Origin of the sequence: Streptomyces sp. NPDC051180, from assembly GCF_040689545.1 — a bacterium.
Taxonomy (GTDB): Bacteria; Actinomycetota; Actinomycetes; order Streptomycetales; family Streptomycetaceae; genus Streptomyces.
In genome coordinates, this window is sequence record NZ_JBFBBC010000004.1 from 113741 (window position 1) to 339506 (window position 225766).

The window sequence follows — 225766 nt, forward strand, 5'->3', positions numbered from 1 at the left end:
CGTGGGCGATGCGGGTCAGGACCCGTGCGATGTCGGGGGCCTCGAGGACGGGCCGGGCGTCATCGCCGTACTGCTGCTGAGTGTCCATGGGAAACGGACCTCCTTCTCCGCCTCACGGGACGGTTCTTAAAGGACGTCGGAATTGCGCCGTTCACTCTACCAGGGGAGGGCGGACGCGCAGGCCGCACCCCCGTCCGCCACTCCGGGCGCCGTCCCTCGGGAGGGGCCGGTACGGACCATTCGGCTTGACGGGAAAGAGTAACGCTGCGTAACCTCACAGTGAGTTACCAGCCGCGCGGCGCAGCCGCATGTCGTCACAGCGTCCGGGAGCGTTATGTCCAGCGAATACGCAAAGCAGCTCGGGGCCAAACTCCGTGCCATCCGCACCCAGCAGGGTCTGTCCCTCCACGGGGTGGAGGAGAAGTCCCAGGGGCGCTGGAAGGCCGTCGTGGTCGGCTCGTACGAGCGTGGTGACCGTGCGGTGACCGTGCAGCGTCTTGCCGAGCTGGCCGATTTCTACGGTGTGCCGGTGCAGGAACTGCTGCCTGGCACGACCCCGGGCGGGGCCGCCGAGCCGCCGCCGAAGCTGGTCCTGGACCTGGAGCGCCTGGCGCACGTCCCCCAGGAGAAGGCCGGCCCGCTCCAGCGCTACGCGGCGACGATCCAGTCGCAGCGCGGCGACTACAACGGCAAGGTGCTGTCGATCCGCCAGGACGACCTGCGCACCCTGGCCGTCATCTACGACCAGTCCCCCTCGGTCCTCACCGAGCAGCTGATCAGCTGGGGCGTTCTCGATGCCGACGCGCGCCGCGCGGTCGCCCACGAGGACAACTGACCTTCCGCTCCGCACTTCTCAGGTCAGAGAAGAAACGTACCGCCGGGCCCGTGGACATCACCCGATGTCCACGGGCCCTGTGCTGTCCCCGGCCCCGCGGAACGCCTCACGGGCGGCGTGACGGCCCCCGGGGTGGCCGCGGGTCCATGGAGGCGCCGAGCGGTCCGCGGAGGCCCTGGGCACCCCGTACCCGGCCGCAGGGAGCATGGGGTGGCTCCTCGGGGACCTTGAGGACGCCGAAGGGGCCCGCAGCAGATGAGCTGCGGGCCCCTTCGACTGCCGGGTACGGCCTGAGGACTCAGTCCTCGGTGTCGCGGCGCAGACGCGGCTTCAGGTCCTTGAAGCGCGCCAGCAGACCGTTGACGAAGGTCGGGGACTCGTCCGTGGAGAACTCCTTGGCGAGCTGGACGGCCTCGTCGATCGCGACCGCGTCCGGCGTGCCGTCCTCCCAGATCACCTCGTACGCACCGAGGCGCACGATGTTCCGGTCGGCGACGGGCATCCGGTCGAGGTCCCAGTCCACCGCGTAGGTCGCGATGAGCTCGTCGATGCGCGTCACGTGGGACGCGTACCCCTCGACCAGCTGCATGGTGAAGTCGCTGACCGGCGGCTGGCGGTCGTCCGACCGCGCGTGCCGCACCTGGTCGGCGAGGACCTCCTGGACGGAGGCACCGCGCTGGTCGGCCTCGAAGAGGATCTGGAAGGCGCGCTTACGGGCCTTGCTCCGAGCGGCCACGGTTAGTCGTTCACCCGGCCGAGGTAGTCGCTGGTCCGCGTGTCGACCTTGACCTTCTCACCGGTGGTGACGAAGAGGGGGACCTGGATCTCGTGGCCGGTCTCCAGCTTGGCGGGCTTGGTGCCGCCGGTGGAGCGGTCGCCCTGGACGCCCGGGTCGGTGTGCTCGATCGTCAGGACGACGGCGGCCGGGAGCTCGACGTAGAGCACCGAACCCTCGTGCTGCGCGACCGAGGCGGTGAAGCCCTCGATCAGGAAGTTGGCCGCGTCGCCGACCGACTTGCGGTCGACGTGCAGCTGGTCGTAGGTCTCCATGTCCATGAAGACGAAGTAGTCGCCGTCCATGTAGGAGAACTGCATGTCGCGGCGGTCGATGGTGGCCGTCTCGACCTTCACGCCGGCGTTGAAGGTCTTGTCGACGACCTTGCCGGACAGCACGTTCTTGAGCTTGGTGCGCACGAAGGCCGGGCCCTTGCCGGGCTTGACGTGCTGGAACTCGACGACGGACCAGAGCTGGCCGCCTTCGAGCTTGAGCACCATGCCGTTCTTGAGGTCGTTCGTGGAAGCCACGGTTGCGGAATCTCCTGGACTGACGTGGGACCGTGGAGGCGTACGCGCCTTACAGCGCGAGCAGCTCCTTGGTCGTGATGGTGAGTAGCTCGGGTCCGCCGTCCGCCTCCTGGCGCACGACGAGCGTGTCATCGATCCGGACCCCGCCCCGGCCCGGGAGGTGGACCCCCGGTTCGACGGTGACCGGCACACAAGCGTCCAGTTTACCCATGGCCGAGGGTGAGAGCTGCGGGTCCTCGTCGATTTCGAGCCCCACCCCGTGCCCGATGAGGGGCACGACGGCCTCCGCGTGCCCCGCCGCGTCCAGGATCTGGCGGGCCGCGCGGTCCACGTCCCGGTAGCCGGCGCCCGGCGCGAGGGACTCCCTTCCGGCCCGCTGAGCGGCGAAGACGAGTTCGTACAGCTCGATCTGCCAGTCGGCCGGGGTGGTGCCGATGACGAAGGTGCGGCCGATCTCGCACCGGTAGCCCCGGTAGTCCGCACCCAGGCAGACGGAGAGGAAATCGCCCTCCTCGACCCGGCGGTCGGTCGGCCGGTGCCCGCGGCGTCCGGAGTGCGGTCCGGTGGCCACGGAGGTGGGGAAGGCGGCGCCGTCGGCGCCGTGGTCAACGAGGCGGCGCTCCAGCTCCAGGGCCAGATGACGCTCGGTCCGTCCCACGAGGATCGACTCCAGAAGCTCGCCGAGGGCCTGGTCGGCGATCTCGGCGGCGATCCGCAGACAGGCGATCTCGTCCTCGTCCTTGACGATCCTGAGCTGTTCCACGGCGCAGGCGAGGTCGGCGAGGTGCAGTCCGGGGGCGGCGGAACCCATCGCCCGGTGCCGGGCGACCGTGAGGTCGTGCTCCTCGACGGCGAGCGCGTCGGCGCCGGCCAGGCGGGCCAGGTCGACGGCAGCGACGGCCGGATCGCCTCCGCCCGTCGGCAGGACCTGCTGCCTCAGCAGCTCGTCGAGCCGTCCGTCGGCCGGCTCGACGCCGGGCGCGACGGGGCAGAGGAGCACGTCGGCGTCGGGTTCGGGGCCGACGAGCAGGACCGCGCCCGGCGGCGATCCGCCGGCGAGATAGCGGACGTTGGCGGGGCGGGAGACCAGGGCCGCCGGGCTGCCCGCGGCCGCGCACCGGTCGCGCAGCCGTACACGGCGGTCCGCATACACCTGTGACATGCTCCGAGCCTACGAGCAGAGCGCCGCGGCGGCCTGTTCTGCGCCGCCGACCGTGCGGGGTCCGGCCGGACCGGCGGACGGACCGGCCCGCGAGGGGCCGTTCACCGGCCGCCCGGCCCGAGACCCGGACCCGCGCCCGGCCGGATCACCAGGTGGGCGGACTCGCGATCGCGCGGGCCAGGACGTCGTCGAGAACGCGGGCGGTGGTCTCGACGTCGTAGGTGGAGTTGTCGATGATCGGCAGACCCGAGCCGTACCAGCCGGCCATCCGGCCGTGGATGGCGGCGACCTCCTCGTCGGAGAGGCGCCGGTTGCCGCTGCGCTCCGCGTTCCGCTCCAGGACGACCTCCAGGCCGGGCAGCAGGACCACCGGGAGCAGGCCGGGCCCGACGTGGCGCTTCCAGCCCCCGAGGCCCACGACGGGCCGGTCGGGGAAGACCGCGTCGTCGACGATGCAGGAGATGCCGTTGGCGAGGTAGTTGCGCGCGGCGAAGCCGCAGGTGCGGCGGGCGAGGCGGTACTGCGCCTCCGAATGCTCGTTCCATCCCGACTGGGGGTCGGCGAAGCCGGAGCAGACCCATTCGCGGACGTCGTCGAGGCTGATGTGGGCCGTGGGGACCCGGCGGCGCTGCGCCCAGTGGCGCGCCACCGTCGTCTTGCCCGCGCCCGCCGGTCCGATGAGCAGGACGGCGAGCGTGGCGGTGCCGGTCCCCCCGTGCTCCGGAGAGGGGATCGGGGAGAGGCCCACCGGCGGCAGCTGGACCTGGCCGGTCAGGTCGGCCCGCTGCGGCGGGCCGGCCGGATAGCGGGAGGCGGACGGGGCCTGGGGTATCGCCCCGGGCGTGCCCCATCCCGGTGCTCCGGGGCCCGGCGGCGGCGCGGACGCCGTCCCGTGCGGCGCGGGGACGGACTGCGGGGACGGTGCCTGCGGATGCGGGGCGCCGGCGCCCTGCACGGCCGGGTGCACACCGAGCCGTCCGCCGGCGGACGGCGGACCGGCGGGCGGCGGACCGGCGGACTGCGGTGCGGCGGGCTGCGGTGCGGGGTGGGGCGAACCGGCGGGCGGGCCCGCCGGAGGCACCGGACCGGCCGCCGGAGCCACCGGGGACGGCGCACCGACCGGCGTCGCGGAGGCCGGCGGCGGGCCGGACGGACGGCCGGGGAAGGGGCCGCCCTGGGGCGGCGCCGGGGGTACGGGGGGATGCGCGCCCGGCGCGACACTCCCCGGACCCGGTCCGGGCCCGGCCGCCGCTCCCGGAAGGGGGACGGGGCCGGGCTCAGGTGCCTGCCCCGGTCGCTCGGGCGAGGGCAGCGGACCCCCCACTGCGTGCTGCATCCGGTGCCACTCCGTCTCGTACGCCTGTCGGCCTCTGGTATCCGTGGACGCCGGAACGTTACCGCCCCCGCCCCCCTCAGGGGGAACGGCCGGGAACGCCCCCTGGTGCCCCGTCAGCCGTCGAGTTCCTCGGCGAGCGCCCGCAGGGCGAGCCGGTAGGAGCCGATCCCGAAGCCGGCCACCGTCCCGCTCGCCACGGCGGCGACGACCGAGGTGTGCCGGAACTCCTCCCGGGTGTACGGGTTCGAGATGTGCACCTCGATCAGCGGGGCGGTCCGCTGGGCGGCCGCGTCCCGCATCCCGTACGAGTAGTGGGTGAACGCGCCGGGGTTGATCACCACGGGGATCGAGCGGTCCGCGGCCTCGTGCAGCCAGCGGATCATCTCGCCCTCGTCGTTGGTCTCCCGCACGTCGACGTCGAAGCCGAGCTCCGCGCCGAGCGCACGGCAGGACTCGACGAGTCCCTTGTACGAGGTGGCCCCGTAGATGTCGGGCTCGCGGGAGCCCAGACGGCCCAGGTTGGGGCCGTTGAGCACGAGGACCGGACGCGCCTCGGTCACGCCGACACCTCGCCGTACGCCGCGATCAGCACCGCCGGGTCCGGGCCCTCGAGGACGGTCGGCTTGCCGATCCCGTCGAGCACGATGAAGCGGAGCAGGTCGCCGCGGGACTTCTTGTCGACCCGCATGGTCTCCAGGAGCTTGGGCCACTGGTCGCCGCGGTAGGTCAGCGGAAGGCCGACGGACTCCAGGATCGCGCGGTGCCGGTCGGCGGTGGCGTCGTCGAGGCGCCCGGCCAGCCGGCCCAGCTCGGCCGCGAAGACCATGCCGACGGAGACGGCGGCGCCGTGGCGCCACTTGTACCGCTCGTTCTTCTCGATGGCGTGGGCGAGCGTGTGGCCGTAGTTGAGGATCTCCCGGCGGCCCGACTCCTTGAGGTCGCCGGAGACGACCTCGGCCTTGACCTTGATCGAGCGCACCAGCAGCTCGGCGGTGTGCGGACCGGCGGGCGTACGGGCCGCCTGCGGGTCCTCCTCGATGAGGTCGAGGATCACCGGGTCGACGATGAAGCCGGCCTTGATGATCTCCGCGAGACCGCTGACGTAGTCGTGCACCGGCAGCGAGTCCAGCGCGGCGAGGTCGCAGAGCACCCCGGCCGGCGGGTGGAAGGCGCCGACGAGGTTCTTGCCCTCGGCGGTGTTGATGCCCGTCTTGCCGCCGACGGCCGCGTCGACCATCGCCAGGACGGTGGTGGGCACGGCGATCCAGCGCACGCCCCGCAGCCAGGTCGCGGCGACGAAGCCGGCCAGGTCCGTGGTGGCGCCGCCGCCGACGCCGACGACGACGTCGCTGCGGGTGAAGCCGGTCTGGCCGAGCGCCTTCCAGCAGTAGGCGGCGACCTCGACGGTCTTCGCCTCCTCGGCGTTCGGCACCTGGATGGCGACCGCCTCGTAGCCCTGCTCGGCGAGGTCCGCGCGGAGCGCCTCGCCCGTGTCGGCGAGCGCCTCGGGGTGGATCACGGCGACCCGCTTGGCCTGGGTGCCGATGAGCGCGGGGAGCTCCCCGAGCAGCTGCCGGCCGACGAGCACCTCGTACGGATCCGTGCCCGCGCTGCCCGCGACGTGGATACGGGTCGTTTCCTGGTCCGTCATGCGTCCTTCTTCAGATCCAGTGCCGAGAGGACCGCGTCCGCGACCTCGTCGGGGGTGCGGTCGTCGGTGGTGACGACGGCCCGGGCGACTTCGGTGTACAGGTGGCGGCGCGCCTCCATCAGCTCGCGCCACTGGCGGCGCGGGTTGACGGCGAGCAGCGGCCGCGCGGTGTTGAGGCCGACGCGGCGCACCGCCTCCTCGACGTCCATCGAGAGGTAGGCGACGGGCAGCCCGGTCAGCAGGGCGCGGGTGCCGTCGTCGAGGACGGCGCCGCCGCCGAGGGCGAGGACGCCCTCGTGCTCGGCGACCGCCGCGGCGACCGCGGCCCGTTCGAGGGCGCGGAAGAACTCCTCGCCGTCCTCGACGAAGATGTCGGAGATCTCGCGTCCCTCGGCGGCGACGATGTCGGCGTCGGTGTCCCGGTAGGGCGCGCCCAGCTTCTCGGCCAGGAGCGCGCCCACCGTGGACTTGCCGGAGCCCATGGGCCCGACGAGGACGACCAGGGGACCGCCGGTCACCGGATGTGCAGGTTGTCGAGGTACGACCGCACGTTGCGGCGGGTCTCGGGGACGCTGTCGCCGCCGAACTTCTCGACGACCGCGTCGGCGAGCACGAGCGCGACCATGGCCTCGGCGACGATGCCGGCGGCCGGGACGGCGCAGACGTCGGAGCGCTGGTGGTGGGCGGCGGTCGCCTCGCCGGTGACGACGTCGATCGTGGCGAGGGCGCGCGGGACGGTCGCGATCGGCTTCATGGCGGCGCGGACGCGCAGCAGCTCGCCGGTGGTCAGACCGCCCTCGGTGCCGCCGGAGCGGCCGGAGGTGCGCTTGATGCCGTCCTCGGTGCGGACGATCTCGTCGTGCGCCTGGGAGCCGGGCACCCGGGCGAGGTCGAAGCCGTCGCCGACCTCGACGCCCTTGATCGCCTGGATGCCCATGAGGGCGGCGGCCAGGCGGGCGTCGAGACGCCGGTCCCAGTGGACGTGGGAGCCGAGGCCGACGGGCACGCCGTAGGCGAGGACCTCGACGACGCCGCCGAGGGTGTCGCCGTCCTTGTGGGCCTGGTCGATCTCGGCGACCATCGCCTTCGACGCGTCGGCGTCGAGGCAGCGGACCGGGTCGGCGTCGAGGCGCTCGACGTCACCGGGGACCGGGTAGACGCCGTAGGGCGCCTTGGCCGCGGCCAGCTCGACGACGTGGCTGACGATCTCGATGCCGGCGGCCTCCTTGAGGAAGGACCGGGCGACGGCGCCGAGGGCGACGCGGGCCGCGGTCTCCCGGGCGCTGGCGCGCTCCAGGATCGGCCGGGCCTCGTCGAAGCCGTACTTCTGCATGCCGGCGAGGTCGGCGTGGCCGGGGCGGGGCCGGGTCAGGGGCGCGTTGCGGCCCGTCTCCTTGAGCTCCGAGGGGTCGACCGGGTCGGCCGACATGACCTTCTCCCACTTGGGCCACTCGGTGTTGCCGACCATCACGGCGATCGGGGAGCCGAGGGAGAGCCCGTGGCGGACGCCGCCCAGGAAGGTGATCTCGTCCTGCTCGAACTTCATGCGGGCGCCACGCCCATAGCCGAGGCGTCGCCGCGCGAGGTGGTCCGCCACCAGCTCTGTGGTGACCGGGACGCCGGCGGGAAGACCCTCCAGCGTCGCGACCAGCGCGGGTCCGTGGGATTCCCCAGCGGTCAGCCAACGCAACCTGCTCAACGATGCTCCTCATGCTCGCGCCTGGGCACTGCGACGACGCGGCCGGGTGCGCGGCCCTGGCCCGCCGCCCCCGATCCTCCCACGTCCGGAGCCCCGACCCGCCCTCCGGTCCAGCTATCGGACGCCGGCGCCGCTCTCGTGGACGGCCGTGTCGTCGTCCTGGGCGGGCGCGTCGTCGTCCTGGGCGGGCGCGTCGCCCTCCCGCACGGGTGCGTCGTCGTCCGGTGTCGCGCCGGATCGGTCGCGCAGCCACCCGAGAAGCGCGTGCGTGAGGAGGGTGAGGAACACGGCGAGGACCGTGTACCGGGCCCAGGTCGGCAGATGACCGAAGATCACCGCCCACAGCAGGCGTCCGACGTCGACCGGCAGGTCCCAGCGGGACGCCAAAATCGATGCCTCGTGCATCTCGCCGTACTCCCCCGTGTTCCGCCCTGCGTGACGGTGCAGCCTATCGGGCCGCCAGGGCCGTCTCCCCCGCCGCCCGCATGGCCCCGAGGGGGGCCGGCACGCGGCCGGTCATCTGCTCGACCTGCAGGACGGCCTGGTGGACGAGGAGGTCGAGGCCGCCGACCACCTTGCCGCCGCGGTAGGACCAGGCGGCGGCCAGGCGGGTGGGCCAGGGGTCGTAGAGGACGTCGAAGAGGGTGCCGACGGCGTCCGGGACGGCGGCGGCCAGCGCGTCGGTGGTGCCGGCCGGGGTGGTGGCGACGACGAGCGGGGAGGCGAAGGCGTCGGCAGCGCGCTCCCAGGCGGCCGTGCGGACCTCCACGCCCAGCCGGTCGCCCCAGCCCCGCATCTCCTCGGCGCGGGCCTCGCTGCGGACGTAGGCGGTGACGGGGCCCGCGCAGATCCGGGCGAGGGCGGCGAGGGCCGAGGAGGCGGTGGCGCCGGCCCCGAGGACCGCCGCCGACTCGACCTTGTCGACGCCCCGCTCGCGCAGGGCGGCGATCATGCCGGGGATGTCGGTGTTGTCGCCGACCCGGCGGCCGTCCTCGCGGAGGACCACCGTGTTGACGGCCTCCACGGAGGCGGCCGTGTCGCTGATCTCGTCGAGCAGCGGGATGATCGCCCGCTTGAGCGGCATGGTCAGCGAGAGCCCGGCCCAGCTGTCGTCCAGCTCGGCGACGAAGCCCGGGAGCCCCGCCTCGTCGATCTCGAACCGGTCGTAGGACCAGTCCCCGAGACCGAGCTCGGCGTACGCGGCCCGGTGCAGGACCGGGGAGAGCGAGTGGGCGATCGGCGATCCGAGGACCGCCGCCCGTCGTGCTGCCATCAGTTCTTCCTCGACTCGTTGAACTTGTCCACCAGCTTCTGGTGTTCGGCGTTGGTCCGCGTGAACTGGGACGTCTTGCCGTCCATCGAGATGAAGTAGTACCAGCCGTCGTGGGTCGGGTTGAGCACGGCCTGCATGGCCTCGACGCCGGGGTTGCCGATCGGGCCGGGCGGCAGCCCCTTCACGAAGTAGGTGTTGTACGGGTTGTCGTACTTCCGCAGCTCCGTGAGCGAGAGGTCGATCTTGCTCTGGTTCTTGATGTAGTTGTACGTCGAGTCGAACTCGAGCCCGCCGTAGGTCTGCGGGTTCGACGGCTTGAGCCGGTTGTAGACGACCTCGGCCATCTTGCGGAAGTCGTCGTGCGACGTCCCCTCCGCCTGGACGAGGCTGCCGATGGTGATGAGCTGCCAGGGGCTCTCGACGCCGAGGGCCTGGGCCTTCTCCTCCAGGTCGAGCTTCGTGTACTCCTGGTTGGCACGGCTGACCATCTTGCGGAGCACGTCCTCGGGCTTGTTGCCCTTGGCGACCGGGTAGCTCGCCGGGAAGAGGAAGCCCTCCAGCGGGTCCTTCAGGTTCTTGTGGTTCTTGGCCCAGTCCGGGAGGCCGAGGGTGTCCGCCTTGGCCTTCGCGATGCCCTGCGTCGTGCCGGGCTTGAGCGAGAGCTTCTTGTCGATCTGTGCGTAGACCCAGACGTTCCGCATGCCCTCGGGGATGACGAAGTTGCTCTGGCTGGCCGGGTCGAGCATCAGCGCGACCGCGCTCTCCGCCGACATCTCCTTCTTCAGCGTGTAGGCGCCGGCCTGGATGGAGAGGCCGCGGGGGTTCTTCTGCTGCGCGGAGACGAAGGCGTCGACGCTCTTGACCACGCCGGCCTTCTTGAGGATGTTGCCGATCTCGTAGCCGCCGGCGGACTTGGGGATCTCGACCTGGACGTCGCCGCTGCCGCTACCCGCGTAGTCGGGGGCCGCGCCGAACTCGCCCTGCCAGAACTGGTAGCCGAAGTAGCCGATGCCGCCGACTCCGCCCACCAGGACGAGCGCGACGACGAGGCAGGCCATGCCGTTCTTGCCCTTGCGCTTCTTGGCCTTGCTCCGGCGATCGCGGTCGTCGCCGCGGGAGCCGCGGCCGCGGGCGGGCTCCTCGTCGTACTCGTCCTCGCCCTCGGGCTCGTCCTCGCCCGTGAAGAAGGGGTGCTTCTCCTCCTCCGGCTCCGGGCGCGCCTCTTCCTCCGGGGCCCAGTCGACCACCGGCTCCGGCGGGGTGCGGCGCCGGCCGGGGGGCTGGGGCGGCGGGTACGCCTCGGGAGTGCCGTAGAGGTCGGGGTTCTGGCCGCCGTACGGATCGGCGGGCGGCGTGCCGTAGGCCATGGCCGCCTGGCCGGCCTCCCAGCCGCCGTCGTACTGCTGTCCGAGGTTCCCGGGCGTGTCGTAGCCGCCCTGGTACCCCGTCTCGTACTGCTGCTGGGGCTGCTGCCGAGACGGGTCCGGCTGCTGCTGGTACTGCTGCTGGGGCTCCTGCTGGTACTGCTGCTGAGGGTGTCCCTGCTGCTGGTACGGGTACTGCTGCTGCTGGTACTGCGCGTCCGGGTAGCCCTGCTGCTGATAGTGCTGGTGCGGCTGCTGCTGCGGCTGCTGCTGGTACGGGTCGCCCTGGTAGCCCTGACCGGCCTGTCCGCCCTGGCCGTAGGGGTCCTCGTAGCCGTGACCGGCCTGGCCGTACTGGCTCGCCTGCTGCGCGTGCGGGTACTGCTGCTGCTGGCCCTCCCACCCCTGGTCCCCGTAGAGCGGGTCCCCGGGGTGCCACGGTTCGGAGCCGGGGCTCCGGCCATACTCAGTCATCGATCCCCAAAACAGCCGCGAGGCTTCCGGACGATCCGCCTCGTACTTAGTGCGGCAGCTGTTCGAAAACCGCCGCATCGCGCGGAACGTTACCGTATCGCGATCAGATGACCACTTCGACGCCCTCGCCGGGCGGATTACCTGATACCCGTTCGGACTCAAGAGCGTTCTGAAGGATGATCACAGCGGCGGCCTGGTCGATGACCGAGCGGCCCTTCTTCGCCTTCACCCCGGAGGCCCGGAGCCCCTGGGTCGCGGTGACCGTGGTCATCCGCTCGTCGACCAGCCGCACCGGCACCGGCGCGATGCCCTTCGCCATCTCCCGCGCGAAGGCCCGGACCTTGGTGGCGGCCGGACCCTCCCGCCCGCTGAGCGAGCGGGGCAGGCCCACGACGACCTCGATCGGCTCGTACTCCTCGACGATCTGGCGGAGCCGCCGGTGGGCGGCCGGGACGTCACGTCCCGGCACGGTCTCCACCGGCGTGGCGAGGACCCCGTCGGGGTCGCACGAGGCGACCCCGATCCGGGCGTCCCCGACGTCGACCGCGAGACGGCGGCCGCGGCGCATCGTCACGCCGTCTCCACCACGAGGCGCTCGACGGCGGCGATGGCGTCGCCGACGGCGGCCGGGTTCTGGCCGCCGCCCTGGGCGACGTCGGGCTTGCCGCCGCCACCGCCGCCGAGGGTCTTGGCGGCCGTGCGGACCAGCTCGCCGGCCTTGAGGCCACGCTCGCGGGCGGCCTCGTTGGTGGCGATGACCGTCAGCGGCTTGCCGTTGGCCGTGGTGAACAGGGCGACCACGACCGGGCGGTCGGACGAGAAGCGCCCGCGCACGTCGAGGACCAGCTTGCGCAGGTCGTCGGCGCCGGTGCCGTCCTGCACCTGGCCGGTGACGAGGGCGAGGCCGCGGATGTCCTGGGCGGAGTCGACCAGACCGGCGGCGGCCTGGAGGACCTTCTCCGCGCGGAACTTCTCGATCTCCTTCTCGGCGTCCTTCAGCTTGCCGAGCATGGCGGAGACCTTCTCCGGCAGCTCCTCCGGACGGCCCTTGACCAGCTCCTGGAGCTGGGCGACGACCGTGTGCTCGCGGGCGAGGAAGTTGTACGCGTCGACGCCGACGAGGGCCTCGATGCGGCGCACGCCGGAGCCGATGGAGGACTCGCCGAGCAGCTTCACCAGACCCAGCTGGGCGGTGTTGCCGACGTGCGTGCCGCCGCACAGCTCCTTGGAGAAGTCGCCGATGGTGACCACGCGGACCTGCTCGCCGTACTTCTCGCCGAACTCGGCGATGGCGCCCTGGCGCTTGGCCTCGTTGATCGGCATGACCTCGGCGTGGACCTCCAGCTCGCGCGAGAGGACCTCGTTGATCTTCTGCTCGACGTCGGTGAGGACCGCGCCGGGAACGGCGTTCGGCGAACCGAAGTCGAAGCGGAAGCGGCCGGGCTGGTTCTCGGAACCGGCCTGGGCGGCCGTCGGGCCGAGGGCGTCGCGCAGGGCCTGGTGGGTCAGGTGGGTGGCCGAGTGGGCACGGGCGATGGCCCGGCGGCGGCGGACGTCGATGGTGGCGTAGGCGGTGGCGCCCACGGTCACCTCGCCGACCTGCACGGAACCCTTGTGCACGGAGACGCCCGGGACCGGCTGCTGGACGTCGCGGATCTCGATGACCGCGCCGCTGTGCAGCTTGATCCGGCCCTGGTCGGCGATCTGGCCGCCGCCCTCGGCGTAGAACGGGGTGCGGTCGAGGACGACCTCGACCTCGTCGCCCTCCGAGGCGGCCGGCGAGGAGACGCCGTTCACGAGGAGGCCGACGACCGTGCTCTCGCCCTCGGTGTTGGTGTAGCCGGTGAACTCGGTGGCGCCGTTGCTGTCGGCGATCTCCCGGTACGAGGTCATGTCGGCGTGGCCGGTCTTCTTCGCCTTGGCGTCGGCCTTGGCGCGGTCCCGCTGCTCCTTCATCAGGCGGCGGAAGCCGTCCTCGTCCACGGAGAGGCCCTGCTCGGAGGCCATCTCCAGGGTGAGGTCGATCGGGAAGCCCCAGGTGTCGTGGAGCAGGAACGCCTTGTCGCCGGAGAGCACCGTGCCGCCGGCGGCCTTGGTCTCGGTCACGGCGGTGTCGAGGATGTTCGTGCCGCCCTTGAGGGCCTTCAGGAAGGCGGCCTCTTCGGCGAGGGCGACGGTCTCGATCCGCTTGCGGTCGGTGACCAGCTCCGGGTACTGCTCGCCCATCGTGTCGATCACCGTGTCCACGAGCTCCTGGACGACCGGCCCGGTGGCGCCGAGCAGGCGCATGTTGCGGACGGCGCGGCGCATGATGCGGCGCAGGACGTAGCCGCGGCCCTCGTTGCCGGGGGTGACGCCGTCGCCGATGAGCATGACGGACGTCCGCATGTGGTCGGCGACCACACGGAGCGAGACGTCGCTGTCGTGGGCCTTGCCGTAGGCGACACCGGTGAGCCGGGTGGCCTTGTCGATGACGACCTGGAGGGTGTCCGTCTCGTACATGTTCTGGACGCCCTGGAGGATCATCGCCAGGCGCTCCAGGCCGAGGCCCGTGTCGATGTTCTTGGACGGCAGCTCGCCGAGGATCGGGAAGTCGTCCTTGCCGGAGCCCTCGCCGCGCTCGTACTGCATGAAGACGAGGTTCCAGATCTCCACGTAACGCTCGTCGTTGACGGCCGGGCCGCCCTCGACGCCGAACTCGGGGCCGCGGTCGTAGTTGATCTCGGAGCACGGGCCGCAGGGGCCCGGGACGCCCATGGACCAGTAGTTGTCCTTCTTGCCGAGGCGCTGGATGCGCTCGGCCGGGACGCCGACGACGTCGCGCCAGATCTGCTCGGCCTCGTCGTCCTCCTGGTAGACGGTGATCCAGAGCTTCTCCGGCTCCAGCCCGTAGCCGCCGTGCTCCACCGGGGTGGTCAGCAGCTCCCAGGCGAGCTTGATGGCGCCTTCCTTGAAGTAGTCGCCGAAGGAGAAGTTGCCGCACATCTGGAAGAACGTGCCGTGGCGGGTGGTCTTTCCGACCTCCTCGATGTCGGGCGTGCGCACGCACTTCTGCACGCTGGAGGCGCGCGAGAAGGGCGGCTTGACCTCACCCAGGAAGTAGGGCTTGAAGGGCACCATGCCGGCGGGGACGAGCAGCAGAGTCGGGTCGTCCGCGATGAGCGACGCCGAAGGGACGACGGTGTGCCCGCGCTCCTCGAAGAAGCTCAGCCAGCGGCGGCGGATTTCAGCCGACTCCATCAGTGGTCCTCATTCCGGTTGTACGAGATCGTGGGAATTGAATGCGTGGTCTTGTGCGGCGGCCTGGGGCCGAGCGCGGCCCTGCGACGGGGCTCCGGCAGCTCGCGGTCCAGGGCCGCGCCCTGGTCCGCGGGGGCGTCGAGTCCGAGCGCCTCGCCGAGTTCGGCCTCCCGCTGGACCATGCCCGCCCTCACGTCGAGGGCGAAGTCCTTGAGCCGGTGGCCGGTCTCGACCGCCTTGTTCGCCGCCTGGGCCGCGAGGCTCTCGGGGGTCAACTGCTTCAGCTTGCGGTTGACCTTGGTGGTGGCCCACACGCCGGCGGCTGCGCCGGCCGTGAACCAGAACGTGCGGCGGAACATGGCGGCTCAGCCCTTCTGCTTCCGGCGTCTCGAGGACGGCACGGTACGGCCGACGATCACAGTACGTCGAGCGGAGTCCCGCGGCGCGTCCCCGCCGTCCCGGTCCCGGCCGAGCGCCTTGCGCACGCCGTAGCCGAAGGCGGCCACCTTGACTAGCGGGCCCCCGAAGGTGGACGCGACGGTGGAGGAGAGCGCGGAGGCGTTGGAGGTGACTTCCTGGACGTCCGACGCGATGGCGTCGACCCGGTCGAGCTGGGTCTGCGCCGAGCGCACCGTCGAGGAGGCGTCCACCAGCAGGGGGACGGCCTTCTCGGTCACGTCCGCCACCAGCTTGGTGGTCGCCTTGAGCGTCTGCGCCAGCCTCACCAGCACCACGGCGAGGAAGGAGACGAGGATCGCCCAGAAGACGGCCACCAGGATGCCGGCAACCTCTCCACCGGTCACTCTGCACCGCTCTCTGTGTCGTCGGATCTGTCGTGGGGTCTGTCGTGGGGCTCTTGCCCAAAGTAGTCCCTCGACCCTATCGCGCCCGAGCCGGACCGCCCTACCGCATTACCGCTCGTGGGACGGGAGTTCGGGGAACCGATTGTACGGAGAGCGCGCGGATGGGTACGCTCCGTGTCCCATGCGACGGAGCAATCTCCCGGCGGAGCTGAACCGGTTCGTCGGACGGGCCGGAGAGCACGCCACCCTCACGGCGCTGCTCGAGGCGTCCCGCCTGGTCACGGTCGTGGGAGTGGGCGGGGTCGGGAAGACCCGGCTGGCCGTCCGGGCTGCCGCGGAGGCGCAGAAACGCTACGTCGACGGGGTGCGCCTCGCCGATCTCGCGCCGCTGCGCGACCCGGACCTGGTGGCGTACGCCCTCGTCGAGGCCCTCGGACTCACCGACCACACCCCGCGCGCCCCGCGGGAGACCCTCGTGGAGCACCTCGCGGACCGGCGCCTGCTGCTGGTGGTGGACGGGTTCGAGCACCTGGTGGAGAGCTGCGCCCCGCTGGTACGGGATCTCCTCGCGCACGCGCCGGGGCTGACCGTGCTCGCGGTGGGCCGCCGGGCGCTGCGGGTGGCGGGCGAGACGGTGTTCACGCTGGCGCCGATGGGCGAGGCGGACGCCGTGGCGCTGCTGGCCGAGCGGGCGGCGGAGGCGGGAGCCCCGATGGCGGCGGTCCCGGCGGCCCGGGCGGCGGTGGGCGCCCCCGTGCCGGCACCCGTCACGACCGGGCCGGAGGGCCTCTTCCTCCCCGGCCCCGCGGAGGCCGTACGGGAACTCTGCCGGCGGCTCGACGGCATCCCGCTCGCGCTGGAACTGGCGGCGGGCCGGCTGCCGCTGCTCACCGTCGAGCAGATGCTGTGCCGCCTCGACGACCGTTTCCGGCTCCTGGCGGACGGCAGCCGCGGCACGCTCCCCCGTCACCAGACGCTGCGGACCGCGATCGGCTGGAGCCACGAGCTGTGCACCGGCGAGGAGCGGCTGCTCTGGGCGCGGCTCTCGGTCTTCGCCGGTCCGTTCGACCTGGAGGCGGTGGAGTACGTGTGCGGCGGCCCGGAGCTGCCGCCCGACCGCGTCCTGGAGGTGCTCGGGGGGCTGCTCGGGCAGTCGCTGGTGGCACGGGAGGACGGCCCGGCGGGCCCCGCGTACCGGCTGCTGGACACGGTCGCGGCGTACGGGGCGGAGTGGCTCGCGGCGCTCGGGGACACCGAGCGGATGCGGCGCCGGCACCGCGACTGGTACATGGGGCTCGCCACCTGGTGCGAGCTGGAGTGGTTCAGCCCCCGCCAGGGCGAGGTCGCGGCCCGGACGGACGCGGCCCTGCCCAATCTGCGGGCGGCCCTCGATCTGTGCCTGGAGCTCCCGGAGGACGCTCATCTCGCCCAGCACCTGGCGGGCACCCTGTGGTTCGCCTGGGTGGGCTGCGGCCGGCTGTCGGAGGGCCGGCACTGGCTGGAGCGGGCGCTCGCGCTGGAGTCCGGGCACGAGGACGCGCGCCTGAAGGCGCTCTGGGTGCTGGGGTACGTGGCCGTGCTCCAGGGGGACGGCACGGCGGCGGTGGCGGCGCTCCACGAGTGCGGGGAGCGGGCGCGGGCGTCGGGGAACGCGCTGGCGGAGGCGTACGCGACGCACCGGATGGGGTGTCTGGCGCTGCTCTCCGACGACATGCCGCGGGCCGAGGAGCTGATCGGGCGGGCCCTGGACGCCTACCGGGAGCTCGGCGAGCTGAACAGCAACGTGCTGATGGGGCAGGTCGAGCTGGCGATGGCGCGGGCGTTCCGGGGCGACCTGGAGGGGGCGGTCGCGATCTGCCGCGAGGTGCGGGAGGTCTGCGAGGAGCGCGGGGAGCGGTGGACGCGGGCCTACGCCCTGTACGTGCTGGGGTTCTCCGCGTGGACCCGGGGCGCGTACGCCGAGGCGCGGGAGCTGCTCGACGAGTGCGTCGCGATCAACCACGTGTTCCACGACCTGGTCGGTCTCGTCCTCGCCGTCGAGCTGATCGCGCTGGTGACGGTGAGCGAGGGGGACGCGGCGGAGGCGGCGGTCCTGCAGGGGGCGACGGTGCCGGTGTGGGACACGGTCGGCGTCCGGCTGTTCGGCTCGGAGACGTTCGGCGGGCCGAGGACGCTGGGCGAGCGGCTGGCGGGCGAGGCGCTGGGGGCGGAGGCGTACGACGCCGCGTTCCGCGAGGGTCTGGCGCTGCCCGTGGACGCGGCGGTGGAGCGCGCGCTGGCCGGCCGGCGGGACGCGTCCGTCGGCCACGAGGCCGGGCCCGGGGCTCCGCGCCCGTTCCGTACGGCCAGGTCGGCGGCGGTCCCGGGAACGCGGAAGCCCGCCGGCTCCCCCACCGGAAAGGGCGGGGAAGCGGCGGGCTGAACACCGCGGAGGTGGTACTACGTCCCCCGGCTTCCGCCGGGGGCCCGGATCAGCGGGCGTAGTACTCGACGACCAGCTGCTCGTCGCAGATGACCGGGATTTCCTTGCGGTTCGGGTCGCGGTCGAGGCGGAAGGCCAGGGCCTTCAGGTTGACCTGCAGGTAGCGCGGGGTCTCGCCGTCGGCGGCGAAGCCACCCTCGCGGGCCATCTCGAACAGCGGCTTGGTGCGGCTGCGCTCGCGGACCATCACGACGTCGTCGGGACGGACGCGGAACGACGGCTTGTCGACCTTGCCACCGTTGACCTGGATGTGGCCGTGGACGACCATCTGGCGGGCCTGGTAGATGGTGCGGGCGATGCCCGAACGCAGGACCAGGGCGTCGAGGCGACGCTCGAGCTCGACGACCAGCGCCTCGCCCGTCTTGCCCTCGGCCTTCTTGGCGCGGTCGTAGGCACGCGCCATCTGGCGCTCGCTGATGTCGTACTGGGCGCGCAGACGCTGCTTCTCGAGCAGACGGACCTTGTAGTCCGAGTTCTGCTTGCGGCCACGGCCGTGCTCGCCCGGCGGGTAGGGGCGGGCCTCGAAGTACTTGACGGCCTTCGGGGTCAGCGCGATGCCGAGGGCACGCGACTTCTTGACCTTGGGACGGGACTGGTTCGGCATGAACCAACCTCTCTCATTGATACGAAAACGGCTTCACCAGGGTTAGGGGAGGTCGCATCCGCAGCCGGGAAACCCGCCGGGTCCGTACGGGACGGACCGGTCGGGCAGCCGCTCCCAGGTCTGGGCACATACGTGCAGCACGCGAACGACCCATCGCCGTTCCCGGGAATCCGGGGGGTGATGGGTGGCCCGCGACACCTTCGAAGGTGCGCGACGCTCCTGGAAACCCCGCCCGAGGGCCGGGTCTCCCGCTGACTGTCCCGTTCTGGTGTGCCGACCGGGGCCGGACACGGGACGCAGCAATCCCGAACAGTGTACCGGCTCGGCGAGGTGGTCCCGCACGGGGCCCGGCGGGCTCAGCCGCCGTCGCCCCGCAGCCGCTCGCGGACCCGCTCCACGACGTCGGCGTACCGCGCCTCGGCGCCGTAGCGGGTGGGTTCGTAGTACCGGCGGCCGTGGACGGTGTCCGGGGCGTACTGCTGGGCGGCGATGCCGCCGGGGACGTCGTGCGGGTAGACGTACCCCTGGGCGTGGCCGAGCTTGGCCGCGCCCTTGTAGTGGCCGTCGCGCAGGTGCGGCGGGACGGTGCCCGCCAGGCCGCCCCGCACGTCGGCGAGGGCGGCGCCGATCGCGGTCGTCGCCGCGTTCGACTTGGGGGCCAGGGCCAGGGCGATGGTGGCGTGGCTCAGGGTGAGGGCCGCCTCCGGGAAGCCGATCATGGCGACGGCCTGGGCCGCGGCGACGGCGAGGGGAAGGGCCTGGGGGTCGGCGAGGCCGATGTCCTCGCTCGCGGAGATCATCAGCCGCCGCGCGATGAAGCGCGGGTCCTCCCCCGCCTCGATCATCCGGGCCAGGTAGTGCAGGGCCGCGTCGACGTCGGAGCCGCGGATGGACTTGATGAGGGCGCTGGCCACGTCGTAGTGCTGGTCGCCGTCCCGGTCGTACGTCACGGCCGCCCGGTCGACGGTCTCCTCGACGGTCTGGAGGGTGATCTCCGGCTCGCCCTTGGCGAGGGCGGCGCCGGCGGCCGCCTCCAGGGCGGTGAGGGCGCGCCGGGCGTCGCCGCCGGCGACCCGCAGGAGATGGGCCTCGGCGTCGGCCGGCAGCGTGACGGCGCCGCCCAGCCCCCGCTCGCCGGTCAGGGCGCGGGCCATCAGCCCGCTCAGGTCCTCGTCGGTCAGCGGCTCCAGGGTGAGGAGCAGCGAGCGGGAGAGCAGCGGGGAGATGACGGAGAAGTAGGGGTTCTCGGTGGTGGCGGCGATCAGCGTCACCCAGCGGTTCTCGACGGCGGGCAGGAGGGAGTCCTGCTGGGCCTTGGAGAAGCGGTGGATCTCGTCGAGGAAGAGGACGGTCTCCTTGCCGTAGCCGCCGACCGCGCGGCGGGCGCCGTCGATGACGGCCCGGACCTCCTTGACGCCCGCGGTGATGGCGGAGAGCTCCACGAACCGCTTGTCGGTCGCCTTCGAGACGACGTACGCCAGGGTGGTCTTGCCGATGCCCGGAGGGCCCCAGAGGATCACGGAGGAGGCACCGGCCGGGCCGCCGTCGCCGTCCCCGACGAGCCGGCGCAGCGGCGAGCCGGGCTTGAGCAGGTGCTGCTGGCCCACCACCTCGTCGAGGGTGCGGGGGCGCATCCGGACGGCCAGCGGGCTGCTGGCCGGGTCCTTCTCCTGGCGGTCTTCGGCTGCTGCGGTAAAGAGGTCGGGCTCCACAGTCATGAAGCCTAGGTCACCGCACCGACAGCGAGGCCGCCGTCACCCGGTCCAGAAGTCCCACCAGCGGGTCAGGATCAGCATGCCGATGATCCCGATGTGGAGGACGGGCAGGACCCAGGTGAACTCGCCGAAGAAGGTCCGCAGGGCGCGGGGGGCGGGGATGACGCCGGTGCGGACGTTGTGCGAGGTGACATACCAGAACATGACGATGGTGGCGACCCAGGCCAGGCAGCACCACAGGCAGAGCGAGTTGATCTCGTACAGCGACTGGTAGGTCAGCCAGGCGCAGAAGCCGACGCCGAACAGCGTGCCGGCGTTGAGGCCCAGCCAGTACCAGCGGCGGTAGCGGGCGCCGGCGAGCAGGGCCACGCCGATCGCGATGACCATGGCGTACGTCACGAGGCCGAGCATCGGGTTGGGGAAGCCGAAGACCGATGCCTGCTCGCTCTTCATGATGTTGCCGCAGGAGACGATCGGGTTGAGGCTGCACCCCGGGGTGAAGGAGGGGTCCTCCAGGAGCTTGATCTTGTCGATCGTGATGACCCAGGCGGCGAGCAGGCCGGCCGCCCCGGTGATCACGAGCAGCCAGGCGAAGGCCCGGCTCGCCCCGATCGTGCCGTCGCCGTCCCGGCCGGACGCGGTCTCTTCCACCGCTGCCTTCGTCATGTCGCCTGGTTTCCCTCGTTCGCGGGCCTTGTGGGCAGGGTCATTCTGCAACACCTGTCCGGCTCCGCACCGTTCGCTGGGGATAAGGACGGGGCCCGGACCACCGTGTGGTCCGGGCCCCGTCCGCGTGTGCGGGTCGGTCAGGCCAGCTTGGCCTTGACGGCGTCCACGAGGCCGTCGACCGGGACGGCCTGCTGCTCGCCGGACTCCATGTCCTTCAGCTGGACGACGCCCTCGGCGAGGTCGCGCTCGCCGGCGACGACGGCGAGGCGGGCGCCCGAGCGGTTGGCGTCCTTCATGGCGCCCTTGAGGCCCTTGCCGCCGAAGGAGAAGTCGGCGGCGACGCCCTCCCGGCGCAGCTCGGTGACCTTGCCGAACAGCAGGCGGCGGGCCTCGTCCCCGATCGCCACGGCGAAGACGCTGGTCGCGGCGGGGATGTCGAGCTCGACGCCCTCCGCCTCCAGGGCCAGGACCGTGCGGTCGACGCCGAGCGCCCAGCCCACGGACGGCAGCGCGGGGCCGCCGATCATCTCGGAGAGGCCGTCGTAGCGGCCGCCGCCGCCGACCGCCGACTGCGAGCCGAGACCGTCGTGGACGAACTCGAAGGTGGTGCGGGTGTAGTAGTCGAGGCCGCGGACCAGCTTGGCGTCGTCCTCGAAGACGACGCCCGCCGCGGTGATCAGGGCGCGCACCTCCTCGTGGTACGCCTTGCACGCGTCGCACAGGTAGTCACGCAGCAGCGGCGCGCCGACCAGCTGCTTCTGGACGGCCTCGCGCTTGTCGTCGAGGACGCGCAGCGGGTTGATCTCGATGCGGCGGCGGGTCTCCTCGTCGAGGTCGAGGGCGCGCAGGAAGTCCTGGAGCGCCTCGCGGTAGACGGGGCGGCACTCCTTGTCGCCGAGCGAGTTCAGCAGGATGCGGAAGTCGCGCAGACCGAGCGAGCGGTACGCCTGGTCGGCGAGGATGATCAGCTCGGCGTCGAGCGCCGGGTCCTCGGCGCCGATCGCCTCGGCGCCGACCTGCGAGAAGTGGCGGTAGCGGCCCTTCTGCGGGCGCTCGTAGCGGTAGTACGAGCCGGAGTACCAGAGCTTGACCGGCAGGTTGCCCTGCTTGTGGAGGTTGGACTCCAGGGCGGCGCGCAGCACGGAGGCGGTGCCTTCGGGACGCAGGGCGAGCTTGTCGCCGCCCTTGGTCTCGAAGGCGTACATCTCCTTGCTGACGATGTCGGTGGACTCGCCGACGCCGCGGGCGAAGAGGTTCACGTCCTCGAAGCCGGGGGTCTCGACGTAGCCGTAGCCGGACTTCCGCAGCGGCTCCGCGATCGCGTCGCGGACCGCGAGGTACTTGGCGGAGAAGGGCGGGATCAGGTCGTACGTGCCCTTGGGGGCCTTGAAGCTGCTCACGGGGTTCTCGTCACATTCCTCGTCGGGGAGCGTCCGTGCTCCCGAGGCCGGCCGCCACGTCCCGCAGGTACGGGTTGGTGGCGCGCTCCTGGCCGATGGTCGTCTGGGGACCGTGTCCCGACAGCACCACGGTCGAGTTGTCGAGCGGCAGGCACACACGGGCCAGCGAAGCGAGCATCTCGTCCATGTCACCGCCGGGAAGGTCGGTGCGTCCGATGGAGCCGGCGAACAGCAGGTCCCCCGAGAAGAACACGGACGGGATCTCCGTGGTCTCGGGCATCCTGAAGGTCACCGACCCCTTGGTATGACCGGGCGCGTGGGCGACGGAGAAGTCGAGACCGGCGAGCTTGAGCTCGGCGCCGTCGGTGAGCTCGCGCACGTCGTCGGGCTCCCCCACGGTCAGCTCGCCCATGAGGGGCATCCCGATGGAGCGGCCGAGGGCCTTCTCCGGGTCGCTCATCATGTAGCGGTCGGACGGGTGGATCCACGCGGGGACGTCATGGGCGCCGCACACCGGGACGACGGAGGCGACGTGGTCGATGTGTCCATGGGTCAGGACGACGGCGACGGGCTTGAGCCGATGCTTCCTCAGCGTCTCCTCGACACCCTGGGCGGCCTGGTGGCCCGGGTCGATGATCACGCACTCCTCGCCTGCGGCGGGGGCTACCAGATAGCAATTGGTGCCCCAGGCCCCGGCGGGGAACCCGGCAATCAGCACGTTCGTCCTTAGATGTCGTCCGGCACGGGGGCGCGGAACTCGCGGAAAACACGGAATGCGGCAGATCAGAGCCTACCGGCGGTGCCGGTTCCACAGCCAACCCGTATACCGTACGGGCACATCCGGCCAGGACAGGAACAGACGAGCGACGAGGAGCGGACCCGGTGGTCACCAGCGATCAGCGGCGGCGGCAGCTTGCCAGGGAGAAGTACGCGCGGCAGCAGCAGCGGCGGGAGGAGAACCGACGCAAGGCGAAGCGCCGCAACACCGTCATCGCCGCCGCCCTTGCGGTGGTGGTGGCCGCGGGCGGCGCCGTCTACGCCTCCGTGGCGCTGACGGACGGCCCGGACAAGGGCTCGGACAACACGGCGAGCGACACGCCGACCACGGCCGCGCCGACGCCGACGCAGACCGAGGCGGCGAGCCCGGAGCCGAAGCTCACGGTGGACCGGAAGGCCACGTACGCGATGTCCCTGAAGACCAACGAGGGCGACATCACGATCACCATGGACGCGTCGAAGACCCCGCGCACGGTGAACTCCTTCGCGCACCTCGCGGGCAAGAAGTACTTCGACGGGACCAAGTGCCACCGGCTCACCACCCAGGGCATCTACGTGCTCCAGTGCGGTGACCCCAAGGGCGACGGCACCGGCGGCCCGGGGTACACCATCCCGGACGAGAACCTGGGCGCCCTGGGCAAGGCCGGCGCGGACGGCTCGGTCACCTTCCCGGCCGGCACCGTCGCCATGGCGAACACCGGGCAGCCGGGCACGGGCGGCTCGCAGTTCTTCCTCGTCTACAAGGACACCAAGCTGCCCCCGAGCTACACCCCGTTCGGGAAGATCGACGCGGCCGGCCTCAAGGCGGTCCAGGACGTGGCCGCGGCCGGTGTCGAGGGCGGCGCCGGGGACGGCGCTCCGAAGAAGCCCGTCACCATCGAGAAGGCGACCGTCGCGAAGAAGTGAGCCGGGGCGTCCGCACGCACGCGTGACCGTCGAATCTCGGTCGCGCTGAGTGCGGACAGCCGGGCCGCGATTCGCCTAGATTGGCGTTGTGCAGCGTGGGCCGTCGGCCGCGCTGCGGATGGCGGGCGAGGCCCGCCGGGAAACTGTGGACGATGCCCGGGGGGTACGACCCCGCGACGGCATCATGGTGAGGAGGCGCTGTGAGCAGCGACCCGTGGGGCCGCGTCGACGAGACGGGCACCGTGTACGTGCGGACGGCCGAGGGCGAGAAGGTCGTCGGATCGTGGCAGGCCGGCACCCCTGAGGAGGCCCTGGCCTACTTCGAGCGCAAGTACGAGGGCCTGGTGGTCGAGATCGGCCTCCTCGAGAAGCGCGTGAGGACCACCGACCTCTCGGCGAAGGACGCCACGACGGCGATCGAGCACATCCGCCAGCAGGTCGACGAGCACCACGCCGTCGGCGACCTGGCCGCGCTCGCCGCCCGGCTGGACAAGCTCGTCGAGGCGGTCGACTCGCGCCGCGAGGAGCGCAAGGCCCAGAAGGCGAAGCAGACCGACGAGGCCCGCTCCGCCAAGGAGAAGCTCGTCACCGAGGCCGAGGAACTGGCCCAGAGCGAGCAGTGGCGCTCGGCCGGCGAGCGGCTGCGGGCGCTCGTCGACACCTGGAAGGGCCTGCCGCGGCTCGACCGGAAGTCCGACGACGAGCTGTGGCACCGCTTCTCGCACGCCCGCTCGGCGTTCTCGAAGCGCCGCAAGGCCCACTTCGCCTCGCTGGACGCCCAGCGCGAGGACGCCCGCAAGGCCAAGGAGCGTCTGGTCGCCGAGGCGGAGTCGCTGTCGAACTCCACCGACTGGGGCGCCACCGCCGCCCGCTACCGCGACCTCATGACCGAGTGGAAGGCGGCCGGCCGCGCCCAGCGCGAGCACGAGGACGACCTGTGGAACCGCTTCCGCGGCGCCCAGGACGTCTTCTTCGCGGCGCGCGGCGAGGTCTTCGCCGAGCGGGACGCGGAGCAGACCGAGAACCTCAAGGCCAAGGAGGAGCTCGCGGTCGAGGCCGAGAAGCTCGTTCCCGTGACGGACCTGAAGGCGGCGCGCGCGGCCTTCCGTTCCCTCAACGAGCGCTGGGAGGCCATCGGCCACGTCCCGCGTGACGCCCGTCCCAAGGTCGAGGGCCGGATGCACACCGTGGAGCGGGCCATCCAGGAGGCCGAGGAGGCCGAGTGGCGCCGGACGAACCCGGAGGCACGCGCGCGTGCCGCGGGTCTGACCGGTCAGCTCCAGGACGCCGTGGAGAAGCTGCGCAAGCAGATCGACGCGGCCCGCGCCGCCGGCAACGACGCCAAGGCCGACAAGCTCGCCCGCGAGCTGGAGGGCCGCCAGGCCCTGCTCGACCAGGCCATGAAGGGCCTGGAGGAGTTCGGCGGCTGAGTCCGCCGGTCCGGCCGACGCCGTGACCGCACGAGGGAGGCCCCCCGGCGAGCTGCCGGGGGGCCTCCCTCGTGTCCTCGTCCAGGACCCGCGGGCCGTGGACCACGACCTGCGGGCCTGGGGAGGGTCGGCTACGGCCGGCGGGCCGAGGTGACGCGGTAGACGTCGTAGACGCCCTCCACGCCCCGCACCGCCTTCAGGACGTGGCCCAGGTGCTTCGGGTCGCCCATCTCGAAGGTGAAGCGGGAGGTGGCCACCCGGTCGCGGGAGGTCTGGACGGCCGCGGAGAGGATGTTGACGTGCTGGTCCGAGAGGACCCGGGTGACGTCCGAGAGCAGCCGGGACCGGTCGAGGGCCTCGACCTGGATGGCGACGAGGAAGACCGAGGACTGGGTCGGAGCCCACTCGACCTCCAGGATCCGCTCCGGCTCCCGGGAGAGCGACTCCACGTTGACGCAGTCGCTGCGGTGGACCGACACGCCGCTGCCGCGGGTGACGAACCCGATGATCGGGTCGCCGGGAACGGGGGTGCAGCAGCGGGCCAGCTTCACCCAGACGTCGTCGACGCCCTTGACGACGACACCGGGGTCGGCGCTGGAGCGGCGCTTGGAGCGCCCGCGGGTGGGCGGCGCGGCCTCGTCGATGTCCTCGGTGGCGGCCTCCTCGCCGCCCAGCGCCTGGACCAGCTTCTGCACGATCGACTGGGCCGTGACGTGGCCCTCGCCGATCGCCGCGTACAGCGAGGAGATGTCCGCGTAGCGCAGCTCGTGCGCGAGGGTGACCAGCGAGTCGCCGGTGAGGATGCGCTGGATCGGCAGGTTCTGCTTGCGCATGGCCCGCGCGATGGCGTCCTTGCCCTGCTCGATGGCCTCGTCGCGGCGCTCCTTGGAGAACCAGGCGCGGATCTTGTTGCGGGCGCGCGGCGACTTGACGAAGCCCAGCCAGTCGCGGGAGGGGCCGGCGCCGGCGGCCTTGGAGGTGAAGACCTCGACCAGGTCGCCGTTGTCGAGGGTCGATTCGAGCGGCACGAGCCGTCCGTTGACCCGCGCTCCTATGGTGCGGTGGCCGACCTCGGTGTGGACGGCGTACGAGAAGTCGACGGGGGTGGCCCCGGCCGGCAGCGCGATGACGTCGCCCTTGGGCGTGAAGACGAAGACCTCGTTGCGGGAGAGGTCGAAGCGCAGGGACTCCAGGAACTCGCTGGGGTCCTCGGTCTCCTTCTGCCAGTCGAGGAGCTGGCGCAGCCACGCCATGTCGTTGAGGTGGTCGTCCTTGCCGGCCTTCTTGGGCACGTCGGCGCGGACCTTGGAGGCGCCGGCGACGGCCTCCTGCTTGTACTTCCAGTGGGCGGCGATGCCGTACTCGGCGCGCCGGTGCATGTCGAAGGTGCGGATCTGGAGCTCGACGGGCTTGCCGTTGGGTCCGATGACCGTCGTGTGCAGCGACTGGTACATGTTGAACTTCGGCATCGCGATGTAGTCCTTGAACCGGCCGGGGACCGGGTTCCATCGCGCGTGGACGGTGCCGAGCGCCGCGTAGCAGTCGCGGACGGTGTCCACGAGGACGCGGATGCCGACCAGGTCGTAGATCTCCGCGAAGTCCCGGCCGCGGACGATCATCTTCTGGTAGACGCTGTAGTAGTGCTTCGGGCGGCCGGTGACGGTGGCCTTGATCCGGGCGGCGCGCAGGTCGGCCTGGACCTCGTCGGTCACTATCGCGAGGTACTCGTCCCGCTTGGGGGCGCGCTCGGCGACGAGCCGGACGATCTCGTCGTACATCTTGGGGTAGAGGATCGCGAAGGCGAGGTCCTCGAGCTCCCACTTGATGGTGTTCATGCCCAGCCGGTGGGCCAGCGGCGCGTAGATCTCGAGGGTCTCGCGGGCCTTCTTCTCCTGCTTCTCCCGCTTGAGATAGCGCATGGTGCGCATGTTGTGCAGGCGGTCGGCGAGCTTGATGACCAGGACCCGGGGGTCCTTGGCCATGGCCACGACCATCTTGCGGACGGTCTCGGCCTGGGCGGCCTCGCCGAACTTGACCTTGTCGAGCTTGGTCACGCCGTCGACGAGGAGCGCGACCTGGTCGCCGAAGTCGCGGCGGAGGGTCTCCAGGCCGTACTCGGTGTCCTCGACGGTGTCGTGGAGGAGTCCGGCCATCAGGGTCGCCGGGTCCATGCCGAGCTCGGCGAGGATGGTGGTCACGGCGAGCGGATGCGTGATGTACGGGTCGCCGCTCTTGCGCTTCTGGCCGCGGTGCCAGCGCTCGGCGACCTGGTAGGCGTGCTCGACCTGGCGGAGGGTCGCCGTCTCGATCTTGGGGTCGTTGGAGCGCACGATCCGCAGCAGCGGTTCGAGGACCGGGTTGTACGGGGAGGAGCGCTGGACGCCGAGGCGGGCGAGGCGGGCCCGGACGCGGTTGGACGAGCCGCCGGAGCGGGCGGGCGCGGCGGGCGTGGGCCGGGTCGTCGAGGCCGGCGTGGGCGCCGGCGCGGGTGCCTCGGGCGCGGGCCCGGTCTCCGCCGGCTTGTTCTGGGGCGTGCCGGTTCCCGTCGCCGCCCCGTCGGCCTTCGGGTCGGGCTGCGCGGCGGAGAGTGACTGGGCCTCGTCTGGCAAGAGCGCTCCTCGTGCGGTGCCGGGTCCCCCGGTCAGGCCCGGAAAGGCCATGGTATCGAGCCACGAGTCCGGATGCGCACGCGGTGGCCGTCACCCCGGGGACGGGGGCGCGCGCCGGGGCGCGCGGACCCCGCCGCCGGAGGGCCGTCAGTTCCAGCGGAGGAGGGAGGGACCACCCTTGAACTGGATCTCCTTGGCGGCGGCGACATTGCCCCAGTGGATCTTGACGGAACCGCTCTTGCCGCACAGCGGGGCGGACCAGATCTCCTTGCGGCGGGCGTCGAAGCCCTTCACGCGCACGCAGACGCCGCCGCCCCTGTAGACCTTCCAGGAGTAGCCCATGCGCATGCCCTCGGCGCCGAAGTGGCCGCAGGCGTCGTTGGCCTTCGTCCACTTCAGGGGCACGCTGCCGGCGTTCTTCCAGCCGACGCACGAGTCGGCCGCCGCGCGCGGGGCGGCCGGTGCGGCCACGACGGCCGGGCCGGCGCTCGCCGGGTTCGCGGCCGCTCCGAGCGCGGCGACCGCGATCAGGGAGACGGCTCCGGCGAGGGACCTGCGGGACATCTTCATGCGACTTCCTCCTGGCAGCGCGGGAACGGCCGGGAACGGCGAAGGGCGCCTCGGGAGGTCCCGGGGCGCCCGTCTCCGTGTCCCTCGACCGTTATCGGGCGGGAGATCGTCGGACTTGAAGGATCACACTCGGATGAGTGCCGTGAGCGGTGCGCCGTTCAGCGCGGGCTCCAGCCGGGCGCGGCCCGGGAGGAAGCCCAGTTCCATCAGGACCGCGACGCCCGCCACCTCGGCACCCGCGCGGCGGATGAGCTCGATCGACGCCTCGGCCGTGCCGCCGGTGGCGAGGACGTCGTCGATGACCATGACGCGGTCGCCCGCGGCCAGGTCCTCGGCGTGCACCTCGATCTCGGCGGTGCCGTACTCCAGCTCGTACGCCTGGCTGAGCGTGGCCCCGGGGAGCTTGCCGGCCTTGCGGACCGGGATGAACCCCAGGCCCGCGCGGACGGCCACCGGGGCGGCCAGGATGAAGCCGCGCGCCTCCAGGCCGACGATCTTCGTCGCGCCGTGCGCGGTGCACAGCCCGGCGAGAGCGTCGGTCAGGGCCGTGAACGCCGCCGGGTCCGCGAGCAGCGGCGTGATGTCCTTGAACAGCACGCCCGGCTTCGGGTAGTCGGGGACGTCGCGGATACGGCTGAGCAGGAGCGCGGTGACGTCCTGGGCCTCGGCGGTCATCCTCGGTGCTCCCGGGTGCCCCGACGGCCGGCGCGGGGGCCCACGACGGCGGTCTCGGCCTCGGCGGACAGGCCGTCCGTCTCCTCCACCGACTCGCCCTTGGCGGCGGCGCTCGCGCGCTTGGCCATGATGCGCTTCTTCAGGGCCCGGATCGCCGGCTCGCGCTCCTTGAGGTCGGCGACCAGCGGGGTGGCGATGAAGATCGAGGAGTACGCACCGGCGGCGAGACCCACGAACAGCGACAGCGAGATGTCGTTCAGCATGCCGGCGCCCAGGACGCCGCCACCGATGAAGAGCAGGCCGGCGACCGGCAGCAGCGCGACGACGGTGGTGTTGATCGAACGGACCAGGGTGCCGTTGATCGAGCGGTTGGCCAGCTCGCTGTAGGTGAAGCGGGTCTGCTTGGTGATGTCCTTCGTCTGCTCCTTGAGCGAGTCGAAGACCACGACCGTGTCGTACAGCGAGTAGCCGAGGATCGTCAGCAGACCGATGACCGTGCCGACCGTGACCTCGAAGCCGACCAGCGAGTAGATGCCGACCGTGATCGTGAGGTCGTGGATGAGGGCGATCAGTGCCGCGACCGCCATTCTCCACTCGAAGGCGATGGCCAGGTAGATCACCACGAGGATCATGAAGACCCCCAGGCCGGTCCATGCCTTGGTGGCGATCTGCTCGCCCCAGCTCGGGCCGACCAGCTCGGCCGCGATCTTGTCCTCGGGGACGCCCAGGTCCTTCGAGAGCTCCGCGCGGACCTGGTCGGACTGCGCGGTGTCGAGGCCGCCGACCTGGATGCGGAGGGAGCCGTTGCCGAGCTGCTGGACGATCGCGTCGTGGCCGGACGCCTCTTCCGCGTACTCCTGCGCCTGGCTGACGGAGACTTCCGACTTCGGGGTGGTGAAGACGGCGCCGCCCTGGAACTCGATGCCCATGTTCAGGCCGCGGACGGCCAGGGCGACGATGGCGGTGATGGTGATCAGGATGGACAGGCCATACCAGATCTTGCGGTTGCCGATGAAGTCGTAACCGACCTCACCGCGGTGGAGCCGGGCGCCGAGATCGCCGAGCTTCGACATCTCACGCCTCCTTCGCGTCGACGGGGGCGTGGGCACGGCGGGTGCGGCGCAGCGGCGGCTGGGCGCCGAGACGCTTCGGGTCCAGACCGGACCAGGCGTGGCCGTTTCCGAAGAACTTGGTCCGCGCGAGGAGCGTCATGACCGGCTTGGTGAAGAGGAACACCACGACGATGTCGAGCAGGGTGGTCAGACCGAGCGTGAACGCGAAGCCCTGGACCTTGCCGACGGTGACGATGAAGAGCACGGCCGCGGCCAGGAACGACACGAAGTCGGAGACCATGATCGTGCGGCGGGCGCGCGGCCAGGCGCGCTCGACGGCCGGGCGGAGCGTGCGGCCCTCGCGGAGCTCGTCGCGGATGCGCTCGAAGTACACGATGAACGAGTCCGCGGTGATGCCGATGGCGACGATGGCGCCGCAGACGGCCGGCAGGTTCAGCGCGAAGCCGATGGCCGGGCCGAGCAGGGCCATGATCACGTAGGTGAGGAGCGCCGAGACGCCGAGGCTGAGGATGGCGATCAGCGACAGGCCGCGGTAGTAGGCGACCAGGTAGATGATGACCAGCGCCAGGCCGATGGCGCCCGCGATGAGGCCCGCCTCCAGCTGGTCGCCGCCGAGGGCGGCGGTGACGGTGTCGACGCTCTGCGTCTCGAAGGAGAGCGGCAGGGCGCCGTAGGCCAGGATGTTGCCGAGGTCCTGGGCGCTCTGCTGGTTGAAGCTGCCGGAGATCTGCGCGCTGGCGCTGAGCGTGGTGCGCACCGACGGGGCCGAGACGACCTCGCCGTCCAGGACGATCGCGAAGCGGTTCTGCGGGTCGGTCTGCGCCGACAGCTTGCTGGTGATCGCCTGGAACTTCTTGGAACCGCCGTCGGTGAACTCCATGTCGACGATCCACTGGCCGGACCGCTGGTCGATGGCGGCCTTGGCCTTGTCGACGTCCTTGCCCTCGACCTCGGCCGGGCCGAGGAGGTACTTCGACCAGACGCCGGGGGCGTCCTCGCCACAGGCGACGGTGGGCTCGGTGGGCTTGACGCCCTGGCCGGCCGCGGCGCGCTGCTTGGGGTCGAGGCAGTTCAGGGCGGTGAACTTCTTCTCCAGCGCCGCGGTGGCGGCGTCGGGCGTCGGGGTCGCCGAGGGGGTGCCGCTCGCCTTGGGGGTCGCGGAGGACGAGCCGGTCGCGGTGGGCGTCGGGCTCGGGGCCTTGAGGGCCTCGGTGAGCGCGCGGCCCTGGGTGGAGGCGGTGGCGGTCGGCGAGGCCGACTTCTCGCCCGCGGTGGTGCCGGTGGCGGACGCGGACGGCTTCGGGCTGCCCGTGGCGGTGCCCGAGGGCGTGGCGCTCGGAGCGGCCTGCGGAGCACCGTTCGTCACGGCGAGAACGGGCCGGAAGTAGAGCTGGGCGGTGGTACCGACCTGCTCACGGGCCTGCTTCTCGTTCGTCCCGCGAGGGATGTTGACGATGATGTTCTCGCGGCCCTGCGTCTGGACCTCGGCCTCGGAGACACCCAGACCGTTGACGCGGCGCTCGATGATGCCGACCGCCGTGTTCATGTTGGTCTCGTTGACCGCCGACTCCTGGCCGGGCTCGGCCTTGGCCTTCAGCGTGATCGACGTACCGCCGGCGAGGTCGATGCCGAGGCGCGGGGTGGTGTGCCCCGACCAGAACATGCCGCCGGTGAGCGCGACCATGGCGATCAGGATGAGTGCCAGGGCGCGGCCCGGACGGCTCTGTCCCCCCGCCGGCCTTCGGCCCTTCTTCGGTGCTGCCACCTGTCGTATCTCCCTGTCCAACCGTCCCGCGCCGGGTGTGCGCGGGACGGCCACGAAGTGTGTGTGGGGACCTGCCCCCGCAGACGTGGAACCGTTCCGGGGACCGCGCTCGCCGGTCGGGCGTGCGCGCGGTCCCCGGCCGCGACTACTTCGCGTCGGTCTCGCCGTCGGCCTTGCCGTCCTTCTGACCCTCGGTGGCGTCCTCGACCGCGTCCGACTTCTTCGTCAGGTCGGCCTTCGGCGCCTCGTCGGCCGTGGCGTCCTTCTCCGTGTCCTCGGCGGCCTCGGTCAGCGAGGAGGCGTCGTCGGGAACGACGGTGTCGGAGTCCGACTCCTCCTCGTCGCCGTGGACGATGCGGTTGTACTCGGAGTCCGGGAGGACCGCGCCGATGGCGTTCTTGGCGTAGACCGCGTGCACGCCGGGAGCGACCTCGAGGAGGACGGTCTCGTCGCCGATCTCCTTGACGGTGGCGTACATCCCCCCGATCGTCCGTACGCCGGTGCCGGGCTGCATCTCGTCGCGCATCTGCGCCGCCGCCTGCTGCTTCTTCTTGGCGGAGCGGGTCATCAGGAACATGGCCCCGATGAGGACGATGAAGGGGAGGAGGGTCACGATGTTCACGGGACGGGTTTCCTTCGCATGGTCGCGGAGAACCCGCGGCCTGATCTTCGGGGGTGGGCGCGCCGACCGGAAAGGGCGGCATCGGCGGAGTCTAGGCGAGTCCGCATCGATGGAACAACGTCCAGCATCGCACCCTGGTTCCTGTGCGGGCGAGTGTCCGCGCTCTCACGCCCCGAAGAGCCCCTGTTGTCCGCTTCCGTGTGCTCCCGGGCCCGCGGCCTGCGGCGAAACCAGTCCGAGGTGTGCCCATGCCGCGGGAGTGGCGACCCGGCCACGGGGCGTGCGGGCCAGCAGTCCCTCCCGTACGAGGAAGGGCTCGGCGACCTCCTCGACGGTCTCGCGCTCCTCCCCCACGGCGACGGCGAGGGTGGACAGGCCGACGGGTCCGCCGCCGAAGAGCTTGAGCAGGGCCTCCAGGACGGCGCGGTCGAGCCGGTCGAGGCCGCGGCTGTCGACCTCGTACACCCCGAGGGCGATCTCGGCGATCTCCCGGGTGATCACTCCGTCCGCCTTCACCTGCGCGTAGTCCCGGACGCGGCGCAGCAGCCGGTTGGCGATGCGGGGGGTGCCACGGGAGCGGCCGGCGATCTCGGCGGCTCCGGCCGGGTCGATCTCGACGTCCAGCAGTCCGGCGGACCGGTGGATGACGCGCTGGAGCTCGGCCGGGTCGTAGAACTCCATGTGGGCGGTGAAGCCGAAGCGGTCGCGCAGCGGGGGCGGCAGCAGGCCGGCCCGGGTGGTGGCGCCGACCAGGGTGAAGGGCGGGAGGTCGAGCGGGATGGCGGTGGCGCCGGGACCCTTGCCGACGATGACGTCGACGCGGAAGTCCTCCATCGCCATGTAGAGCATCTCCTCGGCGGGCCGGGACATCCGGTGGATCTCGTCGAGGAAGAGGATCTCGCCCTCCTGGAGGGAGGAGAGGATCGCGGCGAGGTCGCCGGCGTGCTGGATGGCGGGGCCGGAGGTGATGCGGATCGGCGCGTTCATCTCGGCCGCGATGATCATCGAGAGGGTCGTCTTGCCGAGGCCGGGGGCGCCGGAGAGCAGGACGTGGTCGGCGGTGGCTCCGCGCTGGCGGGCGGCCTTGAGGACCAGGTCGAGCTGCTGCCGGACCTTCTCCTGGCCGACGAACTCGCTGAGGTCCTTGGGGCGCAGCGCCGCCTCGACGGCCTGGTCGTCCCCCTCGGCGGAGGCGCCGACGATGCGCGCCTCGGCTTCGGGTGCCTCGGCGGTGAGGTCGTCGTCCCAGTTCACGGTGGATGCCTTCTCGTTCGTACGGCCTGGCCCGCGGTGCGGCGGGCAGCGGGTCAGCGGGTGCGGTTGAGGGTCTGCAGGGCGGCGCGGAGCAGCTGGGGCACGGGCGCGCTGCCGGTCTCGGCGAGGGCGGCCTCGGCCTGCGGGGTGACGGCGCTGACGGCCTCCTCCGCCTCGCGGCTCGCGTAGCCCAGGCCGATGAGGGCGGCGGAGAGCTGCTCGGTCCAGGGCGCGGGACCGGCCGCGGCGCGCTGGGCGCCGACGAGGCCGCTGCTGCCCAGCGGGGCGCCGAGCTTGTCCTTCAGTTCGAGGAGGAGTTTCTGCGCGCCCTTCTTGCCGATGCCGGGGACGGCCATGAGGGACTTCTCGTCGCCCGTGGAGACCGCGAGGCGCAGGGCGTCGGGGCTGTGCACGCCGAGCATGGCCTGCGCGAGGCGGGGTCCGACGCCGCTGGCGGTCTGGAGGAGCTCGAAGACCTGCCGCTCGTCGTCGTCGGCGAAGCCGTACAGCGTGAGGGAGTCCTCGCGGACGACCAGCGAGGTGGCGAGCCGGGCGTCCTGGCCGACCCTCAGCCCGGAGAGCGTGTTCGGCGTGCACTGGACGGCCATGCCGACGCCGCCGACCTCGATCACGGCGGTGGTGGGGGCGAGCGCGGCGACCGGGCCGCTGACGAAGGCGATCATCGGGTTCGGCCTTTCACTGCGGACGCCTGCTGGGCGACCGCCTGCTGGAGACGGTTCTGCGCGACGGCCTGCTGGAGGCGGTTCTGGGCGGGGGCCCGCCAGATGTGGCAGATGGCGAGGGCGAGGGCGTCGGCGGCGTCGGCCGGCTTGGGCGGGGCGGAGAGCCTCAGGAGCCGGGTCACCATGGCGCCGACCTGGGCCTTGTCCGCGCGTCCGCTGCCGGTGACGGCGGCCTTGACCTCGCTGGGTGTGTGCAGGGCGACGGGGATGCCTCGGCGCGAGGCGCACAGCATGGCGACCGCGCTGGCCTGGGCCGTGCCCATCACGGTGCGGACGTTGTGCTGGGCGAACACCCGCTCGACGGCGACGAGTTCGGGCGAGAAGCGGTCGAGCCACTCCTCGATGCCGCGCTCGATGCCGACCAGCCGCATGCCGATGTCCGCGTCCGCGGCGGTCCGCACCACGCCCACGCCGAGCATGGTGAGGGGCCGTCCCGCGACGCCCTCGACGACGCCGACGCCGCACCGGGTCAGCCCGGGGTCCACCCCGAGAACGCGCACTGTGCCCCTCCCTGGACCGCTGTCGCTCAACTGTTTGTGCAGGCTATCGGCTGCCACCGACAACGCAGCGGGCCGACGGGGGTGTGTCCCCCGTCGGCCCGCTGCGGAACGGCCGGTGTCAGGCGTCGACCTTCGCCATGACCTCGTCGCTGACGTCGAAGTTGGCGAAGACGTTCTGCACGTCGTCGCTGTCCTCCAGCGCGTCGATCAGCTTGAACATCTTGCGCGCCCCGTCCTCGTCGAGCTCGACCTGCATGGTCGGGACGAAGCTCGACTCGGCGGAGTCGTAGTCGATGCCGGCCTCCTGGAGGGCGGTACGGACCGCGACCAGGTCGGTGGCCTCGCTGATGATCTCGAACGCCTCGCCGAGGTCGTTGACCTCCTCGGCGCCGGCCTCCAGCACCGACTCCAGGACGTCGTCCTCGGACAGCTCGCCCTTGGGGAGCACGACGACGCCCTTGCGGTTGAACAGGTACGAGACCGAGCCCGGGTCGGCCATGGAGCCGCCGTTGCGGGTCATGGCCACGCGCACGTCGGAGGCGGCGCGGTTGCGGTTGTCGGTGAGGCACTCGATGAGCACCGCGACACCGTTCGGGCCGTAGCCCTCGTACATGATCGTCGCGTAGTCGGCGCCGCCGGCCTCGAGACCCGCACCGCGCTTGAGCGCGGAGTCGATGTTCTTGTTCGGGACCGACTGCTTCTTCGCCTTCTGGACGGCGTCGAAGAGCGTCGGGTTGCCGTCGAGGTCGGCGCCGCCGGTGCGGGCCGCGACCTCGATGTTCTTGATCAGCTTCGCGAAGAGCTTGCCGCGCTTGGCGTCGATCACGGCCTTCTTGTGCTTCGTCGTAGCCCATTTAGAGTGGCCGGACATCTGCCTGTCTCCTTCGCGTAACCCATTTCTGAACGAACCCCAGAGATCCTACCGGGATCGGATCAGCCCGCCGCGCGCACCATGTCGACGAACAGGGCGTGAATGCGGTGATCCCCGGTGAGCTCCGGGTGGAACGAGGTGGCGAGGGCGGTGCCCTGTCGCACGGCCACGATGTGGCCGCCGTGCTCGGCGAGCACCTCGACCTCGGCGCCGATGGACTCGACCCACGGGGCGCGGATGAAGACGCCCTCCACGGGGCCGTCCTCGATGCCCGTGACGGCGACGCCGGCCTCGAACGACTCGTTCTGGCGGCCGAAGGCGTTGCGGCGGACGATCATGTCGATCCCGCCGAACGTCTCCTGGCCCGAGCGCGGGTCGAGGATCTTGTCGGCGAGCATGATCAGGCCCGCGCAGGTGCCGTAGACCGGCATGCCCGCGGCGATGCGCTCGCGCAGCGGCTCCATGAGACCGAACAGCACGGCCAGCTTGGAGATGGTGGTGGACTCACCACCGGGGATGACCAGGCCGTCGACCTCGGCGAGCTCCTCGGGGCGCCTCACCGGCCTGGCCACGGCGTCAGCCGCGGCCAGGGCGATCAGGTGCTCCCGTACGTCGCCCTGGAGAGCCAGGACACCAATGACGGGAGAGGGGTTCATCGGTGCTTACCAGCCCCGGTTGGCGTAGCGCTCGGACTCGGGGAGGGTGTCGCAGTTGATGCCGACCATGGCCTCGCCCAGGTTGCGGGAGGCGTCCGCGATGATCTTCGGGTCGTCGTAGAAGGTGGTGGCCTTCACGATGGCGGCGGCGCGCTTGGCCGGGTCGCCCGACTTGAAGATGCCGGAGCCGACGAAGACGCCCTCGGCGCCGAGCTGGCGCATGAGCGCGGCGTCGGCCGGGGTGGCGACGCCACCGGCGGAGAACAGCACGACCGGCAGCTTGCCGAGCTCGGCGACCTCCTTGACCAGCTCGTACGGGGCGCGCAGGTCCTTGGCGGCGGCGAACAGCTCGTTGTTGTCGAAGCCGCGCAGCTTGGCGATCTCGTTCTTGATCTGGCGCAGGTGGCGGACGGCCTCGACGACGTTGCCGGTGCCGGCCTCGCCCTTGGAGCGGATCATGGCCGCGCCCTCGGCGATGCGGCGCAGGGCCTCGCCCAGGTTGGTGGCGCCACAGACGAAGGGGGTCGTGAAGGCCCACTTGTCGGAGTGGTTGACCTCGTCGGCCGGGGTCAGGACCTCGGACTCGTCGATGTAGTCGACGCCGAGGGACTGCAGGACCTGCGCCTCGACGAAGTGGCCGATGCGGGACTTGGCCATGACCGGGATCGACACCGCACCGATGATCTCCTCGATCATGTTCGGGTCGGACATGCGGGCCACGCCGCCGTCCTTGCGGATGTCCGCGGGGACCCGCTCCAGGGCCATGACGGCCACGGCGCCGGCGTCCTCGGCGATCTTCGCCTGCTCGGCGTTGACCACGTCCATGATCACGCCGCCCTTGAGCTGCTCGGCCATGCCGCGCTTCACACGGGCGGTGCCGGTCTCGGGGGACTGGGGGGAGGGGGAAGGCGTGGTGGACACAAGTACCTCACTCGTGACAACGGCGATTGACGACAAGAGTGAGGAAACAGTCCACCTGCGGTCCACAGCAAGGGCCAATGTGGACCCGGTGGATCGTTTTCGCAGGTTACGGGGTGTCAGGCCGGACGATCGGCAAGCGCCACCGGCGGCTCGTCGTCCATTTCGAAGGCCAGCGGAAAGGGCGCGTGGCCTGCGAGCCGGAACCAGCGGACCGTGCGGTGGCGGCGCAGGGCCCGCGCCGCCCGCACGGCGTCGTTGTGGAACCGGCGCGCCATCGGCACCCGGCGCACGGCCTGCGCCAGCTCCCCGGCGGCCTCCTCGCCGCCCGGCGCCTCCCGTACGAGCTCCACCTGCTCGGGCTCGCCGAAGACCGCCCGCAGTGCCTGGCTCAGCTCGCTCTCGGCCACCTCCCGGTGGTCCTCCTCGGCCTGCCGGGCGGCGTGCGCCGCCTCGTACAGCACGATCGACGCCGCCGGATCGAGCACCCCGGAAGTGGCCAGCTCCTGCGCGACCGAGGCCCTGCGCAGCAGCTGCGCGTCCAGGGCCGCGCGGGCCGCGTCGATGCGCGAGTGCAGCCGGTCCAGCCGCCCGGCGGTCCAGCTGAGATAGACGCCGATGAGGATCAGCGCGACGACGGTCCAGATCAGGGTTTCGGTCACGGGCGCACAGGCTACCGGGGCGGTGGCAGCGTCCCCTCCCAAAGGTCGTGGTCGTGCGCGAACAGGACACGCACCGGCCGACCGTCCGCCAGCTCCGCGAGCCGCCCGGCCCACGGCGGGTACGGCGCCGTGAACTCGTGCGCGAAGTCGCACGCCTGCCCCGCCAGCACCGTCACCCGGTCGCCGTGGTCGACCACCAGCGACTGGTGTCCCTCCGTGTGCCCCGGCGTCGGCACCACCCGCAGCCCCGGCGCGATCACGTACTCCCCGTCCAGCTCCTCGTACCGCACCCCGTCGAGCAGCGCGTCGATCGTGTACCCGCCCGCCCGCGCCACCGCCAGCTCGCGCCGCTGGACGAGGACCGGCGTCGCGGGGAAACGCTGGTTGCCGCCGATGTGGTCGAAGTGCAGATGGCAGTTCACCACCAGGTCGACGTCCTGCGGCCCCACGGGCAGGGGGTGCCGCACCGGGCCGTAGTGCGCGTCCGTCTCCGGCGATCCGGTGCCGATGCCCGTGTCGAACATCAGCCGCACGTCGCCGTGGCGCACGACGTAGCCCAGTACCGGCTCCACGCGGGCGTGGGGGCCTCCCCACTCCTCCGCCGGCCTCGTCAGCGACCCCAGCTCCACCCGCCCGATCCGCCCCATCCCCCCACCCTGCCCACCCCCGTCACGGGCAATCGTTCCGCCGGGCCGAGCCCCCCGTTGTGGACAACCGTCCCGCCGGGGCGGACCCCACCCCGCGGACGGGGCAGGGGCCGTGCCGCCCCCGTTGTGGGCAATCGTTCCGCTGGGGCGGAACGGGTGGGCACAACGGAACGGCGCCCCTTGCCGGGCCCAGGCTTCCGTGCCCCGGGCCCGCACCCCGTACGCGTCGCCCTGACGGTGCGGGTCAGGGCTCAGGGGCGGAGGCGCGGCCGAGCGCGCCGTCCCGTGTGCCCACCCGTCCCGCCCCAGCGGGACGATTGCCCACACGGGGGTGGGCATGCGGGCCCCCGCGGCGCAGGCGGGGCGGCCTCGGCCCGACCCCGGTTACAGGCCCAGGCGGGCTCGGAGGCCGCCGACGCGTTCGTCGGTGTCGACGGCGGCGGCGCCGTCGGTGACGGTCTCGTAGACGGCGAGGATGTCGGCGCCGACGGTGGACCAGTCGAAGCGGCGGACGTGGGCGGAGCCGCGGGCGCTGAGCTCGGCGCGACGGGGGGCGTCGCCGAGGAGCCGGATCGCGGCGGAGGCGAGCGCGTCGGCGTCCTCGTTGGCGAAGAGCTCGCCGGCGCCGCCCTGGTCGAGGACCTGGGCGAAGGCGTCGAGGTCGGCGGCGAGCACGGGCGCGCCGGCGGACATCGCCTCGACGAGGATGATGCCGAAGCTCTCGCCGCCGGTGTTGGGCGCCACGTACACGTCGACGCTGCGCAGCAGCCGCGCCTTGTCCTCGTCGCTGACCATGCCGAGGAACTCCACCCGCGCGCGCATCTCGGGCGGCAGCGACGCGACGGCCTCCTCCTCGTCGCCACGGCCGGCGACGAGGAGCCGGGTGCCGGGCCGTTCGGTGAGGATGCGGGGCAGGGCGCGCATGAGGACGGGCAGGCCCTTCCTCGGTTCGTCGATGCGGCCGATGAAGCCGAGCGTCTCGCCCTGCCACTCCTTCTTGGGTTCGGCGCGGGCGAAGAAGTCCACGTCGACGCCGTTGGGGATGAGGACGGCGTCGCCGCCGAGGTGCTCGACGAGGGTGCGGCGCGCGTACTCGCTGACCGCGATGCGCGCGCTGATCTTCTCCAGGGCGGGCTGGAGGATCGGGTACGCGGCGATCATGGCCCGCGAGCGCGGGTTGGAGGTGTGGAAGGTGGCCACGATCGGTCCCTGGGCGGCCCAGCAGGTGAGCAGGCCCAGCGAGGGCGAGGTCGGTTCGTGGATGTGGACGACGTCGAAGGTGCCGTCGTGCAGCCAGCGCCGTACCCGCGCGGCGGAGAGGAAGCCGAAGTTCAGCCGGGCCACCGAGCCGTTGTAGGGCACGGGGACGGCCCGGCCGGCGGAGACCACGTACGGCGGGAGCGGCGTCTCGTCGTCGGCGGGAGCCAGTACGGACACGTCGTGGCCGAGCCGGATCAGGTGCTCGGCGAGGTCGCGGATGTGGAACTGGACGCCGCCCGGCACGTCCCAGGAGTACGGGCAGACGATCCCGATCTTCACGTGTTCCGCTCCTCCCCGCGCTCGGGGGAGACCCCGGGCTCCACGGCGGGTTCACGGCCCGCCACGACCGTCTGCCCCGGCGACGCGGGCTCAGTCCCGCCGCCCGGGGACGGACCGGACGCCGCGGCGGCACCGGTCGCCGGACCGTCACCGGTCGGCTCCCGTTCCTCCAGGTCCGCGAGCCACAGCCGCTGGAGCATGTGCCAGTCCTCGGGGTGGTCCGCGATGCCGGCGGCGAAGGCATCGGCGAGCTGCTGGGTCATCACGGTGGTCTTCTCGGCCCGGGAGCCGGACTCGGGCACGTCGACGGGCGGGTGGATCCGTCCGCGCATGACCGCCGAGTCGTCGTACCAGAGGGTCACGGGCAGCAGGAGCGCGCCCGTCTGCTGGGCGAGGATGGCGGGGCCGGCCGGCATGCGGGCGGTGTCGCCGAAGAAGGTGACCTCGGTGCCGGAGGCGGAGAGGTCGCGGTCGGCGACCAGGCAGACCAGGCCGCCGGCCCGCAGGCGGCGCGCGAGGGTGCCGAAGGCCGATCCGCCGGTGTGCGGCAGGACCTCCATGCCGAGGGACTCGCGGTAGGCGACGAAGCGGTCGTAGAGCGACTCCGGCTTGAGCCGTTCGGCGACGGTCGTGAAGGGGATGCCGAGGGAACGGGTCACCCACACGCCCGCGAGGTCCCAGTTGGCCAGGTGCGGCAGGGCCAGGACCACTCCGCGCCCGGCGGCGATGCCGTCCTTCAGGTAGTGGGCGTCCTTGATGTCGACGCCACGCTCGACGCGCTCCCTGCTCCAGGTCGGCAGCCGGAAGGACTCCATCCAGTACCGCATGTACGAGCGCATGCCGGCCTTCGAGAGCTCGGCGAGCCGCTCGGGCGTGGCGTCCGGCACCACGCGCGCGAGGTTGGACTCCAGCCGCAGGACGCTCTTGCCGCGGCGCTTCCACGCCAGGTCGGCGATCCGCCTCCCGAGGCCCGTCGCGACCGGTTCCGGCAGCTTCTTCACGGTCGCCCAGCCGAGGCCGTACACCCCGTCGCCGAGCCGGTCCTTCAGCGCACTCACGTTGCCGCCCCGCCCCCCTGGGCCGCGGCGGCGTCCGCCTCGGCCGATTCCCGTCGTACCGTCACCACACGCTGCCCCAGGGTCACCGCGCTGCCGACCGCCACGACCCACAGGGCGATGGGGAGCAGCACCTGGACGCCGGGCACGCCGAAGGCGTGCAGACCGGCGAGACCGGCGGCGACCAGGGAGATGACGAGCCGCTCGGCGCGTTCGATCAGACCGTTGACGGCGACCGGCAGGCCGATCGATTCGCCACGGGCCTTGGTGTACGACACGACCTGGCCGCTCGCCAGGCAGAAGATCGCGACCGCGCAGAGCACGTTGTCGTCGCCGGTGCCCGCGTACCAGAGGGCGAAGCCGCCGAAGATCGCACCGTCGGCGACACGGTCGAGCGTCGAGTCGAGGAAGGCGCCCCAGCGGCTGGAGATCCCCGCCTGCCGGGCCATGTTGCCGTCGACGAGGTCGGAGAAGACGAAGAGCGTGATGACGATGGTGCCCCAGAAGAACTCCCCGCGGGGGAAGAAGATCAGGGCACCGGCCATCACACCCGCCGTGCCGATGAGCGTGACCGCGTCGGGGCTGACGCCCCGGCGGAGCAGAAACGCGGCGAACGGTGTGAGGACACGCGTGAAAAAGGCACGCGCGTACTTGTTCAGCATGGCCTTCCCGAGGTTCGGTGGGCCGCGCGGCCCCTACGACCACCGGCCCGCTTATCGTAGCCACGCGCGTCACGCCCACGTGGCGGGCACCCGTCACGCCGCGTCGAGGTCCCCCGCCGGGCCCGGCGGTGTACGACGTATGGACGCGTCCGGGCGGCGGTGCAAAGCTCGAAGGACCACCGCGGGCACCGCAGGAGCCGTACCGCGACACGCCACTCCCCCGCGCCCGCGCCCCGCCGCATCGTGCGAGCAGTCGGGAGGAACACGTCATGGGTGACAAGGCGAACACAGCCGCCGGAGCCGCCGGCAGGGCGCCGGCGGCCGACCGGCCCCAGGCCGTGCGGAACGTGGTGCTGGTCGGCCACAGCGGATCGGGGAAGACGACCCTGGTCGAGGCGCTCGCGCAGACCGCCGGGGCGGTCAACCGGCCCGGGCGCGTCGAGGACGGCGCCACCGTCTCCGACTACGACGAGATCGAGCACCGCCAGCACCGCTCCGTCCAGCTGTCCCTCGTGCCGGTCGGCTGGGACGGCTACAAGATCAATCTGCTGGACACCCCCGGATACGCCGACTTCGTCGGAGAGCTGAGGGCCGGTCTGCGCGCGGCGGACGCGGCCCTCTTCGTCGTCTCGGCCGCCCAGGAGGCCGACGCCGTCGCCGCCTCCACCCGCATGATCTGGGAGGAGTGCGCCGCCGTCGGCATGCCACGCGCCATCGTCGTCACCCACCTCGACACCGCCCGCACGGACTTCACCGAGCTCACCGCGGTCTGCGCCGACCTGTTCGGCCGCGACGACCCCGACGCCGTCCTGCCGCTGTACCTTCCGGTGCGCGGCCCGGAGGGGTCCGACGGGCACGCGCCGGTCACCGGTCTGGTCGGCCTGCTCTCGGAGCGGATCCTCGACTACTCGACCGGTGTCAGGCGGGAGGAGCCGCCCGACGAGGGCGGACGGGAGCTGATCGCGGAGGCCCGCGCCCGGCTCATCGAGGGGATCATCGCCGAGAGCGAGGACGAGACCCTCATGGACCGCTATCTCGGCGGCGAGGAGATCGACCTGAAGACGCTCGTGGACGACCTGGAGAAGGCCGTCGCCCGGGGCTCCTTCCACCCGGTGCTCGCGGCCGCGCCCGCCGCCGACGGCGGCACCCAGGGCCTCGGCACCCTGGAGCTCCTGGAGCTGATCACCGGCGGCTTCCCCTCGCCGCTGGAGCACGAGCCGCCCGCCGTGACCACCCCTGACGGCCGGCCCCGCCCGCCGATCTCCTGCGACCCCGAAGGCCCCCTGGTCGCCGAGGTCGTCAAGACCGCCGCCGACCCCTACGTGGGCCGTATCTCCCTGGTCAGGGTCTTCTCCGGGACCCTGCGCCCGGACGAGACCGTGCACGTCTCGGGGCACGGCCTCGCCGACCGCGGACACGAGGACCACGACGTAGACGAGCGGATCGGCGGGCTGACCTCCCCCTTCGGCAGGCAGCAGCGCCCCCAGGCGCACTGCATCGCCGGGGACCTCGCCTGTGTGGCGCGGCTGGGCCGCGCCGAGACCGGCGACACGATCTCCGCCAAGGACGACCCGCTCCTGATGGCGCCGTGGAGCATGCCGGAGCCGCTCCTCCCGCTGGCCGTCGAGGCGCACAGCAAGGCCGACGAGGACCGGCTGTCCCAGGGGCTGGCCCGGCTGGTCGCCGAGGACCCGACCCTGCGGCTCGAACAGAACCAGGACACCCGCCAGGTGGTGCTGTGGTGCCTCGGCGAGGCCCACCAGGACGTCGTCCTGGAGCGGCTGCGCGGCCGGTACGGCGTCCAGGTCGACGCCGTGCCGCACAAGGTGGCGCTGCGGGAGACCTTCGGCGCGCCCTCGGCCGGCCGGGGCCGGCACGTGAAGCAGTCCGGCGGCCACGGCCAGTACGCGATCTGCGAGATCGAGGTGGAGCCGCTGCCGCCGGGCAGCGGGATCGAGTTCGTCGACAAGGTGGTGGGCGGCGCGGTCCCGCGCCACTTCGTCCCCTCCGTCGAGAAGGGGATCCGGGCCCAGGCCGCCCGGGGCGTGGCCGCGGGCTACCCGCTCGTGGACATCCGGGTCACTCTGCGGGACGGCAAGGCCCACTCCGTGGACTCCTCGGACGCCGCCTTCCAGACCGCCGGGGCGCTCGCGCTCCGCGAGGCGGCCGCCGACGTGCCCGTCCATCTCCTGGAGCCGGTCGCCGAGGTCGAGGTCATGGTGCCCGACGAGTACGTCGGCCCGGTCATGAGCGACCTGTCCGGTCGGCGCGGCCGGGTCGTCGGCACCGACCAGGCCGGACCCGGGCGGACCGTGGTGCGCGCCGAGGTGCCGGAGATGGAGATCGGGCGGTACGCGATCGACCTGCGGTCGGTGTCCCACGGCACCGGCCGGTTCGACCGCGCGTACGCCCGTCACGAGCCGATGCCGCCGCATGTCGCCGAGCGGATGCGCGAACAGGCCGGATAGGGGGGCCCGCTGACGGGCCGACAAGCCGACGCCGCCCGTCCCTCGCCCGGGGCGGGCGGCATTCGGACGACCCTCCGCACTCCGGTGACGCAGCGGTCGCCGCCCGGTTACGCTGTGGTGCCCAGCTCAGAAGGTGTGCGGGGCGCGGCAGTTGGGAACAGCCCGCACAGGTACTCGCACGCGATGGGGGCGGCAGTGGCGATCGACGGATTCGGACCCGGGGCACAGATTCCCCTCCAGGGCTCCGGCAGCGGGACGGGGGCGACGAACGCGCTCGCCTCCGCCGCGTACCGGGACAGCCCCCTGAGCACGATCAAGGAAGCGGACAACGACCTCTACAAGACCACGGTCAAGGAAGGGAAGTGGGGGCTCTTCAGCCCCGACCTCGGCGAGGCGTTCTGCCGCGCGGTGCAGGTCCGGATGCTCGGCGGTGCCCGCAAGGCGCTGATCCAGTCCTTCGGGGCCGAGCCGCAGCCGGTCGTGGAGCACTGCCTGGCCGCCACCCACCTGCGCCGGCAGCGCGACGTCAAGCTGACCCTGGTCACCTTCTTCTGCGGGGTGCTCTTCCTGCCCGGGCTGCTGCTCTGGCTCGGCGTCATCCAGCTCCGCCGGCTGGTGGCCGGCGCCGACAACAAGCGCCACAGCGCCATCGGCACCGCCCTGCTCTGGGCGGCCGGGATCTTCGCGGCGCTCGTCCTGGTGAAGCTGCCGCTGAACGGGATCCTGCCGAACTACCTGCGCGCGATGGTCGTCGCCCCGGTCGTCGGCTGGTACCTGGCGAGCCGGATCTGCATGAACGCCGCGGTCGACCTGCGGGAGCGCTGGACGGGTCTGCTCGGCGGCGGCGGGGTCGGCCCCCACGTCCCGAAGTCGGTCCCGCAGGATCCGGGCGAGAAGTCGGCGGAGGCGCTCCGGGTGAACCTGGAGAAGCTCTCGGCGGAGCAGCAGTCCAACATCGTCTTCTACGCCGGGACCAAGGGCATCCTCGGTCTCGGCACCCGCTGGGGCAGCTGGACGCTGGCCGAGGAGCTGGTGGCCCAGCCGGGGCGTGAACTCCACGCCTTCCGCGCCTGGGACGTCGTCCGCAGGATCCACGACGAGCTGACCCTCCTGGAGCGCGGCTCGCTGAAGACCGGCTTCCCGAAGCCGACGGTCAAGCACTGGATCGTCGCCCCGGTCGGCGAGGGCGCCGACGAGGTCTCCCGCCCGTCGGGCGACAACATCGTGCACTACCAGGTCAAGCCGCACGAGATACAGCGCATCTGCAACGACCAGCAGTTCGGCGCGGGCAACCGCCACTACCTGGGCGTGCAGTTCACGCTCTGGGACGGCAACCTCGTGCTCACGATGATGGTCACGGTCACCTCGCTCCACCACACGCTGCGGATCGAGGTCACCGGCCACGCGCTCGGCCCCGTGCACGGGCTGTTCACCACCAAGCCGAAGGCGAAGACCAGGGAGGTCTCCAAGACCGTCAGGTTCTGGGAGACGAAGGAGATCCAGCAGCCGCTGCTGACGACGAACGACATCGTCCGGCTCGCGGTGCGCGCCCCGCTCACCTGGTACCCGCCGGTGCTGGAGTTCCTCGGCGGCAAGATGGCGCTGCCCGAGCCGTTCGGGCTGCGGCACGTCTGGGCCGGCCCGCTGTGGAAGAACCGCTTCATGGCCGACGACGCGATCCGCATGGCCACGCCCGTGCTGCGCGCCGTGCACGCGGCGACGATCAAGGTGCTCGACGAGCACAACGTCGACACGGAGCGCTTCACCAACCGCTCGCTGGTCCTCAGCGGCGGTGCGCAGGACCCCGGCCCGAAGCGGGCCGACGCCTACGACGCCTGACCCCCGGCCTGCGGTCGCCCACGGCACCTGCCCCCGGGTCGGGCCCCGCCCACGGCGCCCGACCCGGGTCGGGCCGACGCCCGGCCCGGGTCACCGCGTACGGCTCAGATGGCGGACGGCCAGGCGTCGGCGAGCATCGTGCGGGTGTCGGCCAGCAGCTGCGGCAGCACCTTGGTGTGGCCGACGACCGGCATGAAGTTGGTGTCGCCGCCCCAGCGCGGCACTACGTGCTGGTGCAGGTGGGCGGCGATGCCGGCGCCCGCGACGGCGCCCTGGTTCATGCCGATGTTGAAGCCGTGGGCGCCGGAGGCCGCCCGCAGCGCGACCATGGCGCGCTTGGTGAAGGCGGCCAGCTCGACCGTCTCGGCCTCGTCGAGGTCGGTGTAGTCGGCGACGTGCCGGTAGGGGACGACCATCAGATGGCCGCCGTTGTACGGGTAGAGGTTGAGCACCGCGTACACGGCCCGGCCCCGGGCGATCACGAGGCCGTCCTCGTCGGACTTCGACGGGATCGAGCAGAACGGACAGCCGTCCTCGGCACCCGGTCCGGTCGGCTTGTTCTCGCCCTGGATGTACGCCATCCGGTGGGGCGTCCACAGGCGCTGGAACGCGTCCCGCGTCCCGACTCCGATCTGCTGCTCCGGCTCAGTCGTCATGCTGTGCAGCATATTGCGTCGCCCGTTCGGAACGTGTCGCCGGGGCGGAAGATCCATGCAGCGGCCATGCTGATCCGATGAGCGCCCGGCCCCCGAAACCACCGCGTCAGGAACGCTGGGACCGTCGCATGGAGATGCCGCTCGCCGTGGCGTCGCTGCTGTACCTGGCGAGCTACGCGGTCCGCATCCTCGCCCACGACGATCTCCCGCAGGACTGGCTCGACGTCTGCCTCGCCGTCACCTTCGCCTCCTGGGGCGTCTTCGTCGCGGACTACGCGGTACGCCTCCGCCTCAGCGGTCTCGGCCCCTTCCGCTTCCTCCGTACCCATCTCCTCGACACGGTCGTCCTCGTCCTGCCGCTGCTGCGGCCGGTGCGGATGGTGAGCATGTACGACCAGGTGCAGCGCCGCCGGGACCAGCCGCGCCTCACCCTCTACGCGCGCGTGATGGTCTACGCCGGCCTCACCGTGGCCCTGCTCGGGTTCGCCGGCGCGCTCACGGTCTACCACTACGAGGTGGACGCGCCCGGGGCCTCGATCGTCACCTTCGGGGACTCGGTCTGGTGGACCTGCGCCACGCTCGCCACCGTCGGGTACGGGGACGTCGTCCCGGTCACGCGGATGGGACGGGTGACCGCGGTGGGGCTGATGGCCTGCGGGCTGGCGCTGCTCGGCGCGGTCACGGGCTCGTTCTCGTCCTGGCTGATCCAGTCGTTCACCCGGGACGACGAGAAGGACGGGAGAAGGCCCCCGGGGGATTTCCCGGGGGCCTCCTGAACGCGTCCGCGGGTCGTCGGACCCGGACCGCGGGGGGATCGCCGCTCGATCAGACCTGGACGCGGTCCTCGACGATCTTGGCGATCTTGGCGATGGCCTCGTCGGCGGGGATGCCGTTCTCCTGCGAACCGTCGCGGTAGCGGAAGGAGACGGCGCCGGCGGCCATGTCCTCGTCACCCGCGATGATCATGAACGGGACCTTCTGCTTCTGCGCGTTGCGGATCTTCTTCTGCATCCGGTCCGAGGAGGAGTCGACCTCCACCCGCAGGCCCTGCTTCTTCGCCTTGGCGGCGAACTCGTGCAGGTAGTCCACGTGCGCGTCGCCGATGGGGATGCCGGTGGCCTGGACGGGCGCCAGCCACGGCGGCATCGCGCCCGCGTAGTGCTCCAGGAGCACGGCGAAGAAGCGCTCGATGGAACCGAAGAGCGCGCGGTGGATCATGACCGGGCGCTGCTTGGTGCCGTCCGGGGAGGTGTACTCCAGGTCGAAGCGCTCCGGCAGGTTGAAGTCAAGCTGCACGGTCGACATCTGCCAGGTGCGGCCGATGGCGTCACGCGCCTGCACGGAGATCTTCGGGCCGTAGAACGCGGCGCCGCCCGGGTCGGGGGTGAGCGGGAGGCCCTGCTTCTCGGCGACCTGCTGGAGGACCGCGGTGGCCTCCTCCCACACCTCGTCCGAGCCGACGAACTTCTCCGGGTCCTTGGTGGACAGCTCCAGGTAGAAGTCGGTCAGACCGTAGTCGCGGAGCAGGTTGAGGACGAAGGTGAGGGTGCGGTCGAGCTCCTCGGCCATCTGCTCGCGGGTGCAGTAGATGTGCGCGTCGTCCTGGGTGAAGCCGCGGGCCCGGGTCAGGCCGTGGACGACGCCGGACTTCTCGTACCGGTACACGGTGCCGAACTCGAACAGGCGCAGGGGCAGTTCGCGGTAGGAGCGGCCGCGCGCGTCGAAGATCAGGTTGTGCATCGGGCAGTTCATGGGCTTGAGGTAGTAGTCCACGCCCTCGTCGAGCTGCATGGGGGGGTACATGCCCTCGGCGTACCAGTCGAGGTGGCCCGACTTCTCGAACAGCTTGCCCTTGGTGGCGTGCGGCGAGTAGACGAACTCGTAGCCCTCCTCCTCGTGCCGCTTGCGCGAGTAGTCCTCCATGACCCGGCGGATGATGCCGCCCTTGGGGTGGAAGACCGCGAGGCCGGAGCCGATCTCGTCCGGGATGGAGAAGAGGTCGAGCTCGTTGCCGAGCTTGCGGTGGTCGCGCTTCTCGGCCTCGGCCAGGAAGTCGAGGTGCGCCTTCAGCTCGTCCTTCGACGGCCAGGCGGTGCCGTAGATGCGCTGGAGCATCGGGTTCTTCTCGCTGCCGCGCCAGTAGGCGGCGGCGTTGCGCATCAGCTTGAACGCCGGGATGTTCCGGGTGGTGGGCAGGTGCGGACCCCGGCAGAGGTCCTTCCAGCACAGGTCGCCGGTCTTGGCGTCCAGGTTGTCGTAGATGGTCAGCTCGCCGCCGCCCACCTCGACGCTGGCGCCGTCGTCGGTCGACGCGGAGCCCTTGATGCCGATGAGCTCCAGCTTGTACGGCTCGTCCGCGAGCTCCTCGCGGGCGGCCTCGTCGGTCACCACGCGGCGGGCGAAGCGCTGGCCGCGCTTCTGGATCTCCTGCATCTTCTTCTCGATGACCTTGAGGTCCTCGGGAGTGAAGGGCTTCTCGACGTCGAAGTCGTAGTAGAAGCCGTCCCGGACCGGCGGGCCGATGCCCAGCTTGGCCTCGGGGAAGAGCTCCTGCACGGCCTGGGCCATGACGTGCGCGGTGGAGTGGCGCAGGATGTCGAGACCGTCGGGCGAGGAGATCTCGACGCCCTCGACGACGTCGCCGTCGGCGAGCACGTACGAGAGGTCCTTCAGCTCGCCGGCCACGCGGGCGGCGATGACGGTGCGGTCGTCGGCGAAGAGGGCACCGGCGGTGGTGCCCGCGCTCACCGCCCTCTCCTCTGCCTCCGAGGCGGACTGGACGGTCACACGGACTTCGGACACTGGTGTTCTTCTTCCTTCGGGGCGCAGGCAGACACGACGTGCCGGCGCCGGCGGTGCGCGACAGAGACGAGGTGCCGCGCACCGCCGATGTTACCGAGCCGTCCGCGCCCTCCGCGAAACGGTTTCCCCGGCGCCGTTCAGTCGTCGTCGGGGCCGCACGCCTCCTCGAAGAAGTCGAGGTTCTCGTGGAGGGACTTCATCAGCCGGTCGCGCTCCGTCTCGTCGACCTGGACCGGGACGACCCCGGAGGCGTCGGTGAGGCGGCGGAAGCCGCCGCGGCTCTCCAGGCGGCCGACCACCCGGATGGGGAGGCCGACGAGGTGGGCGTGGCCGGCGGTGCGGTACGCCTCCTCGTCGAGGGCGACGCGGACGTGCGGGACCTCCGCGCCGGCCAGCACCCGGAGGCGCACGGTCCCCTCGCCGCGCGGCCCGGAGCGGCGCATCCGGACGACCGCGCCGGTGAGCCGGACCGGCACGGAGGGTTCGTCGGTCAGGTAGCGGGCGCTCGCCTCACGCAGCGCGGGCAGGTCCCCGGGCGAGAACTCGACGGGCTCGGGCCGGGCCGCGCAGCCGTCGGGCGCACCGGCGGCCGGCGCCCACGCGAGGGCGACGCGCGCTCCCTCGGTGCCCCGGACGAGGGCGACGAGGGCCTCGGTGAGCTCGCGGCTGACGCCCGCCGCGACGGCGGCGTCGAATGCCTCCATGCCGCCGGTGGCCCGCTGGTAGTCGGTGGCCTCGCGGGCCGCGTGGAGGGCGTGGTAGAGCCGGACCGCGATCGGCCTGCCCGGGTCGACGGGCAGGAAGGCGGTGAGGCCGCGCCCGCCGGGCGCGGCGCCGACGACGACCGTCTCCAGGGACGCCTGGGCGGGACGGCGGTGCCGGGCGCCGTAGTAGCCGGCACGGCCGCGCACGGCGAGGGCGCCGGCGAGGAGGAGCTGGCGGGCGGCGGATCTGAGCTGCTCCTGCACGGTCCAGGGGACGGTGCCGGCCGGCCCCGGGGGCACGTCGCGCCACCAGCGGATCTCGTCGCTGGGCACGGAGAGGCCGGTGAGCACCTCCCGGGCGGAGGGGGTGGCGCTGCGGGCGAGGGCGGTGAGCGCCTCTCCGAGCAGGTCCTCGCAGTCGGGGAAGGCGCGGCTCTCCGGGACGAGGAGGCTCGTGCCGCCGTGCGTTCCGCTGCCGGGCGGGGTCCAGCGGCTGTAGCGTCCGGCGGCCCCGCCGCGCCGCCGCCAGCCGTGGCGGGCGAGCAGGGCGCCGAGGACGCGCGGGTCGACCCGCCCGGGGTCGGGGGCGCCGTGGGCGTCGGCCCAGGGCCCGGCGGGCGGTCCCGGGATCCCGGTCCACGGACCGGGGGTCTCGCCGGGGGCCGGATGGGGGCGGTAGGACGGCGGAACGGGGACGGGGCCGCGCCCGGCCCCGTCCCCCTCCCCGAACCCCGGTTCGTCGATCGGCCGGTGCATCAAGGTCTCCCTCCCCCGCCGACCCGGGTCATGATCTCGCAGAGCGCCCGGTCGTCGAAGATCCGCGCCGTCGGGATGCGCACGGTGGTCCGGCGCCGTCCCGTGACCGGCTGTCCGGCCAGGTTGGTCCAGTAGCAGCAGTGCCGCAGGTCGAGCCGGTCGTGACTCGCCCTCAGCCAGTCCTCCTGGGTCCTCGGTACGAGCATGACGACCAGGATCTTGTGCACGGACACGGGTGTCCGGGCGAGTTTCACCAGGTGGTCGTTGTCGAGGGTGAAGGAGAACGCGTTCCCCGGCGGCCGGGGAGGTATCTGGTAGGTGCACTTGAGCTGCACCTTGATGGTCACTTCGTCGTCGACGGTGTGTCCGGGCGAACCGTGGCTCACGTGCCAGTCGATGCCGTTGTCCGGAAAGGGCTGGGACAGCGAGCAGCCGGCCGCGGCGGCGACGGCGTGCAGGTATCCCACCTGAAGGGTCTCCATGCATGCGGTGGTGGCGAGTGAGCCGCGCGTCGGTGCCACCCTCTGGGGCGGCAGCCCTCCCGACTCGGGCTGGGCGAGCGCCATGTCGTTTTTCCTTCCCCGTCCCCTCTGTTGTGACCGGTCCGCGTACGGCGCAAACAGTGCGGGTATCACCGTTTCGGGGCAGGGGGTTGGCCATCTGCCGCGGGCGTGCGAGGAGTTCGGGGATGACGACGCACTGGTACGAGGGGCCCCTGGCCGCTTTCGACACGGAGACCACCGGAGTCGACGTCGAGGGGGACCGGATCGTCTCGGCCGCCCTGGTCGTGCAGGACACGGCCGGGGCGCGGCCGCGGGTGACGCGCTGGCTGGTCAATCCGGGCATACCCGTGCCCGCGGAGGCCACCGCCGTCCACGGCCTGACGGACGATCACCTGCAGCGGAACGGCCGCTGGCCGGCTCCGGTGATGGAGGAGCTGGCGCGTGCGCTGGCCGAGCAGACCGCGGCGGGGCGTCCGCTGGTGGTGATGAACGCGCCCTTCGACCTGACGATCCTGGACCGCGAGCTGCGGCGGCACCGGGCGTCCTCGCTCGGCACCTATCTGGCGAGCACCCCGCTGTGCGTGCTGGACCCGCGGGTCCTGGACAAGCACCTGGACCGGTACCGCAAGGGCCGCCGGACCCTGACGGACCTGTGCGCGCACTACGAGGTGGAGCTGTCGGGCGCGCACGACGCGGCGGCGGACGCGACGGCGGCGCTGGACGTCGTCCGGGCGGTGGCGCGGCGCTTCTCGTCGCGGCTGGAGCGGCTGACGCCGACCGAGCTGCACACGCTCCAGGCGGTGTGGCACGCGGCGCAGGCCCGGGGCCTGCAGGCGTGGTTCAGCCGGCAGGGGACGCCGGAGACGGTGGACCCGGCGTGGCCGCTGCGGCCCGAACTGCGGACGGCCGCCTGACACACGGGGCGGACCGGCGGGCGGCCACATGACAGAGGCCGGTCCGTCTTTTGACGGACCGGCCTCTCCCGGTGGGCGATACTGGGATCGAACCAGTGACCCCTTCGGTGTGAACGAAGTGCTCTCCCGCTGAGCTAATCGCCCGGGAACGGGTTGAACCATACAGGCCCTCGCGCCCTTCGTTCAAACCGGACCGCCCACCCCCGGGGGCCGGCGGGCCCGGCCCCGCCCGCCGGGTGGGGGTACTCAGCCGGCGATCTGAGTACGTGGACGCATTCACGCCACGAGTGGCCGGGGCCACACTCCCGGTATGGACACTTCCCTGCCGCCTGCGGACGAGCTGGTTCTCGTCGACCGCGAGCTGGCCCAACTCGATTCCCGCCGGTCCCAGTTGCTGGCCAGGCGGGCCTGGCTGATCCGGGTGCTGTACGCGCCGGCCGCCGCCGCGACCCCGCCGCGCCCGCCGGTGGCGGACTCCACGCCGCGCGGCGCGCAGAACGTGCTGCTGACGCTGGGCGGGACGCTGCTGACGATCGCGGCGGTCGCCTTCACCCTGGTGAGCTGGGGCTCGATGGGGATCGGCGGCCGGTCCGCGGTGCTGTTCGCGGTCACCTCGGCGGCGCTCGCCGCCCCGGTGGCGCTGCTGCGCAAGGGCCTGGTGTCGACGGCCGAGTCGGTGGCGGCGCTGGGCCTGGTCCTGATGGTGCTCGACGCGTACGCGCTGCACCGGGTGGCGCTGCCGGGGTCGGACGGCCTGGCGTACACGGCGGTGGCGTCGGCGGTGCTCGCGGGTGCGTGGACCGCGTACGGTTCGGCGCTCTCCCGGCTGCGGATCCCGCTGCCGGTGGCGGCGGTCGCGGCGCAGCTGCCGCTGCCGCTGGGCGTGCTCGCGGCGGGTGGCGGCCCGACGGCCTTCGCGTGGGCGGCCCTCGTGACCGCCGGCGCGGACGTGGCGGCGGCCCTGTGGCTCCGCCCGGCGGCGGTGCGGGTCGTGGCCGCGACCGGCGCGGCCTCGCTCGGCGGCTGGTCCCTGCTGACCGGCGGATGGCTCTCGCTCTCCTCCCCCTGGACCGGCGCCCCGCTGCTGCTCACGGCCGCGGCCGCGCTCCTGTACGTCGGGCGGCGCGCTCCCGCGCTCGCGGCGGCGGCCTCCGTCGTCGCCGGTCTCGCCGCGGTGGCGGCGGTCGGCGGTCTGCTCCGCTCGGGCCTCCCGGCGGGGTGGGCGGTGCCGGGCTACGTGCTGTGCGGCCTGGCCCTCGCGGCGCTCGCGCTCGGCCGGGCATCCGGCGCCGTCACGGGCCCGGAGCGGGACGCGGGCGGCTCGGCCGCCGGGACGGCGCTGTCGCGCGGGGCCCGGCTGGGCCTCGCGGGCGCGGGAGCCGGCGTGGTCGGGCTCGGTGTCCTGTGGGCGCTGCCGCCCGTGGCGGCGGGGCTGCTCGGGCCGATGGCCCGGACGACGGAGGTGTGGTCGGGCGAGCACGCCGGGCGTGCGCTGACCTCGTACCCGGCGACCGCCGCACTGGTCCTCCTCGCGGCCGGCGCCTTCCTGGCGGCCGTGCCGCGGCTGTGGGCCCGCTGCGGAGTGCCGGCGCTGGCCTGGGCGCTCCTGACGGCCCTGCCGGTCTCCCTGGAGCTGCCGTACGCGGCGACGCTCGCCCTCCAGCTCCTCGTCACGGCGGCGGCCCTGTCGCTCGCCGTCCGGCCCGCGGTGCTGACCCGGGGCCTGCGCGCGGCGGAGACGTCCGGGCGCCCCGAGGCGGCCGCGACGGACGGTCCCGAGCGGGTCGGGGCGGCCGACGCCGCCGCGGAGCCGCGCGCGAAGGCCACCGGCGGAGCGGCGGGGTCGGGGGCGGCCTGGGGCGGCTGGTCGCCCTCGGCGGTCCGGCGGCCGACGAAGGCCGTGGACGCTCGCGCGGCGCTGGGCTGGAGCGCGTACGCCGGCGGGCTCGCGTCCGCGACGAGCGCGCTGGGGCTGGCCCTGGACGTGCGCGGGGCGACGTTCGCCGCGCTGGCGGTGCTCCTGGCGCTCTTCACGGGGGTCGCGGCGCTCGGCGCGGGCGGACGGCGGACGGTCTCCGCCTGTGCGGCGGTGCTGGTGGCGACGGGGCTGGTGTGCGCGGTGGCGGCGGCCGGCGGCCTGGAGGACCGGTGGACGGCTCTCGCCCTGCTCGTGGTCCCGGCGGCGACGGCCGCGGTGGGCGCGGTGACGCGGCCGGCACCGGTGGCCCTGGCGGTCGAGATCTCGGGCGCGGCCGTGGGGCTGCTCGCCCTGGGGATCGCGGCGTCCGACCCCGCCTTCCTGGCACTCGCGCTGGCGCTGGGCGGGGTGATCGCGGCGGCGACGGCGGTACGGCCCGAGCGGCGGCGGTTCGCCTCCTGGACGGCGGCGGCGCTGTTCCTGCTGGCGACCTGGGTGCGGCTGGCGGTCTCGGACGTGACGACCCCGGAGGCGTACACCCTGCCGGTGACGGTGCCGGCGCTGGTCGTCGGGTTCCTGCGGCGGCGCCGTGACGCGGAGGCGTCGTCCTGGACGGCGTACGGCCCCGGTCTCGCGGCGACGCTGCTGCCGAGCCTGGTGGCGGCGTGGACGGACCCGGAGTGGGCGCGTCCGCTGGTCCTGGGGGTGGCGGCGCTGGCGGTGACGCTGCTGGGCGCGCGGTTCCGGCTGCAGGCGCTGCTGGTGCTCGGCGGCGGGGTGCTGGTGATGGACGGGCTGCACGAGCTGGCGCCGTACGTCGTGCAGGCGGTGGGCGCGCTGCCGCGCTGGCTGCCGCCGGCCCTCGCCGGACTCCTGCTGCTCGCGGTGGGTGCCACGTACGAGCAGCGGCTGCGGGACGCCCGGCGGCTGCGGGAGCGGCTGGCGCGGATGCGGTGAGGAACGACGAAGGCCCGGAGACGGTGTTCCGTCTCCGGGCCTTCGTGCCGGGTGGTGGGCGATACTGGGATCGAACCAGTGACCCCTTCGGTGTGAACGAAGTGCTCTCCCGCTGAGCTAATCGCCCGGGCACACCCAGAACATTACCCCATGTCAGCGGGGCTCCCGAACCAGCGGCGGGTCACTGGTCGATCTTCCACGGCATGACGAAGCCGAACTTCCAGAGATAGACGCCGAGCAGGGCGGCGATGATCACCAGGCCGACGGTGGTGAGGATGATGTTCCTGCGGCGGACCTTGGGGTCGAGAGCGCGCTGTGCCGCCTCGGTCACCTTGCGCTTGGTCCAGCGGAGCACGAGCTGGGCCCAGACGAACTCGGTCGCCCAGATCGCCATGCCGCCGAAGATGACCAGCCAGCCGGGGCCGGGCAGGGGCAGCATCACCACTCCGGCGCCGACCACGGCGAGTCCCACGATGAAGACGCCGACCTGCCAGCTCACGTGCAGGCTCCGCCGGGACTTGATGAACTCCGGTGCGCGCGATCCCAGTTCGGCCTCCTGGCCGCCCGTGGACTCCCCGGCGCGCTCGTCACTCTCCGCATTCATGCCCTCCAACCTACCGGACGGGAGAGGGCCACCGGAATGGAGGTATTACCCAAAGTTACACGCGCCCATACGAGCTACCTGAACGACCACAAAACCGACAGAGGGGTTTACAACGCCACCGGAGGTGGCATGTCGATTTCGCCGACGTGCGAATCCCCGAGCGCACACTGAGCGAAAGGCCCTGGCGCTTATGAACACCACGGTCAGCTGCGAGCTGCACCTGCGCCTCGTTGTGTCGAGCGAGTCCTCACTGCCTGTACCCGCGGGCCTGCGGTATGACACGGCCGATCCCTATGCCGTGCACGCCACCTTCCACACCGGAGCCGAGGAGACGGTCGAGTGGGTCTTCGCCCGCGACCTTCTCGCCGAGGGGCTGCACCGGCCCACCGGCACAGGCGACGTCCGCGTCTGGCCATCCCGGAGTCACGGCCAGGGAGTCGTCTGCATCGCTCTGAGCTCCCCTGAGGGAGAAGCCCTGCTCGAGGCCCCGGCGCGGGCCCTGGAGTCGTTCCTGAAGCGGACCGACGCCGCCGTGCCACCGGGCACCGAGCACCGGCACTTCGATCTCGATACGGAGCTCTCCCACATCCTGGCCGACAGCTGAGCCAGGCCGAGAGCCGCACGGCGCCGTCCGACTCGGGGCGACGGCGCCGCGCGGACAGTCACACAGGCACGACATCCGGCGCTCCCACCGCGCAGCCGGCGCGGTGGTGGGCGCCGGTGTCATTTTCCCGGTCGCGCTAAAGTCAGCGCCATTCCGCAGGCGCCCGCCCGCGGCCGGCCAGGGAGCGAATCGTGCTGATTCCCCACGACACCCGGATCGCCCTCGACACCGTCGTCGATCTGATGAACACCGCGGCGCAGGGCGACCGCGCCGACGAGCTCGCGGATCTCCCCGGGCTGCACGCCTTCGTGAAGGCACACAAGATCAGCGACGTGGGAGACCTCGGAGCCGCCGACCTGCGGGCCGTGCGCGAGGTCCGCGACAAGTTCGCCGCGGTCTTCTCCGCTCCCGAGGCCCGGATCGCGGCCCCCCTGATCAACCAGCTGGTGGCGGGCGCGGGCACCACGCCGCAGCTCACCGACCACGACGGCTACGACTGGCACGTGCACTACTTCGCGCCGGGCGCCTCCGTGGCGGACCACCTCGCGGCCGACTGCGGCATGGCCCTCGCCTTCATCGTCGTGGGCGGCGAGCAGGAGCGGCTGCGGCGCTGCGAGGCCCCGGACTGCGGCCGGGCCTTCGTCGACCTGTCCCGCAACCGCTCGCGCCGCTACTGCGACAGCCGCACCTGCGGCAACCGCCTGCACGTCGCCGCGTACCGGGCGCGCCGCAAGGAGGCCGCGGGCTGACGGGCCCCGTCGGCGCGGCCCGTCACAGCACGAAGAGATCGTGCAGCGACGCCAGCAGGAGCAGGCATCCGATCACCCCGAGGAAGATCATCAGCGGCGGCTGCGAGAGGGCGAACAGACAGCCCTTGGGCTCGGCGGCGGGGGCTTCGGCGGAGGCGGGGACGGGTTCCCGCGAGGTATCCAGCATCTCGGGGGGATGATGGCGCACCGCGCACCCCGAGAATCCCGCAACACGCCCCATGGCAAAGGGTGTTCACCCCTTCCCGTGGATCACGGGAACGGGAATCGCCAGAAGTGATCAGATTCCGTGCTTCTTCAGAATCGCCTCGATGTCGCTGAAGTCGTCCGTCGGCGCCTGGGCTGACCGCGGCGGCGCCGCGGTCACCCCGCGCGAGGGCGACGAGGAGGACGGGGCGACGGCCCTCGGCTCGACTCCCCCGGTGGTCTGCGCGCGGCCGGCGCGTCGGCGCTCCACGGCCCGGGTGGACAGGAAGAGCAGCCACGCGGCACCGAGCACGCCGAAGCCGGCCCACGCCACCGGGCTGAACGCGGTGTCCGCGATCCACTCGACGGCGCCCGTCATCACCAGCCCGAGCGGCACCAGCGCGTAGGCCGCGATCCGCGCCGCGGACAGGAAACGCTTCCGGTAGGCCGCGACGGCGGCGATGCCCAGGCCCGCCGCGGACACCGCGGAGCAGATGGTCTCGGCGAGCATGCGGTCCTCCAGGTCCCGGGTGATACGTCCCTTCCATCCTGCACCGGGGGGACCGTCCGGGGCCACGCCCCGCGGCCCCTCTCAGGGAGATCTCCGGGTCGTCCCGGCCGGATCTCCTCCCCAGGTCCCGGTGAGGGAGACTGCTGTCATGAGTGACTCCACCACCGCACCCGCCTCCCCCGTCGTCCTGGAGGCGTGGTTCGACCTCCAGTGCCCCGACTGCTTCACGGCCCTCGACGACGTCCGCGCGCTCCGCGAGCGGTTCGGCGACCGGCTCGACGTACAGCTGCGCCACTTCCCGCTGGAGAAGCACAAGCAGGCGTACGCCGCCGCGCAGGCCGCGGAGGAGGCCGTCGAGCAGGGCAAGGGCTGGCCCTACGCGGAGGCGCTGCTCGCCAGGACCGCCGAGCTCGGCGACCGCGGCGAGCCGGTCCTGCTGGAGGTGGCCGCCGAAATCGGGCTGGACGCCGAGGAGTTCGACACCGCCCTGATCGACGGCAGGCATCTGCTGACCGTCGACGCGGACGAGGCGGAGGGCAAGGCGATCAAGGTCACCGGCACCCCGACCTATGTGATCGGCGGCGAGCGCCTGGACGGCGGCAAGAGCCAGGAGGGCCTGCGGGAGCGGATCGCGGAGATCGCCGACCGCCTCCTCGCGGGCTGACCCCCGGCGCTACCGCAGCTCCTTGGCGCTGTTGACGAGGGTCGTGCGGTAGCCCAGCGACTCGTAGAGCCGGATCGCCGGGGTGTTGCCCGCGAAGACGTGCAGTCCGATCCGGGTCTCCCCGGCCTCGCTCGCGACCCGCTCGGCGAGCAGCATGAGCGCCCGGCCGAGACCCCGGCCGCGCTGGTCCTCCTCGACCTCGATGTCGTACACGAAGGCGGCCCACCGGCCCGGTTCGAGCTCGATCCGGCCGGTCCACAGGAAGCCGGCGGGCCGCCCCTCGCGGACGACGACGTGGATCGCGACGCCCGGCGTGGCCAGCCCCTCCGGGAGGTACCGGCGGTGGCTGTCCTCGGCCTTGGTCCTGGCCTGCTCCTCGGGGACGCCCCGGTCGATCCAGCTCTGGGCGAAGCCCGCCTTGGCCCGCGCCTCCCACCGGCCGTACTCGCCCTCCGTCATCGGCCGGACCTCGATGCCCTCCGGCAGCGCCGGCGGCTCGGCGGACAGCTCCTTGACCATGTTCCGGCTGCGCTCGGTGTAGCCGAGCGCGCGGCCCATCCGCAGCGCCGCCTCGGCGTCCGCGGGCACCGATATCTGCACCTCGGCGCAGCCCCAGCCGCGCAGCACCTCCTCGGAGGCGAGCGCCGCGACCGTGCCCCGGCCGCGGCGCCGGTCCGGTTCGTCGACGCGCAGCTCGTCGATCACGCCGGAGGCGGCCCCGAAGCGGAGGTCGGTGGAGAGGCGGACCGCGCCGACGCGGCGGCTGTTCACGCACACGTCGTAGGTACGGGAACGGCCGCCGTCGGGCGTCTGCTGAAGCGGCTCGGCCGGCCGCAGGGTGGTGGTCATCAGAGGAGTTCTACCCACCCCGGGGCCGTCCGTCATCCGGATTTGCCCGGCTGCCCCGCGATCCGCGCCGGACGGTGGGCGCCTCCCTACGCCCCGCGCGGGTCGCGGTCGCGGGACGCGCGCTCGTCGAAGGCGCGCATCGCCTTGGCGGTGACCGGGCCGGGCGCGGGCGCCAGCTCGCGGGCGTCGACCCGGTGGACGGCCTGGACGTCGCGCAGGGTGGAGGTCAGGAAGATCTCGTCGGCGCTCTCCAGCACCTCCAGCGGAAGGTCCGCCTCCTCCGCCCCGGTCCACTCCACGGCGAGGGCGCGGGTGATGCCCGCGAGGCAGCCGGAGGAGACCGGCGGGGTGAGGATCCGGCCGTCGACGACGACGAAGACGTTGGAGCCGGTGCCCTCGCAGAGCTGCCCCACCGTGTTCGCGAAGAGGGCCTCGGAGGCCCCCTGCTCGCGCGCCCGGGCGAGGGCGACGACGTTCTCGGCGTACGAGGTGGTCTTGAGTCCGGTCAGCGCGCCGCGCTCGTTGCGCGTCCAGGGCACGGTGATCACCGCGGTGGAGTCGGGGCGGCGGCCGGTCTCGCCGAGGGCGACGACGAGGCTCGCGCCGGCGTCGCCGCGCTCCGAGCCGAGCGGCGAGAGCCCGCCGGTGTAGGTGATGCGGAGCCGGCCGAGCTCCATCGGGTTGGCCTCCAGGACGGCGGCGCAGGCGCGGCGGACCTCGTCGAGGTCCGGGTCGGGCAGGCCGAGGCCGCGGGCGGAACGGGTGAGGCGCTCCAGGTGGAGCGTGAGAGCAAACGTTTCTCCGCGCTCGGCCTTGACCGTCTCGAAGATCCCGTCGCCGACGGTCAGTCCGTGGTCCAGGACGGAGACCCGGGCGGTCTCCGCGTCGTGCAGCCCGCCGTTGACCCAGAGTTTCATCGAGAGATGGCCTTTCCGCTCGCCGCATGGGCGCCTGACTCGTAGGCGCCCGACGCTATCGCGACCAGCCGGGTCGCCTTCAGCTCGGTCTCCTCCCACTCGCGCTCCGGGTCGGACCCCCAGGTGATGCCGGCGCCGGTGCCGAAGCGGAGCACGCCCGCGGGACGGTCGATCCAGAAGGTGCGGATGCCGACCGCCAGCTCCGCCGTCCCCGCGTCGGCGTCGACCCAGCCGACGCCTCCGCAGTACGGGCCCCGGGGCGCGGCCTCCAGGGCCTCGATGATCCGCAGGGCGCTGGACTTGGGCGCCCCGGTGACGGATCCGGGCGGGAAGGTCGCGTCCAGCAGCTCGGGCCAGCCCGCGTCCTCGCGCAGGACGCCGGTGACGGTGGAGACGAGGTGGACCAGGCCGGGGTGCTCCTCGACGGCGCAGAGGGCGGGGACGGCGACGGAGCCGGTCTCGCTGACGCGTCCCAGGTCGTTGCGGACCAGGTCGACGATCATCACGTTCTCCGCGTGGTCCTTCGGGAGCAGGTCCGCCTCGGTGCGGCCGGTGCCCTTGATGGGGCCCGAGGAGATCAGCGCCCCCTCCCTGCGGAGGTAGAGCTCGGGGGACGCGGTCGCGATCTCCACACCGTGCGCGGGCAGGCGGATCGTCCCGGCGTAGGGGGCGGGGTTGCCGCGGGCCAGGAGTGCGGTGAGGGCGTCCACGTCGGCGGTGGCGGGGTCCGGCAGCGGCGCGGTCATCACCCGGCAGAGGTTCGCCTGGTAGACCTCGCCGCGCGCGATGTGCTCGCGCACGCGCCGGACGCCGGCGACGTACGCGGCGCGGTCGAGCGAGGACGTCCAGTCACCGGCGGCGGGTCCGCGCCAGGCGCCCGGGACGGGGGCGGGCACCGGGTCGGGCCGCACGTCTCCGAAGCGGGCGCAGGTGAGGCGCCCCTCGAAGTCCGCGCAGACGGCCCAGAAGCCGGCGGAGTCCAGGGCCTCGGGGTCGTGGGTGACGTCCCGGAGATCGGTCGCGACGAGGCCGCCGAAGCGGGCCAGAGGAGCAAGGTCGTGCACGCATCGAGTCTAGGTCCGGCGGCGCGGGGGCACGGGGTCGTGTGCCGAGGGGCGCACGGGAGCCCCGGGGCGACGGCTCCGCGCCACCTCCGGGACACGGCGAGTGAACGCCACGCGAACCCTCCGGACGGGACGGCCGACCGCCGCGAAGGGCTCGCAGGTCAGCACGCTGCGGAAACGCGTTTTTGTACTGGCCCAGGAATCCGCTAGAGTTCAACACGTCGCCGGGACGCGCAAGCGGAACGGAACCGACAAGCGGACGTGGCTCAGTTGGTAGAGCATCACCTTGCCAAGGTGAGGGTCGCGAGTTCGAATCTCGTCGTCCGCTCGATGTGGGGGATCTTCCCGAACCCCCGTATTCACTCCTGGTGGAGTGGCCGAGAGGCGAGGCAACGGCCTGCAAAGCCGTCTACACGGGTTCAAATCCCGTCTCCACCTCCAAGGACGATTAGCTCAGCGGGAGAGCGCTTCCCTGACACGGAAGAGGTCACTGGTTCAATCCCAGTATCGTCCACTGGACCTTCGGGTCCTGGGTCTTCGGATCCCCCGCGCGATTAGCTCAGCGGGAGAGCGCTTCCCTGACACGGAAGAGGTCACTGGTTCAATCCCAGTATCGCGCACACAGTTCCCGCACCTTCGGGTGCGTCCCGCGCGATTAGCTCAGCGGGAGAGCGCTTCCCTGACACGGAAGAGGTCACTGGTTCAATCCCAGTATCGCGCACCATCGAAGAAGCCCCCGGCCGCGTCTCGCGGTCGGGGGCTTCTTCGTGTGCGCCGACGGCAGCTGCGAGCGGCCGGCACCCACGGGCGCCGGCCGGCCGGAGGTCAGGAGGAGAAGAGCATCCGCCCGAAGCCGCGCTGGCGGTAGTGACCGCCGCCGTGGTGCCCGCCGTGGTGCGGGGCGCCCCACGCGGGGGCGGCGGGGGCGGGCTGCGCCGGGTAGGCGGCCGGCGGGGCGGGCGGGGCCTGCTGGGCCCACTGGGACTCCAGGCGCGTCAGGGCCTCCAGCTCGCCGAAGTCCAGGAATATGCCGCGGCAGCCGCTGCACTGCTCGATCTGGACGCCGTTGCGGTTGTACGTGTGCATGGCCGCATGACACTTGGGACACTGCATGCTCGGCTCAACTCCCTGACGTTGCCGTTCGAATGGTGCCTTCACCCTACGTGGACGCCGAAGCGGCCGAAACGGTTCGATCTCCGGCGATACGCGCACAGGTGTCGATCATCACGACCTCCACCTCGTCCAGCGGCCGGCCTTCGGCGGTGGACTTGGCCACGGCCAGCGCCGCCGTCTGGACCGTCAGGGCCCGGGCCGGGGCGTCGAGTCGCACCCAGGGGTCCGCACCCACCGCGGGACCGCCCGCCTCCAGATAGGCGCCGAGGAACCGCGACCACACCTCCGGTGGCAGGATGCCCGCGGCGAACCACGCGGCGGGACGCGCCAGGTCCCACGCCGGGTCGCCCAGACCCAGGTCGTCGACGTCGATCAGCCGCCACGGACCGGCCGACCGCCCCTGCGGAGCACCGACCCCGCGGACGAGTTGGCCCAGGTGGAAGTCGCCGTGACAGAGCGCCCGGTGCCCGGTTGCCGCCGGGTCGCGGGCGGGAAGCGTCCGCCATGCGGCGAGGACGGTGGCCGTCGCGGGGTGGCCCGCCGCCGCCCGGTTCATCCGCTCCACCGCCAGCTCCACCTTCACGGGGGCCCGCATCTCCGGCAGCCGCCCGGCCGTTGCCGGGGGCGGCGTCCGGTGGAGCAGGGCCAGGAGCCCGGCCGCCTCCTCCCACGGAGCGGCGTCCGGGTCCGCCGGGTCCACGGGCGGACCGTACGCCCAGAGACTGACCGGGCGTCCGCCCGGTACGCCGGGGCCGGAGTCGGGAAGCGGCAGCGGCGGCACGAGGACGCCGGCGACCTCGGCCCTCGCGGCGAGCGCGAGCCGTGCGCCGTGCTCCTCCGGATCCGTCCCCGGGGCGTGCGCCTTGGCGACGAGCCCGCCGTGCCGCACCACCGTCCCGTCCTCCCGGTCGGCGAGCACCCCGACGACGTCGCTCGGGCAGTCGCAGCGCCCGTCGGGGCCGTGGACCGCGTCGCGCGCGACGGCGGCGAGTCGGTCGAGCAGGGCTCCCGGACCGGTCCGCGCGAGCGGGATCGGGGTCGGGGCGGGCCGGGGCCGGGCGGGGATGTCCACGCGGGGAGCGTACGGGGTGGAGGGGGACGGCCACTCCCCCCCCGCCGGTCGCACGGCGGGGGCACGGACGTGCGTCGCACCGGCCGGCGCGGGGCGTCGGCGGGAGGGCGGCCCATCGCGCGAGAACGGCCCCTGCGGGCGGGGCGCCGGGGCGGGAAAGCGCGAGGGCCGGTCAGCTCCCCAGCTGACCGGCCCCACGCTGCCGTCCGCCGCACCCCCGTCCCCACGGGGTTGATGGCCGGATGTCCCGACCCGGGCCGCTCTCCCGGGTCCGGGGCGCCGCTCAGCGCCCCAGCATCACGCCCACGGACGACGCCTGTGTGACCACCGCGTCCCAGCCGCCGAAGACGACGACGAGAAGGGCCGCGAGAGGGAGGACCATGGCGGTGGCCACGAGGGGGTGGCGCTGGCCCGAAGGCCGGGTGCTCGTCCGCGGTGCCGTGAAGGCCATGGGTCCTCTCCTGTCATGTTCCGGCGCGGCGGGTGCGTGACCTCGGGGGACGAGTGCTGCACCCGCCGCTTGACCTCAAGACTAGGGAGCGGGGCGTGCCGGGACGTCATGCCCGCGTACCGACTTGCGGGCCTCCCGGAGGATGACGCCCGCCCGTGCGGCGTACTCCCCTGGGTGGAGACGGGGCCGCCGGAGCCGGGGTCTTCCCCGAGGGGAGGGGCTCAGGGACGTGACTTCGCTCACTTCCCGGGCCCCCGGTCTCGGATCGGGGCCGGCGGACCCGGCGGCCGGGCGCGCGGGCCGACCTGCGGCGTTCGCAACGGTCCGTCAAGTGATGTCCGGACAAAGGGGGTTGGCATGTGCCGACGGTCCGTGCGGGGTCGGGCCCCGCCCGTCAGCACTGACAATCGATCACGGCCGAGGGCGCGGCCTATGAGCACGTACGGGCGCCACTACGTAAGCTGTGCCACGTCGAACGGACGAGGGGACGGACATGGCGATGATGCGGCTCCGGCGCGAGGATCCGCGGATCGTCGGGTCGTTCCGGCTCCACCGCAGGCTGGGGGCCGGCGGGATGGGCGTCGTGTACCTGGGGTCCGACCGGCGCGGCCAGCGCGTGGCGCTGAAGGTGATCCGGCCCGATCTGGCCGAGGACCAGGAGTTCCGGTCCCGGTTCGCCCGTGAGGTCTCGGCGGCCCGTCGGATCCGCGGCGGGTGCACGGCCCGGCTCGTCGCCGCCGACCTGGAGGCCGAGCGCCCCTGGTTCGCCACCCAGTACGTGCCCGGCCCCTCGCTCCACGACCGGGTCGCCGAGGAGGGCGCGCTGCGCGCCGCCGACGTGGCCTCGATCGGGGCGGCCCTCTCGGAGGGCCTGGTCGCCGTCCACGAGGCCGGGGTGGTGCACCGGGACCTGAAGCCGTCGAACATCCTGCTCTCCCCCAAGGGCCCCCGCATCATCGACTTCGGCATCGCCTGGGCCACCGGGGCGAGCACCCTGACCCACGTGGGCACGGCCGTGGGCTCGCCCGGCTTCCTCGCGCCCGAGCAGGTGCGCGGCGCGGCCGTGACCCCGGCCACCGACGTCTTCTCGCTCGGCGCCACCCTGGCGTACGCGGCCATGGCGGACTCGCCCTTCGGGCACGGCAGTTCCGAGGTGATGCTCTACCGGGTGGTCCACGAGGAGCCGCAGCTGACCGGGGTGCCCGACGCGCTGGCGCCGCTGGTCCGGGCCTGTCTGGCCAAGGACCCGGAGGACCGGCCGAGCACGCTCCAGCTGTCGATGCGGCTCAAGGAGATCGCGGCGCGCGAGGCGCAGGGGCTGCCGGTCTCGCGGCCGCCCGTGCAGCGGGAGCGGACCGAGGAGCGTCACCAGGCCCGGCCGACGGAGCGGTACACCGAGCGGGACACCCGCGGCCGCGATCCCGAGCGCGGCACCGACCGTGAGCGCGCCGCCGACCGGGGCACGGACCGCGACCGGGCGGCCGGGCGCGGACCGGGTCCGTCGTCCCGGCCCTCCGGGGGCCCGCGGACCGGTGGCTCGCGCCCCCAGCAGCGGACCGGAACCCGGCCCGGCGCCCGTTCGACGTCGACAGGCCGCCGCCCCGCCAACCCCCGGCTGCTGCGGCAGCGCCTCTTCGTCTTCGTGGTCGTGACGCTGGTCGTGGCCCTGGGGATCGCCGCCGCGCAGGCCCTGCAGGGCTAGGGACTTCTCTCACGGCCCCTGCCGGGCCCGGTCCGGAGACCGGGGCGGGAGGTGGGGGTCAGGACTCCGGGCGGCCGGTGGCGACGGCGTAGAAGGCGACGGCCGCGGCCGCGCCCACGTTGAGGGAGTCGACGCCGTGGGCCATGGGGATGCGGACCCATTCGTCGGCGGCGCGCAGGGCCTGGGTGGAGAGGCCGTCTCCCTCGGCACCCAGCATCAGCGCCACCCGCTCCAGCTTGTGCGGGGCGGCCTCGTCGATGGAGGTCGCCTTCTCCGCGGGGGTGAGCGCGAGGAGCTTGAAGCCCGCTTCCCGGACGGTCTCCAGCCCGCGGGGCCAGGTGTCGAGACGGGCGTACGGGACGGAGAAGACCGCGCCCATGGAGACCTTGACCGAGCGCCGGTAGAGCGGGTCGGCACAGTCCGGGGAGAGCAGGACCGCGTCCATGCCGAGGGCGGCGGCGCTGCGGAAGATGGCGCCGATGTTGGTGTGGTCGTTGACCGACTCCATGATGACCACGCGCCGGGCGCCGACCAGCAGTTCGGCGGCGTCCGGGAGCGGCTTGCGCTGCATGGAGGCGAGCGCGCCGCGGTGCACGTGGTAGCCGGTGACGCGTTCGGCGAGGTCCGGCTGGATCGCGTAGACCGGTGCCGGGACCTCGTCGATGACGTCCCGCATGGCGTCGACCCACTTGGCGGAGAGCAGCATCGACCGCATCTCGTACCCCGCCTGCCGGGCGCGGCGGATGACCTTCTCGCCCTCCGCGATGAACAGGCCCTCGGCCGGCTCGCGTCTGCGGCGGAGCTCGACGTCGGTCAGGCCGGTGTAGTCGCGCAGGCGGGGGTCGTCGGGGTCGTCGATCGTGATGAGTTCGGCCACGAGGTGATACTGCCTTGTCCGGGGTGTGGTGCCAATGTGCGCGGGGTGCGGTTGTCGGTCGCGTCGTGCGGGTGGTCCCCGGTCACTTCACGAGTTTGCCCGGGCCCTCGGCGACGACCTCGCCGACGACGATGACGGCCGGCGGGCGGACCTCCTGCGCCTTGACGGTCTCCGCGACCGTCGCGAGCGTGGCGTCGACCCGGCGCTGGGCCGCTGTGGTGCCCTCCTGGATCAGGGCGAGCGGCGTCTCGGGGCTCTTGCCGTGGGCGACGAGCGCCTCGGCGATCTTCCCGATCTTGTCGACGCCCATGAGGATCACCAGGGTGCCGGTGAGCTTGGCGAGGGACGCCCAGTCGACGAGCGAGCGCGGGTCGTCGGGGGCGACGTGGCCGCTGACCACGGTGAACTCGTGGGCGACCCCGCGGTGGGTGACCGGGATGCCGGCCGCGCCGGGGACCGAGATCGAGCTGGAGATGCCGGGGACCACCGTGCAGGCGATGCCCTCCGCGGCGAGCGCCTGGGCCTCCTCCATGCCGCGGCCGAAGACGAACGGGTCGCCGCCCTTGAGGCGGACGACGGACCGGCCGGCCTTGGCGTGCTCGATGAGCGCGTTGTTGATGGCCTCCTGGGCCATGAAGCGGCCGTACGGGATCTTCGCCGCGTCGATCACCTCGACGTGCGGCGGCAGCTCGTCGAGGAGGTCGCGGGGGCCGAGCCGGTCGGCGATGACGACGTCGGCCTCGGCGAGGAGGCGCCGGCCCCGGACGGTGATGAGGTCCGGGTCGCCGGGGCCGCCGCCGACCAGGGCGACGAAGGGGGTACGGGCGCGGTGCGCCGGCGCGGCGATGGAGCCCTCGCGCAGCCCCTCGACGATCGCGTCGCGCACGGCGGCGGAGCGGCGGGGGTCGTGGCCGGTGAGCACGGCGACGGTGACGCCCGCGTCCCGGCCGGTGGCCGGGGTCCAGGCGGTGGCCGCCTCGGCGTCGTCGGAGCGCACGCACCAGGTGCGGGTCCGCTCGGCCTCCGCGGAGGCGGCGGCGTTCGAGGCCGGGTCGGTGGTCGCGACCAGCGCGTACCAGGCGTCGGCGAGGTCGCCGTCCTCGTACCGCCGCTTCGTCCAGCGGATCTCGCCGGCCTCGGCCATTGCCTCGACGGAGGGGGTGGCCGACGGGGAGATCAGCGTGATGTCGGCGCCGGCGGCGATCAGGGCGGGGAGCCGGCGCTGGGCGACCTGGCCGCCGCCGAGGACGACGACGCGGCGGCCGGCGAGGCGCAGTCCGACGGGGTAGGCGGGGTGCTCGGCGTTCTCGGCCATGGGTGAGCGGCTCCTCGGAGAGCGTGGCGGTGCGGGCGAGGGGGCCGCTGCGGCGGTGGAGCGGCGTGTGCCCCCTCACGATATCTGTGACCTGGGGTCGGCAGGGTGTGACGGATGTCCCGGTGGGGTCCGCGCGACCGCTGCCCGACCCGCGCGTCCCCCCGCGCGCCGGGGCGGGCGGGGGGACGCGTGGGCGGCGGTGCTACTTCTCGGTGACGCCCGCCGAGTCGAACGTGGCGACCTCGTGCATGGCGCGGGCCGCGCTCTGGACGAGCGGGAGGGCGAGCAGCGCGCCCGTGCCCTCGCCGAGGCGGAGGTCCAGGTCGACCAGCGGGCGCAGGCCCAGCTTGTTGAGGGCCGCCACGTGGCCGGGCTCGGCGCTGCGGTGGCCGGCGATGCAGGCCGCCAGGGACTCGGGCGCGATGGCCCGGGCCACGAGGGCGGCAGCGCCGGTGGAGACGCCGTCGAGGATGACGGGGGTGCGCAGCGAGGCGGCGCCCAGGACCAGGCCGACGAGGGCCGCGTGCTCCAGGCCGCCGACCGCCGAGAGGACGCCGATCGGGTCCGCCGGGTCCGGCTGGTGGAGTTCGAGGGCGCGGCGCACCACGTCGACCTTGCGGGCGTGCGTCTCGTCGTTGATGCCGGTGCCGCGGCCGGTGACCTCGGCGGCGTCGACGCCGGTGTAGACCGAGATGAGCGCGGCGGACGCGGTGGTGTTCGCGATGCCCATCTCGCCGGTGAGGATCGCCTTGTTGCCGGCGGCGACCAGGTCGCGGGCGGTCTCGATGCCGACCTCGATCGCGGCCAGCACCTCCTCGCGGGTCATCGCGAGGCCGGTGGTGAAGTCGCCGGTCCCGGGGCGGACCTTGCGCGGCAGCAGGCCGGGCGTGGCCGGAAGCTCGGAGGCGACGCCGACGTCGATGACGCAGACCTCGGCGCCGACCTGGTTGGCGAAGGCGTTGCAGACCGCTCCCCCGCCGAGGAAGTTGGCCACCATCTGGCCGGTGACCTCCTGCGGCCAGGGCGTGACGCCCTGGGCGTGGACGCCGTGGTCGCCGGCGAAGATCGCGACGGCCGCGGGTTCCGGGATCGGGGGCGGGCACATCCGGGAGAGGCCGGAGAGCTGGGCCGAGATGATCTCCAGCATGCCGAGCGCGCCGGCCGGCTTGGTCATCCGCTTCTGCCGCTCCCACGCCTCGCCGAGCGCCTTGGCGTCCAGCGGGCGGATGTTGGCGACGGTCTCCTGGAGCAGGTCGTGCGGCTCCTCGCCGGGCAGGGCGCGGCGGCCGTACGTCTCCTCGTGGACGACCCAGGCCAGCGGGCGGCGCTTGGACCAGCCCGCCTGGGCCAGCTCGGGCTCGTCGGGGAACTCGTCGACGTAGCCGACGCAGAGGTACGCGACGACTTCGAGGTGCTCGGGGAGGCCGAGGGCGCGGACCATCTCGCGCTCGTCGAAGAAGCTGACCCAGCCGACGCCGAGGCCCTCGGCGCGGGCGGCGAGCCAGAGGTTCTCGACGGCGAGGGCCGAGGAGTACGGGGCCATCTGCGGCTGCGTGTAGCGGCCGAGGGTGTGGCGGCCGCCGCGGGTGGGGTCGGCGGTCACGACGATGTTGACCGGGGTGTCGAGGATGGCCTCGATCTTCAGTTCCTTGAACTGCTTGGCCCGGGCCTTGGGCAGCGACTTGGCGTACGCCTCGCGCTGGCGCTGGGCCAGTTCGTGCATCGTCTGCCGGGTCTCGGCGGAGCGGATGACGACGAAGTCCCAGGGCTGCGAGTGGCCGACACTGGGGGCCGTGTGGGCGGCCTCCAGGACGCGGAGCAGCACCTCGTGCGGGATCGGGTCGGAGCGGAAGCCGTTGCGGATGTCGCGGCGCTCGCGCATCACGCGGAGGACGGCCTCGCGCTCGGCGTCGTCGTAGCCGGGGGCGGGGGCGCCCTGCGCAGGCTCCTCGCCGTCGGCGGCGGGGTCCGCGTCGGCCTCGGGGGCGACGTCGGCTGCGTCCGCGTCGGCCGCCGGGGCGGCCTCGGGGGTCTCGGCGACGGCCGGGGCCTGGACGTCGGCGTCGGCGGGCTCGTCGGTCGCCCCGGCCTGCGCGGCCACGTGCTCGACCGGCTCGACGGCCTCCTGGACGGCCTCGGCAGCGGCCTCGGGCGCGACGGCCTCGGCCGGCGGGGCGGCGGGAGCGGTCGGCTCCGGTGCCTCGGCGGCCACGGCCTCGGCGGCGGCTTCGGCCGGCGCGGGCTGGGGGGCCTGCTCGGGCCCGGCCTCGGGCACGTCCTCGGCGACCACGGGGATCTCGTCGGCGACCGCCTCGACGGGGGGCTCCTCGGGAGCAGGCTCCACCGGGGCCTCGGCGACGACGACGGGGGCGACGACCGGCTCGGCGACGAGCGCGACGGGCTCCGCGACCGGTGCGACGGGCTCCGCCGGCTGGGCCGGTACGTCGACGGGGGCGGGCTCGGGCGCGGCGGCGGCCACGGCGGGCGCGGGCTCGACGGCCTCGGCCGGCGCGGGGGCGACGGGCTCCGCGGCGGGCTCGGCCTCGCGCGGCGCGGGCACGGTGACCGCCTGGGCGTCGTCGGCGACGACGGCCGAAGGCTCGGCCTCTGCCTCTGCCTCTGCCTCGGGAGCGGTCTCCGCCGGGGTCTCGTCCGGGGTGCCGGGCACGCCCGCCACGACGGCCTCGGGGGCCACGACGTCGGTGCCCTGCGCCGCGTGCACGGCTTCGGGCGAAGCGACCGGCGCCTCGGCGACGGTCTCGGCCGGGGGTACTGCGGCGGCCTCGGGCGACGGGACCGGGGCCAGGTGCGGGGCGGTCGGGACGGAGCCCTCGACCTGGACGAACTGGCCGGTCGGCGGGACGACCGTTTCTGCGGGGAAGGCGGCCGGGGGCGCCACGGCCTCCTGCGGCTGCGCGGCCCACGGCTCGGCGCCCTGCGGCGCGAGCTGCTGCTCCTGCGGGACGTCGAAGTACTCGGGGCCCGTGGTGGGCGGTCCCGGGTTCCGCACGGGGACCGGCGCGGGCTCGGTGGCCACCGCCGGGACCGGCTGCGGGGCCGGGGCGGGTGCGGCGGCCGGGCCGCGGTCGGCCAGGGAGAGCACGACGCCGCCGGTGGCGTCGGGCACCGGCGGGCCCATGTGCAGCGGGCGGCGGGCGGGCGGCGGCACCTGGGCCGCGCCGGGCGCCGGCATGCGGACGCCGCCGAGGTCGACGGAGCCGGAGTCGCGGCCCGCGGCCTCGTGGGCGCCGGTGTCGAGGATGCCCGGCTCGTACCCGTGGTCGGTGGCGGCCTGCTCGTAGGGCGCCACGGGGACGCCGTGCGCCGGGGTGCCGGCGTGGCCGAGCGGGACGCCCTGCGCCGGGGTCTGGCCCTGCGGGGCCGTCAGCATGTCGGCGAGCGCGACCGAGTCGGCGAGCGGACCCGTGAGCGGGTCCGGCAGCGGATCGGTGAGCGGGTCGCCCATCGGGGCCGCGGGCTGCGGGACGCCCTGGTGGGGCGTCGCCTGGCCGGGGACCACGGGGGCGGTGTGCGGGGCCGGAACGGCGACCGGCGGCGCGGGCACGACGCCCGGCGGGTGCTCGCTCCAGGCGCCCTGCGCGCCGGGCATGAGAAGCAGGTCGTCGTCCTCGGTGGCGTGCTCGGAGGGGTCCAGGAAGGTGTACGCGCCCGGTGCGGGGATGCCCGGCTGCTCGACCATGCCTGCGTTCTCCGGCAGTCCCTCGCCCGGGACCTGGCCGGTGTCCGTCATGCGTACCCCTCGCCCATCGCTTGTGCTCCTAAGACTGCGCCCGTCTTTGACAACGAGCGCGCGCGCCGCGCGGCACGAAGGACGCGCGGACACCCACTCATTGTCGCGGTCCTCGGCCATCGTGGCAGGGAGATCCGCCACGGTGCGCTGTGGACTGCGCCACGTCGCGCGGTCCCCCCTTGTCCCGTACCACATCAGCGACACAAAGGAGCCACCAATTCAGGACATTGACACACAGAGCGTCGAACGTCCGGGTCCGGTACAACAATCGGCCAGCCTACCCTGCCCCGGTGGGGCGGCCTGGTCACGGGGCTCGGTCGATCCTGCGTCCGGACAGCAGGAAGACGACCGAACGGTCGCGTTCCGACCAGTCGGCGGGATCGAGGCCGACGGTCTGGAGCAGGAGGCTCTCCACGGCGTAGCCGCCGTCGTCGAGGGCCGCGCCGATGGCCTCGGCCTCGTCGCGGGTGGAGGCGTGGGCGACGATCCGTTCCGGACGCCGGTCGGTGCAGGCCCGGACGACGGGGACCCCGCCGCCCGCGACCCGGACGACGTCGGGTTCGGGGAGGCTCTCCAGGACGTGCGGGGCGCGGCCCGGGACGGCCTGGAGGGGGACGCCGTGACGGCGGGCGGTCGCCTCGGTGCGGGCGCAGGCCGCGGGGTCGGCGTCCACGGCGATGACGGCGGCGCCGAAGCGGGCCGCCTCGACGGCGAAGGCCCCTCCGGCGCAGCCGATGTCCCAGACGAGGTCGCCGACGCGGGGGCCGAGGCGGGCCAGTTGGGCAGCACGCAGCGCGGGATCCTCGCCGGCCGTGGGCCGCGCGCCGGCCGGCGCGGAGGGTACGGCGCCGGGGCGGTGGCCGTCGGGGGCGTACTCCTCCGGGGGCAGCCCCCAGCCGCGTACGGGAAGGGCGGCCGGGTCCTGGCCCGTCAGCCAGGTGCCGCCGGGGGTGACGGCGCCGGTGCTGCCGCCGCCGATGACGAGGACGACGTTGGGGTCGCGCCAGACGTGGTCGGCGGCCTTGTCGGAGGTGAGGACGGAGACCTGCTCGCGGTCGGTGCCCAGCTCCTCGCAGACGACGAAGGTGCGGTGGACCCCGTCGAGGAGGAGGGCCAGTTCGGCCGGCCCGGCACCGGGCGAGGTGAGGACGGCGACCTTGGGGTGGGCGCGGCAGACGTTGACGGCGCGGCGCAGGGTGCGCTGGTGGGCGACGACGACACGGGCGTCCTCCCAGGGCATGCCGGCCCGCGCGAAGGCGGCGGCGACCGCGGAGACGGCGGGCACGACCTCGATCTCCAGGCCGTGTTCGGGCGCGCGCAGGGTGCGGACGACGCCGAAGAAGCCGGGGTCCCCGTCGGCGAGGACGACGGCGGTGCCGCGGTGGCCGGCGATGCGGCGGGCGGCGAGGTCGACGCTGCCGAGGCGGATGCGCTCGGCGTCGGGCGGGACCTCGGGCAGCGCCAGGTGGTGGGCCGCGCCGGCCACCAGGGTGGCGGCGGAGAGAGCGGACCGGGCCGCCTCCGTGAGGGGCGAGCCGTCCCAGCCGATCACCGTGACGCGGTCGGCCATGGTCGTCTGTCTCCTGTGGTGTTGTCGCAGGTCGGGGGCGTTCCGAGGGTACCCCGGTGAGCGTCCGCGGGGCTCAGCTCCAGTCGGTGTACGAGGAGTACCCGGCCTCGGCCATGTGGTCGGCGACGTCGTCGAGGTCCTCGGGGAGGAGGCCCCAGACGATGAAGTCGGTGCGCAGGTCGGTCCACTCGCCGTCCTCGGTGCGGGTGCGGGCTATGCAGGCGTTGCGCAGGACGCCCTCGCTGATGCAGCCGATCTTCTGGGCGACCTGCTGCGAGGCGGTGTTGTCGGCGGCGGTGCGCAGCTCGATCCGTTCGAACCTCTGGTCGCCGAAGAGCCACCGGGCGGTGGCGAGCGCGGCCTCGGAGGCGTATCCCTCGCCGCGGGCCCAGGGGGCGACGATGTAGGAGAGTTCGGTGGAGCGGACCCGCCAGTCGGTCCTGGCCAGCTGGACGATGCCGACCAGGCGCTGGGTGAGGAACTCCGTGACGGCGAGGTCGATGCCCCGGCCCGCGGCGCGTTCGGCGGGCGCGTACTCGGTGATCCAGGTGCGGGCGGCCGCCTCGGTGTAGGGCTGGGGCACCGCGGTCCAGGCGCCGACGAGTTCGTCGTTCATCATCTCGGCGAGGGCGGGGGCGTCCGCCTCCTCGAGCGCGCGCAGCACCAACCGGTCCGTGTTGATGGAGATGTCCGGAAAGGTGGTAGTCATGCGCAGCTCCATGCCGTGAACCGTCCGAATCGACCGTGAACGCACAGCATGCAGCATGCGACCGCCTGTGCGCATGGCCGGGTCGGGTGTCGGGTGGGGGTACGGCGAAGGCCCCGCGCACCGGACGGGATGCGGGGGCCTTCGCACAAGGACTGTACGGGGGAACCGGTCTGACGGTCCCTCGGACGCCGGGTGTTACTTGACGGCGCCGAAGGCCGGGATGACCGAGCCCTTGTAGGTGTCCTCGATGTACTTCTTCACCTCGGGCGAGTTGAGGAGCTCGGCGAGCTTCTGCACGCGGGCGTCCTTCTCGTTGCCCTCCTTGACGGCGAGGAAGTTGGCGTACGGGTTGCCGTCCGCCTTCTCCAGGACGAGGGCGTCCTTCGCCGGCTCCAGCTTGGCCTCGATGGCGTAGTTGCCGTTGATGACGGCGGCGTCCACGTCGTTCAGGGCGCGGGGCACGGTGGCGGCCTCCAGCTCCTTGAACTCCAGGCCCTTCTTGTCGGTGATGTCGGAGAGCTTGGCGTTGGTGCCGACGCCCGGCTTGATGGTGATCAGGCCGTTCTCCGCGAGCAGCTGGAGCGCGCGGCCGCCGTTGGTGGTGTCGTTGGGGACGGCGATGGTCTGGCCGGGCTTGATGTCCTTCACCGACTTGAGGCTCTTGGAGTACAGGCCCAGCGGCTCCAGGTGGACGTTGACCACGGGGACGATGGTGGTCTTGTTCTTCTGGTTGAAGTCGTCGAGGTACGGCTTGTGCTGGAAGAAGTTGGCGTCGACCTGGCCGGACTGGGTGGCGGTGTTCGGCAGGACGTAGTCCGTGAACTCCTTCACCTCCAGCTTCAGGCCGGCCTTCGCGGCCAGGTTGTCCTTGACGAAGTTGAGGATGTCGGCGTGCGGCGTCGGGGACGCGGCGACGACGAGGGGCTTGTCGGCGGAGCCGGCCGCGTCCTTGGCGGAGGACGGGTCCGAGGAGGTGCCGCAGGCGGTGAGGCCCAGGGCGAGCGCTGCGGTGGTGGCGAAGCCGGCGGTGAGCTTGATGTTCTTACGCACGAAGAGTGCCTCTTTCAGGTGGTGCGGTGGACGCCTGGACAACAAGTCCGGGCTGTTCTTCGAAGGACGAAGTCGGTGGGCGGGGCGGGACGGCTCAGGCCGTGCGGCCCCGGCGGGCGAGGAGTCGGACGACTCCGTCGCCGATGAGCTGGACGACGGTCACGATGAGGACCAGGACGACGACGGTGACCAGCATGAAGGTGGTGTCGAAGCGCTGGTATCCGTAGGTGACGGCCTTGGAGCCGAGGCCCTCGCCGCCGACCGCGCCGGCCATCGCCGAGTAGCCGATGAGGACGATCACGGTGGTGGTGACGCCCGAGATCAGCGAGGGCAGGGCCTGCGGGAGCAGCACCTTGCGGACGATGGTGGGGATGCCTCCGCCCATGGCCTGGACGGCCTCGACGAGCCCGTGGTCGACCTCGCGGACGGCGGTCTCGACGAGGCGCGCGAAGAAGGGGATGGCGCCGATGGCGAGCGGCACGATCATCGCGGTCGGGCCGATGAAGGTGCCGACGACGAAGGTGGTGAAGGGGATCAGGGCGATGAGCAGGATGATGAAGGGCAGCGAACGCCCGACGTTCACGATCGCACCGACGACCTTGTTCACCGGCCGGTTCTGCAGCAGTCCGCCCTTGTCCGTGAGGACGAGGAGGATGCCGAGCGGCAGGCCGCCGAGCACGGTGACGACGGTGGCCCACAGGACCATGTAGAGGGTGTCGACGGTGCCCTGCTCCAGCAGCGGCTGCATCTCGGACCAGGTCACTTGGCACCTTCCTTCACCAGTACGGGCGCGGCGGCGGTGTCCGGCGCGTCCTCGACGATCTCCACCTGGAGGCCCTGCTCGCGCAGGAAGCCGACCGGGACGACGTTGTCCTCGTACCGCCCGGGCAGTTCGATCCGCATCCGGCCGATCTGCCTGCCGCCGACCGTGTCCATCGCCGCCCCGAGGATCGAGATGTCGATGTTGTAGGTGCGGGAGAGCTGGGAGATGACCGGCTGGGTGGCGGCCTCGCCGTGGAAGGTGACGTCGACGACGGTCCGGTCGGGGCCGGTGGCGGCGCCGCCGACCGGGAAGAGCTCGGCGGCCAGCTGGGAGCCGGGGGTGGCGAGCAGTTCGCCGACGGTGCCGGACTCGACGATCCGGCCGTGCTGCATGAGCGCGGCGGAGTCGCAGATGGTCTTGACGACGTCCATCTCGTGCGTGATGAGCAGGACGGTGAGGCCCAGCTGCCGGTTGAGGTCGCGCAGCAGCTGGAGGATGGAGCGGGTGGTCTCCGGGTCGAGGGCACTGGTGGCCTCGTCGGAGAGGAGGACCTTGGGCTCGCCGGCGAGGGCGCGGGCGATGCCGACGCGCTGCTTCTGGCCGCCGGAGAGCTGGCCCGGGTAGGACTTGGCCTTGTCGGCGAGGCCGACGAGGTCGAGGAGTTCGAGGGCCCGGCGGGAGCGCTCGGCGCCGGGGACGCCGAGGATCTCCAGGGGGAGTTCGATGTTGTCCTTGACCGTGCGGGAGGACAGCAGGTTGAAGTGCTGGAAGACCATGCCGATGCTGCTGCGTGCCCGGCGCAGGTCCTTGCCCGCGCGGCGGCCCTTGCCGGCGAGGGCGGTGAGGTCGACTCCGTCGACGGTCACGGTGCCGGAGGTGGGGCGCTCCAGGAGGTTGACGCAGCGGATGAGCGAGGACTTGCCGGCGCCGCTCTGGCCGATCACGCCGAACACCTCGCCCTCGCGGACGTGGAGGTCGACGCCGTCCAGAGCGGTGACCTGTCGGCCGCGCGACTCGTAGACCTTGGTCAGGCCCGAAGTGGTGATCACAGGGGTTTCCGTCACTGTCGAGTGCGCGGCGCGGGGTCCGCCGGGCACGGGGCATTCGTCATTTCGGACAGTCAGGCGCACGGAAGGCCGGTCCGGCGGGTGGCCGGGGAGGCGGCGGGTGCGCGGGACGGGCACGGTCCACCGCCGGAAGGCGGGTGGATCGGCACGGCCGTCGGGTCTCGCTTCGGGGCGCGAAACTCAGGCGGGGGCCCTCAGAAGGCGCACATTCGACACATACAACGAGCACCGGGCGTCGTGGTCGCCTCGGTCGCAAGGGTGCGGCTGCTCGTCGTGGTCATGTCTGCAAGTAAAACATGCGCAGCTGCGAACACCAGGGGCGTGTCCGAATAGCGGACGCTGTTGAGACGCCATGCGGACACGGCTCCGACCGGCGCGGACCCCTCGTTCCCGTGCGCCGCCTGCGGGGACGGGGCGGCCGGAGCGGGGGCGGGGAGGGTGTCGCGGGCCCCGGGGCGGGCGCCCGTTGTGGCCAAGGCCACGCTCCGCCCGGCCCTCTCCCCCGGGCCGGGGGGCGGGCGCATCGGGCCCTTCGGGCCGTAATACCCTCGGGCGCATGCTTGACGCCCTGACGGTCGCGGTCTCCGTGGCCGCGCTCGCCCTCGCCGCCTGGTGCGGCTTCGCCGCCTTCCGGGACCAGTCCACCAAGGACTGGCACTTCATCGGCATGGCCGTCGTGACGTTCCTCGTCCTGGTCCAGCTGGTCGTCGGCATCGTGCAGCTGGCGCGCGGCGAGAAGGCGGAGGAGGGGACGACGATCTTCGTCGCCTATCTGCTCGGCGCGCTGTGCGCGGTGCCCATCGCCGGCTTCATGTCGCTCGCGGAGCGGAGCCGCTGGGGTTCGGCGACGGTGGCGGCGGGCGCGGTCGTGCTGGCCGTGCTCGAAGTGCGTCTCTACGACATCTGGACGGTGGGCTGACCATGACCGCGACACAGGAGAAGGACGCGCGGGGCACGAGGAACCGGCTCGTCTCGGGCCCGGGCATCCTGCTCGTCTGGCTGTACGGCGTGATGTCGGTCGGCGCGGTCTCCCGCTCGATCTACCAGATCGCGACCGAGTTCGACCGGGCACCGCTGGCGTACGCCCTGTCGGCGGTGGCGGCCGTGGTCTACGCGTTCATCACGTACACGCTGGTGCGCGGCGGGGAGACGGCCCGCAGGGCGGCGCTGGTGTGCTGCGCCGCCGAGCTCACGGGCGTGCTGGTGGTGGGGACGTGGACGCTGGTCGAGCCGTCCGCCTTCCCGGACGCGACGGTCTGGTCGGACTACGGCTACGGCTACCTCTTCATCCCGGTCCTGCTGCCGCTGACCGGCATCTGGTGGCTGCGGAGGTCGCGCGCGGTGGCTGCGGCCTGAGTCAGGCGGCCTTCTCCAGGGTCACCAGGGTGATCCGGGGGCCGAGTTCGCGGGTGGAGACCTGTTCGTACCCCTTGCTGCGGTAGAGCCGCAGGTTGCCCTCGCTGCGGTGGCCGGTGAAGAGCCGGAAGCGCTTGGCCGGGGGTACGGGGAGCTGCTCGGCGGCAGAGGCGAAGTGCCGCTCGATGCCGTCGAGGAGGCGGCCGCCGAGTCCGTGGCGCTGCATGCGCGGGTGGACGATCAGCTTGGCGATCCGCACCGTGCCGTCCTCGTCGAGGCGGGCCCGCACGGAGGCGACGACCTCGTCGCCGAGCCGCGCCACGAGGCCGTGCCCCTCGTCGAGTTCGGCGCGCAGCGCGTCGAGCGACTGGGTGAGGGGCTCGATGGACCAGTCCCCGTAGAGCTCCGCCTCACTCTGGTAGCAGAGGTACTGCAGCTTCAGGATGTGCTCCGCGTCCCGCTCTTCCGCTGCTGAGATGGTCACACTCAGGCCCATGTGTGCACGCCTCCCGCTCATCTGTCGATCATCGGTTTACCGCACCCTTCCCCGTCGACCCGGGGCGGGAACCTCTGCCGCGAGCATTCTGCGCAGGCATCCCAGGCAACGGGAACGCATCGGCCCCAGACTTCCCTGTGAGATACCCAACTCTCCTGCGATTTCTCGGTAGGTGGGGTCCTGGGGGTCGAGCATCGCCGCGAGCACCCGCGGGCAGCGGCCGGGTGTCCGGGTGACGGCGGCGCGCAGGGTACGGCGGCCCTCGGCGGCCATCAGGGAGTGTTCCGGGGAGCCCCGGAGCTCGCCGCCGCCGGTCTCCTGGGCCGGCTCTCCGGGGTAGGGGCGCTCCCGGTCGGTGGTCCGGCGGGCGCGGCGCGCCTCCGCGCGGACGGCCCTGCGGAGCCATTCGGCGGGCCGCTCGGGAGCGCCCGTCTCGCGGAGCCGTTCCAGGAGGCGCAGCCAGACGGCCTGTTCCAGGTCGCCCGGTTCGATCCCGGCGGCCGGCGCCTCGGCGTCCGACTCGGCGGCGAGCAGCGGCGCGAGGGCGGCGAGGAGGCCGGGGGCGGTGTCGGCGCGGGTGTCGGCGGCGCCGGGCAGGGGCGCGCGTCCGGTGGGGGGCCGGAGGGCGGTGGGCGCGGAGGCGGTGGGGGTGGTCATGTCCGGCACGATGCGGGGGTGCGCGGCCGCGGTTGCGGTACGGGGCGTAAACCACCCGGGAGGGGGGTGTGCGGGCGCGGCGGCCGGCCCGCACGGCCCCCCGGCGGTCAGCCGCGGGCGGTGAGGTCCGCGGCGGCGAGCAGGGCCGTGTCCGTGTTGTCGGAGAAGATGCCGTCGATGCCCGTCTCCAGGTAGCGCTTCAGGGCTCCGAAGGAGTCGCCGTAGGCGTTGGGGTCGGTGCCGCGGCGGAACTCGGCGGGCAGGAAGGTGTTCTCGTTGCGGTGGGTGTAGGGGTGGAGGATCAGCCCCTCGGCGTGGGCGTCCCGGACCAGGGTGGTCGGGGTGCCGAGCCGGCCGCTCGCGTCCTTCGGGATCACCAGGTCGAGGGTGGGGCCGATGCCCTGCGCGTAGGAGGAGATCCAGCGCAGCCCGGCGGGCGTGACCAGGTCGGCGACCGTGCGGGGGTCGCCGGCCTGGACGAAGTCCCAGGGGCGGCTGCCGGCGCCGGAGAGCAGGACGACGCGCGGGGAGTCCACCAGCTTCGCCAGGCGCTGGATGCTGCCGGGCTCGAAGGACTGCAGGAAGACCGGGGAGTTCGCGCGGTGGCGTCCGTAGCGGCGCAGGAGCCTGGCGAGCCGCTCCTCCAGGCCGAGGCCGAGGGAGCGGAAGTACGTGGGGTGCTTGGTCTCGACGTGGAGCCAGATCTCGCGGCCCCGGCGGCGGCCCTCGTCCTCGGCCCAGCGCAGGACCTCCTCGAAGGTGGGGATCGTCCAGCGGCCGTCGTAGAGGGTGTTCTCCTGGCGGGTGCCGGGGATGCGCTCCTTGGCCCGCAGGGTCTTCAGCTCGGCGAGCGTGAAGTCCTCGGTGAACCAGCCGGTGAGCGCGACGCCGTCGACGCTCTTGGTCGTCCTGCGGGACGCGAACCCGGGGTGGTCGGCGACGTCGGTGGTGCCGGTGATGTCGTTCTCGTGGCGGCAGACCAGGTGCCCGTCCTTGGTGGGGACGAGGTCCTGCTCGATGACGTGGGCGCCGAGGTCGAGGGCGTGCCGGTAGGAGCCGAGGGTGTGCTCCGGGCGGTAGCCGCTGGCGCCGCGGTGGGCGATGACGGTGGGGACGGGCAGGGAGCGGTAGCCGTGCCCGTGGCCCGCGCCCCGGCCGGCGGCGCCGCGTGCCTCGTCGGCGTGGGCGGTGCCGGCGGGCAGGACGGTCGAGGCCCCCAGTACCGCCGCGGCGCCGGCCGCGCCGAGTACCGTCCGCCGTGCCGGGGTCGGGTGCGCACCCTGTGTCATGAAGGCTCCTCGTGTGTGATGTCCCGTACCTGTCATCGGGGGTTCCGACGCTAGGCAAGAACGCCCTACGGGCGGCAGACCTCGGCCGAACATGGCGGAAACACACGTCAACACTGCGTATCCAGTGGGTGAACCCGATGTGCGGGCTACGGTGACCCGCGAGTATCGTCGCCAGCTGCACCGTCGGCTCGACTGACGCGCACGACCGACTCGCTCGACAGACCCGCGTCACACCGGAGGAACCGTTGTCCCGTCTCGCGCTCATCAAGGCAGTGCTCGGACCGCTCCTGCGGCTGATGTTCCGGCCCCGCGTGGAGGGCGCCGAGAACATCCCCGGCACGGGCCCGGTGATCCTGGCCGGCAACCACCTGACCTTCATCGACTCCATGATCATGCCGATCTGCACGGACCGCCCGGTCTACTTCATCGGCAAGGACGAGTACGTGACGGGCAAGGGCCTCAAGGGCCGGCTGATGGCCTGGTTCTTCACCGGCGTCGGCATGATCCCGGTGGACCGGGACGGCGGCCGCGGCGGTGTGGCGGCGCTGATGACGGGCCGCCGGGTGCTCGACGAGGGCAAGGCGTTCGCCATCTACCCGGAGGGCACCCGCTCCCCCGACGGCCGGCTCTACCGGGGCCGCACCGGCATCGCGCGGCTCACCCTGATGACGGGCGCCCCGGTGGTGCCGTTCGCGATGATCGGCACCGACAAGATCCAGCCGGGCGGCTCGGGCCTGCCGCGTCCGGGCCGGGTGACGGTCCGCTTCGGCGAGGCGATGGAGTTCTCCCGGTACGACGGCATGGACCGCGACCGCTACGTGCTGCGGGCGGTGACGGACTCGGTGATGTCCGAGGTGATGCGTCTGTCCGGCCAGGAGTACGTCGACATGTACGCCACCAAGGCGAAGGCCGCCTAGCTCTCGCATCCACGTGAAGGCGCCCCGTACGGCCGTGGCCGTACGGGGCGCCTTCACGTGGGCCAGGGTGCGTCAGTGCGCGACGCCGCCCTCCAGCTTCTGGCCCCTCAGCAGGAACCAGGCCGCGACCGCCGTCGCGAGGAGGACCGCGGCGCCGACACCGGCCGCGATCCGCAGGCCGTCGACGAACGCCTCCTGGGCGGCCGTCACCAGAGCCGTCGCCGTGGCGGGGGCGAGGCCGGCGGACGCCTCGACCGCGCCGCCGAGCGACTCGTGGGCGGCCGACGCCACGCCGGAGGGGACCCCTGCCGGGGTGGCGAAGCCCTGGTAGACGCCGGTCACGATCGAGCCGAGGACGGCGATGCCGAGGGCGGCGCCCAGTTCGTACGCGGTCTCGGAGACGGCGGAGGCCGAACCGGCCTGCTCCTTGGGGACGCTGGACAGGATCACGTCGGCGGTGACGGTGAACGAGAAGCCCGCGCCCACGCCGACGACGAGCAGGCTCGCGCCGAGCAGCGGGTAGCCGGTGTGCTGGTCGAGCGTGGTCAGGACGGCGAGGGAGAGTCCGACGGCCGCGAGACCGCCGGCCACCACGGACCGGACCGAGAAGCGGCGGGCAGCGACACCGGCGACCAGGCCGGCCGTCACCGCGCCGATCGCGGCCGGCAGCTCGGCCAGACCGGCCTCCAGGGGCTGACGGCCCTGCACCAGCTGGAAGAACTGGGACAGGAAGAACACCAGGCCGGAGAGGCCGAGGATGGTCAGCAGGTCGGCGAGGACGGCGCCGGAGAACCCGCGGTGGCGGAAGAGGCGCATGTCCAGGAGCGGCACGGGCAGGGTCAGCTGCCGGCGGACGAATCCGGCCAGCGCGGCGACACCGACGAGCGCGGCGACACCGGAGTCCGGCGTCAGGCCGTGCGAGGCCAGCTCCTTGACGGCGTAGACGACGCCGATCATGCCGACCAGCGCCAGACCGACGCTGGGGACGTCCCAGGGGCCCGGGTTCGGGTTCTTCGACTCGGGGATCAGCTTGATGCCGACCAGGACGAGGACGGCCATGACGGGCAGGTTGATGAGGAAGACCGAGCCCCACCAGAAGTGCTCCAGGAGGAACCCGCCGACGACCGGTCCGACGGCGGCGCCGGCCGAGGCCATGGCGCCCCAGACGCCGATGGCGAGGCTGCGCTCGCGCGGGTCGTGGAAGAGGTTCCGGATGAGCGCCAGGGTGGCGGGCATCAGGGTCGCGCCGGCGACGCCGAGCAGCGCGCGGGCCACGATCATCATCTCGGGGCTGGTCGCGTAGGCGTTCAGGACCGAGACGGCGCCGAAGGCCGTGGCACCGATCAGCAGCAGCTTCTTGCGGCCGATGCGGTCGCCGAGGCTGCCCATGGAGACCAGGAGTCCGGCGATGACGAACGAGTAGACGTCACCGATCCAGAGGAGCTGCGTGCCGGAGGGCTGCAGGTCCTCGGTGAGGAACGGGGTGGCGAGCCCGAGCACCGTGGCGTCGACGGCCACGAGGAGGACCGCCAGGACGAGAACGGAAAGGGCGAGCCACCGACCGGGGCGGCGCACGCCCTCGATATGGCTCTTGGTGTCGAGGGTGCCGGTACTCACTTCTCCACGCTCCTGCGCGCTCCGCCGAGCAGCAGCTCGGCGATCATGTACTGAAAGTCGTTGGCGGCGACCCGGCCGTCCTGGACGGCCCAGGCGCCGGATCCGATCAGCCCGTAGAGGGCCTCGGACAGCCAGGCGGGGGTCAGGTCGATCCGGAAGACGCCGTTCTCCTGGCCGCGCCGGAAGAGGCCCGCGATCCGGGCGTCGAGGCGGGCCCAGCCCTCGTTCTGCTCGTCACCTTCGAACAGCTGGTTCTCGGTGACCAGGAACGACAGCAGCGGGGCGACGGGCTCGACCTCGGCGATGAGTCGCCGGACGGCCGCGTCCTCGGGTCCCTCGTCGAGCCGGGCCCGGTCGAGCGCCTGCTCCAGCTCCTCGATCCCGAGCGCTTCGAGCGCTCGCACCAGTGCGTACCGCCCGGCGAACTGGCGGTGCAGCGTGGCCCGGCCGATCCCCGCCGCGCGGGCGACCTCGTCCATGGTGGCGGTGGCCTTGCGGGAGAGAAGGGCTGCGGCGCTGCGGAGCACATGGTTGCGATCGACTGCCATGAGACAACCATACATCAAATGAGACGTTGATGTCTCACTCTGGTGAGAGGCCCGACGTCTTATGCTCGGCCGATGGACTCCACCGTCACCCTGCGGGCCGCCGCGACCCCCGCCCTCCCCGCCCTCGTCCTCCGCCCCTGGTGCGCCGAGGACATCCCTTCCCTCATCGAGGCGTGCCAGGACCCCGTCCTGCGCCACTGGACGAGCCACCGGGTGGACGACGAGGACGAGGGGGCTCGATGGCTGGAGGCCCAGCGGCGGGGCTGGACCACCGGCGAGCGCTTCGCCTTCGCGGTCCTGGAGGAGGGGCCCGGCGCGCAGGAGGGGACCCTGGTGGGAAACGCGGTCCTCAAGGAAGTCGCCGGCGGCGGCCGGGCGGCCGAGGTGGGGTACTGGACCGCGGCGCACGCGCGCGGGAAGGGCGTCGCCCCGCGCGCACTGGAGGTGCTCACCGCGTGGGCCTTCGCCGCCTTCGGGGGCGACGGCCTGGAGCGGCTCGACCTGCTGCACCAGGTCGACAACCCGGCGTCGTGCCGCGTCGCGTCGAAGAGCGGTTACGCCCTCGACCGCGTCCTCCCGGCGGCGCCGCCCGCCTACCCCCGCGACGGCCACCTGCACGTCCGGCACGCGGGCGACCGGGGACGACCGGGCCGCCCGGACTCCTGACCGCGCCCGCGAACGCCCGCGGCAGCGGGGCCGGAACGCGCCGAGCCGCCGCCCGGAGGGGGCGGCGGCTCGGCGGCGTACGGGGCTCCGTACAGGGGCTACTTCTGCTTGGCGGTGGCCCAGGCGTGCTGGATGACCAGGTCCGCCTTGACCTCGACGAGCTGGGTCGCGACGGCGGACGGGGCGGTGCCGCCGCGGCCGTTGCGCGAGGCGAGGGCGCCGGGGACGTTGAGCACGGACCGGACCTCGGGGGTGAGGTGCTCGGAGATCTTGGCGAACTGCTCGTCCGTCAGCTCGTCGAGCTCCTTGTCCTCGGACTCGGCGACCTTGACGCACTCGCCGGCGACCTCGTGCGCCACCCGGAACGGGACGCCCTGCTTGACCAGCCACTCCGCGATGTCCGTCGCGAGCGAGAAGCCGGCGGGGGCCAGCTCCTCCATGCGCTCCCGGTTGACCGTGAGGGTGGCCATCATGCCGGTGAAGGCGGGCAGCAGGACCTCCAGCTGGTCGCAGGAGTCGAAGACCGGCTCCTTGTCCTCCTGGAGGTCGCGGTTGTACGCGAGGGGAAGGGCCTTGAGGGTGGCCAGCAGGCCCGACAGGTTGCCGATGAGGCGGCCGGACTTGCCCCGGGCCAGCTCGGCGATGTCCGGGTTCTTCTTCTGCGGCATGATCGACGAGCCGGTGGAGAAGGCGTCGTGCAGGGTCACGAAGGAGAACTCCTTCGTGTTCCAGATGATGATCTCCTCCGCGATCCGCGACAGGTTGATGCCGATCATCGCCGTGATGAAGGCGAACTCGGCGACGAAGTCGCGGGAGGCCGTGCCGTCGATCGAGTTGCCGGCCGAACCCCGCTCGAAGCCGAGGTCCTTGGCGACCGCCTCCGGGTCGAGACCCAGCGACGAGCCCGCGAGGGCGCCGGAGCCGTACGGGGAGACCGCCGTCCGGGTGTCCCACTGCCGCAGCCGCTCCGCGTCCCGGGAGAGGGACTGGACGTGGGCGAGGACATGGTGGGCGAAGAGCACGGGCTGGGCGTGCTGGAGGTGCGTACGGCCGGGCATGGCGACGTCCGCGTGCGCCTCGGCGAGGCCGACCAGGGCGTCCTGGAGCTCGGCGACGAGGCCGCCGATGATCCGGGCGTGGTCCCGCAGGTACATCCGGAAGAGGGTGGCGACCTGGTCGTTGCGGGAGCGGCCGGCGCGCAGCTTGCCGCCGAGGTCCGGGCCGAGGCGCTCCAGGAGGCCCCGCTCCAGGGCGGTGTGGACGTCCTCGTCGGCGATGGTCCCGACGAAGGACCCGTCGGCGACGTCCGCCTCCAGGAGGTCGAGCCCGGCGAGCATGCGGGTCAGCTCGTCCTCGGTGAGCAGGCCCGCCTTGTGCAGCACACGCGCGTGGGCACGGGAACCGGCGATGTCGTACGGCGCGAGACGCCAGTCGAAGTGGACCGACGCGGACAGCTTCGCGAGGGCCTCGGCGGGGCCGTCGGCGAACCGGCCGCCCCAGAGCCGGACGTCACCGTTGTTGCTGCTCACAGCTGCTGCTCCTCAGTCTTCGCGACCATCGATATGCATGAGTATGCAGAACTCCGCATGATTCGTCAATTCGCGCGGGCCCGCTCCGCCCGCCGCCGGAATATTCACGGAGGGGAGGCGTGGGGCGGCATTACAGTCCGCGCATGACGCCGCCCGAGCCACTGCCGCCCCTGCTTCCCACCCAGCACCGCTCCCCCGCAGAACGACTGCTCCACGGAAAGGGTGTCGCCACGGCCGTGGGACGGGGCCGCGCCGAGGACTGGACGAGGCTCGACCAAGGCGTCTCCGTCCATACGTGGCGGCCGGGCCCGCGCTGGTCGACGGGCCGCTTCCGGGTCGGCTTCCACTGGTTCGACTCCCGGGAACTCGCGGACTGGACGACGGCCCCGCACTGGCACGAGACCGGACCGGCCGGCGGACCGGGCGGAGTCGCCGGCTGGTCGCAGCCGCCCACCGGGTCGGAGATCGCGCTGGCCCTCTGCCACGCCGACCCCCGGCTGCGCGCGGCCGCGCTCCGCCTCGCCGAGGACGGCGCGCTGCCCGCCGCCACGCTGCCGCTCGTCCTCATCCGGTGCGCCGACACGGACGCGACGGTACGGGAGCTCGCGCGCGCGGTCCTCGACGGAGCGCTCTCCGGCTCCGGCGCCGCGGCGGACGACGCCGCACGGGCCCTGGTGCCGCTCGCCCTGCTCCTTGACCTGCGCCGGCACGGGAGCTGGGCGCGGGAGGCGGTCCTCGACCGGACGGGCCGGAAGGGCGAGGTGGTGGCGGAGGCCGTGGCCGAGCTGCTGGCGAGCCGCGCGTTCGCATGCCGCCGGGCCGGTGTGCGGGCCGCCGCCTCGGCGGGCCTGCTGGACGCCGCCGGGGCCTACGCGGCAGCCGAGCGGGAGACCGACGTGAGCGTCGCCGTGGAGGCGGCGCGCACGGCGGTACGACTCAGCCGACAGGCCGTGGAGGCGGACGAAACGGCCCGCGAGGACGTCCTCGGCCGGTTCCACGCCCTCATGGGGCTCCGCAGGGACCCCGTCCTCGCACGCACGGTCCTCGCCACCGCCCTCGACGAGGACCTCCTCGGCCCCGCGGACCTGGTGCGGCTGGCCGTCTCCCACCACGGGCGGATCACCCGGCGTACGGCCCTCGCCGCCCTGCTGGCCGTGCACGACCCGAGCCCCTTCCTCGACACGCTGGCCACCGCGCGCGACGCCGCCGTCCGGTCCGCGGCCGTGGAACGGCTGCGGACCGCCGGGCGGGGCGGCGAACTGGCCCGGCACCTGACGGACTCGCACGCCCCTGTGCGCGCCCTGGCCCTTCGGGAGCTGCGGGCGGCGGGAGGCGATCCGTACGCGGCGTACCGCGCCCTGTGCCTCGATCCGGCGGCCGTCACCCCGGCGGCGGTCACCGGGCTCGCCGGGCGAAGGGACCCCGAGGACGTTCCGCTCTTCCACGCGTTGACCCTGCACGTCCTGGGGCCGGTACGCGCCCGGGCGCTCGCCGCGCTGCGGATGCTGGGCGCACTGCCCGGCGACGGGCCGGTGGCCTTCGCCGACGACCCGGACCGGACCGTGCGCAAGACCGTGCTCAGGGCCGTACGGCATCAGCCGGAGGCCCTGCGCGCGCTCCTCACCGCCGCGCACGAGGACGTACGGGCGACGGCCCTGGACCTCCTGTCGACCCGGCACGGACTCGCGCAGCGGGAGATCGCGCCCTTCCTGGAGGACCCCGCGCCGAGCGTGACACGTGTGGCGAGGGGCGCGGTGCGGTGGAACAGGTCCGAGCTCCCGCTCCCCTTCCTTCTCGATCTGGCCGCACCCGACCGGCCGCGGGCCCAGCGCGCCGCCGGTCTCGCCCTGATGCACGACGACGGAGCGAGGCTCCTCGCCGCGCTGCGGCTGGCCGACGACCCCGACGCCACCCTGCGGTGGACGGCGCGGGGCGAGACCGTCCGGCTGCTGCGCCGACTGGAGGAAGAGGTCGGCGCCCCGTACGGGGACGAGGTCCGGCGACTCGTCGAACGCCACGCCTCCGGGATTCCCGGCTGGCAGGACGAGATACGGCGGCGGAACCGGGCGACGAGGGGGCGCTGAGCGAGGGACCGCAGGCCGAGACACTCTCCCCCGCGGGCCGCCCGTCCGAAAGAATCAGGTCCATGGGTAAGACATACGAACGGATCGACGGACGGCTGCGGGCCTTCATCGAGGCGCAGCCGGTGTTCTTCACGGCGACCGCCCCGCTCTCCGGGGAGGGACACGTCAACCTCTCTCCGAAGGGACGTCGGGGCACCCTCGTCGTGCTCGACGAACTGACCGTCGCCTATGTGGACTTCGGGGGCAGCGGCGCCGAGACGATCGCGCACCTGCGGGAGCCCGGAAACGGCCGGATCACGCTCATGTGGACCGCCTTCGAGGGCCCTCCGACGGTCGTGCGGGTGCACGGGCGCGGGGAGGCGGTGCTGCGGGACGACCCGCGCTGGGGCGAGCTGTTCGCGCGGTTCCCGGCCGAGGCCGTGGAGGGCCAGGGCAGTGCCCGGGCGATCGTCGTCGTGCACGCGCGGCGGGTGAGCGACGCCTGCGGGTACGCCGTCCCGCTGATGGAGTACCGGGAGGACAGGTCGCTGCACTCCGAGTACTTCAACCGCAAGACGGACGAGGAGTTCAACGCGTACTGCGAGCGCAAGGACCACATCGGGACCAGCCTCGACGGGCTGCCGGGGCTCCCCCTGCCGCTGCCGCCGCAGCCCGCCCGGTAGCGCCGGACGGCCCCTCAGCGCGCGCGGCCGCGGGCCCGGGCGCCTAGCGTCGCGGCCATGCGTATCCTTCTCGCGCTCGGCGCCGCACTGCTGTCGCTCGCCGTCGCGCCCGCTCCGGCCCCCGCGCCCGTGTCCCTGCCCGCGCGGATGGCGGACACCGGCGGCGGCTCGCAGCTGATCACCGCGGTGGCCGCGGGCCCCGACGCCACCACGGGGCGGGTGACCTGGTGGGACCGGCGGGGCGGGCGGTGGGTGGAGGCGGGGTCCGCTCCCGCCCGGTTCGGGGCCAACGGACTGGCCGAGGGGGCGGACCGCCGGCAGGGCACGAACACGACCCCCACCGGGCTCTACCGCCTGCCGTACGCCTTCGGTGCGAGCCCCCGGCCGGCCGGGACGCGTTTCCCGTACGCCCGGATCACCGAGCGGTCCTGGTGGTGCCAGGACAACGCCTCGCGCGCGTACAACCGCTGGACCGAGGGGCTGCCCCCGGACTGCCGGGCGACCGAGGCCGAGCATCTCTCCGCGTACGGCACCCCGTACGCGCACGCGCTCGTCATCGGTTTCAACTACGACCGGCCGGTCCGCGGGCGCGGGGCCGGCATCTTCCTGCACGTCGACGGGGCCGGGGCGACCGCCGGCTGCGTCTCGGTGCCGGCCGACGCGATGCGCGCGGTGCTGGCCTGGGCGAACCCCGAGCGCCGCCCGCACATCGCCGTCGGCACGCGGGGCGGGCCGACGGCGATCACACGGTACTGAGCCGGGGTCGGCCGGGCTACCTCTGCGCCAGCTTCAGCAGGTGGTCGGCGAGCGCCTGGCCGCCCGACGGATCGCGGCTGATGAGCAGGAGGGTGTCGTCACCCGCGATCGTGCCGAGGATGGCGTGCAGTTCGGCCTGGTCGATGGCCGACGCGAGGAACTGGGCCGCGCCGGGCGGGGTCCGCAGCACCACCAGGTTGGCCGACGCCTCGGCGGAGATCAGCAGTTCGCCGGAGAGCCGCCGCATGCGCTCCTCCTTGGCGGACTCGCCGAGGGGGGCCTGCGGGGTGCGGAAGCCGCCCTCGCTGGGCACCGCGTAGATCAGCTCGCCGCCGGTGTTGCGGATCTTCACCGCGCCCAGCTCGTCGAGGTCGCGGGAGAGCGTCGCCTGGGTGACGCTCAGCCCGTCGTCCGCGAGGAGCTTGGCGAGCTGGCTCTGCGACCGCACCGGCTGCCGGTTGAGGATGTCGACGATCCTGCGGTGGCGTGCGGTACGGGTCTGCGGAACGGACGGCCCTCCGTGCTCGTTCTCCTGCGCGTCGGTCATCGTCGTCTCATTCTCCGCTTCGTCCTTGCGCGTTCGCCACGTCGAGGACTCCGGGCAGGGCCTGGAGGAAGACGTCCGCCTCGGCGTCGGTGAGGAGCAGCGAAGGCATGATCCGTACGACATCGGGGGCGGGCGCGTTCACCAGGAGGCCGGCGTCCTGAGCCGCCTGCTGCACCTGGGGTGCGAGGGACTCCGTGAGCACGATACCCAGCAGAAGGCCCGCACCACGGACGTGGGAGACCAGCGGGTGGCCCAGACCCTCGATTCCCTGCCTCAGCCGCTCGCCGACGGACTTCACGTGATCGAGCGCCGCGTCGGCTCCGAGGGTGTCCAGAACGGCGAGGCCGGCGGCGCAGGCGACCGGGTTCCCGCCGAACGTGGTGCCGTGGTGGCCGGGTCCGAAGAGCTCCGCCGCCTCGCCGAAGGCGACGGTCGCGCCGATCGGCAGGCCGCCGCCGAGGCCCTTGGCGAGGGTCACGACGTCCGGCTCGACGCCCTCGTGGGCCTGGTACTCGAACCAGTGGCCGCAGCGGCCGATGCCGGTCTGGACCTCGTCGAGGACGAGGAGGGTGCCGGTGGCGCGGGTGATCTCGCGGGCCGCCCTGAGGTATCCGGCGGGCGGCACGACGACGCCGTTCTCGCCCTGGATCGGCTCGATGATCACGAGGGCGGTGTCCTCGGTGACCGCGGCGCGCAGCGCCTCGACGTCGCCGTAGGGGACGTGGGTGACGTCGCCGGGCAGCGGCAGGAACGGCGTCTGCTTGGCGGGCTGGCCGGTGAGCGCCAGGGAGCCCATGGTCCGGCCGTGGAAGCCGCCCCGGGTGGCGACCATGTGGGAGCGGCCCGTGAGCCGGCCGATCTTGAAGGCGCCTTCGACGGCCTCGGCTCCCGAGTTGCAGAAGAAGACCTTCCCGGGCCGGCCGAAGAGGGCGAGGAGCCGCTCGGCGAGGGCGACGGGCGGCTCGGCGACGAAGAGGTTGGAGACGTGGCCGAGGGTCCCGATCTGCGCCGTGACGGCCTCGACGACCGCCGGGTGGGCGTGGCCGAGGGCGTTGACGGCGATGCCGCCGACGAAGTCCAGGTACTCCTTGCCGTCGGCGTCCCAGACCTTGGCGCCCTCACCGCGGACGAGGGGCAGCCGGGGGGTGCCGTAGTTGTTCATGAGCGAGCCCTGCCACCGCAGGGTCAGCTCCGTGTTGCCGTCGTGGTCGGCGCTCATTTCCCCCCCAGATCGTCCGGCACGACCATCGTGCCGATGCCCTCGTCGGTGAAGATCTCCAGCAGGATCGAGTGCTGGACCCGCCCGTCGATGACGCGGGCGGTGGTGACGCCGTTCCGTACGGCGTGCAGGCAGCCCTCCATCTTGGGGACCATGCCGCTGGAGAGCTCGGGCAGGAGCTTCTCCAGCTGGCTCGCGGTGAGCCGGCTGATGACCTCGTCGCTGTGGGGCCAGTCCTCGTAGAGGCCCTCGACGTCGGTCAGGACCATCAGGGTCTCGGCGCCCAGCGCCGCAGCGAGTGCCGCAGCCGCCGTATCAGCATTGACGTTGTAGACATGTCCGTCGTCCTCGGAACGGGCGATGGAGGAGATGACCGGGATCCGGCCGTCTTCCAGGAGGGCTTGGATGGCGCCGGTGTCGATGGCGGTGATCTCGCCGACCCGGCCGATGTCGACGCGCTCGCCGCCGATGAGCGGCTGGTGCTTGACGGCGGTGATGGTGTGGGCGTCCTCGCCGGTGAGTCCGACGGCGAGCGGGCCGTGCTGGTTGAGCAGGCCGACGAGTTCGCGCTGGACCTGGCCGGCGAGGACCATCCGCACGACGTCCATGGCGTCCTCGGTGGTGACCCGCAGACCGGCCTTGAACTCGCTGACGATGCCGTGCCGGTCGAGGGCGGCGCTGATCTGGGGGCCGCCGCCGTGCACCACGACCGGCTTGAGGCCGGCGTGGCGCAGGAAGACGACGTCCTGGGCGAAGGCGGCCTTGAGGTCGTCGTCGATCATGGCGTTGCCGCCGAACTTGATGACGACCGTCTTGCCGTGGTGCCGCGTGAGCCAGGGCAGTGCCTCGATGAGGATCTGGGCCTTCGGGAGGGCGGTGTGCTTCCGCGCGGTGTTGGTCATGACGAGTAGGCGCTGTTCTCGTGGACGTAGTCGGCGGTGAGGTCGTTCGCCCAGATGACGGCGGACTCGGTACCGGCGGCCAGGTCGGCGGTGACGGTGACCTCCCGGTAGCGCATGTCGACCAGCTCGCGGTCCTCGCCGACGGAGCCGTTCCTGCAGACCCAGACGCCGTTGATGGCGACGTTGAGCCGGTCGGGCTCGAAGGCCGCCCCCGTGGTGCCGATGGCCGAGAGGACGCGGCCCCAGTTGGGGTCCTCGCCGTGGATGGCGCACTTGAGGAGGTTGTTGCGGGCGATGGAGCGGCCCACCTCGACGGCGTCGTCCTCGGTCGCCGCGTTGACCACCTCGATGCGGATGTCCTTGCTGGCGCCCTCGGCGTCGCCGATGAGCTGCCGGGCGAGGTCGTCGCAGACGGCCCGTACGGCCTCGGTGAACGCGTCCTGCGCGGGCGTGGTGCCGGAGGCGCCGGAGGCCAGGAGGAGGACGGTGTCGTTGGTGGACATGCAGCCGTCGGAGTCGACCCGGTCGAAGGTGACGCGGGTGGCGCCCCGCAGGGCGCTGTCGAGGCCCGCCGCGTCGACGTCGGCGTCCGTGGTGAGGACGACGAGCATGGTGGCGAGGCCGGGGGCGAGCATGCCCGCGCCCTTGGCCATGCCGCCGACGGTCCAGCCGTCGCGCGTGACGACGGCCGTCTTGTGGACGGTGTCGGTGGTCTTGATGGCGATGGCGGCCTTCTCGCCGCCGTGCTCGGAGAGTTCGGCCGCGGCCTTCTCGACGCCGGGGAGCAGCTTGTCCATGGGGAGCAGGACGCCGATGAGGCCGGTGGAGGCGACGGCGATCTCGCCCGCGCCGACGTCGGTGCCCTGCTTGCTCAGGACCTCGGCCGTCTTCTCCGCGGTGGCGTGGGTGTCCTGGAAGCCCTGGGGGCCGGTGCAGGCGTTGGCACCGCCGGAGTTGAGGACGACCGCGGTCAGTTCGCCGTCGGCGAGGACCTGCTGGGACCAGATGACGGGTGCGGCCTTGACGCGGTTGGAGGTGAAGACTCCCGCGGCGGCGCGGCGGGGCCCGGTGTTGACCACGAGGGCCAGGTCCGGGTTGCCGTTCTGCTTGATTCCGGCGGCGATGCCCGCCGCCGTGAATCCCTTCGCAGCGGTGACGCTCACTGTGCTTCTCCGTTCGCTTCTCCGCCCGCGCAGCGCAGGGCTGCGGGCTTGGTCGTCGTCCGCAGACCGGTGGCGGCTGCGCGTGCGTCGCTCACGGAGCGACTCCGATCGTGGAAAGTCCGGTGCTCTCGGGGAGGCCGAGGGCGATGTTCATGCTCTGCACCGCGCCGCCGGCCGTGCCCTTGGTCAGGTTGTCGATGGCGCTGATGGCGATGATCCGGTTCGCGGCCGCGTCGTACGTGACCTGTACCTGAACGGCGTTGGAACCGTAGACGGACGCCGTCGCCGGCCACTGCCCCTCGGGCAGCAGGTGGACGAAGGGCTCGTCCGCGTATGCCTTCTCGTACGCGGCCCGGACGCTCTCGGCGGTGACGCCGGGCTTGGCCGCGGCCGTGCAGGTGGCGAGGATGCCGCGGGGCATCGGGGCCAGGGTGGGCGTGAAGGAGACGGTGACCCGCTCCCCCGCCGGTCCGCTCAGGTTCTGGATCATCTCGGGGGTGTGGCGGTGGCCGCCGCCGACGCCGTACGGCGACATGTTGCCCATGACCTCGCTGCCGAGCAGGTGGGGCTTGGCGGCCTTGCCCGCTCCGGAGGTGCCGGAGGCGGCGACGATCACGGCCTCCGGCTCGGCGAGGCCGTGCGCGTACGCCGGGAAGAGCGCCAGCGAGACGGCGGTGGGGTAGCAGCCGGGCACGGCGACGCGCTTGGAGCCCTTCAGGGCGGCGCGGGCGCCGGGCAGTTCCGGGAGGCCGTAGGGCCAGGTGCCGGCGTGCGGGGAGCCGTAGTACGTCTCCCAGTCGGCCGGGTCCACCAGCCGGAAGTCCGCGCCCATGTCGACCACGAGGACGTCGGGGCCGAGTTGTTCGGCCACCGCCGCGGACTGCCCGTGCGGCAGCGCGAGGAAGACGACGTCGTGCCCCGCGAGCTCCTCGGCCGTGGTCGGCGCGAGCACGCGGTCGGCGAGCGGGAGCAGGTGCGGCTGGAGTCCGCCGAGCCGCTGCCCGGCGTTCGAGTGGCCGGTCAGGGTGCCGATCTCGACGTCCGGGTGTCCCAGCAGAAGGCGCAGGAGCTCTCCGCCCGCGTATCCGCTGGCCCCTGCCACTGCTACTCGTACCGTCATCGAAAGCCCTCCTCATGGATGGCATGACTATACGCAGGCCCGCAGTTTTATGCAACGACAATTCGGCCAACCTCGACGCGCGGTCGGTCGTCCCGCGGAACGGGGACGGCCCCCGCCGGTGGGGCGGGGGCCGTCGTCGGTCGGGCGGGGAGCCGTCGCCGGTCGGGCGGAGGTCGTCGTCGCGGACCTCCGGCGGAAGGAGCGCGGCCGGGGCCGTACTCAGTGCCCGGCGGCGCCGAACCACCGGGAGAGGTGGTCGGCGAGCTCCCGCCCGTCGTCGCCGACCCAGGCGACGTGACCGTCGGGGCGGAGGAGGAGGGCGGGGACGTCGAGGATCACGTCGGCCGCGTCCTCCTCGCCCAGGGCGACGCGGTCGACCCGGTCCGCCCACCCCTCGACGGAGAGGCCGCCGGTCCGGTCGAGCAGGAGGCCGCGGCCGCGGCGGAGCAGCTCGTAGAGACGGCCTTCCTTCAGGTCGAGGTCGCGCAGGCGGCGGCCGAGGAGGTCGTGCCCCTCGCCGAGGTCGTAGCGGACGTCCACGGCGGTGATGAGCCCGGTGACGTAGCGGTTGACCTCCTCGAAGTCCATCAGCCGGGTGAACAGCCCGCGCAGGGCGGCGGCGCCCGGGTCGGTGCCGAGGAGCGTGATCTGCGCCCGGGTGTTGTCCAGGACGGCCGCGCCCACCGGGTGGCGTTCGGCGTGGTAGCTGTCGAGGAGGCCCTCGGGGGCCCGGCCCTTCACCTCGGCGGCGAGCTTCCAGCCGAGGTTGAAGGCGTCCTGGACGCCCAGGTTGAGACCCTGTCCGCCGGTGGGCGGGTGGATGTGCGCCGCGTCGCCGGCCAGGAGGACCCGGCCGACGCGGTAGCGCTCGGCCTGTCGGGTGGCGTCGCCGAACCGGGAGAGCCAGCGCGGCGAGTGCGCGCCGAAGTCGGTGCCCGCGACGGCCCGCAGCTGCTGCCGGAACTCCTCCAGGGTGGGCGGCGCGGTCCGGTCCTCGGCGACTCCGTCGGCGGGCGCGACGACCCGGTACACCCCGTCGCCGATCGGCGCGAGCCCGAACCGCAGCTGGGTCTTGCGGACCTCCGCGACGACGGCGGCGACCGTCTCGGCGTCCGCCGTCACCTCGATCTCGCCCAGCAGCGTCTCGACCCTGGCGGGCTCTCCGGGGAATCCGACCCCGATCAGCTTCCGCACCGCGCTGCGCCCGCCGTCGCACCCGACGACATAGCGCGAGCGCAGCGACGTGCCGTCGGCGAGCTCGACGGTGACCCCGTCCCCGTCCTGCGCCAGCCCGACCACCTCCCGGCCGCGCCGGACGTCGGCCCCGACCTCCAGGGCGTACTCGTTGAGCAGCCTCTCGGTGACGGGTTGCGGGGTGGCGAGGCCGTAGTCGTGGGCCGTGTCCAGCCCCTCCGGCCACGGCTTCGCGACACCACCGTAGAGACCGCCGACCCGGAACTTCTCGCTGACCGCCAGGAAGCGGTCGAGCAGGCCGCGCTGGTCCATGATCTCGACGCTGCGCGCGTGCAGGCCCTGGCCGCGGGACTGTTCGGTCCGCTCCGCCAGCCTCTCCAGGACGACCACCGACACATCGGCCAGCCGCAGTTCGCCGGCCAGCATCAGGCCGGTCGGTCCGCCGCCCACCACGATCACGTCCACCATCACTCGTCGCACCCCGTTCGTCGTCTGTCGCGCAGGCCGGGAGGCCGGTCGGGCGTGCGCCGTGGGGCACCCGCCCGGATCCCGCGTTTGTGCAGGTCGGCGGCCTCGGCCGTCCATTCTGGGGCAGTACGGGGGCCTTGCCGCAAGGCCCCCTGTGCGCTATATCTTGAGAGTGGCAAGGAGTGCGAGACCTCCTTGCCTTTTCTTTTGCCCGGCTCCGGGCGAGCACCGGCCCACCGGCGGCCTCGCAGGCTCGGCGTTGCATGACCATGCGGATTGATGCATACTCTTCCTATGTCCAAGGTCCTCACCTCCCTGCCCGCCGGCGAGCGCGTCGGCATCGCCTTCTCCGGCGGCCTCGACACCTCGGTCGCGGTCGCTTGGATGCGCGACAAGGGCGCCATCCCGTGCACCTACACCGCCGACATCGGCCAGTACGACGAGCCCGACATCGCCTCGGTGCCCGGCCGCGCGAAGACCTACGGCGCCGAGATCGCGCGCCTGGTCGACTGCCGCGCGGCGCTGGTCGAGGAGGGCCTTGCCGCACTGACCTGCGGGGCGTTCCACATCCGCTCGGGCGGCCGCGCCTACTTCAACACCACCCCGCTCGGCCGCGCCGTGACCGGCACCCTGCTGGTCCGGGCGATGCTCGAGGACGACGTCCAGATCTGGGGCGACGGCTCGACCTTCAAGGGCAACGACATCGAGCGGTTCTACCGCTACGGCCTGCTCGCCAACCCCCACCTGCGGATCTACAAGCCCTGGCTGGACGCGGACTTCGTGACCGAGCTCGGCGGCCGCAAGGAGATGTCGGAGTGGCTGCTCGCCCACCAGCTGCCCTACCGGGACAGCACGGAGAAGGCGTACTCCACCGACGCCAACATCTGGGGCGCCACCCACGAGGCGAAGACCCTGGAGCACCTGGACACGGGTGTCGAGACGGTCGACCCGATCATGGGCGTCAAGTTCTGGGACCCGTCGGTCGAGATCGCCACCGAGGACGTCACCATCGGCTTCGAGCAGGGCCGCCCGGTGACGATCAACGGCAAGGAGTTCCACTCCCCCGTCGACCTGGTCATGGAGGCGAACGCCATCGGCGGCCGTCACGGCATGGGCATGTCGGACCAGATCGAGAACCGGATCATCGAGGCCAAGAGCCGGGGCATCTACGAGGCCCCCGGCATGGCGCTGCTGCACGCCGCCTACGAGCGGCTCGTCAACGCCATCCACAACGAGGACACCCTCGCCCAGTACCACAACGAGGGCCGGCGCCTCGGCCGCCTCATGTACGAGGGCCGGTGGCTCGACCCGCAGGCCCTCATGGTCCGCGAGTCCCTCCAGCGCTGGGTCGGCGCCGCCGTCACCGGCGAGGTCACCCTGCGGCTGCGGCGCGGCGAGGACTACTCGATCCTCGACACCACCGGACCGGCGTTCAGCTACCACCCGGACAAGCTGTCCATGGAGCGCACCGAGGACTCCGCGTTCGGCCCGGTCGACCGGATCGGCCAGCTCACCATGCGGAACCTCGACATCGCCGACTCGCGCGCCAAGCTGGAGCAGTACGCCGGCCTCGGCCTCATCGGCACCGGCAGCCCCTCCATCGGCGCCGCCCAGGCGGCCGCCACCGGGCTGATCGGCACCCTTCCCGAGGGCGGCGCCGAGGCCATCGCCTCCCGCGGCGAGGTCTCCGACGACGACGAGATGCTGGACCGCGCCGCGATGGAGTTCGGCACGGACTGACCGCCACACCCGGCACCCGAAAGGGCCGGCCCGACGCCCACGGCGTCCGGGCCGGCCCTTTCCGCGGCTGCACCGGCGCAGGACGAGAACGAACGAGGTCGGGCGGGACCGTGAACGGCCCGCCCAGGGGGGTACGCGCATGACGGAGACGGCACAGGCGGTTCACCGGGAAGCGGATCGGGACTGCCCGGCCTGCGGGGTGCGTCTGACGGACGGCGGGCGCCACGTGACGTGGTGCGCCGCCTGCGACTGGAACGTGGACCCGGAGGAGCAGGACGAGCAGGCACCCGGCCGGATCGAGCGCCTCCGGCGGCGGCTCGCGCGGCGGTACGGGGAGCAGCTCTTCACGGAGCTCTCGGGGGCCGTGGCCTCCCCGGCCGGGGACGGGAGGGGGAACGAGGGGCCGGGTGCGGCGGGTTCGCCGGCGGCGGCCGTGACCTCGCCGCGGAGGCTCGGGGCGGCCGGCGGGCTCGCGGCGGCGCTCGCGGTGATGGTCCACGCCGTCACGGGCGCCCTGCTCACGGGCGGACTGTGGCTGCTGGTGGCGGAGTGGGGGCGTGGCCTCCTGCCCGCGCTCGGCGGTCTGATGATCGGACTCGCCGTCGTGCTGCGGCCCCGGTTCCAGAGGTTGAGCCGGCTGGCGGGCGACCGGCCCGTGCTGCGGCGAACGGACGCGCCGGGGCTGTTCGCCCTGCTCGACGAGATCGCCGGACACGTGGGCACGTCCGGCGTGCGGGCGGTGCTGGTCGGGCCCGAGGTGAACGCCTCGGTGACCGTCTACGGCACCCGGCAGCACCGCGTGCTCTCCCTCGGTCTCGGCCTCTGGCACGTCATGACGCCGCAGGAGCGCATCGCCCTCCTCGGCCACGAGTTCGGCCACTACGCGCACGGGGACACCCGCCACGGCCTCCTCGTCGGCACCGCCCTCGATTCCCTGGAGACCTGGCGGTACACGCTGGCCGCGAAGCGCGCCGACAGCCTCATGGACCACTTCGTCAACCTGATGACCGCTCCGCCCCGCCTGCTCGTCGACGGGGTGCTCGCCGTCCTCGAACACCTCACCCTCCGCGACACCCAGCGCGCCGAGTACCTCGCCGACTCGTCCGCCGCCCTCGTCGGGGGCTCGGCGGCGGCCGCCGGCGTGATGGACCGCCTCCTCGTCGGCGGCGGCGTCGACGGCGAGCTGCGGCGCGAGATCGTCGCGGCGCGGACCCGGATCGGCGGCGCCCGCCGCCGTGAGGAGCCCGCCGCGGGCCTGTGGGAGCGCCTCGCCGCGTTCGGGGCCACGATCCCCCCACAGGAGTACGAGCGCCGGCGCCGCGTCGCGGAGCGCCGCGGACACCAGGTGGACTCCACGCACCCCCCGACCCATCTGCGCCGTCGCCGGCTGGCGGAGGGCGAGCGGACCGAGGCCCTGATCGAGCTCGACCCCGTCAGGTCGGCGCGGATCGAGGCGGAACTCGCCGCCCCCGCACGGCGCGTGGCCGAGGAGCTCGTGCGGGGGTGATCCGGGGCGGTGGGGGGCCGGATCGGGGGTGGGGAGCTGGGCCGCCGTGGAGGGGGTCTGTCACATCCGGGCGGGCGCCCGCGTCAAGCGGGTACGGAACCCACGAGGAGTGAGACGCCATGTCCGACGACACGTTCCTGACCGCCCTGACCGTCCGCTTCGACGCGCACGAGGAACGCCTGCGGGGCGTGGCACTCCGGATGATGGGGTCCGCCGCGGAGGCCGAGGAGATGCTCGCGGTGACGCGCGCCGGGCTCGGCCGGGACGAGGACGCCTCCGTACGCGCCTGGCTGACGGCTCTCGTGGGCCGGACCTGCGTGCGCGGCCTCCAGGAACGGGGAGCGGCCGGCCGGTGGCGCGCCCACGGGGCCGCGGAGGATCCGGAGGACGAGGCGGTCACGGACCCGCACGACGACGGGGGCGCGGAGGCCGCTCCGGAGGTGCCGGCGGCCGCGAGACCGGCCCGGTCCGGAAGTCCCGCGCATGGTGGCGTGCCCGAGGTCGGGGCGGGAGACGACGGGGCCGGTCCTGGGGAGGCTCGGGCGGGGGCCGAGTCCGTGTGGCTCGCGCTGCTCGTGGTCCTGGAGTCGCTGGGGGGCGAGGAGCGGCTGGCGTACGTGCTGCACGACCTGTTCGGGCTCCCGGCGCAGGAGACGGCGCGGATCACCGGGAGTTCGCCCGCCGAGGTGGCGCGGCTCGCACGGCGGGCCCGGGACCGGGTCAGGGGTGTCGGAGCGGTCCGGACCGCGGAGGACCCGGGACGGCAGCGGTTGGTGGTGGACCGGTTCCTGACGGCCGCACGCGCACGTGACGCCCGCGCGCTCGCCGCCGTCCTCGACCCGGACGTCGTGGCGTACTCCGACCGCGGCCCGGTGCACGGCGCCCCGGCCGTCGCCGAGGGGGCGGCCGCCTTCGCGCGGTTCGCCGACGTGTCCCGGCCCGCCCTGGTCGACGGCGCGGTCGGCGCGGTGGCGTTCGTCGGGGGCCGCGCCGTGGCGGCGCTCGTGTTCACCTTCCGGCAGGACCGCATCGCCACCCTCGCGGTGACCTCCGGCGAGGAGCGGGTCCGCGCCCTGGACCTGGCGTTCCCCGACTGGTGAGCCGACCCGCGCGTGCCGGGCGGGATCCGGAGGAGTCGGGGACCAGGGCCGCCGCGTCCGGTCCGGACGGGTTCCGGACGGGACGGGGCGGACCGGTGCGCTACGCCTGGCGTACGGCGCGCAGGACGACGAACTTGCGGTCGCTGGCGACGAGTTCGCTGTTGCCGAAGACGCGCCGGAGGGTGACGTGGTAGCCGAGGTGTCGGTTGCCGATGACCCACAGTTCGCCGCCGGGGCGCAGCGCGCGCCGGGCGTCGGTGAACATCCGGCGGGACGTGCGGTCGGTGGTGGCCTGGTGGGTGTGGAACGGCGGGTTGTTGAGGACGAGGTCGACGGAGCCGGCGGGCAGGTCGGTGAGTCCGTCGCCGACGAGGAACTCGGCCGGACGGTCCTCGCCCAGGTGCGCGCGGAAGTTCTCCCGGGCCGAGGCGACCGCCGGGTACGACTCGTCGGCGAAGACGACCTCGGCCTCGGGTTCGTGGAGGGCGATGGCGAGACCGACGACGCCGTTGCCGCAGCCGAGGTCGGCGACCCGGGCGCGGCCGAGGCCGCCGGGCAGGTTCGCGAGGAAGAAGCGGGTGCCGATGTCGAGGCGGTCGGCGCAGAAGACCCCGGCGTGGTTGGTGACGGTCAGGCCGGGGAGGCCGGGCGCGGGCGTGTCGGCCGGGAGGTCGTACCGGTACGGCCAGGGGTTCGGCCCCGGGGTGAGGTCCGGGTCGACGGTGGTGTGGATGAGCCGGGCCTTCTTCACCGCGAGGGAGGTGCGGGTGGGGCCGAGGATCCGCTCGAAGAGCTTGAGGGTGGAGGTGTGGACGTCCTTGACCATGCCGGTGCCGACGATCACGGTGCCCTCGTGCACGGCGGGCGCGATCCGGTGCAGCTGGTCCTCCAGGAGCCCGAGGCTCTTGGGGACGTGGACGAGGAGGACGTCGACGCGTGCCGGGGGCCGGTCCTGCGTGGTGAGCAGCCGGACCGCCTCCGGGGCGGCGCCGGCGCGCGCGAGGTTGGCCCGGGTGGCCCGGCCCCCGAGGTACGAGTCGGTGATCTGGACGAGTTCGCCGGCTCCGGCCGCCTGCAGCGCGGTGACGAGGGCTCCCCAGCGGTCGCCGATGACGGCGACGGTGCCGGAGAGGTCGGTGCCGGTGTCGGCCAGGTGGCCCAGGAGGTATTCGTCGGCCGCGTCCCAGGCGCGCAGCTGGTCGCGCGGGTCCTCGGGGAAGCGGGTCAGCGTGAAGGCGCCCCATGACGTGCTCAAACGGTTCATCGTGGTCTCAGGCTAGCCGGTCGTCGGCCTCCGCTCCGCTCGGATGCCCCGTCGGTCAGCGCAGGGCGGTGTCGAGGTGGAGGTGCCAGAGGCCGGGGCGGCCCATGAGGGTGACGGTGGAGAGCGGGCGGACGTCGACGTTCCAGTAGGTGGCGGGTGGCGCCTTCAGGGCGTAGACGAGGGCGGCGCGAACGACGGAGGGTTCGGCGACGGCGACGATGGCGCCGTCCTCGGCGGGGCGGGTGTCGAGCCAGTTCCCTATGCGGGTGATGAAGGCGAGGAGGGGCTCGCCGCCGTGCGGGGCGGTGCGGGCGTCCCTGAGCCAGGCGTCGACGGCGGCCGGTTCGAGGGCGGCCACCTCGGCGAGGGTCAGGCCCCGCCAGCGGCCCATGTCGCAGTCGCGCAGGGCCGGCTGGGCGAGGGGCGCGTAGCCGAGGGCGGTGCCGGTGGCGCGGCTGCGCGGGGTCGGGGAGCAGTAGCGGAGTTCGGCCGAGCCGAGCGGGATGAGCGCGGGCGCGGCCTGCTGCACCTCGTACCAGCCGGCCTCGTCGAGCGGCCGGTCGTCGTCGAAGCGTTCGGCGAGCAGGGAGGAGCTGCGTGCCGCCGTGACGAGCGTCACCCGAAGACCCATGGCCGCGATCGTGGGGCCGGTGGCCCCGCAGGTCAAGGGGTCATTTCCCGGGACCCGCGAGGGTGCGGCTCACTGCTGCCCGAGAGCCATCCACTTGTCCGGATTCTGCAGTGGCGTGAATCCGACCTTCTCGTACACGCCGTGCGCGTCGGCGGTGGCGAGCATGATGCGGCGCAGTCCGTGCGGGGCGAGGCGGTCGCGGACGGCGGCGACGAGCGCGGTGCCCAGTCCGGTGCCGCGCGCGGGGCGGTCGACGTAGACGTCGCAGAGCCAGGCGAAGGTGGCGTAGTCGGTGACCACGCGCGCGTAGGCGCTCATCTCGCCGGTCTCCCGGTGGTAGGCCCCGAGGTTGAGGGAGCCCGCGATCGCGCGGTCCTGCTTCTCCCGAGGTCGGCCGAGGGCCCAGTAGGCGTCGGTGGAGAGCCAGTGGTGCACGAGGGCCGGGTCGATCCGGGCGGGGTCGGCTGAGATCTCGTACGCCCCGTGCATGACGGAGCCGGCGGGGGCGGCGGGGGCGGCGCTGTCGTCCATGGCCGCAGGCTGCCAGCACGCCGGTGGACTTGTCAGGTGAATTTGCCCGGGGCCAGGGCCCGTGCGGGGCCGCCCCGCGGCCGCTCCCGCCCCGGCCCCGGAGGTCACCCGGCGAGCTCGTCGACCGCCGTCCGCAGGCGGCGCACCCCCTCGGCGATCTCGGCGGGACCGGCGACACCCGCGAAACTCAGCCGGATGTGCCCGGCGGGGGGTTCGGCGCAGAAGTAGGGGCGCCCGGGGGCGGCGGCGACCCCGGCCCGCAGCGCGGCGGCGACGAGGGACGCCTCGGGGAGGGTGTCGGGGAGGCGGAGCCAGAGCTGGTGGCCGCCCGAGGGCAGGTGGGGCAGGGCCAGGCCGGGGAGGTGCCGGCCGACCGCCGCGGCCATCAGGGTGCGGCGGTCCCTGAGCTCCTGGGAGACGGCGCGCAGATGGCGGTGCCAGGCGGGCGCGCCGACGAGTTCGAGGGCGGCCTCCTGGAGGGGCCGCGCCACGAAGAAGCTGTCGACGACCTGGATGGCGCGGAGGCGCTCCAGGACGGGACCGCGGGCGGCCAGGGCGCCGACGCGCAGGCTGGGCGAGGTGATCTTGGTGAGCGAGCGGACGTGGACGACGACGCCGTCGGGGTCCTCGGCGGCGAGCGGGGCGGGCAGGGGCGGCGCGTCCTCGTGGACGAGCCGCCGGGCGAAGTCGTCCTCGACGACGAAGGCGCCGGCGGCGCGGGCGATGCGGACGACCTCGCGGCCCCGGTCGGGGGAGAGGACCGCTCCGGTGGGGTTCTGGAAGAGCGGCTGGCAGACGAGGACGCGGGCGCCGGTGGCGCGGAAGGCGGCTTCGAGGAGTTCCGGGCGTACGCCGTCGGCGTCGGTGGGCACGGGGACGGGACGGAGTCCGGCGGCGCGGGCGACGGCGATCATGCCCGGGTAGGTGGGCGACTCGACGAGCACGGGGGCGCCGGGCGGGGCGAGGGCGCGCAGGGCGGTGGCGATGGCCGACTGGCCGCCGGCGGTGACGAGCACCTCGGCCGCGGTGACGCCGTCGCCGATCTCGCGGGCGAACCACTCGCGCAGCTCGGGCAGTCCGTCGGTGGGCGGCCTGCCCCAGGCACCTGGGCGGCGCCCGGCCCGGGCGAGGGCGGCGGCCAGGGCCTGCTGGGGCTGGAGGGACGGGTGGAGGTAGCCGCCGTTGAACTCGATCACGCCGGGCGGCGGCGCGGCGAGGGTGACCAGCACGCCGGAGGCGTCCACGGCCCGGGGCACGACCTCCCCGGCGGTGTCGGCGCTGAGTGCCACCTCCTGCCAGGAGGTGTCGCCGGCGACGGGCGTGGCCGTACGGGGCTCGGCGCGGAAGGCTCCGGCACCGGGGCGGGTGACGACGAGTCCTTCCGCGGCGAGCAGGGCGAGGGCCCGGGTGACGGTGACCGGCGAGACCCGGTACCGCTCGACGAGGGCGCGACTCGATGGCAGTTTTCCACCTGGAGAGTAGCGGTTGACTTCTACTCGCAGGGATTTCGCCAGTTCCACCACACTGCTACGCTCGTGCATGAGAACAGAGGATAGCGCTACTACCACCCTGACGATAGCGGTCCCCACCTCCGGCCGGACCGCGAAGACCGCCGTGACCGCGCGGACCACGGGCGCGGGCACCGCGTCGGGCTCCACCCCCTCCGGCGCCTCTCCCGCGGGCGCCCCCGCCGTCGCGGTCGCCGCCGACCCGGCCGGCCGCGGCACCCTGCTCGCCGTGCTCGGCGTGGTGGCGTTCTCGCTCACCTTCCCCTCGACCGTCTGGGGCCTGGAGAGCTTCGGCCCCTGGTCGCTGGTCGCCGTGCGCTCCACCCTCGCCGCCCTCGTCGCGGGCGGGTTCCTCCTCGCCGGCCGGGTGCCGCTGCCGGACCGGCGCCACTGGGCGGGTCTCGCCGTGGTCGCCGGCGGTGTCGTCGTCGGCTTCCCGCTCCTGACGACCCTGGCCCTGCAGACCTCCACCACCTCGCACGCCGCCGTCGTGGTGGGACTGCTGCCGCTCACCACGGCGACCGTCGCCGCGCTGCGCACCGGCCGCCGCCCGTCCCGTACGTTCTGGACCGCCGCCGTCTCCGGCGCGGCGGTGGTGATCGCGTTCACCCTCCAGCAGAGCGGCGGCGCGCTGTCGCGGGGCGACCTGTACCTGTTCGGCGCGCTCCTGGTCTGCGCGGCCGGCTACACCGAGGGAGGACGGCTCGCGCGGCTGATGCCGGGCTGGCAGGTCATCGGCTGGGCCCTGGTGCTCTGCCTGCCGCTGATGGTGCCCGCCTCGGCGGTCGCCCTGGCGCTGGAGCCGGTCCGCCTGACCGCCCACGGCGTCGTCGGGCTGGTGTGGGTCGCCGCCGGCTCCACCTTCTTCGGCCTCTACGTCTGGTACCGCGGCATGGCGTCCATCGGCATCCCCAAGGCGAGCCAGCTCCAGCTCGCCCAGCCGCTCCTCACCCTCTTCTGGTCGGTCTTCCTGCTGGGCGAGACGCTGCCGCTGGCCGCCCCGCTCGCGGCGGTGGGCGTCCTCGTCTGCATCGCGGTGACCCAGCGGGCCAGGAGCTGACGCGACGGATGGGGGTGGCGCGGGCCACAATGGCAGACAGAGACACCGACCCAGGACAGTCGCTGCCGCGAGGAGGTCCCCCCGATGCAGGCGAGCGTGGGCGACACACTGCTGGTGCACGGCCGGACCGTCGGTCACCACGACCGTACGGCCGAGGTCCTTCAGGTACTGGGGGAGAACGGCACTCCCCCGTACCGCGTGAAGTTCGACGACGACGGTCACGAGGCCCTGATGTCCCCGGGCCCCGACACCGTCGTCCGCCACCACCCGGAGGAAGGGGCCCGCTGAGCCCCTACCTCCTCGGCGAACGGACCCGGGTCGGATAGTGATCGTCCACCACGGTGGACATCGCCCCGATCGGGTCCGAGGCGACCTCGGCGGCCGCGAAGAAGCAGTGGCCGCCGACCGACGGGTACCCGGCGGCCAGCGCCAGATGGCGCGAGAGCTCCTCCGGGTCCTGCCAGGCCGCGGGCTGGGCCGGATCGCCCGCCTTGTAGAGCGCCTCGCCGATGTACAGGCCGACGCCGGTCCCCCGTACGACCCGGTCCCACCAGGGCAGCAGCGTGGCGTAGTCGGCGGCGGGCAGCCCGATGTTCCAGTAGAGCTGGGGCACGACGTGGTCCAGCCAGCCCTCCCGGACCCAGGTGCGGGTGTCGGCGTACAGGTCGTCGTACGTCTGGATCCCGGCCCGGGTGTCCGACCCCTCCGGGTCGGTGGCGGCGTTGCGCCAGACCCCGAAGGGGCTCACCCCGAAGGCGACGTCCGGCCTGGCCTCCTTGATGCGGGCGGACATCTCCGAGACCAGCAGGTCGATGTTGTTCCGCCGCCAGGACGCCCGGTCGGGAAACCCGCCGCCGTACCGCGCGTACGCCGTGTCGTCGGCGAACACCTGCCCGGCCACCGGGTACGGGTAGAAGTAGTCGTCCCAGTGCACCGCGTCGACCTCGTACCGGCGCACCGCGTCCAGCATCGCGTTCTGCACGAAGCTCCGGACCTCGGGCAGGCCGGGGTCGTAGTACAGCTTCCCGCCGTAGGGCACGACCCACTCCGGGTGCAGCCGGGCCGGGTGGGAGGGGACGAGCAGCGTGGGGTCCGTGTGGTTCGCCACCCGGTACGGGTTGAACCAGGCGTGCAGCTCCAGGCCCCGCGCGTGGGCCTCGCGCACCGCCGTGCCCAGCGGGTCCCAGCCGGGGTCGCGGCCCTGGACGCCGGTGAGGCACTGCGCCCACGGCTCGTACGGCGAGGGCCAGAGCGCGTCGGCGGTCGGCCGGACCTGCAGGACGACCGTGTTGAGGCGGCGCCGGACCGCGGTGTCGAGGTGGGCGAGCAGCTCGGCGCGCTGCCGGGCCGCGGTCAGCCCCGCGCGCGAGGGCCAGTCGCGGTTGGCGACCGTCGCCAGCCACATCCCGCGGAACTCCGGCCCGCGGCCCGGTCCGCGCCGCCCCACGGGCGACCCGAGCTCCCGGGGCGAGTCCGAGTCCGCCCCCGTCGCGGAGGCGTTCCCAGCCGTCCCGGTCGTCGCGCCGGCCCCCGCCGTCTCTGTCGATGCCGTCACAGCGAGCGCCGCGCCCGAGGCCCCGGCCACGAACCCTCTTCTGCCGATAGGCGGCACTTGTACCCCTCCTCTGTCGGATACGTCACACCCACCCGGACAGCATGCCCGGCCCGGACGATCGATCATCGGTTAATGAGCGGTAACGTCGTGGGGGTCGAGGCGGACGCACCGGAATCACACGGGCCCGCCGCCAGAGAAGAGCGAAAGGCACGAGGTGACGGACTCCATGGCCGACATTGAGCGCGTCGGAGTGGTGGGCTGCGGCCAGATGGGCGCGGGCATCGCAGAGGTGTGTGCCCGGAGCGGGCTCGACGTGAGGGTCGCCGAGACCACCGGCGAGGCGCTGGAGATCGGCCGCACGCGGCTCTTCAACTCGCTGTCGAAGGCCGCCGAGCGCGGCAAGATCAGCGAGGAGGAGCGGGACGCCACGCTCGCGCGCCTCAGCTTCACGACCGACCTGGGCGAGTTCGCCGACCGCGACCTCGTCATCGAGGCCGTCGTGGAGAACGAGCAGGTCAAGACCGAGATCTTCCAGGTGCTCGACCAGGTCATGACCCGGCCCGACGCCATCCTGGCCTCGAACACGTCCTCCATCCCGCTGGTGAAGCTGGCCGTCGCGACCTCGCGTCCCGACCAGGTCATCGGCATCCACTTCTTCAACCCGGCCCCGGTGCAGAAGCTCGTCGAGCTGATCCCCGCCCTCACCACCTCCGAGGGCACGATCAGCCGCGCGCAGGCGTTCGCGGAGAAGGCGCTCGGCAAGCACGCGATCCGCGCGCAGGACCGGTCCGGCTTCGTCGTCAACGCGCTGCTCGTGCCGTACCTCCTCTCCGCGATCCGGATGTTCGAGTCGGGCATCGCGAGCCGCGAGGACATCGACAACGGCATGGAGTTCGGCTGCGCCCACCCGATGGGCCCGCTGAAGCTCTCCGACCTGATCGGCCTGGACACGATCGCCTCGATCGCCGACTCCATGTACGCCGAGTTCAAGGAGCCGCTGTACGCCGCTCCCCCGCTGCTCCAGCGCATGGTGGACGCGGGCCGGCTGGGCCGCAAGACGGGATCGGGCTTCTACCCGTACTCCTGACCCCCTGGACACCGGACGGCCCGTACTCACGCACAGGTACGGGCCGTCCGGCATGTCGCGCCCGGTTTCCCGGAGCCCCGTGGTGCTCAGCCGAGGCGCAGGTGGTGGAGCATCAGCAGCCCGGCGGCCATGTTCGCAGCCGGTATCTCACCCCGGGTGATCATGTCGGGGATCTGTTTCAGCGGGACCCAGGCCCGCTTCGAGGACTCGAACGCGTCCTCGGGCGGACCGGTGTACGTGGCCCGGTCCGCCCAGTAGAGGTGGTGCCGGGCGTCGGACAGGCCGTTGGAGGGCTCGACGGTGAGGAGGTGGCGCAGCGGCCCCGGCCGCCAGCCGGTCTCCTCCTCCATCTCCCGGGCGGCGGCGGTCTCGACGTCCTCGCCGTCCTCGACGACGCCGGCGGCCAGCTCCCAGCCCCAGCTGTCGGTGATGAAGCGGTGGCGCCAGAGCATCAGGACCTCGTCCGCGTCGTTGACGGCCGTCGCGACGGCGACGGGGCGGAGTCGGATCAGATAGTGGTCGAGGTGGCGGCCGTCCGGAAGTTCGACGTCCGCGAGGTTCACCCGGAACCAGCGGTTCTCATAGACCGAGCGTTCGCTCAGTTTCGTCCATTGCACGTTCTTGCCACCTTCCGACTGGTCGGTGCTTGATTGGTGGCAATATCGCAGCAGTTGGCGCCCTACAGGGGAACGCGCAGCGCCCCGTCGATCAGCGCGGCCGCCTCGCGGGCGTCCCGCCCGTCGCTTTCGAGCAGATGCTCCCGGACCTGGCGCAGCCGGTCCCTCAGCCGGCGGGACTCCATCCCCCGCGCCCGCTCCGTCATCTCCACCGCCGTGCGCGCGGCCCCGTCCGCCTCGCCCTGGCGCAGCTCGATCTGGCAGAGCATGGCGAGCCGGTGCACCCGGCCCCGGTCGTGCGAGGGCGTGTCGACCGCCGCCGAGGCGTGCTCGTGCGCCCCCGCGAGGTCGCCGAGACTGAGCAGGGCCTCGGCGACCTGGACGTTGACGAACCCCGGCTGGACGTAACCCGTCTCGGCCGGCTCCTCCCCCGGGCTGATCCGCTCCGCCGCGGACTCGGCCCGCCGGATGCAGGCCAGCGCCGCCGTGGCGTCGCCGAGGTGGGCGTACGCCTTCGCCTGCATCGCCGTCAGGTCCGCGGCGAGCGCGGGGGTGATCTGCCGTCCGGCCGCCCGCAGCGCCGCCTCCGCGAACGCCACCGCCTGCCGGTACTCCGCCATGAACAGCGCCTGGTTGACGAGCAGCGCGATCACATAGGCACCGAGCCCCCGGTCCCCGCTGGCCTTGGCGAGCCGCAGGGCCTGGTGGAAGTAGCGCTGGGCGAGGCCGTGCGCGTCGGCGTCGTAGGCGCAGATTCCGGCCACCGCGACCAGCCCGCCGGTCGCGCGGTGCAACTGCCGGCCGAGGGCGTCGGTGTACGCGCCCCGGAGCAGCGGCGCGGTCTCGTTGGTGAGGAAGCCGACGATCCGGGCCCGGGTCGCGATCCCCCCGGCCCGCCGGTACATCTGCTCGTAGTGCGAACGGGCCGCGCTCAGCACGGAGATGTCGGCCGCCGAGACCGTCGCGCCCCGCCCGGCGCGCGACACGTCCGCGTCCTCCGGAGGGTTCTCCCACTCCCACACCGGCATCACCGCGGGCGTGCCGGTCACCGCCTGCGCGCCGAGCGTGTGGGGCCGCCGCTGCTCGTCGGAGCGCCACAGGGCGGGGGCCCGCTCGACGAAACCGGAGAGGGGCGCGCCGAGGGCTTGCGGCGGCACACCGGGCACACCGAGGCCGATGTCGTCCAGGGTCACCTGCCGGTGCAGCCGGGCGGCGAGCACCTCGCAGATCAGGTCAGGCACCTGGCCGCGCGGCCGCTGGCCCTTCAACCAGCGGGCCACCGCGGTGTGTTCGTAGCGCAGGGTGAGACCCCTGCCCCGACCGGCCCGGTTCACCCGGGCGGCGAGGCCGGCGTGCGAGACGCCCGCCTCGTCGAGCAGGGCGTCGAGCAGGGTGTTGGGCTGCATGGGCCCCTCCGGTGACTCGGTGCACTCACCCTAGGGCCGAGTGGGCCCTCCGGGTGGCCGAATTCATACGGCTCGACTCCGTACGTGTCGACTCCGCACGTCCCGACCACGTACGGGCCGACTTCCGACGTAGCGACGGCGTACGGGCCTGCCCGGCGCGGCGCGTCCTCGGCCCGGCCGGCGGCGCCGTGCGGGATCGTCCGGCGGCTCTCCCCCGCGCCGCACGGCGGCGTCCGGGCCCCATTCGCACGGGGTGTGAACGGAGTACCCGTTCCTCCGGTCCGCGCACGCTGCCGCCCCCGCCCGGCCCCGGGTTGACTGAGCTCCTCGCCGCAAGGCGAAGACCGGGCCGCCGGCTCCCCCTCTGACAGTGCGGCGGCCCGGTCCGCGTCGCCCGCCCCGCCGATCTGCCCGACACTCCGTGGCGGGGCGGGCGTCGCCAGCCCCGCTCCCCCCGCTCACCCGTGGGCGGAGGGGGCGGGCCGGGAGCGGCGCAGCCCGGGTTCGGCGGGCTGCGCCGGTACCCGGACCCGGTCGTTGCGCACCACGAGCAGCGCGACGTCGTCGACGAGCCGGCCGCCCGTGTGGTGCAGCAGCGCCGCGTGGACGCCACGCACCAGGGCGGCGGGAGTCTCGCCCGCCCTCCCGGCCAGGAACGCTTCGAGGGCGAAGAACCGCCCCCGGTGGTCGCGGGCCTCCTCCGCCCCGTCGGTGTGCAGGACGAGGGTCTCGCCGGAGAGCAGCTCGGCCGCCGCGTGCGGCACGAGGTCGGCGGGGAGCGGCAGCACTCCGAGCGGGGGCAGCGGATCGCCGACGGGGAGCCGCTCGACCCGCCCGCCCAGCCGGTACGGGCCCGGGTGACCGCAGTTGAAGACGGAGAGCCGGCCGTCGAAGCCGATCTCCAGGAGCAGCAGCGTCACGAACTCCTCCGCCGCCGGGTGCCGGGGCTCCGTCTCCGCGCGCGCCGGGTGCTCGTCCCTTGCCCGGTCCCGCAGATGCCGTTCGAGCGCCCGCTCCAGGCGTCGCAGCACTCCGCCGAGCTCGGGCTCGTCGTGAGCGGCCTCACGGAAGCTCCCGAGGACGGCCACCACCGCGCCGAGCGCCGCGAGCCCGTGCCCCCGCACGTCCCCGATGACGATCCGCACCCCGTACGGCGTGGCCACCGCCTCGTACAGGTCGCCTCCGACGGTCGCGCCCCGCGTCGCCGACAACTGCCCCGCCGCGAGCGCCAGTCCGTCGAGGCGGGCGGGCGGCGGGCGCAGCAGGACCCGCTGGGTCGCCGCCGCGACGGCCCGCACCCGGGCCAGCTCGCGGACGGGCCCCCGCCGCACCCCCAGGACGAGCCCGACGCCCACGCTCAGGAACACGACGCTCGTGGCGATCCGCATCGGCAGTCCGGGCTCCCCGGCCGGCGGACACCAGAACCGCCACACCACCGCCACCGCACCCCACGCGAGGGGCAGCACGAGCGGGGCCGGCCTGCGGAAGGGGGAGCGAGCCGCGGCCGACGTCCTGGTACGCATCATGCACGGCCCTTCCCGAGCCCCGACAGCGCCCGAAGGCCCCGCGGCCCGACAGGTCCGCCCCTGCGAGCCGCGTCGATTCTGCCGACCGTACGGGTCACGCGGGAACAGCCGTCGGCCATCTCACCCGAAGGAGTGAGCGCCCTCGCCGCGCCTCCCCCCGCCAGGGTTCCGCCACGCGCACAGCAGCACGATCCCCGCTCAGGGGTACGCCGCCGGCGCGCGCGCCGCACCACACACGGCGGAGGGCCGCCCCGGGGATCTCCGGGGCGGCCCTCCTGGGGTCGTGCTCGTGCGTCAGGCGCCGCGGAGGACGGCTCCGGTGCGCGCCGACGCCAGGGCGACGGCCGCGTCGCGGGCCGCGCTGGCCTCGTCGACGGTGAGGGTGCGGTCCGTGGCGCGGAACTTCAGTGCGTACGCCAGGGACTTGTGGCCCTCGCCGAGCTGGTCGCCGGTGTACACGTCGAAGAGCCGGACGGACTCGAGGAGTTCGCCCGCGCCCTCGCGCAGAGCGGCCTCGACGTCGGCGGCCGGGACGTCGCCGGCGACGACGAGGGCGACGTCCTGGGTGGCCACCGGGAAGGAGGAGATGCGGGGAGCCCGCAGGGGGCCCTCGTATCCCTGCTCCAGGAGGTCCAGGTCGATCTCCATCGCGCAGCTGCGGGCCGGAAGGCCGAACGCCTTCACCACCCGCGGGTGGAGCTCGCCGGCGTGGCCGACGAGGACCTTCTCGCCCGCCACCTCGACGTGGAACGCGGCACAGCGGCCCGGGTGCCACGGGGCGTGCCGGTCGGCGCTGATGATCAGCTCCACACCGGCCTCGGCGGCCACGGTGCGGCCTGCCTCGACGGCGTCCGCCCAGTCGGACGGACGGCCCTTGCCCCACCAGCCGGCCTGCTCGCGCGCACCGGCGAGGACGACGGCGACGCGACGGGGCTGCCGGGGCAGCACCGCGTTGACGCCGGCGATCTCCGCGTCGGTGGGACGACGGTCGACGGGCAGGCGGACGGCGACGCCCGGCTCACCCTCGGGCCGGAAGACGAGACCGGTCTCGAAGAGCGCCAGGTCGTGGCTGCCGCGGCTGTCGTTGCGACGGAGCGCGCCGAGCAGGCCCGGGAGCAGCGTCGTACGGAGCGCGGGCTCCTCGTCGGAGAGCGGGTTGACCAGGGTGACGACCCGGCGACGGTCGTCGTCCGCTTCCAGGCCGAGCTGGTCGAGCGCCTGCTCGCCGATGAACGGGTAGTTCAGCGCCTCGACGTATCCGGCGCCGGCCAGGGCGCGGCCCACGCGGCGGTGGGTGCGCTGGCGCTCGGTGAGGCCGCGGCCGGCCGGGGGCTTGGGCAGCGTGGAGGGCAGGTTCTCGTAGCCCTCCAGCCGGATGACCTCCTCGGCGAGGTCGTTCGGCTCGGCCAGGTCGGGGCGCCACGAGGGCACGGTGACGACGAGCTCGTCCTGGCCGTAGACGTCGCAGCCGACCTCCTGGAGGCGGCGGACGACGGTCTCGCGGCCGTAGTCGACGCCCGCGATCCGGTCGGGGTGGTTCGCCGGCATCGCGATCGCGCGCGGCGCGGACGGCGCGCTGATCTCGGTGACGCCGGCCTCGGCGGTGCCGCCCGCGAGCAGTACGAGCAGGTCGACCGTGCGCTGCGCGGCAGCGGCGGCGGCCTGCGGGTCCACGCCCCGCTCGAAGCGCTTGGACGCCTCGGACGAGAGCTTGTGGCGGCGGGCCGTGCGGGCGATCGAGATCGCGTCGAAGTGCGCGGCCTCGATGACGACCTCGGTGGAGCCGGACACGATGCCGGTCTCGGGGTCGGTCACCGGGTCGGCGATCTCCGTGTTGGCACCGCCCATGACGCCCGCGAGGCCGATGGGGCCGCGGTTGTCGGTGATGACCAGGTCCTCGGCGTCGAGCACGCGCACGGTGCCGTCGAGGGTGGTGATCTTCTCGCCGCCCTCGGCGCGGCGGACCCCGATGGGCCCGTCGATCCGGGTGCGGTCGTAGGCGTGCAGCGGCTGGCCGAGCTCCAGCATCACGTAGTTGGTGATGTCGACGGCGAGCGAGATCGGGCGCATGCCCGCCTTCTGCAGGCGGCGGCGGAGCCAGATCGGGCTGCGGGCCTCGGGGTCGAGACCGACGACCGTGCGGGCGGTGAAGCGGTCGCAGCCGATCGGGTCGCCGATCTGGACCGGGTAGCCGTACGAGTTCGGCGCGGGCACGTCCAGGAGCGCCGGGTCGCGCAGCGGCAGGCCGTAGGCGGTGGCGGCCTCGCGGGCGACGCCGCGCAGGGAGAGGCAGTAGCCCCGGTCCGGGGTGACGGCGATGTCGAGGACCTCGTCGAACAGCTCCAGGAGGACGGTGGCGTCGATGCCGATCTCGTGCTCCGGCGGCAGCACGATGATGCCGTGCGTGCCGTCGTCGCCCATGCCGAGCTCGTCGCCGGAGCAGATCATGCCCCGGGAGACGCGGCCGTACGTCTTGCGCTCGGCGATCCGGAAGTCACCGGGGAGCACGGCGCCGGGCAGCGCCACGACGACCTTGTCGCCCTCGGCGAAGTTCCGCGCGCCGCAGATGATCTCCTGGGGCTCGCCGGTGCCGTTGGCCTGGCCGACGTCGACGGTGCAGAAGCGGATGGGCTTCTTGAACTCCGTCAGCTCCTCGATGGTGAGGACCTTGCCGACCACCAGCGGGCCGGTCAGGCCGGCTCCGAGCTGCTCGACGGCCTCGACCTCGAGGCCGGCCGAGATGAGCTTGGCCTGGACGTCGCGGCCGGTCGCCGTGGCCGGCAGGTCGACGTACTCCCGCAGCCAAGAAAGCGGGACCCGCATCAGATCTCCATCCCGAACGGCCGGGTGAACCGGACGTCACCCTCGACCATGTCTCGCATGTCGTCGACGTTGTGGCGGAACATCAGCATCCGCTCGATTCCGAACCCGAAGGCGAAGCCGCTGTACTTCTCGGGGTCCACACCGCAGGCGACGAGCACCTTCGGGTTGACCATGCCGCAGCCGCCGAGCTCGATCCAGCCCTCGCTGCCGCAGGTGCGGCAGGGACGGTCCGGGTTGCCGACGGACTCGCCGCGGCAGACGTAGCAGAGCATGTCCATCTCTGCGGACGGCTCGGTGAAGGGGAAGAAGTTCGGGCGGAGCCGGGTCTTCATGTCCGGGCCGAAGAGCGCCTGGACCATGTGGTCCAGGGTGCCCTTGAGGTCGGCCATGGTGAGGCCCTCGTCGACGGCGAGCAGCTCGATCTGGTGGAAGACCGGGGTGTGCGTGGCGTCGAGCTCGTCGGTCCGGTAGACCCGGCCGGGACACACCACGTAGACCGGGGGCTCCCGGTCGATGAGCGTGCGGGCCTGGACCGGCGAGGTGTGCGTACGGAGCACGACGCCGGACTCGTCGCCCGTGGTGCCCTCGGGGCCCTGGACGAAGAAGGTGTCCTGCATCTGGCGCGCCGGGTGGTCCGGCACGAAGTTCAGGGCGTCGAAGTTGAACCACTCCGCCTCGACCTCGGGGCCCTCGGCGACCTCGTACCCCATGGAGACGAACACGTCGGCGACGCGCTCCATGAGCGTGGTCAGCGGGTGACGGGCACCGGCCGGGACGCGGTCGTACGGCAGGGTGACGTCGACGGCCTCCTCGACGAGGACGCGGGCGTCCCGCTCGGCCTCCAGCTCGGTCTGGCGGGCGGCGAGCGCCTTGGAGACGGCGCCGCGGGCCTGGCCCACGAGCTTTCCGGCGGCGGCCTTGGCCTGCGGCGGCAGGGCGCCGATCTCCCGGTTGGCGAGCGCCAGCGGCGAGGTGCCACCGGTGTGCGCGGTCTTCGCCTGCGCGAGCGCGTCGAGGTCGCCCGCGGCGGCGAAGGCGGCGAGCGCCTCGTCCCGCATGCGCTCGATCTCTTCCGGTTTCAGTGCCTCGACCTCAACCGGGTCGTACGACTTATTGGGTGCGGACATCTCTTCCCGTGCTTCCGTTGGCTGGCTGGGCGGCCCCGCTCGACGTCAAGGGCGCAAACGTGCCAAAGGTCGAGTCTAACGGGGCGGGGGGACGCGAATGAGCCCGTGGGCAGGCCGGGCGGCTCCTGATCTCTTCCGGTCTCGTCAGTTGAGACGTCAGAGGAGATGGGCCGGGGTGCCGACGGGCAGGATAAATCGGAACTCGGCCCCGCCACGGGGGCCCCGTCCGACGGTGATGGTGCCGCCGTGGGCCTCGACGACGCCCTTGACGATGTAGAGGCCGAGTCCGGTGCCGCCACGCTTGCTGCCCCGCCAGAAACGGGTGAAGACGCGGTTCATGGACGCCTCGGGGATGCCGGGGCCCTCGTCGCTCACGGTGACCTCCGTCCCCTCTTCTCCGTCCTCGCCCGCCGTGGCGGGTGCCACCTCGATGGTGACGGTTCCGTCGCCGTGGCGCACCGCATTTTCGAGGAGGTTGCCGAGGATCTGGTCGATCTTGTCGGGGTCGGCCCAGAGCGCGGGCAGCCCGGGCCTGATCCGGACGAAGAAGCGGTCCGGGGGCTGGCCCCCGGTGATGTGGACCTGGACGTGGCGGCCGATCGCGGCGGCGAGGTCGACGGGCTGGCGGCGCACCTCCAGCCGTCCGGAGTCGATCCGGGAGATGTCGAGGAGTTCGGCGATCAGCCGCTTGATGCGGCCGGCGTCGGCGTCGACGGTCTCCAGCATGAGCCGCTTCTGCTCGTCGGTGAACCGCTCCCACTTGTCGAGGAGGGTGGCGGTGAAGCCCTTCACCGAGGTCAGCGGGGACCGCAGTTCGTGGGCGACGGTGGCGATGAGTTCGGCGTGGCTGCGCTCGGTGCGGCGGCGGGCGTCGGTGCCGCGCAGCGAGACGACGACGCGGCGGACCGGCCCGGTGGGGTGGTCGCGGATGTAGCGGGCGGAGACCAGGACCTCGCGGCCGCCGGGGAGGAGCAGGTTCCGTTCGGGCTGGCCGCGGCGGATGGCGAGACCGCCGTACGGGTCGGTGAGCGCCCACCAGCGGCGGCCCTTGAGGTCCTCCAGGGGGAGCGCCTCGTCGAGCGGGAGCCCGAGGGCGCGGCCGCCGGGGACGGCGGTGATGCGGCTCGCGGCGGCGTTGAAGCAGACGACGCGGCCGGTCTCGTCGGCGACGACGAGACCGTCGGGCAGGTCGTCGGGGCCGAGGCCGGCCAGTCCGTCCGCCGCGGCGCCGGACGGCTCCGGGGCGTGCGGCGCGGCGCTCCGTGCCTGTGCGGGACTGTCCGTGCCGACCGTCATCCCCGTACCCCACCCCTCCGTGTAGCGCAGTGGGCCCCCGAGTGCGTCACTCTACTGGGCGAGGGAGGCGGAATGGACCCTTCAGGAGGAGGTTCGGGGGCGCTGGGCACGCGCGGAGGCGTACAGGCAGACCGCGGCGGCGGTGGCGAGGTTGAGGCTCTCGGCCTTGCCGTGGATCGGGACGCGGACGACCGCGTCGGCGAGCGCCCGGGTCTCCTCCGGCAGCCCCCACGCCTCGTTGCCGAAGATCCAGGCGGTGGGGCCGCCCATGGTGCCGGCGTCGAGCTCGTCGTCCAGGTCGTCCTGGCCCGCCCCGTCGGCGGCGAGGATCCGCACGCCCGCGCCCTTCAGCCCGGCGACGGCCTGCTCGACGGGGACGCCGACCGCCACGGGGAGGTGAAAGAGGGAGCCGACGGAGGCCCGCACGGACTTGGGGTTGTAGAGGTCGACGGAGGCGTCGGTGAGGACGACGGCGTCGGCGCCGGCCGCGTCGGCGCAGCGCAGCACGGTGCCGGCGTTCCCCGGGTCGCGGACGTGGGCGAGGACGGCGACCAGCTTGGGCCGGGCCGCGATGATCTCCTCGAAGGGCGAGTCGAGGAAGCGGCAGACGCCGACGAGGCCCTGCGGGGTGACGGTCTGGGAGACCTCGGCGAGGACGGCGTCGGAGGCGTGGTGGACGCGGGCGCCGGCGGCGCGGGCGGCGTCGACGATCGGGGCGTAGCGCTCGGCGGCCTCGACGGTGGTGAAGAGCTCGACGAGGGTGGGCTCTCCGGTGGCGCCCCGGTGCTCGACGGCCTCGCGGACGGCCTGCGGGCCCTCGGCGATGAAGAGGCGGTCCTTGCCCCGGAAGTTGCGCTTGGCGAGTCGCCGGGCGGCGACGACGCGCGGGGAACGCGGGGAGATCAGCTCGGGGGTGACCATGGGGTGCGGCGGTTCTCTCTTCGGGACCGGGGGCTTCGGGGACCGGGTGCGCCGGTTCCCCCAGGGGGTGAAGCACCCGGACCCGCAGGCGCGTGCGCGCCTGCGGGTCCGGGCAGAGGTACTGCGGCCTGGAAGATCAGGCGGCGGCCTTCGGGGCGTTGACGTCGGCCGGCAGAGCCTTCTGCGCGACCTCGACCAGCGCGGCGAACGCGTTGATGTCGTTGACGGCCAGCTCGGCGAGGATCTTGCGGTCCACCTCGATGTTGGCGGCCTTCAGACCCTGGATGAGGCGGTTGTACGTCATGCCGTTCTGGCGGGCAGCGGCGTTGATGCGCTGGATCCACAGCTGACGGAAGTCGCCCTTGCGCTTCTTGCGGTCGTTGTAGTTGTAGACCAGCGAGTGGGTGACCTGCTCCTTGGCCTTGCGGTACAGGCGCGAACGCTGACCGCGGTAGCCGGAGGCCGCCTCGAGAATCGCCCGGCGCTTCTTGTGGGCGTTGACTGCCCGCTTGACGCGTGCCACTTTTAACTCCTTGTAGCGGGGTCGTGGTGGTCCTCACACGACCCGAAAAACGAATGGATCCCGGTCTCTGCCGGATGCCCTCGTCGCCGAGGGCGGGAGATCAACTCAGATGCCCAGCATCTTCTTGATCTTGGCGGCGTCACCCGGGGCCATCTCGGCGTTGCCGGTGAGGCGACGCGTCAGCTTGGACGACTTGTGCTCGAGCAGGTGGCGCTTGCCGGCGCGCTCGCGCAGGATCTTGCCGGAGCCGGTGACCTTGAAGCGCTTCTTGGCACCGGAGTGCGTCTTGTTCTTCGGCATCGCGCCGTATCTCCTCGTCAGTGGCGCTCCCGCCCGGTGCGGACACCGGACAACCGGGAGCGTCAGTTCTTCGTTTGGTGGTTCCGGGCGGGGCCCCGGGCTGCCTGGGTGGCAGCCCGACGGGTCACGCCTCGGGGGTCTCGGCCGGAGCCTCGGCCTCGGCGACCGGAGCCTCCGCTGCCGGAGCCTCCTCGACCGGAGCCTCGGCGGCCGGGGCCGCGGGCGCCTCGTCGGAGGTCGCACCCTGGCGCTCGGCCTTGCGTGCGGCCTGGGCCTCACGCGCCTCGGCCATGGCCTCGGTCTTCTTCTTGTGCGGGCCGAGAACCATGATCATGTTCCGGCCGTCCTGCTTCGGGTTGGACTCGATGAAGCCAAGCTCCTCGACGTCCGACGCCAGCCGCTGAAGCAGCCGGAAACCAAGCTCGGGACGGGACTGCTCACGACCACGGAACATGATCGTGATCTTGACCTTGTCGCCCTGCTTGAGGAACCGGACGACGTGACCCTTCTTGGTGTCGTAGTCGTGCGGGTCGATCTTCGGCCGGAGCTTCATCTCCTTGATGACCGTGTGCGCCTGGTTCTTGCGCGCCTCACGGGCCTTCATGGCCGACTCGTACTTGAACTTCCCGTAGTCCATGAGCTTGCACACGGGCGGACGGGCGTTCGCCGCGACCTCGACCAGGTCAAGGTCGTACTCCTGTGCGAGCTCCAGGGCCTTGGCAAGCGGAACAATCCCGACCTGCTCGCCGCTGGGTCCGACAAGTCGCACCTCGGGAACGCGAATCCTGTCGTTGATGCGGGGCTCGGCGCTGATGGATCCTCCTCGGTAGCACCACGCGACCGCCTGGCGGACGGACGCGCACTGTCTGTTTCTGACCAACCGAGCCGGAACATGAAAAACGCCCCGGACGGGACACAGGCGGGGCTCCACGGAAATACCGGAGCACCGCCGCGGTCAACCGCGGGGCGCACATCGGGCGGCTCCATCGTCCGTACGGAACGATGGGCGCCACCTGACCGGTGACCCGCCACCCGTGAGGGCGGTCAGGTGGGAGTACGGAGCCTCCACTTGTGGGCCGGGCACACAGGTGTCCGGCCGGTCGTTACACAAGGTTAGCAGGACCCGTCCCCATACGCGAATGCGGGCGGGGCGGCGGGGAGGCGCTCCGGGCGGCTTATCGTGTGAGGCATGAGCGAGACGCCCCAGAACGAGTCCGCGGACTCCCCCGAAACCCCCGACTTCGAATCCATGACCCGTGACATCGCGGAGGTCCCGGCGGTCGAGGTGATCGTGACCGTCGCCGTCAACCTGATGAGCGCCGCCGCGGTGAAGCTCGGGCTGACCGAGGAGGGCGACAAGCACAAGGACCTCGACGAGGCGCGCAAGCTGGTGCACGCGCTCGCGGGCCTGCTGGACGCCAGCGCGACGGAGGTCTCCTCCTTCCACGCCGCTCCCCTGCGCGATGGCCTCAAGTCCCTCCAGCTCGCCTTCCGCGAGGCGTCCCTGATCCCGGACGAGCCGGGTCAAGGTCCGGGCGAGAAGTACACCGGACCGGTGTACGGCTAGGACCCGGAAGCTCCCGAGGGGGACTCCCCCTACCGCTTGACGTAGAAGGGCTCGCCCGGAGGGGTGGCCGAGGCCGGCAGCAGTGCCAGGTCGAGGCCCCGCACCAGGCGGGCCCTCAGTGTCTCGTCGGCCGCCAGGGCGCGGGCCACGCGCCCCGCGGTCTCCGCCGGCGAGCCGTCCTCGGCGAGGACCAGCGCGAGGGTGCCGTCGGCGGTGCCGGGGCCGAGGTGGGCCCGCAGCACCGCGGGCTCGGCGGCGACGGCGGCGCGCACCGCCTCGACCACGGCCGGGTCGTCCAGCGGGTCCGCGCTGGAGCGGCCCTCGGCGAGGGCGAGCAGCAGCGGGCCCGTCAGCTGGTACGGCACCGGGCCCGCGAGGTCGAGGACGACCGTGTCCGCCTTCTCGTGGGCGGCCGCCTGGAGCGCCTGGTGGAGCGGGACGGCGACGGGCCGGGCCTCGGGGTCCCACAGGGCGAGCGAGGCGATCGAGGTGAACGCGGGGAGGGCCCGCCGGTCGCCGGCCGTCAGGGTCGGGACCGCCATGTCGCTGGTCTTCTCGCGGCGCAGGCCGTTCTCGTCGGTCTCGACCTCGCCGAGCACGGCGACCACGGGGACGAGCAGCCGGGCGCCCCTGAGGGCGTGGAGGACCGGGCCGTGCGCGGTTCTGTCCTCCGCCCAGGCCGCGAGGGCCGCCGCGAGCCGCGGGTCGGCGGTGCCGTCGTCGTCGGAGAAACCGGGGTCCGGGATGTTCTTGAGCGCCACGCGTCGAGCCTAACCGGCCGGCCGGGGCGCGCGGGCCGCTGGGTCCTCGGGCCGCCGGCGGCGTTCCGCGGGTGCGGCCCGGGCCTCAGAAGGTGCGGCGGGCGCGGCGGAGGACGACCGCGGTCAGCAGGAGCAGGGCGCCGAGGCCGCCGGCGGCGGGGGCGAGCAGCCCGAAGGAGCGGGTCTCCTCCTGGGCGGACACCGGACCGGGACCGAAGTGGCGGCCCCGGTAGCCGGCGACGGCGTTCTTGGGGTCGCCTGCCTTGAGCCGTGCGCCCGCGTCGATCGCGGCGGCCGGGTCGACCGTCCCGTACCCCTTGGCGTCGCTGCGGCCGCCCTTCGGCCGGCTGCGGGCGGTGTCGATGAGGAGGCGCTTGATCTGGGCGGGGGTGAGGTCGGGGTGCGCGGACCGGACGAGGGCGACGGCGCCGGAGACGAACGCGGCGGCGGCGCTGGTCCCCCAGCCCTCGTAGTAGCGGCGGTCGGGGTCCGCGATGACGATGTCGACGCCGGGGGCGCTGACGGTGGCGTACCAGCGGCGGGTGGAGAAGGAGGCGTGGGTGCCGAAGCGGTCGACGGCGGTGACCGCGATGACGCCGGGGTAGGCGGCGGGGTACGAGACGTGGTCGCCCTTCTCCCCGCCGTTGCCGGCGGAGGCGACGACGGAGACGCCCTTGGCCAGGGCGTACTGCACCGCCGCGTCCTCGCCCGCGTCGGGGTGGGCCGACTTGGAGTCGTCGCCGAGGGAGAGGTTGATGACGTCGGCGCCGTGGTCGGCGGCCCAGCGGATGCCCTCGGCGAGGGCGGTGCCGCGGCTCTTGCGGGCCTTGTCACGGGCCTTGTCGGTGCTTTCGAGGATGACCCGCACGGGCAGGATCCTCACGTCGGGCGCGATCCCGAGCACGCCGTCCCCGCCGTCGGGGCCGTGGCCGTGCCCGGCGATGATGCCGGCCATGGCCGTGCCGTGCCGGGCCCAGGCGCGGTCGCCCCGGGAGGCGCCGAAGCCGATGAGGTCGTGGCCGGGCAGGACGGAGCCCTCCAGGTCCGGGTGGCCGGCGTCGACTCCCGTGTCGAGGACGGCGACGGTGATCCCCTCGCCCTTGGTGGTCCGCCACGCCTCGGCCGTGTGGAGGGCCTCCGGGCCCCACTGGCGGGCCCGGATGGTGTCGGCGTACGCGGGGGCGGTCGTCGCGGGCAGCACGGCGATGCCGGCGGCGAGCAGGGCGGCCGCCGCGCCGCGCGTCCGGCGGCGGGAGGGTGGGGTCACCGGTCGTTCTCCTTCGCCGCCGTGACGGCGCTCGTGCGCAGCAGCGACGCGAACCGCTTCGCGATCCCCCTGGCCTCGTGCCCGAGGCCGGACTGGGCGACGGCGTCGGTGCGGCCGGGGCCCACGGCCTGGTCGGCCGGGAGGGGGGTCTCGACGGTCCGGCCGTCGGCGAAGCCGGAGACCGCGGTGACGACGACCGGCAGGTCGGCGGGGGCGGTCAGGAACCAGCTCGCGCGCTGGGCGGCGCCGAACCGGGCCGCGACGGTCCCGGGTCCGGACAGCGCCGGCGGCACGTCCTGCCCGCCGAGGCGGCCGGCGACGTCGCGGCCGAGCCGGCCCTGCGCGGTCACGTCGGCCCGGGTGAAGACGAGGCCGACCGTGAGGACACTGCTGGAGGTCGCGTCGGTGTACGTGGCGCGCAGGACGCGCTCGCACCCGAGCGGCTTCACCGCGGCCAGCAGGCCCTTGCCGAGCGCGGCGGGCGAGCAGGCCGCGTCCGGCGCGACGACCACCCTGGTCCAGGTGCGCGCCGCCGTGCCGGGACCGGCTCCCGGCCCCGCGACGGTGCGCGGGAACAGCGTGTCCACCGGCGCGTTGTGCCAGAGCTCCTTCGCCTCCGCGTACCCGACGGGTTCGACGGGCGCTCCGGGCTCCGTCGCCGCCAGCCACACCCCGGCCAGCGCGCCGCCGATGAGCCCCGTCCCCAGCACGGCGCACGCCGCGACCGCCACCGTCCGGCCGGTCCTGCGCTCCCGCACCGGCCGCAGCCGTGTCGTCGTCTCCACCGGCGCCTCGGGCGGCAGCGCCCCGGGCACGCCGAGGCCGTAGGTCCGCGCGGGTCCGGAGACCTCCGGGCGGAGGGGTACGGACGCGGGCCGCGGCGGTATGACGGGTGCCGGCCCCGCCGGTGCGGACACGGGCCGGGGCGGTGCGGCGGGGCGGGGGACGGTCGCGGCGGGCGCGTCCCCGGCAGGACCGGAACCGGGCGCGCGGCGCGGGTCGGGGTCCGTGGCGCGGATCGCGCGCAGGCGGGTGGTCGTCTCCACAGTGGGCGGAAGGGGCGCGGGAGCCGGGGCGGGCCGGGCGGGGACCCGGCCGGCCGGAGAGCCTGCCGCGGGGGCCGTCGTGCGACCGGCGGGTGCAGTGGGGCCGGTCGGCGGGGCCGGGAGCGGGGCGGGTGTCCGGACGGGGGCCGCGGGCGCTGCCGGGATCGGGGCGGCGGTCGCGGCGGGGGCGGTGGTCGCGGCCGGAAGCGGAGCGGGGGCCGGAGCGGGGTTCGGGGCCGGGGCGGCGCCGGGAGGGGGACCGCCGGGGAGGAGCGCGTCGGTGATGCGGGACGAGGCGGGGCGGTGCTCGGCGGTCATGCCCGTCCCCCTGCTCGTGTCGACAATGGCCGTCACTCTACGGGCTGTTCCCCACCGCGCGGGAACTCAGGGGCTACCCACCCGTAAACCTGTCTGGCAAGCTCGGGCCATGACTCCGCGCGCCGCCGACCGGGCCCGTTACGACCGAGCCACCGCCGAACTCGACGCGCCCGTGGCGATCGTCGATCTGGACGCCTTCGACGCCAACGCGGCGGACCTGGTGCGCCGCGCCGGCGGCAAGCCGGTGCGGGTGGCGAGCAAGTCCGTGCGCTGCCGGGCCCTGCTGGAGCGGGTGCTGGCGCGGGAGGGCTTCGCGGGCATCATGTCGTTCACGCTCGACGAGTCGCTGTGGCTCGCGCGGGCCGGGTTCGAGGACGTGCTCCTCGCGTACCCCTCGGCCGACCGGACGGGGTTCGGTGAGCTGGCCCGCGATCCGAAGCTGGCGGCCGCCGTGACGGTGATGGTCGACGACGTGGCGCAGCTCGACCTGATCGACGCCGCCCGCGCGGGCGGCACGGAGGAGGTCCGGGTCTGCCTGGAGCTGGACACGGCGCTGAGCCTGCTGGGCGGCCGGATACGGGTCGGCGCGCGCCGTTCCCCGCTGCGCGAGCCCGCCGAGCTGGCCGAGCTGGCGCGTTCGGTGGTGCGCCGCCCGGGCTTCCGGCTGGTCGGGATCATGGCGTACGAGGGTCATGTGGCGGGGGTCGGCGACGCGGTCGCGGGCCGGCCGCTGCGCTCGCGGGCGATCCGGCTGATGCAGGCGGCCGCGCGCAGGGAGCTGGCGGAGCGCAGGGCGGCCGTCGTACGGGCCGTGCGGGCGGTGGCGCCGGACCTGGAGTTCGTGAACGGCGGGGGCACCGGGAGCGTGCAGCACACGGCCGCCGAGGACGCGGTCACCGAGATCGCCGCGGGTTCGGGGCTCTTCGTGCCGCGCCTCTTCGACAACTACACGTCCTTCAGCGGGCGTCCGGCCGCGCTGTTCGCACAGCCCGTGGTCCGCCGGCCCGGCGTGGGCGTGGTGACGGTCCTCGGCGGCGGGTATCCGGCGTCGGGCGCCGCGGGCCCGGACCGGCTGCCCGTGCCGTACCTCCCGGAGGGGCTGCGCTACGACCCCCAGGAGGGTCCCGGCGAGGTGCAGACCCCGCTGCTCGGCTCCCCCGCCGACGACCTGCGGATCGGCGACAAGGTGTGGTTCCGGCACGCGAAGGCCGGTGAGCTGTGCGAGCGGTTCGAGAGCCTGCACCTCGTGGAGGGCGACCGGATCACGGCGACCGTGCCGACCTACCGGGGCGAGGGGCGGACCTTCCTCTGAGGGTGGGGCCGCCCCCCCCTTCCGGACCCCGTCCGATCCTCCGTCGGAGACGGCCTAGAACACCGTGTCCCGCTGGTCCGGGACGATGCTGCCGTCGGCGCGCCGGACCGGCTGGAGGGTGCCGTCGCCGGCCGTGTAGCCGGTGGTGGCGCAGGGGTAGGGGGTCGTCTTCTGCTTCTTGGGCTCGATGAACATGGGGTTGACGAGCCAGCGGCCGTCCCCGTTCTCGTACGCCCGGCACATGAGTTCGTTCTTGTTGCGGTTGAGGACCAGGCGCAGGCCGGTCGCGTCCCGCAGGAACGAGATGTCGGTGTCGGAGTCGCCGGCGGCGAGGACCTGGCGGCGGGCGGCGGGCTGGACGCGTTCGGCGGCGGGGCCGCGGACGCCGAAGATCTCCTGGTTGATCCAGCAGCGCTTGCCGTCGATGTAGGTGATCATCGTGTCCTCGCCGTCCCGGACCGTGCCGCACCCCTTGAGGTGGCTGGTGAGGCGGCCGTGCTCGGTGGTGTTGCGGATGCCGAGGGTGTGGGAGGGGTCGACGCCGACGCCCTTCGCCCAGACGTCGACGACGGGCTCGGGTGAGGCGGAGACGACCCAGACGTCGAAGCCGGCGTCCTTGAGGGTGCGGATCAGGTCGCGCTGCTGCTCGTAGTAGCGGACCCAGCCGGTGACCTGGGAGGTGCCGACGCGCTGGGTGGCGCCCTGGGGCGCGGCGAGGTTCTCGGCGCGGGCGGCGGCGGCGAAGGACTCCACCTGGCGGGTGGTCCAGCCGTGCAGGAGCTGGGCGAGCCAGGCGTACTGGGGCTCCGTGCGGCGGCGGTCGTGGCCCGCGAAGGCGGTCTTCCCGCCGGTGGTCGTGCCGGAGCCGTAGACGGAGAGGAGCTCGTCGGCGCAGCGGGTGTCGGTGGACGTGGGGAGGGTGCGGACGCCGGTGGGGCAGGCGGCACCGAGGGCGGCCGCGGCGTCGGGCGTGAGGTGACGGCTGGTGGTGGACCAGTCGCCGCCGCGCGGCGGGCGGACGCGGTCGTTGCGGAGGAGCCAGTGGAAGGTGGCGTCGCCGACGTCGTTCTTGACGACGGTGTTGTCCCAGTCGAAGACGGCCACCGGCGTGCGGCCGGTTCTCGTGCGGTCGCCGCAGTGATCGGCGATGAGGGCGTCGATACGGGCCTTGTTGTCGCCGTACCAGCCGTCGGAGACGGTGAGGGTGGGGCAGGGGCGCGGCTTCGGGGGCTTCGCCTGGGCGGGTCCGGCGGAGGCGAGGCCGGTCGCGGCGAGGACGAGGGCGGCGGCCGCCGCGGAGGTGCGGAGTCGGTGGTTCATGATCACTCTCCAGTCTGTACGCGGAACAGCCGGGCGCCTTGCGACGCCCGGCTGTCGGGTGGGGGGAGCGGGGGTGAACTTCCGGTGCGCGTGCCTCCTAGAGCGGGGTCACGTACGCGCCGGAGATGCCGCCGTCGACGAGGAAGTCGCTCGCGTTGACGAAGGAGGAGTCGTCGCTCGCGAGGAAGGCGACGGCGGCGGCGATCTCCTCGGCCTCGGCGAAGCGGCCGACGGGGATGTGGACGAGGCGGCGGGCGGCGCGCTCCGGGTCCTTGGCGAACAGCTCCTGGAGGAGCGGGGTGTTGACCGGCCCCGGGCAGAGGGCGTTGACGCGGATGCCCTCGCGGGCGAACTGGACGCCCAGTTCGCGGGACATCGCGAGGACGCCGCCCTTGGACGCGGTGTACGAGATCTGGCTGGTGGCGGCGCCCATGATGGCGACGAAGGAGGCGGTGTTGATGATGGAGCCCTTGCCCTGGCGGCGCATGTAGGGCAGGGCGGCCTTGCAGCACAGGTAGACGGAGGTGAGGTTGACGTCCTGGACGCGCTTCCACGCCTCCAGGCCGGTCTCCAGGATGGAGTCGTCGTCGGGGGGCGAGATGCCGGCGTTGTTGAAGGCGATGTCGACGGAGCCGTAGGTGTCGAAGGCGGTCCTGAACAGCGCCTCGACCTGCTCGGGGTCGGTGACGTCGACCCGGACGAAGGTGCCGCCGACCTCTTCGGCCGCGGCCTTGCCGGCGGTCTCGTCGATGTCGCCGCAGACGACGTGGGCGCCCTCGGAGGCGAGGCGGCGGGCGGTGGCGAGGCCGATGCCGCTGCCGGCCCCGGTGATGACGGCGGTACGGCCGACCAGGCGGCGGCAGACGTTCTCTTCGGTGCTGGTCATGGTGGGTCATGCCTCCGTGCTGAGGAAGACGTTCTTGGTTTCGGTGAAGGCGGTGAGGGCGTCGGGGCCGAGTTCGCGGCCGAGGCCGGACTGGCGGTAGCCGCCGAACGGGGTCGAGTAGCGCACGCTGGAGTGCGAGTTGACCGAGAGGTTGCCGGCGCGGACGGCGCGGGAGACACGCAGGGCGCGGCCGACGTCGCGGGTCCAGAGGGAGCCGGAGAGGCCGTACTCGGTGGCGTTGGCGAGGCGGACCGCGTCGGCCTCGTCGTCGAAGGGGAGGACGACGGCGACGGGGCCGAAGACCTCCTCGATGGCGCAGGGGGCGTCCTCGGCGATGCCGGTGAGGACGGTCGGCGGGAACCAGAATCCGGGGCCTTCGGGGGCCTTGCCCCGGATGCCCGCGAGGTCGTCGCCGACGTAGGAGCGGACGCGGTCGAGCTGGGCGCGGGAGATGAGCGGGCCCATCTGGGTGCGCGCGTCGGCGGGGTCGCCGACGACGATCTCCTCGATGGCGGGGGTGAGGAGCTCCAGGAAGCGGTCGTGGACGTCGCGCTGGACGAGGATGCGGGTGCGGGCGCAGCAGTCCTGTCCGCTGTTGTCGAGGAAGGACATCGGGGCGGCCGCGGCGGCCGCTTCGAGGTCGGCGTCGGCGAAGACGATGTTGGGGCTCTTGCCGCCGAGTTCGAGGGTGACCCGCTTCACGCGGTCGGCGCACTTCGCCATGATCGCCTTGCCGACCCGGGTGGAGCCGGTGAAGACGATCTTGGCGACGCCGGGGTGCTCGACGAGGGCGTTGCCCGCGACGGGGCCGGTGCCGGGGAGGACCTGGAACAGCCCTTCGGGCAGGCCGGCCTCCAGGGCCAGTTCGGCGAGGCGGAGCGCGGTGAGCGGGGTCGTCTCGGCTGGCTTGAGGACGACGGCGTTGCCGGCGGCCAGGGCGGGGGCGGTGGCCCACGCGGCGATGGGCATGGGGAAGTTCCAGGGGGCGATGACGCCGACGACCCCGAGCGGTTCGAGGATCGTGATGTCGAGGCCGCCGGCCACCGGGATCTGCCGTCCGTTGAGGCGCTCCACTCCCCCGGCGGCGTAGTCGAGCAGGTCGCGGACGTTGCCGGCCTCCCAGCGGGCGTTGCCGATGGTGTGCCCGGCCTCGGTGACCTCCAGGCGGGCGAGCTCCTCGACGTGGTCGTCGACGGTGGCGGCGAAGCGGCGGAGCAGCCGCGCGCGGTCGGCGGGCGCGGCGGCGGCCCAGCCGCGCTGGGCGGCGGTGGCGCGGGCCACGGCCGCGTCGACGTCGGCCGGCGTGGCGGCGGGGACGGTGGCGACCGGCTCCTCGGTCGCCGGGTTCAGTACCTGGAGCAACTCTGTCCTCTCAGTGTCGTTCGAAGGAGCGGCGCAGCTCCCAGTCGGTCACCGCGGCGTCGTAGGCGTCGACTTCGACGCGGGCCATGTTGCGGTAGTGGGCGACGACCTCGGCGCCGAAGGCGGCCTTGGCGATCTCGCTGGTCTCCCAGAGTTCGGCGGCCTCGCGCAGGGTGGTGGGGACGTGCGCGTACTCGCCGGTGTAGGCGTTCCCGGTGCAGGGCGGGGGCAGTTCGAGGCGTTGCTCGATGCCGTACAGGCCGGCGGCGACCAGGCCGGCGACGGCGAGGTAGGGGTTGACGTCGCCGCCGGGGAGGCGGTTCTCGAAGCGGGTGGAGCGGCCGTGGCCGACGATCCGGAGCGAGCAGGTGCGGTTGTCGTGCCCCCAGGCGACGGCGGTGGGCGCGAAGGAGCCGGGCTGGAACCGCTTGTAGGAGTTGATGTTGGGGGCGTAGAGGAGGGAGAAGTCGCGGAGGGCGGCGAGCTGTCCGGCGAGGAAGTGGCGCATGGTCTCGGACATCCCGTGCGGGTCGTCGCCGGCCATCACGTTCTCCCCGTCGGCGTTCTGGAGGGAGAGGTGGATGTGGCAGGAGTTGCCCTCGCGCGCGTCGTACTTCGCCATGAAGGTGAGCGAGACGCCTTCCTGGGAGGCGATCTCCTTGGCGCCCGTCTTGTAGACGGCGTGCTGGTCGCAGGTGACGAGGGCCTCGTCGTACTTGAAGGCGATCTCGTGCTGGCCGGGGTTGCACTCGCCCTTGGCGGACTCGACGGTGAGTCCGGCGCCGGTCATCTCGTTGCGGATGCGGCGCAGGAGGGGCTCGATGCGCCCGGTGCCCAGGACGGAGTAGTCGATGTTGTACTGGTTGGCGGGGGTGAGGCCGCGGTAGTCGGCGTTCCAGGCTTCCTCGTAGCTGTCCCGGAAGACGATGAACTCCAGCTCGGTGCCGACGTGGGCGGTGAGGCCGAGGCCGGCGAGGCGCTCCAGCTGGCCGCGGAGGATCTGCCGGGGTGCGGCGACGACCGGGGTGCCGTCGCCCCAGGCGAGGTCGGCCGTCACCATGGCGGTGGCCTCGTTCCAGGGGAGGCGCCGGAGGGTCGTGAGGTCGGGGTGCATGGCGAAGTCGCCGTAGCCGCGGTCCCACGAGGACATCTCGTAGCCGTCGACGGTGTTCATCTCGGTGTCGACTGCCAGAAGATAGTTGCAGCCCTCGGTGCCGTGGCCGAGGACCTCGTCCAGGAAGAACGGGGCGGCGAACCGTTTTCCCTGGAGCCGTCCCTGCATGTCGGGGAAGGCCAGGACGACGGTGTCGATCTCGCCGCTCGCGACGAGGGCGCGGAGCTCCTCGACGGTGAGCGGGGGTGTGCGGACTGCCACGGGATTGCTCCTCCTTCGGCCTGCCGGAAGCCATAAGGTATTGCCGAAGACCATTGCTTGGGAAGTGCTGGAGAAAGGGAAACGAGAACGTGGCCAGTACGAGTGAATCGGCGGACCGGCTGACGCCCGTGCTGCGGCCGGTGCGGGCGGGCAACGGATTCGAGGAGGCCCTGGAGCAGATCCTCCAGGTCGTGCGGCTCGGGCTGGTGCCCGGCGGCGAGCGGCTGCCCGCCGAGCGGGAGCTGGCCGACCGGATGGGGATCAGCCGGGTCACCCTGCGCGAGGTGCTCAAGGTCCTCCAGGAGCAGGGGCTCGTGGAGTCCCGCCGCGGCCGGTACGGCGGGACGTTCGTGCTGCCCCGGGTCCAGACGGCCGACGAGGACGAGCTGCGCCGCCGGATCGCCACGGTCGACATGGAGGACACCCTGCGCTTCCGTGAGGTCCTTGAGGTGGGCGCGGCCGGGCTCTGCGCGGCCCACGGCCTCGACGCGGCCGGCGCCGAGCGGCTGCGGACCGCCGTGGCGGCCACCCGGGACGCCCCGCTGGCCGATTACCGCCGCCAGGACACCCTGCTGCACCTCACGCTCGCCGAGCTGTCCGGCTCGCCGACGCTGACCGCCCAGTACGCCGCCGTCCGGGCGACCGTGAACGACCTCCTGGACTGCATCCCCCTGCTCGTACGCAATCTGGAGCACTCCCAGCACCAGCACACCGCCCTGGTGGAGGCCGTGCTCGACGGGGACGCGGACGCGGCGCGCGAGGTGATGCGCGAGCACTGCGCCGGGACCGCGGCGCTCCTGCGCGGCTTCCTCACCTAGGGCGTCTCCGGAAAGTCCCGCCTGGCCCGCGGGCAGACGGCGCTACTTTCCGGACGCGCCCTAGGGGCGTCCTGCCGGGGTCCCCGGCGGGCGCGTAACCCGAAAGTAACGCACGGGGCTTGCGCTCCCCCGTCGGCCACCGCAAAGGTATGGCTCCAATCCATTGGGCCCGTTGCGGGGAGCTGACGCTGCCATGACGCTCGAAGACACCACCGGGGGCACACCCGGGAGCACGCCCGGGGCCACCGCCCCACCGAAGGACGACTACCTGGAGCGGCGGGCACTGCGGCGCGGCAGCGCCGGGTGGCTGCTGCTCACCGGGCTCGGCGTGGCCTACGTCGTCTCCGGGGACTTCTCCGGCTGGAACATCGGCCTGTCGAAGGGCGGTTTCGGCGGGCTCGCCATCGCCACCGTCCTGATGGGCGCGATGTACGCCTGTCTGGTCTTCGCGCTCGCCGAGCTCTCGGCCATCCTGCCCACCGCGGGCGGCGGCTACGGCTTCGCCCGCCGGGCGCTCGGCACCTGGGGCGGCTTCCTCACCGGCACCGCGATCCTCATCGAGTACATCCTCGCGCCCGCCGCGATCTCGATCTTCATCGGCGACTACGTCGAATCCCTCGGCCTCTTCGGCCTGGAGTCCGGCTGGCCGGTCTACCTCGTCTGCTTCGCGCTCTTCATCGGGATCCACCTGTGGGGCGTGGGCGAGGCGCTGCGCTTCAGCCTGATCGTCACCGCGATCGCGGTCGCCGCCCTGGTCGTCTTCGCCCTCGGCGCGTTCACCGACTTCCACGTCGACGGACTGAACGACATCCCGGTCGACGGCGAGGCATTCGGCTCGAACTCCTGGCTGCCCTTCGGCCTCCTCGGCATCTGGGCCGCCTTCCCCTTCGGCATGTGGTTCTTCCTCGGCGTCGAGGGCGTGCCGCTCGCCGCCGAGGAGGCGAAGGACCCGGTGCGGTCGATGCCGAGGGCGCTCGCGATCTCCATGGGCGTCCTGGTGCTGCTGGCCGTCGTGACCTTCCTCGCCGCCACCGGGGCCCGCGGCTCGGCGGCCGTCCAGGAGGCCGGCAACCCGCTGGTCGTGGCCCTCCAGGGCGACGGGGAGCCGACGCCGCTCAGCCGGTTCGTGAACTACGCGGGCCTGGCGGGTCTGGTCGCCTCCTTCTTCTCCCTCATCTACGCCGGGTCCCGCCAGCTGTTCGCCCTCTCCCGGGCGGGGTACCTGCCCCGCTTCCTCTCCCTGACCAGCCGCCGCAAGTCGCCGTACCTGGGGCTGCTGATCCCGGGCGCCATCGGCTTCGCGCTGGCCGCCGGGACCGGGAACGGGGCCCGGATGCTGAACATCGCGGTGTTCGGCGCCACCATCTCGTACGCCCTCATGGCGCTCTCCCACATCGTGCTGCGGCGCCGCGAACCGGGGCTGCACCGGCCCTACCGCACCCCCGGCGGGATCGTGACCTCGTCCGTCGCCTTCGTCCTCGCCCTGTCGGCGCTGGTGGCGACCTTCCTGGTGGACCGGACGGCGGCGTTCATGGCGCTCGGGGTGTACGGGATCGCCCTCGCCTACTTCGCGTTCTACAGTCGGCACCATCTGGTGGCCAGTGCGCCCGAGGAGGAGTTCGCGGCGCTCGCCGCGGCCGAGGCCGAGCTCGAACGCGACTGACCGCCGACGCCCCACCCCTCTGAACCGCACTTCTGGAGGAAGCACGTGTCCAAGCCGCTCATCGGCGTGACCACCTATCTGGACCGGGCCCGCTGGGGGGTGTGGGACATGGAGGCCGCACTGCTCCCCGCCCGCTACCCGTGGCTCGTCCGGGAGAGCGGGGGGCTCGCGGTGATGCTGCCGCCGGACGGACCGGAGGCCGCGGCCGCGGTGGTGGCCCGGCTCGACGGGCTGGTCGTCGCGGGCGGGGCGGACGTGGAGCCCGCACGGTACGGAGCCGCCCTCGACCCCCGTACGGGCCCGCCCGCCCGCGCACGCGACACCTGGGAGCTGGCCCTGATCGAGGCGGCGCTGACCTCCGGCACCCCGCTGCTCGGCATCTGCCGGGGCATGCAGCTGCTGAACGTGGCGCTCGGCGGGACGCTGGTCCAGCACCTCGACGGCCACGTCGAGGCCGTCGGCGTCATCGGCCGGCACGCGGTCAAGCCCGTGCCGGGCACCCGGTACGCCTCCCTCGTGCCCGAGCTCGCGGAGGTCCCGACCTACCACCACCAGGCGGTGGACCGCCTCGGCGCGGGGCTCACCGTGTCCGCCCTCGCCGAGGACGGCACGGTCGAGGCGGTGGAGCTGGCCGACCCCGTCTGGGCGCTCGGCGTGCAGTGGCACCCCGAGATGGGCGAGGACGCGCGGGTGATGCGGGGGCTCGTCCTGGCGGCGGGGGGCCACCAGTGGTGAGCCCGGCGACTCGGGCCCGCCTGGGGTGAGCCCGCGTACCGGACCTGGCCGCGGTCGGCCCGAGGCTGGGGACCCGCCGGCAGCGAGCCCGGCGTTTCGGACCCGCCTGCAGGGAGCCCGACGCTTCGGCCCCACCCGGGGTGAGCCCGCGTGGGGCCCCGGCGGCAGCCGGGGGTGGGCTCAGCGCGTGGGCGCGGTGAGCTCGGTCCAGATCGACGGGCCGGCCGTGCAGGGGCCGCCGGCGTGGACCGCCAGGCTCCGTCCCTCCGGGTCGACGGCCACGGTGGCGAGGGTGGCCCGGCGGTCCCCGAGCGTCCCGTCGGCCGGGGCGTGGCAGCAGACCTCGGCGCCGTCGTCGCGGTGGACGGCGAGCAGCCGCGCGAGCGCTCCGGGGTCGAGCGGACCAGAGCGGCCGCGGACCCGCCGGGTGAGCAGACGGTGCCGGTCGTACGTCTCCGGTTCCCGGCGTCCGCGCAGTTCGCCGGCGGCGAGCGAGGGGTCCAGGAAGTGGTGGGTCCGGGTCAGCCGGCCCCGGTCGTCGGGGGTGACGACCGCCGTGCCGGCGGATGCGAGCTCCACGGGGGCGGCGCGGTCGGCGGTCACCACGGTGATCACCGTGGAGGCCGAGACCGGGGCGCCGGCGAGGATGCCGAAAACGGCACTCCGGCGCCGTCGGCGACCCCCTCCATCACCTCGACGAGCTCCGGAGCCCCCATCCGGGTGGTGTCGGCGCAGCCCAGGGCGAGCGAGCGGACGTCCGGGGAGCGGCCGTGCGCCGCGGCGACCCCGGCGAAGAGCTCCTCGTAGACCTTCCAGGCACGCACGACGGCGTCGCCGGCCCGGCGGCCGCGGTCCTCGCCGCGGCGCCTCGGGGAGTCCCCGGCGATCCGGAGGACCGGACGGCCCCTCACGCCTGCGCGCGGGCGGCGAGCACCGTGCGGTCGCCGCGCATGAGGAGCGCGTAGAGGAGCGCGGAGACGGCCATGCCGACGGGGAGCGAGAGGTCGACGCCGCCGAGGGCGGTGGCGACCGGCCCCGTGTAGAGGGTGTTGACGCAGAGGGCCGCGGCGGTGACGCCGACGAGGAGGGCGAGGGCGCCGGCCCGGTTGACGCCCGCGGTGTACCAGAAGGGGCTGGAGGGGCTCTCGTCGGAGAGGGCGATCCCGTCGTAGCGGCCCCGGCGGAGGAGGACGTCGGTGGCGTAGACGGCCATCAGGGGGCCGCTCAGGACCACGATCACCTGGAGGGCGTTGCTGACGGTGTCCAGGAAGTCGGAGACGAGCAGGCCGTAGAGGGTCAGGGCGACGGCGCCGGCGCCGTCGAAGAGGACGCTGACGGTCCGGCGGATGCGCAGGCCGACGGCCTGGAGGGCGAGTCCGGCGCTGTAGGCGGTCAGGGCGTTGATGGAGATCGTGCCGAGGACGAGGGCCAGCAGGAAGACCGGGGTGAACCAGCCGGGGAGGAACGTCTGCAGCGCGGTCTGCGGGTCCGTCATGTCGACGGCGGTCGCCGCGAAGGCGCCCAGCGAGCAGACGGCGACGCTGGGCAGGAAGGCCCCGAGCGCGGTCCAGCCGACGATCGCCTTCTTCGAGGACGTCCGGGGCAGGTAGCGGGAGAAGTCGGCGCTCGTGGTGTACGAGAGCGGGCCCGAGGCGATCATCGTGACGCCGGCGAGGAGGAGGCCCCAGAGCTCCACGCCGCCGAGCCGCGCCGCCGGGGCGTACGAGAAGTCGGCGTGCCGCAGGACGGCGAAGGCGACGACAGTGAAGACGCCGGCCAGGACCAGGGTGATCGGCAGGTACAGCCGGACGATCAGGGCGTGGCCGTAGACGCTGATGGCCAGGGTGAGCGCGGCGATGACCGCGATGACGGCGACCTTGACGGGGGTGTTCGCCGCGATGCCGGTCTTCTCGACGAGGGCGAACGCGGCGGTGGCCGCGGCGGCGAGGTTGAGGGCGAAGTAGCAGACGGAGACCAGCCAGCCGCCGACCGCGTTGTTCACGCGGTTGCCGATGACCCCGTACAGGGCTCGGGTGATCACTTCGCTCGGCGCGCCCGCGGCGGGTCCGGAGGTGGCGAGGAGACCGGGGAGCAGCCAGAAGAGGTTGCCGGCGACGATCACGGCGACGGCCTGCCAGAGGGTCAGGCCCATCAGGACGAGGGCGCCGCCGATGACGAGGCTGAGGTAGTTGACGTTGGCCGCGGCCCAGACGGAGAACAGCTCGCGGGGGTGTCCGTGGCGTTCCCCGTCGGGGATGTGGTCGATGCCGTGGGCCTCGACGCGGCCCGGCCGGTCGACGGCCGGCGCGGTGACCCGGGCTCCATGGGAGCCGGGGAGCGGGTCGGGGATCGTGGAAGCCATGCGGCCCTCCGGAAGCGTGTGGTGCCCACCTGGTTGCTTATTGGTCGCACACTCAATAGCATCCCGGTTATGTCGTCAAGCGTCCAGCGCAAGCGCATTCGCAAATCCCCGGAAGCCCGGCGGGCGGAGATCGTGGAGACCGCGGCCCGCATCGCCCTGACGGAGGGCCTCGAGTGCGTCACCCTCCGGCGGGTGGCCGACGAGCTCGCCGTACGGCCCGGTCTGATCAGCCACTACTTCCCCTCGGCCGAGGAGCTGGTGGCCGAGGCGTTCAGCGTCGCCGCCACCGGCGAACTCGACGCCCTGCTGCCCGCCGAGCGGCCGCACGGCACCCCGACCCAGTACCTCGCGCGCTACTTCACCCTCTCCGCCGGCGAGGAGTACGACGACATCAGCCGGCTCTGGATCAACGCCCGGCACCTCAGCCGCTACCGGCCCCTCCTCCGCGACCGCGTCGCCGAGCAGGAGCTCGCCTCCGACGGCCGACTGGAGGCCGTCATCCGCGAGGGCGTCGAGCGCGGCGAGTTCCGCACCGACGACCCGCGCGCCGCGGCCATCCAGATGCTGGTCGTCCTCGACGGCCTGGGCTCCCACGCCAACACGGACCGCAGCGACCTCCCGGAGGCCGTGACCCGCATGGCCGTCAGCACGGCGGAGCGCGTCCTGGACCTGCCGTACGGAGCGCTGACCGAGGCGCCGCCCCTCCCCGAGCCCACCCCCGCCGAGGCCCCCGCGGACCCCGCTCCTCCGGAGTCCGAGGCCCCCGCGGACCCCGCTCCTCCGGAGTGACGTCCCGCCGTCCGCCGCCTCCGCACCTCGCCCTTGCCTGCCAGGCCACCCCCGGATCCCCTTCCGGCCCCCGGTCAGGCCCCCCTTCCGCATCCCATGGAGCCTCCGTGCGCACCCGACTCGTCCTGCTCTCCGCCCGTCTGCTCGACCCCGGCACGGGGGCTTTCCTTCCGCAGAGCGCGCTCGCCGTCTCCGACGACGGCCGGATCGCCGCCCTGGGCGACGACCGCGCGATGCGGGCCCTGGCAGGGCCCTCCACCACGGTCGTCGACCTCCAGGGGGCCGTGGTCACCCCCGGTCTCGTCGACGGCCACGTCCACCCGGTCTCCGGCGCCGAGCTGACCGACGGCCTGGACCTGTCCTCCTGCGCCGACCTCGACGACGTACGGGAGGCGCTGGCGCGGGAGGCCCGGTCCCTCGACCGCGGCGCCTGGCTCTTCGCCTGGGGGCTCGACCCGAACGTCTTCGGCGACGCGCCGGTCGGCATCGCCCCGTTCGACGCCGTGCTCGACGGGATCCCGGCCTTCCTGCTGCTCTTCGACGCCCACTCGGCCCTGGCCAGCCGCCGCGCGCTCGAACTCGCCGGCGTCGACGGCCCGCGCACCTTCGACCAGGCGTCGGCCGAGGTCGTCTGCGACGCGGCGGGCCGCCCCACCGGGCTCCTCCAGGAGGATGCCGCCTGCGAACTGGTCGAGCGGGTCGCCCCGCGGCCGACCCGCGAGGAGAGCCGCGCGCGGCTGGCGGCGGCGCTGCGGTCCATGGCGGCGGCCGGGCTCACCGGCGGACACGCCATGGACGCCAACGGCGAGAGCCTCGCCCTCTACCGGGAGCTCGACGAGGCCGGCGACCTGGCGCTGCGGCTGCGGGTCGCGCCCTGGTGCCAGCCCGGGACGGACGCCGACGGCGTGCGCGCCCTCGTCGAACAGCAGGGCACCGGCGGCGCGCTCTGGCGGGTCGCGGGCGTGAAGCTGTTCATGGACGGGACCATCGACAACGGCACCGCGTGGCTGGAGCGCCCCGACTGCCACGGCGAGTCCACGCACGCGTTCTGGCCGGACCCGGCCGCCTACACGCACATCGTCGGCGAGCTGCACCGGGCGGGCGTGGCCACCGCGACGCACGCCATCGGCGACGCGGCCGTCCGGCACGTCCTCGACGCCGTGGAGAAGGCCCGGGCCGGCGACGGCCGCCCGAGCGCGGTACGGCACCGGGTCGAGCACATCGAGACCGTGCCGGACGACACCCTGCGCCGCTTCGCCGAACTCGGCGTCCTCGCGTCCATGCAGCCGACCCACTGCTGCGACTTCACCCGCGCCGACCACAGCGACAACTGGTCGCGCCGTCTCGGCGAGGAGCGTGCCTCGCGCGCGTGGCGCTGCCGCGACCTGGCGGACTCCGGCGCCACCGTGGTCCTCGGATCCGACTGGCCGATCGCCCCCTTCCCGCCGCTCGGCGTGATGGCCGGTGCCCGCCACCGCCGCCCGAGCCGCGACCTCGGCCAGGCGCCGCACGGCCCGGAACAGGCCCTCACCCCGCTGGAGGCGCTGCGGGGGATGACGACGGCGCCGGCCTTCGCCGCCGGCGAGGAGCACGAGGCCGGCCGGCTCGCCCCCGGCTACCGGGCCGACCTCACCGTCCTCGCCGCCGACCCGCTCACCACGCCCGCCACCGACCTCCCCGACCTCCCGGTCCGCCTGACCGTGGTCGACGGCCGGCCGACCTTCCGCGCGGCGGACCTCTGAGGCGGGGGCGGCACCCGGCCCCCGGCTACCCCGTCGGCCCCGCCCGCGTCAGGGACAGGAGGTCCCGGGCGGGGCCCGTGGGGCGGTGACCGGTGGGCCAGACGGCCCGGAGGTCACGGCGGAGCAGGACTCCGGCGACCGGGACGGCGACCAGGCGACGGGAGGCGAGCTCCTCGGTGATGGCCAGTTCGCTGAGGACGGCGGGCCCGGCCGCGCTGACGGCGGCGGCCTTCACCGCGGTGGTGGAGGCGAGTTCGAGCAGGGGCTGGGCGAGACCCCCGTGGCCGGAGAGGGCGGCGTCGAGGACCTGACGGGTCCCGGAACCGCGTTCGCGCAGGACGAGGGGGGTCGCGGCCAGCTCCGCCGGGTCCAGCGGGTTTCGGCGGCGGGCCCACGGGTGCGCGGGGGCGACCACGAGGACGAGCCGGTCGTGGGCGACGACCACCCCGTCCAGGCCGTCCGGCACGGCGAGCCCCTCCACGAAGCCGACGTCCGCGTCGCCCGCGAAGAGGCGCTCCGCGACCGCCGCCGAGTTCCCCGCCTGGAGCGACACGGCGGTGTCCGGCCGCTGGGCGCGCAGGGCGATGAGCCAGCCGGGCAGCAGGTACTCGGCGATCGTCATGGACGCGGCCACCCGCAGCCGCGAGTCCCGGCGTCCGCGGAGCGCCTGGGCGCCCACGTCGAACGCCTCCGCCGCCTCCACGATCCGCCGGGCCCAGTCGGTGACGAGCGCGCCCGCGTCGGTGAGCCGGGAGCCGCGCGGCGAGCGGTCGACGAGGGCCACCCCGAGCTGCCGCTCCATGGAACGGATCCGGCTGCTCGCGGCGGGCTGGGTGATCCCGACCTCGCGGGCCGCCGCGCCGAGGCTGCCGTGGCGGGCGACGGCGAGGAGCAGTTCGAGCGCGCCGAGGTCCGGGACCCGGTGGGAGAGGTGGGGCCGCGGCTCGCCGCCGTGCTCCCCCGGCTGCCCCCGCGTCCCGTGGCCGTCGGACGTGCCCGCCTCCGCTCGCGCCTCCCGCCTGCCGTCGGCACCGTGCGGCCCGCTCGTCTCCCTGCTCATAAGGCCAGCTTATGACGTCATAGCCGCATGATCCCTGGTGGGGGCCGAAGCCAGGGGAGACGGTGGAGCCATGGCAAGCCTCGCAACACCCCGCTCGGCCCCCCGTCCGGCCCTCCGCGCCACCACCCCCGGCGTGCGGCCGGCCCCGCCGGCCCCCTCCGTCCGTCACCTCGGACCCAACTGGTACGCCTCCGTGATGGGCACCTCCATCGTCGCGACGGCGGGCGCCACGCTCCCCGTGGACGTCCCCGGCCTGCGGACGCTGTGCACGGCGGTCTGGGCGCTGTCCCTGGTGATGCTCTCCGTCCTGGTGGCCGCCCGCGCGCTGCACTGGGTCCACCACCGCGACCAGGCCCGCGCGCATCTGCTCGACCCCGCCGTGGCGCCCTTCTACGGCTGCGTCTCGATGGCGCTCCTCGCGGTCGGCGGCGGGGCGATGATCGTGGGGCGGGACTGGATCGGGCTGCCCGCGGCCGTGGCCCTGGACACGGTCCTGTTCACCGCCGGAACGGCGGTCGGCCTGGCGGCGGCGGTGGCCGTCCCGTACCTGATGGTGGTGCACCACCGCATCGAGAGCGCCTCGCCGGTGTGGCTGCTCCCGGTGGTGGCGCCGATGGTCTCGGCGGCCCTCGGCCCGCTGCTCGTGCCCCACCTGCCCGCGGGCCAGGCCCAGCAGACCCTGCTGATCGCCTGCTACGCGATGTTCGGCGTGAGCCTGCTGGCCACCCTGGTGATGCTGCCGCTCGTCTTCGGCCGGCTGGTCACCGGAGGTCCCCTCCCCCTCGCGCTCACCCCCACCCTGTTCCTCGTCCTCGGCCCGCTGGGGCAGTCGACGACCGCGGCGAACAAGTTCGCCGACGCGGCCGCGGGTGTGCTGCCCGCTCCCTACGCGCACGGCTTCGCCGCCTTCGCCGTCCTCTACGGCGTCCCCGTCATGGGCTTCGCCCTGCTGTGGCTGGCGCTGGCCGGGGCGATGGTGCTGCGGGCACGGCGGCAGGGCATGGGCTTCGCGATGACCTTCTGGGCGTTCACCTTCCCCGTCGGCACCTGCGTCACCGGCGCGGAGGGTCTGGCCGGGCACACCGGCCTCGCGGCCTTCCGGTGGCTCGCGATCGGCCTGTACGTGCTCCTCGTCGCGGCCTGGCTGGTGGCCGGGTTCCACACCGTGCGGGGTCTGCTCAGCGGCGCGCTGCTCGCAGGGCCCGGGCCAGTGCCCGCGGGGCCTCGGCCAGGGACGGCCCGTACCACGTGAGCATCCGTCCGTCGACGAGCGCGGCGGCGGTCCCGGGGAACGCCTCGGGGCCGTCGTCGGCGGTGAAGCGGTAGGGCTCGTCCGGCAGGACGACGAGATCGGGGGCGGCGGCCCGCAGCTCGTCGAGCGGCAGGCGCGGATAGCGCTCGGGGTGGTCGGCGTACACGTTCCGGACGCCGAGGCGGGCGAGCAGGTCGCCGGCGAAGGTGTCCCGGCCGAGGACCATCCAGGGGCGGCGCCAGATCGGCACCACCGCGGCGAGCGGTCCGCCGTCCGCCGCTTCCCCCACCGGCGTCACCGCCTCCCAGGCGGCCTCGGCCTCGTCGAGCCAGCGGGGCCGCGCGGGCGCGCCGCAGGCGGCGAGGACCCGGGACAGCTCGCGCAGGCCCTGGTCGAGGGTGCGGACCTCGGTGACGAGGACCTCGGTCCCGGCGGCCCGCAGGGCGGCGAGGTCGGGGGCCCGGTTCTCCTCCTCGTTGGCGAGGACGACGTCGGGGCGGAGCGCGGTGACCGCGGCGACGTCGGGGTTCTTGGTACCGCCGATCCGTGCGACGTCGAGGTCCGCGGGCCGGCTGCACCAGTCCGTCGCGCCGACGAGGACCCCGGGCAGGGTGACGGCGACGGCCTCGGTCAGGGACGGCACGAGGGAGACGACCCTCGGTCCGGCCCTCACACCTCCTCGGCCTCGACGTGGTCGGCGACGGCGACGACGAGCAGGCGGGTGCCGGGCTCGGTGGCGCGCCAGCGGTGCCGCACGCCGCCGGAGAGGTAGAGGGTGTCGCCGCGGTCGAGCCGGTACGCCCGGCCCTCGGCCTCGACCTCGGCGGCGCCGTCGGCCACGTAGAGCAGCTCGTCGTTGCGGTGCTGGAACTCGCGTCCCGCGTCCTGCTCGCCGGTGAACTCCAGGGCGTGCAGCTGGTGGCGGCCCCGGACGAGCCGTCGGACACCGGCGGGCAGCGCGGGGTCCGGGGAGCTCTCGTCGGACCGTACGACGTCGACGGTGCGGGATGCCTCGGCGGCGGCCAGGAGTTCGCCGGCCGTCGTCTCCAGGGCCTTGGCGACCAGTTCGAGGGAGCGGCGGCTGGGGCGGGCCCGGTCGTTCTCCACCTGGCTGAGGAAGGGCACGGACAGCCCGCTGCGGGAGGCGACCACGGCCAGGGTGAGCTGGAGCGCTCTGCGACGCCTCTTGACGGCCGCGCCCACACGGGGTGATTCCTTCTCGTCCATGTCGACTCCCTCCCTCGTGTCCGCCGCGGTCCCTCCGGCCGGTGTACCGGTCGGTTACCTGAACCTTACGCAGCTTTGGGGCGGTGTTTCTCGTCGTGCGGAAAAGGGGTGGTCGCCGAGCACGCTCGGCGACCACCCCTTTTCGGACAGGAGTCACATGCCGTCCCGGAGGACGGGTTCGGGCGACTACCGCGGAGTGAGCTTGTCCGCGAGGCCCGGGTTGCGGTCCAGCCAGGTGCGGACCGCCTCCTGCTCCTTGCCCTTGCCGGTCTGCTGGATGACGGCTTCGAGGTCCGTGAGCTGCTTCTCGGTCAGCTTGAAGCCCTTCAGCCAGGCACCGATCTCGGGGTTCTCGGCGGCGAACCCCTTGCGGGCGAGGGTGTGGACGCCGTCGCCCTTGCCCCAGCTGCCCTTCGGGTCGGCGAGCTTCCTCAGGTCGTGGGCGGAGTAGGCCCAGTGCGGCGACCAGAGGGTGACGACGACCGGTTCCTTGCGGTCGTACGCGCGCTTCAGCTCGGCGAGCATGCCGGGCGTGGAGCCGTCCACGACCTCGTACTCGCCCTCCAGGCCGTAGTCCTTCACGACCTTGTCCTTGAGGATGCCCATCATCCCCGCGCTGGGCTCGATGCCGACGATCCGGCCCTTGAACTGTCCGGCCTTCCCCTTGAGGTCGGCGAGCGAGTCCACGCCCTTGACGTACGAGGGGACGGCCAGCTCCAGGGAGGTCGGGCCGTACCAGGAGCCGAGGTCCTCCAGCTTGTTCCGGTACTTCGCCCAGTACTGCTCGTGCGTGACCGGCAGCCAGGCGTCGGTCTGGAAGTCGAGCTGGCCGCCGGCGAGGCCGGTGTAGAGGGCGCCCGCCTCCAGCTGCTTGGTGTCGACCTCGTAGCCGCGCCGCTCCAGGAGCTCCTTCCAGAGGTACGTGGAGGCGATGCCCTCGTCCCAGGGGATGAAGCCGATGCTGACCTTCTTGCCGTTCCCGCCCGCGGAGGCCGTGCCGGAGCCTCCGAGGAAGCCGGATCCGCCCGCGACGAGGGCGAGGACCACGACGCCGACGAGGGCGGTGACGGGCTGCGGACGGTGGGCCCAGAGCTTCGCGCCCACGCTCCCGGTGCTCGCCGCGCGCGCCTTGGCGGCGGCCCGACGGCCCAGCGGGGAGACCTGGCGGCCGAGCGCGCCGGTCATCCGGTCGAGGTACATGGCGAGCACGACGATGGAGACGCCGGCCTCGAAACCGAGACCGATGTCGACGTTGCCGATCGCCCGGTAGACGGCGCCGCCGAGGCCGCCGCCGCCGACCATGCCGGCGATGACCACCATCGACAGGCCGAGCATGATGACCTGGTTGACGCCGGCCATGATCGTCGGCAGGGCGAGCGGCAGCTGCACGCGCAGCAGCGTGTTCCGCGGCGTGGTGCCGAACGCCTCCGCGGCCTCGACGAGTTCGCCGTCGACCTGGCGGATGCCGAGTTCGGTCATCCGGACGCCCGGGGGCAGCGCGAAGACGATGGTGGCGATGATGCCGGGGACGACACCGACGCCGAAGAAGATGATGCCGGGGATGAGGTAGACCATCGCCGGCATGGTCTGCATGAAGTCGAGGACGGGCCGCAGGACGGCGCTGACGCTCTTCGACCGGGCCGCCCAGATGCCGAGCGGCACCGCGATCACCAGGGTCACCAGGGTGGCCACGAGCACGAGCGACAGCGTCGCCATGGCCTCGTCCCACAGCTGGACGGAGTCGACGAGGACGAACCCCGCGAACGCCAGGACGCCGGCGGCGAGCCCCCGCAGCCACCAGGCCACGACGGCGAGGATGCCCGCGAAGAGCAGCGGCTGGGGTGCGGACAGGACGGCGTCGATGCCGTCGTAGAGGCCGGTGACGCCGGTGCTGACGGCGTCGAACAGCCAGGAGAACTGGGCCTGGAGCCAGTCGACGGAGCTGTCGACCCACTGGCCGAGGGGAAGCCTAGGCACCGGCGGTCACCTCCCGGACGTCCTCGCGGGCCGGCTCGGCGGACGCACCGCCCGGGGTGCGGCGCCGGGCGTCGCCCGTCGGGCGGCCGGCGCCCGGGACGGGGCCGGCGCTCGCGGTGCCGGCGTCGGTCGCGCCGCCCATGACGGCCAGCAGACGCTCCGCGGGGACGACACCGAGGACGGTGCCGTCGGCGTCCTCGACGGTCACGGGGTGCGGGGCCAGCGCGGCGACGGCGCACAGGTCCGCGACGAGCGTGTCCGGTCCGACCGCCCGGCAGGCGCAGTCGGCGGGGCAGTCGGCCGCGGCGGCGCCCTCGGTCATGACGGCGGAGGCGGTGAGCACCCGGGAGCGGTCGACGTCCTGGATGAAGGAGGCGACGTAGTCGTCGGCGGGGCGGACGAGGATGTCCTCCGCGGTGCCGAGCTGCACGATCCGGCCGTTGCGCATGACGGCGATCCGGTCGCCGAGGCGCATCGCCTCGTTGAGGTCGTGGGTGATGAAGACGATGGTCTTCTTCAGTCGCTGCTGGAGGACGAGCAGCTGGTCCTGCATGTCGCGCCGGATCAGCGGGTCGAGCGCGCTGAAGGACTCGTCCATGAGGAGCAGGTCGGCGTCGGTGGCGAGCGCGCGGGCCAGGCCGACGCGCTGCTGCATGCCGCCGGACAGCTCGTCGGGCCAGGACGTCTCCCAGCCGGCGAGACCGCACAGTTCGAGCGCCTCGGCGGCGCGCTTCTCGCGCTCGGCGCGGGGCACGCCCTGCACCTCCAGGCCGTAGGCGGCGTTCTCCAGGACGTTTCGGTGCGGGAACAGCGCGAAGTGCTGGAAGACCATGCTGATCTTGCTGGAACGGACGTCGCGCAGCTCGCGGGGGGAGAGCGCCGTGAGGTCGCGGCCGTCGAAGAGGACCCGTCCCGCGGTGGGTTCGAGCAGACCGTTGAGCATGCGCAGGAGGGTCGACTTCCCCGATCCGGACAGACCCATCACGACGAAGATCTGGCCGGGCTCGACGGTGAAGCCGGCGTCGACGACCGCGGCCGTCGTCCCCTCGGACCGCAGTTCCTCGCGGTCGGCACCTGCGGCGAGCCTGCGGACGGCTTCGTCGGGTCGTCTGCCGAACACCTTGAACAGGTGGTCGGCCTGGAGCCTGGACACATACACCTCACGGGTAGCAATGAAGAACGGCCCTGCCACCCCCGCGCGGCCGGGCCGTGGAGCGGGCAGGATCTGCCTGCGGCCCGTCGCGTACGGCGATTCCACTCTCGAAATCCCCGTACCGGGATCCGCTCCGGGCTGCCGCCTGCCCGGGCCCACCCGGTGCAAACGCAAAGGTGACACGGGTCACTCCGGGGCCGCCGCGAGGCCGCCGTGAGGCCGCCACGAGACCGCCGGACGGCGGATGCCTGTCGGTCGCCCGGGTCTGTCGGTGGTGTGCGGCATGATCGGGCGGGTGACCCGACGTTTGATGCTCCTCGACACCGCCAGCCTGTACTTCCGCGCCTACTTCGGCGTGCCGGACTCGGTGCGCGCGCCGGACGGCACCCCGGTCAACGCCGTCCGCGGGCTGCTCGACTTCATCACCCGGCTCGTCCAGGACCACCGGCCCGACGAGCTGGTGGCCTGCTGGGACGAGGACTGGCGCCCGCAGTGGCGGGTCGACCTGATCCCGTCCTACAAGGCGCACCGGGTGGCGGCCGAGACGGAGACCGGCCCCGACGAGGAGGAGATCCCCGACACGCTGTCCCCGCAGGTGCCGGTGATCGAGGAGGTCCTCGCGGCGCTCGGCGTGGCGCGTGTCGGGGCCGCCGGCTACGAGGCGGACGACGTCATCGGGACGCTGGCGGGGCGGGCCGCCGGTCCGGTCGACATCGTCACCGGCGACCGGGACCTGTTCCAGCTGGTGGACGACGCACGCGGGGTGCGGGTCCTGTACCCCCGCAAGGGCGTCGGCGACTGCGATCTGGTCGACGCCGACTTCATCCGCACGAAGTACGGGGTGCGCCCCGACCAGTACGCCGACTTCGCGGCCCTGCGCGGGGACGCGAGCGACGGGCTGCCCGGTGTGAAGGGCATCGGCGAGAAGACGGCCGCGCAGCTGATCACGGAGTACGGCGACCTCGCCGGCGTCCGGGCGGCCGCCGAGGACCGGACGTCGAAGCTGACGCCGGCCAAGCGGCGCGGGATCGTGGAGGCGGCCGCGTACCTGGACGTCGCCCCGACGGTGGTGCGGGTCGCCGGTGACGTGTCGCTGCCGGAGTTCGACCCGGCGCTGCCGTCCGCGCCCCGCGACCCGGCGGCGCTCGACGCCCTGGTGAAGCGCTGGGGACTGGGCGGGGCCGTGGGCAGGCTGCTGCCGGTCCTGGAGCGCTGAGGAAACGGGGCCGCGGTCCCGGGGACCTGCCGGTCCCGCGGGATTCGCCGGTTCCGGGACCGTCTCGGGGGATCCGAGGTCCGGGAGTCTGGGGCGCACGCGCCGCGAGATGCTAGCTTAGGCATACCTAAGTTCGTAGAGTCAGGAGAGCCCGTCGTGGCAGAGCAGCCGGCCCGCAAGGCACCGAAGGCCACCGAGGCGCGCGTGGTGCGCACCGAGCGCATCACGCCGCACATGGTGCGCGTGGTCCTGGGAGGGCCGGGGCTCGACGCGTTCGAGGCCGACGAGTACACCGACCACTACGTGAAGCTGCTGTTCGCCCCGGAGGGCGTCGCCTACCCGGAGCCGTTCGACATGGAGCGGATCCGGGCGGAGTTCCCCCGGGAGCAGTGGCCGACGACCCGGACGTACACCGTGCGGGCATGGGACGCCGTGCAGCGGGAGCTGACCGTCGACTTCGTCGTCCACGGCGACGAGGGCCTGGCGGGCCCGTGGGCGGCGCGCGCGCAGGCCGGCGAGACGGTCCGCTTCCTCGGCCCGGGCGGGGGCTACACGCCCGACCCGGCCGCGGACTGGCACCTGCTCGTCGGCGACGAGAGCGCGCTGCCGGCGATCGCCGTGGCACTCGAGCGGCTGCCCGCCGGTGCGCGCGTGCACGCGTTCGTCGAGGTGTCGGACGCCGCCGAGGAGCAGAAGTTCGCCACCGCGGACGGCGTGGAGGTGACCTGGCTGCACCGGGGCGACCGCCCGGCGGGCGAGGCGCTGGTCGAGGCCGTCCGCTCGCTGGACTTCCCGGCCGGTGACGTGCACGCCTTCGTCCACGGCGAGGCCGGCTTCGTGAAGGAACTGCGCCGCCACCTCCGACTGGACCGCGGGGTGGGCCGCGAGCGCCTGTCGATCTCGGGCTACTGGCGCCTGGGCAAGTCGGACGAGGCGTGGCGCGCGATCAAGCGCGAGTGGAACGAGCAGGTGGAGCGCGAACAGGAGAACTGACGCGCCGACCGGCGTGAGGGGGTGGGCGCCCGGGGCACCCACCCCCTCACGCATGCCCGGCCCGCTCCGCGCGGCCGCCCCTCCACCGGCACGGCCCCCACCCACGCGGCCCCCACCCGCCCCGGTCTCCACCCGCCTGCCCGGCCTCCACCCGCCGGTCTCCGGCCGGCCCGGGGCGGCTGCTACTTCTTCTCGCCGAAGGCGCGGTCCGAGGCGTCCACGTGGGCCAGCCGCCGCAGCGCCGAGAAGACGGCGTCACCGAGGACCGTGCCGACGACGGTGCTCTCGACGAGCTCCTCGCGCGCCACGTGGTGCGCCACGTACTCCAGGTCGGCGCGGGCGACGTTCTCGGCCGCGTCGGCGTAGACCTCCAGGTACTCGGCGAACGAGCCGTGGCCGATCTCCTCGAGCGTGGCCAGGGCGGTCGCCAGCGCTTCCGCGGCCCCACCGCCGGAGTGCACCCGCCAGCCGCGCGCGGCGACCAGTTCGGCGACCCTCTCGCGCGCCTTCTCGATCCCGGCGCCCGGTTCGCGCTCGTAGCGCGGCACCAGTCGGATGGCCGCGGTGCCGAGGACCTTGTGGACCGGCCGCTCCCGGTCGTCCACGGCCTCGATCACGTCCCGGATGCCCGCGACGGAGAGTCCGCCCACATCGAGGAGCGCCCGGATCAGGCGGAGGCGCCGCACGTGCGTCTCTCCGTACGAAGCCTGGTTGGGGCTCGTGAGCTCCCCGGCCGGCAGCAGCCCTTCCCGTACGTAGAACTTGATCGTCGGCACGGACACCCCGGTCCTGCGACTCAACTCTCCGATGCGCACCGCGTGTTCACCTTTCCGGTCTTTCAACGGTCTTGCCGACCGACGTCCCCATCATAGATAGTGGCGCTATCAGATAGTGGCGAGTGCCACTATCCATAATTGTGCACGGGGGATACGCATGTCGTCGTTACCGCACCCGCTCGCCCGCCTCCACCGGCCCCTGGTCTGGTTCGCCGCCTCGATGGTCCTGCTGGCTCTCGTCTCCGCCGTCGGCCTGGTCGTCGACGACCGGATCCTCGTCGGCGTGCCGATCTGGACGAAGCCGCTGAAGTTCTCGCTCTCCTTCATCGCCTACGCGCTCTCGCTCGCCTGGATGCTCTCGCTGCTCGCGCCGCTCCCCCGGGCCCACCGGATCGGCTGGTGGGCCGGGACCGTGGTCGGCGTCACCGGCCTCGGCGAGATGGTCCTCATCACCCTCCAGGTGGTCCGGGGCACCCAGAGCCACTTCAACCAGGCCACGCCCTTCGACAACGCCGTCTTCCAGATCATGGGCGGCACCGTCGTCGTGCTCTGGCTGGGCGCCCTGACCATCGCGGTGCTCCTCCTGCGCGCCCGGATCCTCGACCGCGCCACCGCCTGGGCCGTCCGACTCTCCTCCCTGATCGCCCTGGCGGGCGCCGCCGTCGGCTTCCTGATGGTCCGTCCGACCCCCGAGCAGCTGGCGGTCGACGAACCCCCCGTCATCGGCGCGCACAGCGTCGGGGTCCCGGACGGCGGCCCCTCGATGCCGCTGACCGGCTGGGCGACCACCGGCGGCGACCTGCGCGTGGCGCACTTCTTCGGCATGCACGCGCTCCAGCTGCTCCCGCTGCTGCTGCTCGTCCTCGCCGCCCTCGCCGGCCGCTTCGGCCGCCTCGCCGACGAACACGTGCGCCTGCGGCTGACGTTGACCGCCTCCGCCGCCTACACCGCCGTCTTCGTCCTCCTGACCTGGCAGGCCCTGCGCGGCCAGGCCCTCTTCTCCCCGGACGGCACGACCCTCGCGGTCGCGGGCGGGATCGCCCTGCTCACCGCCGCGGCCGCGGGACTCTCCCTCCGCCGCCCGGCCCCCTCCCCCGCCTCCTCGCCCGCAGAGGAGGTCTCGGTGTGACCGGCTTCCTCTTCGAGCTGACGTTCCTGCTGGCGGCGCCCGTCTGGCTCCTGATGATCCTCGCGCCGGGATGGCGGGGGACCGAACGGCTGGCGGCCTCGCCGCTGACCGTCCTGCCCCTCCTGACCGTGTGGGCGGTGCTGGCCGCCCCCGTCCTGCCGGAACTGTGGACGGCGGTCTCCGGCCCGGACCTCGACACCTTCCGGGAGCTCACCGCCCTCGCGAACGGCGCCGGGGCGGTCTGGGCCCAGGTCATCGCCTGGGACCTGCTCCTGGGCCAGTGGATGTACCGCGAGGCCCGGCGCCTCTCGGTCCCGCCGCTCCTGATGGCCCCGCTGCTCCTGGTGACGATCCTCCTCTCCCCCGTCGGCCTGCCCCTGTTCCTCGTGGTGCGGGCCGTGTGGACGGCGAAGGCCGACCGGCGGCCGACCGGCGAGGCGGCGCGGACGCCCGCCCGGGCGCGCTGACGGACTTCCGGGCGAGGACCCGCCCACGAGCGGGCCCCTCGCCCGGCCCTCCGCCGGACGGCGGGGGGGGGGTGACCGGATGTCAGCGGCGGGCGTGGATCGTGGCGTGGACGTCCCGGTCCGGCTGCAGGGTGAGGCTGGGGACCGGGAGGATCTCGTCCGTGGTGAGGTCGAGGTGGTAGCGGCGGGCGAGGACGGCGAGGACGAGGACGGCCTCCACGAGGGCGAAGCGGGTGCCGAGGCAGACCCGGGGACCGCCGCCGAAGGGGAACCACGCGTACTCGGGTATCTCCTCGGCGGGCTCGCCGTCCTCGGTGGTCAGCCAGCGCTCGGGGCGGAAGGCGTCGGCGTCGCCGTACCAGCGGGGATCGCGGTGGGTGGCCCACTGGCTGGACCAGACGCGGGTGCCGACCGGCACGGGGGTGCCGCCCAGGGTGGCGCCCTCCTTCGCGAGACCGGTGATGAGCCAGATCGTGGGGTAGAGCCGCAGGGTCTCCTTGATGACGGCCTGGGTGTACGTCAGGGAGGCGTAGTCGTCGTAGCCCGGCTCGTGGTCGGCGAGGACCCGGTCGAGCTCCTCGGTGAGGGCGTCGCGGACCCGCGGATTGCGGGAGAGCAGGTACCACGCCCAGACGAGGGTGGAGCTGGTGGTCTCGTGGCCGCCGATGTAGAGCGTCACGGTCTCGTCGCGGATCTCCCGGTCGGAGAGGCTGGCTCCGGTCTCGTCCCGGGCGGCGAGGAGGCGGCTGAGGAGGTCGGGGCGCTCGGTGTCGCCGTCGCGGTGGCGTGAGACGACCCGGGACACCTCGGCGTCGATGACGGCGGTGGCGCGCTTGATGCGCGCGCGGCCGGGGGTCGGGACCCAGTCGGGGAGGACGGCCCCGATCCCGCTGAACTCCGCGCCGATCTCCTTCTGCGCGATGTCCATGGCCCGGCCGATGGACTCGGCGTCGGCGGCGGTGTCGACCCCGAAGATGGTGCGGACGGCCACGAGTTGGGTCAGGGCCGCCATCTCCTTCTTGATGTCGATGTGCTGCCCGTCGCTCCACCGGTCGGCGAGGGCCACCGCGCACTCGGCCATCGTCGCGGCATAGGAGCGGACCTGCTTGGGGCGGACCGAGGGCTGGACGAGGGAGCGCTTGCGGCGCCAGTCGGCACCCTTGGCGACGACCACGCCGTTGCCGAGGAGGGTGCGGAAGGCGATGCCGAGGTCGGGCTGGTCGAAGGTGTGCTCGACCTCGGTGAGGAGTTCGCCGATGGAGTCGGGGTGGGCGATGAAGAGCGCGCGCCCGCGACCGAAGCGCCACCGGACGAAGTCGCCGCGCTCCCTGAGCTGTTCGAAGAAGGCGAGCGGGTCCTTGCCGAAGGCGGGCAGGTTGCCGAGGAGGGGCACCCCCCGCGGCCCGTCGGCGAAGACCGACGCCGGCCGTCCCGTGTCGTCGTCGCGCGTCCCGGTGTCCGGACCGGCTTCCGTGGTCATGTACGTCCCCTCCCCAACTGGCCTTTCCCCTGTACGAGTCCATGCAAGCGGAAGGGTCCGCCGGTGCGCCACCCCTGTGGACGACGGCCTGTGGACAACGACGCGCGCACCGGGGGAAGCGGCCGGAAACGGCCGGTGCCCATGGCGTGATCGCCATGGGCACCGGGTCGTGCGGAGGGAGCGCGGTCAGCCGACGGAGCTGTAGGCGACGACACCGCGGAGCAGCGAGTCCACGGCCTTGCGGGCGTTCTTCGCGACCGTGCTGTCCTCCTTGGGAGCGGCCGCGGCGATCTGCCCGAGGACGTCGATGACCTGCTTGCACCAGCGGACGAAGTCGCCGGCCGGCATCTCGGCCTCGCGCAGGACCTCGTCGAGGCTCTTGTCCGAGGCCCACTGGTAGACGGCCCAGGCGAAGCCGAGGTCGGGCTCGCGCTGGCCGACCCCCTCGGCCTGGTTGATCTTGAACTCCTCTTCGAGGGCGTCCAGTCGGCCCCAGATGCGGACCATCTCGCCGAGCGCCGCCTTGGCGTTGCCGGTGGGCAGCTTGGGCGCGACGGCGTCGTCCGCCTGCCGTGACTCGAAGACCAAAGCGGAGACGCAGGCAGCGAGTTCGGGCGGGGTGAGACCCTCCCAGACGCGGTCGCGGAGGCACTCGCTGGCGAGCAGGTCGAGCTCGCCGTAGAGCCGCGCGAGCCGCTTTCCGTTGTCCGTGACGTCGTCCCCGCGCAGGTAGTCGAGCTCGGTGAGGAGCGCGACGATCCGGTCGAAGGTGCGGGCGATCGTGTTGGTCCGGCCCTCGATGCGCCGCTCCAGCTGCTGGGTGTCGCGCTGGAGGCGGTGGTAGCGCTCGGCCCAGCGGGCGTGGTCCTCGCGCTCGTCGCAGCCGTGGCAGGGATGGGCGCGGATCTCGGTGCGCAGCCGGGCGATCTCGCGGTCGTCGGCCGCGGCGGCGCGCTGCTTGCGGTGCCGGTCGGGGTTGATGTGCCCGGCCTTGCTCCGCAGGGCGGAGGCGAGGTCGCGGCGGGACTGCGGGGAGCGGGGGTTGAAGGTCTTGGGGATCCTCATCCGCTCCAGTGCCTCGACCGGCACCGGGAAGTCCATCGAGGCGAGCCTCTTGACCTGCCGCTCGGCGGTGAGGACGAGCGGACGGGGGCCGTCGTGGTGCTCGAAGCCGCGGTGACCGTTGGTGCGGCCCGCCGGGATGCCCGGGTCGAGGACCAGCGCCAGGCCGGCGAACTTCCCGGTCGGCACGTGGATGATGTCGCCGGGCTTGAGCTTCTCCAGGGAGCCGGCCGCCTGCGCGCGGCGCTGGGCCGCGCCCTGCCGGGCCAGTTCCGTCTCGCGGTCCTTGAGGTCGCGGCGGAGCCGCGCGTACTCCTCGAAGTCGCCGAGGTGGCAGGTCATGCCCTCGCGGTAGCCCTCGAGTCCTTCCTCGTTCCGCTGGACCTGGCGGGAGATGCCGACGACGGAGCGGTCCGCCTGGAACTGGGCGAAGGACGTCTCGAGCAGCTCGCGGGAGCGGTGCCGGCCGAACTGGTCGACGAGGTTGACCGCCATGTTGTACGAGGGCCGGAAGCTGGAGCGCAGCGGGTAGGTGCGGGTGCCGGCGAGGCCGGCGAGGTGGCCGGGGTCGAGGCCGCGCTGCCACAGGACGACGGCGTGGCCCTCCACGTCGATGCCGCGGCGGCCGGCGCGGCCGGTGAGCTGGGTGTACTCGCCGGGGGTGATGTCGGCGTGCTGCTCGCCGTTCCACTTGACGAGCTTCTCCAGGACGACGGACCGCGCGGGCATGTTGATGCCGAGGGCGAGGGTCTCGGTCGCGAAGACGGCCTTGACGAGGCCGCGGACGAAGAGCTCCTCGACGACCTCCTTGAAGGTCGGGAGCATGCCGGCGTGGTGGGCGGCGATGCCCCGCTCCAGCGCTTCGAGCCACTCGTAGTAGCCCAGGACGTGAAGGTCCTCCGCGGGGATGGCGGCGGTGCGCTGCTCGACGATCTCGCGGACGCGGAGCCGTCCCTCGTCGTTGTTGAGGCGCAGCCCGGCGTAGAGGCACTGCTGCACGGCGGCCTCGCAGCCGGCGCGGCTGAAGATGAAGGTGATCGCGGGCAGGAGCCCTTCGGCGTCGAGGCGCTCGATGACCTCGGGGCGGCCGGGGGTCCAGATGCGGGAGCGCTGGCGGCGCTCGCGCTCGCGGTCGGCCTCGCGGACCATCTTGCCGCGGCGCCGGTCGCGCGGGTTGTAGGAGGAGTTCTCGGTGCGCGCGAGGCGGATGAGGTCGGGGTTGACCTCGCGCCGGGCGGAGCCGCGGCCGCCGTGGTCGGTCTCCTCCTCGAAGAGGTCGTACATCCGTCGCCCGGCGAGGACGTGCTGCCAGAGCGGTACGGGACGGCTCTCGGAGACGATGACCTCGGTGTCGCCGCGGACGGTGTCGAGCCAGTCGCCGAACTCCTCGGCGTTGGACACGGTCGCGGAGAGCGACACGAGGGTGACGGACTCGGGGAGGTGGATGATCACTTCCTCCCAGACCGCGCCGCGGAAGCGGTCGGAGAGGTAGTGGACCTCGTCCATGACGACGTAGCCGAGGCCGGAGAGGGCCTGGGACCCGGCGTACAGCATGTTGCGGAGGACCTCGGTGGTCATCACGACGATCGGGGCGTCGCCGTTGACGCTGTTGTCACCGGTGAGGAGGCCGACCTTGTCGGCGCCGTACCGCTTGACGAGGTCGGCGTACTTCTGGTTCGACAGCGCCTTGATGGGGGTCGTGTAGAAGCACTTGCGGCCCTGGTCCAGGGCGAGGTGGACGGCGAACTCGCCGACGATGGTCTTGCCGGAGCCCGTGGGCGCGGCGACGAGTACGCCCTTGCCCGCTTCGAGGGCCCGGCACGCTTCGATCTGGAAGGGGTCCAGACCGAACTCGTACATCTCGCGGAAGGGCGCCAGCGCGGTGGCCTGCTCTGCGTTGCGCGCGAGGGCGGCGGCATAGCGCTGGGCTGGTGTGAGGTCCTCTGTCATCTTGTCATCGAGCCTACCCGCCACCTGTGACAGTGACGCGATCTTTATCGGGGCAATGGTTCCGGGCACCGCGGGGGTGGCGCCGGGCCATGCGAGATCCCCCCGGACACCGTCCGGGGGGATCGTCCGAGCTCGTGATCAGGTGATGTCGTCGTAGCCGTTGAGCCGCTGGGCCGCTGTCCCGCCCGGTTCGCCGGTGGCCTGCTCGGGCAGGGCGCGGGCGGCGGGGACGGGTTCGACGGCGCCGACCCTCTCGGGGGTGAGGTCCAGCGAGGACGCCTCGTCGTCGTCGAGTTCCGCGTCGGGGTTCGCACGCCGGCGTCGCCGGTCGTTGAGGAGCGAGAAGCCGACGGCCCCGAAGTACAGGATCGTGATCGGCCCGGCGAGGGCGATCATGCCGACCGGGTCGGTGGTCGGGGTGATCACGGCGCCGAAGACGAAGACGCCCATGATCACGCCGCGCCACCAGCCCGCCATCCGGCGGCCGGTGAGGACACCGGTGAGGTTCAGCATCACCAGGACGAGGGGGAGCTCGAAGGCGAGGCCGAAGACGAGCACCATGCGCAGGGTGAAGTCGAGGACGTCGTTCAGCGACAGGATGTTCGCGGAGCCGCTCGGCGTGAGGCTGATCAGGACCTTCACGCTGACGGGGAGGATGAGGTACGCGAGGTAGGCGCCCGCGGCGAAGAGCGGCACGGCCGCGCCCACGAAGGCGTACGTGTACTTCTTCTCGTTCTTGTGCAGCCCGGGCGCGACGAACGCCCACAGCTGGTAGAGCCAGACCGGGCTCGCGACGACGAGGCCCGCCGTCAGGGACAGCTGGATCGTCGTGCTGAAGGGAGCCATCAGCGTGTTGAAGGAGACGATCGCGCAGTTGCCGCCGTCGCTGGTGACGCCCTTGGCGCAGGTGGGCACCGACTTCGTCAGGAACTGCATCAGCTCCTCGCTGTACGCGAGGGCCACGATCGTCACCGCGGCGATGGCGAGGAGACCCTTCGCCAGTCGGTTGCGGAGTTCACGCAGGTGTTCCACGAGGGGCATCCGGCCCTCGGGATCCTTCTCCTGCTTGCGGGCAGACTTGGGCAACCCACGTCCTCATCTCGTGCGGCAGCCGCCGCCCGGTGCGGCGGCTGCGGCGGACCGGGTCAGCGCTTGGTGGTGTCCGAGGGCTCGGACACGGGACGCGCGCTGGTCACGTCGCCGGGGGCGGCCTGGATGGTGCGCGGCGCGGGCTGCGGGTCGGTGGTTCCGGCCTGCGGCGGGTCGGCGGGCGCGCTCTGCTGGTCGTCCGACTTCATCGCCTTGGCCTCGCTCTTGAGGATGCGGGCCGACTTGCCCAGGGAGCGGGCCATGTCCGGGAGCTTCTTGGCGCCGAACAGAAGGATGATCACGACGAGGATCAGAATGATCTCGGTGGGGCCGAGCCTACCCATAGCTGTTTACCTTCTTCACCGAGGAGACATGGAGTGCGTGCCCGGCGGGTCGGACGTGTGTCCGGCCACCGCGCTGCCTGCGATCGTAACCCGCAGGAGTAAACGCAGGGCAATGCCCTTGCATACTCCCGATTTCGTCGAACGAGCCCCCTCAAGGGCGTCTTCGTGCAGGGTACGGCACCGATTCAGCGCAATGTCTCGCCCGTGCGGGCCAGACCGGTGGCGGCGGTCTCGAGCTCTTCGGCCGCCCGATTGATCCGTTCTGTGGTGTGTGCCACTTGACGGCCGAGGCGCTGGACTTCGAGGAAGACCTTGATGCCGAGGACGCCGAGGACGGCGACACCGAGAAAACCGAGGGCGATGGCGAGCATGGGCCAGAACATGTGCCGAGCCTACTCAGACGGTCGTGTGGAGGCGCAGGGTGCGCACCCCGCCACCCGTGAGGAGCTCGACGATGCGCTCGCCGGCGGGCTTGCGGACGGAGTTCCCGCACTCGGGGCAGGTGAAGGAGTAGAAGGTGGTGCGGCGGCTGGCGCCGATGGCGAGCCGCAGGGCGCTCGCGGAGAGCTCGAACCGGGAGCGGCAGTCGGGGCAGGCCGCCTTGAAGAGGACCGGGGCCATCGTCGCCGTCAGACCGTGCGTCACCGACATCTCCCTCAACTCGCCCGACTTCCGCCCACGGCCGCCCGGCGGTCCGTGTCCCTCGACTCTCGCACGCGGCCCTCGCGTGCCACCGCACCCCTCGGCCCGCCGTCCGGCGGCACCCTCTCCGCCGCGGCCGGATCCGTCATGTCCCCGGTCGGTGACGGCGTCGCCGGAGCGCGGAACGTCCCGCACCGGCGCCGGTCACCGCTCGCGCGCGGACCTCAGTCGCCCTCGTACGCCGCGAGCGCGGCGGCGGCGGCCGTCCTGGCGCTGTCGGCGAGCTCTGCGGGGGCGACGATCCGTCCGTCGCTGCCCAGCCGGAGCGCGAGCCGGCGCAGTGAGGCGGGGTCGGGGGTCCGCAGGGTGATCCGCAGTCCCCCGTCGGGCAGCTCGTCGGCCCGGTCGTGCGGGTAGTACTCGGCGACCCAGCGGCCCCCGGGGCCGACCTCGACCACGACCTCGGGGTCGTCGGCGGACGGCTGCACCAGCCCCTCGGAGAGGTCGCGCAGCTCCAGCTCGGGCGGCGCGGCGTGCTCGTCGAGGATGCGGATCTCGACGACCCGGTCGAGGCGGAAGGTACGGCGCGCCTCGGAGAGCCGGCACCACGCCTCCATGTACGTGTGGCCGACGGCGAAGAGCCGGATGGGCTCGACCTCGCGCTCGGTGAGCTCGTCGCGGGCTGGCGAGTAGTAGCGCACCCAGAGCCTGCGGCGTTCGGAGATGGCCCGGTCGACCTCGGCGAAGACGCCCCCCTCGGACTCGAAGGTGACCGAGAGCCGGGAGCTCGCCCCGGCGGCCTCGCCGGCCGCGGCCTCCAGCTTCGCGGTGGCCCGGAGCAGGGCGTCCCGGTCGCTCTCGCGCAGTCCCGGCAGGGTGGCGACGGCACGGGCGGCGACGAGGAGGGCGGTCGCCTCGTCGGCGGCGAGGCGCAGCGGCGCGGCGGCGTCCGCGCTGAGCGCGCTGGGGTTGCGCCACCAGATGCGGTCGCCGTCGGTGTCGATGTCGAGGAGGTCGCCGCCGCGGAAGCTGGTGCCGCACATGGGCAGCACGTCCAGGTCGGAGATCAGCTCGTCCTCGGTGATCCCGAAGGCGCGGGCCACGTCGGCGACGTGGGCGCCGGGACGCTCGCGGAGGTAGGTGACGAGGGAGAGCATCCGCCTCGTCTGGTCGATCGCGTTGGCAGCCATGCGGTTCGTCTCCCCCTCAGCCCTTGGCCACGGCGCGCAGCCGGTCCACCACGTCGGCCCGCAGATCGGCGGGCTCCTGGACGACGACGTCCGGTCCGAACTCGACCAGCCAGGCGTCGAGCCCGTGGCCGTACGGGATCTCCAGCTCGTCCCAGCCGTCGGCGCCCTCGCGGACGGACAGGGCGCGGGCCCGCAGCGGGTAGCCGCAGCCGGCGCGCAGCCGGATCCGGGCGGAACGGGTGGCGGTCTCGCCGGCCCAGGTCTCGACGGTCTCACGGACGGTGACGACGTCGGGCACGGGCGCGGTGAAGGCGCCGGCCCGGGAGCGGACCTTGCCGGTGATCCGGGAGAGGCGGAAGACGCGCTCGGCGCCGCGGTCGCGGTCCCAGCCGGCGAGGTACCAGTGGCCGCGCCAGCACTCGAGGGTCCAGGGCTCGACCTGGCGGGTCTCGGGGCGGGCGGCGTTGGCCTTGCGGTAGTCGAAGACGACGGGGCGCCGGTCGCGGCAGGCCAGCATGAGCGGCTCGAAGGCGGCCTCGTGGACCGGGATGCGCGGTTCGAGGGCGCTGGGCTGGGTGTCGTACGAGTCCTCCGCCTCCGGCATGCCGGCGGCGCGGAGCTTCTGGAGGGCGCCGCTGGCGGCGCCGGCGAGGCGGGCCTGCTGCCAGACCTTGGCGGCCAGGCCGAGCGCGGCGGCCTCCTCGACGTCGAGGGTGATCGGCGGCAGCGTGTTGGAGTCGCGGCGGGCGAGGTAGCCCGTCTCGCCCTCCAGGTTCTCGACGGTCTCGATGACGAGGCCCAGCTCGCGCAGGTCGTCCTTGTCACGCTCGAACATCCGGTTGAAGGCGTCGTCGCCCGCGGCTTCGAGATACGCCTCGATGGAGCCGCGGAGTTCACGCTTGCTCAGCGGACGGCGCGTCCCGAGCAGGCACAGCGCGAGATTCATCAGCCGCTCGGACTTGGCAATCGCCATCGACGCCCTGCACCTCTTCCGCGGATCCACTTCTCGGACGTCCGACCGTACCGCCCCGGGGTGTCGCGGCCAAAGCCGAGGCCCCCGCCACGGTGGACGGGGGCCTCGGCGCGACCGGAAACGGTCGGGTGCGCGCGGGTCAGCGCTTGGCGACGCCCACGAGGTCGCAGACGAAGATCAGCGTCTCGCCGGGGGCGATCGCGCCGCCGGCGCCACGGTCGCCGTAGGCGAGGTGCGCGGGGATGACCAGCTGGCGGCGGCCGCCGACCTTCATGCCCTGGACGCCCTGGTCCCAGCCCTGGATGACCTGGCCGGCGCCGAGGTTGAAGTCGAGCGGCGTGCCGCGGTTCCAGGAGGCGTCGAACTCCTCGCCGGTGGAGAAGGCCACGCCCACGTAGTGGACCTTGACGAAGTCACCGGCGGCGGCGACGTCTCCGTCACCCTCCCAGATGTCCTTGATCTCCAGGTCCTTCGGCGGCTCGCCACCCGGGAAGTCGATCTCGGGCTTCTCGATGCTCACGGAATTGCTCCTCGTACTGATGAACTGCTCGATCGGGACAGTCTTACATCTTCGTCAGGATGTCGACGACGAACACCAGCGTGGAGTTCTTCGGAATGCCCTGCTTCTCCTCGTTGCCGAACGCCTCGGACGGCGGGGCGACGATGAGGACGCGGCTGCCGATCTTCTTGCCGACGAGGCCGTCCTTGAGGCCCTTCAGCGTGAGCTGCTCCAGCGGGAAGTTCGCGGGCTTGCCGGTGGTGTACGTCGAGTCGAAGACCTTGCCGTCCTTCCACAGGGCGGCGACGTAGTTGACGACGACCGTGTCGGTGGCCTTGACGGCCTCGCCGTTGGACTCCAGCACGTAGTTCGAGACGAGCTTGGTCGGCGGGTCGACCTTGGGGACCGTCAGCGAGGGGGCCTTGCCGTCGGTGTTGGTGCCGACCTTGGGCAGGTCCTTGTTGTCCTGGGCGACCGGGGTGCCGGTGGCGGACTTGGGGATGGTGACGGCCTTCAGGATGTCCACGACGAAGACGAGCGTGGCGTTGGGCTTGATGTCGCCCTGGCCCTGTGCGCCGTAGCCCAGCTCCGGCGGGATGCCGATCTCGATGCGGCTGCCGACCTTCTGGCCCTCCAGGCCCTGGTCCCAGCCCTTGATGACCTGGCCGGCGCCCAGCGTGAGGTCGAACGGCTGGCCGCGGTCGAAGCTGTTGTCGAAGGGGGTGGTGGAGTCCCACGCCTGGCCCAGGTAGTTCACCTGGAGCGCGTCGCCCTTCTTCGTCACCGGGCCGGTGCCCTCGCTGATGACGTTGACCTTCAGTTCCTTGGGCGGGTCGCCCTCGCCCTTGGAGAGGGTCGGCTTCTCCCCGAACTTCGCCCCCGCGGTGATGGCGGGCAGCCCGTTCTTCATCGAGGCGGAATCGGAGCCCTTGTCGTCGCTGCCGCACGCCGCTGTGGAGAGCAGCAGCAGCGGGACGACGAGAAGGCCGGCAAGTCGGCGCACGTGTTCCTCAGATCTCAGACGGCACAGTAGTTGTGCCGACACTCTAGGGGACCCTCCTGTCGACGGAAGGGCCCCGCACGTGAAACGTGCGGGGCCCTCGGGCGCGTACGACCTGCTCTTACATTCCGGCGATCAGCTTTTCCACCCGGTCGTCGACGGAGCGGAACGGGTCCTTGCACAACACGGTGCGCTGGGCCTGGTCGTTGAGCTTGAGGTGCACCCAGTCGACGGTGAAGTCCCTGCGCTGCTCCTGGGCGCGGCGGATGAAGTCGCCGCGGAGCCGGGCCCGAGTGGTCTGCGGGGGCACCGACTTGCCCTCGAAGATCTTCAGGTCGTTGCAGATGCGCGCCGCCTGCCCGTTCTTCTGGAGCAGGTAGTAGAGGCCACGACGGCGGTGGATGTCGTGGTAGGCGAGGTCTATCTGCGCGACCCGGGGGTTCGACATGGTCATGTTGTGCTTGGCCCGGTAGCGCTCGATGAGCCGGTGCTTCATGACCCAGTCGATCTCGGTCTCGATGCGGTCGAGCCGCTCGCTCTCGATCGCGTCGAGGGTGCGGCCCCAGAGCTCCAGGACCTCGGCGACGGTGCCGGAGCGGATGCCGCGGCGGTCGACGAAGTCCACGGCCTTCTCGTAGTACTCGCGCTGGACCTCCAGGGCGGACGCCTCGCGACCGCTGGCGAGCCGGACCTTGCGCTGGCCCGTGATGTCGTGGCTGACCTCGCGGATGGCCCGGATGGGGTTCTCCAGGGTCAGGTCGCGCATCACGGTGCCGGCCTCGATCATGCGGAGCACCAGGTCGGTGGCGCCGACCTTGAGCAGCATGGTCGTCTCCGACATGTTCGAGTCGCCGACGATGACGTGCAGCCGGCGGTAGCGCTCGGCGTCGGCGTGCGGCTCGTCCCTGGTGTTGATGATGGGCCGCGAGCGGGTGGTGGCGGAGCTGACGCCCTCCCAGATGTGCTCGGCACGCTGGGAGACGCAGAAGACCGCGCCCCGCGGGGTCTGCAGGACCTTTCCCGCGCCGCAGATGAGCTGCCGGGTCACGAGGAAGGGAATGAGGATGTCCGCGAGCCGGGAGAACTCCCCGTGGCGGGCGACGAGATAGTTCTCGTGGCAGCCGTAGGAGTTTCCGGCCGAGTCGGTGTTGTTCTTGAAGAGGTAGACGTCGCCGGCGATTCCCTCCTCGTGCAGGCGGCGTTCGGCGTCGACGAGCAGGCCCTCGAGAATGCGCTCGCCGGCCTTGTCGTGGGTGACCAGTTCGGTCACGTTGTCGCATTCCGGTGTGGCGTATTCCGGATGCGATCCCACGTCGAGGTACAGGCGGGCGCCGTTCCGCAGGAAGACATTGCTGCTGCGGCCCCATGACACGACACGGCGGAAGAGGTAGCGCGCCACTTCGTCAGGAGACAGTCGGCGCTGTCCCCTGAACGTGCACGTGACGCCGTACTCGTTCTCCAGCCCGAAAATGCGGCGGTCCATGTCTGAACATTACGCCTGACGGCCTGTGCTGAAACCGGGTTGGGCGTTCCCGTTTCGATCATTTTCCGATCAGTGCGCGTTCTTTTCGGTGTGTACGGCGGCGGGGACCGGGTCCGCTCCGGCGTGTCGCCCGGTGTCGCCGGGCGTGCCGGGCGAGGCGGGGACGGTGAGGACACGCCCGGTGGCGGCCAGCACGAGCAGCGCGACGAGACCGCCCGCGCCCGCCACGGCGAAACCCGCCACCGTCCCGGCCAGTTCGACCGCGGGTCCGGCGACGGCGGAGCCGAGGGCCGCACCGACCCCGAAGGTGGTGACGAGCCACGAGAACGCCTCGGTGACGGTGCCGCGCGGGGCGTGCCGGTCGACCACGATGAAGGCGCAGGCGAGGACCGGGGCGAGGAAGACACCGGAGAGGACGGAGAGGCCGGTCATGGCGACGGGGCCGGGGGTCAGCATCAGCGGCAGGTAGCAGACCGCGAGGAGCAGCACGAGGACCCTGAGCCGCCGCTCGGGCGCGCCGGCCCACTGGCGGGCGCCGTAGACGGTGCCGCCGAGGAGGGCGCCGAGGCCGAGGGCGGCCATCAGCCAGCCGTAGACGGAGGGGGTGCCGCGGTCGTCGGCGTAGGCGACGGCGGCGACGGTGATGGAGCCGAGCGCGAGGCCGACGAAGAAGAAGGAGCCGAGAAGGGCCAGGAGCCCGGGTGAGCGCAGGGCGCCCAGCCAGTGGGCCTCGCGGGTGGCGGAGCGCCAGGTGCGGGAGGGCTCGGAGAGGACGACGGCGAGGGCGCCGAGCACCCCCAGGACGTTGATGACGAGCAGGGCGGCGGCGGGCGACCACACGGCGACGAGGAGCGTCACGAGCAGCGGGCCGACGGTGAACATGACCTCCTGGGCGACCGCGTCCAGGGCGTACGCGCGGTGGACGCGGTCCTCTCGGCCCAGGACGCTCGGCCACAGGGCGCGCAGTCCGCCCTCCAGGGGCGGGGTGAAGAGGCCGGCGAGCACGACGGCGACGTAGGCGACGGCGAGGTGGCCGATGCCGGTGAGGGCGAAGAGGGCCATGCCGAGCGCCGAGAGGACCGCGGCGGGCAGCTGGACGCGGGGCTGGCCCTTGAGGTCGACGGCCCGGCCGAGGAGCGGCTGCCCGACGGCGTTGGCGACGCCGTACGCGGCGATCAGTCCGCCGGCCAGGGTGTAGCTGCCGCCCTGGGCCCGGACGAACAGGGTCATGGCGATGGGCCCGGTGCCGTTGGGCAGGCGCCCGACGAGCGTGCCGGTGAGCAGCCGGGCGGCGTGCGGCGCCCGGAGTATGTCGAGATAGCCGCCGTGCGCGGGGGCCTCGGTGGCCATGTCCGCTCTCCCCTCACCTCGGAATCCCGCCGAGGTTTTACGTATAACGTTACAGGTCATACGTACCATGTCGGCGGGACGCGGGTCCACCCCGCCCCCAGCGATCCCGACCAGCGTGCCACGCGGAGGCCAGCCGTGCAGATCCACGAACCCGCCGCCGGAGGCGCCCGGCCGACCAGCCGGGACGTGGCCCGCGTGGCGGGCGTCTCCCAGGCCACCGTCTCCCTCGTGCTGGGCGACAAGTGGCGCGGCCGGGTCTCCGAGCGCACGGCGGAGACGGTCCGCGAGGCCGCCCGCGAGCTGGGCTACCGGCCCAACCTCGCCGCCCGGAACCTGCGCCTCGGCCGCACCCGCACGGCGCTGCTCGTCGTGCCGGCCCTCACCAACGAGTTCTTCGCCCACGTCTACACGGGCGCGGCCGCCGTGGCCGCCCGGCACGGCTTCGGCGTCGTCCTCTACCCGTCCCCCGACGGCGTCGGACCCGCCCGCGACCCCTTCGCCTCCGCCCAGGCCGCGCTGGACGGGGTCATCGCCTCCTCCATGGCCGCGGACGCGCTCGGCGCCTTCCGCGGGACCGAGCTGCCGCTGGTGATGCTGGACAGCGACCCGTCCGACCCGGGCGCCGCCGCCCATGTGAACCTCGACGTCGCCGACGGCATGCGGAGGGTCACCGACCACCTGCTGGCGCTCGGCCACCGCCGCTTCCTGCACCTGGCGTCGGCCGTGCCCTCCTGGACCTTCGACGTCCGGGCCGCCGCCCTCGCCGACGCCCTGCGCGGCGCGGAACTGCGGACCGTACGGGCGCCCCTCAGCGTCGCCGGGGCGTGGGAGGCCGCCACCCGGGCCTTCGACGCCCCCGGCCCCCGCCCCACCGCCGTGGTGTGCGACGACGACATCCTCGCGGTCGGCGTGGCCAAGGTCGCCCGTCGGCTGGGGCTGCGCGTGCCGGAGGACCTGTCGATCACCGGCTTCGACGACCTGGCGCTCGCGACCGCCGTCGAGCCCGAGCTCACCACCGTCCGGCTGCCCGCCGAGGAGTTCGGGAGACGGGGCATGGAGGCGCTCCTCGCCGTCCTGGCCGGCGAGGAGGCCCCGCCGGCCACGCTGCCGGTCACGCTCGTCGCCCGGGGCTCCTCCGGCCCGGCACCGGCCGTCTGAGCCCGCCCGGCGCGGCCGCGGGCGGACCGCCGAGGGCGGAGTCTCGGGCGTTCCGGGTCCCAGGGACGCCCGAGGCCCCGGAACGGGCCGAGCGGCCCCGGACGCCGGGGAAGGCTCCGGACGGGCCCGACGGAGCCCCGGACACGCCGGAGGGGCCCCGGTCCGTGGACCGGGACCCCTCCGGGCAGAGCCGACTACTCCTCGGGCGCCTCGTCCGAGGGCTCGTCCGTCTTCGCCACCGCCGCGTTGTCCGCCTCCAGGAGACGGGAGAGCTGACGGCCGACGATCCGCTTGAACTTGCGCTCCTGCGGACGGGTGCGGTCCAGGACCGCCACCTCCAGCCGCTCCGCGGGGATCTCCCGCTCGGTGCCGTTGGTGTCCCGCGAGAGCGCCTGCACGGCCAGCTTCAGGGCCTCGGCCAGGGACATGCCGTCCCGGTGCCGCTGGTCGAGGAAGGAGCTGATCTGCTCCGCGTTGCCGCCGACCGCGACCGAGCCGTGCTCGTCCACGATCGAGCCGTCGTGGGGCAGCCGGTAGATCTGGTCGCCCGCCGCCTCGGTGCCGACCTCGGCGACGACGAGCTCGACCTCGTAGGGCTTCTCCCCCGCGCTGGAGAAGATCGTGCCGAGGGTCTGGGCGTAGACGTTGGCCAGACCGCGGGCGGTCACGTCGTCCCGGTCGTAGGTGTAGCCCCGCAGGTCGGCGTAGCGGACGCCGCCGATGCGGAGGTTCTCGTACTCGTTGTACTTGCCGGCCGCGGCGAAGCCGATCCGGTCGTAGATCTCGCTGAACTTGTGGAGTGCGCGCGACGGGTTCTCGCCGACGAAGACGATGCCGTCCGTGTACTGGAGGACGACGAGGCTGCGGCCTCGGGCGATGCCCTTGCGGGCGTACTCGGCCCGGTCGGCCATGGCCTGCTGGGGTGAGACATAGAACGGCGTGGACACCGGCTACCGTCCCTTTCTTCCGGTCTGAAGGGCTACTGCGGGCGACGAACGGTCAGAGAAGGGCGGCGCGCGGCCCGTCGGGCTGCTCCAGACGCCTCTCGGTGACCGACCGGGCCAGCTCGGAGGACTCGGCCTCGCTGAGCCTGCGGAAGCCCTCGTCGGTGATGACGGTGACGATCGGGAAGATCCTGCGCGCCATGTCCGGCCCGCCGGTCGCCGAGTCGTCGTCCGCCGCGTCGTACAGCGCCTGGACCACCAGCGTGGTGGCCTGCTCCTCGGAGAGGTCGGGGCGGTACAGCTTCTTCATCGACCCGCGCGCGAAGATCGAGCCGGAGCCCGTGGCGGCGAATCCGTGCTCCTCGGAGCGACCGCCGGTCACGTCGTAGGAGAAGATCCGGCCCTTCTCCCGGCCCTCGTCCCAGCCCGCGAAGAGCGGCACGACGGCGAGCCCCTGCATGGCCATGCCGAGATTGCCACGGATCATGGTGGAGAGACGGTTCGCCTTGCCCTCCAGGGAGAGCGTCGCGCCCTCCACCTTCTCGAAGTGCTCCAGCTCCAGCTGGAAGAGCTTGACCATCTCCACGGCGAGTCCGGCGGTGCCGGCGATGCCGACGGCGGAGTACTCGTCCGCCGGGAACACCTTCTCGATGTCCCGCTGCGCGATCATGTTGCCCATGGTGGCCCGCCGGTCACCGGCGAGGACCACCCCGCCGGGGAACGTCGCCGCCACGATGGTGGTGCCGTGCGGGGCCTCGACGATGCCCTCCGGGAGCTTCCGGTTTCCCGGGAGCATCTCCGGCGAGTGGTCCGCCAGGAAGTCCATGAACGAGGACGACCCCGGCGTCAGGAAGGCCGCCGGCAGACGCCCGGTGCTACGAGGGTTGGCTTCCACGCGATTCCTTCCGGGTGGGAGAGTCGCCCGCCTCGGGAGGCGCGGGGCGATCTTGGTTGCTGTGCACGGACCATACCCGTGCCACCGCCTGTCATCCGTCCCCGGGCCCACGGCTTTCTCCGGGGCTCCGGGGACGGAGACGACAGGCGCGCGAGGCGGCTACTGGCCGCCCTTCTGCACGAACGAGCGGACGAAGTCCTCGGCGTTCTCCTCGAGTACGTCGTCGATCTCGTCCAGGACGGAGTCCACGTCCTCGCTCAGCTTCTCCTGGCGCTCCTGGAGGTCGGAGCTCGCCTCCGTGGTGGTCTCCTCGACCTCCTCCGTGGAACGCGTCGCCTTCTGCTGTCCGCCGCCGGTGTCCTTGGTCGCCATATCCCTCACCCCGCTCGATTCGGCCCGCTCGGTTGAGTCCTTACAAGATCAGACCCTATAGGGCGGGTCCGACTTCGGCCCCGCAGTTTCGCCAACGTCCGGGCACTGATTCCATGATTCCCAGCGCCCGGGTATTTCAGGCCCGAAGCGGGCCACCGTTTCAGCCGCCGGAAAGCACGCGGACGAGTTCCTCCGCCGTCCGGCAGCGGTCCAGCAGCGATTTCACGTGGGCCTTGGTGCCGCGCAGCGGTTCCATGGTGGGGACGCGCTGGAGCGAGTCGCGGCCGGGCAGGTCGAAGATCACCGAGTCCCAGGAGGCGGCCGCGACGTCGTCGGCGTACTGCTCCAGGCAGCGGCCCCGGAAGTAGGCCCTGGTGTCCTCCGGCGGCGCCGTCTCGGCCCGCAGCACCTCGGCGTCGTCCAGGATCCGCTTCATGCGCCCACGGGCCACCAGGCGGTTGTAGAGGCCCTTGTCTGGGCGCACGTCCGCGTACTGGAGGTCCACCAGGTGCAGCCGGGCCGCGTCCCAGTCGAGGCCGTCGCGGCGCCGGTAGCCCTCCATGAGCTCCCGCTTGGCGATCCAGTCGAGCTCGCCGGCCAGGCTCATGGGGTCGTTCTCGAGCCGGTTGAGGGTGTCCTCCCAGCGGGTGAGGACGTCCTTGGTCTGCTCGTCCGCGTCCGCGCCGTACCGCTCCTCCACGTACTTCCTGGCCAGCTCGAAGTACTCCATCTGGAGCTGGACGGCGGTGAGCGTCCGGCCGCTGCGGAGGGTGACGAGGTACTGCAGGGTCGGGTCGTGCGAGACGTGGTGGAGGGTGCGCACCGGCTGGTCGACGGCGAGGTCGACGGTGATGAACCCGTCCTCGATCATCGACAGGACCAGCGCGGTGGTGCCCAGCTTGAGGTAGGTCGAGATCTCCGACAGGTTCGCGTCGCCGATGATCACGTGGAGCCGGCGGTACCGCTCGGCGTCGGCGTGCGGCTCGTCCCTGGTGTTGATGATGGGCCGCTTGAGGGTGGTCTCCAGCCCGACCTCGACCTCGAAGTAGTCGGCGCGCTGGCTGATCTGGAAGCCGTTCTCCCGGCCGTCCTGGCCGATGCCGACCCGCCCCGCGCCGGTCACCACCTGGCGGGAGACGAAGAAGGGCGTCAGGTGGCGCACGATGTCCGAGAAGGGGGTCTCCCGCTTCATCAGGTAGTTCTCGTGCGTGCCGTAGGAGGCGCCCTTGTTGTCGGTGTTGTTCTTGTAGAGGTGGATGGGCTGGGCCCCGGGCAGCTGGGCGGCGCGCACCGCCGCCTCCGCCATGATCCGCTCGCCGGCCTTGTCCCAGAGGACGGCGTCGCGCGGGTTGGTCACCTCGGGCGAGCTGTACTCGGGGTGGGCGTGGTCCACGTAGAGCCGCGCACCGTTGGTGAGGATCACATTGGCCAGGCCGATGTCCTCGTCGGTGAGCTGGCTGGAGTCGGCGACCTCGCGGGCGAGGTCGAAGCCGCGGGCGTCCCGCAGCGGGTTCTCCTCCTCGAAGTCCCAGCGGGCACGGCGCGCCCGGTGCATCGCCGCCGCGTAGGCGTTGACGATCTGGGACGAGGTGAGCATGGCATTGGCGTTCGGGTGTCCCGGGACGGAGATCCCGTACTCCGTCTCGATGCCCATTACTCGCCGTACGGTCATGCGGCCCTCCTTGCCCGGCGTCGCTCACAGTGCGCGACTCGGCGTTACCGAAGAGCCTAGAGCGGCTCAGCGCTGGTGGGGAGATCACTTGCGGCATTTCCCGGCTGCCGAGGGAAAAGCCGCCGGAATGCGACGGCTGCGGATGCCCGGTTTCCGGACATCCGCAGCCGGCTCGCGTTTTACAGGTACTGACCGGTGTTGGCCACCGTGTCGATGGAGCGTCCGGTGTCCGCGCCCTGCTTTCCGGTGACGAGGGTGCGGATGAACACGATCCGCTCGCCCTTCTTTCCGGAGATTCGGGCCCAGTCGTCGGGGTTGGTGGTGTTGGGCAGGTCCTCGTTCTCCTTGAACTCGTCCACGCACGCCTGGAGGAGGTGGGAGACCCGGATGCCCTTCTGGTTGTGGTCGAGGAATGCCTTGATGGCCATCTTCTTGGCCCGGTCGACGATGTTCTGGATCATCGCGCCGGAGTTGAAGTCCTTGAAGTAGAGGACTTCCTTGTCGCCGTTGGCGTACGTGACCTCGAGGAAGCGGTTCTCCTCGGATTCGGCGTACATCTGCTCGACGACCGACTGGATCATTCCGTGGGCCGCGGCGGCCTTGGAACCGCTGTGCTCGGAGATGTCGTCCGAGTGCAGCGGCAGGTTCGCCGTGAGGTACTTCGCGAAGATGTCCTTCGCCGCCTCCGCGTCCGGACGCTCGATCTTGATCTTGACGTCGAGCCGGCCGGGCCGCAGGATCGCGGGGTCGATCATGTCCTCGCGGTTGGAGGCGCCGATGACGATGACGTTCTCCAGGCCCTCCACGCCGTCGATCTCGGCGAGCAGCTGCGGGACGATGGTGTTCTCCACGTCCGAGCTGACACCCGAGCCGCGGGTGCGGAAGAGCGATTCCATCTCGTCGAAGAAGACGATGACGGGGGTGCCCTCGCTCGCCTTCTCCCGGGCACGCTGGAAGACGAGGCGGATGTGCCGCTCGGTCTCGCCGACGTACTTGTTGAGGAGCTCGGGGCCCTTGATGTTGAGGAAGTAGGACTTCCCCGCGGGCTGGCCGGTCACCTCGGCCACCTTCTTGGCGAGCGAGTTGGCCACGGCCTTCGCGATCAGCGTCTTGCCGCAGCCCGGCGGGCCGTAGAGCAGGATGCCCTTGGGCGGCCGGAGTTCGTGCTCCTTGAAGAGGTCCGGGTAGAGGTACGGCAGCTCGACCGCGTCGCGGATCAGCTCGATCTGGTTGCCCAGGCCGCCGATCTTCTCGTAGTCGACGTCCGGGACCTCTTCCAGGACGAGTTCCTCGACCTCGCTCTTGGGGACCACCTCGTAGACGTAGCCCGAGCGCGAGTCCAGCAGCAGGGCGTCGCCGGCGCGGATGGTGACGTCCAGCAGAGGCTCGGCGAGCCTCACCACCCGCTCCTCGTCGGTGTGCCCGACCACCAGGGCGCGCTCGCCGTCCTCGAGGATCTCCTTGAGGGTGACGATGTCGCCGGCGCGCTCGAACTCCATGGCCTCGACCACGTTGAGCGCCTCGTTGAGCATGACCTCCTGGCCGCGCTTGAGCTCGTCGAGCTCGATGCCGGGGCTCACGTTCACCCGGAGCTTGCGGCCCCCGGTGAAGATGTCGCACGTGCCGTCCTCGTTCGCCTGCAGGAAGACACCGAAGCCGGCCGGCGGCTGTGCGAGCCGGTCGACCTCCTCCTTGAGGGCGACGATCTGGTCGCGCGCCTCACGGAGCGTGTTCGCGAGTCTTTCGTTCTGCGCGGACACGCCGGCCAGGCTGGTCTGCAGCTCGACGATCCGCTCTTCGAGAATCCTCGTGTGGCGCGGAGAGTCGGCGAGCTTGCGGCGCAGGACGGCGATTTCCTGCTCGAGATAGGCAACCTGTCCGGCGGGGTCCTCAGACCCTCGCCCGGGCCGGATGCCGCGGTTGATGTCGTCGTCGTGGGCTGCCACGGTCCTCACCTCCTCCAGGGGGAGCTGGACGCTTCCTGACCCTACCTGCGTGGGTGATGATTGAAACCCCTAGATCAAAAAGACTCCGGGGTGTGTCCGATCTTCACCCTTGCGCTTCCCCTCTCGCCAGGGGAATACCCACCCTTCACCGCTTGAAAGCGGGCGGTTGTATCGTCGTCTTTGGCCAACACCCGTCAGGGGTGGCCCGACTTACCGCGCGAAGCAGAAACGGCAGGAGATATGACCGTGCAGCACGAGGCCCCGGCGTCGGGCGCCGAGGAGGCGCTGGAAGTCTGGATCGACCAGGACCTGTGCACCGGGGACGGGATCTGCGCGCAGTACGCCCCGGAGGTCTTCGAGCTCGACATCGACGGGCTCGCTTATGTGAAGAGCGCCGACGACGAGCTCCTCCAGGACGCGGGCGCGACCACCCCGGTGCCGCTGCCGCTCCTCCAGGACGTGGTGGACTCCGCGAAGGAGTGCCCGGGCGACTGCATCCACGTGCGCCGGGTGGCGGACCGGGTCGAGGTGTACGGCCCCGACGCGGAGTGACGGCTCAGACGCCCCGCGCGTCCGCGGGGCCGGAGCGTACGAAGGAACCGCCCTGCCAGCGCCAGCTGACCTGCTCCTTCTCGTCGGGGCAGCAGCGCGGCACGTCGAGGGTGGAGTAGCCGAGCAGCGTGGCGCGCACCGCGCCGTCGCGGACGGAGAGGGCGCCGACGTTCTGGTGGAGCTCCGGCTCGACGAGCGTGGCCACCACGCGCGCGGGCGCGCTCTCGTCCTTGCCGCGGGTCAGTACGTAGACGGCGTGCGGCGGGGTGCCCGAGCCGGCTTCGCAGTGCACGACCGCAACGGTCTCCGGGTTTCCGTCGCCGTCGAGGTCCCCGGAGGCCCGCTTCGCGACCTTCACGGGCAGGCCGCCGCACTCGAGCGGGTAGTCCGCTCCGGTGGCCTCGGGCGCGGGTGCGGGAGCCGGGGCGGCGGCCGGGCCGGCGGTGGCTCCGGCGGGGCCGGGCTGGAGGAGGCCGGCGAGGGCGACGACCGCGGCCGTCGCGGTGGCGGTGGCCAGCCAGTGGGCCGGCCGGGCGTGGGTGTGCGCGAGGTCCGCGAGGTCCGGGGCGGCGGAGGGCTGCACGCGAGACGTCTCCTGTGGGGTGGTGCGGCGTGGTTCCGGGCATCGTGCCATACGTCACAGGGCGAAGGAACAGCCGGGGTCGACGACGTCCGGCGCCGTCCGGGGGCGTGAACGAGCCCGGGCGGAGCGCTCCGGGGGCGTGAACCGGCCGGGGTGGAGCCCAGCGGCGGGGTGCCGAACGTGAGGACGCCGCCGTCGAGTTCCCTTGCGTGGGCGGGGAACTCGACGGCGGCGTCGTACGGATGTCGGGGCGTCAGCCCTTGTTGGGGCCTTCGTAGTCCTCGCCGTAGGCGCCCTTGGCGGGGCGGCGGCGGCGCATCGGGGGCTCGACGCCGTCCGCGAGGCGGCGGGCGGTGACGAGGAAGCCGGTGTGGCCGATCATGCGGTGATCGGGGCGGACGGCGAGGCCCTCGACGTGCCAGTTGCGGATCATGGACTCCCACGGCTGCGGCTCGGCGTAGCAGCCGAACTCGCGGATGGACTCCACGGTGCGCGCGAGCTGGGTGGTGGTCGCCACGTAGCAGCAGAGGATGCCGCCGGGGACGAGCGCCTTGGAGACGGCCTCCAGGCACTCCCAGGGGGCGAGCATGTCCAGGATGACGCGGTCGACGTCCGTGTCGGACAGGTTGTCCTGGAGGTCGCCGACGGTCAGCTGCCACGCGGGGTGGGGGCCGCCGAAGTAGCGCTCGACGTTGCCCTTCGCGATCTCGGCGAAGTCCTCGCGGCGCTCGTAGGAGTGCAGCATGCCGCTGTCGCCGATGGCGCGGAGCAGGAAGCTGCTGAGCGAGCCGGAGCCCACACCCGCCTCGACGACGCGCGCGCCGGGGAAGATGTCGGCGAAGGCCAGGATCTGACCCGCGTCCTTCGGGTAGACCACGGCTGCGCCGCGGGGCATGGACAGGACGTAGTCGGGGAGCAGGGGGCGCAGCGCGAGGTAGGCGACGTTTCCGGTGGTGCGGACAACGCTGCCCTCGGGGGCGCCGATCAGTTCGTCGTGCGGGAAAGAACCCTTGTGGGTGTGGAAGTTCTTTCCCTCTTCGAGCGTGAACGTGTAGTGACGGCCCTTGGGGTCGGTCAGCTGAACCTGGTCCCCGACCTTGAAGGGCCCGCGTCGGCGGGCGGCACCGGTCGGTTCGGACATACGACCAGAGTACCGGGGTTACGAGGTGGGTCTTGCCATGGCCTTGACGAAGGCCCGCTCGACGTCGGTGGTGGCCAGGACGCCGTAGATCTCACCGGTCTCCTCGACGACCAGGTACTCGGTGGCCGGGCTGGCGCGGAGGTGGTCGAGGAGCGGCTGTCCGGTGAGTTCGGCGGGGACCCGCATGCCGTCGGTGAGGTCCTGGGCGAGGGTGCTGACGGCGACCCAGGGGCGGCGGTGCTGCGGGACGGCGGCGATGGCGGTCTCGCGGACGATGCCGGTGGGGTCGCCGCCGGCGTCGACGACGACCAGGGCGCGGGCGCCGGCCTCGTTGGCGCGGCGCAGCGCCTCGGAGAGGGGGGTGGCGGGCTCGACGGGGATGGCGCGGCGGGTGAGGCTGCGGGCGGTGAGCTCGGGCAGGTGCTCGCGGAGCCGGGCCATGCGGAGGCTGTTGCCGGCGCCGGTCCAGATGATGGCGGCGAGGATCGCGGCGAGCAGGGCGTCGGTGACGGTGTTGAAGCCGCTGATGTCGTCGGTCGAGTTGCCGAAGAGGCCGGTGCGGGTGAGCAGGGGCAGGCCGACGAGGACGAGCACGGCGAGCGCGCGGCCGACCCACGCGGCGGCGACGGTGCCGCTCATGGGCTTGCCGGTGATCTTCCAGACGACGGCGCGGAGCATGCGGCCGCCGTCGAGGGGGAGGCCGGGGAGCAGGTTGAAGATCGCGACGATCAGGTTGGAGATCATCAGGCCGGCGAGCAGGACTCCGGGGACGGTGCCGGGCTCGACGGCGTACAGCGAGAGGTAGAAGACGCCCGCCAGGACGAGGGAGAGGAGGGGGCCGACGAAGGCGAGGACGAACTCGCGGCCGGGGGTCTCGCTCTCCTTCTCGATCTCGGAGACGCCGCCGAAGAACTGGAGCTGGATGCGGCGCACCGGGAGCTTGAAGCGGAGCGCGGCGATGGTGTGGGCCAGCTCGTGGACCAGCACGGAGGCGTAGAAGGCGACGGCGAAGAAGAGCGACACGAGGTAGCGGGCGGCGCCGAGCTCGGGCAGGACGCGTTCGATCTGGTCGCCGAAGACCCAGGTGATGAGGGCGGCGACGAGGAACCAGCTGGGGGCGACGTAGACGGGCACGCCGAAGGGGCGGCCCATGAGGATGCCGCCGCCGGGCTCCTCGGTCCGCTGCGGCTTGGGCTCGTCCTGGTTCACGGGTTCCTTTCGTCGCGTGGTGTGACCCGCGTCGGTGCGTCACGGTTCGATCATGCAGTGCGACGGGGTCCCGGGTCGATGGTATTCCGCGCGTTGTCGGTGGCGGGTCGTAGGGTCTTCGTCATGAGTACGAGCGAGCAGGTGCCGGCGGAGCCCCGGGCGCCCATGTCGTTGTCGCCGTCGCGGGCGAGCGATTTCATGCAGTGTCCGCTGCTGTACCGGTTCCGGGTGATCGACCGGCTGCCGGAGAAGCCGAGTCCGGCGGCGACCCGGGGCACGCTGGTGCACGCGGTGCTCGAGCGGCTCTTCGACGATCCGGCGGTGGACCGGACGGCGCCGCGGGCCAAGGCGATGGTGCCGGGTCAGTGGGACCGGCTGCTGGAGTCGAAGCCGGAGCTGGGCGAGCTGTTCGCGGAGGACCCGGACGGGGAGCGTCTCGCGGGCTGGCTGTCGGAGGCGGAGCGGCTGGTCGAGCGGTGGTTCACGCTGGAGGATCCCTCGCGTCTGGAGCCGGCCGAGCGTGAGCTGTTCGTGGAGACGGAGCTGGATTCGGGGCTGCGGCTGCGCGGGGTGATCGACCGGATCGACGTGGCGCCCTCGGGCGACGTGCGGATCGTGGACTACAAGACGGGGAAGGCCCCGAGGCCGGAGTACCGCGACGGCGCGCTGTTCCAGATGACGTTCTACGCGCTGGTGGTCTGGCGGCTGCGGCGGGTCATGCCGCGGCGGCTGCAGCTGGTCTACCTGGGCAGTGGGGACGTGCTGACGTACGACCCGGTGGAGGCGGATCTGCTGCGGGTGGAGCGGAAGCTGCTGGCGCTGTGGGACGCGATTCGGCTGGCCACGGAGACGGGCGACTGGCGGCCGCGGCCGACGAAGCTGTGCGGCTGGTGCGACCACCAGGCGGTCTGTCCGGAGTTCGGGGGGACTCCCCCGGTCTACCCGCTGAAGATCGTCTCTGCGCGCCCGCCCGAGTCGGGCGAAGAGGGGCAGGGCAGAATGGACCCGGCCCGGCCGTCCCCGTGAGCCGGCTCGGCGCCGTGGTGCCGCCCGCCCCGTGAAGGAGCCCTCGTGACGATCCGCGTCCTCTTGGTCGACGATCAGCCGCTGCTGCGCACCGGCTTCCGGATGATTCTGGAGGCGGAGCAGGACATCGCGGTGGTGGGTGAGGCCGGGGACGGTCTGCAGGCCCAGGAGCAGGTGCGCGCGCTGCAGCCGGACGTGGTGCTGATGGACATCCGCATGCCGCGGATGGACGGGGTGGAGGCGACCCGGCAGATCACGGGTCCGGGCCGGGACGGTCCGGCGAAGGTGCTCGTGCTGACCACGTTCGACCTGGACGAGTACGTGGTGGAGGCGCTGCGGGCGGGTGCGAGCGGCTTCCTGCTGAAGGACGCCCCGGCGAACGAGCTGGTGCAGGCGATCCGGGTGGTGGCGGCCGGCGAGGCGATGCTGGCGCCGTCGATCACGCGCCGGCTCCTGGACAAGTACTCGGCCCACCTGCCGACCGGCGAGGAGCGGATGCCGGAGACGCTGGGCACCCTGACCGACCGCGAGGTGGAGGTCCTGAAGTTGGTGGCGCGGGGCCTGTCGAACGCGGAGATCGCGGCGGACCTGTTCGTCAGCGAGACGACGGTCAAGACGCATGTGGGCCATGTGCTGACGAAGCTGGGGCTGCGCGACCGGGTGCAGGCCGCGGTGTACGCGTACGAGAGCGGTCTGGTGCGGCCGGGCGGCAACCAGTAGCCCGTACCGGGGACAGGGGAAGGGCCCGGCGCGCATCGGATGCGTGCCGGGCCCTTCCCTCGTCCCGTGCGGGTGCCGCCGGGGCCGTCAGCCCTTCCGGATCTCCCAGAAGCGGAAGACGGTGGACGCGTCGAGGGTCCACTCCAGGCCGGTGACGTCGTCGCGGGCGACGGCGTACTGCTTGCCCTGCCAGAGGGGCAGCATCGGCAGGTCGTCGGCGACGAGGTCCTGGAGGTGCCCGTACTCGTCGGCGGTGGAGGCGCGGTCGGTGAGGGCCGCGGTCTTCGGGAGGAGGCGGCCGGTGATGGTGGCGTTGTCGTAGTGGTTGCCCAGGACGTTGCCCTCGCCGAAGAAGGGGGAGGTGAAGTTGTCGGCGTCCGGGTAGTCGGGGACCCAGCCCTTGACGTAGACGCCGTACTTGCCGGCCGCTATGTCCTTCTCGTACTGGTCGTAGGCGACGGACTTGACGTCGGCGGCGAAGAGGCCGCTGTCGTTGAGCTGCCCGGCGATGGCCTTGAGCTCCTGGTCGGTGGACGGGCCGTAGCGGCTCGGGGTGGACCAGAGGGTGAGCTTGACCTTCCCGGTGATGCCGGCCGTGCGCAGGGCCTTCTTGGCCTTGGCCGCGTCGGGGCTGCCGTAGGTGTCGAAGAAGGCGGTGTTGTGGCCGGCGATGCCGGTCGGGACGATCGAGTAGAGCGGCGTGGCCGTCGACTTGTAGACGTCCTCGACGAGGGCCTCGCGGTCGACGAGGTGGGCGATGGCCTGGCGGACGGCGAGCTTGCCGACGACCGGGTCCTTCATGTTGAAGACGAGGTGCTGGACCTCGGCGCTGCTGCCCTGGACGACCTCGATGCCCTTGTCGTCGGTGGTGTCGGACGTCTCCAGGGCCGCGATGTCGTCGGCGGAGAGGCCGCGGTAGGCGATGTCGACCTCGCCGTCGGTGAGGGCCTTGGCGAGGGCGGTGCGGTCGCCGCGGTAGAGCTTGAGGGTGATCCCGCTGTTCTTGGGCTTCGCGAGCCCGTGGTAGCCGGAGTTGGCGGAGAAGGTGGCCTGCGCCTCGCCGAAGGAGTCCAGCTTGTACGGCCCCGAGCCGATGGCCTTGCCGTCGGTGCGCAGCGCGTCGGCCGGGTACTCCCGGTGGTCGACGATGGAGCCGGCGCCGGAGGCGATCTTGCTGGGGAAGGTGGCGTCCGGCACCTTGAGGTGGAAGACGACGGTCCGCTCGTCGGGGGTCTCGATCTTGTCGATCGTGGAGAGGAGCGGCGCCGGGCCGGAGGGGTCGGCGATCCTGAGGGCGCGCTCGAAGGAGAACTTGACGTCCTCCGAGGTGAGCTTGTTGCCGTTGGAGAAGGTGAGGCCGTCCCGCAGGGTGCAGCTGTACACCTTGCTGCCGGCCGAGAAGCCGCACGTGTCGGCGGCTTCCGGCTCGGGGGCGAAGCCGCCCTTGGGGAAGGCGAGCAGCGACTGGAAGACGTTGTTGAACAGCAGCCAGGAGCCGGGGTCGTAGCCGGCGGCCGGGTCGGTGGCGAGGATCTCGTCGGACATGCCGACGCGCACGCCCTCCCCGGAGCCACCGGCGCCGCCGCCCTGTTCGGTGCCGCAGCCGCCGAGGAGCGCGGCGGACAGGCCCGCGGCGAGCGGGGCCGTCAGCCACTTGGTGTGTGCCTTCACAGAACGTGCCTCTTGATCTCTATGTCAGGCCGGCCGCGCCCGGGTGCGCGGCCGGTACAACCGATCCGGACAGGGGTTATGCGGTGCCGCGTCCCAGTTCCCAGAGCAGCAGGTCGGAGGAGGTGTTGAGGGCGTACTCGACCCCGTTGAGGTCGTCGCGCGCCGCGACGTACTGCTTGCCCTGCCACAGCGGCAGGACGGGGACGTCCTGGGCGACGATCTTCTGGATCTGCGTGTAGACGGGGGTCGCGGCGGTGCGGTCGGCCATGCGGCGCGAGCGCGGGATGAGCTGGTCGCGGACCACCTTGTTCACGTACGGGGTGTTGAGGAAGTTGTCGGTGTCGAGGAAGGGCGCGACGTAGTTGTCGGGGTCCGGGTAGTCCGGGAACCAGCCGAGGCCGTAGACGGCGTAGTCGCCGCGCTTCTGGGCGGTGCGGAACTTCGACCACTCGGAGCCCTGGACGGTGGCGTCGAAGAGCTCGGAGGCGACCAGCTGCTTCTTGAGCGCCTCGAACTCCTGCGCGGTCTCGGCGCCGTAGTGGTCGGTGGTGTAGTTCAGCGTCACCTTGACCGGCGTCTTGACGCCCGCTTCCTTGAGGAGCTTGGCGGCGCGGGCGGGGTCGGGCTCGCCGTACTCGTCGAAGAAGGGGGTGGCGTGGCCGGTGATGCTGGAGGGGATCAGCGAGTAGAGGGGCTCGGCGGTGGGGCCGTAGACCAGGTTGACGAGCGCGCCGCGGTCGACGACGGACGCCATGGCCTGGCGGACGGCCTTCTGCTGGACGGAGGGCGCCTTGGTGTTGAAGCCGAGGTAGCGGATCTCCAGGCCGGGGACCTCGGTGATCTCGATGCCGTCCTGGGGCGACTCGGTGAGGTCCTTGATCTGCTTCTGCGACAGGGAGCGGGCCATCATGTCGATGTCGTCGCTCTCCAGGGCCGCGCCCATGGCGGTGGCGTCGCCGAAGGGGCGCAGTTCCACCTTGTCGTTGCGCAGGGTGATGTCGCCCTTGTAGGCGGGGTTCTTGGTGAAGACGAAGCGGGTGGCCTTCTCGCCGTCGCGCTCGACCTTCATGGTGTACGGCCCCGAGCCGTCGACGTCGAAGCCGTCGCGGAGCGAGTCGGAGGCGTACTTGGCCTTGCTGAGGATGCCGGCCACCGGGGTGGAGAGCTTGTACGGGAAGGTGGCGTCGGGGCTCTTGAGGTGGAAGACGACGCCGTCGGAGCCCTGGGTCTCGACGGTGTCGATGTTCGCGAGGAGGGCGGCCGTGCCGTTGTCCGACTTGATCTTCAGGACGCGCTCGACGGAGTACTTGACGTCCTCGGCCGTGATCGCGGTGCCGTCGGCGAAGGTGAGGCCCGAGCGGAGCTTGCAGCGGTAGCTCTCGCTGGCCTTGTCGGAGAAGCCGCAGCTCTCGGCCGCCTCGGGGACCGGCTCGCCGCCGCCGCGCGGCACGTGCATGAGGGTCTGGACGGTCTGGCGCAGGATGTTCCAGGCGCCCGTGTCGTAGGCGTACGCCGGGTCGAGCGGGGCGGGGGCGTCCTCGGTGGCGATGAACTGGTCCGTGGTGCCGACGACGATCGCTCCGTCGTCCTGCGCTCCGCCACAGGCGGCGAGCAGGGGGGCGAGCAGTCCGGCCACGGCCGGTAGCACCAGGGTCTTGCGGTTCATCAGGGACGATCTCCTCATCCGGCACTGGGATACAGCGGTCAGTGGGAACTCCGCCGCCGGCCGCCCGGTCGGGGCGGGAGCGATCGGGCCGGGTGTTTCGATCGGTCCTGTGCTCACGGCGGTTGGGGTGTGCGCCGGTGCACGCGGTTATACGGCGAAGTACTCGCGAAAGATTAGTGGGCGGCGCCCCTATTGCCGGACCGGCAAGGGCCCCGCGGGCTGCCGCACAGTGAGCATGAATGCGGGAAGCTCGATAGTCATGCGGGGGTACGACGGGGACGCCCGTGAGCGAATCGGGACACATGAGGGCAACGGAAGCCGCCCATTTCGGGCGCACGACGCGGACAGGCCACCCACCGCCGGGCACTCTGCGTGACGAAGGTCACGGGAATTCCGTCGCGGTGAATGGCCTGTCCGATTCCCTCGCGGGAAAGACGCATTCGGTCCGGGGGAAAGCTCAGATACAGCTCAGATTCCGGAGATCAACGTGCGCAGGAAAGGCACGTCGACGTCTTCGAGGGAGCGCACGACGACCCGGCCGGGAGAGGCCGCGATCGGGGCGACGGAGGGCACCGCGACGACCCGGCAGCCGGCCGCCTCCGCGGCCGCCACACCGGTCGCCGTGTCCTCGATGACGGCACACAGCGCGGGATCGGCCCCGACCCCGCGGGCGGCCGTCAGATACGGCTCGGGGTGCGGCTTGGTGCGGACGACCTCGTCGCCGGCGACCGTCAGGGTGAAGCGGTCGTGGCCGAGCGAGGCGAGCACCCGGTCGATGATCCGTCGGTGCGAGGCGGAGACCAGGGCGGTGGGGATGGAGTGCCGGGACAGCTCGGCGAGGAGGCGCTCGGCGCCGGGCATGAGCGGGACGCCGCGGTCGATGCGCTGCTCGAACTTCTCGTTGAGCAGCACGGTCAGCTCGTCGAGGGTGATGTCGGCGCCGGTGGACTCGATGAGGTAGCCGGCGCTGCGGGTCATCGGGCCGCCGACGACGATGTCCCTCCACGCCTCGTCCAGCCGGTGACCGAGATCGGCGAAGACCTCGACCTCCGCGTCCCACCAGAACCCCTCCGTGTCGACGAGGGTCCCGTCCATGTCGAGGAAGACCGCCTGCAGGGCGGAGCTGCCGTTCGTACGGAACAGGGACGCGGGGACCGTACTGGTCATCCGGCACACCTCCATGGAGGGACGAGAAGGCCGGTCATCCTCCCCGGTACGGGGAGGATGACCGGCCTGCACTGGACCGACAAGTGTACGTCCGGATCATCGCGGACGCGTGGATTTGGACCACGCGTCCGTCACACCGGTCGCCGGGCGCAGCCCGTCGGTCACCGGGCGTTGAAGTACTTCGCCTCGGGGTGGTGGATCACGATGGCGTCGGTGGACTGCTCGGGGTGGAGCTGGAACTCCTCCGAGAGGTGCACGCCGATCCGCTCCGGGCGCAGGAGTTCGGCGATCTTCGCGCGGTCCTCCAGGTCGGGGCAGGCGCCGTAGCCGAGGGAGAAGCGGGCGCCGCGGTACTTGAGGTCGAACATGGACTGGACGTCCGCCGGGTCCTCGCCCGCGAAGCCGAGCTCGGCGCGGACGCGCGCGTGCCAGTACTCGGCGAGGGCCTCGGCGAGCTGGACGGAGAGGCCGTGCAGCTCCAGGTAGTCGCGGTAGGAGTCGGAGGCGAAGAGCTTGGCCGTGGCCTCGCCGATCTTCGAGCCGACGGTGACGACCTGGAGGCCGACCACGTCGGTCTCGCCGGACTCCTCCGGGCGGAAGAAGTCCGCGAGGCAGAGGCGGCGGCCCCGGCGCTGGCGCGGGAAGGTGAAGCGGGTCCGCTCGTTGCCCGCCTCGTCCAGGATGATCAGGTCGTCGCCCTTGGAGACGCAGGGGAAGTAGCCGTGGACGACGGCCGCCTCCAGGAGGTTCTCCGTGTGGAGGCGCTCCAGCCAGCCGCGCAGCCGCGGCCGGCCCTCGGACTCGACGAGCTCCTCGTACGAGGGGCCGTCGCCGGCGCGGTTCTGCTTGAGGCCCCACTGGCCCTTGAAGAGGGCGCCCTCGTCCAGCCAGGAGGCGTACTCCTTCAGCGGGATGCCCTTGACGACGCGGGTGCCCCAGAACGGCGGGGTCGGCACCGGGTTGTCGGTGGCCACGTCGGAGCGGCCGCCGGGCTCCGGCTCGTCGACCTGGAGGGCGGGCGTGTCGCGCTTGACGACCCGGCGCTGCTTCAGCTCGGGGAGCGCGGCGCCGGGGACGCCCCGCTTGACCGAGATGAGGGCGTCCATGAGGCGCAGGCCCTCGAAGGCGTCGCGGGCGTAGCGGACCTCGCCCTGGTAGATCTCGTGGAGGTCCTGCTCGACGTAGGCGCGGGTGAGGGCGGCGCCGCCGAGGATCACCGGGTACTTCGCGGCCAGCTCGCGCTGGTTCAGCTCCTGGAGGTTCTCCTTCATGATCACGGTGGACTTCACGAGGAGGCCGGACATGCCGATGACGTCGGCGGAGTGCTCCTCGGCGGCTTCCAGGATCGCGGAGACGGGCTGCTTGATGCCGATGTTGACGACGTTGTAGCCGTTGTTGGACAGGATGATGTCGACGAGGTTCTTGCCGATGTCGTGGACGTCGCCGCGGACGGTGGCGAGCACGATCGTGCCCTTGCCCTCCGCGTCCGACTTCTCCATGTGCGGCTCCAGGTGGGCCACCGCGGTCTTCATGACCTCGGCGGACTGGAGCACGAACGGCAGCTGCATCTGACCGGAGCCGAACAGCTCGCCGACCACCTTCATGCCGTCGAGCAGGGTGTCGTTGACGATGTCGAGGGCGGGCCGGGACTCCAGGGCCTCGTCGAGGTCGGCCTCCAGGCCGTTCTTCTCGCCGTCGACGATGCGGCGCTTGAGGCGCTCGTCCAGGGGCAGGGCGAGGAGTTCCTCGGTCTTGCCGGCCTTCATCGACTTGGTGTTGACGCCCTCGAAGAGCGCCATCAGCTTCTGCAGCGGGTCGTAGCCCTCCGCCCGGCGGTCGTAGATCAGGTCGAGGGCGGTGGTGACCTGCTCGTCGTCGAAGCGGGCGATGGGCAGGATCTTCGAGGCGTGGACGATCGCCGAGTCGAGACCGGCCTTGACGCACTCGTCGAGGAAGACGGAGTTGAGCAGGATGCGGGCGGCCGGGTTGAGGCCGAAGGAGATGTTGGACAGGCCCAGGGTCGTCTGGACGTCCGGGCGGCGGCGCTTGAGCTCGCGGATGGCCTCGATGGTCGCGATGCCGTCCTTGCGGGACTCCTCCTGACCGGTACAGATGGTGAAGGTCAGGGCGTCGATGAGGATGTCCGACTCGTGGATCCCCCAGTTGCCCGTGAGGTCCTCGATGAGCCGCTCGGCGATGGCGACCTTGTGCTCGACGGTGCGGGCCTGGCCCTCCTCGTCGATGGTCAGGGCGATCAGGGCGGCGCCGTGCTCCTGGGCCAGCCGGGTGACCTTGGCGAAGCGGGAGTCGGGGCCGTCGCCGTCCTCGTAGTTGACGGAGTTGATGACCGCCCGGCCGCCGAGCTTCTCCAGGCCGGCGCGCAGGACGTCGACCTCGGTGGAGTCCAGGACGATCGGGAGGGTGGAGGCGGTCGCGAAGCGGCCGGCCAGCTCCTCCATGTCGGCGACGCCGTCGCGGCCCACGTAGTCGACGCAGAGGTCGAGCATGTGGGCGCCCTCGCGGATCTGGTCGCGGGCCATCTCGACGCAGTCGTCCCAGCGGCCTTCGAGCATGGCCTCGCGGAACTTCTTCGAGCCGTTGGCGTTGGTCCGCTCGCCGATCGCCATGTAGGAGGTGTCCTGGCGGAACGGCACGGTCTGGTAGAGCGAGGCGGCGCCGGGCTCGGGCTGGGGGGAGCGCTCGGGGGGCGTGATGCCGTGGACCCGCTCGACGACCTGGCGCAGGTGCTCGGGCGTCGAGCCGCAGCAGCCGCCGACCAGGGAGAGGCCGTAGTCGCGGACGAAGGTCTCCTGCGCGTCGGCCATCTCCGGCGGCGTCAGGGGGAAGTAGGCGCCGTCCTTGGTCAGGATCGGCAGGCCCGCGTTCGGCATGCACATCAGCGGCGTGCGCGAGTGGCGGGCGAGGTAGCGCAGGTGCTCGTTCATCTCGGCCGGGCCGGTCGAGCAGTTCAGGCCGATCATGTCGATGCCGAGCGGCTCCAGGGCGGTCAGCGCCGCGCCGATCTCCGAGCCGAGCAGCATCACGCCGGTGGTCTCGAAGGCGAGGGAGCAGATCAGCGGGACGTCCAGGCCGACGGCCTCCATGGCGCGGCGCGCGCCGATCAGGCTCGCCTTGGTCTGCAGCAGGTCCTGGGTCGTCTCGACGATCAGCGCGTCGGCGCCGCCGGCCAGCAGGCCCTCGGCGTTCTGCTGGTAGCCGTCCCGCAGGACGCCGTACGTGGTGTGGCCGAGGGAGGGGAGCTTGGTGCCGGGGCCGATGGAGCCCAGGACCCAGCGCTGCCGGCCGTCGCGGGCGCCGAACTCGTCGGCGACCTCGCGGGCGATCCGGGCACCGGCCTCGGAGAGCTCGAAGATGCGGTCGGCGATGTCGTACTCGCCGGCGGCCGAGTGGTTGGAGCCGAAGGTGTTGGTCTCGACGCAGTCGACACCGGCCTCGAAGTACTCCTCGTGGACCGAGCGGACGATGTCGGGGCGCGTGACGTTCAGGATCTCGTTGCATCCTTCGAGGTCCTGGAAGTCCTCGAGGGTGGGGTCCTGGGCCTGGAGCATGGTGCCCATGGCTCCGTCGGCGACGACGACACGGCTCGCGAGCGCCTCGCGGAGGGCTGCGGCGCGGGTCCGGCTGTCAGCGGAAGGGGTCGGCAACGAGGCCATGGATGAGCTCCCTGGGATGCGACGGCTGTCGGCTTTGCGCCCTCGGTGGAGGGTGCACGTGGCCAGCGTAACCGCGCTCGGCCCGGGGTGGACACGGCGTCCCACGGGGCGGACGGCATCCTGTGTGCGGGGACTCCCGGTACGACCCGTTCTTGCCCGACACTGTCAGGTGTAACGCAAGGTCGGCATCGACCGATAGTGTTCAGCATTGTCGAACAGCGTGAGAGGGATAAGGGGCCGGGCGATGGCGAAGAACATCCAGTCGCTTGAACGGGCGGCGGCCATGCTGCGACTGCTCGCGGGCGGCGAGCGCCGGCTCGGCCTGTCGGACATCGCGTCCTCGCTGGGACTCGCCAAGGGAACGGCCCACGGCATCCTGCGCACCCTCCAGGCGGAGGGCTTCGTCGAACAGGAGCCGACCTCGGGCCGCTACCAGCTGGGCGCGGAGCTGCTGCGGCTCGGCAACAGCTACCTGGACGTGCACGAGCTGCGGGCGCGGGCCCTGGTCTGGACGGACGACCTGGCCCGGTCCAGCGGCGAGAGCGTCCACCTGGGCGTCCTGCACCAGCGCGGCGTGCTGATCGTGCACCACGTCTTCCGCCCGGACGACAGCCGGCAGGTACTGGAGGTGGGGGCGATGCAGCCGCTGCACTCCACGGCCCTGGGCAAGGTCCTCTCGGCGTACGACCCGGTGGCGCACAGCGAGGTCCTGGAGGTCGAGCGGGAGGCGTTCACGCCGCGCACGACCACGGGACCGGTGGAGTTCGAGGAGCTGCTGGACCTGGTCCGGGCGCGCGGCTGGGCGGCCGACGCGGAGGAGACCTGGGAGGGCGTGGCCTCGGTGGCGGCGCCGATCCACGACCGCCGACGGATGCCGGTGGGCGCGGTGGCGGTCACGGGCGCGGTGGAGCGGCTCTGCCCGGGCGGGGAGCTGCGCCCCGAGCTGGTGGCGGCGGTGCGGGACTGCGCCCGCGCGGTCTCGCGGGACCTGGGGGCGGGCCGCTTCTGACCCGCCGCCGGGGCGCCTCCCCGGGGCTCTCGCGCACGACCGAACCCGTCGGTAACGATCCCGTTATCGGCGGGTTTTTCGCGTCCGGGACCCTTGACGCGCTGTCGAGCCGGGGGCAAAACTTCCGTTCACCGGTCGGCAATGCCGAACAGCTAACGGCAATACACGCTATGGTGTGGCAGTGCCAAGGGCCGGTAACGCCCTCAACACGAGGGCGCGAACCACCGGAGGGACCCGGGGTTCGCCTTCCCCTGGACGAAGGACAAAGGAGTCGCGGGTGTCCAGCTCCGACATCTTCCTCGGCGAGACCATCGGTACCGCCGTACTCATTCTGCTCGGCGGCGGCGTGTGCGCCGCCGTCACGCTCAAGGGCTCCAAGGCCCGCAACGCGGGCTGGCTCGCGATCACCTTCGGGTGGGGCTTCGCCGTCATGACGGCCGTCTACATGACCGCTTCCCTCTCGGGCGCCCATCTGAACCCCGCCGTCACGGTCGGCATCGCGATCAAGGACGGGGAGTGGGGCAACGTCCCCGTCTACCTTGCGGGCCAGATGCTCGGCGCGATGATCGGCGCGGCGCTGGTCTGGGTGGCCTACTACGGCCAGTTCCAGGCGCACCTCGCCGACCCCGAAGCCTCGGGCCAGAAGCCGATCGAGGGCCCCGGCCCGGTGCTCGGCATCTTCTCCACCGGCCCCGAGATCCGTAACACCTGGCAGAACCTGGCCACCGAGATCATCGGCACGGTCGTGCTCGTCCTGGCCGTGCTCACCCAGGGCCTCAACGACAGCGGCAAGGGCCTCGGCGTCATAGGCGCCCTGATCACCGCGTTCGTCGTGGTCTCCATCGGCCTCTCGCTCGGCGGCCCGACCGGTTACGCGATCAACCCGGCCCGCGACCTCGGTCCGCGCATCGTGCACGCCCTGCTGCCGCTGCCGCACAAGGGCGGCTCCGACTGGAGCTACGCCTGGATCCCGGTCGTCGGACCGCTGATCGGTGGCGCCCTCGCCGCGGGTATCTACAACATCGCGTTCGCCTGAGCCGTCCTTCTTCCAGACCTCCCTTGGAGCACACCGTGACCGACGCACACACCTCCGGCCCGTTCATCGCGGCCATCGACCAGGGCACCACCTCCTCGCGCTGCATCGTCTTCGACAAGGACGGCCGGATCGTCTCCGTCGACCAGAAGGAGCACGAGCAGATCTTCCCCAAGCCCGGCTGGGTCGAGCACGACGCCGCCGAGATCTGGACCAACGTCCAGGAGGTCGTCGCGGGCGCCCTGACGAAGGGCGGCATCGCCGCCGCCGACGTCAAGGCCATCGGCATCACCAACCAGCGCGAGACCACGCTGCTCTGGGACAGGACCACCGGCGAGCCCGTCCACAACGCCCTCGTCTGGCAGGACACCCGCACCGACGCGCTCTGCAAGGAGCTCGGCCGCAACGTCGGCCAGGACCGCTTCCGCCGCGAGACCGGCCTGCCCCTCGCGAGCTACTTCGCCGGCCCGAAGATCCGCTGGATGCTCGACAACGTCGAGGGCCTGCGCGAGCGCGCCGAGGCCGGCGACATCCTCTTCGGCACCATGGACTCGTGGGTCATCTGGAACCTGACCGGCGGCGTCGACGGCGGCGTGCACGTCACCGACGTCACCAACGCCTCGCGCACCATGCTGATGAACCTGCACACCCTGGCCTGGGACGAGAAGATCGCCGAGTCGATGGGCGTCCCGCTCAACGTCCTCCCCGAGATCCGCTCCTCCGCCGAGGTCTACGGCCACGTGAAGGACGGCGCACTCGCCGGCGTCCCGGTCGCCTCCGCGCTCGGTGACCAGCAGGCCGCCCTGTTCGGCCAGACCTGTTTCGCCGAGGGCGAGGCCAAGTCCACGTACGGCACCGGCACCTTCATGCTGATGAACACCGGTGACAAGATCATCAACTCCTACAGCGGCCTGCTGACCACGGTCGGCTACCAGATCGGCGACCAGAAGCCGGTCTACGCCCTGGAGGGCTCGATCGCCGTCACCGGCTCGCTGGTGCAGTGGATGCGCGACCAGATGGGCCTGATCAAGTCCGCCGCCGAGATCGAGACCCTCGCGTCCTCGGTCGAGGACAACGGCGGCGCCTACTTCGTGCCGGCCTTCTCCGGCCTGTTCGCCCCGTACTGGCGCTCCGACGCCCGCGGTGTGATCGCCGGCCTCACCCGGTACGTCACCAAGGCGCACATCGCCCGCGCCGTCCTCGAGGCCACCGCCTGGCAGACCCGCGAGATCACCGACGCCATGACGAAGGACTCCGGCGTCGAGCTCACCGCGCTCAAGGTCGACGGCGGCATGACCTCCAACAACCTGCTGATGCAGACCCTCTCGGACTTCCTGGACGCGCCCGTCGTGCGTCCGATGGTCGCCGAGACCACCTGCCTCGGCGCCGCCTACGCCGCCGGCCTGGCCGTCGGCTTCTGGCCGGACACCGACGCGCTGCGCGCCAACTGGCGCCGTGCCGCCGAATGGACCCCTCGCATGGACGCCGGCAGGCGTGACAGCGAGTACAAGAGCTGGCTCAAGGCCGTGGAACGGTCCATGGGCTGGCTGGATGACGCATCCGAGGAGTAAGACACATGACCACCCTGCAGAGCGTCCCCGCCCTCGGGACGCACCCGGCGTCCGGCTCCCTCCCGAGCCGCGCCGAGACCCGGGACCAGCTTTCCAAGGCGACGTACGACCTCCTGGTGATCGGCGGCGGCATCCTGGGCATCTCCACCGCCTGGCACGCCGCGCAGTCGGGCCTGCGGGTGGCCCTGGTGGACGCCGGCGACTTCGCCGGCGCCACCTCCTCCGCCTCCTCGAAGCTGCTCCACGGCGGTCTGCGCTACCTGCAGACCGGCGCGGTGAAGCTGGTCGCGGAGAACCACTTCGAGCGGCGTGCGGTCTCCCGTCAGGTGGCACCGCACCTCGCCAACCCCCTCACCTTCTACCTGCCGGTCTACAAGGGCGGCCCGCACGGCGCGGCCAAGCTCGGCGCCGGCGTCTTCGCCTACAGCGCCCTCTCGGCCTTCGGTGACGGCGTCGGGCACCTGCTCTCCCCCGCCAAGGCCGCGCAGGACGTGCCGGAGCTGCGGACCGACAACCTCAAGGCCGTCGCCGTCTACGGCGACGACCAGATGAACGACGCCCGCATGGCGCTGATGACGGTCCGCGCGGCGGTCGACGCCGGCGCCACCGTCCTCAACCACGCCGAGGTCACCGGGCTGCGCTTCACCCGGGGCCGGGTCACCGGCGCCGAACTGAAGGACCGCACCAGCGGCGACGAGTTCGGCGTGAGCGCCCGCCTCGTGCTGAACGCGACCGGTCCGTGGGTCGACCACCTGCGCCGGATGGAGGACCCCAACGCGGCCCCCTCCATCCGCCTCTCCAAGGGCGCCCACCTGGTCCTCAAGCGGACCTCGCCCTGGAAGGCCGCGCTGGCCACCCCGATCGACAAGTACCGCATCACCTTCGCCCTCCCCTGGGAGGACATGCTGCTCCTCGGCACCACCGACGAGGAGTACGAGGGCGACCCGGGCCAGGTCGAGGTCACCGAGAAGGACACCGCCCAGATCCTGGACGAGGCCGCCTTCTCCATCCGCGACCAGCAGCTGTCGCGGGACCTCATCACCTACGCCTTCGCCGGCCTGCGGGTGCTCCCCGGCGGCCCCGGGGACACCTCCAAGGCCAAGCGCGAGACGGTCGTCACCGAGGGCCGCGGCGGCATGCTGTCGGTGGCCGGCGGCAAGTGGACGACCTTCCGCCACATCGGCCGCACGGTCATGAAGAAGCTGGAGCAGCTCCCCGGCCACCCGCTGGGCGAGGACTACGAGCCGGTGTCCGCGCTGCCCAAGCGGCTGCCGCTGCCCGGCATAGCCAACCCGAACGCGGTCGCCCACCGGCTGCTCGTCGACGGACCGGCGCCCGGCCCGCGGATGGCCGCCGACACCGCCAAGCACCTGGCCACGCACTACGGTTCCCTCTCGTTCGACATCGCCCGCATGGCGAACGAGAACCCGGACCTCGCCCGCCGCATCCACCCGGACGCGCCGGAGATCTGGGCGCAGGTCGCCTACGCCCGCGACCACGAGTGGGCCGAGACGGCGGACGACGTGCTGCGCCGCCGTACGACCCTGACGATCCGCGGTCTCGCGACGGACGAGATCCGCGCCGACGTCGAGTCCATGCTGCGGAAGTAGCACGACGGCAACTCCTTTGCGCACGGGGGCGGTTCCTCTTCGAGGGGCCGCCCCCGCGGCGTGCCATGCGGCGTCCACACGGCCGCAACACTCGGCGCGCAGAGTGGACGCATGAAGTTTCAGGTGCTGTCGATCGTCCACCACTCCCCGCACCCGCTCACCGGAGAGATCCTCACCGCCGCCGACCGGCTGGAGCAGGTCGTCACGCTCGGCGAGACCGCCGAGCGCCTCGGCTTCGACGCGTACGCGGTGGGAGAGCGGCACGCCGGCCCGTTCCTCTCCTCGGCCCCGACCGTCCTGCTGGCCGCGCTCGCCGCCCGGACCACCCGGATCAGGCTGCTGACCGGTGTGACCGTGGTCGCGATCCTGGACCCGGTCCGGGTCGCCGAGGACTACGCCACCCTCGACCAGCTCTCCCGCGGACGGCTCGAACTCGTCGTCGGCAAGGGCGCGGAGGCCGGGCACTTCGACCTCTTCGGGCTCGACGAGGGACGGCAGTGGGACCTCCAGAAGGAGAAGTACGAGCTGCTCCGCCGGCTGTGGACCGAGGAGGGCGTCGACTGGGAGGGCGAGTTCCGCCCGCCGCTGAAGAACGTCACCACCGTGCCGCGTCCGTACGCCGGACCGCCCCGGATCTGGCACGGCTCGGCCACCAGCCTGAACTCCCCCGAGCTCGCGGCGAAGCACGGCGACCCGCTGTTCACCGCCAACGCGATCCAGCCCCGGGAGGCGTACGCCGGGCTCATCGCGCACTACCGCGAGAAGTTCGAGGAGTACGGCCACAACCCGGCCCACGCGCGCGTGGCGGCCGGTTCCGGCGGCCTGCTCATCGCCGACACCGCCGAGCAGGCGGTCGCCCGCTACAAGGACCTGTACGAGGCGAAGGTCCGGCAGAGCTTCCGGCCGCACCTGGAGGGGAAGGCCGGGTACAACACGCCGTTCCGCACCGTCGAGGACGCGATCGCGGGCGGCCCCCAGCTGATCGGCTCGCCCCAGCAGATCATCGACAAGATCCTCGGCTACCACGAGCACTACGGGCACGACCTGCAGTCGGTCACGGTCGACACCTTCGGCCAGTCGACGGCCGAGCAGGCGGAAACGCTCCAGCGCTTCGCGGAGGAGATCGCGCCGGTGGTGCGGAGGGAGGCGCCGAGCACGCTCTGGGAGGAGTGAGGCCGCCGTGTGCGGAGGGGAGTTCCTGGGTAGTCGATCAAGGCCGCACGGGTTTTCGGGGATGTCCGGGGGCTGCGGGCGGACCGCCGGAAAGCCGTAAGGTTGGTCCGTACGACAGGAACTTCGAATAAGGAGGCGCTGGGTGATCGAGCTCGAGGGGGTACCCGAGCTGATCGACCCGGTCATGGTGGCCGCGTTCGAGGGCTGGAACGACGCCGGCGACGCCGCCTCCACCGCGGTCGCCCACCTGGACCGGGAATGGAAGGGCGAGGTGTTCGCGGCGCTGGACGCCGAGGACTACTACGACTTCCAGGTCAACCGGCCCACGGTCTTCCTGGACAACGGCGTCCGGAAGATCACCTGGCCGACGACCAGGCTCTCCGTGGTGCGGGTCGGCGGCGACAAGCCGCGCGACCTGGTGCTCGTCCGGGGCATCGAACCCTCGATGCGCTGGCGCTCCTTCTGCAACGAGCTGCTCGCCTTCGCCCACGAACTGGGCGTGGAGATGGTGGTGATCCTGGGCGCGCTGCTCGGTGACACCCCGCACACCCGTCCGGTCCCGGTCAGCGGGGTCACGTCCGACCCGGACCTGGCCCGGACGATGGACCTGGAGGAGACCCGCTACGAGGGCCCGACCGGCATCGTGGGCATCCTCCAGGAGGCGTGCACGCACGCGGGGGTGCCGGCGGTGAGCCTGTGGGCCGCGGTCCCGCACTACGTGTCGCAGCCGCCGAACCCGAAGGCGACGCTCGCGCTCCTCAACCGCCTGGAGGACCTGATCGGTCTGCGCATCCCGCTGGGCGAGCTGCCCGAGGACGCGCGGGCGTGGCAGCTGGGCGTGGACCAGCTGGCCGCCGAGGACAGCGAGGTCGCCGAGTACGTGCAGACCCTGGAGGAGGCGCGGGACACGGCCGAGCTGCCGGAGGCGTCGGGCGAGGCCATCGCCCGCGAGTTCGAGCGGTATCTGCGGCGGCGCGAGCCGGGCAGCGGTCCCGGGCCCGGTGTGGCGACGGACGGCGACTCGCCGTTCCTGCGCGACGCCGGCGGCGGCCGCACCCGGCCACCGAAGCCGGAGCAGCCCGGTCCGGAAGCCGTACCGGGCGCCGAACCGGCGCCGGAGGCGGGCACGAGACCGAGCCGGGAGCCGGGTCCGGAGCCCGGCGCGACGCCGGAAGCGGGCGCGGAAGCGGATCCGGGAGCCGAGGCGGCCGGTGGGCCGGAAGCGGATCCGGAGACGGACCCGGGCGCCGGGCCCCGGCCGCCGGCCGAGGGCCGCGACGGCGAGGACGCGGAGTGACCCGTACGGGAGGGGTGGCGTGGCCGCCCCTCCCGTACGGCTTTCCGGACCCGGCCGGATCTCGCGGTCGCGGACCGCGGATCAGCCGCAGGCGAGGCGGGCCGCGGCCCAGTCCCCGTGGTCACCGCTCTTGGACCCGTTGGTGTCCGTGATCCGCAGCCGGAGGTGGCGTGCCCCGGTCACGTCGACGTTCACGGGCAGGGTCGCGGAGGCTCCGGTGAGCCGGGGCGAGGTCCACAGGACCCTGCCGTCGGCCTCGACGGAGAAGGCCACCTCCCCGTAGCCGTTGATCTCGTCGTCGATGCCGACGTCGGCGGTGAGGGCGGTGCAGCGGCCGCCGAGGTAGACCTCGATGTCGGAGTCGGCGTGGGCGCCGATGCCCTTCTCGTAGGTCGTGCCCGCGAGGGTGAGGGGCCGGCCGTCGGCGGCGCCGGACTCGCCGTTGGAGCGGTCGCGTTCCGGCGGTCCCCAGCCGTTGGTGGAGCGCAGCCAGACGAGGTCGCTCGCCCAGGCGTCGCCGGTGGGCGGCGGGGGCATCACGCCGACCGCGAGCCGCTGGGTGGCGGTGCGGTCGACGCCGGCCGCGCGGTGGCGGGCGGTCGCCGTGAGCGTGGCCTCGCCCGGCTGGGCACCGGCCGCGGGGGTGACCGTCACCTCGACCCGGCGGGTGGTGCCGGCCGGGACGCGGGCGATCGGGGCCGCCGGGGCGACCTGCCAGCCGGCCGGGACGTCCAGGGAGACCCGTACGTCGGTGGCGTCCCTGGTTACCGCGGTGACGTCCACGGCGACGGTGCCGGGGACGCCGGCGCCGAGCTCCTGCCCGGTGGGGGCGGCCAGGACGGCGGGGGCGCCCGGGACGGTCCCGCCCACCGCGCTGGTCTCGGTCAGCCGCAGTTCGAAGCCGCGGCCGGTGGACAGGGCCGCGGTCTTGACCCGGACCACTCCCCCGCGCTCCTCGCGGTCGTACCACCAGCCCTCGACGGCGGCGTCGAAGGCGGCACGCGAGGTGAGGCCGGGCAGCTTGCGCCCGTCGAGCCGGACGCTGCCGGGGGCGTCGCCGGTGTGGACGGTGAAGGCGTACGGCCGGGCCGCCGGCTTGCCGGTGTACGTGCCGGTGCTCGGGCCGACGCGGACGGAGACGTCTCCGGGACCGGCGTTCGGGGCGCGCACCTCGGCGCGCTGGGTGGCGTAGCGGCCGGTGCGGTGCTCGCGGGTGACGCCGTCGTCCTCGTACAGCTCGAAGGACGAGGTGCCCTGGGGGTAGACGTCCCAGGCCAGCGGGGCGCCGGGGGCGCGGTCGGTGTACGAGCGGATGCCTCCGGGCCACATCGGGACGGCCGCCCCGGCCCGGACGAAGAGGGGCAGGGTGTCGAGCGGGGCGCTGTAGTCGTCTAGGGTGACCGGGCCCTGGTGGACGCGGCCGCTCCAGTAGTCGATCCAGGTGCCCGCGGGCAGGTAGATGCCGTCGCGTTCGACCGCGTCCTGGTAGACGGGCGCGACCAAGAAGTCCTCGCCGCTGAGGAACTCGTACTTGGCGGCGTCGCTCGCGGCCTTCGGGTCGTCCGGGTACTCCAGGGCGAGCGGCCGCGCGAGGCCGACGCCGGTCCCGGTGGCCCGGTGGGCGTGGCTGTAGATGTACGGGAGGAGGGCCTCGTGGAGCTTGAGGGAGGCGCGGTTGATCGTGGTGTAGGGCTCGCCGTACCGGAAGGGCTGCTTGTCGCTGGCGGCCCAGCCGTCCATCGTCATGGTGACGGGCAGGAAGGTCTTCCACTGGAGGTCGCGGGTGTAGGTCTTGGCGCTGCCGCCGAAGATGCCGTCGACGTCCCCGGTGGTGTAGGCGAGGCCGGACATGGACGCGCCGGCGTAGGTGGGTATCTGCCAGCGGATGTACTCCCAGCTGCCGGACTGGTCGCCGGACCACTGGACGCCGCAGCGCTGGGCGCCCGACCAGCTCTCGGGGGCCCAGGTGAAGCCGCGGGCGTCGCTGTTGGCCTCGATCCCCGCGTGGGCGTCCTTGCAGCCGTCGAGGGCGAACTTGTAGCCCTCGCCGACCCAGGCGACGTCGAGCTTGGCGACCCGCTGGCCGGCCTTGACCTGCTCGCCGAGCCGGTCGATGCCGTCCTCGGTCCACAGGCCCAGCTTCATGCCCCGGTCGCCGAGTCCCGCGGATGCCTCGGCGAGGTTCTCGTAGCCGCAGCCGTAGCCGTCGTTGACGAGCATCCAGCCGTTGGGCATGTCGTGGGAGACGTAGCCGTCGGCGACCTTCAGCGCGTCGAGGGTGCGGCGTTCGCCCCGGTTGGCGTTGTGGAGGTAGCAGTCGGCGTCGCCGATCTCCAGGCCGTACACCGGGGGCAGGAAGGGCTTGCCGGTGAGCCGGGTGTACTGGCCGATGACGTCCTTGGCGGCGTCGCGGCCGGTGCCGGTGAAGTAGTAGGCGTCGAAGCGCTGTTCCTTGGCGGCGGTGGTGACGGGGTCGGCGAAGGCGTAGGTGTTGGGGGCGTAGGTGTTGCGGTAGACGCCGTAGCCGGCGGAGGAGAGGTAGAACGGGACGGAGTTGGGGTGGCCGCCGTCGTTCCAGTTGTAGTCGACGCCGACCTCGACGGTCTTGTCGCGGTGGGAGGTGTTGCCGCGGCCGTTCTGCATGCCCGCGCCGTAGAACTGCTCCGTGGCGCCCCGGGCGAGGGTCTGGACGGTGCGGTCCTGGTTCCAGGTCAGGCCCCGGGTCTCGGACCAGAGCGGGGTGCCGTCGGCGCGGACGGCCGCGAAGCGGAGCGGCGCCTTGTAGGCGCGCAGGGTCACCTCGGCGGTGCCGAGTTCGTAGCGGTCGCCGAGGTCGCGCCAGCGGGTGGCCGGCGGCGGGCCCTGGGGCAGGGTGATGTCGTTGCCGGTGGGGTCGGCGAACTTCCCGTCGGGGGCGAGTTCGATGCGGAAGGTGTCGGCAGTGACGAAGGAAACACGGGCCTCGGCCCGGCCGGCGGTCAGCCGGTAGACGGATCCGTCGGCGGCGAAGCCGGTGACCTCGCCCACGGTGGTGTCGGACGGTTCGGCCGTGGCGGTGGCACCGGGTCCGGTGAGGGTGGCGACGAACCCGAGGAGTGCTCCGACGACTGCAGCTCTCATGCGCATTGATGATTGCATGCTGCCTCTTTAGCGCAGATTCGAGCATGACGACAGGACAAAAAGGAACCGCCCTCGGACTTCTTGAGAAGTCCAAGGGCGGCTGCGCAGAAGGGAGTTGCGCGGAAGGGGCTCTTACAGGGCGACGCCGAGCAGGGCGTCGACGGCGCGGGAGACCAGGCCGGGGGCGGATTCGTCGTCCCCGCCCTCGGCCGTCTGCAGCGCGGCCCAGCGGTCCACCGCGGCGAGCGCGGAGGGGGTGTCGAGGTCGTCGGAGAGCGCCTCGCGGAGCTCCTCTACGAGCGCGTCGGCGGGCGTGCCGTCGGGGCGGGACACGGCGGCGCGCCAGCGGTCGAGGCGCTCCACGGCGTCCTGGAGGACCTGGTCGGTCCACTCCCAGTCGGCGCGGTAGTGGTGGGAGAGGAGCGCCAGCCGGATGGCGGCCGGGTCGACGCCGTCACGGCGGAGCCGGGAGACGAAGACCAGGTTGCCCTTGGACTTCGACATCTTCTCGCCGTCCAGCGCGACCATGCCGGCGTGGACGTACGCCTTCGCCATCGGGTACTCGCCGGTGAGCGTCTGGGCGTGGGAGGCGCCCATCTCGTGGTGCGGGAAGATCAGGTCCGAGCCGCCGCCCTGCACGTCGAAGCCCATGCCCAGGTGGTCGAGGGCGATGGCGACGCACTCGATGTGCCAGCCGGGCCGGCCGGGGCCGAGGCTCGCGCCGTCCCAGCTCGGCTCGCCCTCGCGGGCGGCCATCCAGAGCATCGGGTCGAGCGGGTTCTTCTTGCCCGGGCGCTCCGGGTCGCCGCCGCGCTCGGCGGAGAGGTGGCGCATCAGTTCGGCGGTGTAGTTCGAGACCTGCCCGAAGTGCGGGTCGGCGTCGACGGAGAAGTAGACGTCGCCGTCGAGCTCGTAGGCGGCGCCGGACTCACGGAGGCGCTCGACGAGCGGGACGATGCCCGGTATGGCCTCGACCGCGCCGATGTAGTGCTGCGGCGGCAGCATCCGCAGGGCGGTCATGTCCTCGCGGAAGAGGGCGGTCTCCCGCTCGGCCAGGCCGACCCAGTCGACGCCGTCGCGGATCGCGCGCTCCAGGAGCGGGTCGTCCACGTCCGTCACGTTCTGGACGTAGTGCACCTGCCGCTTGGTGTCGAGCCACACGCGCTGAACGAGGTCGAACGCGTTGTAGGTCGCCGCGTGACCCATGTGGGTCGCGTCGTACGGCGTGATGCCGCAGACGTAGATACGGGCGACGGGGCCGGGGGCGAGGGTGACTCGTCCGCCGGTCGCGGTGTCGTGGATCCGGAGGTCGCGGCCCTTGCCGGGAAGGGCGGGGACCTCAGAAGCGGGCCAGGCATGCATGACCCGAGCGTAACCGGACAGGTGTTCCGGATACGAACCGGATCCGGGATCTTGACCGATTAGGTGCTCTTGCGGGTCGGAGGCGTGCGTGCATACCCCCCAGGGGTGCCGGGCCCGCAGCAGCCGTGGCCGAAACCTTTCGCCCCGGTCTCAGACCGGCGGCCAGGGGATCGCCGGCCACTGTCCCGACGGTTCCGGATGCCGCCCCGTGGCGCGCAGAGCCCCCACGCGGGCGCGTACGGCGTCGATCTCGGCGGCGGTGAGCAGTTCCGCCAGACGGGCGGCGAGCGGCTCCCCGGGAGCCAGGGAACGGCCGAGACCGTCCAGGACCCCGACCGCCTCGGCGGGCAGCTCCTCGCCCGCCCAGCCCCACAGCAGGGTCCGCAGCTTGTCCTCGACGTGGAAGGAGACCCCGTGGTCGATCCCGTACAGCCGGCCGCCCGGGGCCGGCAGCAGGTGCCCGCCCTTCCGGTCGCCGTTGTTGATCACCGCGTCCAGGACGGCCAGCCGCCGCATCTCGGGGGTGTCCGCGTGCACGAGGAGCGCGGTCCGGTCCTCGTCCACCTGGGCGGGCCCGACGGCCTTCCAGCCCTCGCCCGCCTCGTCGTCCTCGGTCAGGGCCAGCAGCCGCGCCTCGGGGTCGGCCTCGATCCACAGCTGGACCATGCCCTCCCCGTACGGCCCGTCCCGCAGCACCGTCGGCGGGATCAGCCCCCAGCCGGTGGCCTCGGAGAGCTCGTACGCGGCGACCTCGCGCTGGGCGAGGGTGCCGTCGGGGAAGTCCCACAGCGGCTGCTCGCCCGCGACGGGCTTGTAGACGCAGGCCGCCTCACGGCCCTCGTACGCGACGGAGCAGTACAGCACGGCGTTGGACGCCTCGCGGACCCGGCCGCGCACGGTCAGCTCACCGCGGGCCAGCAGCTCGGCGTCCGGCGGCGTCGGGGGGCTGCTGCTCATGCTCCGCGGCGGTATCCGTTCTGGCGCGGGCAGACGTGCCCTTCGGGGTCGAGCGGCAGGCTGCACAGGGGGCACGGCGGACGGCCCGCGTTGACCACGTCCAGGGCCCGCTTGGCGAAGGCCCTGGCCTGGGCCCCGCTGAGGCGGACCCGGAGCATCGGCGGACCGTTCTCCTCGTCCTGGAGCAGCCGCTCCTCGGCCTCGGCGAGGTCCTCCTCGGAGTCCACGTCGAGTTCTACGAGGGCCTGGGCCTCGACGATCATCCGCTGCTCCTCGCCGTCCCAGGCCAGCGCCATGGTCCCGACCCGGAACTCCTCCTCGACGGGGGCGTCGAGCGGGGCGGTGTCGGAGATCTCGGCGGGCGCGACGGCAGGGACCGGGGCGTTGCCCCCGGTGCGGCGCACGACCTCGTCGAGGAGTTCGTCTATCCGCTCGGCGAGCGCGGCCACCTGCGTCTTCTCCAGGGCCACGCTGGTGACCCGGCCTGCGGCCGACGCCTGGAGGAAGAACGTACGGCGGCCAGGCAGCCCGACCGTGCCGGCCACGAAACGCTCCGGTGGGTCGTAGAGGAACACCTGACGGGACACGTTCCCGGCTCCCTTGGGTCTCGACAGTCGTACTACAGCGGCGCGTCCACCCTACTGCTCAAGAGGATCACGGTGCGCCCGCACCACCCCCGACCTCCGCCGTCCCGCCGGCGTCGGGGTGGTCGCGGGGGGCGAGCGCGGCGAAGTCGCCCGTGTCGCCGAGGCGGACGAGGAAGGGCCGCAGGCGCGTGTAGCGGATGACGGTGACCGAGCACGGGTCGACGTGGATGCGCTGGAAGAGGTCGAGGTGGAGTCCGAGGGCGTCGGCGACGACCGACTTCACGATGTCCCCGTGGGAGCACATGAGGTACGTGGCGTCCTCACCGTGCTCGGCCTCCACGCGGGCGTTCCAGTCGCGCACCGCCTCGACGGCACGGAACTGCATGGTGCGCATGGACTCGCCGCCGGGGAAGGCCGCGGCGGAGGCGTGCGCCTGGACGACGTCCATCAGGGGCTCGTCGTTCAGCTCGGCCAGCTTCCGGCCCGACCAGTCCCCGTAGTCGCACTCGTTGATCCGCTCCTCCACGTGGAACGGCAGGTCCGGGCGGGCCTCCAGGAGGGGCCGCAGGGTCTCCCGGCAGCGCTGGAGGGGGCTGGAGACGGCGGCGGCGAGCGGGACGCCCGCGAGGCGGCCGGGGAGGGCCGCGGCCTGCGCGGCCCCGCGCTCGTCGAGCGCGATGCCGGGCGTGCGCCCGGCGAGGACCCCGGAGGTGTTGGCGGTGGAGCGTCCGTGCCGGACGAGGATCAGCGTGGCCATGCGGGCCAGCCTAGGGGGCCGGGCGGACGAGTGACGGGGACGGCCGGATCGCGGGACCGCGGGCACCGGTCCCGCCGGACGTGTCCCACGCGTGCGTGGCCGGCCGGATCGGGGGCAGAATGCGCCGCGTGATCGTGGACTCTGCCCTCTACCGCGACGGGCGCCGCAGCGACGGCCCCGCCGACCTCTCCGATGCCCTGGAGGAGGCGAGGGCGAGCGGGGACGCCTTCCTGTGGGTGGGGCTGCACGAGCCGACGGAGGCGGAGTTCGACCACGTGGCCTCCGAGTTCGCGCTGCACCCGCTCGCGGTCGAGGACGCGCTCAAGGCGCATCAGCGGCCCAAGCTGGAGGTCTACGACGACTCGCTGTTCATGGTCCTCAAGCCGATCGTGTACGAGCCGGAGAGCGACCGGGTGTCCTCCGGCGAGCTCATGATCTTCATGGGCGACTCGTTCGTGGTCACGGTCCGGCACGGCGAGGGGGCGCCCCTGATGGCGGTGCGCAAGCGCCTGGAGGCCGACCACGACCTCCTGCGGCACGGGCCGACGGCGGTGCTGTACGCGGTGAGCGACGCGATCGTCGACCACTACCTGGACGTCGCGGGCGAGCTCCAGGTGGACCTGGAGGAGCTGGAGGCCGACGTCTTCGCGCCCACCGGGGGCAATCCTGCGAACACCGCCGAGCGCATCTACACGGCGAAGCGCCAGGTCCTGGAGTTCCGCCGGGCCAGCGGACCGCTGGCCGGGCCGATGTCCCGGCTGACGGCCGGCACCGTGCCCTTCGTGGAGGAGGCGGCCCAGCCCTTCTTCCGTGACGTCAACGACCACCTGCTGCGCTCCAACGAACAGGTGGAGGGGCTCGACCGGCTGCTCTCGGACGTGCTGTCGGCCCATCTCGCGCAGATGGGGGTGCGCCAGAACGACGACATGCGGAAGATCTCGGCGTGGGCCGCCATGGCCGCCGTCCCCACGATGGTCGCCGGCATCTACGGCATGAACTTCGAGCACATGCCGGAGCTGCGGTGGGAGTGGTCCTACCCGGTCGTGATCGTCGTGATGACGGGCATCGTCGTCACGCTGTACCGGCTCTTCAAGCGCCGCGGCTGGATGTGAGGGGCGGGCTCAGAAGGCGGGGGCGGGGACCGGCGGTCCGCCGAGCGCGTCGAGCCGCTCCGGCATCCTCAGGCCGACCATCCGGTGCCAGCCCGCGGCCCGGTCGTACGCGTACACGCCGTGGATCCCCGCGGCGAGGACGGCGGCCTTGGGCCGGGGCCACTCCAGGATCCGCCCCATGTGGCGCATGACGGCGAGGCTGACGTCCCGGTAGACCCGGATCTCCGCGAGCGCCGACTCGCGCAGGGTCCGCTGGATGAGCCGGCCGTGGCCCGCGCGGGCGAGCCGGAGCAGCTCCTCGTGGCAGTAGGCGAGGTGGTTGTCCTCGTCGTTGCAGATCATCCGGATCGCCTTGCCGAGCTCCGGGTGGTCCCCGAAGTACTTGACCAGGAGCTGCATCTGCTCGGCCGCGCGCTCCTCGGTGACCCGGCTGTGCGCGAGGTAGACGACGACGTCCTCCTCGGTCAGCGGCTCGTCCCGGCGGAGCTTCTCGTGCGCGAGTCCGATGCCGCGCTCTTCGAGCAGCATCGTGTAGTCGGTGTCGGGCGGCACCGGGACGGGTTCGAGGCCGCGCTTCTTCATCAACGCGTGGAAGATCCGGCCGTGCTTGTCCTCGTCGGCACCGTGCCGGGTGATCTTGGGAGTGAGATCCCGCATACCGGGGGCCACCAGGGCCGCGATCCGGGCGTTCTCCCAGCCGCCCTGCGCCTCGCCGCTCGCGGCGATGGAACAGAAGAGCCGGAAGGACTCGTCGTTGTCGATGATTTCCTGGAACAGGCCCTTGGCCGTGAGCATCGCCGCCACCTCCGTGCGGACGCCCGTACTGCGGTACGTCCGGGAAGAACGAGTCAAGTCCGGTCCCGCCCGGCGGGCAACAGCAGGGGCCGGAGGCTCGGCCGAAAGAGTGAGAGCCGGGGGCGTAACCGGCGGCCCCGCGGCGGCGTTGTGCTCCATGACGGCCGTGGCGGGGAAGACCCCCGAGCCCCCACCACGGCCGCGGACCACCTCGTGCCGGCGCCTACAGCCCGGCGCGCTCCATCGCCTCCACGCCCGCCCGCAGGGCCGCCACCCGCTCGTCGAGGGTGAAGCCGGCCGGGGCGAGGGTGAGGGTGGTGACGCCGGCCTCGGCGTACGCCGTCATCCGCTCCGCGATCCGCTCGACCGAGCCGAGCAGCGCGGTCTGGTCGATCAGGGAGTGCGGTACGGCGGCCGCGGCCCCCGCCTTGTCGCCGGCCAGGTACTTGTCCTGGATCTCGGCGGCCTCCTTCTCGTAGCCCATCCGCTGGGCGAGCTGGTTGTAGAAGTTCTGCTTGCGGCTGCCCATGCCGCCGACGTACAGGGCGGTGTAGGGGCGGAACACGTCGGCGAGGGCATTGACGTCGTCGCCGAGGGCCAGCGGCAGGGTGGGACAGACGTCGAAGCCGTCCATCGTCAGGCCGGCCTTCTCGCGGCCCGCCCGCAGGTGACGCAGGGCCGTCTCCTCCAGGTGGTCGGCGGAGGGGAAGATCAGCAGGGCGCCGTCGGCGATCTCGCCGGTCTGCTCCAGGTTCTTGGGGCCGATCGCGGCGATGTAGACCGGGATGTGCTCGCGCTGCGGGTGGACGGTCAGCTTGATGGGCTTGCCGGGGCCGTCCGGGAGCGGCAGGGTCCAGTGCTCGCCCTCGTAGCTGAGGCGCTCGCGGGTCATGGCCTTGCGGACGATCTCGACGTACTCGCGGGTCCGGGCGAGCGGCTTGTCGAACTTCACGCCGTACCAGCCCTCGGAGACCTGCGGGCCGGAGACGCCCAGGCCGAGCCGGAAGCGGCCGCCGGTGAGCGAGTCGAGGGTGGCGGCGGTCATCGCCGTCATGGCGGGCTGCCGGGCCGGGATCTGCATGATCGCGGAGCCGACGTCGATCCGCTCGGTCTTCGCCGCGACCCAGGTGAGGACCGTCGGGGCGTCGGAGCCGTACGCCTCCGCGGCCCAGCAGACGTCGTAGCCGAGGCGGTCCGCCTCCTGGGCGACGGCGAGATTGTCGCCGTCCATGCCGGCGCCCCAGTAGCCGAGGTTGATGCCGAGCCGCATTCCACGCACCCCTTACCCATCGGTAACGTCTCTGTGGGCCGGACTCTAGCGCGCGTCCGGGCCATCCGTCAGGGCACGGTTGTCCACAGGCTCTCTCCGCGTGGTGCCCTGGCCAGTAATCTCGCGCCCATGGAGCAGAGGCATCTCGGACGCACCGGCCTGCGCGTGTCGCGCATCGGACTCGGCACCCTGACCTGGGGCCGGGACACCGACGAGCACGACGCCGCCGAGCAGTTGAAGGCGTTCTGGGACGCGGGCGGCACCCTCGTCGACACCGCCGACGTGTACGGCGGGGGCGAGGCGGAGTACCTGCTCGGCCGGCTGATGGAGCGGCTCATCCCCCGCCAGGACCTCGTCCTGTCCACCAAGGCGGGCAGCGTGCCCGACCCCGACCGGCGCACCGACGGCTCCCGCGGCCATCTGCTCGCCGCGCTCGACGCGTCCCTCGCGCGGCTGGGCACCGACCACGTGGACCTGTGGCAGCTGCACGCGTACGACCCCCACACGCCGCTGGAGGAGTCCCTCCAGGCGCTCGACATCGCCGTGCGTACGGGGCGCGCCCGGTACGCGGGCGTGTCCAACTTCTGCGGCTGGCAGCTGGCCAAGGCAGGGACCTGGCAGCTCGGCGGCGACCGCACCCGCCTCGCCGGCGCGCAGCTGGAGTACTCGCTCCTCCAGCGCGGAGTGGAGCGCGAGGTGCTCCCCGCCGCCCTCGACCTCGGCATAGGTCTGCTCCCCTCGTCGCCCCTGGGGCGCGGAGTCCTGACGGGGAAGTACCGCTCCGGCACCCCGTCCGACTCGCGCGGCGCCTCGGACACCATGGCCCCCTTCGTGGAGCCGTATCTGGACGACGCCGCGAGCCGGATCGTCGACGCGGTCACCACCGCCGCCGACGGTCTCGCGACCACCCCGCTGCACGTGGCCCTCGCCTGGGTCCGCGACCGGCCCGGCGTGACCGCGCCCATCGTCGGCGCGCGCACGGCCCGCCAGCTCACGGCCGCGTTGTCGGTGGAGACCCTTAGTCTTCCTGAGGAGATCTGCCGAGCGCTGGACGACGTGTCCGCGCCCGTGCACCGCTATCCGGATCACGACTGGAGCACCTTGTGACCGAGCCTTCCGGGGAGACCGCGCCCGAGGCACCCGAGCCCACCGCCGACGCACCCGAGGAGGCCGCGCCGGACGCGACCCCCGGGGCCGCCGCCGACGCCCCCGGGCCCGGCGCGAGCGACGGACCGGCCGGGGACGGACCGGCCGGGGACGGCGAAGCGACGGACGGCGAGGCGGGGGACGACGGGGAGGACGACACCGAGGCCGAGGCCGACACCGCGGGGACCGATGCCGCGGACGGCGAGGCCCCGGAGGCCGGCGCCGCCGCGACCGCCGACGCGCCCAACGTGAGCGAGGCGCAGGCCGAGCTCGCCGCGCAGCGGGAGCTGCAGGCCCGGATCGCGGCCAGGAAGGCGGAGAAGGACGGCACGGTGGCGAGCGGCGGCAAGCTCAGCGGCACCGCGGCGGACCTCTTGGCGGCGGTACGGGCCATGGAGGGGGGCGCGACCTCGGGGGACGCGTTCTTCGAGGCGCCCGAGCCCGCCCCGCGCCGGGCCGCCCCCGACGCGGCCCCGGCCATGACCGTCCGGCCCCCCGTTCCCGCGCAGACCTCCGCCGCCCCCGCGCCCGCCACCACGGCGGCCGTGCGCGAGGTACTGGCCAAGGGCGGCGCGCCCGAGGCGCTGGCCGGGCAGGTCGCCGCCGTGCTCGGCGAGGGCGCGGCCGCGGCGCTGGGCGAGGACCCGTGGCAGCTGCTCGCGGTGCCCGGCGTGCGGCCGGAACAGGCCGACGGCTTCGCGCGGGCGCTGCTCGGCGCCGCCTGCGGTCCCGGCGACCCGCGCCGGACGGTCGCGCTGACCGTGTGGCTGCTGGAGCGCGCCGCGGCCCAGGGGCACACGGCGCTGGAGATCCAAGCCGTGCGCGCCGGGCTCGCCGAGCACGCCGTGCCGGACCCGGACGAGGCGGTCGAGACGGCCGTCTCCGAGGCCGCGGTCCTGGTCTTCCAGGAGGAGGAGACGCCCGAGGAGGAGCCCGACGCGGACGGCGAGGAGGCGCCGGACGCCTCCGAGCGGGCCGCGGCCGAGGAACCGGCCTCGCCCGTGCTGCTCGGGCTCGACCGGTACGCGCTGGCGGAGGAGAGCCTCGCGGACGGTCTGGCCCGGCTCGTCAGGACCGCGACGGCGCAGAGCTGGGAGGGCCCCGAAGTGGTGCAGGCCGCCGGGGCGCACGGGCTCGTGCTGCACACCGGGGGCGAGGCGTCCCGGGCCGAGCCGGTGGCGCTCGCCAAGGCCGCCCGCGAGCGGGGGCTGCGCGCCCTGGTCGCCGTCCACGGCGACGCCGGCCGGCGCGCGACGGGCGCGGCCCCCGAGGACGTGGTGACGGTGGCCGGCCTGCTCTCCGGAACGGCCGGTCCCGGCCGCGACGAGGAAGGCGCCCTCGCCCTGGACCTCCTGGCGGTGCTCGACGCGCCGCAGCTGGACGTGGAGACGGCCGCGGCGCTCGTGGAGTCGCTGCCGGACGGCTGCCGTCTGGTGCTGAGCGGCGACCCGGAGGTGCTGGGCGCGCCCGGCCCCGGGCGGGTCTTCGCGGACGCGCTGGCGGCGCGGGTGTGCCCCCGGATCGCCTCGCGGCTGCCCGACCCGGGCCCGCTGGGCGAGCTGGTGTCGGGCATCGGGGTCGGCGAGCTGAACCAGGTGGCGGCCCCCGGCAAGGAGGTCGTGATCGTCCCGGTGCGGGACGCCGGCGAGGCGGTGCACCGTACGGTCCAGCTGGTGGCCGACTCGGTGCCACGGGCGATCGGCGTGCCCGCCGACCAGACCCAGGTCATCACCGTCGGCCACGGCGGCTCCGCCGGCACGCGCGCGCTGAACGCCGCCCTCAAGCAGCGGCTCAACCCCGGTCCCGGCCGCTTCGGCGGCTACGACCCCGGTGACCGGGTGGCGTACGCGCCGGCGCCGGGCCGGACGGTGACGGGGACGGTCCTCTCGGCCGACGCCGAGGGGCTGCGGCTGCGCTGTGCGGACGACGAGCGGGTCGTGCCGAAGGAGCGGGTGGAGACGACGCTGCGGCACGGCTGGGCGCTCACCGCGCACCAGGCGGCCGGGGCGCGCTGGCCCGCGGTGGTCGTGGTGCTGCCCGGCGACGCCGCCGGCGGTCTGAGCCGGCCGTGGGTCTACACGGCCTTCGGACGTGCCGAGCGCCATCTCTCGGTCGTGCACGGCGTCGACCAGGCCCTGGCCCGCGCGGTGGCCGAAGGAGTGGCTCCGGAGCGCACGACGCGCCTGCGGCCGCTCCTGGAGGCCCTGCTCGCCACTCCCGAGGAGTAGACGGGACCGGCACCGGAACGGCCGGAGGGCCGGGGACACCGCGCTGAGCGGTGTCCCCGGCCCTCCGGCGTTCTCCCGTGCGCTTCCGGGCCCGGTCCCTCAGGAGCCCGCGCCGGCGTGCTCGCCCGCGACGGCCCTCCGCCCGTCGTGTCCGGTCTCCCCCGCGGTCCTGTCCTCGTCCTCGTCGTCGTCCTCGTCGAAGACGGCGCTGACGTCGAAGCGGCAGACGATCCGCTCGGGGTCGGCGGCGTGGTCGAAGGGGGCGTTGAGCCACTCCCCCGGCTCCGCGAGTTCGTCGGCGGCGGTGACCCACAGCGTGGAGTCGCCCTCCTCCAGGCCGAACTCCTTGTGCCGGGAGGCGATCTCGTCCGGCTCGAACTCGCCGAAGAGCACCCCGATCGCGGCGAGCGGCGACACAGCCGCCTTGGCGGCGTTGCGGGGGGCGTCGCCGTCGCCGTCGAGCTCGGCGACCCGCCGGGCCTGGGCGAGCAGGCGCTGCGGTTCCGCCACCGCGTAGTCGCGGCGGATCAGGAGGCTGAGGGCATGAGGTTCGTCAGGTCCGGCGTAGGGCGGCAGGGCGCCGTCCGCCCCCGGGATCTCGAAGGGAGTGACCTCGTCGTAGCGGTCGTAGAGGAGTTCGTCGTACGCCTCGGCCGCCGCGGCGAGGGCGTTGAAAGCCTCGAAGACGGCCGTGTCGTCGTCTCCCGTGCGGAGTTCGACCGCCGCGAGGTGACGGTCCAGTGCGGTCTTGACCGCCTCGGCGGCGGCACGTACCTCGGCAGCGGTGGGCTGCGCAGCATCAGACATGGGACAGACGCTATCCGTACCGGGCCCGTGCCCGCACAATAGATGCGATGCCGGAATACGAATTTGTCGATGTGTACGTGCCGCGCGGTGTCTCCCGCAAGGAGGCGACGCGCCTGCTGACCGACCACGCCGAGTACGGGCACTGGGAGTTGGACCGCCTGACCCTGCACCGGGACGGGAGCCGGAGAGTACGGCTGAAGCGGCGGATCATCCGCCAGGTCAGGGCGACCTGGTAGCGACCGCATGGCGAGGACAGGACATCGAGAAGGGGCCCCGCGGTGTGCGGGGCCCCTGTGCGTGGCCCGTCGGACGCGACGCGCTCAGGCGGCGCCGCGGTTGCGCCGGTAGATCAGCGAGCCGGCGAGCAGCAGTCCCGCGCCGGCGGGAACGATCACGCCGAGCGGACCCGCGCCCGTCTCGGCCAGCTCCTCGACCGGCGGCGTGACGACGTGCGTACCGGGCGTGTTCGGGGTGCCGGGCGTACCGGGCGTGCCCGGGTTCCCGGGAGTCCCCGGGTTGCCGGGGTTGCCAGGGTTTCCGGGATTCCCGGGGTTGCCGGGGTTGCCGGGGTTGCCCGGGTTACCGGGGTTCCCAGGGTTGCCCGGGTTTCCAGGGTTGCCCGGGTTTCCAGGGTTGCCGGGATTCCCCGGGTTACCGGGGTTCTCCGGCTCCTCGCCGTAGCCCGTGTCCTCGTCGTCGTCGCCGTATCCGCCGTCGTCGTCGCCGTATCCGCCGTTGACGCAGTCGTTGCCCGCGACGGCGTTGCCCAGGCCGACGCCCGTGACGCTGTTGCCGCACACGTTGACGGGGATGTCGATGGGGACCTGGACGTTGTTGCCCGAGGCCACGCCGGGCGATCCGGCGGTGCGGCCGACGGCCGCGGAGCCACCGCGCGACGGCGCGGTGTTGGCGCATGTGTTGCCCATCGCCGGATTCATCAGTCCGACGGCGTTGACGGTGTTTCCGCAGGCGTTCACCGGTACGTGGACCGGGACCTGGACGGAGTTCCCGGACGCGACGCCCGGGGAATTCGTGGCCGTACCGTTCGCGCCGGATTCGGCGTGCGCATATCCGCCGCCGACGGCGGCGAAAACGCCTCCGGCGGCCGCCACGGTGATAAGGCCCTTGCGCGTGACCTGTCGCATAGCTGTTCCCTGCCTGCTCGGCTTCGAAAGAGTGCCGCCGGGTGGAGAACCCGGTGGCGGAAATGGCCACCGGCCCCGGAGTGCATGGCACGCACTCCGGGGCCGGACCGGCTCACACCCTCACGGGGCGAGGCACAACGTCAGGCGTTGACGCAGGTGTTGCCGAAGGCGGGGTTCAGCAGACCGATCACGGAGACCGTGTTGCCGCACACGTTCACGGGGACGTGAACCGGCACCTGGACGACGTTGCCCGAGAGGACACCGGGGGAACCGATGGCCGCACCCTGGGCACCCGAGTCGGCAACGGCCATGCCCGCGCCCGCGAGAACCAGACCGCCAGTGGCAGCCGCAGCAGCGACGACCTTCTTGATCATTATTCCTCCTAGTTGGCAATGCGGCCCCAGCCGCGGACCGCATCACCTGTAACGAGGGGGAATGGTGGGGGCTACGAGTCCCCGAGTTCATTCACTCTTTCCGGTCACATGCAAACGGGCGGACGAATTCGGGTCGCGTCCGCCGTGTCCGTCAGCAGGCGTCGATGAAGCGGTCCAGGACGCGCGCGCCGAACTTCAGGCCGTCGACCGGCACCCGCTCGTCGACGCCGTGGAACATGCCGGCGAAGTCGAGCTCCGGCGGCAGCTGCAGCGGGGCGAAGCCGAAGCAGCGGATGCCGAGGTCGTCGAAGGACTTGGCGTCGGTGCCGCCGGAGAGCATGTACGGCACCGCGCGGGCGATCGGGTCCTCGGCCCGCAGCGCCAGCTGCATGGCGTCGACCAGGGCGCCGTCGAAGCTGGTCTCCAGGGCCTTGTCGCCGTGCACGTCCTCGCGCTTCACCCGCGGCCCGAGGATCCGGTCGAGGTCGGCGAGGAACTCCTGCTCGTAACCGGGCAGGAAGCGGCCGTCGACGTGCGCGGTGGCCTGGCCGGGGATCACGTTCACCTTGTAGCCGGCGCCGAGCATGGTGGGGGCGGCGGAGTTCCGCAGGGTGGCGCCGACCATCTTGGCGATGCCGCCGAGCTTGGCGAGGGTGCCGTCCATGTCCTCGGGGTCGAGGGGGGTGCCCAGCGCGTCCGAGAGCTCGTCCAGGAACGACCGGACGGTCTTGGTGACCCTGACCGGCCACTGGTGGCGGCCGAGGCGACCCACGGCCTCGCAGAGCTCCGTGATCGCGTTGTCGTCGTTGGTCATGGAGCCGTGGCCCGCCGTGCCCTCGACGGTGAGCCGCATCCAGTGCATGCCCTTCTGGGCCGTCTCGACCAGGTAGAGGCGCAGGTTCTCGTTCACGGTGAAGGAGAAGCCGCCGACCTCGCCGATCGCCTCGGTGACGCCGTCGAACAGGTCGCGGTGCTTGTCGACGAGGTGCCGGGCGCCGTAGGTGCCACCGGCCTCCTCGTCGGCGAGGAAGGCGAGGACGATGTCGCGCGGGGGCTTGCGGCCGCTGCGCAGCCGGTCCCGTACGACCGCGAGGGTCATCGCGTCCATGTCCTTCATGTCGACGGCTCCGCGGCCCCACACGCAGCCGTCGGCGATCTCGCCGGAGAAGGGGTGGTGGGTCCAGTCCTCGGCGTTGGCCGGGACGACGTCGGTGTGGCCGTGGATCAGCAGGGCCGGCCGCGACGGGTCCTCGCCCTCGATGCGGGCGACGGTCGAGGCCCGCCCCCTGTGCGACTCGATGATCTTCGGCTCGAGTCCGACCTCCGCGAGCTTCTCGGCGACGTACTCGGCCGCCGCCCGCTCTCCCGGGCCGGAGTGGTCGCCGTAGTTGCTGGTGTCGATGCGGATGAGATCGCGACAGAGGTCCACGACCTCGTCCTCGCCCCTGATGCCCTGGGCCGTGTTCGACTCGCTCACGCTGCTTCCTCCCACTACGTGCCCCACGTGGTTCCTTGTGATCTCCCCATCCTCCCGCGTGCCCCCCTCGCCCCCCAAGACCACCCGTCGGCCGACATGCGGCTGTCACATGACAGGGGCCGACCAGGGGTGGTGATCGACCCCCTCGAATCTTTGCTATTGTTCTGTTCGTCGGAAGGGCCGAGCGGCCCGGAAGACAAGACACCTTGTCCGGGTGGCGGAATGGCAGACGCGCTAGCTTGAGGTGCTAGTGCCCTTTATCGGGCGTGGGGGTTCAAGTCCCCCCTCGGACACAAGTGAGAGACCCCACACCACGTGGGGTCTCTCTTGTTTTTCACGACGGTAGGACCCGGTGCGACGCAGATCCAAGGCCCCCTCCTCCCCCCTCCCCCAGCGGGACGGGATCGATCCGGTGCGGGTGCGGTTTCCGGAGGATCCCGAGGGGCGCTGGGGGAGCGTGCGGGAGTTCCTGGTGGACCGGTACGGGCGGGCGATCGGCGCCGGACGGGTCGACGAGATGCTGGCGGGAGGCCGGTTCGTCGGGGTGGACGGGCCGGTGGGTGGGGACGAGTCGTACGCCGCGGGGCGGCTGGTGTGGTTCCACCGGGACTTTCCCGCCGAGACGCCGGTGCCGTTCGGGATCGGGGTGGTGTACCGGGACGAGCGGCTCCTGGTGGCGGACAAGCCGCACTTCCTGGCGACGATGCCGCGCGGGCGGCACGTGACCGAGACGGCGCTCGCGCGGCTGCGCAGGGAGCTGGGGCTGCCGCGGCTGCAGCCGGCGCACCGGCTGGACCGGCTGACGGCCGGGCTCGTGCTGTTCGTGGTGCGCGAGGAGGACCGGGGGGCGTACCAGACGCTGTTCCGGGACCGGCTCGTGCGCAAGGAGTACGAGGCGGTGGCGCCGTACGACCCGGAGGTGCGGCTGCCGGTGACGGTGCGGAGCCGGATCGAGAAGGAGCGCGGGGTGATGGCGGCCCGCGAGGTGCCGGGCGAGCCGAACGCCGAGAGCCGGATCGAGCTGGTCGGGCACGTGGGCGGTCTGGGCCGGTACCGGCTGGTGCCCGTCACCGGGCGGACGCACCAGCTGCGGGTGCACATGAACGCCCTGGGCCTGCCGATCCTGCACGATCCGGTCTATCCGGTGGTCCGTGAGGACGGGCCGGAGGACTTCGGGCGGCCGCTGCAACTGCTGGCGCGGACCCTGGAGTTCACCGACCCGTTCACGGGCGTGGAGATGCGCTTCGAGAGCCGGCTGGCTCTCAGTGGCCCCGGTTGATCCACTCCTGGAGGTGCGGGGCCTCGGCGCCGATCGTGGTCGGGTCGCCGTGGCCGGTGCGGACGACCGTCTCGGGCGGCAGCGTCAGGAGCTTCTCGCGGATCGAGTCGACGATCGTCGGGAAGTCCGAGAAGGACCGGCCGGTGGCGCCGGGGCCGCCCTGGAAGAGGGTGTCGCCGGTGAAGACCGTGCCCAGGTCGGGGGCGTACAGGCAGACCGCGCCGGGGGCGTGGCCCGGGGTGTGGAGGACGGTCAGGTCGATGCCCGCGATGGTGAGGACCTGGCCGTCGGCGAGGTCGCCGTCGGGGCTGTGGTCGGGGTGGGTCTGCTTCCAGAGCGGCTGGTCGGCCGGGTGGAGCAGGATGCGGGCGCCGGTGGCGGCCGCGAGCGCCGGGGCCGCGTCCACGTGGTCGTTGTGGGCGTGGGTGCAGACGATCGCGCGCAGGGCGCGGCCGTCGAGGGCGGCGAGGATGGCGTCGGCGTCGTGGGCGGCGTCGATCACGACGGCTTCGGCGTCGTCGCCGACGATCCAGACGTTGTTGTCGACGTCCCAGGTGCCGCCGTCGAGGCTGAAGGTGCCGGAGGTGACGAGGTGGTCGATGCGGGCGGCCATCACAGCACCACCACCGAGCGCAGGACGTCGCCCTGGTGCATCCGGGCGAACGCCTTCTCGACGTCGCCGAGGCCGATGGTCTCGGTGACGAAGGCGGCGAGGTCGATGCGGCCCTGCTGGTGCAGGTCGATCAGCATCGGGAAGTCGCGGGAGGGCAGGCAGTCGCCGTACCAGGAGGACTTCAGGGCGCCGCCGCGGCCGAAGACGTCGAGGAGGGGCAGTTCGAGCTTCATCTCGGGGGTGGGGACGCCGACGAGGACCACGGTGCCGGCGAGGTCGCGGGCGTAGAACGCCTGCTCGTACGTCTCGGGGCGGCCGACGGCCTCGATGACGACGTCGGCGCCGAAGCCGCCGGTGAGCTCGCGGATCGCCTCGACGGCGTCGGCGGAGCGGGAGTTGACGGTGTGGGTGGCGCCCATCGACGTGGCGGTCTCCAGCTTCCGGTCGTCGATGTCGACGGCGATGATCTTCGCGGCCCCGGCGAGGCGGGAGCCGACGATCGCCGCGTCGCCGACGCCGCCGCAGCCGATGACGGCCACGGTGTCGCCGCGGCCGACGCCGCCGGTGTTGATGGCGGCGCCGATGCCGGCCATGACGCCGCAGCCCAGCAGGCCCGCGACCTCGGGGGCGACGGCCGGGTCGACCTTGGTGCACTGGCCGGCGGCGACGAGGGTCTTCTCGGCGAACGCGCCGATGCCCAGGGCCGGGGACAGCTCCGTGCCGTCGAGGAGGGTCATCTTCTGGCGGGCGTTGTGGGTGGCGAAGCAGTACCAGGGGCGGCCTCGCTCGCAGGCGCGGCAGGTGCCGCACACGGCACGCCAGTTGAGGATCACGAAGTCGCCGGGGGTGACGTCGGTGACGCCCTCGCCGACCGACTCGACGATTCCGGCGGCCTCGTGGCCGAGCAGGAAGGGGAACTCGTCGTTGATGGCGCCCTGCTTGTAGTGGAGATCCGTGTGGCAGACGCCGCACGCCTGGATCTTCACGACCGCCTCGCCGGGGCCGGGATCGGGGATGACGATGGTCTCGACCCGTACCGGTTCGTTCCTGCCGGGGGCGATGACCCCCTGGACGTGCTGCGGCATCGCGAACTTCCTTTTCTCCGACCGGATCTTGTAAGGCTCCTGCGTACCACTATCTCCTGACAAGAGGCGAGACCCCCGCAGGCCGTGCCCGCGGGGGTCCCGCCGTCGTCGTCGTGAACGTCAGTCCTGGAGGGTCGCGGCGGTCGCGCGGACCCGGCGGCGGACCAGGAACCAGCCGCCGACGAGCGCGGCCGCGATGAGCGGCAGGAGGTTCACGGTGGTGCGGCCGATGCCGCCGTCCATCCACATGAGGACGAGGACGGAGGCGAGGAAGACCAGGGTGACGATCTGGGTGTACGGGGCCCAGGGCAGGTTGTAGCCGGGGCGGGTGAGCCGGCCCTGCCGGGCGCTGCGCCAGAAGAGCAGCGAGCAGACCATGATCATGGCCCAGGTGCCGATGATGCCGATGGAGGCGAGGTTGAGCACGAGTTCGAACGCCTCGCCGGGCATGACGTAGTTGAGGGCGACGCCGAGGACGCCGAAGCCGGCGGTGAGCAGGATGCCGCCGTAGGGGACGCCGCCCCTGTTCATGACGCCGGTGAACTTCGGCGCGGAGCCGGAGAGCGACATGGAGCGCAGGATGCGGCCGGTGGAGTACAGGCCCGAGTTGAGGCTGGAGAGCGCCGCGGTGAGGACGACGAGGTTCATGACGCCGGCGGCGCCGGGGATGCCGAGCTTGTCGAAGACGGTGACGAAGGGGCTCTGGTCGCCGGAGTAGGCGGTGTACGGGAGGATCAGCGCGAGCAGGACCACCGAGCCGACGTAGAACAGGCCCACGCGCCACATGATCGAGTTGATCGCCTTCGGCATGATCTTCTCGGGGTTCTCGGTCTCGCCGGCGGCGACGCCGCACAGCTCGACGGAGGCGTAGGCGAAGACGACGCCCTGGATGAGCAGGAGCATCGGCATCACGCCCTGGGGGAAGATGCCGCCGTTGTCGGTGATGTTGGCGAGGCCCGGGGTGTGGCCGCCGACGTCGTGCGAGGTGACGATGAGGAAGATGCCGATCAGCATGAAGGCGACGAGGGCGCCGACCTTGACGATCGCGAACCAGAACTCCATCTCGCCGAAGTACTTCACGGAGATGAGGTTGGCGGCGAGGACGACCGCGAGGGCGATCAGGGCGAGGACCCACTGCGGGACGTCGCTGAACATCGCCCAGAAGTGGGCGTAGGTGGCGGCCGCGGTGATGTCGGCGACGGCGGTGGTCGACCAGTTGAGGAAGTAGAGCCAGCCGGCCGTGTAGGCGCCCTTCTCGCCCATGAACTCACGGGCGTAGGAGACGAAGGCGCCGGAGGAGGGGCGGTAGAGCACGAGCTCGCCGAGGGCGCGCACCACGAAGAAGGCGAAGAGGCCGCAGACCGCGTAGGCGATGAAGAGGGACGGGCCCGCCTGGGACATCCGGCCGCCGGCGCCGAGGAAGAGGCCGGTGCCGATGGCGCCGCCGATGGCGATCATGTTGACGTGCCGGGACTTGAGGTCCTTGCGGTATCCGGCGTCGCCGGCGTCGACGTGGGGGGCAGCGGCCTGCCTGGCCGGTGCGGCGGACAGCGGCTCGGCCGCGGTGACGCGGTCAGTCATGGAGTTGTTCGCCTTCGTGAGGGGGAGCTGTGCGGTGCCCGGCCGTGCCCGCTGGGGGGTGTCCCCGGCACGGCCAGCGCACATCCTCACGTCAGGGAGCGACGGATGACTGTGGCGCATGTCACTGAACGCCCATATTTGAGCTAGTTCAGAGCTTTACGGAGCCAAGACGTCCAGTTCCTTGAGGGCACCCACCGCGATCTGCCGGGTGAGCTCCTCGGCGCGGAGCGCGTCGCGCTCGCGGACGGCCTCGGCGACCTGGACGTGGAGGGTGACGGCGGCCGGGTCGGGGTCCTCGAACATGACGTGGTGGTGGGTGCGGCCGGTGAGGACCTCGGCGACGACGTCCCCGAGGCGGGCGAACATCTCGTTGCCGGAGGCGTTGAGCACGACCCGGTGGAAGGCGACGTCGTGGACGAGGTACTCCTCCAGGCGTCGGCCGCGCGAGGTGGCGACCATGCCGAGTGCCTGCTCGGTGAGCTCCCTGCACTGGTCGGGGGTGGCGTGGAGGGCGGCCAGCCCGGCGGCGACCGGTTCGACGGCCGAGCGCAGCACGGTGAGCGAGCGGAGCTGGCGGGGCCGGTCCGCGCCCGCCAGACGCCAGCGGATGACCTGGGGGTCGTACACGTTCCAGCTGGCGGTGGGGAGCACGGTCACGCCGACGCGGCGGCGGGACTCGACGAGGTGCATCGACTCCAGGACCCGGACGACCTCGCGGACCACGGTGCGGGAGACGTCGAAGCGCTGGGCGAGCTCGTCGGTGCGCAGCACGGTGCCGGGCGGGTACTCCCCCGCGGTGATCGCGAGACCCAGGGTGGCGAGGACGTGCGAGTGGAGCCCCTGGGCCGGTGTCGTCATGGTGGCAAGCCTATGCGGGCGCGCTCGGGTGATCACCTCGGGAATGAAAAGTACGACTTTTATGTCACAGACTCTTGAATACGTCGTACCCAATGGGTTTCATGAGCGCGACGGATCGATGTCGAAGAAGACAGCGAGGCACCACCCATGAGCACCACCCCCCACTCCCCGGTCGTCGTCGTGATGGGCGTCGCCGGGACCGGCAAGACCACGATCGGCCCGCTGGTCGCCGAGGCTCTCGCCCTCCCCTACGCGGAGGGCGACGACTTCCACCCCGCGGCGAACGTGGCCAAGATGTCGGCCGGCACCCCCCTGGACGACACCGACCGGTGGCCCTGGCTCGACGCCATCGGACGGTGGGCGCACGACCGGGCCGGGCTCGGCGGTGTGGTGAGCAGCTCCGCGCTGAAGCGGAGCTACCGGGACCGGCTGCGCGCCGCGGCGCCCGGCGTGGTCTTCCTCCATCTGACCGGTGACCGGGAGCTGATCGAGCACCGCATGGGGGCCCGCCGGGGCCACTTCATGCCGACGGCGCTCCTCGACTCCCAGTTCGCCACCCTGCAGCCGCTGCAGGAGGACGAGGCCGGCGTCGCCGTCGACGTCTCCGGCACCCCCGAAGAGATCACCGCCCGGGCCGTCGCCGCGCTGCGCGGCCTCGCCGCCCGCTGACCCCCGTCCCCCGTCCCCCCGCTCTCCTGCCCGTACGAAGGACTCCACCGTGACCCGTCTCAGCGTCGAGACCCTGGCAGCGGACGCCGCCGAACCGATCACCTCGGCCGGCAACGCCCAGCTCGGGATCGCCGTGCTCGCCGGCATCGCCGTCATCGTCCTGCTCATCACGAAGTTCAAGCTGCACGCGTTCCTGGCGCTGACCATCGGGTCGCTGGCGCTCGGCGCGTTCGCGGGCGCCCCGCTCGCCGACACCATCAAGTCCTTCAGCACCGGCCTCGGCAACACCGTGGCCGGCGTGGGCGTCCTCATCGCGCTCGGCGCGATCCTCGGCAGGCTGCTCGCCGACTCGGGCGGCGCCGACCAGATCGTGGACACGATCCTGGCGAAGACCGGCAAGCGCGCCATGCCGTGGGCGATGGTCCTGATCGCCTCCGTGATCGGTCTGCCGCTCTTCTTCGAGGTCGGCATCGTGCTGCTGATCCCGGTGGTGCTGATGGTCGCCAAGCGGGGCAACTACTCGCTGATGCGGATCGGCATCCCGGCCCTGGCCGGCCTCTCCGTGATGCACGGCCTCATCCCGCCGCACCCCGGCCCGCTGGTCGCGATCGACGCCGTCGGCGCCAACCTGGGCGTCACCCTCGCCCTCGGCCTCGTCGTCGCCATCCCGACCGTGATCATCGCCGGTCCGGTCTTCTCCCGGTACGCCGCCCGCTGGGTGGACATCCAGCCCCCGGAGTCGATGATCCCGGCCCGTCCCTCCGAGGACCTGGAGAAGCGCCCCGGCTTCGGCGCCACCGTCGCGACCGTGCTGCTGCCCGTCGTCCTGATGCTGGTCAAGGCGCTCGTCGACATCGTGGTCGACGACCCCGAGAACGCCGTGCAGAAGGTCACCGACGTCATCGGCTCGCCGCTGATCGCGCTCCTCGCGGCCGTCATAGTCGGCATGTTCACCCTGGGCCGCGCGGCCGGCTTCACCAAGGAGCGGCTGTCCACCACCGTCGAGAAGTCGCTCGCCCCCATCGCGGGCGTGCTGCTCATCGTCGGCGCCGGAGGCGGCTTCAAGCAGACCCTGATCGACATCGGCGTCGGCCAGATGATCCTCGACTTCTCCAAGGAGTGGTCGATCCCGGCCCTGCTGCTCGCCTGGCTGATCGCCGTCGCGATCCGGCTCGCGACCGGCTCGGCCACCGTGGCGACGATCTCCGCGGCCGGTCTGGTCGCCCCGCTCGCCGAGGGCATGTCGACCGGCGAGGTGTCCCTCCTCGTCCTCGCCATCGGCGCCGGTTCGCTCTTCTTCAGCCACGTCAACGACGCCGGTTTCTGGCTGGTGAAGGAGTACTTCGGGATGAGCGTCGGCCAGACGGTCAAGACCTGGTCGGTGATGGAGACGATCATCTCGGTCTTCGGCATCGTGTTCGTGCTGCTGCTCTCGCTGGTGCTGTAGCCCGGCTCCCCGCGTATGCCCCCTCGGGCCGGTCGTGGCTGACAGACTGTCGGCCATGACCGGCCCTCACGCGCTCAAGCCCTTCCTCCTCGCCTTCCCCGGACCGCTCCGGGACCGGCTCGTCGCGGCCGTCATCGCCGGCCGCAAGACCGCCACCACCGGCCTGCTCGTCGAGTGGCAGGTCGAGGGGGAGGAACTGCCCGAGGTGGGCGAGCGCTCGGCCCTCGTGGACTCGGACGGCCGCGAGGTCGCCGTCGTGGAGGTCACGGACGTCCGGGTCCTGCCCCTCGGCGAGGTCGACCTGGCCCTCGCCCTGGAGGAGGGCGAGGGGCATCTCTCGGTCCCCCAGTGGCGGGCGGACCACGAGCGCTTCTGGCACAGCGACGAGATGCGCGAGGGGCTCGGGGACCCGGACTTCACCGTGGACGACACGACGATGGTGGTGGCGGAGCGGTTCCGGGTGGTGGAGCTCCTGCCGGTCGGGCCCCGCTCCCCCGGGCTCGGCTGACGCGCTCCGTCCCTCAGCAGACCGCCGTCCGTCGGCCGGTCGCCTCCCGTCAGCCGACCGCCTTCGCCGCGGCCCGGCCCGCCGCGCGGCCCGAGAAGATGCAGCCGCCGAGGAAGGTGCCTTCGAGGGACCGGTAGCCGTGGACGCCGCCGCCGCCGAAGCCGGCGGCCTCGCCCGCCGCGTACAGCCCGGCCAGCGGGTCGCCGCCCTCGGTGAGGACGCGGGAGTCGAGGTCGGTCTCCAGGCCGCCGAGGGACTTGCGGGTGAGGATGTTGAGGCGGACGGCGATCAGCGGGCCGGCCGCGGGGTCCAGGATGCGGTGCGGGGCGGCGGTGCGGATGAGCTTGTCGCCGAGGTACCTGCGGGCGCCGCGGATGGCCGTGACCTGGAGGTCCTTGGTGAAGGGGTTGGCGATCTCGCGGTCGCGGGCGGTGATCTCGCGGCGGAGGGCGGCCTCGTCGATCAGCGGCTCGTCGGTGAGCGCGTTCATGCCGCGGACGAGGGCCGGGAGGTCGTTCTCGACGACGAAGTCGACGCCCTGATCCATGAACGCCTGCACGGGCGCGGGCACGTCGGCGCGGGCGCGGCCGAGGACGTCGCGGACGGACTTCCCGGTGAGGTCCGGGTTCTGCTCGGAGCCGGAGAGGGCGAACTCCTTGCCGATGATCCGCTTGTCGAGGACGAACCAGGTGTGGTCGTGGCCCGTCCGCATGATGTGTTCGAGGGTGCCGAGGGTGTCGAAGCCGGGGAAGAGCGGGACGGGGAGCCGCTTGCCGGTGGCGTCGAGCCAGAGGCTGGAGGGACCGGGGAGGATGCGGATGCCGTGCCGGGCCCAGATGGGGTTCCAGTTCTCGATGCCCTCGGTGTAGTGCCACATCCGGTCGCGGTTGATGTGGTGGGCGCCGGCCTTCTCGGCGATGCCGAGCATGAGGCCGTCGACGTGGGCGGGGACACCGGAGAGCATCGTGGCGGGCGGGGTCCCGAGCCGGTCGGGCCACTGGGCGCGGACCAGGTCGTGGTTGCCGCCGATGCCGCCGGAGGTGACGATCACGGCCTGGGCGCGCAGCTCGAAGGTGCCGGTGGTCTCCCGGGAGCTGGCGGTGCCGCGGCCGGCGTCGGAGGGTTCGAGGATCTCGCCGGTGACGGTGTCGACCGCTCCGGCGGTGCGGCCGAGGGCGGTCACCCGGTGGCGGAAGCGGAAGCTGACCAGGCCGCGGGCGGCGCCCTCGCGGACCCGCTGCTCGAAGGGGGCGACGAGGCCGGGGCCGGTGCCCCAGGTGATGTGGAAGCGGGGCACGGAGTTGCCGTGGCCGATGGCGCCGTAGCCGCCGCGCTCGGCCCAGCCGACCACGGGGAAGAAGCGCACCCCGCGCGTGTGGAGCCAGGACCGCTTCTCTCCGGCGGCGAAGTCGACGTACGCCTCGGCCCACTTCCGCGGCCAGCGGTCCTCGGCGCGGTCGAAGCCGGCGGTGCCGTACCAGTCCTGGAGGGCGAGGTCGTGGCTGTCCTTGATGCGCATACGGCGCTGCTCGGGCGAGTCGACGAGGAAGAGCCCGCCGAAGGACCAGTGGGCCTGGCCGCCGAGGGACTGTTCGGGCTCCTGGTCGAGGAGGATCACGGTGCGGCCGGCTTCGACCAGCTCGGCGGTGGCGACGAGGCCGGCGAGACCGGCCCCGATCACGATCACATCAGCGTCGTAGGACATGGACCGCATCTTGGATACACGGATGTATCCAGTCAACCGTTTCGCCTCGCCGGGGGCCTCCCGTTTTCTAATGCCGAGCATTAATATGTTCGTATGGCACGTACGTCGGGACCCGAGACCCGGGAGAAACTGATCCGCGCGGCGGAGGAGCTCTTCGCCGACCGGGGCGTCCACGGCGCGCAGCTGCGGGACGTCGTCGGCCTCGCCGGACAGGCGAACCCCTCCGCGGTGCAGTACCACTTCGGCTCGCGCGCCGGGCTGCTGGACGCCGTGATGGCCGGCCGCCAGGCCCGTACGGAGGGGGTGCTCGCACCGCTCTTCGAGGCCGCCGACAAGGAGGCGGACGAGGGAGAGGCGGGGGACGGGCTGAAACGCCTGGTCGGCGCACTCGTCACCGCCGAGGCGAGCGAACTGCGCACCGACCGGGGCCGCCGCTGCCTGCGGATCTCGGCCCAGCTCAGCCACGAGAGCGGGGTGCGCACCCGCACCCCGCACCCCACGCTCGCCGGGACCGTCTACTGGCGCCTGATCGAGCGCGTCGCGGAGCGGCTGGCCGAGGCCGGGCTGCCCGGGCCCCTGCTCCTGGAGCGGCTCGACCTGGCGCTCACCGTGGTGGGCGCCGCCCTGGCCGACCGGGCCCGGCAGTACCTCGACGGCTCCGAACCCCTCACCGGCGAGGCGCTCTTCCTCGCCGATCTGGTGGAGACCACCACCGCCCTGCTGCGAGCCGCACAGCCGGAGCAGGCGCATCCCCGAAAGGACCCTTCATGAACGACCTCACCGGCAAGACCGTGCTCGTCACCGGCGGTGCCCGCGGCCTGGGCGCCGAGGCGGCCCGGCAGGCGGTGGCCGCGGGAGCGAACGTCGTCGTCACCGACGTCCTGGACGAGGACGGCCGGGCGACCGCCGACGCGCTCGGCGAGCGGGCCCGCTTCCTCCACCACGACGTGACCTCCGAGGAGGAGTGGGCGGCGGCCGTCGCGTACGCGGTGGCGGAGTTCGGCGGGCTGCACGGGCTGGTGAACAACGCGGGCATCTCCACCGGCGCGTTCCTGGAGACCGAGTCCGTCGAGCACTTCCGCAAGGTCCTCGACATCAACCTGACCGGTGTCTTCATCGGCATGAAGGCCGCGATACCGGCGATGCGGGAGGCCGGCGGCGGCTCGATCGTCAACATCTCCTCCGCCGCGGGTCTGATGGGCCTGGCCCTGACCGCCGGCTACGGCGCCTCCAAGTGGGGCGTGCGCGGTCTGACCAAGATCGGGGCGGTCGAGCTCGGCACGTCGGGGATCCGCGTCAACTCGGTCCACCCGGGCATGACGTACACCCCGATGACGGCCTCGGTCGGCATCGAGCGCGGCGAGGGCAAGTACCCGAACACGCCGATGGGCCGGGTCGGCGAGGCCGACGAGATCGCCGGCGCGGTCGTCTTCCTCCTCTCCGACGCCGCCTCGTACGTGACGGGCGCCGAGCTGGCGGTCGACGGCGGCTGGACCACCGGCCCGACGGTCAAGTACGTCATGGGTCAGTGAGCCCGCCGGGGGTCGGGGGGTCCGGGAGCCCGGCGGCGGTGCTTGGATGGCGGGATGAGCTCCGCCGAAGAGATTCTCGACGTCGTCGACGAGCACGACCGGGTGATCGGACAGGCTCCGCGCGGTGAGGTGTACGCGCGGGGCCTCGTCCACCGCTGCGTCTTCATCAGGGTCAGGGACGCCCGGGGACGCGTCTTCGTCCACCGGCGGACGCCCGGCAAGCTCGTCTTCCCGTCCCTGTACGACATGTTCGTCGGCGGTGTCGTCGGCGCCGGCGAGTCCTACGACGACGCGGCGCTGCGCGAGGCCGAGGAGGAGCTGGGAGTCTCCGGTCTCCCCCGGCCCGAGCCGGTGTTCCGTTTCCTCTACGACTCGGGGGGCGTGGCCGGCAAGTGGTGGTCGGCGGTCTACGAGGTCCGCTGCGAGCTGCCGGTCGACCCGCAGGTGGAGGAGGTCGCCTGGCACGGCTTCCTCACCGACGACGAACTGGAGGAGCGGCTCGCCACCTGGGAGTGGGTGCCGGACGGGCTCGCCGCCTACCGGGGGCTGCGGGCGCACGAGCTCCGGACGGGGCGCCGGGCGGGCCCCTGACCCGGCCGTTAGGGTGCACGTGTGAGCGATTTCGTACAGACCGTGCGCCTGTGGTTCGCGCCGCAGCGGGTGCGGGACGAGGGCGAGACCCCCGACTACCGTTTCTCCCTCGCCAACGAGCGGACGTTCCTGGCGTGGATCCGGACGGCGCTCGCTCTCGTCGGCGGCGGGTTCGCCGTGGACCAGTTCCTGCCGGACCTGCGCTGGGGGGTGCGCGTCGGGCTCGCGCTCGCGCTGCTCGCGGCCGGCGTGCTGTGCTCCCTGCGCGCGGTGAACCACTGGGTGCGCTGCGAGCGGGCGATGCGGCGCGGTGAGGACCTGCCCGGATCCCGCTTCCCGGCGGTGCTGAGCCTGGCCGTGGCCGCGGTGGCGCTCACGATGGTGGTCCTCGTCGTCTTCGGCTGGGCCGGTCGGTGAAGACGGCGCCCCACGCGCGGGACCCGGGGCTCCAGCCGGAGCGGACCCGGCTCGCGTGGCGGCGGACGACCCTGTCGTGCACGGTCGTCGCCGTGCTCGCCGTGAAACTGACCGTCAGCGACGCGATCGGGGCGAGGAAGCTGACCGGGCTCGCGCTGTCGGCCCTGGTGTGGGTGGCGTTCCTGGCGGTCGCCCACCGCCGGATCCGGTCCCTGGGGGCGGCACGGCCGCTCCCGCTCTCCCACCGGGGCGCACTGCTCGCCACCGGGTGCACGATCGCCCTGGCCTTCTTCGGGGCGGCGCTGATCTGGTGAGCCCGGCCCGCCGGGCGGGGCGGCGACGTACGCGGTGAAGGGCCCCGCACGTCGGGACGGGGCGCGCGGCGGTTCCGGAGGGATCGGCTCCGACTTCCCCCGGTCCGGGTGGCCTGGCACTCTTCCCCTGTCCAGTCGGGCTCTCAACCGGGGGAATCCCTTTGTCTGCCACCGATCCGTACGTGGTCGCGCTCGCGCCGAACGTCCACGCCTTCGTCCAGCCCGACGGCGGCTGGTGCCTGAACAACGCGGGCTTCCTCGGCGACGCGCGCGAGTCGCTGCTCGTCGACACCGCCGCCACCGAGCGCAGGGCGCTGCTGCTGCGCGAGGCGGTGCTCGCGGCGGGGCTGCCGCTGCCGTCGACCGTCGTCTCCACCCACCACCACGGCGACCACACGTACGGCAACGGGGTGTTCCTGCCGGAGGCCCGGATCGTCGGACACGAGAACTGCCGGTCCGAGCAGCTCGCCGCCGGTCACCAGCTCCATCTGCTGTGGCCGCAGACCGACTTCGGGCGGGTCGACATCCTGCCGCCGTCGGTGACCTACCGCGACCGGCTGACGCTGTACGTCGGGGACGTCGAGGTGCGGGTGATCCACCCGGGCGCGGCGCACACGACCGGGGACTCGATCGTGCACCTCCCGGAGCAGGGCGTGGTCTTCACCGGCGACCTCGTCTTCCACGGCGGGACGCCGTTCCTGCCGATGGGGTCGCTCGCCGGGTCGCTGCGCGCCCTCGACCTGCTGCGCTCGCTGGACGCGCCGACGGTCGTGCCGGGGCACGGCCGGGTGACCGACCCCTCCGCGTACGACGCGACCGAGCGCTATCTGCTGTGGGTGCGGGAGCTGGCCGCCGAGGGGCACGCCAAGGGCGAGAGCCCGCTGGAGACGGCCCGGCGCGCGGACCTCGGGGAGTTCGCCGCGTGGCGGGAGAGCGAGCGGCTCGTCGCGAACCTGCACCGGGCGTACGCGGAGCTGGACGGGCTGCCGGAGGGCGCGCCGCTGGACCCGGTGGCGGTGTTCGGCGACATGGCGGCGATGAACGGCGGGGTGCCGGTGGCCTGCCACGCGTGAGGCGGGCGGCGCGGCCGCCGGCCGGATCCTCGCCGGCCGGCGGCTCTTCCTCCCGTCACCAGCGGGGGACCCGGGGCGCGCGCCATCCCGGGTCGGCGACGCGCATGGCCGCCGCGTCGTCCCGGTCCTGCAGGGTGCCGTCGTCGTCCAGCCAGCGGCGGTGGAGTGCGGCCAGCGCGTCCCGGTCGAGGGTGACGCCGAGTCCGGGGGCGTCGGAGACGGCGAGCCGGCCGTCGCGGAAGACGGGCCGCGTGGTCACGACGTCCTCGGTCTGCCACGGGTAGTGGGTGTCGCAGGCGTGCCGGAGGCCGGGCAGGGTCGCGGCGACCTGGGTCATGGCGGCGAGGCTGATGCCCAAGTGGGTGTTGGAGTGCATCGAGAGCCCGATGCCGTACGTCCGGCAGAGCGCGGCCAGTTCGCGGGTGCGGTGGAGGCCGCCCCAGTAGTGGTGGTCGCAGAGGACGATCCGCACGGCTCCCTTCGCGAGCGCCTCCGGGAGCTCCTCGAAGGTGGTCACGCACATGTTGGTGGCGAGCGGCAGCTCCGTGCGGGCGGCGATCTCGGCCATCGCGTCGGTGCCGCTCGCCGGGTCCTCCAGGTACTCCAGGACGTCCCCGAGCTCGCGGGCGACGGCGAGGGAGGTCTCCACGGACCAGGCGCCGTTGGGGTCGAGGCGCAGGGGGCGGCCCGGGAACGCCTCGGCGAGGGCGCGGATCGCGGCGACCTCCCGCTCGGGCTCGAACACCCCGCCCTTGAGCTTGAAGGAGCGGAAGCCGTACTCCCGGTCGAAGCGGCGGGCCTGGGCGACGACGCCCGCCGGGTCCAGGGCCGCGCCCCAGTCGTCCGTCGGGGCCGCGCCGGGGTGGGCCTCCCAGCGGTGGAAGAGGTAGGCGCTGTACTCGACGGTGTCGCGGACCTTGCCTCCGAGGAGGGCGTGGACGGGCAGGCCGAGGGTCTTGCCGAGGGCGTCGAGGCAGGCGGTCTCGAAGGCGGAGACGACGGAGAGGCGGAGCTTGTCCGCGCTGCGGACTCCGCGCAGGCCGCCGGCGTCGACACCCTCGTCCGGGGTGCCGTCCGTCGGGGAGGCCGGGCCGACGGCGGCCGCGAGGGCGAAGAGACCGTTCACGTCCGTGACCGAGCGTCCGGGCAGAGCCTCCGCGAGCGGCCGGGCGGCGTCCAGGTAGACGCCGTCGCCGTACGTCTCGCCGAGGCCGCTGACCCCGTCCGCGGTGACGACCTCCACGACGAGGCGCGGGGTGAAGGGCTGGTGGACGCCCTGGACGTTGAGGAGGGGCGGGTCGGAGATGAGGATCGGGGTGAGCCGGACTTCGTCGACGATCAACTTCGCATCCATATGTGAACCCTATTCAGGGATGCGATCGGGAGCCAGGGTGTGACGCACACTTTCCCGGCGAGCCCCTGGACGACATACCGACTGGTCGGTCATCATGAACGCCGACCGAAGCCGATCCGGAGGTACGCACGTATGAGCTCCGCCCCGCCGCCAGGACTCGACCCCGAGCAGCTGCGCCGCTTCCTCGACCGGGAGCGCCCCGGCCTGGTGGCCGGCCCCCTCGAAGCCCGGCTGATCGAGGGCGGCCGGTCGAACCTGACGTACGTCGTGACCGACGGCACCGGCCGCTGGGTCGTCCGCAGGCCGCCGCTCGGCCACGTCCTCGCCACCGCCCACGACATGCGGCGCGAGCACCGCGTCATCAGCGCCCTCGCCGGGACCGGTGTGCCCGTCCCCGGCTGCGTCCTGCTCGGCGAGGACGAGTCCGTGCTCGGGGCCCCCTTCTACGTCATGGAGTTCGTCGAGGGGACCCCGTACCGCTCGGCCCGCGAACTGGCGCCGCTCGGACCCGAGCGCACCCGCGCCGCCGTCCTCGGCCTCGTCGACACGCTCGTCGACCTGCACGCCGTCGACCCGGCGGCCGTCGGCCTCGCCGACTTCGGCCGCCCCGAGGGCTTCCTCGACCGGCAGCTGCGCCGCTGGGGCAAGCAGCTCGACGCCTCGCGCGGCCGCGAGCTGGCCGGCATCGACGCACTGCACGCCGCACTCGGCCGCGCGCTGCCCGCCTCCCCGGCGCCCACCGTGATCCACGGCGACTACCGGCTCGACAACGTCCTCATCGGCGACGACGACCGCATCAAGGCCGTCCTCGACTGGGAGATGTCCACCCTCGGGGACCCGCTCACCGACCTGGGCCTGCTGGTCATGTACAGCACGCCGCTCGACCTGCCGAACTCCCCCGTCTCCACGACGGCCACGGCCCCCGGACACCCGAGCGCCGCCGAACTCGTCGAGCGCTACGCGACCCGTTCGGGCCGCGACACCTCCGCCCTCGCCTGGTACACGGCCTTCGCCTGGTTCAAGCTCGCCGTGATCCTGGAGGGCATCCACTACCGGTACACCCTCGGCCAGACCGTCGGCGCCGGCTTCGACCGCATCGGCGAACTCGTCCCCGTCTTCATCGAGCACGGCCTCACCACCCTTCAGGAAGGCTGATCCGCCATGGACTTCGCGTACGACGCCCGCACCGAGGAGCTGCGGGCCCGGCTGCTCGCCTTCATGGACGAGCACGTGTACCCGGCCGAGGCCGTCGCCGAGGAGCAGCGCGCCGGGCTCGCCTCGCCGTGGGACACCCCGCAGGTCGTCGAGGAGCTCAAGGCCGAGGCCAAGCGGCAGGGCCTGTGGAACCTCTTCCTCCCCGACGCCTCGTATGGAGCCGGCCTGACCAACCTCCAGTACGCGCCGCTCGCCGAGATCACCGGCCGCAGCCCGCACCTGGCCCCCACCGCCCTCAACTGCGCCGCCCCCGACACCGGGAACATGGAGCTGCTCGCCCAGTTCGGCGACGAGGCGCAGCGGAAGCAGTGGCTGGAGCCCCTGCTCGCGGGCGAGATCCGCTCGGCCTTCGCGATGACCGAGCCGGAGGTCGCCTCCTCCGACGCCACCAACATCGAGACCCGGATCCGCCGGGACGGCGACGAGTACGTCGTCGACGGACGCAAGTGGTACATCTCCGGGGCCATGAACCCCGACTGCAGGATCTTCATCGTCATGGGCAAGACCGACCCCGACGGTGCGGACCCGCGCCGCCAGCAGTCGATGATCCTCGTGCCCCGGGACACCCCCGGTGTCGAGGTGCGCCGGGCGATGCGGGTCTACGGCTACGAGGACCACTCCCACGGCGGCCACGCCGAGGTCCTCTTCCACGACGTCCGTGTCCCCGCCTCGCACCTCATCGGCGAGGAGGGCGGCGGCTTCGCCATCGCCCAGGCCCGGCTCGGTCCCGGCCGCATCCACCACTGCATGCGGCTCATCGGCATGGCGGAGCGCGCCGTCGAGCTCATGTGCCGCCGTGCCGTCTCCCGTACGGCCTTCGGCAAGGCCCTCGCCCAGCAGGGCGTCGTCCAGAACTGGATCGCGGACGCCCGCGTGACGATCGAGCAGCTGCGCCTCCTCGTCCTCAAGACGGCATGGCTCATGGACACCGTCGGCAACCGCGGCGCCCACACCGAGATCCAGGCCATCAAGATCGCGACCCCGCGCGCGGTCGTCGACATCATCGACAAGGCCGTCCAGGCCCACGGGGCAGGCGGCGTCTCGCAGGACTTCCCGCTGGCCGAACTCTGGTCCGCCGCCCGGACGCTGAAGCTCGCGGACGGCCCGGACGAGGTGCACCAGCGGTCGCTGGCGCGCCGGGAGCTGAAGAAGTACCTGTAGCCGGCCGCGGCCTCAGGCCAGGCGCAGGCAGAGGACGCCCGTCGCCGTGTGGACGCAGAGCCGTTCGTCGTCGATCCAGTCCATGCCCAGGATCTCCCCGCCCACGTGGATCCGGTGCAGGACCTCCGTGGTGTCGGCGGCGAACAGCGTCAGGACGCCGTCGGCACCGGCGGTCAGGACCGTGGGGCGTCCGTTCCTCGTCTGCAGCCGGAGCGCATTGACGCGGACCCGGTCGGGGCGGGGGACGATGTCCGGCTTCGTCGGCTCGGCGCGGAACGAGGCGGGGAACGCGGTGCGGACCGCCAGGTCACCGTCGTCCGTGAGATATCCGAGGGCGGGGCCCTGCGGCCACCGGCCCAGGTCGTGGACGACGTGCACCGAGGTCAGCCGCATGGTGAAGCGGACGGTGTCGTCCGGCAGCGAACGCACCGTCAGCAGGGGGACGGGCGGCGGCGGCTCCTCGGAGAGGCTGTCGTCGCGGCGGCGCCCGACGACGACGGCGAAGACGCGCGCACCGTCCCGGACGAGCCGCAGCGAGTGGACGCCGTTCAGGTCGACGTCCAGGCGCGCACCGACCGGGCCGTCGGGGGTGAGCAGGGCGAGGAAGTGCCGGCCCGCGTCGTAGTGGCTGAAGCAGGCGACGACGCGCGGGTCTCCGGGTCCCGGCACGGGGCAGGCCGTGAGAAGTCCGCGCGTCGGAGGGAAGACGACGGGTGGACCGT

208 protein-coding genes and 8 tRNA genes (2 of these 216 cut by a window edge) are annotated in these 225766 nt (G+C 72.8%); 70 read left to right on the forward strand and 146 right to left on the reverse strand.

Going from position 1 to position 225766, the window contains the following annotated elements; translation table 11 throughout:
• A protein-coding gene (gene pyrR, locus AB0424_RS09555; RefSeq protein WP_366303553.1) for a bifunctional pyr operon transcriptional regulator/uracil phosphoribosyltransferase PyrR crosses the window boundary here: on the reverse strand, positions 1-88 show its 5' end (the start). It extends 479 nt beyond the left edge of the window; 88 of the gene's 567 nt are visible here — the first part of the coding sequence; its start codon is at positions 86-88; its stop codon lies beyond the left edge, outside the window.
• A 246-nt stretch (positions 89-334) separates the two neighbouring features.
• Here pyrR and bldD point away from each other — a divergent pair, with 246 nt between their 5' ends.
• On the forward strand, positions 335-835 hold the full coding sequence (gene bldD / locus AB0424_RS09560; RefSeq protein WP_017242229.1) for a transcriptional regulator BldD: 501 nt from the start codon (positions 335-337) through the stop codon (positions 833-835).
• A gap of 298 nt (positions 836-1133) precedes the next feature.
• Here bldD and nusB read toward each other — a convergent pair whose 3' ends face one another.
• The 15 genes from nusB to AB0424_RS09635 all read right to left on the reverse strand — a co-directional run bounded on the left by nusB (position 1134) and on the right by AB0424_RS09635 (position 15142).
• On the reverse strand, positions 1134-1571 hold the full coding sequence (gene nusB, locus AB0424_RS09565; protein ID WP_366303555.1) for a transcription antitermination factor NusB: 438 nt from the start codon (positions 1569-1571) through the stop codon (positions 1134-1136).
• Positions 1572-1573: 2 nt separating this feature from the next.
• Positions 1574-2140 (reverse strand): elongation factor P, encoded by a 567-nt coding sequence (gene efp, locus AB0424_RS09570; protein WP_366303556.1) that lies wholly within the window; start codon positions 2138-2140, stop codon positions 1574-1576.
• Positions 2141-2189: 49 nt separating this feature from the next.
• Complete coding sequence (locus AB0424_RS09575; protein WP_366303558.1) at positions 2190-3302, reverse strand: aminopeptidase P family protein; 1113 nt, start codon at positions 3300-3302, stop codon at positions 2190-2192.
• A gap of 145 nt (positions 3303-3447) precedes the next feature.
• On the reverse strand, positions 3448-4269 hold the full coding sequence (locus AB0424_RS09580; protein WP_366303560.1) for an AAA family ATPase: 822 nt from the start codon (positions 4267-4269) through the stop codon (positions 3448-3450).
• Positions 4270-4751: 482 nt separating this feature from the next.
• Positions 4752-5198 (reverse strand): type II 3-dehydroquinate dehydratase, encoded by a 447-nt coding sequence (gene aroQ, locus AB0424_RS09585; protein WP_366303562.1) that lies wholly within the window; start codon positions 5196-5198, stop codon positions 4752-4754.
• Positions 5195-6289, reverse strand: coding sequence for a 3-dehydroquinate synthase (gene aroB, locus AB0424_RS09590; RefSeq protein ID WP_366303564.1), 1095 nt, complete (start codon positions 6287-6289; stop codon positions 5195-5197). The genes aroQ and aroB overlap by 4 nt, the downstream gene beginning before the upstream one ends.
• The gene (locus tag AB0424_RS09595) at positions 6286-6807 is read right to left on the reverse strand and encodes a shikimate kinase (RefSeq protein WP_366303567.1); all 522 of its coding nucleotides are present in this window, start codon (positions 6805-6807) and stop codon (positions 6286-6288) included. The genes aroB and AB0424_RS09595 overlap by 4 nt, the downstream gene beginning before the upstream one ends.
• Complete coding sequence (gene aroC / locus AB0424_RS09600) at positions 6804-7988, reverse strand: chorismate synthase (protein WP_366303569.1); 1185 nt, start codon at positions 7986-7988, stop codon at positions 6804-6806. The genes AB0424_RS09595 and aroC overlap by 4 nt, the downstream gene beginning before the upstream one ends.
• Before the next feature lie 114 nt (positions 7989-8102).
• Positions 8103-8393, reverse strand: a complete 291-nt coding sequence (locus AB0424_RS09605) for a hypothetical protein (RefSeq protein ID WP_366303571.1) — start codon at positions 8391-8393, stop codon at positions 8103-8105.
• 43 nt (positions 8394-8436) lie between these two features.
• Entirely contained in the window at positions 8437-9264 is an 828-nt protein-coding gene (locus AB0424_RS09610; protein WP_366304141.1) for a shikimate dehydrogenase, read from the reverse strand.
• A complete protein-coding gene (mltG, locus tag AB0424_RS09615) occupies positions 9261-11099 on the reverse strand; it encodes an endolytic transglycosylase MltG (RefSeq protein ID WP_366303573.1) in 1839 nt (612 codons plus the stop codon). Before mltG ends, AB0424_RS09610 begins: the two co-directional genes overlap by 4 nt.
• 103 nt (positions 11100-11202) lie before the next feature.
• Positions 11203-11667, reverse strand: a complete 465-nt coding sequence (gene ruvX / locus AB0424_RS09620) for a Holliday junction resolvase RuvX (protein ID WP_030693079.1) — start codon at positions 11665-11667, stop codon at positions 11203-11205.
• Positions 11668-11669: 2 nt separating this feature from the next.
• A complete protein-coding gene (alaS, locus tag AB0424_RS09625; protein WP_366303575.1) occupies positions 11670-14339 on the reverse strand; it encodes an alanine--tRNA ligase in 2670 nt (889 codons plus the stop codon).
• Positions 14339-14698 (reverse strand): DUF6167 family protein, encoded by a 360-nt coding sequence (locus AB0424_RS09630; protein ID WP_366303577.1) that lies wholly within the window; start codon positions 14696-14698, stop codon positions 14339-14341. The genes alaS and AB0424_RS09630 overlap by 1 nt, the downstream gene beginning before the upstream one ends.
• A gap of 6 nt (positions 14699-14704) precedes the next feature.
• Positions 14705-15142, reverse strand: a complete 438-nt coding sequence (locus AB0424_RS09635; protein ID WP_366303579.1) for a DUF948 domain-containing protein — start codon at positions 15140-15142, stop codon at positions 14705-14707.
• 181 nt (positions 15143-15323) lie between these two features.
• Here AB0424_RS09635 and AB0424_RS09640 point away from each other — a divergent pair, with 181 nt between their 5' ends.
• Positions 15324-17564, forward strand: a complete 2241-nt coding sequence (locus AB0424_RS09640; RefSeq protein WP_366303581.1) for an AAA family ATPase — start codon at positions 15324-15326, stop codon at positions 17562-17564.
• A gap of 49 nt (positions 17565-17613) precedes the next feature.
• Here the strand turns inward: AB0424_RS09640 and rpsD are convergent, their stop codons facing one another.
• From rpsD to AB0424_RS09665, 5 genes are all read right to left on the reverse strand, one after another.
• Positions 17614-18228, reverse strand: coding sequence for a 30S ribosomal protein S4 (rpsD, locus tag AB0424_RS09645; protein ID WP_015032311.1), 615 nt, complete (start codon positions 18226-18228; stop codon positions 17614-17616).
• Positions 18229-18584: 356 nt separating this feature from the next.
• Positions 18585-19940 carry a replication-associated recombination protein A gene (locus AB0424_RS09650; RefSeq protein ID WP_366304144.1) on the reverse strand — a complete coding sequence of 452 codons (1356 nt, stop codon included), beginning with the start codon at positions 19938-19940 and terminating at the stop codon, positions 18585-18587.
• Between the two features lie 42 nt (positions 19941-19982).
• Positions 19983-20609 carry a vitamin K epoxide reductase family protein gene (locus AB0424_RS09655; RefSeq protein ID WP_366303583.1) on the reverse strand — a complete coding sequence of 209 codons (627 nt, stop codon included), beginning with the start codon at positions 20607-20609 and terminating at the stop codon, positions 19983-19985.
• A gap of 140 nt (positions 20610-20749) precedes the next feature.
• Entirely contained in the window at positions 20750-22012 is a 1263-nt protein-coding gene (gene hisS / locus AB0424_RS09660; protein ID WP_366303585.1) for a histidine--tRNA ligase, read from the reverse strand.
• A 10-nt stretch (positions 22013-22022) separates the two neighbouring features.
• Entirely contained in the window at positions 22023-22730 is a 708-nt protein-coding gene (locus AB0424_RS09665) for an MBL fold metallo-hydrolase (RefSeq protein ID WP_366303587.1), read from the reverse strand.
• A gap of 164 nt (positions 22731-22894) precedes the next feature.
• On the opposite strand from AB0424_RS09665, the gene AB0424_RS09670 reads away from it, so the two are divergent.
• On the forward strand, positions 22895-23695 hold the full coding sequence (locus AB0424_RS09670; RefSeq protein ID WP_366303589.1) for a peptidylprolyl isomerase: 801 nt from the start codon (positions 22895-22897) through the stop codon (positions 23693-23695).
• A 200-nt stretch (positions 23696-23895) separates the two neighbouring features.
• Positions 23896-25125 carry a DUF349 domain-containing protein gene (locus AB0424_RS09675; RefSeq protein WP_366303591.1) on the forward strand — a complete coding sequence of 410 codons (1230 nt, stop codon included), beginning with the start codon at positions 23896-23898 and terminating at the stop codon, positions 25123-25125.
• Between the two features lie 131 nt (positions 25126-25256).
• On the opposite strand, the gene AB0424_RS09680 is transcribed toward AB0424_RS09675, so the two are convergent.
• The 17 genes from AB0424_RS09680 to pgsA all read right to left on the reverse strand — a co-directional run bounded on the left by AB0424_RS09680 (position 25257) and on the right by pgsA (position 41946).
• Entirely contained in the window at positions 25257-27734 is a 2478-nt protein-coding gene (locus AB0424_RS09680) for a bifunctional (p)ppGpp synthetase/guanosine-3',5'-bis(diphosphate) 3'-pyrophosphohydrolase (RefSeq protein WP_366303593.1), read from the reverse strand.
• A 147-nt stretch (positions 27735-27881) separates the two neighbouring features.
• Positions 27882-28304 carry a hypothetical protein gene (locus AB0424_RS09685; RefSeq protein ID WP_366303595.1) on the reverse strand — a complete coding sequence of 141 codons (423 nt, stop codon included), beginning with the start codon at positions 28302-28304 and terminating at the stop codon, positions 27882-27884.
• A gap of 123 nt (positions 28305-28427) precedes the next feature.
• On the reverse strand, positions 28428-28979 hold the full coding sequence (locus tag AB0424_RS09690) for an adenine phosphoribosyltransferase (protein WP_366303596.1): 552 nt from the start codon (positions 28977-28979) through the stop codon (positions 28428-28430).
• Positions 28976-30052, reverse strand: a complete 1077-nt coding sequence (secF, locus tag AB0424_RS09695) for a protein translocase subunit SecF (protein WP_366303598.1) — start codon at positions 30050-30052, stop codon at positions 28976-28978. Before secF ends, AB0424_RS09690 begins: the two co-directional genes overlap by 4 nt.
• Before the next feature lies 1 nt (position 30053).
• Complete coding sequence (gene secD, locus AB0424_RS09700; RefSeq protein ID WP_366303600.1) at positions 30054-31817, reverse strand: protein translocase subunit SecD; 1764 nt, start codon at positions 31815-31817, stop codon at positions 30054-30056.
• Between the two features lie 145 nt (positions 31818-31962).
• A complete protein-coding gene (gene yajC, locus AB0424_RS09705) occupies positions 31963-32439 on the reverse strand; it encodes a preprotein translocase subunit YajC (RefSeq protein ID WP_366303602.1) in 477 nt (158 codons plus the stop codon).
• Between the two features lie 165 nt (positions 32440-32604).
• Positions 32605-33693 (reverse strand): Holliday junction branch migration DNA helicase RuvB, encoded by a 1089-nt coding sequence (gene ruvB, locus AB0424_RS09710; protein WP_366303604.1) that lies wholly within the window; start codon positions 33691-33693, stop codon positions 32605-32607.
• 53 nt (positions 33694-33746) lie between these two features.
• The gene (gene ruvA / locus AB0424_RS09715; RefSeq protein ID WP_366303606.1) at positions 33747-34376 is read right to left on the reverse strand and encodes a Holliday junction branch migration protein RuvA; all 630 of its coding nucleotides are present in this window, start codon (positions 34374-34376) and stop codon (positions 33747-33749) included.
• Complete coding sequence (gene ruvC / locus AB0424_RS09720) at positions 34373-34936, reverse strand: crossover junction endodeoxyribonuclease RuvC (protein ID WP_366303608.1); 564 nt, start codon at positions 34934-34936, stop codon at positions 34373-34375. Before ruvC ends, ruvA begins: the two co-directional genes overlap by 4 nt.
• Before the next feature lie 118 nt (positions 34937-35054).
• A complete protein-coding gene (locus AB0424_RS09725; RefSeq protein ID WP_366303610.1) occupies positions 35055-35807 on the reverse strand; it encodes a YebC/PmpR family DNA-binding transcriptional regulator in 753 nt (250 codons plus the stop codon).
• Between the two features lie 62 nt (positions 35808-35869).
• Positions 35870-36463, reverse strand: coding sequence for a pyridoxal 5'-phosphate synthase glutaminase subunit PdxT (gene pdxT, locus AB0424_RS09730; protein ID WP_366303612.1), 594 nt, complete (start codon positions 36461-36463; stop codon positions 35870-35872).
• Between the two features lie 6 nt (positions 36464-36469).
• Positions 36470-37384 (reverse strand): pyridoxal 5'-phosphate synthase lyase subunit PdxS, encoded by a 915-nt coding sequence (pdxS, locus tag AB0424_RS09735; RefSeq protein ID WP_189832345.1) that lies wholly within the window; start codon positions 37382-37384, stop codon positions 36470-36472.
• Positions 37385-37500: 116 nt separating this feature from the next.
• A complete protein-coding gene (locus AB0424_RS09740; protein WP_366303614.1) occupies positions 37501-38043 on the reverse strand; it encodes a hypothetical protein in 543 nt (180 codons plus the stop codon).
• A gap of 11 nt (positions 38044-38054) precedes the next feature.
• Entirely contained in the window at positions 38055-38690 is a 636-nt protein-coding gene (locus AB0424_RS09745) for an MBL fold metallo-hydrolase (RefSeq protein WP_366303616.1), read from the reverse strand.
• A 384-nt stretch (positions 38691-39074) separates the two neighbouring features.
• The gene (locus AB0424_RS09750; RefSeq protein ID WP_366303618.1) at positions 39075-40229 is read right to left on the reverse strand and encodes a glycosyltransferase family 4 protein; all 1155 of its coding nucleotides are present in this window, start codon (positions 40227-40229) and stop codon (positions 39075-39077) included.
• Complete coding sequence (locus AB0424_RS09755; protein ID WP_366303620.1) at positions 40226-41287, reverse strand: phosphatidylinositol mannoside acyltransferase; 1062 nt, start codon at positions 41285-41287, stop codon at positions 40226-40228. The genes AB0424_RS09750 and AB0424_RS09755 overlap by 4 nt, the downstream gene beginning before the upstream one ends.
• A complete protein-coding gene (gene pgsA / locus AB0424_RS09760) occupies positions 41284-41946 on the reverse strand; it encodes a phosphatidylinositol phosphate synthase (RefSeq protein WP_366303622.1) in 663 nt (220 codons plus the stop codon). Before pgsA ends, AB0424_RS09755 begins: the two co-directional genes overlap by 4 nt.
• A 269-nt stretch (positions 41947-42215) precedes the next feature.
• On the opposite strand from pgsA, the gene AB0424_RS09765 reads away from it, so the two are divergent.
• Positions 42216-44414: an elongation factor G-like protein EF-G2 gene (locus AB0424_RS09765; RefSeq protein WP_366303624.1), complete on the forward strand. Its 2199-nt coding sequence runs from the start codon at positions 42216-42218 to the stop codon at positions 44412-44414.
• A gap of 183 nt (positions 44415-44597) precedes the next feature.
• Positions 44598-46253, forward strand: coding sequence for a hypothetical protein (locus tag AB0424_RS09770; RefSeq protein WP_366303626.1), 1656 nt, complete (start codon positions 44598-44600; stop codon positions 46251-46253).
• A 104-nt stretch (positions 46254-46357) separates the two neighbouring features.
• Here AB0424_RS09770 and AB0424_RS09775 read toward each other — a convergent pair whose 3' ends face one another.
• Positions 46358-46921 carry an HIT domain-containing protein gene (locus AB0424_RS09775; RefSeq protein WP_366303628.1) on the reverse strand — a complete coding sequence of 188 codons (564 nt, stop codon included), beginning with the start codon at positions 46919-46921 and terminating at the stop codon, positions 46358-46360.
• Positions 46922-46986: 65 nt separating this feature from the next.
• Between AB0424_RS09775 and AB0424_RS09780 the strand changes: the two genes are divergently transcribed.
• Positions 46987-47685 carry a potassium channel family protein gene (locus AB0424_RS09780; RefSeq protein WP_366303630.1) on the forward strand — a complete coding sequence of 233 codons (699 nt, stop codon included), beginning with the start codon at positions 46987-46989 and terminating at the stop codon, positions 47683-47685.
• A 49-nt stretch (positions 47686-47734) separates the two neighbouring features.
• Here AB0424_RS09780 and thrS read toward each other — a convergent pair whose 3' ends face one another.
• From thrS to AB0424_RS09795, 3 genes are all read right to left on the reverse strand, one after another.
• Positions 47735-49711, reverse strand: coding sequence for a threonine--tRNA ligase (gene thrS, locus AB0424_RS09785; protein ID WP_366303632.1), 1977 nt, complete (start codon positions 49709-49711; stop codon positions 47735-47737).
• 137 nt (positions 49712-49848) lie between these two features.
• Positions 49849-51171 (reverse strand): hypothetical protein, encoded by a 1323-nt coding sequence (locus AB0424_RS09790; RefSeq protein ID WP_366303634.1) that lies wholly within the window; start codon positions 51169-51171, stop codon positions 49849-49851.
• Positions 51171-51737, reverse strand: a complete 567-nt coding sequence (locus tag AB0424_RS09795; RefSeq protein ID WP_366303636.1) for a DUF4365 domain-containing protein — start codon at positions 51735-51737, stop codon at positions 51171-51173. The genes AB0424_RS09790 and AB0424_RS09795 overlap by 1 nt, the downstream gene beginning before the upstream one ends.
• Before the next feature lie 122 nt (positions 51738-51859).
• Here AB0424_RS09795 and AB0424_RS09800 point away from each other — a divergent pair, with 122 nt between their 5' ends.
• Positions 51860-52588, forward strand: a complete 729-nt coding sequence (locus tag AB0424_RS09800; protein ID WP_366303638.1) for a 3'-5' exonuclease — start codon at positions 51860-51862, stop codon at positions 52586-52588.
• Between the two features lie 72 nt (positions 52589-52660).
• Here AB0424_RS09800 and AB0424_RS09805 read toward each other — a convergent pair.
• Positions 52661-52732: transfer RNA gene (locus AB0424_RS09805), tRNA-Val, on the reverse strand.
• Between the two features lie 166 nt (positions 52733-52898).
• On the opposite strand from AB0424_RS09805, the gene AB0424_RS09810 reads away from it, so the two are divergent.
• On the forward strand, positions 52899-55463 hold the full coding sequence (locus tag AB0424_RS09810) for a hypothetical protein (protein ID WP_366303640.1): 2565 nt from the start codon (positions 52899-52901) through the stop codon (positions 55461-55463).
• A 52-nt stretch (positions 55464-55515) separates the two neighbouring features.
• On the opposite strand, the gene AB0424_RS09815 is transcribed toward AB0424_RS09810, so the two are convergent.
• A tRNA-Val gene (locus tag AB0424_RS09815) sits at positions 55516-55590 on the reverse strand.
• Positions 55591-55644: 54 nt separating this feature from the next.
• Positions 55645-56067 (reverse strand): TIGR02611 family protein, encoded by a 423-nt coding sequence (locus AB0424_RS09820; RefSeq protein ID WP_366303642.1) that lies wholly within the window; start codon positions 56065-56067, stop codon positions 55645-55647.
• Between the two features lie 190 nt (positions 56068-56257).
• Between AB0424_RS09820 and AB0424_RS09825 the strand changes: the two genes are divergently transcribed.
• Together AB0424_RS09825 and AB0424_RS09830 are read left to right on the forward strand one after the other, a co-directional pair.
• Positions 56258-56671: an SsgA family sporulation/cell division regulator gene (locus AB0424_RS09825; RefSeq protein ID WP_015032345.1), complete on the forward strand. Its 414-nt coding sequence runs from the start codon at positions 56258-56260 to the stop codon at positions 56669-56671.
• 191 nt (positions 56672-56862) lie between these two features.
• Complete coding sequence (locus tag AB0424_RS09830; protein WP_366303644.1) at positions 56863-57420, forward strand: CGNR zinc finger domain-containing protein; 558 nt, start codon at positions 56863-56865, stop codon at positions 57418-57420.
• A 22-nt stretch (positions 57421-57442) separates the two neighbouring features.
• On the opposite strand, the gene AB0424_RS09835 is transcribed toward AB0424_RS09830, so the two are convergent.
• Positions 57443-57607 carry a hypothetical protein gene (locus AB0424_RS09835; RefSeq protein WP_366303646.1) on the reverse strand — a complete coding sequence of 55 codons (165 nt, stop codon included), beginning with the start codon at positions 57605-57607 and terminating at the stop codon, positions 57443-57445.
• Between the two features lie 111 nt (positions 57608-57718).
• The gene (locus AB0424_RS09840; RefSeq protein WP_366303648.1) at positions 57719-58135 is read right to left on the reverse strand and encodes a hypothetical protein; all 417 of its coding nucleotides are present in this window, start codon (positions 58133-58135) and stop codon (positions 57719-57721) included.
• A 148-nt stretch (positions 58136-58283) separates the two neighbouring features.
• On the opposite strand from AB0424_RS09840, the gene AB0424_RS09845 reads away from it, so the two are divergent.
• The gene (locus AB0424_RS09845; protein ID WP_366303650.1) at positions 58284-58799 is read left to right on the forward strand and encodes a DsbA family protein; all 516 of its coding nucleotides are present in this window, start codon (positions 58284-58286) and stop codon (positions 58797-58799) included.
• A 9-nt stretch (positions 58800-58808) separates the two neighbouring features.
• Here the strand turns inward: AB0424_RS09845 and AB0424_RS09850 are convergent, their stop codons facing one another.
• The 3 genes from AB0424_RS09850 to AB0424_RS09860 all read right to left on the reverse strand — a co-directional run bounded on the left by AB0424_RS09850 (position 58809) and on the right by AB0424_RS09860 (position 61629).
• Entirely contained in the window at positions 58809-59648 is an 840-nt protein-coding gene (locus AB0424_RS09850; protein ID WP_366303652.1) for a GNAT family N-acetyltransferase, read from the reverse strand.
• 86 nt (positions 59649-59734) lie between these two features.
• Entirely contained in the window at positions 59735-60565 is an 831-nt protein-coding gene (locus tag AB0424_RS09855; RefSeq protein ID WP_366303654.1) for an aminodeoxychorismate lyase, read from the reverse strand.
• Positions 60562-61629 (reverse strand): chorismate-binding protein, encoded by a 1068-nt coding sequence (locus AB0424_RS09860; RefSeq protein WP_366303656.1) that lies wholly within the window; start codon positions 61627-61629, stop codon positions 60562-60564. The genes AB0424_RS09855 and AB0424_RS09860 overlap by 4 nt, the downstream gene beginning before the upstream one ends.
• Before the next feature lie 255 nt (positions 61630-61884).
• Here AB0424_RS09860 and AB0424_RS09865 point away from each other — a divergent pair.
• The 5 genes from AB0424_RS09865 to AB0424_RS09885 all read left to right on the forward strand — a co-directional run bounded on the left by AB0424_RS09865 (position 61885) and on the right by AB0424_RS09885 (position 62353).
• A tRNA-Gly gene (locus AB0424_RS09865) sits at positions 61885-61957 on the forward strand.
• Between the two features lie 39 nt (positions 61958-61996).
• Positions 61997-62070, forward strand: a tRNA-Cys gene (locus AB0424_RS09870).
• Between the two features lies 1 nt (position 62071).
• Positions 62072-62143 (forward strand) — tRNA-Val (locus AB0424_RS09875).
• Positions 62144-62177: 34 nt separating this feature from the next.
• A tRNA-Val gene (locus AB0424_RS09880) sits at positions 62178-62249 on the forward strand.
• A 29-nt stretch (positions 62250-62278) separates the two neighbouring features.
• A tRNA-Val gene (locus tag AB0424_RS09885) sits at positions 62279-62353 on the forward strand.
• A 101-nt stretch (positions 62354-62454) separates the two neighbouring features.
• Here AB0424_RS09885 and AB0424_RS09890 read toward each other — a convergent pair.
• The 3 genes from AB0424_RS09890 to AB0424_RS09900 form a co-directional block, all read right to left on the reverse strand.
• On the reverse strand, positions 62455-62742 hold the full coding sequence (locus tag AB0424_RS09890) for a zf-TFIIB domain-containing protein (RefSeq protein WP_366303658.1): 288 nt from the start codon (positions 62740-62742) through the stop codon (positions 62455-62457).
• A 46-nt stretch (positions 62743-62788) separates the two neighbouring features.
• Positions 62789-63808 (reverse strand): aminoglycoside phosphotransferase family protein, encoded by a 1020-nt coding sequence (locus tag AB0424_RS09895; protein ID WP_366304146.1) that lies wholly within the window; start codon positions 63806-63808, stop codon positions 62789-62791.
• A 289-nt stretch (positions 63809-64097) separates the two neighbouring features.
• Positions 64098-64265 (reverse strand): hypothetical protein, encoded by a 168-nt coding sequence (locus tag AB0424_RS09900; protein ID WP_362564892.1) that lies wholly within the window; start codon positions 64263-64265, stop codon positions 64098-64100.
• A gap of 493 nt (positions 64266-64758) precedes the next feature.
• On the opposite strand from AB0424_RS09900, the gene AB0424_RS09905 reads away from it, so the two are divergent.
• Positions 64759-65967, forward strand: a complete 1209-nt coding sequence (locus tag AB0424_RS09905; protein WP_366303660.1) for a protein kinase — start codon at positions 64759-64761, stop codon at positions 65965-65967.
• Between the two features lie 58 nt (positions 65968-66025).
• Here AB0424_RS09905 and AB0424_RS09910 read toward each other — a convergent pair whose 3' ends face one another.
• The 8 genes from AB0424_RS09910 to AB0424_RS09945 form a co-directional block, all read right to left on the reverse strand.
• Entirely contained in the window at positions 66026-66844 is an 819-nt protein-coding gene (locus tag AB0424_RS09910) for an RNA methyltransferase (RefSeq protein WP_366303662.1), read from the reverse strand.
• Positions 66845-66926: 82 nt separating this feature from the next.
• On the reverse strand, positions 66927-68159 hold the full coding sequence (gene cobA / locus AB0424_RS09915) for a uroporphyrinogen-III C-methyltransferase (protein WP_366303664.1): 1233 nt from the start codon (positions 68157-68159) through the stop codon (positions 66927-66929).
• A 202-nt stretch (positions 68160-68361) separates the two neighbouring features.
• Entirely contained in the window at positions 68362-71910 is a 3549-nt protein-coding gene (gene cobT, locus AB0424_RS09920) for a nicotinate-nucleotide--dimethylbenzimidazole phosphoribosyltransferase (protein ID WP_366303666.1), read from the reverse strand.
• A gap of 304 nt (positions 71911-72214) precedes the next feature.
• Entirely contained in the window at positions 72215-73480 is a 1266-nt protein-coding gene (gene cbiE / locus AB0424_RS09925; protein WP_366303668.1) for a precorrin-6y C5,15-methyltransferase (decarboxylating) subunit CbiE, read from the reverse strand.
• 73 nt (positions 73481-73553) lie between these two features.
• Positions 73554-74189, reverse strand: coding sequence for a GNAT family N-acetyltransferase (locus AB0424_RS09930; RefSeq protein ID WP_366303670.1), 636 nt, complete (start codon positions 74187-74189; stop codon positions 73554-73556).
• Positions 74190-74384: 195 nt separating this feature from the next.
• The gene (locus AB0424_RS09935) at positions 74385-75239 is read right to left on the reverse strand and encodes a MetQ/NlpA family ABC transporter substrate-binding protein (RefSeq protein WP_366303672.1); all 855 of its coding nucleotides are present in this window, start codon (positions 75237-75239) and stop codon (positions 74385-74387) included.
• Between the two features lie 94 nt (positions 75240-75333).
• A complete protein-coding gene (locus tag AB0424_RS09940) occupies positions 75334-76002 on the reverse strand; it encodes a methionine ABC transporter permease (protein ID WP_366303674.1) in 669 nt (222 codons plus the stop codon).
• On the reverse strand, positions 75999-77099 hold the full coding sequence (locus AB0424_RS09945; RefSeq protein WP_366303676.1) for an ATP-binding cassette domain-containing protein: 1101 nt from the start codon (positions 77097-77099) through the stop codon (positions 75999-76001). The genes AB0424_RS09940 and AB0424_RS09945 overlap by 4 nt, the downstream gene beginning before the upstream one ends.
• A 526-nt stretch (positions 77100-77625) precedes the next feature.
• Between AB0424_RS09945 and AB0424_RS09950 the strand changes: the two genes are divergently transcribed.
• Positions 77626-77988, forward strand: a complete 363-nt coding sequence (locus AB0424_RS09950; protein WP_366303678.1) for a hypothetical protein — start codon at positions 77626-77628, stop codon at positions 77986-77988.
• Between the two features lie 2 nt (positions 77989-77990).
• Positions 77991-78425: a hypothetical protein gene (locus AB0424_RS09955; RefSeq protein ID WP_366303680.1), complete on the forward strand. Its 435-nt coding sequence runs from the start codon at positions 77991-77993 to the stop codon at positions 78423-78425.
• A 1-nt stretch (position 78426) separates the two neighbouring features.
• Here the strand turns inward: AB0424_RS09955 and AB0424_RS09960 are convergent, their stop codons facing one another.
• The 3 genes from AB0424_RS09960 to AB0424_RS09970 all read right to left on the reverse strand — a co-directional run bounded on the left by AB0424_RS09960 (position 78427) and on the right by AB0424_RS09970 (position 80867).
• Positions 78427-78921, reverse strand: a complete 495-nt coding sequence (locus tag AB0424_RS09960) for a GNAT family N-acetyltransferase (RefSeq protein ID WP_366303682.1) — start codon at positions 78919-78921, stop codon at positions 78427-78429.
• Positions 78922-78957: 36 nt separating this feature from the next.
• Positions 78958-79578 (reverse strand): sigma-70 family RNA polymerase sigma factor, encoded by a 621-nt coding sequence (locus AB0424_RS09965; RefSeq protein ID WP_366303684.1) that lies wholly within the window; start codon positions 79576-79578, stop codon positions 78958-78960.
• 107 nt (positions 79579-79685) lie between these two features.
• A complete protein-coding gene (locus AB0424_RS09970; protein ID WP_366303686.1) occupies positions 79686-80867 on the reverse strand; it encodes a glycerophosphodiester phosphodiesterase in 1182 nt (393 codons plus the stop codon).
• Positions 80868-81112: 245 nt separating this feature from the next.
• On the opposite strand from AB0424_RS09970, the gene AB0424_RS09975 reads away from it, so the two are divergent.
• Positions 81113-81784: a lysophospholipid acyltransferase family protein gene (locus tag AB0424_RS09975; protein ID WP_366303688.1), complete on the forward strand. Its 672-nt coding sequence runs from the start codon at positions 81113-81115 to the stop codon at positions 81782-81784.
• A 72-nt stretch (positions 81785-81856) separates the two neighbouring features.
• Here the strand turns inward: AB0424_RS09975 and AB0424_RS09980 are convergent, their stop codons facing one another.
• On the reverse strand, positions 81857-83401 hold the full coding sequence (locus tag AB0424_RS09980) for an MFS transporter (RefSeq protein ID WP_366303690.1): 1545 nt from the start codon (positions 83399-83401) through the stop codon (positions 81857-81859).
• Positions 83398-83949, reverse strand: a complete 552-nt coding sequence (locus tag AB0424_RS09985) for a helix-turn-helix domain-containing protein (RefSeq protein ID WP_366303692.1) — start codon at positions 83947-83949, stop codon at positions 83398-83400. Before AB0424_RS09985 ends, AB0424_RS09980 begins: the two co-directional genes overlap by 4 nt.
• 72 nt (positions 83950-84021) lie before the next feature.
• Between AB0424_RS09985 and AB0424_RS09990 the strand changes: the two genes are divergently transcribed.
• Complete coding sequence (locus tag AB0424_RS09990; RefSeq protein WP_366303694.1) at positions 84022-84615, forward strand: GNAT family N-acetyltransferase; 594 nt, start codon at positions 84022-84024, stop codon at positions 84613-84615.
• Between the two features lie 98 nt (positions 84616-84713).
• Here AB0424_RS09990 and argH read toward each other — a convergent pair whose 3' ends face one another.
• Positions 84714-86144 (reverse strand): argininosuccinate lyase, encoded by a 1431-nt coding sequence (argH, locus tag AB0424_RS09995; RefSeq protein WP_366303695.1) that lies wholly within the window; start codon positions 86142-86144, stop codon positions 84714-84716.
• 143 nt (positions 86145-86287) lie between these two features.
• Here argH and AB0424_RS10000 point away from each other — a divergent pair, with 143 nt between their 5' ends.
• The 3 genes from AB0424_RS10000 (at position 86288) to AB0424_RS10010 (ending at position 89646) form a co-directional block, all read left to right on the forward strand.
• Positions 86288-88228 carry a hypothetical protein gene (locus AB0424_RS10000; RefSeq protein WP_366303697.1) on the forward strand — a complete coding sequence of 647 codons (1941 nt, stop codon included), beginning with the start codon at positions 86288-86290 and terminating at the stop codon, positions 88226-88228.
• A 62-nt stretch (positions 88229-88290) separates the two neighbouring features.
• A complete protein-coding gene (locus AB0424_RS10005) occupies positions 88291-88890 on the forward strand; it encodes a pyridoxamine 5'-phosphate oxidase family protein (RefSeq protein WP_366303699.1) in 600 nt (199 codons plus the stop codon).
• A 57-nt stretch (positions 88891-88947) separates the two neighbouring features.
• On the forward strand, positions 88948-89646 hold the full coding sequence (locus tag AB0424_RS10010) for a L,D-transpeptidase family protein (protein WP_366303701.1): 699 nt from the start codon (positions 88948-88950) through the stop codon (positions 89644-89646).
• A gap of 16 nt (positions 89647-89662) precedes the next feature.
• On the opposite strand, the gene AB0424_RS10015 is transcribed toward AB0424_RS10010, so the two are convergent.
• The 6 genes from AB0424_RS10015 to rox form a co-directional block, all read right to left on the reverse strand.
• Positions 89663-90193: an arginine repressor gene (locus tag AB0424_RS10015; RefSeq protein ID WP_366303703.1), complete on the reverse strand. Its 531-nt coding sequence runs from the start codon at positions 90191-90193 to the stop codon at positions 89663-89665.
• A gap of 7 nt (positions 90194-90200) precedes the next feature.
• Positions 90201-91412 (reverse strand): acetylornithine transaminase, encoded by a 1212-nt coding sequence (locus AB0424_RS10020; protein WP_366303705.1) that lies wholly within the window; start codon positions 91410-91412, stop codon positions 90201-90203.
• Positions 91409-92314, reverse strand: coding sequence for an acetylglutamate kinase (gene argB, locus AB0424_RS10025; protein WP_366303707.1), 906 nt, complete (start codon positions 92312-92314; stop codon positions 91409-91411). Before argB ends, AB0424_RS10020 begins: the two co-directional genes overlap by 4 nt.
• Positions 92311-93477 (reverse strand): bifunctional glutamate N-acetyltransferase/amino-acid acetyltransferase ArgJ, encoded by a 1167-nt coding sequence (gene argJ, locus AB0424_RS10030; protein ID WP_366303709.1) that lies wholly within the window; start codon positions 93475-93477, stop codon positions 92311-92313. Before argJ ends, argB begins: the two co-directional genes overlap by 4 nt.
• Before the next feature lie 91 nt (positions 93478-93568).
• Complete coding sequence (gene argC / locus AB0424_RS10035) at positions 93569-94597, reverse strand: N-acetyl-gamma-glutamyl-phosphate reductase (RefSeq protein ID WP_366303711.1); 1029 nt, start codon at positions 94595-94597, stop codon at positions 93569-93571.
• Positions 94598-94816: 219 nt separating this feature from the next.
• Positions 94817-96259, reverse strand: a complete 1443-nt coding sequence (gene rox, locus AB0424_RS10040) for a rifampin monooxygenase (RefSeq protein ID WP_366303713.1) — start codon at positions 96257-96259, stop codon at positions 94817-94819.
• Positions 96260-96553: 294 nt separating this feature from the next.
• On the opposite strand from rox, the gene argG reads away from it, so the two are divergent.
• From argG to AB0424_RS10055, 3 genes are all read left to right on the forward strand, one after another.
• Positions 96554-97999, forward strand: a complete 1446-nt coding sequence (gene argG / locus AB0424_RS10045; RefSeq protein WP_366303715.1) for an argininosuccinate synthase — start codon at positions 96554-96556, stop codon at positions 97997-97999.
• A gap of 139 nt (positions 98000-98138) precedes the next feature.
• Complete coding sequence (locus AB0424_RS10050) at positions 98139-99506, forward strand: M48 family metallopeptidase (RefSeq protein ID WP_366303716.1); 1368 nt, start codon at positions 98139-98141, stop codon at positions 99504-99506.
• Between the two features lie 119 nt (positions 99507-99625).
• Positions 99626-100606 (forward strand): sigma factor-like helix-turn-helix DNA-binding protein, encoded by a 981-nt coding sequence (locus AB0424_RS10055; RefSeq protein WP_366303718.1) that lies wholly within the window; start codon positions 99626-99628, stop codon positions 100604-100606.
• Positions 100607-100706: 100 nt separating this feature from the next.
• Here AB0424_RS10055 and AB0424_RS10060 read toward each other — a convergent pair whose 3' ends face one another.
• The 4 genes from AB0424_RS10060 to AB0424_RS10075 all read right to left on the reverse strand — a co-directional run bounded on the left by AB0424_RS10060 (position 100707) and on the right by AB0424_RS10075 (position 104573).
• The gene (locus tag AB0424_RS10060) at positions 100707-101870 is read right to left on the reverse strand and encodes a methyltransferase (RefSeq protein WP_366303719.1); all 1164 of its coding nucleotides are present in this window, start codon (positions 101868-101870) and stop codon (positions 100707-100709) included.
• A gap of 55 nt (positions 101871-101925) precedes the next feature.
• Positions 101926-102501 (reverse strand): histidine phosphatase family protein, encoded by a 576-nt coding sequence (locus AB0424_RS10065; protein ID WP_366303721.1) that lies wholly within the window; start codon positions 102499-102501, stop codon positions 101926-101928.
• A 69-nt stretch (positions 102502-102570) separates the two neighbouring features.
• Positions 102571-103032, reverse strand: coding sequence for a GNAT family N-acetyltransferase (locus AB0424_RS10070; protein ID WP_366303723.1), 462 nt, complete (start codon positions 103030-103032; stop codon positions 102571-102573).
• A 104-nt stretch (positions 103033-103136) separates the two neighbouring features.
• Positions 103137-104573 carry a PLP-dependent aminotransferase family protein gene (locus AB0424_RS10075; RefSeq protein ID WP_366303725.1) on the reverse strand — a complete coding sequence of 479 codons (1437 nt, stop codon included), beginning with the start codon at positions 104571-104573 and terminating at the stop codon, positions 103137-103139.
• Here AB0424_RS10075 and AB0424_RS10080 point away from each other — a divergent pair.
• Together AB0424_RS10080 and AB0424_RS10085 are read left to right on the forward strand one after the other, a co-directional pair.
• A complete protein-coding gene (locus AB0424_RS10080) occupies positions 104572-105600 on the forward strand; it encodes a DMT family transporter (RefSeq protein WP_366303726.1) in 1029 nt (342 codons plus the stop codon). The two genes, AB0424_RS10075 and AB0424_RS10080, sit on opposite strands and share 2 nt — an antisense overlap.
• An 84-nt stretch (positions 105601-105684) precedes the next feature.
• Complete coding sequence (locus AB0424_RS10085) at positions 105685-105888, forward strand: DUF1918 domain-containing protein (RefSeq protein WP_366303728.1); 204 nt, start codon at positions 105685-105687, stop codon at positions 105886-105888.
• 4 nt (positions 105889-105892) lie between these two features.
• Here AB0424_RS10085 and AB0424_RS10090 read toward each other — a convergent pair whose 3' ends face one another.
• Complete coding sequence (locus tag AB0424_RS10090; protein ID WP_366303730.1) at positions 105893-107185, reverse strand: family 10 glycosylhydrolase; 1293 nt, start codon at positions 107183-107185, stop codon at positions 105893-105895.
• A 196-nt stretch (positions 107186-107381) separates the two neighbouring features.
• Here AB0424_RS10090 and AB0424_RS10095 point away from each other — a divergent pair, with 196 nt between their 5' ends.
• On the forward strand, positions 107382-108242 hold the full coding sequence (locus tag AB0424_RS10095) for a 3-hydroxybutyryl-CoA dehydrogenase (RefSeq protein WP_366303731.1): 861 nt from the start codon (positions 107382-107384) through the stop codon (positions 108240-108242).
• Between the two features lie 86 nt (positions 108243-108328).
• Here AB0424_RS10095 and AB0424_RS10100 read toward each other — a convergent pair whose 3' ends face one another.
• From AB0424_RS10100 to infC, 10 genes are all read right to left on the reverse strand, one after another.
• Entirely contained in the window at positions 108329-108859 is a 531-nt protein-coding gene (locus tag AB0424_RS10100; protein ID WP_366303733.1) for an NUDIX hydrolase, read from the reverse strand.
• 62 nt (positions 108860-108921) lie between these two features.
• Positions 108922-110265, reverse strand: a complete 1344-nt coding sequence (locus AB0424_RS10105; RefSeq protein ID WP_366303735.1) for a transcriptional regulator — start codon at positions 110263-110265, stop codon at positions 108922-108924.
• 458 nt (positions 110266-110723) lie between these two features.
• Entirely contained in the window at positions 110724-111791 is a 1068-nt protein-coding gene (locus tag AB0424_RS10110) for a PP2C family protein-serine/threonine phosphatase (protein WP_366303737.1), read from the reverse strand.
• A gap of 294 nt (positions 111792-112085) precedes the next feature.
• A complete protein-coding gene (pheT, locus tag AB0424_RS10115) occupies positions 112086-114614 on the reverse strand; it encodes a phenylalanine--tRNA ligase subunit beta (RefSeq protein ID WP_366303739.1) in 2529 nt (842 codons plus the stop codon).
• Positions 114614-115741 (reverse strand): phenylalanine--tRNA ligase subunit alpha, encoded by a 1128-nt coding sequence (gene pheS / locus AB0424_RS10120; RefSeq protein WP_366303740.1) that lies wholly within the window; start codon positions 115739-115741, stop codon positions 114614-114616. The genes pheT and pheS overlap by 1 nt, the downstream gene beginning before the upstream one ends.
• A gap of 156 nt (positions 115742-115897) precedes the next feature.
• A complete protein-coding gene (locus AB0424_RS10125; protein WP_366303742.1) occupies positions 115898-117037 on the reverse strand; it encodes an ATP-binding protein in 1140 nt (379 codons plus the stop codon).
• Between the two features lie 81 nt (positions 117038-117118).
• Positions 117119-117958, reverse strand: coding sequence for an RNA methyltransferase (locus AB0424_RS10130; protein ID WP_366303744.1), 840 nt, complete (start codon positions 117956-117958; stop codon positions 117119-117121).
• A 136-nt stretch (positions 117959-118094) separates the two neighbouring features.
• Positions 118095-118481 (reverse strand): 50S ribosomal protein L20, encoded by a 387-nt coding sequence (gene rplT, locus AB0424_RS10135; RefSeq protein WP_017241732.1) that lies wholly within the window; start codon positions 118479-118481, stop codon positions 118095-118097.
• 105 nt (positions 118482-118586) lie between these two features.
• Positions 118587-118781 carry a 50S ribosomal protein L35 gene (gene rpmI / locus AB0424_RS10140; protein ID WP_015032399.1) on the reverse strand — a complete coding sequence of 65 codons (195 nt, stop codon included), beginning with the start codon at positions 118779-118781 and terminating at the stop codon, positions 118587-118589.
• Positions 118782-118905: 124 nt separating this feature from the next.
• Entirely contained in the window at positions 118906-119661 is a 756-nt protein-coding gene (infC, locus tag AB0424_RS10145; protein WP_366303746.1) for a translation initiation factor IF-3, read from the reverse strand.
• A gap of 309 nt (positions 119662-119970) precedes the next feature.
• Between infC and AB0424_RS10150 the strand changes: the two genes are divergently transcribed.
• On the forward strand, positions 119971-120348 hold the full coding sequence (locus AB0424_RS10150) for a DUF1844 domain-containing protein (RefSeq protein ID WP_366303748.1): 378 nt from the start codon (positions 119971-119973) through the stop codon (positions 120346-120348).
• Positions 120349-120377: 29 nt separating this feature from the next.
• On the opposite strand, the gene AB0424_RS10155 is transcribed toward AB0424_RS10150, so the two are convergent.
• The 3 genes from AB0424_RS10155 to AB0424_RS10165 all read right to left on the reverse strand — a co-directional run bounded on the left by AB0424_RS10155 (position 120378) and on the right by AB0424_RS10165 (position 123740).
• Positions 120378-121109 carry an SseB family protein gene (locus tag AB0424_RS10155; protein WP_366303750.1) on the reverse strand — a complete coding sequence of 244 codons (732 nt, stop codon included), beginning with the start codon at positions 121107-121109 and terminating at the stop codon, positions 120378-120380.
• Positions 121110-121194: 85 nt separating this feature from the next.
• Positions 121195-122376, reverse strand: coding sequence for a type VII secretion-associated serine protease mycosin (gene mycP, locus AB0424_RS10160; RefSeq protein ID WP_366303752.1), 1182 nt, complete (start codon positions 122374-122376; stop codon positions 121195-121197).
• Complete coding sequence (locus AB0424_RS10165; RefSeq protein WP_366303754.1) at positions 122373-123740, reverse strand: hypothetical protein; 1368 nt, start codon at positions 123738-123740, stop codon at positions 122373-122375. The genes mycP and AB0424_RS10165 overlap by 4 nt, the downstream gene beginning before the upstream one ends.
• 109 nt (positions 123741-123849) lie before the next feature.
• Between AB0424_RS10165 and AB0424_RS10170 the strand changes: the two genes are divergently transcribed.
• On the forward strand, positions 123850-125052 hold the full coding sequence (locus tag AB0424_RS10170) for an amino acid deaminase/aldolase (RefSeq protein ID WP_366303755.1): 1203 nt from the start codon (positions 123850-123852) through the stop codon (positions 125050-125052).
• Positions 125053-125106: 54 nt separating this feature from the next.
• Here the strand turns inward: AB0424_RS10170 and AB0424_RS10175 are convergent, their stop codons facing one another.
• From AB0424_RS10175 to AB0424_RS10190, 4 genes are all read right to left on the reverse strand, one after another.
• Positions 125107-126372: a haloacid dehalogenase-like hydrolase gene (locus tag AB0424_RS10175; protein WP_366303757.1), complete on the reverse strand. Its 1266-nt coding sequence runs from the start codon at positions 126370-126372 to the stop codon at positions 125107-125109.
• Positions 126373-126469: 97 nt separating this feature from the next.
• Entirely contained in the window at positions 126470-127258 is a 789-nt protein-coding gene (locus AB0424_RS10180; RefSeq protein WP_366303759.1) for a 3-oxoacyl-ACP reductase, read from the reverse strand.
• A 6-nt stretch (positions 127259-127264) separates the two neighbouring features.
• Positions 127265-128620 (reverse strand): aldehyde dehydrogenase family protein, encoded by a 1356-nt coding sequence (locus tag AB0424_RS10185; protein ID WP_366303761.1) that lies wholly within the window; start codon positions 128618-128620, stop codon positions 127265-127267.
• Positions 128621-128630: 10 nt separating this feature from the next.
• Positions 128631-129995, reverse strand: coding sequence for a glutamine synthetase family protein (locus AB0424_RS10190; protein ID WP_366303763.1), 1365 nt, complete (start codon positions 129993-129995; stop codon positions 128631-128633).
• Between the two features lie 89 nt (positions 129996-130084).
• On the opposite strand from AB0424_RS10190, the gene AB0424_RS10195 reads away from it, so the two are divergent.
• The 3 genes from AB0424_RS10195 (at position 130085) to AB0424_RS10205 (ending at position 133211) form a co-directional block, all read left to right on the forward strand.
• Positions 130085-130813, forward strand: coding sequence for an FCD domain-containing protein (locus AB0424_RS10195; RefSeq protein WP_366303765.1), 729 nt, complete (start codon positions 130085-130087; stop codon positions 130811-130813).
• A gap of 193 nt (positions 130814-131006) precedes the next feature.
• Positions 131007-132476, forward strand: a complete 1470-nt coding sequence (gene eat, locus AB0424_RS10200) for an ethanolamine permease (RefSeq protein WP_366303767.1) — start codon at positions 131007-131009, stop codon at positions 132474-132476.
• Positions 132477-132521: 45 nt separating this feature from the next.
• On the forward strand, positions 132522-133211 hold the full coding sequence (locus AB0424_RS10205; RefSeq protein WP_366303769.1) for a gamma-glutamyl-gamma-aminobutyrate hydrolase family protein: 690 nt from the start codon (positions 132522-132524) through the stop codon (positions 133209-133211).
• A gap of 180 nt (positions 133212-133391) precedes the next feature.
• Here AB0424_RS10205 and AB0424_RS10210 read toward each other — a convergent pair whose 3' ends face one another.
• The 3 genes from AB0424_RS10210 to AB0424_RS10220 are packed head-to-tail and all read right to left on the reverse strand — an operon-like array spanning position 133392 to position 135573.
• Entirely contained in the window at positions 133392-133817 is a 426-nt protein-coding gene (locus AB0424_RS10210) for a hypothetical protein (protein WP_366303771.1), read from the reverse strand.
• Positions 133818-133822: 5 nt separating this feature from the next.
• Entirely contained in the window at positions 133823-134122 is a 300-nt protein-coding gene (locus tag AB0424_RS10215) for a hypothetical protein (RefSeq protein ID WP_366303772.1), read from the reverse strand.
• A complete protein-coding gene (locus tag AB0424_RS10220; protein WP_366303773.1) occupies positions 134119-135573 on the reverse strand; it encodes a cytosine permease in 1455 nt (484 codons plus the stop codon). Before AB0424_RS10220 ends, AB0424_RS10215 begins: the two co-directional genes overlap by 4 nt.
• Positions 135574-135642: 69 nt before the next feature.
• Between AB0424_RS10220 and AB0424_RS10225 the strand changes: the two genes are divergently transcribed.
• Positions 135643-136362, forward strand: coding sequence for a TetR family transcriptional regulator C-terminal domain-containing protein (locus tag AB0424_RS10225; RefSeq protein ID WP_366303774.1), 720 nt, complete (start codon positions 135643-135645; stop codon positions 136360-136362).
• 107 nt (positions 136363-136469) lie between these two features.
• Positions 136470-138104 (forward strand): amidohydrolase, encoded by a 1635-nt coding sequence (locus tag AB0424_RS10230; RefSeq protein WP_366303775.1) that lies wholly within the window; start codon positions 136470-136472, stop codon positions 138102-138104.
• A gap of 25 nt (positions 138105-138129) precedes the next feature.
• On the opposite strand, the gene AB0424_RS10235 is transcribed toward AB0424_RS10230, so the two are convergent.
• On the reverse strand, positions 138130-139164 hold the full coding sequence (locus AB0424_RS10235; RefSeq protein WP_366303776.1) for a LysR family transcriptional regulator: 1035 nt from the start codon (positions 139162-139164) through the stop codon (positions 138130-138132).
• A 70-nt stretch (positions 139165-139234) separates the two neighbouring features.
• On the opposite strand from AB0424_RS10235, the gene AB0424_RS10240 reads away from it, so the two are divergent.
• Positions 139235-140416 (forward strand): TDT family transporter, encoded by a 1182-nt coding sequence (locus AB0424_RS10240; protein ID WP_366303778.1) that lies wholly within the window; start codon positions 139235-139237, stop codon positions 140414-140416.
• On the opposite strand, the gene AB0424_RS10245 is transcribed toward AB0424_RS10240, so the two are convergent.
• From AB0424_RS10245 to AB0424_RS10260, 4 genes are all read right to left on the reverse strand, one after another.
• Positions 140343-141089: a helical backbone metal receptor gene (locus tag AB0424_RS10245; RefSeq protein ID WP_366303779.1), complete on the reverse strand. Its 747-nt coding sequence runs from the start codon at positions 141087-141089 to the stop codon at positions 140343-140345. The two genes, AB0424_RS10240 and AB0424_RS10245, sit on opposite strands and share 74 nt — an antisense overlap.
• Positions 141086-141643 (reverse strand): XRE family transcriptional regulator, encoded by a 558-nt coding sequence (locus tag AB0424_RS10250; protein WP_366303781.1) that lies wholly within the window; start codon positions 141641-141643, stop codon positions 141086-141088. Before AB0424_RS10250 ends, AB0424_RS10245 begins: the two co-directional genes overlap by 4 nt.
• A 186-nt stretch (positions 141644-141829) precedes the next feature.
• On the reverse strand, positions 141830-143620 hold the full coding sequence (locus AB0424_RS10255) for an ABC transporter permease/substrate binding protein (RefSeq protein ID WP_366303783.1): 1791 nt from the start codon (positions 143618-143620) through the stop codon (positions 141830-141832).
• A complete protein-coding gene (locus AB0424_RS10260) occupies positions 143613-144773 on the reverse strand; it encodes a glycine betaine/L-proline ABC transporter ATP-binding protein (RefSeq protein WP_366303784.1) in 1161 nt (386 codons plus the stop codon). Before AB0424_RS10260 ends, AB0424_RS10255 begins: the two co-directional genes overlap by 8 nt.
• Before the next feature lie 283 nt (positions 144774-145056).
• Here AB0424_RS10260 and AB0424_RS10265 point away from each other — a divergent pair, with 283 nt between their 5' ends.
• Positions 145057-145989: a 5'-3' exonuclease gene (locus tag AB0424_RS10265; protein ID WP_366303786.1), complete on the forward strand. Its 933-nt coding sequence runs from the start codon at positions 145057-145059 to the stop codon at positions 145987-145989.
• A gap of 156 nt (positions 145990-146145) precedes the next feature.
• Positions 146146-146982 carry a siderophore-interacting protein gene (locus AB0424_RS10270; RefSeq protein ID WP_366303788.1) on the forward strand — a complete coding sequence of 279 codons (837 nt, stop codon included), beginning with the start codon at positions 146146-146148 and terminating at the stop codon, positions 146980-146982.
• A 182-nt stretch (positions 146983-147164) separates the two neighbouring features.
• Here AB0424_RS10270 and AB0424_RS10275 read toward each other — a convergent pair whose 3' ends face one another.
• Entirely contained in the window at positions 147165-147797 is a 633-nt protein-coding gene (locus tag AB0424_RS10275) for a MerR family transcriptional regulator (RefSeq protein WP_366303790.1), read from the reverse strand.
• Between the two features lie 118 nt (positions 147798-147915).
• Between AB0424_RS10275 and AB0424_RS10280 the strand changes: the two genes are divergently transcribed.
• Positions 147916-148887: a hypothetical protein gene (locus AB0424_RS10280; protein WP_366303792.1), complete on the forward strand. Its 972-nt coding sequence runs from the start codon at positions 147916-147918 to the stop codon at positions 148885-148887.
• Positions 148884-149354 (forward strand): ABA4-like family protein, encoded by a 471-nt coding sequence (locus AB0424_RS10285; protein ID WP_366303794.1) that lies wholly within the window; start codon positions 148884-148886, stop codon positions 149352-149354. The genes AB0424_RS10280 and AB0424_RS10285 overlap by 4 nt, the downstream gene beginning before the upstream one ends.
• Before the next feature lie 82 nt (positions 149355-149436).
• On the opposite strand, the gene AB0424_RS10290 is transcribed toward AB0424_RS10285, so the two are convergent.
• The 12 genes from AB0424_RS10290 to AB0424_RS10345 form a co-directional block, all read right to left on the reverse strand.
• Complete coding sequence (locus AB0424_RS10290; RefSeq protein WP_366303796.1) at positions 149437-150834, reverse strand: cytochrome P450; 1398 nt, start codon at positions 150832-150834, stop codon at positions 149437-149439.
• A gap of 186 nt (positions 150835-151020) precedes the next feature.
• Complete coding sequence (locus tag AB0424_RS10295; protein ID WP_366303798.1) at positions 151021-153846, reverse strand: DEAD/DEAH box helicase; 2826 nt, start codon at positions 153844-153846, stop codon at positions 151021-151023.
• A 138-nt stretch (positions 153847-153984) separates the two neighbouring features.
• Entirely contained in the window at positions 153985-154887 is a 903-nt protein-coding gene (gene tatC, locus AB0424_RS10300; RefSeq protein WP_366304148.1) for a twin-arginine translocase subunit TatC, read from the reverse strand.
• Between the two features lie 104 nt (positions 154888-154991).
• Positions 154992-155279 carry a Sec-independent protein translocase subunit TatA gene (tatA, locus tag AB0424_RS10305; RefSeq protein ID WP_366303800.1) on the reverse strand — a complete coding sequence of 96 codons (288 nt, stop codon included), beginning with the start codon at positions 155277-155279 and terminating at the stop codon, positions 154992-154994.
• A gap of 185 nt (positions 155280-155464) precedes the next feature.
• The gene (locus AB0424_RS10310) at positions 155465-155662 is read right to left on the reverse strand and encodes a hypothetical protein (protein ID WP_366303801.1); all 198 of its coding nucleotides are present in this window, start codon (positions 155660-155662) and stop codon (positions 155465-155467) included.
• A 13-nt stretch (positions 155663-155675) separates the two neighbouring features.
• Positions 155676-155930 (reverse strand): hypothetical protein, encoded by a 255-nt coding sequence (locus AB0424_RS10315; RefSeq protein ID WP_366303803.1) that lies wholly within the window; start codon positions 155928-155930, stop codon positions 155676-155678.
• Between the two features lie 215 nt (positions 155931-156145).
• The gene (locus AB0424_RS10320) at positions 156146-157111 is read right to left on the reverse strand and encodes a WYL domain-containing protein (RefSeq protein WP_366303805.1); all 966 of its coding nucleotides are present in this window, start codon (positions 157109-157111) and stop codon (positions 156146-156148) included.
• Between the two features lie 16 nt (positions 157112-157127).
• Complete coding sequence (locus AB0424_RS10325) at positions 157128-158084, reverse strand: WYL domain-containing protein (protein WP_366303806.1); 957 nt, start codon at positions 158082-158084, stop codon at positions 157128-157130.
• Between the two features lie 139 nt (positions 158085-158223).
• Positions 158224-158604 carry an FKBP-type peptidyl-prolyl cis-trans isomerase gene (locus AB0424_RS10330; RefSeq protein ID WP_366303808.1) on the reverse strand — a complete coding sequence of 127 codons (381 nt, stop codon included), beginning with the start codon at positions 158602-158604 and terminating at the stop codon, positions 158224-158226.
• 43 nt (positions 158605-158647) lie between these two features.
• The gene (locus AB0424_RS10335; protein ID WP_366303810.1) at positions 158648-159586 is read right to left on the reverse strand and encodes an FKBP-type peptidyl-prolyl cis-trans isomerase; all 939 of its coding nucleotides are present in this window, start codon (positions 159584-159586) and stop codon (positions 158648-158650) included.
• A 118-nt stretch (positions 159587-159704) separates the two neighbouring features.
• Positions 159705-161066, reverse strand: a complete 1362-nt coding sequence (gene pafA / locus AB0424_RS10340; RefSeq protein ID WP_366303811.1) for a Pup--protein ligase — start codon at positions 161064-161066, stop codon at positions 159705-159707.
• 69 nt (positions 161067-161135) lie between these two features.
• On the reverse strand, positions 161136-162416 hold the full coding sequence (locus AB0424_RS10345; protein ID WP_366303813.1) for an MFS transporter: 1281 nt from the start codon (positions 162414-162416) through the stop codon (positions 161136-161138).
• 135 nt (positions 162417-162551) lie between these two features.
• Here AB0424_RS10345 and AB0424_RS10350 point away from each other — a divergent pair, with 135 nt between their 5' ends.
• Positions 162552-163574, forward strand: coding sequence for a LacI family DNA-binding transcriptional regulator (locus AB0424_RS10350; RefSeq protein WP_366303814.1), 1023 nt, complete (start codon positions 162552-162554; stop codon positions 163572-163574).
• A gap of 194 nt (positions 163575-163768) precedes the next feature.
• Here the strand turns inward: AB0424_RS10350 and prcA are convergent, their stop codons facing one another.
• From prcA to arc, 5 genes are all read right to left on the reverse strand, one after another.
• Complete coding sequence (gene prcA / locus AB0424_RS10355) at positions 163769-164521, reverse strand: proteasome subunit alpha (protein WP_366303815.1); 753 nt, start codon at positions 164519-164521, stop codon at positions 163769-163771.
• Between the two features lie 52 nt (positions 164522-164573).
• Positions 164574-165413 (reverse strand): proteasome subunit beta, encoded by an 840-nt coding sequence (gene prcB, locus AB0424_RS10360; RefSeq protein WP_366303817.1) that lies wholly within the window; start codon positions 165411-165413, stop codon positions 164574-164576.
• Positions 165414-165572: 159 nt separating this feature from the next.
• Positions 165573-165785 carry a ubiquitin-like protein Pup gene (locus AB0424_RS10365; RefSeq protein WP_053194491.1) on the reverse strand — a complete coding sequence of 71 codons (213 nt, stop codon included), beginning with the start codon at positions 165783-165785 and terminating at the stop codon, positions 165573-165575.
• Positions 165786-165945: 160 nt separating this feature from the next.
• Positions 165946-167457 (reverse strand): depupylase/deamidase Dop, encoded by a 1512-nt coding sequence (gene dop / locus AB0424_RS10370; protein ID WP_366303819.1) that lies wholly within the window; start codon positions 167455-167457, stop codon positions 165946-165948.
• A 179-nt stretch (positions 167458-167636) separates the two neighbouring features.
• Entirely contained in the window at positions 167637-169403 is a 1767-nt protein-coding gene (arc, locus tag AB0424_RS10375; protein ID WP_366303821.1) for a proteasome ATPase, read from the reverse strand.
• Positions 169404-169643: 240 nt separating this feature from the next.
• On the opposite strand from arc, the gene AB0424_RS10380 reads away from it, so the two are divergent.
• Entirely contained in the window at positions 169644-169955 is a 312-nt protein-coding gene (locus AB0424_RS10380; RefSeq protein ID WP_366303823.1) for a ferredoxin, read from the forward strand.
• Between the two features lie 4 nt (positions 169956-169959).
• Here the strand turns inward: AB0424_RS10380 and AB0424_RS10385 are convergent, their stop codons facing one another.
• From AB0424_RS10385 to AB0424_RS10395, 3 genes are all read right to left on the reverse strand, one after another.
• A complete protein-coding gene (locus AB0424_RS10385; protein WP_366303825.1) occupies positions 169960-170538 on the reverse strand; it encodes a hypothetical protein in 579 nt (192 codons plus the stop codon).
• Positions 170539-170791: 253 nt separating this feature from the next.
• Complete coding sequence (locus AB0424_RS10390) at positions 170792-171679, reverse strand: tRNA (adenine-N1)-methyltransferase (RefSeq protein WP_015032448.1); 888 nt, start codon at positions 171677-171679, stop codon at positions 170792-170794.
• A gap of 18 nt (positions 171680-171697) precedes the next feature.
• Entirely contained in the window at positions 171698-172831 is a 1134-nt protein-coding gene (locus AB0424_RS10395; RefSeq protein ID WP_366304150.1) for a site-2 protease family protein, read from the reverse strand.
• Between the two features lie 180 nt (positions 172832-173011).
• Here AB0424_RS10395 and AB0424_RS10400 point away from each other — a divergent pair, with 180 nt between their 5' ends.
• Positions 173012-173914 (forward strand): PD-(D/E)XK nuclease family protein, encoded by a 903-nt coding sequence (locus AB0424_RS10400; RefSeq protein WP_366303827.1) that lies wholly within the window; start codon positions 173012-173014, stop codon positions 173912-173914.
• A 45-nt stretch (positions 173915-173959) separates the two neighbouring features.
• Positions 173960-174634, forward strand: a complete 675-nt coding sequence (locus tag AB0424_RS10405) for a response regulator transcription factor (RefSeq protein ID WP_366303829.1) — start codon at positions 173960-173962, stop codon at positions 174632-174634.
• Positions 174635-174721: 87 nt separating this feature from the next.
• On the opposite strand, the gene AB0424_RS10410 is transcribed toward AB0424_RS10405, so the two are convergent.
• The 4 genes from AB0424_RS10410 to metH all read right to left on the reverse strand — a co-directional run bounded on the left by AB0424_RS10410 (position 174722) and on the right by metH (position 182812).
• Positions 174722-176305, reverse strand: a complete 1584-nt coding sequence (locus AB0424_RS10410; protein ID WP_366303830.1) for an ABC transporter substrate-binding protein — start codon at positions 176303-176305, stop codon at positions 174722-174724.
• A gap of 76 nt (positions 176306-176381) precedes the next feature.
• Entirely contained in the window at positions 176382-177971 is a 1590-nt protein-coding gene (locus AB0424_RS10415) for an ABC transporter substrate-binding protein (protein ID WP_366303832.1), read from the reverse strand.
• 468 nt (positions 177972-178439) lie between these two features.
• Complete coding sequence (locus AB0424_RS10420; protein WP_366303834.1) at positions 178440-179138, reverse strand: HAD family phosphatase; 699 nt, start codon at positions 179136-179138, stop codon at positions 178440-178442.
• Between the two features lie 161 nt (positions 179139-179299).
• Complete coding sequence (gene metH, locus AB0424_RS10425; RefSeq protein WP_366303836.1) at positions 179300-182812, reverse strand: methionine synthase; 3513 nt, start codon at positions 182810-182812, stop codon at positions 179300-179302.
• 244 nt (positions 182813-183056) lie between these two features.
• Here metH and AB0424_RS10430 point away from each other — a divergent pair, with 244 nt between their 5' ends.
• From AB0424_RS10430 to AB0424_RS10455, 6 genes are all read left to right on the forward strand, one after another.
• Positions 183057-183821, forward strand: coding sequence for an IclR family transcriptional regulator (locus AB0424_RS10430; RefSeq protein WP_366303838.1), 765 nt, complete (start codon positions 183057-183059; stop codon positions 183819-183821).
• Between the two features lie 277 nt (positions 183822-184098).
• Positions 184099-184857, forward strand: a complete 759-nt coding sequence (locus AB0424_RS10435; RefSeq protein ID WP_366303840.1) for an MIP/aquaporin family protein — start codon at positions 184099-184101, stop codon at positions 184855-184857.
• A gap of 35 nt (positions 184858-184892) precedes the next feature.
• A complete protein-coding gene (gene glpK / locus AB0424_RS10440; RefSeq protein ID WP_366303841.1) occupies positions 184893-186425 on the forward strand; it encodes a glycerol kinase GlpK in 1533 nt (510 codons plus the stop codon).
• A 5-nt stretch (positions 186426-186430) separates the two neighbouring features.
• A complete protein-coding gene (locus AB0424_RS10445; protein ID WP_366303843.1) occupies positions 186431-188035 on the forward strand; it encodes a glycerol-3-phosphate dehydrogenase/oxidase in 1605 nt (534 codons plus the stop codon).
• Between the two features lie 111 nt (positions 188036-188146).
• The gene (locus tag AB0424_RS10450) at positions 188147-189208 is read left to right on the forward strand and encodes an LLM class flavin-dependent oxidoreductase (protein WP_366303845.1); all 1062 of its coding nucleotides are present in this window, start codon (positions 188147-188149) and stop codon (positions 189206-189208) included.
• A gap of 142 nt (positions 189209-189350) precedes the next feature.
• Positions 189351-190505, forward strand: coding sequence for a PAC2 family protein (locus tag AB0424_RS10455; RefSeq protein ID WP_366303846.1), 1155 nt, complete (start codon positions 189351-189353; stop codon positions 190503-190505).
• Between the two features lie 81 nt (positions 190506-190586).
• On the opposite strand, the gene AB0424_RS10460 is transcribed toward AB0424_RS10455, so the two are convergent.
• The 5 genes from AB0424_RS10460 to AB0424_RS10480 form a co-directional block, all read right to left on the reverse strand.
• Positions 190587-193643 (reverse strand): NPCBM/NEW2 domain-containing protein, encoded by a 3057-nt coding sequence (locus tag AB0424_RS10460; protein WP_366303848.1) that lies wholly within the window; start codon positions 193641-193643, stop codon positions 190587-190589.
• Positions 193644-193757: 114 nt separating this feature from the next.
• The gene (gene mshC / locus AB0424_RS10465) at positions 193758-194987 is read right to left on the reverse strand and encodes a cysteine--1-D-myo-inosityl 2-amino-2-deoxy-alpha-D-glucopyranoside ligase (RefSeq protein ID WP_366303850.1); all 1230 of its coding nucleotides are present in this window, start codon (positions 194985-194987) and stop codon (positions 193758-193760) included.
• Between the two features lie 150 nt (positions 194988-195137).
• Positions 195138-195944, reverse strand: a complete 807-nt coding sequence (locus tag AB0424_RS10470; protein ID WP_366303852.1) for an SCO1664 family protein — start codon at positions 195942-195944, stop codon at positions 195138-195140.
• Entirely contained in the window at positions 195941-196531 is a 591-nt protein-coding gene (locus tag AB0424_RS10475; protein ID WP_053194492.1) for a DUF3090 domain-containing protein, read from the reverse strand. The genes AB0424_RS10470 and AB0424_RS10475 overlap by 4 nt, the downstream gene beginning before the upstream one ends.
• A gap of 67 nt (positions 196532-196598) precedes the next feature.
• Complete coding sequence (locus AB0424_RS10480; RefSeq protein WP_366303853.1) at positions 196599-197288, reverse strand: histidine phosphatase family protein; 690 nt, start codon at positions 197286-197288, stop codon at positions 196599-196601.
• 119 nt (positions 197289-197407) lie between these two features.
• Between AB0424_RS10480 and AB0424_RS10485 the strand changes: the two genes are divergently transcribed.
• Positions 197408-198400: a magnesium and cobalt transport protein CorA gene (locus AB0424_RS10485; RefSeq protein WP_366303855.1), complete on the forward strand. Its 993-nt coding sequence runs from the start codon at positions 197408-197410 to the stop codon at positions 198398-198400.
• A gap of 9 nt (positions 198401-198409) precedes the next feature.
• Here the strand turns inward: AB0424_RS10485 and AB0424_RS10490 are convergent, their stop codons facing one another.
• Positions 198410-199195: a ferritin-like domain-containing protein gene (locus AB0424_RS10490; RefSeq protein WP_366303857.1), complete on the reverse strand. Its 786-nt coding sequence runs from the start codon at positions 199193-199195 to the stop codon at positions 198410-198412.
• A gap of 223 nt (positions 199196-199418) precedes the next feature.
• A complete protein-coding gene (locus AB0424_RS10495; protein ID WP_366303859.1) occupies positions 199419-200465 on the reverse strand; it encodes an LLM class F420-dependent oxidoreductase in 1047 nt (348 codons plus the stop codon).
• 129 nt (positions 200466-200594) lie between these two features.
• Between AB0424_RS10495 and AB0424_RS10500 the strand changes: the two genes are divergently transcribed.
• Positions 200595-201572 carry an aldo/keto reductase gene (locus AB0424_RS10500; protein WP_366303861.1) on the forward strand — a complete coding sequence of 326 codons (978 nt, stop codon included), beginning with the start codon at positions 200595-200597 and terminating at the stop codon, positions 201570-201572.
• Positions 201569-203839, forward strand: coding sequence for an ATP-dependent RecD-like DNA helicase (locus tag AB0424_RS10505; RefSeq protein WP_366303862.1), 2271 nt, complete (start codon positions 201569-201571; stop codon positions 203837-203839). Before AB0424_RS10500 ends, AB0424_RS10505 begins: the two co-directional genes overlap by 4 nt.
• 99 nt (positions 203840-203938) lie before the next feature.
• Here AB0424_RS10505 and AB0424_RS10510 read toward each other — a convergent pair whose 3' ends face one another.
• Positions 203939-204646 (reverse strand): hypothetical protein, encoded by a 708-nt coding sequence (locus AB0424_RS10510; protein ID WP_366303864.1) that lies wholly within the window; start codon positions 204644-204646, stop codon positions 203939-203941.
• A gap of 47 nt (positions 204647-204693) precedes the next feature.
• Between AB0424_RS10510 and AB0424_RS10515 the strand changes: the two genes are divergently transcribed.
• The gene (locus tag AB0424_RS10515) at positions 204694-204882 is read left to right on the forward strand and encodes a DUF5703 family protein (protein ID WP_073915128.1); all 189 of its coding nucleotides are present in this window, start codon (positions 204694-204696) and stop codon (positions 204880-204882) included.
• A gap of 84 nt (positions 204883-204966) precedes the next feature.
• Here the strand turns inward: AB0424_RS10515 and AB0424_RS10520 are convergent, their stop codons facing one another.
• The 3 genes from AB0424_RS10520 to AB0424_RS10530 form a co-directional block, all read right to left on the reverse strand.
• Positions 204967-205791 (reverse strand): chaplin, encoded by an 825-nt coding sequence (locus AB0424_RS10520; RefSeq protein WP_366303866.1) that lies wholly within the window; start codon positions 205789-205791, stop codon positions 204967-204969.
• A 140-nt stretch (positions 205792-205931) separates the two neighbouring features.
• On the reverse strand, positions 205932-206165 hold the full coding sequence (gene chpH, locus AB0424_RS10525) for a chaplin ChpH (protein ID WP_030315925.1): 234 nt from the start codon (positions 206163-206165) through the stop codon (positions 205932-205934).
• Positions 206166-206316: 151 nt separating this feature from the next.
• Complete coding sequence (locus AB0424_RS10530; protein ID WP_366303868.1) at positions 206317-207642, reverse strand: M20/M25/M40 family metallo-hydrolase; 1326 nt, start codon at positions 207640-207642, stop codon at positions 206317-206319.
• Positions 207643-207850: 208 nt separating this feature from the next.
• On the opposite strand from AB0424_RS10530, the gene AB0424_RS10535 reads away from it, so the two are divergent.
• Positions 207851-207935, forward strand: a tRNA-Leu gene (locus tag AB0424_RS10535).
• 59 nt (positions 207936-207994) lie between these two features.
• Positions 207995-208921 (forward strand): RluA family pseudouridine synthase, encoded by a 927-nt coding sequence (locus tag AB0424_RS10540; protein WP_366303869.1) that lies wholly within the window; start codon positions 207995-207997, stop codon positions 208919-208921.
• On the opposite strand, the gene AB0424_RS10545 is transcribed toward AB0424_RS10540, so the two are convergent.
• The 4 genes from AB0424_RS10545 to AB0424_RS10560 all read right to left on the reverse strand — a co-directional run bounded on the left by AB0424_RS10545 (position 208905) and on the right by AB0424_RS10560 (position 213058).
• Positions 208905-209534 (reverse strand): MBL fold metallo-hydrolase, encoded by a 630-nt coding sequence (locus AB0424_RS10545; RefSeq protein WP_366303871.1) that lies wholly within the window; start codon positions 209532-209534, stop codon positions 208905-208907. The genes AB0424_RS10540 and AB0424_RS10545 overlap by 17 nt on opposite strands.
• Complete coding sequence (locus AB0424_RS10550) at positions 209534-210619, reverse strand: S-(hydroxymethyl)mycothiol dehydrogenase (protein WP_366303873.1); 1086 nt, start codon at positions 210617-210619, stop codon at positions 209534-209536. Before AB0424_RS10550 ends, AB0424_RS10545 begins: the two co-directional genes overlap by 1 nt.
• Before the next feature lie 120 nt (positions 210620-210739).
• Positions 210740-212200: an amino acid permease gene (locus AB0424_RS10555; RefSeq protein ID WP_366303875.1), complete on the reverse strand. Its 1461-nt coding sequence runs from the start codon at positions 212198-212200 to the stop codon at positions 210740-210742.
• A 156-nt stretch (positions 212201-212356) separates the two neighbouring features.
• Positions 212357-213058: an FCD domain-containing protein gene (locus AB0424_RS10560; RefSeq protein WP_366303877.1), complete on the reverse strand. Its 702-nt coding sequence runs from the start codon at positions 213056-213058 to the stop codon at positions 212357-212359.
• A 147-nt stretch (positions 213059-213205) separates the two neighbouring features.
• Between AB0424_RS10560 and AB0424_RS10565 the strand changes: the two genes are divergently transcribed.
• From AB0424_RS10565 to AB0424_RS10575, 3 genes are read left to right on the forward strand one after another with little or no spacing between them, the layout of a single operon-like run.
• Positions 213206-213727, forward strand: a complete 522-nt coding sequence (locus AB0424_RS10565; RefSeq protein WP_366303879.1) for a gluconokinase — start codon at positions 213206-213208, stop codon at positions 213725-213727.
• A 49-nt stretch (positions 213728-213776) separates the two neighbouring features.
• Positions 213777-215174 (forward strand): gluconate:H+ symporter, encoded by a 1398-nt coding sequence (locus AB0424_RS10570; RefSeq protein WP_366303881.1) that lies wholly within the window; start codon positions 213777-213779, stop codon positions 215172-215174.
• A gap of 55 nt (positions 215175-215229) precedes the next feature.
• The gene (locus AB0424_RS10575) at positions 215230-215682 is read left to right on the forward strand and encodes an ASCH domain-containing protein (RefSeq protein ID WP_366303883.1); all 453 of its coding nucleotides are present in this window, start codon (positions 215230-215232) and stop codon (positions 215680-215682) included.
• Positions 215683-215731: 49 nt separating this feature from the next.
• On the opposite strand, the gene AB0424_RS10580 is transcribed toward AB0424_RS10575, so the two are convergent.
• Positions 215732-217387, reverse strand: coding sequence for an FAD-binding dehydrogenase (locus tag AB0424_RS10580; RefSeq protein ID WP_366303885.1), 1656 nt, complete (start codon positions 217385-217387; stop codon positions 215732-215734).
• 93 nt (positions 217388-217480) lie between these two features.
• Between AB0424_RS10580 and AB0424_RS10585 the strand changes: the two genes are divergently transcribed.
• The 6 genes from AB0424_RS10585 to AB0424_RS10610 all read left to right on the forward strand — a co-directional run bounded on the left by AB0424_RS10585 (position 217481) and on the right by AB0424_RS10610 (position 221314).
• Positions 217481-218158, forward strand: coding sequence for a TetR family transcriptional regulator (locus AB0424_RS10585; protein ID WP_366303887.1), 678 nt, complete (start codon positions 217481-217483; stop codon positions 218156-218158).
• Positions 218155-218919, forward strand: coding sequence for a glucose 1-dehydrogenase (locus AB0424_RS10590; RefSeq protein WP_366303889.1), 765 nt, complete (start codon positions 218155-218157; stop codon positions 218917-218919). Before AB0424_RS10585 ends, AB0424_RS10590 begins: the two co-directional genes overlap by 4 nt.
• A 54-nt stretch (positions 218920-218973) precedes the next feature.
• Positions 218974-219510 (forward strand): NUDIX domain-containing protein, encoded by a 537-nt coding sequence (locus tag AB0424_RS10595; protein WP_366303891.1) that lies wholly within the window; start codon positions 218974-218976, stop codon positions 219508-219510.
• Positions 219511-219531: 21 nt separating this feature from the next.
• The gene (locus tag AB0424_RS10600) at positions 219532-219927 is read left to right on the forward strand and encodes a DUF202 domain-containing protein (protein WP_366303893.1); all 396 of its coding nucleotides are present in this window, start codon (positions 219532-219534) and stop codon (positions 219925-219927) included.
• On the forward strand, positions 219924-220241 hold the full coding sequence (locus tag AB0424_RS10605) for a DUF202 domain-containing protein (RefSeq protein ID WP_366303895.1): 318 nt from the start codon (positions 219924-219926) through the stop codon (positions 220239-220241). The genes AB0424_RS10600 and AB0424_RS10605 overlap by 4 nt, the downstream gene beginning before the upstream one ends.
• Positions 220242-220402: 161 nt before the next feature.
• Positions 220403-221314, forward strand: a complete 912-nt coding sequence (locus AB0424_RS10610; protein WP_366303897.1) for an MBL fold metallo-hydrolase — start codon at positions 220403-220405, stop codon at positions 221312-221314.
• Positions 221315-221369: 55 nt separating this feature from the next.
• Here AB0424_RS10610 and AB0424_RS10615 read toward each other — a convergent pair whose 3' ends face one another.
• Complete coding sequence (locus AB0424_RS10615; protein ID WP_366303899.1) at positions 221370-222668, reverse strand: glucarate dehydratase family protein; 1299 nt, start codon at positions 222666-222668, stop codon at positions 221370-221372.
• A gap of 132 nt (positions 222669-222800) precedes the next feature.
• Between AB0424_RS10615 and AB0424_RS10620 the strand changes: the two genes are divergently transcribed.
• Together AB0424_RS10620 and AB0424_RS10625 are read left to right on the forward strand one after the other, a co-directional pair.
• Positions 222801-223823 (forward strand): phosphotransferase family protein, encoded by a 1023-nt coding sequence (locus AB0424_RS10620; protein ID WP_366303901.1) that lies wholly within the window; start codon positions 222801-222803, stop codon positions 223821-223823.
• Positions 223824-223829: 6 nt separating this feature from the next.
• Entirely contained in the window at positions 223830-225044 is a 1215-nt protein-coding gene (locus AB0424_RS10625) for an acyl-CoA dehydrogenase family protein (protein ID WP_366303903.1), read from the forward strand.
• 12 nt (positions 225045-225056) lie between these two features.
• On the opposite strand, the gene AB0424_RS10630 is transcribed toward AB0424_RS10625, so the two are convergent.
• Positions 225057-225766, reverse strand: the 3' portion of a protein-coding gene (locus AB0424_RS10630; RefSeq protein WP_366303905.1) for an AAA family ATPase. The gene runs 3646 nt beyond the window's last position; only the last 710 of its 4356 coding nucleotides appear in the window; its start codon lies off the right edge, out of view — the gene reads right to left on this strand; it ends in the stop codon at positions 225057-225059.

What these genes read in the sequence shown, in the direction of transcription:
- AB0424_RS10390 (WP_015032448.1), bottom strand. Translation starts at nt 171,679, where the DNA reads ATGTCCGAACCGACCGGTGCCGCCCGCCGACGCGGGCCCTTCAAGGTC.
- AB0424_RS10050 (WP_366303716.1), top strand. Translation starts at nt 98,139, where the DNA reads ATGACGGAGACGGCACAGGCGGTTCACCGGGAAGCGGATCGGGACTGC.
- AB0424_RS10265 (WP_366303786.1), top strand. Translation starts at nt 145,057, where the DNA reads ATGATCGGGCGGGTGACCCGACGTTTGATGCTCCTCGACACCGCCAGC.
- AB0424_RS10240 (WP_366303778.1), top strand. Translation starts at nt 139,235, where the DNA reads ATGGCAAGCCTCGCAACACCCCGCTCGGCCCCCCGTCCGGCCCTCCGC.
- AB0424_RS10560 (WP_366303877.1), bottom strand. Translation starts at nt 213,058, where the DNA reads ATGACGACACCGGCCCAGGGGCTCCACTCGCACGTCCTCGCCACCCTG.
- AB0424_RS09900 (WP_362564892.1), bottom strand. Translation starts at nt 64,265, where the DNA reads ATGGCCTTCACGGCACCGCGGACGAGCACCCGGCCTTCGGGCCAGCGC.
- argC (WP_366303711.1), bottom strand. Translation starts at nt 94,597, where the DNA reads ATGACGGTACGAGTAGCAGTGGCAGGGGCCAGCGGATACGCGGGCGGA.
- AB0424_RS10620 (WP_366303901.1), top strand. Translation starts at nt 222,801, where the DNA reads ATGAGCTCCGCCCCGCCGCCAGGACTCGACCCCGAGCAGCTGCGCCGC.
- AB0424_RS10060 (WP_366303719.1), bottom strand. Translation starts at nt 101,870, where the DNA reads ATGAACCGTTTGAGCACGTCATGGGGCGCCTTCACGCTGACCCGCTTC.
- AB0424_RS10625 (WP_366303903.1), top strand. Translation starts at nt 223,830, where the DNA reads ATGGACTTCGCGTACGACGCCCGCACCGAGGAGCTGCGGGCCCGGCTG.
- AB0424_RS10085 (WP_366303728.1), top strand. Translation starts at nt 105,685, where the DNA reads ATGCAGGCGAGCGTGGGCGACACACTGCTGGTGCACGGCCGGACCGTC.
- AB0424_RS09930 (WP_366303670.1), bottom strand. Translation starts at nt 74,189, where the DNA reads ATGACTACCACCTTTCCGGACATCTCCATCAACACGGACCGGTTGGTG.
- AB0424_RS09745 (WP_366303616.1), bottom strand. Translation starts at nt 38,690, where the DNA reads ATGGGGCGGATCGGGCGGGTGGAGCTGGGGTCGCTGACGAGGCCGGCG.
- AB0424_RS10555 (WP_366303875.1), bottom strand. Translation starts at nt 212,200, where the DNA reads ATGACTGACCGCGTCACCGCGGCCGAGCCGCTGTCCGCCGCACCGGCC.
- AB0424_RS10480 (WP_366303853.1), bottom strand. Translation starts at nt 197,288, where the DNA reads ATGGCCACGCTGATCCTCGTCCGGCACGGACGCTCCACCGCCAACACC.
- rpmI (WP_015032399.1), bottom strand. Translation starts at nt 118,781, where the DNA reads ATGCCGAAGAACAAGACGCACTCCGGTGCCAAGAAGCGCTTCAAGGTC.
- AB0424_RS09825 (WP_015032345.1), top strand. Translation starts at nt 56,258, where the DNA reads ATGAACACCACGGTCAGCTGCGAGCTGCACCTGCGCCTCGTTGTGTCG.
- AB0424_RS10550 (WP_366303873.1), bottom strand. Translation starts at nt 210,619, where the DNA reads ATGCCGCAGCACGTCCAGGGGGTCATCGCCCCCGGCAGGAACGAACCG.
- AB0424_RS09960 (WP_366303682.1), bottom strand. Translation starts at nt 78,921, where the DNA reads ATGGGCCTGAGTGTGACCATCTCAGCAGCGGAAGAGCGGGACGCGGAG.
- pgsA (WP_366303622.1), bottom strand. Translation starts at nt 41,946, where the DNA reads ATGCTGAACAAGTACGCGCGTGCCTTTTTCACGCGTGTCCTCACACCG.
- tatA (WP_366303800.1), bottom strand. Translation starts at nt 155,279, where the DNA reads ATGGGTAGGCTCGGCCCCACCGAGATCATTCTGATCCTCGTCGTGATC.
- AB0424_RS10580 (WP_366303885.1), bottom strand. Translation starts at nt 217,387, where the DNA reads ATGTCCTACGACGCTGATGTGATCGTGATCGGGGCCGGTCTCGCCGGC.
- mltG (WP_366303573.1), bottom strand. Translation starts at nt 11,099, where the DNA reads ATGACTGAGTATGGCCGGAGCCCCGGCTCCGAACCGTGGCACCCCGGG.
- AB0424_RS09800 (WP_366303638.1), top strand. Translation starts at nt 51,860, where the DNA reads ATGACGACGCACTGGTACGAGGGGCCCCTGGCCGCTTTCGACACGGAG.
- secF (WP_366303598.1), bottom strand. Translation starts at nt 30,052, where the DNA reads ATGTCGAAGCTCGGCGATCTCGGCGCCCGGCTCCACCGCGGTGAGGTC.
- chpH (WP_030315925.1), bottom strand. Translation starts at nt 206,165, where the DNA reads ATGATCAAGAAGGTCGTCGCTGCTGCGGCTGCCACTGGCGGTCTGGTT.
- pdxT (WP_366303612.1), bottom strand. Translation starts at nt 36,463, where the DNA reads ATGAACCCCTCTCCCGTCATTGGTGTCCTGGCTCTCCAGGGCGACGTA.
- AB0424_RS10175 (WP_366303757.1), bottom strand. Translation starts at nt 126,372, where the DNA reads ATGAACCACCGACTCCGCACCTCCGCGGCGGCCGCCGCCCTCGTCCTC.
- AB0424_RS10575 (WP_366303883.1), top strand. Translation starts at nt 215,230, where the DNA reads ATGACCGGCCCTCACGCGCTCAAGCCCTTCCTCCTCGCCTTCCCCGGA.
- AB0424_RS09835 (WP_366303646.1), bottom strand. Translation starts at nt 57,607, where the DNA reads ATGCTGGATACCTCGCGGGAACCCGTCCCCGCCTCCGCCGAAGCCCCC.
- cbiE (WP_366303668.1), bottom strand. Translation starts at nt 73,480, where the DNA reads ATGGCCGACCGCGTCACGGTGATCGGCTGGGACGGCTCGCCCCTCACG.
- AB0424_RS10490 (WP_366303857.1), bottom strand. Translation starts at nt 199,195, where the DNA reads ATGCTCACGGCCAAGGGCCTGTTCCAGGAAATCATCGACAACGACGAG.
- AB0424_RS10180 (WP_366303759.1), bottom strand. Translation starts at nt 127,258, where the DNA reads ATGACCAGCACCGAAGAGAACGTCTGCCGCCGCCTGGTCGGCCGTACC.
- AB0424_RS09970 (WP_366303686.1), bottom strand. Translation starts at nt 80,867, where the DNA reads ATGACACAGGGTGCGCACCCGACCCCGGCACGGCGGACGGTACTCGGC.
- AB0424_RS10565 (WP_366303879.1), top strand. Translation starts at nt 213,206, where the DNA reads ATGAGCACCACCCCCCACTCCCCGGTCGTCGTCGTGATGGGCGTCGCC.
- AB0424_RS10010 (WP_366303701.1), top strand. Translation starts at nt 88,948, where the DNA reads ATGCGTATCCTTCTCGCGCTCGGCGCCGCACTGCTGTCGCTCGCCGTC.
- AB0424_RS09890 (WP_366303658.1), bottom strand. Translation starts at nt 62,742, where the DNA reads ATGCAGTGTCCCAAGTGTCATGCGGCCATGCACACGTACAACCGCAAC.
- AB0424_RS10070 (WP_366303723.1), bottom strand. Translation starts at nt 103,032, where the DNA reads ATGGACGACAGCGCCGCCCCCGCCGCCCCCGCCGGCTCCGTCATGCAC.
- pheT (WP_366303739.1), bottom strand. Translation starts at nt 114,614, where the DNA reads ATGCGGGTCCCGCTTTCTTGGCTGCGGGAGTACGTCGACCTGCCGGCC.
- AB0424_RS10320 (WP_366303805.1), bottom strand. Translation starts at nt 157,111, where the DNA reads ATGGCTGCCAACGCGATCGACCAGACGAGGCGGATGCTCTCCCTCGTC.
- AB0424_RS10220 (WP_366303773.1), bottom strand. Translation starts at nt 135,573, where the DNA reads ATGGCTTCCACGATCCCCGACCCGCTCCCCGGCTCCCATGGAGCCCGG.
- AB0424_RS10310 (WP_366303801.1), bottom strand. Translation starts at nt 155,662, where the DNA reads ATGTTCTGGCCCATGCTCGCCATCGCCCTCGGTTTTCTCGGTGTCGCC.
- AB0424_RS10515 (WP_073915128.1), top strand. Translation starts at nt 204,694, where the DNA reads ATGCCGGAATACGAATTTGTCGATGTGTACGTGCCGCGCGGTGTCTCC.
- AB0424_RS09770 (WP_366303626.1), top strand. Translation starts at nt 44,598, where the DNA reads ATGGGGGCGGCAGTGGCGATCGACGGATTCGGACCCGGGGCACAGATT.
- dop (WP_366303819.1), bottom strand. Translation starts at nt 167,457, where the DNA reads ATGACCGTACGGCGAGTAATGGGCATCGAGACGGAGTACGGGATCTCC.
- AB0424_RS09855 (WP_366303654.1), bottom strand. Translation starts at nt 60,565, where the DNA reads ATGAAACTCTGGGTCAACGGCGGGCTGCACGACGCGGAGACCGCCCGG.
- AB0424_RS09685 (WP_366303595.1), bottom strand. Translation starts at nt 28,304, where the DNA reads ATGAAGATGTCCCGCAGGTCCCTCGCCGGAGCCGTCTCCCTGATCGCG.
- AB0424_RS10005 (WP_366303699.1), top strand. Translation starts at nt 88,291, where the DNA reads ATGGGTAAGACATACGAACGGATCGACGGACGGCTGCGGGCCTTCATC.
- AB0424_RS10585 (WP_366303887.1), top strand. Translation starts at nt 217,481, where the DNA reads ATGGCACGTACGTCGGGACCCGAGACCCGGGAGAAACTGATCCGCGCG.
- AB0424_RS10325 (WP_366303806.1), bottom strand. Translation starts at nt 158,084, where the DNA reads ATGGCGATTGCCAAGTCCGAGCGGCTGATGAATCTCGCGCTGTGCCTG.
- AB0424_RS10450 (WP_366303845.1), top strand. Translation starts at nt 188,147, where the DNA reads ATGAAGTTTCAGGTGCTGTCGATCGTCCACCACTCCCCGCACCCGCTC.
- AB0424_RS10590 (WP_366303889.1), top strand. Translation starts at nt 218,155, where the DNA reads ATGAACGACCTCACCGGCAAGACCGTGCTCGTCACCGGCGGTGCCCGC.
- AB0424_RS09990 (WP_366303694.1), top strand. Translation starts at nt 84,022, where the DNA reads ATGGACTCCACCGTCACCCTGCGGGCCGCCGCGACCCCCGCCCTCCCC.
- metH (WP_366303836.1), bottom strand. Translation starts at nt 182,812, where the DNA reads ATGGCCTCGTTGCCGACCCCTTCCGCTGACAGCCGGACCCGCGCCGCA.
- pheS (WP_366303740.1), bottom strand. Translation starts at nt 115,741, where the DNA reads ATGTCCGCACCCAATAAGTCGTACGACCCGGTTGAGGTCGAGGCACTG.
- argG (WP_366303715.1), top strand. Translation starts at nt 96,554, where the DNA reads ATGTCCAAGGTCCTCACCTCCCTGCCCGCCGGCGAGCGCGTCGGCATC.
- eat (WP_366303767.1), top strand. Translation starts at nt 131,007, where the DNA reads ATGACGCTCGAAGACACCACCGGGGGCACACCCGGGAGCACGCCCGGG.
- AB0424_RS10470 (WP_366303852.1), bottom strand. Translation starts at nt 195,944, where the DNA reads ATGAGCAGCAGCCCCCCGACGCCGCCGGACGCCGAGCTGCTGGCCCGC.
- AB0424_RS10250 (WP_366303781.1), bottom strand. Translation starts at nt 141,643, where the DNA reads ATGGACGAGAAGGAATCACCCCGTGTGGGCGCGGCCGTCAAGAGGCGT.
- AB0424_RS09780 (WP_366303630.1), top strand. Translation starts at nt 46,987, where the DNA reads ATGAGCGCCCGGCCCCCGAAACCACCGCGTCAGGAACGCTGGGACCGT.
- AB0424_RS10165 (WP_366303754.1), bottom strand. Translation starts at nt 123,740, where the DNA reads ATGACCGCCGAGCACCGCCCCGCCTCGTCCCGCATCACCGACGCGCTC.
- AB0424_RS09575 (WP_366303558.1), bottom strand. Translation starts at nt 3,302, where the DNA reads ATGTCACAGGTGTATGCGGACCGCCGTGTACGGCTGCGCGACCGGTGC.
- AB0424_RS09845 (WP_366303650.1), top strand. Translation starts at nt 58,284, where the DNA reads ATGAGTGACTCCACCACCGCACCCGCCTCCCCCGTCGTCCTGGAGGCG.
- AB0424_RS09905 (WP_366303660.1), top strand. Translation starts at nt 64,759, where the DNA reads ATGGCGATGATGCGGCTCCGGCGCGAGGATCCGCGGATCGTCGGGTCG.
- AB0424_RS09725 (WP_366303610.1), bottom strand. Translation starts at nt 35,807, where the DNA reads ATGTCCGGCCACTCTAAATGGGCTACGACGAAGCACAAGAAGGCCGTG.
- AB0424_RS09820 (WP_366303642.1), bottom strand. Translation starts at nt 56,067, where the DNA reads ATGAATGCGGAGAGTGACGAGCGCGCCGGGGAGTCCACGGGCGGCCAG.
- AB0424_RS09795 (WP_366303636.1), bottom strand. Translation starts at nt 51,737, where the DNA reads ATGGCGCTCGCCCAGCCCGAGTCGGGAGGGCTGCCGCCCCAGAGGGTG.
- AB0424_RS10290 (WP_366303796.1), bottom strand. Translation starts at nt 150,834, where the DNA reads ATGACCACGGAAGCCGGTCCGGACACCGGGACGCGCGACGACGACACG.
- AB0424_RS09950 (WP_366303678.1), top strand. Translation starts at nt 77,626, where the DNA reads ATGCTTGACGCCCTGACGGTCGCGGTCTCCGTGGCCGCGCTCGCCCTC.
- AB0424_RS09985 (WP_366303692.1), bottom strand. Translation starts at nt 83,949, where the DNA reads ATGGCAGTCGATCGCAACCATGTGCTCCGCAGCGCCGCAGCCCTTCTC.
- AB0424_RS09640 (WP_366303581.1), top strand. Translation starts at nt 15,324, where the DNA reads ATGCGACGGAGCAATCTCCCGGCGGAGCTGAACCGGTTCGTCGGACGG.
- AB0424_RS10095 (WP_366303731.1), top strand. Translation starts at nt 107,382, where the DNA reads ATGGCCGACATTGAGCGCGTCGGAGTGGTGGGCTGCGGCCAGATGGGC.
- AB0424_RS10395 (WP_366304150.1), bottom strand. Translation starts at nt 172,831, where the DNA reads ATGGGCCGCCCCTTCGGCGTGCCCGTCTACGTCGCCCCCAGCTGGTTC.
- AB0424_RS09840 (WP_366303648.1), bottom strand. Translation starts at nt 58,135, where the DNA reads ATGCTCGCCGAGACCATCTGCTCCGCGGTGTCCGCGGCGGGCCTGGGC.
- AB0424_RS10280 (WP_366303792.1), top strand. Translation starts at nt 147,916, where the DNA reads ATGTCGTCGTTACCGCACCCGCTCGCCCGCCTCCACCGGCCCCTGGTC.
- AB0424_RS10125 (WP_366303742.1), bottom strand. Translation starts at nt 117,037, where the DNA reads ATGACGGTCGGCACGGACAGTCCCGCACAGGCACGGAGCGCCGCGCCG.
- AB0424_RS10415 (WP_366303832.1), bottom strand. Translation starts at nt 177,971, where the DNA reads ATGAACCGCAAGACCCTGGTGCTACCGGCCGTGGCCGGACTGCTCGCC.
- AB0424_RS10110 (WP_366303737.1), bottom strand. Translation starts at nt 111,791, where the DNA reads ATGATGCGTACCAGGACGTCGGCCGCGGCTCGCTCCCCCTTCCGCAGG.
- argB (WP_366303707.1), bottom strand. Translation starts at nt 92,314, where the DNA reads ATGACCAACACCGCGCGGAAGCACACCGCCCTCCCGAAGGCCCAGATC.
- AB0424_RS10150 (WP_366303748.1), top strand. Translation starts at nt 119,971, where the DNA reads ATGAGCGAGACGCCCCAGAACGAGTCCGCGGACTCCCCCGAAACCCCC.
- AB0424_RS10400 (WP_366303827.1), top strand. Translation starts at nt 173,012, where the DNA reads ATGAGTACGAGCGAGCAGGTGCCGGCGGAGCCCCGGGCGCCCATGTCG.
- AB0424_RS10020 (WP_366303705.1), bottom strand. Translation starts at nt 91,412, where the DNA reads ATGAGCGCCGACCACGACGGCAACACGGAGCTGACCCTGCGGTGGCAG.
- aroB (WP_366303564.1), bottom strand. Translation starts at nt 6,289, where the DNA reads ATGACGGACCAGGAAACGACCCGTATCCACGTCGCGGGCAGCGCGGGC.
- AB0424_RS10460 (WP_366303848.1), bottom strand. Translation starts at nt 193,643, where the DNA reads ATGCAATCATCAATGCGCATGAGAGCTGCAGTCGTCGGAGCACTCCTC.
- AB0424_RS09810 (WP_366303640.1), top strand. Translation starts at nt 52,899, where the DNA reads ATGGACACTTCCCTGCCGCCTGCGGACGAGCTGGTTCTCGTCGACCGC.
- pafA (WP_366303811.1), bottom strand. Translation starts at nt 161,066, where the DNA reads ATGGACCGCCGCATTTTCGGGCTGGAGAACGAGTACGGCGTCACGTGC.
- AB0424_RS10235 (WP_366303776.1), bottom strand. Translation starts at nt 139,164, where the DNA reads ATGAGCAGGGAGACGAGCGGGCCGCACGGTGCCGACGGCAGGCGGGAG.
- AB0424_RS10015 (WP_366303703.1), bottom strand. Translation starts at nt 90,193, where the DNA reads ATGACCGACGCGCAGGAGAACGAGCACGGAGGGCCGTCCGTTCCGCAG.
- AB0424_RS10445 (WP_366303843.1), top strand. Translation starts at nt 186,431, where the DNA reads ATGACCACCCTGCAGAGCGTCCCCGCCCTCGGGACGCACCCGGCGTCC.
- AB0424_RS10510 (WP_366303864.1), bottom strand. Translation starts at nt 204,646, where the DNA reads ATGTCTGATGCTGCGCAGCCCACCGCTGCCGAGGTACGTGCCGCCGCC.
- AB0424_RS10615 (WP_366303899.1), bottom strand. Translation starts at nt 222,668, where the DNA reads ATGGATGCGAAGTTGATCGTCGACGAAGTCCGGCTCACCCCGATCCTC.
- cobA (WP_366303664.1), bottom strand. Translation starts at nt 68,159, where the DNA reads ATGGCCGAGAACGCCGAGCACCCCGCCTACCCCGTCGGACTGCGCCTC.
- AB0424_RS09850 (WP_366303652.1), bottom strand. Translation starts at nt 59,648, where the DNA reads ATGACCACCACCCTGCGGCCGGCCGAGCCGCTTCAGCAGACGCCCGAC.
- AB0424_RS10430 (WP_366303838.1), top strand. Translation starts at nt 183,057, where the DNA reads ATGGCGAAGAACATCCAGTCGCTTGAACGGGCGGCGGCCATGCTGCGA.
- AB0424_RS10080 (WP_366303726.1), top strand. Translation starts at nt 104,572, where the DNA reads ATGAGAACAGAGGATAGCGCTACTACCACCCTGACGATAGCGGTCCCC.
- AB0424_RS10595 (WP_366303891.1), top strand. Translation starts at nt 218,974, where the DNA reads ATGAGCTCCGCCGAAGAGATTCTCGACGTCGTCGACGAGCACGACCGG.
- AB0424_RS10495 (WP_366303859.1), bottom strand. Translation starts at nt 200,465, where the DNA reads ATGCGGCTCGGCATCAACCTCGGCTACTGGGGCGCCGGCATGGACGGC.
- AB0424_RS10500 (WP_366303861.1), top strand. Translation starts at nt 200,595, where the DNA reads ATGGAGCAGAGGCATCTCGGACGCACCGGCCTGCGCGTGTCGCGCATC.
- AB0424_RS09605 (WP_366303571.1), bottom strand. Translation starts at nt 8,393, where the DNA reads ATGCACGAGGCATCGATTTTGGCGTCCCGCTGGGACCTGCCGGTCGAC.
- AB0424_RS09630 (WP_366303577.1), bottom strand. Translation starts at nt 14,698, where the DNA reads ATGTTCCGCCGCACGTTCTGGTTCACGGCCGGCGCAGCCGCCGGCGTG.
- AB0424_RS09965 (WP_366303684.1), bottom strand. Translation starts at nt 79,578, where the DNA reads ATGACCACCCCCACCGCCTCCGCGCCCACCGCCCTCCGGCCCCCCACC.
- AB0424_RS10000 (WP_366303697.1), top strand. Translation starts at nt 86,288, where the DNA reads ATGACGCCGCCCGAGCCACTGCCGCCCCTGCTTCCCACCCAGCACCGC.
- cobT (WP_366303666.1), bottom strand. Translation starts at nt 71,910, where the DNA reads ATGACGGACACCGGCCAGGTCCCGGGCGAGGGACTGCCGGAGAACGCA.
- AB0424_RS10545 (WP_366303871.1), bottom strand. Translation starts at nt 209,534, where the DNA reads ATGGCCGCCCGCATCGACCACCTCGTCACCTCCGGCACCTTCAGCCTC.
- AB0424_RS10065 (WP_366303721.1), bottom strand. Translation starts at nt 102,501, where the DNA reads ATGGGTCTTCGGGTGACGCTCGTCACGGCGGCACGCAGCTCCTCCCTG.
- AB0424_RS09690 (WP_366303596.1), bottom strand. Translation starts at nt 28,979, where the DNA reads ATGACCGCCGAGGCCCAGGACGTCACCGCGCTCCTGCTCAGCCGTATC.
- AB0424_RS10380 (WP_366303823.1), top strand. Translation starts at nt 169,644, where the DNA reads ATGACCGTGCAGCACGAGGCCCCGGCGTCGGGCGCCGAGGAGGCGCTG.
- bldD (WP_017242229.1), top strand. Translation starts at nt 335, where the DNA reads ATGTCCAGCGAATACGCAAAGCAGCTCGGGGCCAAACTCCGTGCCATC.
- rpsD (WP_015032311.1), bottom strand. Translation starts at nt 18,228, where the DNA reads ATGCCGAACCAGTCCCGTCCCAAGGTCAAGAAGTCGCGTGCCCTCGGC.
- AB0424_RS09655 (WP_366303583.1), bottom strand. Translation starts at nt 20,609, where the DNA reads ATGACGAAGGCAGCGGTGGAAGAGACCGCGTCCGGCCGGGACGGCGAC.
- AB0424_RS10075 (WP_366303725.1), bottom strand. Translation starts at nt 104,573, where the DNA reads ATGCACGAGCGTAGCAGTGTGGTGGAACTGGCGAAATCCCTGCGAGTA.
- AB0424_RS10295 (WP_366303798.1), bottom strand. Translation starts at nt 153,846, where the DNA reads ATGACAGAGGACCTCACACCAGCCCAGCGCTATGCCGCCGCCCTCGCG.
- AB0424_RS10315 (WP_366303803.1), bottom strand. Translation starts at nt 155,930, where the DNA reads ATGTCGGTGACGCACGGTCTGACGGCGACGATGGCCCCGGTCCTCTTC.
- AB0424_RS09775 (WP_366303628.1), bottom strand. Translation starts at nt 46,921, where the DNA reads ATGCTGCACAGCATGACGACTGAGCCGGAGCAGCAGATCGGAGTCGGG.
- AB0424_RS10420 (WP_366303834.1), bottom strand. Translation starts at nt 179,138, where the DNA reads ATGACCAGTACGGTCCCCGCGTCCCTGTTCCGTACGAACGGCAGCTCC.
- AB0424_RS10130 (WP_366303744.1), bottom strand. Translation starts at nt 117,958, where the DNA reads ATGGTCACCCCCGAGCTGATCTCCCCGCGTTCCCCGCGCGTCGTCGCC.
- AB0424_RS10345 (WP_366303813.1), bottom strand. Translation starts at nt 162,416, where the DNA reads ATGGCCACCGAGGCCCCCGCGCACGGCGGCTATCTCGACATACTCCGG.
- AB0424_RS10365 (WP_053194491.1), bottom strand. Translation starts at nt 165,785, where the DNA reads ATGGCGACCAAGGACACCGGCGGCGGACAGCAGAAGGCGACGCGTTCC.
- AB0424_RS10170 (WP_366303755.1), top strand. Translation starts at nt 123,850, where the DNA reads ATGACTCCGCGCGCCGCCGACCGGGCCCGTTACGACCGAGCCACCGCC.
- AB0424_RS10055 (WP_366303718.1), top strand. Translation starts at nt 99,626, where the DNA reads ATGTCCGACGACACGTTCCTGACCGCCCTGACCGTCCGCTTCGACGCG.
- AB0424_RS10105 (WP_366303735.1), bottom strand. Translation starts at nt 110,265, where the DNA reads ATGCAGCCCAACACCCTGCTCGACGCCCTGCTCGACGAGGCGGGCGTC.
- alaS (WP_366303575.1), bottom strand. Translation starts at nt 14,339, where the DNA reads ATGGAGTCGGCTGAAATCCGCCGCCGCTGGCTGAGCTTCTTCGAGGAG.
- ruvX (WP_030693079.1), bottom strand. Translation starts at nt 11,667, where the DNA reads ATGCGCCGCGGCCGCCGTCTCGCGGTCGACGTCGGGGACGCCCGGATC.
- AB0424_RS10520 (WP_366303866.1), bottom strand. Translation starts at nt 205,791, where the DNA reads ATGCGACAGGTCACGCGCAAGGGCCTTATCACCGTGGCGGCCGCCGGA.
- AB0424_RS09790 (WP_366303634.1), bottom strand. Translation starts at nt 51,171, where the DNA reads ATGCACCGGCCGATCGACGAACCGGGGTTCGGGGAGGGGGACGGGGCC.
- tatC (WP_366304148.1), bottom strand. Translation starts at nt 154,887, where the DNA reads ATGCCCCTCGTGGAACACCTGCGTGAACTCCGCAACCGACTGGCGAAG.
- AB0424_RS10485 (WP_366303855.1), top strand. Translation starts at nt 197,408, where the DNA reads ATGCGCCGCGTGATCGTGGACTCTGCCCTCTACCGCGACGGGCGCCGC.
- AB0424_RS09765 (WP_366303624.1), top strand. Translation starts at nt 42,216, where the DNA reads ATGGGTGACAAGGCGAACACAGCCGCCGGAGCCGCCGGCAGGGCGCCG.
- rox (WP_366303713.1), bottom strand. Translation starts at nt 96,259, where the DNA reads ATGGTGGACGTGATCGTGGTGGGCGGCGGACCGACCGGCCTGATGCTG.
- AB0424_RS10225 (WP_366303774.1), top strand. Translation starts at nt 135,643, where the DNA reads ATGTCGTCAAGCGTCCAGCGCAAGCGCATTCGCAAATCCCCGGAAGCC.
- AB0424_RS09955 (WP_366303680.1), top strand. Translation starts at nt 77,991, where the DNA reads ATGACCGCGACACAGGAGAAGGACGCGCGGGGCACGAGGAACCGGCTC.
- ruvA (WP_366303606.1), bottom strand. Translation starts at nt 34,376, where the DNA reads ATGATCGCCTTCGTCAGCGGCCCGGTCGCCGCGCTCGCCCCCACCACC.
- mshC (WP_366303850.1), bottom strand. Translation starts at nt 194,987, where the DNA reads ATGCATGCCTGGCCCGCTTCTGAGGTCCCCGCCCTTCCCGGCAAGGGC.